Below are 226141 nucleotides of genomic sequence, written 5' to 3' on the forward strand. Positions count from 1 at the left end.
GTCTCGGGCACGTGGCGGGACCTGACGGACAACGTGAACTCGATGGCTTCGAACCTGACGTCGCAGGTGCGCAACATCGCGTCGGTGACCACCGCCGTGGCGAAGGGCGACCTGTCGCAGAAGATCACCGTGGACGCGCAGGGCGAGATCCTGGAGCTGAAGAACACGGTCAACACGATGGTGGACCAGCTCTCGTCGTTCGCGGACGAGGTGACCCGGGTGGCCCGCGAGGTCGGCATCGAGGGCAAGCTGGGCGGCCAGGCGCAGGTGAAGGGCGTCTCCGGCACCTGGCGGGACCTCACCGAGAACGTCAACCAGCTCGCCTCCACGCTCACCACCCAGCTTCGGGCCATCGCCCAGGTGTCGACCTCGGTGACCCGGGGCGACCTGACCCAGCGGATCGCGGTCGAGGCCCAGGGCGAGGTCGCCGAGCTGAAGGACAACATCAACCAGATGATCGTCACCCTCCGGGAGACGACGAAGAAGAACGCCGAGCAGGGCTGGCTGGACTCCAACCTGGCCCGCATCGGCGGCCTGCTCCAGGGGCAGCGGGACCTCGGCGAGGTCTGTCGGATGATCATGATGGAGGTGACCCCGCTGGTCGACGCGCAGCTCGGCGCGTTCTTCCTGGCCGACACCTCCGACGGCAGCATGCGGCTGCGGCTGACCGCCTCGTACGGCTACGTGGCCCGGGGGCACGACGTCACGTTCGGCCCCGGCGAGGGGCTGGTCGGGCAGGCCGCGCTGTCCCGCCGGACGATCCGGGTGAGCGCCTCCCCGGATGGCCGGCTCACCCTGCGCTCGGGGCTGGCGGACACCCCGCCGGCCGACCTGGTGGTGCTGCCCGTGCTGTTCGAGGGCGAGCTGCTCGGCGTGATCGAGTTCGCCAGCGTGGCCGCCTTCTCCGAACTGCACCTGTCGTTCCTGGAGCGGCTGGTGCTGACCATCGGCGTCGCGGTCAACACGATCCAGGCCAACCGGCGCACCGAGGAACTGCTGGCCCAGTCTCAGCGGCTGGCCCACGAGCTTCAGGAACAGTCGGCCGAGTTGCAGCGCACCAACGCCGAGTTGGAGGACAAGGCCCAGCTGCTGTCCGAGCAGAAGGCGAACATCGAGACCCAGAACCGGGAGATCGAGCTGGCCCGGCTCGGCCTGGAGGACAAGGCCCAGCAGCTCACCCGGGCCTCGGCGTACAAGTCGGAGTTCCTGGCCAACATGAGCCACGAGCTGCGGACGCCGCTGAACTCGCTGCTGCTGCTGGCCCGGCTGCTGGTGGAGAACTCGGAGCAGAACCTCACCCCGAAGCAGATCGAGTTCGCCCGGACCATCCACGGCTCCGGTTCGGACCTGCTGCGGCTGATCGACGACATCCTCGACCTGTCCAAGATCGAGGCGGGCCGGATGGACGTCGAGCCGACCGAGGTCCGGTTCGACGAGATCCGCGGGTTCGTGGAGCAGGCGTTCGCCCCGCAGGCCGAGGACAAGGGCCTCGGCTTCCAGGTCCAGGTGGCCGAGGAACTGTCCCCGGCACTGGTCACCGATGCCGGGCGGTTGCAGCAGATCCTGCGCAACCTGCTCTCCAACGCCGTGAAGTTCACCGACAGCGGCACGGTGACGCTGCGGATCGCCCCGGCGTCCGAGAACATCGTCTTCGACGTGCCGGCGCTGACCAACGCCCGGCAGGTGATCGCCTTCACGGTGGTCGACACCGGCATCGGCATCTCGGACGACAAGCTGTCGCTGATCTTCGAGGCGTTCCAGCAGGCGGACGGGACGACCAGCCGGCGGTATGGCGGCACCGGGCTGGGGTTGTCGATCAGCCGGGACCTGGCCCGCCTGCTCGGCGGCTCGATCATCGTGGCCTCGGTGCCCGGGGAGGGCTCCACCTTCACCTTGTGCGTACCGGACGTGCTGGCCCCGGACGCGGTGGTCGCGCCGGCGCCACCGTCGCCGGCCCGCGCGGGACTGCCCGCGTCGCTGCTGCTGATGTCCCCGCCGGAGCTGTCGAGGATGGCCGAGACGCCGGGCACCCGTCGGCTGGAGGGCGTCACCGTGCTGATCATCGACGACGACGTGCGGAACGTCTTCGCGCTGACCAGCGCCTTGGAGTTGCACGGTATGACCGTGTTGTACTCGGATAACGGGGCGGACGGCGTCCGTCGGCTGGCCGAGCATCCGGAGGTGGACATCGTGCTGATGGATGCGATGATGCCCGACCAGGACGGCTACGAGACCACCCGGCAGATCCGCCGTAACCACCGCTTCGCCGACCTGCCTATTGTCTTCCTGACCGCGAAGGCGATGCCGGGCGACCGCGAGTCCGCGCTCGCGGCGGGCGGCAGCGACTACATCACCAAACCGGTTGACCTGGACGACCTGATCGAGCTGATGGCGTCCTGGGTGGGCGGCAGCCGAGGCGAGGAGAGAATGTGAGCCAGACGGCCAAGGCGCTGTTGGTCGACGACCGGCGGGAGAATCTGATGGCCCTGGAGGCGATTCTCCAGGGGCTGCCGGTGCAGTCGGTTGCTGTGGAGAGCGGCGAGGCGGCGCTCAAGCAGTTGCTGGTGGACGACTTCGCGGTGATCCTGCTGGACGCGCAGATGCCCGACATGGACGGCTTCGAGACCGCCAGCCACATCAAGCGGCGGGAACGCACCCGGCACGTGCCGATCATCTTCCTCACGGCGGCAGACAAGGACGCCCAGCTCGCCCTGCGCGGGTACGCGGTCGGTGCGGTCGACTACCTGACCAAGCCCTTCGACCCGTGGGTGCTGCGGGCCAAGGTGTCGGTCTTCGTCGAGCTGTGGGTCAAGACCCGGCAACTCGCCGCCCAGTCGGACCTGGTCCGCGAGCGCGAGACGCAGTGGCGCACGCTCACCGACGCCGTCGACGAGGCCACCGCCCTGCTCCGGGCCGAGGGCCCGGACGCCCGCTCCCGCGCCGTCGACCTGCTGGAGCAGGCGCGCTGGGGCAACCGGTGAGCCGGGCCGCCGGCGCCTAGAGGTCCGTGAACGGCCCGGCGTACGCGAACGCGCCCTGGAGGTGCGGCTGCCACGCGCTCAACGGCCGCGCCATGAAGAACTGCGGCCCCCACGGGCCGGGCGGCGTCACGCCCAGCTCGACCGCCGGCCGGAAGCCGAACCTCGGGTAGTACTCCGGGTGCCCGAGCAGCACCACCAGTGGCTCGTCGAGCGCGTCGGCGGCACCGAGCACCGCGTGCATCAGCGCGGAGCCGACGCCGCGACGCTGCCAGGCCGGCAGCACCCCGATCGGCCCCAGCCCGAGCGCCACCGGCGCTCCGGCCACCGTGCCCCGGGTGGCGACCACGTGGCCGACGACCTGGCCGTCCGCGTCGGTGGCGACGAGGGAGAGCGAGGGCAGCCAGCCGTCGTCGACGCGGAGCGCGTCGACCAGGGTGACTTCCACGGGTACGCTGCCGTCGTCCGTGGCGAAGGCGGCGCGGTGCACGGCGCGGACGGCATCGACGTCGGCGGGAGTTTCCCGTCTGATCAGCATCCGGGACACGGTAGGTCACGACGGGTGTCGAGCGCGCCGGATTAACGGCCGGCCCTACCGGCCGTGACCCGTGGCGGCGCGGCGGGCCCGCCACCGTTCGCCGAGCGAGTCGATCTCCTCCTGGACGAAGACGAAGAAGTCGCGCATCTCGGAGACTCGTTCACCGGCCGGGGTGCTCCGGCCGGCGAGGGCGTCGACGCCGCCGTCGGCGATGTCGATGAAGTTCTTGTAGAGGCCGGTCTTGGTGATCGTGCCCTCGTACCAGGGGTTGTCCGGCAGTCGGTAGCGGTCCCGCCGGGACCCCTTCACCGGCTCGCGGGCCAGCATGCCGAACTGGGTCAGGTAGCGGACCGCGCCGGAGACCGCCGCCGCGCTGACCCCGAGCCGCTCGCCGATCTCGGCGGCGGTCAGCGGCTGGTCCGCACTCATGACCGTGAACAGCGCCCGGGCCGCCATCCGGGGGAAGCCGACCTCCGCGAACGCCATGGCCATCCTCTCGACGAAGAGGTGGACGGCCTCGTCGTTGCCTTGGGGCGGCTCGGCGGCGCTCATCGGGGGCTCCTCGGCGTAGGTCGGAAGCCAGATCGTGCCCCAGCCTCCACAGTCTTCACAACTTTCTGAAAACACTGTAACTTCTGATGCATGGAAAATCCGATAGCGGTCTCCGGCCTGATCAAGGCATTCGGCCGGACCCGGGCGCTCGACGAGCTGGACCTGACCGTCCGCGCCGGTGAGGTGCACGGCTTCCTGGGGCCCAACGGCGCCGGCAAGTCCACCGCCATCCGGGTGCTGCTCGGCCTGCTGCGGGCGGACGCGGGGGCCGTCCGCCTGCTCGGCGGCGATCCGTGGCGGGACGCCGTCGCCCTGCACCGCCGCCTGGCGTACGTGCCGGGCGACGTGACCCTCTGGCCCAACCTCACCGGGGGCGAGGTGATCGACCTGCTCGGCCGGATGCGCGGCGGCATCGACCGCGCCCGCCGCGACGAGTTGCTCGCCGCCTTCGAGCTGGACCCGCGCAAGAAGGGCCGGGCGTACTCGAAGGGCAACCGGCAGAAGGTCGGCCTGGTCGCCGCCCTCGCCTCCGACGCGGAGCTGCTGATCCTCGACGAGCCCACCTCCGGCCTCGACCCGCTGATGGAGGAGGTCTTCCAGCACTGGGTGGGCCGGGCCCGCGCCGACGGCCGCACCGTCCTGCTCTCCAGCCACATCCTCGGCGAGGTCGAGGCGCTCTGCGACCGGGTGACGATCATCCGCAACGGCCGCGCCGTGGAAACCGGCACCCTCACCGGGCTGCGCCACCTCCAGCGCACCTCCGTCGACGCCGAGCTGGCCGGGCCGCCGCACGGGCTGGCCGAGCTGGCCGGCGTGCACGACCTGCGGGTCGACGGCGACCGGGTCCGCTTCGACGTGGACACCCCGGCGCTCGACGCCGCGCTGCGCCGGCTCACCGAGATCGGCGTACGGGGCCTGGTCAGCCGGCCGCCCACGTTGGAGGAGCTGTTCCTGCGGCACTACGAGTCGGCCGGCGCCGCCGGTGCACCCGCCGGGGTGGCCCGGTGACCGGCGCCCGGCACCTGGTCCGGCTGATCCTGCGCCGGGACCGGGTGCTGCTGCCGATCTGGGTGCTGCTGATCGCGGTCCTGCCGGCCAGCTACGCCGAGACGTACGCCGAGCTGTACCCGACCGCCGCCCAGCGCGCCGAGTACGCGGCCACCACCGCCGGCAACCCGTCGATCGAGGCCCTGCTCGGCCCGGCGTACGGCGACAGCGTCGGCGCGCTCGCCGCCCAGCGGTCCGGGCTGCTGCACCTGATCGTGGGCCTGATCAGCCTGCTCGTCGTCGTCCGGCACACCCGGGCCGAGGAGGAGGCGGGCCGGCGGGAGCTGCTCGGCGCCACCGTCCTCGGCCGGTACGCCGGGCTGGCCGCCGCGCTGCTCGTCACGTACGCGGCGGACCTGCTGCTCGGGCTGCTCGTGGCCGGCGGCCTGGTCGCCGCCGGCCTGCCCGCGGCCGGCTCCCTGGTGTTCGGGCTGTCGGTCACCCTCGCCGGGGCGTTCTTCGCCACCGTGGGCGCACTCGCCGCGCAGCTCACCGAGAGCGCGGGCGGTGCCAGGGGGCTGGGCGTCGCGGCGCTCGGGGTGGCGTTCCTGGTCCGGCTCGCCGGGGACGCGGGCGGGGCGGAGTGGCTGAGCTGGCTCTCCCCGTTGGGCTGGGCCCAGCGCACCCACCCCTACGTCGGCGAGCGCTGGTGGCCGCTCGCGCTGCTGGCGGCGCTGGCGGCGCTGGTCGGCGCGGTGGCGTTCCGGCTCTCGGCGCGGCGCGACCTCGGCGCGGGCGTGCTGCCACCGCGCCTCGGCCCGGCCACCGCAGGCCCCGCCCTCGCCGGCCCGTGGGGGCTGGCCTGGCGGCTGAACCGGGTCGCGCTGCTCGGCTGGACGATCGGCGCGGCGGCCCTCGGCGCGGTGCTCGGCGGCGCCGCCGAGGCGGCCGGGGACGCGGTGGACGGCAACGAGACCGTCGCCCGGCTGATGGAGCGGCTCGGCGGCTCGGCGTCGATCGCCGAGGCGTACCTCGGGACGACCCTGAGCATCACCGCGCTCGCCGCCGCCGGCTACGGCATCCAGGCCGCGCTGCGGATGCGGACCGAGGAGACCGGCCAGCGCGCCGAGCCGGTCCTGACCACCGGGGTGAGCCGGTCCCGCTGGCTGCTCGGCCACCTGGCCTTCGCCCTGCTCGGCCCGGCGGTGATGCTGGCGGTGGCCGGCGCGGTCACCGGGCTCGCCTACGGCCTCAGCAGCTCCGATGTGGCCGGCAAGGTGCCCCGGCTGACCGGGGCGGCGCTGGCCCACGTGCCGGCGGTCTGGGTGTTGGTCGGCGTGGCGGTGCTGCTGTTCGGCCTGCTGCCCCGGATCAGCGTCGGCGCGGCCTGGGCGGCGCTCGCCGGCTGCCTGCTCCTCGGCCAGCTCGGCGCGGTGCTGGAGCTGAGCCAGTGGCTGCTGGACCTGTCCCCGTTCACCCACACCCCGCAGGTCCTGGGCGGCCCGGTGCCCGCCACCCCGCTGCTGGCCCTGACCGGCACGGCCGTCGGGCTGGCCACGGCGGGCCTGTTCACCTTCCGCCGCCGCGACCTGCCCGCCTGAGCGCGACCGCCCCCACTGCCGGTCCGGGCGGTGGGGCGCGGGCGGGCAGGTCAGTCGGTGGGGGCGCCGTTGCGGATCATCAGGGCCGAGCGGAGGCCGGTGATGTCCAGGACCCGGAGCAGGAAGTCACCGACGCCGGTCAGGACGAGCAGGCTCTGCGCGTGGCTGGTCTTGCGGCTGAGCACGACCAGGGTGCCCAGCCCCTGGGAGTCGCAGAACGTGACGCCGCCCAGATCGAGGACGATCCGTGGGGGCGGATCGGCGAGCACCTCGTTGACGACGGTCGAAAGTTGGGTGGCCGTGAGCATGTCGATCTCACCGGCGAGGCGAAGCACCACTTCATCGCCCGTCCGGTGTAGCGTGATGGACAGTTCGGCACGATCCACCCGATCAGCCTAGCGCGAACCGGGTCCTCCGGCCCGTCGAGGCGCTCCCAGCTCGCCCGGCCAGCCACTTCGCGTGAGCCCGGTAACCCCCGACCAGGGGTGGCTGCCGATTCGCCGTCCGGCGCTGACACAATGGCGGCATCGTGACCGATACCTTTTCCGCCGGATCTGGCCGCTACCCGGCCGACGCGCCGGCCTCCGAGGCCCTGTTCGCCCGCGCCCGCACCCTCGTGCCGGGCGGGGTGAACTCCCCCGTGCGCGCGTTCCACGCCGTCGGCGGCACCCCGCGCTTCATGGTCCGGGGGGAGGGGCCCTGGCTGTACGACGCGGACGGCCGGCGCTACGTCGACCTGGTCTGCTCGTGGGGGCCGCTGCTCCTCGGGCACGCCCACCCGGAGGTGGTCGAGGCCGTCCAGTCCGCCGCCGCCCTGGGAACCAGCTTCGGCACCCCGACCCCCGGCGAGGTCGAGTTGGCCGCCGAGATCGTCGACCGCACCCCGGTCGAGCAGGTCCGGCTGGTCAACTCGGGCACCGAGGCCACCATGTCGGCGATCCGGCTGGCCCGGGGCTTCACCGGCCGCTCGAAGATCATCAAGTTCGCCGGCTGCTACCACGGGCACTCCGACGGGCTGCTCGCCGCCGCCGGCTCCGGCGTGGCCACCCTCGGCCTGCCCGACTCGCCCGGCGTCACCGGCGCGGCGGCCGGCGACACCATCGTGCTTCCGTACAACGACGTCGCCGCCGTCGAGGAGGCGTTCGCCGCCGAAGGGCCGCACATCGCCGCGGTGATCACCGAGGCGGCGGCCGGCAACATGGGCGTGATCGCCCCCCGCGACGGGTTCAACTCCCAGCTCGCCCGGATCGCCCACGCGCACGGCGCGCTGCTGATCGTCGACGAGGTGATGACCGGGTTCCGGGTCTCCCGCTCCGGGTGGCACGGCCTCGACCCCTCCGACGCCGACCTGTGGACGTACGGGAAGGTCATGGGCGGTGGCCTGCCGGCCGCGGCGTTCGGCGGGCGCGCGGAGATCATGGGGCGGCTCGCCCCGGCCGGCCCGGTCTACCAGGCCGGCACCCTCTCCGGTAACCCGCTCGCCTGCGCCGCCGGCCTGGCCACGCTGCGGCTGGCCGACGACGCCGTCTACCGCAGGCTCGACGAGACGGCCGCCCTGGTGAGCAAGCTCGCCGCCGACGCGTTGACCGCTGCCGGGGTCCCGCACCGGCTGTCGTACGCGGGCAGCATGTTCTCGATCTTCTTCACGGACGCCGACGTGGTCGACTACGACAGCGCCCGGACCCAGCAGGTCCCGGCGTTCAAGGCGTTCTTCCACTCGATGCTCGCCGACGGGGTCTACCTGCCGCCAAGCGCGTTCGAGGCCTGGTTCGTCTCGGCGGCGATCGACGACGCCGCGTGTGAGCAGATCGCCGCGGCCCTGCCCGCAGCGGCGAACGCGGCGGCAGCGGCGGGCAACGGGGGGTAGTGGTGAGCGCGAGGAGTGAGCTGGTTTTGCGAGCCCCGCAGTCGCGAACGAAGGGAGCGCTGCGGTGAGCAAGACCGTGGTCCACGTGCTGCGGCACGGCGAGGTGCACAACCCGGATCAGATCCTCTACGGCCGGCTGCCCGGCTTCCGCCTGTCGGAGCTGGGCGTGCAGATGGCCAAGGCGGCGGCCCAGGGGCTCGCCGAGCGGGACGTGGTGCACGTGGTGGCCAGCCCCCTCGAACGCGCCCAGCAGACCGCCGAGCCGATCGCCGGGCAGTTCGGCCTGCCCGTCGGGGTGGACGAGCGGCTGATCGAGAGCGCCAACTGGTTCGAGGGCAAGAAGGTCTCCCCGGGCGACGGGTCGTTCCGCGACCCGCGCAACTGGTGGGTGCTGCGCGACCCGGTCACCCCGTCCTGGGGCGAGGCGTACCGGGTCATCGCGGAGCGGATGTTCGCCGCCCTGCACGCGGCCCGGGTGGCCGCCGAGGGGCGCGAGGCCGTGCTGGTCTCCCACCAGCTCCCGATCTGGACGCTGCGCCGCCACGTCGAGCGCAAGCGGCTCTGGCACGACCCGCGCCGGCGGCAGTGCGGCCTGGCCAGCCTCACCTCGTTCCACTTCGACGGCGCGAAGATCGCCGGGATCGGCTACAGCGAGCCGGCCGCCCACCTGATCGCCACCTCGCCGACCGCCCGGACGGCCAAGGGAGCCTGATGTCGGCCCGGAGGTGGATCGCGGGACTCCTCGCGGCCGTGACGACCACGGCGGCCCTGGCCGGCTGCTCCTCCGACAGTCAGGAGCAGCGCTGCGCCACCACCGACGGCGTCATCGAGTGCGCCCCCGACCAGCGGTCCACCGCCCCGAAGCTGTCCGGTGAGCTGCTCACCGGCGGCAGCTACGACGTCGCGACGGATCGCGGCCAGGTGGTCGTGGTCAACTTCTGGGGCTCCTGGTGCCAGCCCTGCCGGGCCGAGGCCGACGACCTGGAGGCCACCTACCAGGCCACCAAGGCGTCCGGGGTGACGTTCCTCGGCATCAACGTGCAGGACAACCGGGACAAGGCGCTCGCGTTCGAGGAGGGCCGGGTCACCTACCCGAGCCTCTTCGACCCGCCGAGCCGGCTCGCCCTCGCCTTCGACATCTCGCCCACCACCATCCCGGCCACCGTCCTGCTGGACCGGGACGGCAGGGTGGCCGTGGTGATCCGGTCGGCGGTGACCCAGGACCGGCTGCAACCGATCGTCGCGCGGATCGCCGCCGAGCAGCCCGCACCCAACGGCTCCCGCTGATGGGCGGGACCTTCCACGACGTCGCCCAGAGCGGGCCGCTGCTGCTGGCCATCGGCGCGGCGGCACTCGCCGGGCTGGTCAGCTTCCTGTCCCCGTGCATCCTTCCGCTGGTCCCCGGCTACCTCTCGTACGTCACCGGCCTGGCCGGCGCCGACCTGGAGGGCCGGGACGCGCCGGCAACGCCCCCCGCCGGCACCCCGGGCCCGGGGCAGGACGGCGGCGGCAACGGCGGCGGGGTGGCGGTGCGGGAGCTGACCCGGGAACGGGGCCGGACGGCGGCGGCGGTCAAGGGCCGGGTGCTCGCCGGGACGCTGCTCTTCATCGCCGGGTTCACCGCCGTCTTCACCGCCACCGCGATCCTCTTCGCCAGCGTCGGCCGGGTCTTCATCCAGTACGAGCGGGCGCTGGAGATCGGCGCCGGTGTGCTGGTCATCGTGCTCGGTCTGGCCTTCGTCGGGGTGCTCCCCGGCCTCCAGCGGGAGTTCCGGATCCAGCGGCTGCCCGCCGCCGGCCTGCTCGGGGCCCCCGTCTTCGGCGCGGTCTTCGCCCTGAGCTGGATGCCCTGCACCGGCCCCACACTCGCGGCGGTGCTCGGCATGGCCACCCCCGGCGGGCAGACCGACCGGGCCGTGGTGCTCGCCGTGGCGTACTGCCTCGGGCTGGGGATACCGTTCGTCGTCTTCGGGCTGGGCTTCCACCGCCTGCTCGGGGTGTTCCGCGCCGTCCGGCGCAACAGCCGCTGGGTCACCCGGGTCGGCGGCGTACTGCTGGTCCTGATCGGCCTCGCGCTGGTCACCGGCGGGTGGACCAACTTCGTCATCTGGTTGCAGACGACGTTCGGCGTGGGCGAGGTGAGCATCTGATGACGATCGTGAAGGACCGGCCGGTGCCCCCGGCCGAGGCGCCGCGCCGCCGGCCCAACCGGGCACTGGCCCTGCTGCGCAACTCGTGGCGGCAGCTCACCAGCATGCGTACGGCGCTGATCCTGCTCTTCCTGCTCGCCGTCGCGGCCATTCCCGGCTCGGTGCTGCCGCAGCGCGGGGTGAACGCGGAGAAGGTCGACCAGTATTTCGTCGACCACCCCGAGCTGGCCCCGAAGCTGGATCGGATCGGCGCGTTCGAGGTGTTCGGGTCGGTCTGGTTCTCCGCCATCTACCTGCTGCTGTTCGCCTCCCTGATCGGCTGCATCCTGCCCCGGCTGCGCGACCATGTCCGCGCCCTGCGCACGAAGCCGCCGGCCGCGCCCAAGCGCCTGAACCGGCTGCCCCAGCACGCCGTGCGCACCGGCGTCGCCACCGACGCCGAGGCCGTCGCCGCCGAGCTGCGGCGTCGCCGCTGGCGCGTCGTGGTACGCGGCACCGAGGTCTCCGCCGAGAAGGGGTACCTCAAGGAGACCGGCAACCTGCTGTTCCACACCTCGCTGATCGCCGTGCTGATCGGGGTCGCCCTCGGCTCCTGGTACGGCTGGCACGGCAACAAGCTGCTGGTGGCCGGCGACGACAAGGCGTTCTGCAACACCCGGCAGCAGTACGCCGAGGCCAAGCTCGGCCCCCAGGTGGACAGCGCCGACCTGCCGCCGTTCTGCCTGACCCTGAACCACTTCGACGCGCGGTTCCTGCCCTCGGGCCAGCCCGAGTTCTACCGGGCCACGGTCGACGTGGAGGAGGACGGCCGGGCCAGCCGCACCGAGACCTTCTCGGTCAACTCCCCGCTGCGCCTCGGCGACGCCAACGTCTACCTGCTCGGCCACGGCTACGCCCCGGTGCTGCGCTACACCGACCGGTACGGCAAGACCCAGACCAACGACTTCCCCTTCCTGACCAGCGGGGACGCCACCCTCACCAGCGAGGGCGTGGCCGCGTTCCCGGACGTGAACGTCGACCCGAAGACCGGCAAGCGGGACTCGAACCTCCAGGTCGCCTTCGAGGGGCTCTACCTGCCCACCGCCCCGCAGCAGGCCCCGTTCACCCGGTCGGAGTTCCCGACCGAGGGCAACCCGGCGGTGGTGCTGGTCGCGTACCGGGGGAATCTGGGCATGGACGCCGGCATCCCCGGCTCGGTGTACGAGCTCGACCAGCGCCAGGTCACCAACGGCAAGCTCAAGCAGGTCGGCGACAAGAAGCTGGCCATGGGCGAGAAGTGGACGCTGGACGACGGCAGCGTGCTGGAGTTCGTCGGCACGAAGCCGTACATCACCCTGTCGGTGCGCCACGACCCCGGCTCGACGCTGCTGCTCGGCAGCTCGGCGGTGCTGCTGGTCGGCCTGATGGGCTCCCTGTTCGGCAGGCGCCGCCGGGTCTGGTTCCGGGTGACGCCGGCCGGATCGGGTGAGGCGGCCGACCCCGCCGATGGATCTCCGACGAGCGGTAGTAGCTTGGTGGAGGCCGGTGGCCTGCCGCGCACCGACTATCCGGGGTTCGCCGACGAGTTCGCGCAACTCGTCGCCGCCGTCAGCGGCAACGGGGAGCCGGGCGAGCGGGCCGGCGAGAGCCGCGACGCGCGCGGTCCCGCTGGGACGCGAGAAGGAGCCGAGTGATGTCCGCACTCTCCGACCAGCTGGTCACGTTCGCGATCCTGGCGTACCTGGTCGCGATGATCTGCCACGCCGTCGAGTACGCCCTGGGCAACGCCCGGGCCGTCGCCCCGCCCGCGCGCGAGCTGGTCGGTGCGGGAGTCGGCGGGGCCGGCGGCCCGGTCGACGCGCCCGCAGCCCCGGTCGCACCGCCGGCCCGGGTCGGACGCTCGGCCGAGCGGGCCCGGCTGGCCGGCCTCGTCGCGGTCTGGATCACCGTCCTCGCCGCCGCGCTGCACCTCGCGGCAACGGTCACCCGCGGCATCGCCGCCGACCGGATGCCCTGGGGCAACATGTACGAGTTCGTGCTGACGGTCTCGTTCATCGGCACGGCGGCCTGGCTCGGCGTGCTGTGGAAGCGCCCCACGCTGCGCCGCCTGGGGCTGTTCCTCACCCTGGTGATGGTGCTGCTGCTGGCGTTCGCCGAGCTGAAGCTGTTCGTCGAGGTGGTGCCGCTGATGCCGGCGCTCAGGTCGTACTGGTTCATCGTCCACGTGTCGACGATCAGCTTCTCGTCCGGCATCTTCCTGCTCGGCGCGGTGCCGGCGATCGCGTTCCTCATCCGTAACGGGTACGAGCAGGGCAAGCGCGGCTTCCCGTACACCCTGGCGAAGCGGCTGCCGGCGGCGGCCGGCCTGGAGCGGCTGACCTTCACGCTGCACGCCTTCGCGTTCCCGGTCTTCACCTTCGCGGTGATCGCCGGCGCGATCTGGGCGGAGGCCGCGTGGGGCCGGCCGTGGGGCTGGGACCCGAAGGAGACCTGGGCGTTCATCTCCTGGGTGGTGTACGCGGGCTACCTGCACGCCCGGGCCACCCCGAGCGTGCGGCGGAACGTGGCCACCTGGCTCGCCATCCTCGGCTTCCTCACCATGCTGATGAACCTGTTCGGGGTGAACTTCTTCTTCACCGGCCTGCACTCGTACGCCGGCGTCAACTGATCGCCCTCGGGTCGCACCCGGCAGGGCCGCACACCCGGAAGCAGGCCCTGCCGGTCACCGTTCCTTCCAGACGGCGGGCAGGTCCAGCGCCTGGTCGATCGCGTTCAGCACCTCCGGCTTGTCGGCCCGGGCGCTGCGCAGCAGGTCGATGACCAGCATCCGGATGTGACTGACGATCGTGCTGACGGGCAACGACTGCTCGTGCTGGAGCAGCGGTGCCATCGCCTGGACGGTGTCGATCGCGGTCTTTCCCGCCTTGTCGATGTGCAGGTCGGCTTTGTCGCTCTCGCCGGAGACGACGGCGGCGAGCACCGCGGCGGCGCAACTCGTCAACTGATTGGCCGAGGTCAGCGCGGCGACGAGCTGCTGCGGCGGCGGATCCGGCATCCGGGCGAGCACCACTGCCGAACGCGCCAGCGCCCGGGTGTTGCGGACGGCGTAGTCGACCTGGTCGACGGCGGCCCGGGCGGCCTGGACACGCGGGCGATTGCGCCGTTCCCAGATCACGAGACGCAGATTCTCGTCGGCGACCAGCACGGCCCTGCGGAGCGCGGCGGTACGCGAGTCCAGCTGCCGTGCCCGGTCGAGCGCGGCCAGGGCGGCCTTCTCATCGTGTCGCTGCAAGGCCTGACGGACGCTGTCCAGGACCCCGGACAGCTCCGCGAACGCCCGCCGCCCCTCGGTGTCCAGCGGCCCCAGCGGCGAGCGTGAGCTGGCGACCTGGGTGATCAGCAGCGCGATGGTGCCACCGATCAGCGCGTCGTAGAGGCGGGTCGGCTCCAGCTCCTTGTTCGGCGGAACCACGGCGACCATGAAGAGCGCGGACATGGTCAACTGGTTCCGGACGACGCCGGAAGCCCTGGCGGTGATCGACACCCCGGCGGAGACCAGGATGACCACGAAGATGGCGGCGGTGGAGCGGGCGCCGAGCAGCCAGATGGCGACCTCGCCGAGGATCACCCCGACCGCGATTCCGGCCAGGACCCGGATCGCCTGCCGCAGCCGTACGCCCCGGGCCTGGGACAGAACGATCAGCGCGGCGGTGGGTGCGTAGAACGCCGCGCTGTCGTCACGACCGTGCGGACCTCCGAGGAGGCGGTTGGCGACGAACCAGGACACGGTCGCCCCCAGGGTCACCGCCGCCAGCAGTTGCCAACCGCTTCGCAGGCGACTCCAGGAGGCCCGGAACCAGTACGTCAGCCGGGCCACACGCGTCTCCCCCCTGGTCATCGAGTGACGCCCGCCGCTGTCCGGTCGGCTCTGTCCGCCCGGCACAGCAGGAGGCCCTCGTCGAGCGCCACGGGCGGTACGGGCGGCTGCTCGGGTCTCGGCGATCTCCGACTGTTGGCTGGTCCAACGAGGTAACCGACTGTTTCGTCGTTCATCGGTGGGGCCGGGGCCGGTGACAGTGGCCACGGCGGTCGCCGCGACGAGCCCCACCGGGCTGCGGGTCAGGTGCCGAACCAGCCCGGGACGTCCAGGCGGAAGAGGTCGGCGGCGGCGACCGTCCGCAGGTCGTCCTCGATCGCCGCGACCCGTTTCGGGCCGAGGGTGGCCGACCAGCGGTCGCGCAGCGTGTCGAAGACCGACGCCGAGCGGGCCAGCCCGTCGTGGCCCCGTGCGGTCATCCGGACCAGCTTCCGGCGGGCGTCGCGCGGGTCGTCGGCGCGTTCGAGGTAGCCGAGGGTGACCAGCCGGTCCACCGTCTTGCCGGCGGCCTGCTTGGAGACGCCGAGCCGCTGACCCAGCTCGGTGGCGGTGGTGCCGTGCGGCCCGACGGCCTGGAGGACGAAGCCGTGCAGCGGGCGCAGCTCCGGGTGCCCCTGTTGGGCCAGCTCCGCGTGCAGGTCGTCGATGAGCGTGCGGAAGCCGGCCAGCAGCAGCAGGGGCAGCACGAAGCCGGGCCGGGCGGGATCAGTCGTTGCCATATTCGACAACCACGTTTACGATTTCGACAACCACGTTGACGATCGTACGTCACGCGGTCCCTCACCCCGACCCGAGAGCAGGCCACCGTGCCCGATGGCGTCTTCACCGCCCACACCCCCGACACCGCGCCCGCCGCGGCCCGCCCGACCATCGAGGGGGTGCGGCGGAAGTTCGGCTACCTGCCGGCGCCGGTCGCCCTGATGGCCGAGTCGCCGCACCTGCTGAAGGGCTTCCTCACCGTCAACGGGATCTTCGAACAGAGCAGCCTCGACCCGTTGGAGCGGGAAGTCGTCGTCCTGACGGTCGCCACCCGCAACGAGTGCCACGTCTGCGTGGCGATGCACACCGGCACGCTGACCGGTCAGGGCGCCGACCCGGTGCTGATCGGCGCGCTGCGCTCCGGCACGCCGCTGCCCGAGGCGCGGCTGGAGGCGCTGCGGCTGTTCACCCTCGCCGTGCTGGACCACCGGGGCGCAGTCCCGGACGATGCGATGCGCGCCTTTCTCGCCGCCGGCTACCGCCCCGGCAACGCCCTCGACGTGGTCCTCGGCGTCGGCACGTACACCATCTCCACCTTCGCCAACCGGCTCATCGACGCCCCGCTCGACCCCCAGCTCGCCGACCACGCCTGGACGCCCACCCCGGTGGCCGCCGGTGGCTGAACCGGCCGTCGCAGGGGCCGTCCGAGTCATCGGTTCGTTGCCTGGTGACGACTTATTCGGTCGGCGACCGCCCCCGCTCGCGCCGATCGCGGGCCTGTGTCGCTTGGGAAGGATGAGGGGCCGTCAGTCGCTCGGGTGTTGTGGCGGTCGGGAGGCGCGGAGGGTTGCCCAGCCGAGGAAACGCGCGTGCAGCGCTCCGGGTTTCGGCGCGTCGTGCGAGTCGAGCCGGTGCAGGTCTCCGACGGCGTCGTACAGCATCCCGGCGAGGTAGATCGACAGGGCTATCCGAGCACCCCCGGGTGCGGCTGCACGTCGTCCCCGCCGAGGTCGGCGCGTATCCGGGTGTCGCCGGGGCCTTCGTACTGGCTACGCTGCCCACCGGGGAGGACGTCGTCTATCTGGATGATCAGCTCAAGGGCAAGGTGATCGACCACACCGAGGACGTGCTGGCGGTCCGGTCGGCCTGGGAGTCGATCCAGGGTGAGGCGCTCCCGCCCCGGCAGTCTATCGATCTCTTGGCGGAGGTGGCACAGTCATGGAGCTGACCGGCGCGCGGTGGCGCACCAGCACCCGGAGCAGCACCAACGGCGGCAACTGCGTCGAGGTGGCCGACAACCTTCCCGGCGTGGTCGCCGTCCGCGACAGCAAGGACCGCGACGGTGCCGTGCTGACCTTCGGCCCGGCCGCCTGGCGAGCATTCGTAACCCTGGCCCGTGCCCGCTGACCCTGGCCAGCCCCCGCTGACCCTGGCCCTGGCCCGTGCCCGCTGACCCTCGCTCCACCCCTGGCCCGGTCGCCGGGCGGCCGGCGGGGTGAGGCGTCAGCCGCGCAGGAAGGGCAGGAGCAGGCCGGCCAGATCGGCCGGGCGTTCCTCGAAGAGCCAGTGACCGCTGTCCTCGACCACCCGGCCGTCGACCGTCCGGGCGTACCGGCGCACCTGGTCGGCCACCTGCCCGCCGAGGCTGGCCCCGGCGCCGACGGCCAGCACCGGCATCGGCAACGGCCTCTCCCGGTACGCCGCGTTGTCCGCGACGTCCTGCCCGAAAGCCCGGAAGTAGGCGAAGCTGGCCCGCAGGTGCGCCGGGTCGCTCAGGTGCCGGGCGTACTCCTCGATGTCGTCCGCGCCGATGCTGCCCTTGTTCACCATGAGCGAGTCGGTGAAGCGGTCCACCCAGAGCGCCTCCCGGCCGGCGACCAGGTCCTCCGGCAGGCCGTTGGTGATGTTGAAGAAGCCGAAGTTCCACACCGCCGGCCCGGCGGCGCTGAGCGCGGGAAACGCGTAGATGCTCTCGTCCGGGATCGGCGCCTCGGTCAGCACCAGCCGCGACACCTCGTCGGGGTGGGCAGCCGCGTAGGCGTACGCGACCATGGTCCCCACGTCGTGGCCGACCAGCCGAATGTCACCGGTCAGGCCCAGCTCGGCCAGCAGCCCGTGCAGGTCGCCGGCGAGGGTCTTCTTGTCGTACCCGCCGGGCGGGGCGTCGCTGTCGCCGAAGCCGCGCAGGTCGGGGGCGACCACCTGGTACGAGGCGGCCAGCTCCGGCAGTAGTCCCCGCCACATCCGCCAGCACTGCGGATAGCCGTGCAGCAGCACGAGGGTCGGCCCCCGACCGCCCCGGACATAGTTGATCGCCACGTCACCGACCTGGGCCCGCTGCTCGGTGAACCCCGCCGGAACCCGCCCGTCGTCCATGGCTGCCCCCGTCTCGACTCCGGCGGCCTGACCATCCGTCCCGCCGCCATCCATACCAACGAGCACCGGCCGGGTGGGGAGACGCACACCGCCCGGCCCGACCCGGCGTGGGCGGTGCCTCCCGTAGTGCGGGAGACTGGCCTCATGGCGGCACGTAGCTTTCCGTACACCGATCTGAAGGACTTCCTTGCGGCCCTGGAGCGGGCGGGGGAGCTGCGCCGGGTCAGCGTCCCGGTCGACCCGACGCTGGAGATCAGCGAGATCGTCACCCGGACCGTGCGGGAAGGCGGGCCGGCGCTGCTCTTCGAGCGGCCCACCCGGGGCGAGATGCCGGTGGCGCTCAACCTGTTCGGCACCGAGAAGCGGATGGCGATGGCGCTCGGCGTCGAGAACCTCGACGAGATCGGCGAGCGGATCGGCAACATGCTCAAGCCGGAGCTGCCGATGGGCCTCTCCGGGATGATGGACGGCCTCGGCAAGGTCATGCAGCTCAAGTCGATGCCGCCGAAGAAGGTCAAGACCGCCCCCTGTCAGCAGGTGGTCTACCGCGGCGACGACGTCGACCTGAACCGGCTGCCGGGGCTACAGGTGTGGCCGGGCGACGGCGGGATCTTCCACAACTTCGGTCTGACCCACACCAAGCACCCGGAGACCGGCAAGCGCAACCTGGGGTTGTACCGGTTGCAGCAGCACTCGCAGAACACCGTCGGCATGCACTGGCAGATCCACAAGAACTCCACGGCGCACCACGCGGTCGCCGAGCGGCTCGGCCAGCGGCTGCCGGTGGCGATCGCCATCGGCACCGAGCCCGCAGTCGCCTACTCGGCCAGCGCGCCACTCCCCGCCGACATCGACGAATACCTGTTCGCGGGGTACCTGCGCGGCGAGCGGGTCGAGATGGTGGACTGCCTGACGGTCCCGCTGCAGGTGCCGGCGCACGCGCAGATCGTCCTGGAGGGCTACATCGAGCCGGGCGAGCGGCTCCCGGAGGGCCCGTTCGGCGACCACACCGGCTTCTACACGCCGGTGGAGCCCTTCCCGGTGATGCACATCGAGTGCATGACCATGCAGCGCGACCCGGTCTACCACTCGATCGTCACGTCGCAACCACCGCAGGAGGACCACGGCCTCGGCAAGGCCACCGAGCGGATCTTCGCGCCGCTGCTGCGCTTCCTGATCCCGGACATCGTCGACTACGACCTGCCCGCCGCCGGGGTCTTCCACAACTGCGCGATCGTGTCGATCCGCAAGCGCTACCCGAAGCACGCGCAGAAGGTGATGAACGCCATCTGGGGCGCGCACATGATGTCGCTGACCAAGCTGATCGTGATCGTTGACGAGGACTGCGACGTGCACAACTACAACGAGGTCGCGTTCCGGGCCTTCGGCAACGTCGACTACGCCCGCGACCTGCTGCTCACCGAGGGGCCCGTCGACCACCTCGACCACGCCTCGTACCAGCAGTTCTGGGGCGGCAAGGCCGGCGTCGACGCCACCCGGAAGCTGCCCACCGAGGGCTACACCCGGGGCTGGCCGGAGGGGATGACCATGGCCCCCGAGGTGGTCTCCCTGGTCGACAAGCGCTGGAAGGAGTACGGGATCTGATGACCGCCGCCGTCACGGAGCCCGTCGAACGCCCAGGCCGGGTCAAGTCCTTCCTCAAGCTCGTCGCGATCGAACACTCCGTCTTCGCGCTCCCGTTCGCGTACCTGTCGGCGCTGACCGCGATGCAGGTCGACGGCGGGCGGGTGCGCTGGGGAGACCTGCTGCTGATCACCGTGGCGATGGTCGGGGCGCGGACGTTCGCGATGGCCGCCAACCGCATCCTCGACCGGCGGATCGACGCGCGGAACCCGCGTACCGAGAACCGGGAGCTGGTCACCGGGGCGGTGAGCGTGCGGACGGCCTGGACCGGCGCGGCCGTCGCCCTGGTGGTCTTCCTCGCCGCAGCCGCCCTGCTCAACCCGCTCTGTCTGGCGCTCGCGCCGCTCGCCGTGGTGCCGCTGGTCGTCTACCCGTACGGCAAGCGGTTCACCAACTGGCCGCACGCGATCCTCGCGATCGCCCAGGCGGTCGGCCCGGTCGGCGCGTGGCTCGCGGTCACCGGCACCTTCGCCGGCTCCTGGCCGGCCTGGCTGCTCGGCGCGGCCGTCGGCCTGTGGATCGGCGGCTTCGACCTGATCTACGCCTGCCAGGACGCCGACGTGGACCGGAAGATCGGCGTGCACAGCGTTCCCGCCCGCTACGGGCTGCGCTTCGCCCTGCACGCCTCCACCGTCACGCACGTGGTGACGTTCGCGCTGTTCATCTGGTTCGGGGCGCTGGTCGGGTTCGGCTGGCTCTGGTGGATCGGGCTGGCGCTGACCGCCGTAGCGTTCGGCTACCAGCACCTGGTGGTGTCGCCGACCGACCTGAGCAAGGTCAACCGGGCGTTCTTCACCGCGAACGGGTTCGTCGGCATCGCGCTGTTCATGCTCGCCCTGCTCGACCTGGTGGTGCGGCTCGGCCTGCGCCCCTGAGCCGGCTTCCGGCCGGGGCGGCGGGAGCGGTCAGGCCCGGGCCGTCGGGGTGGGGTAGCGGGCGCTCTCCAGGGTCCACTCGATGGTGCCCCGGACGGCGTCGGCGACCCCGTCGAGGTGGTCGGTGACGGCCTCGTCCAGCGCCGGGCCGAACGACGGCACGGCCGCGCGGAGCTCGACGAAGCGGCGCATCGTCGCCCGCCAGCGCTCGGCGGCCAGGTCGACCGCGGCGACGACCGGGACGCCCCGCTCGGCGGCCAGCGCCAGCACCAGGTTGTGCCCGCCCGAGGTGGCCCGGTCCCGCTCCAGCGAGGCGAGGTCGTTGTACCAGGAGAGCAGGTCGTTGCCGAGGTCGGCGATCTCGCGCAGCAGCGGGTGGTGGTACACCGCGTCGGGCAGCGGGCGGCCGGTGACGAACTCGATCAGCGGGTACGACACGTACGCCGCCGAGGTGGCGCGGCGCAGCTCGACGTACCGGGCCACGTCCGGCGGCCGACCGGCGGCCTTCTCCACCGCCTCCTGCCAGGTCCCGTGCAGGTGGTGGCCGACCGCGTCGGCGAACCGCAGCCGCCAGCGGGCCGGCATCCGGCGGCGCGGCTCCCGCCAGGCCCGCAGCAGCAGCCGGCGCAGCGGGCCGGTGAGCCCCGGGTGGCCGATCCGGTGCCCCTCCCGCAGCAGCCACAGCGTCCCGTCGCGCAGCGCCCGGATCTGCTGCGGGGTCAGCCGGTGCGGGCCGTCGCAGGCGTCGTCGACCAGGAAGAACCAGGTGAACAGGGCGGCTACCACCCGCAGGTCGGCCTCGGTGGCCTGCGGGTAGAGCCGGCTGGCGTAGCGGGCGAAACCCGCGCGGGACAGCCGGTCCAGCGCCGGGCCGTCCAGCGGCAGGCCGAGGCCGGGCAGCAGGTCGTCGAGCCACCGCTGCACCCGATCGGCGTGCGGGGACAGCCTGGGTGGGATGGGGCAGAGAGAGCGAAGCGACCAGAGGATGTCGCCGGTCATCATCGATACCTCCCAGGGGCATGGGATCGCGCCCACGGCAGCATGGCAGGTCGATACCGTCGGCGGGAGGCCGGCCGGTGAACCGAGGGGGCGGCCGACTGCCGCCCGGCGTGACCAGGCAGGCTGGACGGCATGCGTGAACCATGGGTGGTGGGAGTCTCCGGCGCGTCGGGCACGCCGTACGCCGCAGCGGTCGTGAGCGGGCTGCTGGACGCCGGCGAGCCGGTGGACCTGATCGTCTCCCGAGCCGCGCGGCTGACCATCCTCGACGAGACCGGGCTCTCCTTCCGCGACGGGCACTGGGCCGAGGATCTCGGGGCCTGGCTCGGCCGCGACCTGGGCGACGCCGACGTGCGGCACTGGCCCGCCGGCGATCTCGCCGCCGGCCCCAGCAGCGGCTCCTACCGGGTACGCGGCATGGCGGTGGTGCCGGCCAGCACGGCGGCCTGCGCCGGCATCGCGATCGGGCTGTCCAAGGACCTGTTGCAGCGGGCCGCGGAGGTCAACCTCAAGGAGCGCCGGCCGGTGGTGGTGGTGCCCCGCGAGACGCCGGTGACCCGTAGCCACCTGGAGCATTTGATCGCCCTGCACGACGCCGGGGCGGTGGTGCTGCCCGCCAGCCCGGGCTTCTACGGCGCCGGGGCGTCCGCCTCGGCGGGCCAACTCGTCGACTTCGTGGCGGGAAAGGTGCTCGACGCCCTGGGCGTACCGCACACGTTGTTCCGGCGCTGGTCCGGCGAGCTGGGCACCGGCCGTACCGGCGACCCGGATGCCGGCTCGATCGGCCTGGACGCCGGCCGCCGCTGAGCGCGGGCGGCGTCGTCGGGACGCGGACCGGCGGACCGGTCCGCGTGCCCCGTCACCGCACCTGGTCAGTACATCCCGGCGTTGGCAGGGCCGGGGCCGGTCGGTGCCGCGGGGCCGACGTTACGGGCCTTTCCCATGTCGTCCGCCTCGTCCAGCATGCCCTCCCCTTCCAGCAGGGCCCGCACCTCGGATTCCCGAAACCGGCGATGCCCGCCTGGAGTCCGGATGCTGCCTATCCGGCCGGCCGCCGCCCATCGCGTCACAGTCTTCGGATCAACCCGAAACAGTGCGGCAACCTCACCCGGTGTCAGCAGGCGATCTCCAGTGTCCACAGCCCCCTCCTCGCGTCGACGAAGCCCCCGGCTGAACACACTGCCCCCGGCCGGTGCGAGCCCAGAGCCGTCATGAGGGACGTATGGCAATTACAGCACCAGCGACCTGGCCTGTCCGCCAAACGCGAAAAAAGCACTGAGTGGGAAGTTAGTAAATGCTACCGGCGCGGTTCTCCCTTGACCGAAGGTCTGCGAACACTCACCTGCTGTCAGGTGCAACGGATGTCGAGCGCCGGACGTTACGCCCGAACGACTAGGGTCACAGTCCGTGGACGCCATCGACCGGAGCCTCGTCGCGCTGTTGCAGGGCAATGCCCGACTCTCGTACGCCGAGCTGGCCCGCCAGGTCGGCCTCTCCGCCCCCGCCGTGCACGAACGGGTCGGGAAGCTGGAGTCCAGCGGGGTGATCCGGGCGTACCGGGCGGAGGTGGAGCCCGAGTCCATCGGCCTCGGGGTGACCGCGCTGATCAGTATCGTCGAGGACTCCGGCGGGGACACCGACGACGTGCTGGAGGCGTTCCGGCGGATGCCCGAGATCGAGTCCTGCTACTTCATGGCGGGGGTCGAGTCGTTTCTGCTCAAGGCCCGGGTCGGCACGATCGCCGAGCTGGAGCAGCTCATCGTCCGGCTGAACCGGACCCCCGGGGTGGCCTCCACCCGCACCGGGATCGCCCTGTCGACGAAGTGGGAGAACCGCCCCCAGACGATCGAACCGCCCACGGCCTGAGCGGCGACCCTGGCGCGCGCCGTGCCACGGCGGTAGGTTGCGCCGGTGACGTCGCCAGTGCGGGGAACGGCCGTGGTGACCGGCGCGGCCGGCGGCCTGGGCCGCGCGCTGGCCGCCGCCCTGCACGCCGACGGCTGGCCGGTCCTGCTCACCGACCTGGACGCCGAGGCCGTCGCCGCCGTGGCCGCGCCGCTCGGCGGCTGGTCCCGGCCGCTGGACGTGCGCGACGAGGCGGCCTGCGCGGCGGTGGCCGCCGAGGCGGCCGGGCGGTCGCCCGACGGACTCGGCCTCTGGGTCAACAACGCCGGCATCCTGGCCACCGGCCCCGCCTGGGAACAGGACGAGCTGACCCGCCGCCGGATCATCGAGGTGAACGCCCTCGGCGCGATGGCCGGCACCCTCGCCGCGCTGGCGGTGATGCGGGCCCAGGGGCGCGGGCACGTGCTCAACGTCGTCTCGCTGGCCGGGCTGGTCGCCGCCCCCGGCGAGACGGTGTACGCCGCCAGCAAGCATGCCCTGCTCGCGTTCAGCCTGGGCACCCTGGCCGACCTGCGGGCGGCCGGGCACCGCGACGTTCACGTCTCGTGCCTGTGCCCGGACGGGATCTGGACGCCGATGCTGCACGGCCGGCTGGACGACCCGGGGGCCGTGGCGTCCTTCACCGGGACGCTGCTGGCCCCCGAGCGGGTCGCCGCGCGGGCGGTTCGGCTGGCCCGGCGGCCCCGGCCCGTGGTGACGCTGCCCCGCTGGCGCGGCGCGCAGGTCCGGCTGCTCGACGCGCTCCCCGGGCTCGCCGTGGGGTTGACCCCGCTGATCCGGGCCACCGGCCGGGCCGGGCAGCGGCGGCAGCGCCGCCGGGGCGGCTCCGACCGGGCCTGACCCGGCTTGCTACGTTTCGAACGTGACTCATCTCGACCGGTGCGACGAGGCCGGGCGGACGTGGGTGACCGGGGCGATCGCCACGGTCGAGGCGGACGCCAACCGGTCCGCCGACACCCACCTGCTGCCGTTCCCGCTCCCCCGGGAGTGGGGGATCGACCTCTATCTCAAGGACGAGTCGTCGCACCCGACCGGCTCGCTCAAGCACCGGCTCGCCCGGTCGCTGTTCCTGTACGGGCTGTGCAACGGCTGGATCGGCCCCGGGACGACCGTCATCGAGGCGTCCTCCGGTTCCACGGCGGTCTCCGAGGCGTACTTCGCCCGGATGCTGGGGCTGCCGTTCATCGCGGTGATGCCGGCGTCCACCTCACCCGAGAAGATCGCCCAGATCGAGTTCCAGGGCGGGCGCTGCCACCTGGTCGACGACCCGGCCAAGGTGGTGGTCGAGGCCCGCTGGCTGGCCGAGGACTCCGGCGGCCACTTCATGGACCAGTTCACCTACGCCGAGCGGGCCACCGACTGGCGGGGCAACAACAACATCGCCGAGTCGATCTACGCGCAGCTCGCGCTGGAGCGGCACCCCGTGCCGGCCTGGATCGTGGTCGGCGCCGGGACCGGCGGCACCAGCGCCACCATCGGCCGATACACCAGGTACCGCCGGCTGCCCACCAAGCTGTGCGTGGTCGACCCGGAGAACTCGGCGTTCTACCCGGCCTGGCAGGCGGCCGACTGGTCGATGTGTACCGGCCGGGGCTCCCGGATCGAGGGCATCGGCCGGCCCAGCGTCGAGGCTTCCTTCCTGCCCGCCGTGGTGGACCGGATGGTCCAGGTGCCCGACGCGGCCTCCCTGGCCGCCATGCGGGCCGGCTCGACCCTGCTCAGCCGGCGGGTGGGCGGCTCCACCGGCACCAACCTCTGGGGCGCGTTCGGCCTGATCGCCGGCATGCTCGCCGAGGGCCGCACCGGCTCGGTGGTCACCCTGATCTGCGACTCCGGGGACCGGTACGCCGACACGTACTACGCCGACGACTGGGTGGCCGGGCAGGGCCTCGACCTCGCCCCGCACCTGGCCACCGTCGACCGCTTCCTCGCCACCGGCGCCTGGCCCGGGTGAGGAACGGCCCGGCGACGCCCTCGGCGGCGGGGCCGGCGGTTGACCGGCCGCCGGGCCGGGGCGGCGGCGGGAGACGCCGACGTGCGCGTCAGCGCCCGGGGACCCGCTCGGCGAGGCCCGGGTAGCGCAGCACCCAGCCGTCCGGGTCGACGTCCAGGTCGGTGGTGAAGGTGCCGCTGGCGAACCGGACCCGGCCCGCGCCGAGCGCGGTGTAGACCTGCTCGACGGGGACCACGGCCAGGCTGGGCACCAGCACCCACGCCACGGTGATCCGGTGCGTGGTGTCCGGCGCCGCCGACGCCAGCCGCAGCCGGCGTACCGGAAGGGTGTTGAACAGCGGCGACCCGCCGAGGTCGACGTCGACCGCGTCGGCCAGCCGGTCCGGCTCGTCGGTGCCCGGCAGCCCGGCCGGGGGGTGGCCGGCGGCCCGCAGCGCGGCGTCCAGGTTGCCCTGCTCGGAGGTGGTCACCCGCCACCGGTCACCGGCCGGTTCCAGCCGGATGCTCCGCTGCCAGCCCGCCCCCTCCGCCTCGACCTCCAGCCGGCGGACCGTCCAGTCCGGCCCGGTGGTCAGTTGGTAGCGGCAGGTGCAGGCGATCGGGTCGACGGACACGGCGACACCTCGCGCGGTCAGCCCGTCCCGGTCGTCCAGCAGGGCGTGCTCGGCACCGGCGGTGTCCGTCCGGGCCCAGAACAGCGACTTCGGCATGGTCGGCATGAACCGGACGTTACGCCACGGCGCGAGCGCCGGCAGCGCATGCGGAAACGCCGCCGCGGAGCGTGGGCTCCGCGACGGCGTTCCGGTCTTCGTCAGATCAGTGGGTACGCGCCGGCGGCCGTCCGCCGAACCCGCGCCGGTCGTCGCGCGGCCGGTCGTCCCGTCCGCGTCCCTCGGGCCGGAAACCGCCCCGCCGGTCGCCGGTGCGCGGGTCCCCGCCGGGCTCGCCCGCGTAGCGGCGCTCGCCCGTGGGCCGGTCGCCGTAGCCTCGCTCGCCGGTGGGCCGGTCCCCGTAGCGGCGTTCGCCCGTGGGGCGGTCGCCGTAGCTACGCTCGCCCGTGGGCCGGTCGCCGTAGCCTCGCTCGCCCGTGGGGCGGTCGCCGTAGCGGCGTTCGCCGGTGGGCCGGTCCCCGTAGCTACGTTCGCCGGTGGGCCGGTCGCTGTAGCCTCGCTCGCCGGTGGGGCGGTCGCCGTAGCGGCGTTCGCCGGTGGGGCGGTCCCCGTAGCTACGTTCGCCGGTGGGGCGGTCGCCGTAGCGGCGCTCGCCCCGGCCGCCACGGTCGTCGAACCGGCGCGGTCCGGACGAGCGGTCGCCGCTTCGGCGGGGTGCCGACGGCTCGGCGCGGACCGGCACGCCGCTGGGCTCGCGGGCACCGGTCAGCTCGGCCAGGACCTGGTCGCCGGCCCGGACCCGGCTCTCCATCGGCTCGACCCCGGCCTTCTCCAGCATCGCCAGGGTGGTCCGGCGCTGCTTCGGCAGCACCAGGGTGGCCACCGCGCCGGACTCGCCGGCCCGGGCGGTACGCCCCGCGCGGTGCAGGTAGTCCTTCGGGTCCTTCGGCGGGTCCACGTGCAGCACCAGGGTCACCCCGTCGACGTGGATGCCCCGGGCCGCCACGTCGGTGGCGACCAGCACGTCCATCCGACCCTCGCGGAACTCGGCGAGGGTGCGGGTCCGCATGCTCTGGGTCTTACCACCGTGCAGCCCGCCGGCCCGCACGCCGACGGCGGCGAACTGCTCGACCAGTCGGTCCACGCCGAGCTGGGTCCGGGCGAAGAGCATGGTCCGGCCGGACCGGGCCGCGATCGAGGCCGTCACGGCGAACTTCTCGTGCGGCGGGATCAGTAGCATGTGGTGGTCCATGGTGGACACCGCAGCGGTGGCCGGGGCGGTCGAGTGGGTGACCGGATCGGTCATGAACCGCCTGACCAGCGAGTCGACGTCACCGTCCAGGGTGGCCGAGAAGAGCAGCCGCTGGGCGCTGGCGGGAGTCTTCGCCAGCAGCTCGGTGACCTCGGGCAGGAAGCCCATGTCGGCCATCTGGTCGGCCTCGTCGAGCACGGTCACCTCGACGTCGTCCAGCTGGCAGACGCCCCGGTTGATGAGGTCGCCCAGCCGCCCGGGGGTGGCCACCACGATCTCCACCCCGCGGCGGAGCGCGTCGATCTGCCGGTCGTACGGCACGCCGCCGACGGCGGTCTTGAGGAAGATCCCGACCGCCTTGCCGAGCGGCACGAGCGCGTCGTTGACCTGCATGGCCAGCTCCCGGGTGGGGACCAGCACCAGGGCCCGCGGGCGCAGCGGGCGGGCCCGGTTGCGCTCGGCGAGCCGGGCGATCAGCGGCAGGCCGAAGGCGAGGGTCTTGCCGGAACCGGTCTGGCCCCGACCGAGGACGTCCCGGCCGGCGAGCGCGTCGGGGACGGTGGCCTGCTGGATCGGGAACGGCGTGGTGATGCCCTGCCGGTCGAGCGCCCGGACCAGCGACTGGGGCAGCCCGAGGTCGGCGAAGCTGGCCTTGGACTCCGGCGTGGCGTCGGCCTCGGCGGTCACGGCCGCGTCGGCGGCGTCAAAGTCAGCGGCCGGGGTGGGCTCTTCGGGGGCGGCGGCGACAGCGGCGTCGCCGGTGCCGGCCGGAGGGGTCTGTCCAGCCGAGGCGTCGAAGGCGGACGGGAACGTACTGGGGTCAGCAAAGGTGGTCAAGAAATGCCTCTCGAGCGGGGCGCATCTTCGCGATGGCCTGCCGCAGCTGAACGCCGCCGAATCGCCCGCAAGATCGCCCATGGGCGCGCCTCGTGCGCGCCGCCAGGTCAGTGATCGTCATCAAGTGTACGGCGACTCGGCAAACCCGCCACCGCGCCGCGACGGGTAGTGGGCGGGCTCACCATTGCCCGCGGCGTCACTTGTTGAGCAAACCTCCCACCAGACCGCCCATGGCGTCGTTGGCCACCAGGACGACCAGCACGCCGATCGCGACGAGCAGGCCGAGCGACACCGCCAGGACGGCCACGACCTTGGTGGTGCGCGACCGGGGCGTCGGGGCGTCCGCCCAGCCCTGGGCGAGGATGTGCCCGGTCAGGGAGCCTGAGTTGTCCAGCGCGGCCCCCGTCGGCAGCGCGATCGTGGCGAACCCCGGCCCCTCGGTGCCGTATGCGGTGCTGGCCAGGTCGGCGGTCGCCGGATCCGGTCGGCCGGGCGTCGGTGCCGCCGGCCAGGCGGTGGTCGGGGCGGCGCCGTACAGGCCGGGGGTCGGTCGGTCGGCGGTGGGAGCGGGACTGCCGGAGACCGGCCGGCCCGGCGTCGACGCGCCCGGGCGGACTGCGGGGCCATCGCGGTGGGAGGTCGGCTCGGACGGCGGCCAGGCCGGCAGCGCGGGAGCCGGGACCACCGGGGGCGGCGCCGCGGCCGGCGGTCGGCTCGCCGGTGGCGGCCCGCCCGCGATCGGGCCCGTGGTGCCCGCCGTTGGAGCCGGCCAGCCCACGCCGGCGTCCGAAGCCGGCGGTGCGGAGGCCGGCCGGCCCGGGAGGAACTGCACCGCCGACGCCGACGCGGTCATCGGCGGCGGCGGGAACGGCGGCGCCGGCATGGGGCCGGGGGGCGGTGGCGGCGGCACCGGCGGCCCGGGTACGGGCGGGATCGGACCCGGGCCAGGCGCGGGCGGCACCGGCGGCGCGGGCGGGATCGGACCAGGCCCGGGCGTGGGTGGAAGTGGACCCGGGCCCGGCGGCGTCGGCTCGGGAACCGGGGGATTCGGCGACGGCGGGGTGGGGCCGGGGACCGGCGACGGCGGGTTGGGTCCGGGGACCGGCGTCGGCGGGGTCGGCTCGGGGACCGGCGGCGCGGGCACCGGGGCGGGCTCCGGCTCCGGGACGGGCGGCACCGGTGGCCGCGCCGGCTCGGGTGGCTCGGGGCTCACCGGGGTCGACCGGTACACCTTGGCGCTGCCGTGCGTCGTCCCGCCCGAGCCGGGGGAGGAGCCCGCGTTCCTCGCCGCCCCGGCCTCGCCCGCGGAGATCCGGCTCAGGCCGGGCACCGAGGCGCTGGCCCGGGCAGTTGCGGGCGCGGCGTCGCCGCTGCGCTGGGCCGGCACGACGGGCGCCGGCCGGGCGGTCCCCGGGCCGGCCGCAGCGGCGTTGGAGGCGTCATCGTCGCCCACGGCGGGGTTGCCGGCCGGGGCTGCCGGGGGCCCGTCGGCGGTCGCCGGGGCGGGGACGCCGTCACCCGTCGTGGGCGCGGCGGTGCGCCGCTCGGCCGTGGCGGCACCCGACCAGGACGACGGCGTGCCCGCGCGGTAGGTGGTCCCGCCGCTCGCTGCGGCGGCCGGCAGCGTCACCCCCTGTGGCGGGGCGGCGGCGACGCTCACCCGGGCCCGCGCGGCCCCGGCCGGCACGGCCGCCCGCCCGGTCGGCCCCGACGGGTCGCGGAAACGGCCGGGTGTCACCGCCGGGTCGTCACCCGGTGCCGTACCGGCCCGGGCGTCCCCCGTGCCGGCCGCGTGGTCGGCGGGGCCGGGCGTGGATCCGGGGTCGACCGTCTCCGCCGGAACCTCTTGCTTGCCCATGGTCGTCCTCCGTGCCCGCGCTCGCCCCCGCACCCGTGGCACCGGGCCGGGAGTGTATGGGTGTCACGGTGCCACATTCCCGCCAGGCCGCACAGCCGGAGTGGACGGTTGGCCTCAGCCGGCCTGGGTCGTCGACGCCCTTGGTGAGGCGCTGTCGCTCGGCGCCAGGCTGCTGGACTGGGTCGTCGGCGCCGGCGGCGGGGTGTCCGGCGTGCTCGCCGACGGCGAGTGCGACGGGGTCGGCGACGAGCTGGGCGGCGGGGACGTGGTCGACGGCTTCGGCGTCGTCGGCTTCGGCGTCGGGGACTTCGTCGGCGTGGGGCTGAGCGTGGGCTTCGGCGTGGGCTTCGGCGTGGTCGGCGGCTTCGTGGGCTTCGGCGTGGGGGACGTGGGCGGGCCGGGCACCGCACCGACGACCCGGGTCGCGGCGTAGAGCCGGGACCAACCAACCGTGGAGATCTTCACCGTCTGGCCGGTGGTCGGGGCCTGGACCATCTTGCCGCCGCCGATGTACATCCCGACGTGGTGGATCGTCGTCCAGCTGCTGCCGGAGGCGAAGAAGAGCAGGTCACCGGGGAGCAGGGCGCCCTGGCTCACCGCCCGGCCCCGGGTCGCGTAGTACTGGTCGCGGGAGACCCGGGGGAGCTGGCGGTAGCCCGCCGACCGGTAGGCGGCCCACATCAGGCCGGAGCAGTCGAAGGCGTCCGGGCCCTCCTCGGACCAGACGTACGGGTCGCCGAGCTGGGCCAGGGCGTAGCGCACCGCGGCCAGCGCCACGGGGCTGGCGGTGAGGCCGTTGGTGCTCTGCCCCTGGACGTACGACGCGCCGAGCTGCTGCTCGACCGCCTCCTGCTGACGCTCCAGCTCGATGAGCTGCGCGGCGTTGTCCCTGCGCAGCTTGAGCAGATTCGCCTCCTGCTCGCGGAGCGACTTCTCCACGGCGGCGTACTGCTCCCGGACGGTGCCCACCCGGGTGTCGGCGGCCAGCCACGCCTGGTAGGCGAGCTGCTCGGCGGTGCGGGCCCGGGCCAGCTCGCCGGCGGCGCCGGTGGTGGCGCCGTCGGCCTGCTCGCCCCGGGTGATCTGCGTGAGCATGTTGAGGCCGTGCAGGTCCCGGGCGAACTCGCCGGGGGGCAGCGCGGCTGCGGCCTTGAACGCGCCCGCGGCGGCGGCGTCGGCGCCGTCCTGGGCCTTGGTCAGGCCGTCGCGGGCCGTCTTGAGGCCCTGGTCGGCGGTCGCGAGCTGGGCCTCCGCCTCGGTGCGGGTCTGGCGCAACCCGAGCAGTTGGTCGCCGAGGAGTCCCACCTGGGCCTCGGCGGCGGCGATCAGGGCGGCGAGCGGACCGTTGCCGAGGGGCGCCAGGGGTGTGCTGCCCGTGCCGGGGAGCCCGCCGGGGCCGTTCACGCCGGGCAACTGGGCCCCGGCGGCGGCGACCGGGCGTGACCCGGTGTCGGGGACGACGTTGGGCAGCGGCGGCTCGGCATACGCGGGGGTGGCGAGCGCGGCCGTGACGACCAGGCTGAGCAGGGCGGACCAGAGCGTTGGTCGAAGCACCGGAGAGAACAGCGGGGGCCTCCGTCGTTGCCGTCGTCGGCTCTGCTGGCTCTGCACCATTCCGCTCCCCGTCCGGCGTGAACTGGACCGCGCTTGGTCGGCGCGGCGGCGGCGGCATGTCCTGGTGTGGCACGCCCCACCCTGTCTTACCGCACCGGAGCAAAGATGTCGATGCGGTGACGGGTAACGACCGGCTGTGAGTTCGGTGAAGTACGTCGCTGTGCCCGACCGGGCAGACATCCCGTCGGGGACCCGACGTAGGCTCGACCGGACCGCAGGTGGAAGGGACGTGGCTTTCGATGGACGCCGGACTCAAGCGTGAGCTCGAAGCGAAGGTGTACGCGGGGGAGCGGCTGACCCGTGAGGACGGGATCGCCCTCTACGACAGCGACGACCTGACCTGGCTGGGCCGGTTGGCCCACCACCGGCGCACCGAGCTGAACGGCGACCGGGTGATGTTCAACGTCAACCGGCACCTGAACCTCACCAACGTGTGCTCGGCGTCGTGCGCGTACTGCTCCTTCCAGCGCAAGCCCGGCGAGAAGGACGCGTACACGATGCGCATCGACGAGGCGGTCCGTAAGGCCAAGGAGATGGAGGACGAGCAGCTCACCGAGCTGCACATCGTCAACGGCCTGCACCCGACGCTGCCCTGGCGCTACTACCCGAAGGTGCTGCGTGAGCTGAAGGCGGCGCTGCCGAACGTCAAGCTCAAGTGCTTCACCGCGACTGAGGTGCAGTGGTTCGAGAAGATCAGCGGCCTGAGCGCCGACGAGATCCTCGACGAGCTGATGGACGCCGGCCTGGAGTCGCTGACCGGCGGCGGCGCGGAGATCTTCGACTGGGAGGTCCGGCAGCACATCGTCGACCACGCCTGCCACTGGGAGGACTGGTCGCGGATCCACGCGCTGGCCCACTCGAAGGGCATGAAGACCCCGGCGACGATGCTCTACGGCCACATCGAGGAGCCCCGGCACCGGGTCGACCACGTGCTGCGGCTGCGTGAGCTCCAGGACGAGACCGGCGGCTTCGCCGTCTTCATCCCGCTGCGCTACCAGCACGACTTCGTCGACTCGGCGGACGGCAAGGTCCGCAACCGGATCCAGGCCCGCACCACGATGGCCTCCCCGGCCGAGTCGCTGAAGACCTTCGCGGTCTCCCGGCTGCTCTTCGACAACATCCCGCACGTGAAGAACTTCTGGGTGATGCACGGGCTCTCGGTGGCCCAGCTCTCGCTGAACTTCGGCGTGGACGACCTGGACGGCTCGGTCGTGGAATACAAGATCACCCACGACGCCGACTCGTACGGCACCCCGAACACGATGCACCGGGACGACCTGCTGCACCTGATCTGGGACGCCGGCTTCCGTCCGGTCGAGCGCAACACCCGCTACGAGGTCGTCCGCGAGTACGACGCCGCCCCGTCGCTGGCCGAGCGCCGGTCCGAGCCGCAGCAGGTCTGGGCCTGACCGGCCCGTACCCTCGTATGCCATGAGCGAGTCGAGTCAGCCTGACCAGGGCGGGTTTCCCCGGCGCGATGCCCAGGGGCGCGTCGTCGCGCTCGGCGACCTGCTCGGGGTGAGCCTCGCCGGCATGGTGATCGGCCTGCTCGCCCTACTGCTGCTCGACTGGGGCTTCGCCACGGTCGGCGCGGGCGACTTCGGCCGGGCCAACGGCTGGCTGGCGATCATCCTGCCCGCCTGGCTGTACTGGGAGGACTTCCGGGCCTGGGAGTTCGGTGCGGCCCGGGTGGTGGCCGCGCTGGCGGCGGCCGTGCTCGCCGTGGTCGGCGGCCTGCTGGTGGCCGGCTTGGTCGACGGGTTGCCGCCGATGGTCTCCGGCGGGCTCGCGGCCACGACGTTCACCATGGTGTACGCGGTGGTGTGGTTTCTTGGCGTCCACTGGCTGGCCCGGCGGACGGGCTGAACAACCCTCCCGCCCGGGCGAGCCGGCGGCTGTATCCTCCCGCCGGCGAGCCGGCGGAGAACGGAGTGCGAACGTGAGCGCGGCGGTCAAGTACACGCTGGGCCGGATCGGGCTGTTCGCGGTGGTCTTCGTGGCGCTCTGGCCGGTCGGGATGAACATCTTCCTGCAGCTGATGCTGGCGTTGGCGTTCTCCGCCACGCTCTCGTTCTTCCTGCTCCGGGGCTGGCGGGACGAGATGGCCGGGGAGATGTCGGAGGCCGCCGAGCGGCGCCGGGCCGAGAAGGAGCGGCTGCGCTCCGCGCTGGCCGGCGACGACCAGCCCGCCGAGGGCGGCCCCGGAGACCAGCGTCCCTGAGCGTGAGCCGGGCCTGAGCGTGAGCCGGGCCCGGGCCGTCCCCGGGGACGAGCCGGGCCCGGTGCCGTTTTTCCCTACCAGTTGGTCGAGCCCCGGACCACCGGCCAGGGCCGGTTCGCCGGCTTGACCAGGTACGCGATGCCGCCGGATCCGCCGGTCACCGTGCCGTCGGCCCGGTAGCGCTTGGTGCGCTGCCAGATCTGCTCGAACTGCTCCCGCTTGTACACGTTGCGCACCTCCGCGTTCGTCGACGACGCCGGGTCGTTGACGATCACGTCGCCGTCGGCGGTGAAGCCGACGACCACGAAGAGGTGGCCGGAGGTGCCGTAGTTCGACCCGTCCAGCTCGGTGGCGAGGAAGGACTGCGAGGTGATCACCGGGATGCCGGCCTTGATGAACCGCTCCACCTCGTCGAGGGAGTGCAGCCGGGTCACCCGGGCGTCGATGCCGGAGAAGCTACCCGCGTACGCGGTGTTGAACGGCCAGTTGCCCGCGCCCTCGTACTCGTAGTCCCAGGTCATCCGGGCTGCGTGGGCCACCTGCGGGTCGACGTAGCCGGGGGTGATCCAGGACATGTCCTGCGCCGACGGCAGCTTGCGGTAGTACTCGAGCACCATCGTGGTGGACGTCGGGCTGCACCAGACCTGGCCGCCGCCGCCCCACTCGGGGTAGTTGCCCGAGTGGATCATCTGGGAGCGGGCCGGGACGGCCAGCTCGGTGCCCCAGGCGATCCCGCCCCGGCTCGGGGCGACGGTGAACCGGTCCGGGACGTTGGAGCTCATCGCGCCGACCATCCGGACCTGGGGTGATGCCGCCTGGCCGGGCTTGCGGTAGAGGCCGACCCGGAGCTGGTACGACCGCAGCAGCACCCCGGCCTCGGCGTCGTCGATCGAGAACGTGTCGGTCCAGACGCTCGACCACGGGTCGCCCTGACCGTCCAGGGTGGCCCGCTTGATGTCCTGGTCGCCGGAGGCCCAGCGGCTCATGACGTACCACGGGGTCTGGCTACCGGTGTTGTAGGTGCCCTGGAGTTCGACCTGGATCCAGGTGCCTGCCGGGGTGTCGGCGTTCCACGAGGCGACCAGCTCGGTGGCGTCGAAGCCGATCCTGGTGCGCGGCGAGGTCCAGGTGGCGTACTCCCAGGTGGCGGTGGTGCCGCTGTGCTCGTCGGTGAACTCGGTGGTGCCGGCGGGCCGGCCGATGGTGATCCCGGTGTGGTGACCGGGGACGGCCCGGGTGCCCTGGTGGGCGCCGGAGCGCCAGTCGGGGTAGCGGGACCACTCCTGGAAGGTGATCTCCTCGTCGTGCGCGACGGTGGAGGGATGGGCGCTGGCGGGGGCAGGGACGGCCGCGCCGCCGAGGGCGAGCGCGGCGACGCCGGCAAGGGCGACCGCGCGCAGGGCTCTGCTGACCATGGGATCTCCGCGAAGTGAGGCGGGTCGGGGCGTACTTGCCGGTCACTATCCCGCCTGGAGGGAAGTTTCGCCAGATGTTGAGGGATGGAAAATCGTTGCCAATGTGAGGATCAGGTCGGGATGGGGAAAGCAGCGAAACATATTGATATGACCATGTGACGGGTGATGAAGTGTGCGACACAGAACGGGATTTCCCCGTGCCCTGAGGAGGTTGTCCATGGCCTTCCGTACTCCCGTCCGCCTGCGTCGCGCGCTGGTGCTCGCCACCGCCGCCGGCCTGGGCCTCACCGTCGCCACCGGCCCGGTCTCCGCGCGACCGGCCCCGGAGAGCACCGCCGAGCCGGCCGCCGCCGAGTACCGGGTGCTCGGCCCACGTACCCTGGCCGACCGCAACGCGGTGGCCCGCACCGGTGCCGCCATCGACTCCAGCGAGCACGGCATCCTGCATGTCTCGGCCACCACGGACGAGGCGTCGGCGATCCAGCGGCTCGGCTTCCGGCTGGAGAAGGAGGTGGTCCCGGCCGCACCCGCCGGAGAGGTCGGCACCCTGGGCTTCCCGTCCGCCGACTCGAACTACCACGACTACGCCGAGCTGACCGCCGCGGTCAACAAGGTGGTCGCCGACCACCCGACCATCGCGCGTAAGACCAGCATCGGCCGGTCGCACGAGGGCCGGGACCTGATGGCGGTGAAGATCTCCGACAACGTGGCCACCGACGAGGCCGAGCCGGAGATCCTGTTCAACTCCCAGCAGCACGCCCGCGAGCACCTGACCGTCGAGATGGCGATCTACCTGCTCAACATGTTCACCGACAGCTACGGCAGCGACTCCCGGATCACCAACATCGTCAACTCCCGGGAGATCTGGATCGTCCCCACCGTCAACCCCGACGGCAGCGAGTACGACATCGCCACCGGGTCGTACCGGTCCTGGCGCAAGAACCGGCAGCCCAACAGCGGCTCGACGGCGGTCGGCACCGACCTGAACCGGAACTGGGGCTACAAGTGGGGCTGCTGCGGCGGCTCGTCCGGCTCCGCGTCGTCGTTGACCTACCGCGGCCCGTCCGCCTTCTCCGCCCCGGAGACGAAGGCGATGCGCGACTTCGTCAACAGCCGGGTCGTCGGCGGGGTGCAGCAGATCAAGGCCAACATCGACTGGCACACGTACTCGCAGCTCATTCTCTGGCCGTTCGGCTACACCACGGCGAACACCACCACCGGGATGACCGCCGACCAGTACAGCACCTTCGCCACGCTCGGCCAGCAGATGGCGGCCACCAACGGGTACACCCCGGAGCAGTCGAGCGACCTCTACATCACCGACGGCGACAGCCTCGACTGGATGTGGGCGACGTACGGCATCTGGGCGTACACCTTCGAGATGTACCCCGGCTCGTCCGGCAGCGGTGGCGGCTTCTACCCGCCCGACGAGATCATCCCCGCCCAGACCTCGCGGAACAAGGAGGCGGTCCTGCTGCTCTCCGAGTACGCCGACTGCCCGTACCGGGTGATCAACAAGCAGGCGCAGTACTGCGCCTGACCGTCCTGCGGGGTGGGGCCCACGCCGGGCCCCATCCCGTGACGGGGCGTGCGCGCAGCGAGATGACCCCTGGCTCAGCCAGGTGCGAGCGGAACGTGCGCTACCGTGGCACCGACCATTCCGCAGCGAAGCCGGTGTGAATCCGGCGCTGTCCCGCAACTGTGATGCCCCACCCGTGGCGTCCCGCCCCTTCCGGGGCGGGCGTGGGGCCGGCCACGACGGCCGGTTCCTTTCCAGGCGTCGGCCGGTCGGCCGGCGCCGCCGTGTGTGGCGAGCCAGGTCGCCTGCGGCGCGGTCGCGATACGCGCCTTCGAGGAAGGGCGCCTCGCGGACGGGCATCCGCACCACGGCTCCTGTCGGCGAAGCACCACGCTCCTCGACCGACAGGAGGACATGTGTTCCGACGTACCCCCCGGCTCTTCGCCGCGACCCTCGCGGTGGCCGCGCTCGCGCTCGGCGCCTGCGCCGAGAAGAGCTCCGACGACACCCCCGCCGCAGGCGGCAGCTCGGCGTCCGCCGCGTTCCCGGCCACCGTCGGCAAGCTGACGCTGGAGAAGCGTCCGGAGAAGATCATCTCGCTCTCGCCGAGCACGACCGAGATGCTCTTCTCCATCGGCGCCGGCAAGCAGGTCACGGCCGTCGACGACCAGTCGGACCACCCGCCGGAGGCGCCGAAGAGCGACCTGTCCGGCTTCCAGCCGAACGCCGAGGCGATCGCCGGCAAGGCCCCCGACCTGGTGGTGCTCTCCACCGACACCAACAAGATCGTCGACCAGCTCACCACGCTGAAGATCCCGGTGTTGATCACCCCGGCGGCGGTCACCCTGGACGACTCCTACCGGCAGCTCACCGACCTCGGCACGCTCACCGGCCACCCCACCGAGGCGGCCGACGTGGTCCGGCGGATGAAGGACGACATCGCCAAGCTGACCAAGGACCTGCCACAGCGGTCGACGAAGCTGACCTACTACCACGAGCTGGGCCCGGAGCTGTACAGCGCGACCAGCAAGACCTTCATCGGCTCGATCTACGCCCTCGCCGGCCTGGAGAACATCGCCGACCCGTCGGACGCCGACGGGCGCAACGGCGGCTACCCGCAGCTCTCCCAGGAGGTCATCGTCAAGGCGAACCCCGACTTCGTCTTCCTGGCCGACACCAAGTGCTGCAAGCAGAACCCCGAGACCGTCAAGGCGCGCAGCGGCTGGGCGGGCGTCACCGCCGTCAAGAACAACCAGGTCGTCGCGCTCGACGACGACATCGCCTCGCGCTGGGGCCCCCGGGTCGTCGACCTGCTCCGCTCCGTCGTCGACGCCGTGGCCAAGGTGCCGGCGTGACCCTGGACGACGGGCGTTGAGCGGGCCCACCGCCGTGCGGAAAGCACCGACCCCCACCCCCGTGGACCGGCCGGCCGGGCTGCGGCCCGGCTGGCTGGCCGCGGGGGTGGTGGCCGTGCTGGTCGCGCTCGTCGCCGGGGTTTCCCTCGGGCCGGTCAGCCTCCCCCCGGGCAGCGTCGCCGCCGAGCTGCTCAACCTGCTGCCCGGGGTGCGCCTCGACAGCGGGCTGACCGAGCGCGAGATCGCCATCGTCACCGAGCTGCGGCTGCCCCGGGTGGTGCTCGGGCTGCTGGTCGGCGGGCTGCTCGCCCTGGCCGGCGGCTGCTACCAGGGTGTCTTCCGCAACCCGCTGGCCGACCCGTACCTGCTCGGGGTGGCGGCCGGGGCCGGGCTCGCCGTCACCGCCGTGATCGCCCTCGGCGCCGGGGCGGGCGGCGCGCTGACCGGGCTGCCGGTCACCATCCCGCTGGCCGCGTTCGTCGGCTCGCTCGGCGCGGTCGCCATGACCTACCTGCTCGGGGCGGCCGGCGGGCGGGGACGCTCGACGGCGACGCTGATCCTGGCCGGGGTGGCCGTGTCCGCGTTCCTCTCCGCCGGGCAGACGTACCTGCTCCAGCGCAACTCCGACACCATCCAGCAGGTCTACTCGTGGCTGCTCGGCCGGCTCGCCACCGCCGGCTGGCACGACGTCCGGCTGGTCCTGCCGTACTTCCTGCTCACCACCGTCGTGGTGCTGCTGCACCGCCGCGAGCTGGACGTGCTGTCCGTCGGCGACGACGAGGCCAGGGGCCTCGGCCTGCACCCGCAGCGCTCCCGGTACCTGCTGATCGCCGCCGCCTCGCTCGGCACCGCCGCTGCGGTCTCCGCGTCCGGGCTGATCGGCTTCGTCGGGATCATCGTGCCGCACACCGTGCGGCTGCTCGCCGGGTCGAGCTACCGGGTCGTCCTGCCGCTGTCCCTGCTCTTCGGTGGTGCGTTCCTGGCGCTGACCGACGTGGTCGCCCGGACCGCCGCCGCCCCCACCGAGATCCCGATCGGCGTGGTCACCGCGCTGCTCGGCGGCCCGTTCTTCGTGCTGGTCCTGCGCACCGCCCGCCGGGCGCTCACGTGAGCGCCCCCGTCCCCGCCGGCCGGCCGTCCGGCGCACCCGCCGTCGAGGTACGGGACCTGCACGTCACCCTGGACGGGGCGCCGGTCCTGCGCGGCGTCGACCTGCGCGTCGAGCCGGGCGGGTGGGTCACCGTGATCGGCCCGAACGGCGCCGGCAAGTCGACCCTGCTGCGCGCCGTCGGCGGCCTGCTGCCCGCGCCGGGCGCCATCTCCCTGTTCGGTACGCCGAGCGAGGCGCTGCGCCGCCGCGACCGGGCCCGGGTGGTGGCCACCGTCGCCCAGTCCCCGGTCGTCCCGGCCGGCATGCCGGTCTTCGACTACGTGCTGCTCGGCCGGACCCCGTACATCCCGTCGCTGGGCCGGGAGTCCGCCGCCGACCTGGCCGCCGTGCGGGACGTGCTGGACCGCCTCGACCTGGCCGGCTTCGGCCGCCGTGAGCTGGCCACCCTCTCCGGCGGCGAGCGGCAGCGGGTCTTCCTGGCCCGGGCGCTCGCCCAGGGGGCGACCCTGCTGCTGCTCGACGAGCCGACCAGCGCCCTGGACATCGGCCACCAGCAGGAGGTGCTGGAGCTGGTCGACCAGCTCCGCCGCGAGCACGGCCTCACCGTCCTCGCCACCATGCACGACCTCTCCCTGGCCGGCGAGTACGCCGACCGGATGGTCCTACTCGCCGCCGGCCGGGTCGCCGCGGCCGGGCCGCCCCGCGACGTGCTCACCGAGGAGCTGCTGGCCCGGCACTACCGCGCCTCGGTCCGCGTCCTACCCGGAGAGCACGGCCCCCTCGTGGTCCCCGTCCGCCCCCGGGTGAAAGGAAGGGCACCCTGTTAACGCTTTCGGTATAGGAAGGGCCCCTTCCCAACCGTGCGGCCCGGCCCGCGCCCCGGCGCGGCACGGGGACCGGCGCGTCAGCGGGACTCGACGCGGCCCAGGGGGTGGGTGCTCGTCGTCAGCTCGGCGTTCGCCGCAGCCCAGTTGCCGTCCCCCGGTTGCAGCGCGCTGCGCAGGTAGGCCAAGGTGAGCCGCTGAAGCAGGGCGACACGGTCGGGGCTCTCGTCGGTCGTCTCCGCGACCGACCAGCCGGGAATCCCGCCGAGGGAGTGCTCCGCCCCGTACAGGGTGAGCAGGCTCTTGGGGCCGGGGCTGAGGTGGTACGGGTCGGCGAACCAGTCCGGCCCCCGGACGGTCAGGCCGGACTGGTCCCGGTCCCCGGCGACCACGAGGGCCGGCGTGGTCATCTGCGCGAAGCTCGGGTTCATGAAGGGGAAGTGCTCGGCCGCGAACGGGCTCAGGTCGGTGCCGCCCGTGCCGGGCGTGGCCAGCAGCACCCCCGCGCCGACCCGGGGGTCGGACATGTCCTCGCCGGGCGTGCCGTCGGCGCCGAGGACGCGTGCGCCCAGCAGCATGCTCACGGTCTGGCCGCCCCAGGAGTGTCCGGCGGCGGCGACGCGGCTGCGGTCGACGCGCCCCCGGAGGCCGGGCACGGCGTCCTCGACGCGATCGAACTCGTCGAGGACGCGCCGGAGGTCCGCGACGCGGAAACGCCAGATCTCGGGGTGACGGGGGTCGTCGGGGGTGACGTCGAGCGTCCGGGAGTCGAGGTGGGTGGGCTGCACTACCACGAACCCGTTGGCCGCCCAGAAGTCGACCAGCGGGGCGTAGCCGTTCATCGACCAGCCGAAGCCGTGCGAGAAGACGACGACAGGCAGTTCGTGACCGGTCACGGGCGCCGAGACTCGTACCTGAAGGTCCTCGCCGCGGCCCGGTGCTGGCAGCGCCACCGGAGCGACCGAGACGACCGGAACGGGCGCGCTGGCCCTCGGGTCTGAGTGAGGCATGACTTTTCTCCCTTGGGGTGACATCATGAAGAAGCGGAACAGCGTTCCGTCTAGACGATACGGAACCGTGTTCCGTTTGGCAAGGGGGTGTGACGCCATGGCCGTCGACGAATCGGGGGTGTCAGGCGCGCGGAGGCGGGCCGACGCCCGGCGCAACGAGCAGGCCCTGCTCGACGCGGCCGCCGCGGCCTTCCTCGCCTGCGGCGTCAACGCGCCGGTACGCGACATCGCCGCCCGCGCCGGCGTCGGCGTCGGCACGATCTACCGCCACTTCCCGACGCGGGCGGATCTCGTCGTCGCCGTCTACCGGCACCAGGTCGAGGCCTGCGCCGAGGCCGGCCCGACCCTGCTGGCCGACTGCGACACCCCGTGCGTCGCACTGGCCCGCTGGATCGATCTCTTCGTCGAATTCCTCGTCACCAAGCACGGCCTCGCTGAGGCGCTGCGCTCCGACGACGCGGCCTTCGAGGCCCTGCACGCCTACTTCCTCGACCGCCTCGTGCCCGTCTGCGCCCGGCTGCTCGACGCCGCGGCCGCAGCAGGCGAAGTCCGCCCCGACGTGGCGGCCTACGAGCTGATGCGCGGCGTCGGCAACCTCTGCATCGGCGCGGGCCACGACCCGCGCTACGACGCGCGCCGGCTGGTCGACATCCTCGTCGCGGGGCTGCGTCCGCAGTAGCGGCGCAGCTCAGCGGGCGATGACGGAGAAGAGGGCGCCCTGCGGGTCGCGGAGGGCGGCGAGCCGACCCTGGGGGATGTCGCGGGGCGGGACCAGGATCGTGCCGCCCAGCTCGGCGGCCCGGGCGGCGGTGGCGTCGGCGTCCGCCACGGCGAAGTAGACGGTCCAGTACGCCGGCAGATCGGCCGGGAAGTCGTCGCCCAGCGGCGGGATCATCCCGCCCACGACCCGCCCGCCCAGCCGCCACCCGGTGTACGTGACCGGTTCCGTCGGCTGCTCCTCCGGATGCCAGCCGAAGACCAGCTCGTAGAAGACCTTCGCGCCCTCCGGGTCCGGGGTGACCAGCTCGTTCCAGCTCATCGCCCCCGGGACGTTGAACAGCTCCGCCCCCGGGTGGGCCATCGGCTGCCAGACGCTGAACACCGCGCCGGCCGGGTCGGCGAAGACCGCCATCCGGCCCTGGTCGAACACGTCGAACGGGGCGACCAGCACCTGCCCCCCGGCCGCCTCCACCCGGGTGGTGACCAGGTCCGCGTCGTCGGTCGCCACGTACGTCGACCAGATCGGCACCTGGTCCGGGGTGGCCGGTGGCCCGGCGCCCGCCACCGACCGGCCGTCCTTGAGGAAGGTGGTGTAGCCGGCCGCCTCCGGCTGCGGGGCGATCCGGCCGGTCCAGCCGAACAGCTCCGGGTAGAAGCGCCGCGCGCCCGCCAGGTCCGGGGTGGCCAGGTCGGCCCAGCACGGCGTGCCCGGCGGGACGGTGCTCACGCTGACCCCTCTCGCAGGGGGCGGCCCCGGCGGGACGCCCTGCCCGCATCCTGGCACCGCGGCCGGGCCGGGCGGGCGGAATTGGGACGAACTGCCCCGGGCGGCGTCGACCGCCCGCCCTCCGCGTGGTGCCGTCGGGGCGGGTCAGTGGAAGCGGCGACCCTCGTCGCGCCGGTACGCCCACCCGGCGAGCGCCGCCAGCCCCACGATCCACACGCCGAGCATGGCCACCGAGAGCGGCGCGGGACGCCAGGGACCGACCGCCGCCCACATCAGCTCCACCGCGCCCCGGGTCGGCAGGTACGGCGCGATCGCCTCGACGAACGCGGGCGCGCTGCCCGGGGGGGACAGCAGCCCGCCGCCGAACGCCAGCGGGAAGAAGACGACCTGGGCCATCACGATCGCCGCCTTGCTCGGCAGCGCGTACCCGATGGACAGGCCCAACAGGGTGAACGGCACCGAGATCAGCGCGACCGCGGCGACGGCGAGGCCGAACGCCCCGGGGCTGATCCGGGCGTCGGTGAGCAGCGCCGCGATCACCACGACCGGCAGCAGGGAGAGGAGGGTCAGCGCCAGCCCCGCGAGCACCCGGCCCGCGAAGCGCGGCCCCGGGCCGGCCGGCAGCGTGCGGGTGTACGGGTTCCAGGGCTGGGCGCGGTCCTCGGCCACGCCGACGCCGTACTGGAAGATGTTGGCGCTCATCACCGCGAAGGTGACCATGGCGGCGGTGGCGTAGGTGGCGCCGGTCGGATCGTCCCCGGCGAACGGGACCACGAAGAAGAGCATCGACACGGCGGGGAAGAAGGCGCTGCCGAAGACCGCCACCGGGATCCGGATCGTCTCCAGGAGCTGGTAGCGGGCGTGCACGAGGGCGAGTCTCACGGGAACCGGTGTCTCCTCAGGCGGTGGCGGGCTGGCCGGCGTGGTCGGCGGCGGTCGGTGGGGCGACCGTCCCGCCGGGGACGACGTCCTGCCCGCCCGGTGCGGTGATCGCGAGGAACGCCTCCTCCAGCGAGGTGGGACGCACCTCCAGGTCGTGGAACGGAGCGCCGCTGGCCACCAGCGCCCGCACCAGCCGGTCGGCGTCGGTGGTGAGCAGGTGGGTGCGGTCCTCGACGCGCTCGACCCGGACCACCCCGGGCAGCGCCGGCAGGTCGGCCGCGACCAGGCTGACCCGGCGTACGCCGACCACCCCGCGGATCGCCTCGGTGGTGTCGTCGGCCAGCACCCTGCCCTCCCCGATCACCACCACCCGATGCGCCAGCGCCTCCACCTCCTCCAGGTAGTGGCTGCTCAGCAGCACGGTGCCGCCGTCGGCGTGGAAGCTGCGGATCGCCTCCCAGAGGCTGTGGCGGGCCTCGACGTCCAGCCCGGTGGTCGGCTCGTCGAGGACCACCAGCCGGGGCCGCCCGATGAAGGCGAGCGCCACGGCCAGCCGGCGGCGCTGGCCACCGGAGAGCCCGCCGGTCTGCCGCCGGGCCTGGTCGGTGAGGCCGAACCGGTCCAGCAGCTCGCCCCGGGGGACCGGGTCCGGAAAGTGGGCGGCGACGAAGTCGACCACCTCGCCGACCCGCAGCGTGCCGGGCAGGCCGGTCTCCTGCGGGGTGACCCCGATCTGCTGGCGGTGGGCGGGGTCGCGCGGGTCGCCGCCGAACAGCTCGACCCGGCCGGCGGTGGGCCGGCGCAGCCCGACCAGCAGGTTCAGCAGGGTGCTCTTGCCGGCGCCGTTCGGGCCGAGCAACCCGACCAACTCGCCCGCGTGCACGTCGAGGCTGACCCGGTCGAGGGCGAGCACGTCGCCGTACCGGCGGGTGGCCTGGTCGGCGCGGGCGAGGATCATGACGGCTCCTTCGTGGTCGGCCGGCGGACAGTTGCCGCCGCCCTATGGTGTACTCCCCGCACGCTACCGGGGACAGATGTCGTCGGTAGATCCCGCGATTCACCTAGAGCCAATGCGGTGCGGCTGACCCGTCGCACAGGACACAGGGGAGGGTCGATGGCGAGCCCGAGCGGAAATCTCGACGTCCAGCCGGAGGCGCTGAGCGCGTTCGCGACGACGTCCCGGGAGCGGGCCGATCGGTTCCGCCAACTCCATCAGTTGTTCGGCGACACACATGTGCCCCGGCACGCGTTCGGCGTGATGCCGGCGTCGTTCGGCCTGGCCGCCGCGTACGCCGAGCAGTTCGAGTCGTGCCTGCAGGGGCTGGCGGACGGGGCCGACGTGATGGCCGACATCGCCGAAGGGCTGGACGAGACGGCCGGCTCGTACACCGGCTCGGACGTGGACAACCGGGACCTGTTCGCGCCTGGCCGGTCGGACGCGCCCGAACGTGCCCCGTTGATGCCCGGCCGGCCGCCCGTGCCCGACGCCGGTCACGAGCCCACCCCGTCACCGTCGGCCACCCCGTCACCGACGCCCCAGGCGGCCCCGACCGTGGCTGAGGGGGGCCGATGAGCACCGAGGCGCTCCAGCGCAACAAGACCTACTTCGAGTAGATCGTGTCGGGCACCCCCGACCCGTTCAAGCCGCTGTCCAACGCCGTGCTGTGGCCGCTTGAGCAGCTCCTGGAGCTGGTCGCCGGCGAGCCCGACGACCTCATGCGCGCCGCACAGCACTGCATGAGCGCCGGGGAGGCGGTCCGGCGGCTCGCCGGGGACCAGGTCGCCGACCGGGCCCGGCTGCGCGGCGCCTGGTCCGGCGACGCGGCCGAGAGCTTCCACGCCACGATGGAGTCGGTGGAGGAGGCGATCGAGGAGCTGGCCCGGGGCCTGGACGGCACCAAGGACGTGCTGGTCGACGCGGCCAACGCGGCGGTCGACGCGTTCAACCTGCTGGTCGAGCTGATTCTGGAGTTCCTGATCTGGTTCCTGACCGAGGTGATCATCGCGGCGGTCGCGGCGGTGCTCAGCGCGGGCATCTCGCTGGCCGCGACCGTGGTCCGGGTGTTCGCCCGGCTCGCCACCACCGTCGGCCGGATGTGCAAGATCGTGGCCCGGTTCGCGGAGATCCTCGCCAAGCTGGCCACCAAGCTGCAGAAGGTCGCCGAGCTGCTCACCCGCTACCGCCGGGCGGTGATGGAGATTCGCAAGGCGAAGAAGGCGCACCGGGCGTGGAACTCGACCGGGTGGTCGGCCGAGGGGCGGGCGTTCCAGATAGAACGGTTCAAGACGCTCTTTCCCGGCAAGCTCGCCATCAACGTGGCGTCCCCGGTCAACGTCAACGGCCTCTTCGGGGCGCTGCTGGACACCGGGACGGGGCTGGACGACATCTCCGACGGGACCAAGGACCGCAACTACCTGCACGACGGGACGTACCGTGAGGACCTCGGCCCGTACACGACGGGTGTGCAGAACATCTTCGACACCATCGGCAACTGAGAGGACGACATGACCTTCCCCGGCCTGGACCGGATCGAGGCGCTGGCCCGCAACCTTGACGGCTGGCAGCGGGAGCTGGCTTCCCGGATGACCGAGCTGGAGCAGAGCAGCGCCGAGGGGGTGAGCGACTCCGGGCTGGTGCGGGTCACCGCAGGCGCGGACGGCAAGATCCTGTCGTCCGAACTGGACGCCCGGGCGATGCGTCTCGACTCGTACACGCTGGCGGAGGAGTTCACCGCCGCCGCGAACCGTGCGCAGGAGGCCGCCGCCGCCCGGGTGCGTGACCTGGTCGGCGAGGTCGTCGGCGACCGCGCCGCCGGCCAGGACCGCCCCGCCGGGCGCTCCGGCCAGGACCCCGCCGGGCGCTCCGGCCAGGACCGCACCGCCGGGTACACCGGCCAGGACCGTACCGCCGGGTACGACCGGTTCGACCGGTACTGACGCCATGCCGGATGGCCCGTACGCCGAAGGGGTGTCCCGGCTGCTCACGCCCGGCGAGCGGCTGCTCGCCGTCGCGGAGGCCGACGTGGCGGCCGGGGTGACCGCGCCGGAGCCGCCGGCCGGACCGAACGCGGACGCCGGCGCGGGCGGTGGCCCCGGCCTGCTCGGAATCCTGCTCAACGTGCTCTCCCCGCTGGTGGTCTTCGCCGCCGGCGACCGGGCGGTCGACCGCGTCCTGCACGGCGTGGCCGGGCGCGGCGCACCCGGCTCGGCGGCGTCCCGGCTGGCCCTGGCCGACCGGCAGGTCGCCGCGCGGCCGGGCCTGCGGGAGCGCGTGCTCGCGGCCACCGACGGCCGGCTGCTGCTCTGCGTCACCGGCCCCACCTCGATCTGGTCCGGAGGCGGTGACCCGTCCACCGCCGAGCTGGAGGTGGCCTGGTCCGTGCCCCGGGCGGCCGTCGCCGCCGCCCGGGTCGGCCGGCACCGGCTGAACCCGAAGCGGCTGCGGATCGACTTCACCGACGGCTCCTGGGCCGCCTTCACGGTGCCGATCGCCCAGTCTGGCGACCCGCTGCGCGCGATCGCCGCCGCCCTCACCTGAGGGGTCACCCTCCCGTCCGGCGCGGGCTGACTTCGCTAGCGAAAGTGGAGGCCTCACCTTGAGCGTGTCGCAATGACCGCCCATTCAGCCTGTGCCGTCGAGGTCGATGACCTCACGGTCACCTACGGGTCCACGATCGTCCTCGACGCCGTCAACCTGCGGATTGCCGAGGGCGATGTCGTCGCGCTGGTCGGAGAGAACGGGGTGGGCAAGTCCACGCTGCTGCGCTGCGTCGCGGGTCTGCAGGAGCCGTCCGACGGCGCGGTCACGGTCTTCTCCATGACGCCCGGGCGCGGCGTCGAGTTCTGGCGCCAGGTCGCGACCACAGTGGAGTCACCGAGCTGGTATCAGGGGCTGACGGTGCGCGAGCACCTCGACCTGGTTCGGGTCGCCAACGGCGGGGACCCGAACGACGGGCACATCGACGTCCTCTGCGACCTGCTGGGGCTGACCGGCCTCGCCGACAGCCTCCCCATCACCCTCTCGTCCGGCCAGCGCCAGCGTTTCCTCCTGACGGCCACCTTCGTCCGCCCGAGCCGGCTGCTGATCCTGGATGAACCGGAGCAACGCCTCGACACCGGAATCAAGGCCGCCGTCGTGACGCACCTGCGCGACTACGTGGCGTCCGGCGGCACCCTCGTCATGGCCAGCCACGACGAGGGCTTCTGGCGGAGCGTCGGCGCGACCGCTGTCCCCCTCAGCAGGCCGGACAGCTAGCCGGTGACCCTGACCCGCGTGCCGACACCCGGCCACCCGGTCGACGACGTCAACATCCGTCGTTGGATCCGTCGGCGGCGGATCGCCGCTGACGGCCGGGTCGACGTCAGCACCATTTACACGGTGACCCTGGCGTCGCTGATGGCGGTCGCACTCGTCGGCCAGCCGGTCGTCGCGGTCGTCTGGCCGCAGGAGCCACCGGCCGCCGGGCCGTCCGCGACGGTCCTCGTCGGTGCGGTGGCGGTGCTCGCGGCCTTCTTCGTCGTACTCCGCCAGGTGGGTCCCCTGGCGATCAGCCGCAGCGACGCCACCTGGCTGCTGCCCGCGCCGGTGTCTCGCCGCATGCTGCTGACGCCGGCGCTGGCGCTGACCACCGTCGCGGCGCTGGCGCTGGGCGGCGTGACCGGCCTCGCCGTGGCCGGCCACCTTGTCGCCCGGCCGGCGGGAACGGCCGTCGTCGTGGCCGGCGCGGCCACCGGCGGCGCGGCCGCGATCCTCGTGGCGCTGGTGGCCCTGTACTGCCAGCGGCGGCCGAGCACGGCCCGCGTCGCCGACGGGGCGGGTGTCGCCGTCGGGGCCGGCTGCCTGGTGGTGGCGGCGGGCCTTCAGATGTACGGCGAGCTTCGACTGCCGGTCGGAGGGACGCCGCCGGCGGCCGTGCAGCTCGCCCTCGGCTGCTTCGCCCTCGTCAGCGCCATCGGCGCGGTGGTCGCGGCGCTTCGGCGACTCGACGGTTGGCCGGCGTCCCCGATCGCGGAGGCGTCCGTCACCGCGGGCGCCTACTCCGACGTCGTCTACGCCGTCGAACCCTCGTTCCTGACCGAGATGAGCGCGCGCAGGTTCTGGCGACGGCGGACGGGCATCCGCACGACCAACCTGATCGCACGACGGCGCATACCGCCACTCGTGGCGCAGGACCTGCTCATCGCGCGCCGGAAGGTGGGCAAGCTGTGGTGGCTCGCGGGCGGTGCCGCGCTGCCCACCCTCCTCGCCGACGGCCCGGGCTGGTTGCTGGCGGGCGTACTCCTCATTGGTGCCCTGGCTGCCGCCGGCCTCACCTCCGAGTCCACCCACAGCGACGCCGCGAACCCGGCGATGCTCCGGCTGCTCGGCGTTCCGGGTCGCTGGGTGACCGCCCAGAGACTCGTGGTCCCCGCCGCCGTCGCGGCCGTCTGGGGTGCGCTCGCCCTCGGCGGCCTACAGGTCGCCGGCGTGCTCGACGGCCCGTGGTGGGCTCTCGGGATCGCGGCGGGGCCGGCCGTCGCCGTCGGTGCCGTCCAGCGCGCCAGGGCCAGCGCCGCCAGCATCGGCACGATCCTCATCGACACCCCACTCGGCGCGTTCCCCGCCGGCATGCTCCTCTGGCTCGCCAACGGCGTGGACGTCCTGGCGATCCTCACCCTGCCGGTCTCTGTCGGCCTGATCACCGCGCGGGCTCCCGACGTGCTCGGCTGGCCCTGGGTGCTGGCGCAGGCGGCGTCATCGGCGCTGGGCTGCCTGATCCTGCTGATCCTGGCGAAGAGGTCCACCGCTGCCGCCAGCGCGCTGTGACCTGGCCCGAGTCACCCCAGCGGGGCGGGGAGGGGGGCCGTGTGCAGCACCGTCAGCCGGGAGACCGCCCGGGTGAGCACCACGTACAGCCGGTGCAGGCCACGCGGCTCGGCGGCCACGATCGCGGCCGGCTCTACGACCACGACGTGGTCGTACTCCAGGCCCTTGACCAGCGTCGCGGGGACGACGGTGACCCGCGCGGCGGTCTCCACGTCGTCGGCGGTCGCGGTGTCGATCCCCGCGTCGGCGAGCGCCGCGCGCAGCCCGTCCACCACGTCGTCGGCGGCGATCACGCCGACCGAGCCGTCGTACGCCAGCGCCGCGCGCACCTCGGCCGCCGTCGCCGCCGTCAGGTCGTCCACGGTACGCACGTCCAGCGCGCCGTCGCGGCGCAGCGACTCGGCCGGGGGCACGTCCACCTCCAGCGCCGGCAGCAGCCGGTTGGCGAACGCCACCACGGCGGCGGGGACCCGGAAGCCGATGCTCAGCGGCACCACCACCGCGTCCGGCTTGCCCAGGTGGGCCAGGGACTCCCGCCAGTCGCGGGCGGCCCACGGGGCGGTGCCCTGGGCCAGGTCGCCGAGCAGGGTGACCGACCCGTGCTCGCTGCGCCGGGCGAGGGCCCGGCACTGCATGGGGGACAGGTCCTGCGCCTCGTCGACCACCACGTGCCCGAAGCCGGCGGGGCGCTCCAACAGCCCGGCGGCCTCGTCGACGAGCACCGCGTCGGCGGCCGCCCACTTCGCAGCCTTCGGGGTACGGGCCGGCTTCGCCCAGGTCAGCAGCGCCTGCTCGGCGTCGGTGAGCACCCCGTCGGCGGCCGCCGCGAGTGCCGCCGGGTCGGCGAGCAGGGAGTGCACCAGCCCTTCCGGGGTGAGCGCCGGCCAGACCGTGTCCAGGAAGTCGGTGACCGGCCGGCACTTCCCCATCCGGCGCAGCCAGGCGTCGCCCGGCGACTCGGCCCGGCGGGCCTCGGCCTGGCGTTGCAGCAGGCCGACCACCCGGGCCCGGACCCGATCCCGCCCGGTGGCGTACGGCAGCCCTTCCCGGCGGGTCTCCTCGACCAGCCGGTGCAGCGGGTCGAGGCCGATCCGCCAGCGGAACGACCCGTCGGAGACCGTGATCGGCTCGGTCGGCGCGGCGATCCGCGACTCGACCGCCCGGCGCAGCACCTCGGCCATCCGCGGGTCGTGCTTGAGGATGGCCACCGCAGGGTCCTCGACCGCCCGCACCGGCACCCGGGCGATCAGGTCCTCCACGGTCGCCTGCTCGACCTCGACCTCGCCGAGCGCCGGCAGCACCGCCGCGATGTACGACAGGAACGCCCGGTTCGGCCCCACGATCAGCACCCCGGAGCGGCGCAGCCGTTCCCGGTGCAGGTAGAGCAGGTACGCCGCCCGGTGCAGGCCGACGGCCGTCTTCCCGGTGCCCGGCGCGCCCTGCACACAGATCGAGTCGGCTAGGTCGGCGCGGACCAGCTCGTCCTGCTCCGGCTGGATGGTGGCGACGATGTCCCGCATCGGCCCGACGCGGGGGCGCTCGATCTCGGCGGTGAGGATGCGGCTGGCCGTGCCCAACTCCTCGCCCCGGTCCAGCCGCTCGTCCTCGAAGCTGGTCAGCGCGCCACGGTCGAAGCCGAAGCGGCGGCGCACGGTGACGCCCTGCGGGTCGCGGGCGCTGGCTCGGTAGAACGCCCGGGACACGGGCGCCCGCCAGTCCAGCACCAGGGGCTCGCCGAGGTCGTCGGTGACGTGGCGGCGGCCGACGTGGTGCTCCTCGTCGCCGAACGTGAGCCGGCCGAAGAACAGCGGGGTGTCGGGCTGGTCGGCCAGTTCGGCGACGCGGCGGGACAGGGTGCGCCCCAGCATCTCGGCCGTGTACGCGTCGCCGGCGACGTTGTGGCCGGTGGCGAAGAGTGCCTCGGTCCGTCCGCGCATGCGGGCCAGCGCGGCTCGGGACGCGTCCAGGTGGGCCCGTTCGGCGGCCAGTTCGGTGTCGAGTGAAACGGGGGCGTGCAGGGTCATCCGACGTACTCCTCGGCGCGGGAAACTACGCTGCCGCTCGCGTTTCCGGCACGGGAGCCGGCGCGGGGACGTCCGCTGCGGTGCTCGACACCGCGGCCGTCGGCGGGAGCGAACAGTCTACGCCGAGTCCCGCTGCCCCGGCAGGCGGTTTACCGGTACGGGCCGTGGGTTGGCCGGGCCGTCCCGACGGCGGGATCATGGGGCCATGACCGAGGCGCAGCCCGAGCGGCAGCGGGTGAAGATCAGCGATCCGCAGGTGATGCGGGCGCTGGCCCACCCGGCCCGGCTCGCGATCATGGAGCATCTCAGCTCGCTTCCGGGTGGGGCCACCGCCACCGAGTGCGCGGAGCTGGTCGGGCTCTCGCCGAGCGCGACCAGCTACCACCTGCGCGCACTGGCGAAGTTCGGCCTGGTCGAGCAGGCGCCGAGCCGGGGCGACGCCCGGGAGCGGGTGTGGCGGGCGTTCAGCCCGTCCTACTACGTGGAGGCGGGCCAGGCGGCCGACTCCGAGGCACGGGCCGCCGAGCGGGCCCTCGTGGAGGCGCACATCGCGCGGGACACGCAGCGGACCCGGGACTGGCTCCGCCGGGCGCCCGAGGAATCCCCGGAGTGGCTCGCCGTCGGCTCGTTCAGCGACAGCGTGCTGCTGCTCAACGCGGAGGAGTTGGGCGCACTCAACGAGGCGGTCCAGGGCCTGCTGGCGCCGTACCGCCGCTGGCTGCGGTCGGACCCGCCGGCCGGGGCGCGCACCGTCGCGGTGCAGTGGCGGGCGGCGCCCATCGACTGAGCGGGGCACACCGGGCGGTGGAGGATTGCCAGCGGCAAGTGTGAAGGATTATCTTCGAAGTATGTCCTTCACGTCTGCCCGGTCGCGCTGGTCCGACGTCTGGCTCGCCACCGTCGCCCGGGGCGTCTCCAGCTGCGGGGACTTCCTCGCGGCGAGCGCCCTCACGCTGGCCCTACAGTCCGCCGGGGCCGGCGGGACGGCCGTGTCGGGGCTGCTGATCGCGGCGACCCTGCCGCTGGTCGCGCTCGCCCCGCTGACCGGGCGGCTCGCCGACCGGGTGGACTCCCGCACCCTGCTGGTCGGGGCCGGCCTGGCCCAGGCCGCGATCTGCCTGGCCCTCGCGTACGCGCGGCACCCGGCCCTGGTGATCGGCCTGGTGGCGCTGCTCGCGGCCGGCCTCGCGGTCACCCAGCCGGTGCTCTCCGCGCTGGTGCCGGCGATGGTGCGGCCGGCGGACCTGCCCCGGGCCAGCGCCCTCAACCAGACCGCCGGCACCCTCGGCGCGCTCGCCGGCCCCGCGCTGGCCGGGCTGCTGGTCGGCGGGTTCGGTACCCGCCTCCCGCTGCTCGTGGACGCCGCCAGCTACCTCGTCCTGGTCGCCGCCGGCCTGCTGATCCGGACGCGCCGGGGCGGCTCCCGGTTCACCGTCCCCGTGAAGCCCGAGGCCGGGCCGACGCCCGGGGCGGAGCCGGTGACGCACGGGGCCAAGCCGGCCGCAGGAACCGGGCCGGCCGCAGGGGGCTGGCGGCTGCGCCGGGACCCGCTGCTCGTCGCGATGGTGGCCTCGCTGGCCGGGGTGATCGGCGCGGTGGGGGCGATCAACGTGGTCGAGGTGTTCTTCATCCGGGAGACGCTCGGCAGCTCCACCACGGTCTACGGGCTGGTCACCGGCTCCTGGACGCTCGGGGTCGTGCTGGGCGCCTGGGCGCTCGCCCCGCTGGCCCGCAGGCTCACCGACGACGGCCGGCTGCTCGGCACGGGCCTGTTCCTGCTCGGCGGCTGCTGCCTGGCGGTGCTGGGCTCCGCCGCGGTGCCGTCCGCGTGGCTGCTGGTGCCGGTCTGGCTGCTCGGCGGGGTGGCCAACGGCGGGGACAACGTCCTGAACAATGTGCTGCTGGCGCGTCGGGTGCCGCAGGTGGTGCTGGGCCGGGCGTACGCCGTGTTCGGGGCGGCCACCCAGGGCGCATCGATGGTCGGCTTCGCGGCGGGCGGCCTGCTGCTGGAGCTGGCCGAGCCCCGGCCGCTGGTGGCGGTGTGTGGCCTCGCGGGCCTGCTGGCGGTGGGCGCGTTCGCCGTGCCGGTCGCCCGGGCGGCTCGCGTCGAGCGAGCCGCCACCGCCCGGCGGGGCTCGGCAGCCTCGGGGCCGGATGCGGAATTGGCCACTCCGAGCGTCGCCCGCTGAGCCCCGGGCAGGCCCCGGGGATACGGTCAAAGCATGACTGACCGCATCGCCCGCCCCCGGGTCGGACACATCCAGTTCCTGAACTGCCTGCCGATCTACTGGGGTCTGATGCGCTCCGGCGCCCTGATCGACGTCGACCTGCACAAGGACTCGCCGGACCGGCTCAGCGCCGCGCTCGTCGCCGGGGACCTGGACATCGGGCCGATCTCGCACGTCGAGTACCTGCGCCACGCCGATGAGCTGCTGCTCCTGCCCGGCCTCGCGGTGGGCAGCGACGGCCCGGTGCTCTCGGTCAACGTGGTGTCTACCCGGCCGCTGGCCGAGCTGGACCACGGACGGGTGGCCCTCGGCTCGACCTCCCGCACGGGCGTGCTGCTGGCCCGGTTGCTGCTCGGCGAGCGGTACGGCGTGAACCCCGAGTACTTCCGCTGCCCGCCCGACCTGACCCAGATGCTGCTGGAGGCGGACGCCGGGGTGCTGATCGGCGACGTGGCGCTGCGGGCGCTCTACGAGGCGCCCCGGCGCGGCCTGGAGGTCACCGACCTCGGCCAGGCCTGGCGGGAGTGGACCGGGCTGCCGATGGTCTTCGCCGTCTGGGCGGTACGCCGGGACTTCGCCGCCGCCCACCCCGGCCTGGTGAAGGAGGTGCACGAGGCGTTCCTGCGCTCGCGTGACCTCTGCCTCGCGGAGCTGGACCAGGTCGCCGAGGCCGCCGCCCGCTGGGAGCCGTTCGACGCCGAGACCCTGGCCACCTACTTCCGGGCGCTGGACTTCTCGCTCGGCGAGCGGCAGGTGGCCGGGCTGCGCGAGTTCGCCCGCCGGGCGGCCGAGATCGGCGAGGCCCCGGCCCTGCCCGAGGGCGGCCCGGAGTTCTTCGCCGGCTGACGGCGCGGCCTGTGGGCGTGCGTGCGCGTGTGCCTGCATGTGCGCCTGCGCGTGCCTGCGTGCGCTGTGTGTGCCTGTGTGGGCGGCCGGCTCGGGCCGCTCTGAGTTGGCTAACCCCCTCCGTTGCCGCCTATGGACCTGCCCCGTCTGCGCTACCGGGGCGGCGGTAGCACGAACGGGGCAGCTCCATAGGCGGTGCCGAGCACCACCCGCGGTCCGGACGCGAGGGGCCGAGGGGGCCACCGTCAGGTGGTCGAGCGCAGTACCGCCTCGGTGATCTTCTGGCAGTTCTTCATGCCGTACTCGTAGCCCATGTTGATCGGGTAGCGGACCATCACGCCCATCGTCCAGTTGTCGCCGATGGCCAGGCAGTTGATGTGCATCTCCTGCTCCTTGGTCCGGTCGATCCAGCCGTTCTTGATGGCGATCTTCTTCCGCTCCGACTCCGGGAACGCCTTGCGGATGCCGAAGTCGCCGGCACCCCGGACGAGCCGCATCTCGTTGATCAGCCACTTCGTCCACTTGGGGCCGGCCGCGCGACCGTCGGAGATGCACGCGCCGAGTCGCGCGGTGTCCCGGGGGGAGAGGGCGGTCCGGCTCCAGCCCCCGTCGGCCGCGACGCTGCTGTCGGTGGTCTTGCAGATGGAGATCAGCCGCTTGATCGACGCGGCCCGGCCGACGGAGTTGTAGAACTGCTCGGCCCGGGTGTTGTCGCTGTCCCGGATGATCCGGGTGGCGTCGGCGAGCTTCGCGTCGCTCGGCGCCTGCCCGGCCTTGTCGGCCAGGCGCAGGTAGTCGGCGACGATCCAGGCCTTGATCAGCGACGCGGTGGTGTTGGTCTCGTCCATGTTCCTCGAACCGATGATCTTCCCGGTCCGGGTGTCCAGCACGCTCCAGGCGTACCAGCCCTCGATGTCGAGGTCGATCTGCTTGTCGGCGAACGGCAGCGGCTCCAGCGACTTCGACGGCGACGGGCTGGCCGTGGCGCTGGGACGCGAGCTGCGGTCCGGTGCCTGGGCGGCCGCGCGGTCGACCGGGGCGGACGGGTCACCCCACTTGGCGGCGGCGGCCGAGACCAGCGGGGAGCCGGGCATCAGCCGCAGCGACACCAGCACGAGCCCGATCAGGACGACGGCGATCACGATCAGCCGCAGTGGGGAGGCGTCCCCGCCGCGGGCCCGGCGGTTGCCCGCCATCAGAGCTTCCCGACCGGCTGCTGCGGCACCTTGAGCGCGGCGCCCGGCTGCGGGGTGACCAGTTGGGTCGCCACGCTGGCGCAGACCTTCGCGCCGTAGGACAGACCGCTCTTCTGCGGGTAGCGCAGCATGACGGCGAGGCTCCACTTCTCGGTGACCGAAAGGCAGTTGACGTGCCAGTTCCCGTCGTAGTTCAACGGCGTCCAGCCGTTCTTGATACTGACCGGGCCCTGCGCCTTGATCCCGGCCGGCAGGCCGTCGACGATTCCCCACTTGCCGCCGCCGGACTTGAGCTGCTGTTCCTTGACGCTGCCGCGGACCTTGCTCATCTCGTCGAGCACCCACTTGGTCCACTTCGGCCCGGCCGCCTTGCCGTTGGCGATGCAGTCGCCGAGCCGGACGGCGTCCCGGGGGGACATCCGGGTGAAGCTCCAATAGCCCTCGTACCCGGAGACGTTGCCGCGCTTGGTGTCGGTGAGGCCGCAGATGCTGATGGCCCGCTTGATCACCGGGTTCGGCTGGCCGTTCGGATACACCTTGTACGAGCCGCCCGCCGCGCGGTGGACGGCGTTCGCCGCGTCGTCGTTGCTGTCCCGGATGGCCAGGCTCGCCTGCTTCTTCAGCGTGGCGGAGGGCTCCTTGTCGCCGAGTTGGCGCAGGTAGTCAGAGACGATCCAGGCCTTGATCATCGACTCGGTGGAGTTGGTCGAGGCCAGGTTCTTCGAGCCGGAGATGGTGCCGGTGGCCCGGTCCATCAGGGCCCAGGAGAAGAACTCGCCGGAGAAGTTCACCGAGACCGGGCCGGCGGCCAGGGCCGGCGGCGGTGGGGCGGTCGGCTCGGGGGCCGCCACGCTCTGCGTGCCCCCGCCGGATCCGCCGGTGTCGTCGTCGGAGAACTGGGCGTAAGCGGCGGGAACCAGCATGGCGCTGCCCAGGAGGACCGCCACGACGGCGAGCACCATGGCCACGCGAGGTCGCATGAGTGGATGAACTCCAGATGTCAGGGCCGGGGGGCCCGGTCGTTTTCCGAACGGGTCGGCGTGATCGCCGAGGCCGGGGGAAGCGCCTCCGTCTGTCGCTGGCAATCGTCGGCAGCCGATCGGTGTGACCGGCAAAGTCTACGTCCGGACGACCCTGATGCCAGGATCCGACGCCTGTCAGGTTGCTATGAAGGCGGAATATTGGACCGCTTCGCCAATCTTGAGGGCTTTCACCTTTGTTTAGTGACTCATGTCATACCCCTGACCGACCTGCGCCGACACCAGGCGTGACTGTTCGTGACGGAAGGTGTCTCCGGAAACCTGTGACACCCTCTGGTGTCGCAAGTGGCGAGCTGTAACACTTGCTGCCATGTATGGCAACGACTTCCCCGCCCCGGACGACGCGCCCGGCGGCGGCCTGCTCGGCGAGGTGGCGGCGGCGGAGGCGGCGCTGCGGGAGGCGGCGGCCCGGCGGCGCGGTCGCGCCCCCGACCCGGACACCGACCTGGAGGCGTACTTCGCCGACGTGATCGACGCCGACCAGAAGATCGAGCCCCGCGACTGGATGCCCGAGGCGTACCGGAAGACTTTGATCCGGCAGATCGCCCAGCACGCGCATTCCGAGATCATCGGGATGCAGCCGGAGGGGAACTGGATCAGCCGGGCGCCCTCGCTCAAGCGCAAGGCGATTCTGCTGGCCAAGGTGCAGGACGAGGCCGGGCACGGCCTCTACCTGTACGCCGCCGCGGAGACCCTCGGCATCAGCCGGGACGAGCTGGTGCGGCTCCTCCTCGACGGGCGGCAGAAGTACAGCTCGATCTTCAACTACCCGACCCTGACCTGGGCGGACGTGGGCGTGATCGGCTGGCTGGTGGACGGCGCGGCGATCGTCAACCAGGTCCCGCTGTGCCGCTGCTCCTACGGCCCGTACGCCCGGGCGATGATCCGGGTCTGCAAGGAGGAGTCGTTCCACCAGCGGCAGGGCTACGAGATCCTGCACGTCCTGGCCCACGGCACCCCCGACCAGAAGGCGATGGCGCAGGACGCGGTCGACCGCTGGTGGTACCCGTCGCTGGCCATGTTCGGCCCGCCGGACGGCGACTCCACCCATTCCGCGCAGTCGATGGCGTGGAAGATCAAGCGGTTCTCCAACGACGAGCTGCGGCAGCGCTTCGTCGACATGTGCGTGCAGCAGGCCGAGATCCTCGGCCTCACCCTGCCCGACCCCGCCCTGCGCTGGAACGACGAGCGGCAGGCGTACGACTACACCCAGCCCGACTACGACGAGCTGATGCGGGTGATCAAGGGCCAGGGGCCGTGCAACCGGCAACGGATGGAGCACCGCCGGCACGCCCACGCCGACGGCGCCTGGGTGCGCGAGGCGGCCACGGCGTACGCCGCCAACCAGGCGGAGAAGAAGGAGAAGGTAGCCGCATGACCGAGCAGTCCCCGCTCTGGGAGGTGTTCGTGCGGGCCCGGCGCGGGCTGGCGCACACCCACGTCGGCAGCCTGCACGCCCCCGACGCCGAACTGGCCCTGCGCAACGCCCGGGACCTGTACACCCGCCGCCAGGAGGGCGTCTCCATCTGGGTGGTGTCGGCCGGCGCGATCACCGCGTCCAGCCCGGACGAGAAGGACGCCTTCTTCGACCCGGCGGCCGACAAGGTCTACCGCCACCCCACCTTCTACGAGGTCCCGGACGGGGTGGCCCACCTGTGAACGGCCCCTTCGACTTCGCCCTCGCCCTCGGCGACGACGCGCTGATCGCCGCCCAGCGGCTCGGCGACTGGACCAGCCGCGCCCCCGAGATGGAGGAGGACGTCGCGCTGACCAACATCGCCCTCGACCAGCTCGGCGCGGCCCGCCTGCTGCTCACGTACGCGGGCGAGCTGGAGGGCGCGGGCCGGGACGAGGACGCGCTGGCGTACCTGCGCGACGACCGGGAGTTCCGCAACTGCCTGCTGGTCGAGCTGCCCAACGGCGACTTCGCGGTGACCGTGGCGAAGCTGTTCTTCCTGTCGGCGTACCAGCTCCCGCTGTATGCCGCGCTGGCCGGCTGCGGCGACGAGCGGCTGGCCGCGATCGGGGCCAAGGCGCGCAAGGAGTCCGCCTACCACCTCGACCACGCCTCGCTCTGGGTGCGGCGGCTCGGCGACGGCACCGCCGAGTCGCACCGCCGGATGCAGGCCGCCGTCGACCAGGTCTGGCCGTACGTCCACGAGCTGTTCGCGCCGTTCCCGGGCGCGCCGGTGGACCCGACCACCCTGCGCGCGGCGTTCGACGCCGCCGTGGACCCGGTGCTCGCCGAGGCCACGCTGGCCCGGCCTGCGGACGGCTGGGCACCGGCGGGCGGGCGGGACGGCCTGCACACCGAGCACCTGTCGTACCTGCTCACCGAGATGCAGGTGCTGCACCGCGCCCACCCGGGGGCTCAGTGGTGAGTGCGAGGGACGCCGTGGCTGCGGTGGTGGACCCGGAGATCCGGGTGATCACCATCGACGAGCTCGGCATCCTGCGGGCGGTCGACGAGGACCCGGCCACCGGCCGGGTGACCGTGACCATCACCCCCACCTACACCGGCTGCCCGGCGATGGACGTGATCCGCGCCGACATCCGCCGGGCGCTCTCCGCCGCCGGCCACCCCGACGCCGAGGTCCGCACCGTCTACAGCCCGGCGTGGAGCACCGACTGGATCTCCGAGACCGGTCGGGCGAAGCTCGCCGACGCCGGCATCGCCCCGCCCGACACGGTCCGGGCCGGGCAGGTCGTGCCGCTGACCCTCGCCGTCCGCTGCCCCCGCTGCGGCTCCCCGGAGACCGAGCAGATCAGCCGGTTCGGCTCCACCGCCTGCAAGGCGCTCTGGCGCTGCCGTTCCTGCTCCGAACCCTTCGACCACCTGAAGGCGCTGTGACTGTCACGATCACCCGCCCGGTCCGTCGCCGGCCGGCCTTCCACCCGCTGCCCGTCGTCGCTGTCGACCGGCTCACCGCCGACGCCGTGGCGATCACCTTCGCCGTGCCCGAGGAGCTGCGGGAGACCTTCGCGTTCCGCGCCGGCCAGCACCTCACCGTGCGGCGCGTCGGGGAGGACGGGGAGGACGTGCGGCGGTCGTACTCGATCTGCTCGACGCCCGACGACCTGGCCCGGCACGGCCGGCTGCGGATCGGGGTGCGGGAGATCCCCGGCGGCGCGTTCTCCGCGTACGCCTGCGGCGCCCTGCGGCACGGCGACACCGTCGAGGTGCTGCCCCCGCTCGGGCACTTCACCACGGCGTTCGCGCCGGACCGGGCCCGCCGCTACGGCGCGGTGGTCGCCGGCTCCGGCATCACCCCGGTGCTCGCGCTGGTCGCCACCGCCCTGGCCGTCGAGCCGGCCAGCACCTTCACCCTGGTGTACGGCAACCGCTCGGCGAACTCGGTGATGTTCGCCGAGGAGTTGGCCGACCTGAAGGACCGGTACCCGACCCGGCTGCACCTGGTGCATGTGCTCTCCCGCGAGCGGGGCGAGTCGCCGCTGCTGTCGGGGCGGATCGACACCGGGCGGCTGGGTTGGCTGCTGGAGACCATCGTGCCCGGCGACGCGATCGAGGAGTGGTTCCTCTGCGGCCCGTACGGGATGGTGGTCGACGCGAAGGCGGTGCTGGCGGAGCGCGGCGTGCCGGAGTCGGCGGTGCACGCGGAGCTGTTCCACGTCGCCGAGGCCCCCGCGCCGCCGCGCCGCCCGGCCGACCAGCCCGGCGCCGGGGCGGAGGTGACGATCGTGCTCGACGGCCGGTCGTCGTCGGTGACGATGGGCCGCGAGGAGCGGGTGCTCGACGCGGCGCTGCGGGTGCGCGCCGAGCTGCCGTACGCGTGCAAGGGTGGGGTCTGCTCGACCTGCCGGGCGAAGGTCGTCGACGGGGCGGTGACGATGGCCCGCAACTACGCCCTGGAGCCGGACGAGGTGGCGGCCGGATACGTCCTGACGTGCCAGTCGAGCCCGGTCACCGACACGATCACGGTCGACTACGACGCCTGACCCGCCCCGCCCGGATAGGGGACCCGGCAGCCTTTCGGGCGGCGGGTGAGCCGGGTTCCGCGCTTCGCGGCAGGGGCATGTGTCGCGGACACTATGGAGCTGCCCTCACGAACGGGGCACGCCTCGGAGCGGTTGCCGGACCGGGCGGCTGGTCCCATGAACGGGGCAGCTCGATAGGTCGTGAACAGCGTCCATCTGGGTCACCGCCAGGCCGCAGGCGATCAGTCGCCGCTGCGGACGTGGGCGATCCAGTAGCTGAGGTCGGAGTGGTGCTCCGTGAGGACGACCGGCTCGCCGCAGGCTTCCTCGATCAGTTTGACCGCCTCGTCCAGGTGCGCAGGCTGATGATCCCAGTCGTCGTCCACGAACAGGTGCAGGCCGCCCCCGCCGAACCCGCCCATATTCCGGGAACCCCGTTCCGCTAACTAGGATGACCGGAGATCTTGGAAGATTTCGGCCCCTCCAGGGGCCATTTCCTGCCAAGATCTCCCACACCTCAGTCGTGAATCGGCCCGGCGTCGGAGAATGGCGTTCCTGGTTGGGGTGCGCGGCACGATGGCCCGGGCCGCGGTTCGAGAACTTGATGACCTTCAGAAAGGGTCCTGTCTGCGCTGCTTTCACCAGCAAGGGCGTGCCTCCGCCGGTTCTCGCGCAGCCGGGACAGAACCGTTCCGCCGGCCGGCGATCTTCATCGATCCGGGGCCGAGGACGACCACCCCTGAGCTGTCCGGCGTGACCTGGCGCAAGTCCACCCGCAGCGGCCCACACGCCAACTCCGTGGAGGTGACCCCGCTGACCGAGGCGGTCGCCGTACGCGAGAAGGATCCGATGCTGGCCTTCGCCCCCGTCCTGGGCCGCCTTCGTCGGCGTACCGACTCGGCGCCTGACCGCCCGGTGGGGCCGGTCCGGACGACGCAGGCCGGTTGTGCGGGCCGGTTCGGACGGCGCAGGCTGGCTGTGCGGGCCGGTTCGGACGATTCAGGCCGGCAGCGCGCTGGGCGGTTGCGCTCAGGCCAGCAGTGGGGTGAGCAGCCGTGCCGGGTCCACGGTGCCGGGCCGGTCGCTCACCTGGCCGTCCCCCAGCTCGATCACCCGCCACTCCCCGTCGTTCGTCCCAGTGGTGCTTCATCGACTTGCAGTAGTCGCGGAGCACGGCCGGGCCGTCGCCCAGCGCGACGCGGGCCCGGTCGAACGCGTCCCGCCCGGCCCCCACGGTCCACGTCGTGGCCGGCGTCACGGGCTTCAGGGCCGCGTACCAGCCGGGGAGTTCGTGCGCCCGCCGGTAGTGCTCGGCGCTGGTGCGCAGCGTGACGCCCCGCGCGGCCAGCGCGTCCGCGAAGGCGGCGGGGCCGGAGCGGGTCGGCGGGTACGAGCAGCAACATCCCGCCATCCTCCCCGAGCCCAGCCGCCCGGGTGGGCGTCAGCTCGGGGCCTTGACCTGGCCGTCGAAGGCGATGCTGCGCCACAGGTCGAACTGGCGGTCGTTGCCGACCAGGGGGTTGCCGACCAGCGCGACGGCGGCGTGCACCTCCTCGTCGTTGCGGAGCCCCCGGAAGTAGCCGGGGCCGACCAGGGCGATGCCCCGGCCGGGTGACTGGATCAGCTTCATGTCGTTCTCCGTGAGGTCGAGGGGCGGGTTGCCGGTGAGCTGGCGGGCCACGTCGGCGCGCATCGAGTCGAGGTCGACGAAGGAGGGGTCGATCTTGCCGCTGGTGCTGGTCTCCCGGTGGCCCCGGGCGTGGCTGGCATCCCGGCCGAGCCGCCGCAGCACGGCGGCGGTCGCGAGCACCGAGGCGGCGTACTGCGCGTTGGTCATGGCCTGGTTGACCCCGTTGTAGTCGATCTCCCAACCGACCATCAGGGTGTTGCCGTCGCCGGCCGGGATCGGGCCGCTGCCCCGGCTGACGCCGGCGTGGTTGGCCCGTCCGCCCGAGATGACGTGGAAGACGCCGTTGTGGTCGACCAGCGCCTGACAGAGCGGGCCGGGCAGGTCGGACCGGCCGTTGACGCAGATGTTCAGGGCGGGGTGCGGGTTGGCGGCGCTGGAGGTGGCTGCGGTGTGGTGCCAGAGCACGCCGATCGGGGCGAACGAGCTGCCGGCGACCCGGCCGAGCCAGTCGCCGTGTTCGACCACTGTGACGCCGGCGCCGCGGAGCACGTCGGCGAGCCAGGGGATGGTGGCCATCAGGGCCCCAGCAGATCGGCGAGGCACTCCGGCGCGGGATCGGCCGCGCTGGCCTGGGTGGCCGCGCTGGCGGGCTGGGCCGTCGTGGCGAGGAGCAGGCCGCCGGCCACCAGCGGGACCAGCCCGACGAGGGTGCGCCGCCGGACCGGGTTCTTCGGAGGAGATGGGGGCTCATTGATCATGAAAGAATAGTAGAACTTCTATGCGTTGCCGGTAGCCCCGATCGCCCCCAGTCCTGCCCCCTACAGACCTTGGACAGGTCGCGTCCGCTGCTGACGGAAACCGTCCACGATCTGAGCGAGGGCTTGTGGGGGTGGGGAGATGGGGGATGGGTCACGGTCCGGCGCACCACTGAAGGCCCGGATGGGGGTCGGCGTACCCTCGGAGGGGTGACGGTGAGCCGGGAGATCGACGACATCCTGCAGCGCGGCGCGGACGGCGGGCGGATCACGCCCGAGGAGGCCCTGCTGATCTACACCGAGGCGCCGTTCCACGCCCTCGGCGAGGCGGCCGACGCGGTGCGTCGGCGGCGCTACCCCGACGGCATCGTCACCTACCTGATCGATCGCAACATCAACTACACGAACGTCTGCGTGACGGCGTGCAAGTTCTGCGCCTTCTACCGCGCCCCCAAGCACAAGGAGGGGTGGACCCACCCGACCGAGGAGATCCTGCGCCGCTGCGGCGAGGCGGTCGAGCTGGGCGCCACCCAGGTCATGCTCCAGGGCGGCCACCACCCCGACTACGGCGTGGAGTACTACGAGGAGCTGTTCTCCTCGGTGAAGAAGGCGTACCCGCAGCTCGCCATCCACTCGATCGGGCCGAGCGAGATCCTGCACATGGCCAAGGTCTCCGGCGTCAGCCTCGACGAGGCCATCGCCCGGATCAAGGTGGCCGGGCTGGACTCGATCGCCGGCGCCGGCGCCGAGATGCTGCCGGACCGGCCGCGCAAGGCCATCGCGCCGCTCAAGGAGTCCGGCGCGCGCTGGCTTGAGGTCATGGAGCTGGCCCACCGGCAGGGCCTGGAGTCGACCGCGACGATGATGATGGGCACCGGCGAGACCAACGCCGAGCGGATCGAGCACCTGCGGATGATCCGCGACGTGCAGGACCGCACGGGCGGGTTCCGGGCGTTCATCCCGTGGACGTACCAGCCGGAGAACAACCACCTCAAGGGCCGCACGCAGGCCACCACGCTGGAATACCTGCGGCTGGTCGCGGTGGCCCGGCTGTTCTTCGAGACCGTCCCGCACCTCCAGGCGTCCTGGCTGACCACCGGCAAGGACGTCGGCCAGCTCGCCCTGCACATGGGGGTGGACGACCTCGGCTCGATCATGCTGGAGGAGAACGTCATCTCCTCGGCCGGCGCCCGGCACCGCTCCAACCTGCACGAGCTGATCGGCATGATCCGCTCGGCCGACCGCATCCCGGCCCAGCGGGACACCCTCTACCGCCGGCTCGCGGTGCACCACACCCCGGCCGACGACCCGACCGACGACCGGGTGGTCTCGCACTTCTCGTCGATCGCCATGCCGGGCGGCGGGGCGGGCCGGCCGCTGCCGCTGGTCGAGGTCAACTGACCCACCGCGCACCGACGGGCACTCTGACCCACCGCGCACCGACGGGCACTCTGACCCACCGCGCACCGACGGGCACTCTGACCCACCGCGCACCGGCGGACACGCTGGGCGAGCGCTCACCGGCCGGTCGGCCGGTGAGCCGATCGGCGGTCCGGACAGTTCTGCTCGGCCTGTCGGACCTGGTGTGCGTCTAGTCGTCCGAAAGGGTCGCGCAGGCCAGCGCGGGTCGCTAACGTCCCCCGCGACGTGGTCCGAGGCACAGTCCTCCATCGGTCCGTGGGGGCCGTTCACATAGAGCACGGCGGTGGGGGCGGGATGGTCGACCATCCCGCCCCCACCGTCTTGACGGGCGGGGCCGGACGGATGAAATGCCGTGCTGGCTCCTGGCGCAATCGATCTACCTCGGATAACGTCCGCTCGGTTCCGTAAAAACCCTCCTCCTTCCCTAACCCCGGGGGATCAATGACCTCGTTCCACCGTTCGGCCCTGGCCCGTGTCGGCGCCGTGGCGCTGCTGGCCGCCGGCGGCCTGGCCACCGTGGCGGCCCCGGCCCAGGCGGCCGACCAGGCCGACCTGGCGCTGGTCCCGCTCAGCCAGAACCTGGCCAAGGGCGTCGAGGCGGCCAAGGCCAAGCCGTTCAAGTTCACCGTCGACAACACCCGCAGCTCGGTCGCGGCCCGCGACGTCCGGGTCACCGTGGAGACGAAGGGCCTGACCAAGCGGGTCGGCTTCGTCGTCCCCGACGGCTGCGACGTCTCCGGCACCGCCTTCACCTGCCTGCTCGGCGACCTGGCCGGCGGCACCAGTGAGGACTTCGGCATCCCGCTGTTCAGCACCGGCGGCCGGGGCAAGGGCGGCGCGCTGAAGGTGACGGTCGCCTCGTCGACCGCCGACCCGAACACGGACGACAACAGCGAGACCGTCGACGTCACCGTCACCCGCCCCGGCTACGACCTCACCTCCTGGGTGCAGGACGGGTACGCCAACGTCGTGGTCGACGGCGCGCAGAGCAACGAGCCGGACCTGAAGCCGATCCCGCGCGGCGCGACCGCCCCGCTGGACTGGGCGATCTACAACGACGGCAGCCGCCGGGCGACCGGCGTCTTCTACTCCATCACCCTGCCGGCGAAGGTCAGCTTCGCGAAGCTGCCCGGGAACTGCGTCGAGCAGGAGATCGGCGGCCTGGCCCAGGCGTTCTGCGAGGACGCCGGCGCGGTGCTCCGGCCGGGCGAGTACTACACCGACGACGTGCGGGTGAAGGTCGCCGACGACGCCGACCAGCCGGTGCTGCGCATCGGCGAACTCTTCGCGTACGGGCTGGACGAGGCGCAGGGTACCCCCGAGTCGGAGTCGAAGGTCGCCTCGGCGGCCCAGCGTCGCGCCTTCACCGAGACGGACGAGACCGACAACCAGGCCGTCTTCGACGTCTTCGTGGACCTGTCCGCCCAGCCCACCCCCACCCCCACCCCCACCCCGACGCCGACCGGCACCCCGACCACGGGCCCGTCCGCTGGGCCGAGCGCGACCACCTCGCCGGGCACCGGCGGTGGCGGCGGCGGGCTCCCGGTGACCGGCGTGCAGGCCGGGCTGATCGGTGGCATCGGCGGCGCCGTGCTGCTGGCCGGCGGGGCGATGCTGGTGCTCTCCCGCCGCCGCCGGGTGCTGCTGGTGACCCCGGGGGACGAGAAGTCGAACCACTGACCGTCGGGAACGACTGACGCGTCCGACGTGACGGGACGGGCGGGGTGGGCGACCACCCCGCCCGTCCGCGTACCTCCGCCCCGCGCCGCCCCGGCATCGGTCAGCGGGGTGTCGGCTGGCAGAGTGGAGGGGTGAGCCTTACCCCGCAGGGCCAGCGCGCCAGCCTGGACAAGCAGCCGCACGAGGTCGCCGCGATGTTCGACGGCGTGGCCGCCCGCTACGACCTGACCAACACCGTCCTCTCCTTCGGGCAGGACCGGTTCTGGCGGCGGGCCACCCGGGCTGCTCTCGGGCTCGGCCCCGGCGACCGGGTGCTGGACGTCGGGGCGGGCACCGGCGTCTCGACCGAGGAACTGGCCCAGTCCGGCGCGTACGCGGTCGGCGCGGACCTCTCCCTCGGCATGCTGCACGCCGGCAAGCGGTCCCGCCCCACGGTGCCACTGCTGGCGGGGGACGCGCTGCGGCTGCCCTTCGCGGACGCCAGCTTCGACGCGGTGACCATCTCCTTCGCGCTGCGCAACGTGTCGGACACCGACGCGGCCCTGCGCGAGCTGGCCCGGGTCACCCGGCCCGGCGGCCGGCTGGTGGTCTGCGAGTTCAGCACCCCGGTCAACCCGGCGTTCCGCACGGTCTACCTGTCGTACCTGATGCGGTCCCTGCCGGCGGTGGCCCGCACGGTGTCCAGCAATCCGGACGCGTACGTCTACCTCGCCGAGTCGATCCGGGCCTGGCCGGACCAGCAGGCCCTGGCGGCGCGGATCGGCGCGGCCGGCTGGGGCCGGGTGGCCTGGCGCAACCTGACCGGTGGCGTGGTCGCCCTGCACCGCGCGGTTCGCGACTGAGCCGTTCGGATCGCTCGCGACACGCTTCCCGAATGCGCGGAATTAGTCCACTTTGCCCGGTAGGCTTGCCTTATGACGGGAGCAGAGCCGGCGCACTCGACGCCGAGCGAGGACGCCGCGGAACTCGTCGCCCAGATCAGGGAGCTGGCGGGGGTCGATCCGGCCGACGTCCGTCAAGTGGTGGCGGAGGTGCTGGCGGCCCTGGACCGCGCGGCCGGCGGCGCCCTGCGTGACCACCTGCCGGAGGCCATCAGGGTCGATGCGGGTCTGGACGAGCCAACCTCCGCGCCGCTTTGACCCCTTTGTGGAGCCCGGCGGCTCTCACCTCGGCAAGTTAGGGCCACCTAACCAGGCGGGGACGTAACGTCGGTCATAGACTCCATCCGACTGGCTTGTGAAGGATTTCACGAGCGCTCGGGAGGAGGCCCAGATGACCGCGGTGGAGAACGACGCCGACGTGATCGTCGTGGGCGCCGGCCCCGGTGGGTCGGCGACGGCGTACCACCTGGCGCAGCACGGCGTGCGGGTGCTGGTGCTGGAGAAGACCGAGTTCCCCCGGGAGAAGGTCTGCGGCGACGGGCTGACCCCGCGCGCCGTCCGGCAGCTCATCCGGATGGGTGTGGACACTTCGCCCGAGGCGGGCTGGCTGCACAACCGGGGCCTGCGGGTGATCGGCGGCGGCGTCCGCCTGGAGCTGGACTGGCCGGACCTGGCGAGCTTCCCCAACTACGGCCTGGTCCGCACCCGGCTCGACTTCGACGACCTGCTCGCCCAGCGCGCCGTCTCGGCCGGGGCGAAGCTGCGCACCAGCGTCAACGTGGTCGGTCCGGTGCTCGACGCCGACAACCGGGTGGTCGGGGTGGAGGCCGAGGTCGGCCCGGACAAGGAGCCCGCCACCTTCCGCGCCCCGCTGGTGGTCGCCGCGGACGGCGTCTCCGGCCGGTTCCCGCTCTCCCTGGGGCTGGCCAAGCGGGAGGACCGGCCGATCGGGGTGGCCGTCCGGCGGTACTACCGCTCGCCGGCCAAACACGACGACGACTACCTGGAGTCGTGGCTGGAGCTGCGCAGCAAGGCCAGCGGCGACAACCTGCTCCCCGGGTACGGCTGGATCTTCGGCCTCGGCGACGGACGGGTCAACGCCGGCCTCGGCGTGCTCAACTCCTCGACCGCCTTCGGCAAGACCAACTACCGGCGGCTGCTCACCGACTGGCTGGCCAACACCCCGGAGGACTGGGGGATGACCGACGAGGCGAACGCCGAGGGGCCGATCCTCGGCGCGGCGCTGCCGATGGGCTTCAACCGGGTGCCGCACTACACCCGCGGCGTCATGCTGGTCGGCGACTCCGGCGGCATGGTCAACCCGTTCAACGGCGAGGGCATCGCGTACGCGATGGAGTCCGGCGAGCTGGCCGCGGAGATCGCGGTGCAGGCCCTCGCCCGGCCGGCCGGCGCCGAGCGGGAGCGGGCGCTGATGGCGTACCCGCAGGAACTGAAGGCCCGGTTCGGCGGCTACTACCGGCTCGGCGGGATCTTCGTGAAGCTGATCGGCCGTCCGGAGATCATGCGGATGGCCACCAAGCACGGCATGCCGCATCCAGCCCTGATGCGGTTCGTGCTCAAGCTGCTGGCCAACCTGACCGACCCGCGCGGCGGGGACGCGATGGACCGGGTCATCAACGCGATGACGAAGGCGGCGCCAGCCGTGTAGCGCGAGGAGGCGCGCGAGCCCCGCAGGTCGCCGACGAGTGTGGGGCGCTTGGCCGGGGTGGTCGACGAGGACCGCAGGTCGGACAGGGATCGACCCCGCCGACAGCCGTCGTGAGGGACGTGAATAGTGTGATTTTGGCCAACCACCGCCGAGGGCAGGGAAGGACGAGCAGGAGACCACAATGACGCTCTCGCCTTACGCACCCATCATCGGGCTGTTCGCCCTCGCCGCGGCGTTCGCGCTGATCTCCGTGGCCGCCGCCCGCTTCGTCGGCCCGCGCCGGCACAACAAGGCCAAACTCGAGGCGTACGAGTGCGGCATCGAACCCAGCCCGCAGCCCGTCGGGGGCGGCCGGTTCCCGATCAAGTTCTACCTGACGGCGATGCTCTTCATCGTCTTCGACATCGAGATCATCTTCCTCTACCCCTGGGCGGTCTCGTTCGACGCCCTGCCGATCTTCGGCTTCGTGGAGATGGTCCTGTTCATCGTCGCGGTCTTCGTCGCATACGCCTACGTGTGGCGGCGCGGCGGCCTGGACTGGGACTGAGGGAGACACGCAGATGGGTATCGAGGAGAAGCTTCCCGCCGGCGTCCTGCTCACCTCCGTGGAGACGCTGGTCAACTGGTCGCGGAAGACGTCCTTCTGGGGCGCCACCTTCGGCCTGGCCTGCTGCGCCATCGAGATGATGGCCGCCGGCGGCCCGCACTACGACCTGGGCCGCTGGGGCATGGAGGTGTTCCGCGCCTCGCCCCGGCAGGCGGACCTGATGATCGTGGCCGGCCGGGTGAGCCAGAAGATGGCACCGGTCCTGCGCCAGATCTACGACCAGATGGCCGAGCCCCGCTGGGTGCTCTCGATGGGCGTCTGCGCCAGCAGCGGCGGCATGTTCAACAACTACGCCATCGTGCAGGGCGTCGACCACATCGTGCCCGTCGACATGTACCTCCCGGGCTGCCCGCCCCGGCCGGAGATGCTCATCGACGCGATCCTCAAGCTCCGCGAGAAGGTCATGCACGAGCCGCTGGGCCCGAACGGGCGCAAGATGCACGAGGCCCGCTTGGCGCGCGGCGACGTGCCGGCCGTCCCGTACGGCTCGATGCCGTCGTCGTACCGCAGTGACAAGGCCCGCCGTGCCGAGTGGACCAAGGCGGTTCGTGAGGGGCGCGAGGAGCAGCTGCGGATCGAGAACTGGATGAACGCCCAGAACCACCTCCACCCGCACGGAGGCATCAAGTGAGCGCAGCTTCCGACAAGCCGAACACCGGCGGCCTGCCGGTGCCGGTGACGCCGGCCGGGGCCAGCAGCGGCGCGCCCGCCGAGCACCCGCCGGCCAGCCCGGCCGGGCAGGGCATGTTCGGCATCCACGGCTCGGGTGACGTCTCCGGCTTCGGGGGCCTGGTCCGCCCGCGCCAGCCGGTCGAGGAGACCCCCCGGCCGTACGGGGGCTACTTCGACGAGGTCCGCGACGCGCTGGAGGAGGCCTACCCGGCGTTCGGCGACGCGATCGAGAAGGTCGTGGTCGACCGGGGCGAGCTGACCCTGCACGTCCGCCCGGAGCGGATCGTCGAGGTCTGCCAGGTGCTGCGCGACGACCTCGCGCTGCGCTTCGAGCTGTGCTCCTCGGTGTCCGGGGTGGACTATTTGGGCGCCGACGAGCGCCGGCTGCACGTGGTCTACCAGCTCACCTCGATGACGTACCGTCGCCGGGTGCGGCTGGAGGCCGCAGTGTCCGCCGAGGACCCGCACCTGCCGAGCGTCACCAGCGTCTACCCGACCGCCGACTGGCAGGAGCGGGAGGCGTACGACATGTTCGGGATCGTCTTCGACGGCCACCCCAACCTGACCCGGATCCTGATGCCGGACGACTGGGAGGGGCACCCCCAGCGCAAGGACTATCCGCTCGGCGGCGTCCCCGTCGAGTACAAGGGCGCGGAGATTCCGCCGCCGGACCGACGGAGGTCGTACCAGTGACGACGTCGAACTACGCGACCGAGCGCGAGACCACCGAGGGCCGGGTCTTCACCGTCACCGGTGGGGACTGGGACCAGATCGTCTCCGGCACGGACCCGATCAACGACGAGCGGATCGTCGTGAACATGGGTCCGCAGCACCCGTCCACCCACGGCGTGCTCCGGCTGATCCTGGAGCTGGAGGGCGAGACCGTCCGCGAGGCGCGGTCGGTCATCGGGTACCTGCACACCGGCATCGAGAAGAACCTGGAATACCGCAACTGGGTGCAGGGCACGACCTTCGTGACCCGGATGGACTACCTCGCGCCGCTGTTCAACGAGACGGCGTACAGCCTCGCGGTGGAGAAGCTGCTCGGCATCACCGACGACATCACCGAGCGGGCCACCACGATCCGGGTCCTGATGATGGAGCTGAACCGGATCGCCTCGCACCTGGTCTGGGTGGCCACCACGGCCATGGAGCTGGGCGCGATCAACATGATGCTGTACGGCTTCCGCGAGCGGGAGTACATCCTCGACATCTTCGAGAGCGTCACCGGCCTGCGGATGAACCACGCGTACGTCCGGCCGGGCGGCGTGGCGCAGGACGTGCCGGACGAGGCGATCGTCAAGATCCACAGGTTCCTCAAGATGATGCCGAAGAGGCTCAAGGAGTACGAGGACCTCCTCTCCGGCCAGCCGATCTGGATCGAGCGCACCACGAACGTCGCGGTGCTCGACGCGACCGGCTGCCTCGCGCTGGGCGTCACCGGCCCGGTGCTCCGCTCCGCCGGCCTCGCCTGGGACCTGCGCAAGACCATGCCGTACTGCGGCTACGAGACGTACGAGTTCGACGTGCCGACCCACACGGACGGCGACGTCTGGGGCCGCTACCTGGTCCGGCTCGCCGAGATCCGGGAGTCGCTCAAGCTCGTCGAGCAGGCGGTGGACCGGTTGAAGCCGGGCCCGGTGATGGTCGCCGACCGCAAGATCGCCTGGCCGGCGCAGCTCGCCATCGGCGTCGACGGCATGGGCAACTCGCTGGAGCACGTCGCCAAGATCATGGGTCAGTCGATGGAGTCGCTGATCCACCACTTCAAGCTCGTCACCGAGGGCTTCCGGGTCCCGCCGGGCCAGGTGTACGTCGGCATCGAGTCGCCCCGCGGCGAGCTGGGCGTGCACGCCGTCTCCGACGGTGGCACCCGCCCGTACCGGGTGCACTACCGGGAGCCGAGCTTCGTCAACCTCCAGGCCCTCCCGGCGATGTCCGAGGGCGGCCTGATCGCCGACGTCATCGCCGGCGGCGCCTCGCTGGACCCCGTGATGGGTGGATGTGACCGATGACGACTTTCACTGAACAGACGCGGGAACGGGCGCGGGAGATCATCGCCCGGTACCCGGCAGACCGGTCCCGCTCGGCGCTGTTGCCGCTGCTGCACCTCGTGCAGTCGGAGGAGGGGTACGTCTCCCCGGCCGGCGTCGAGTTCTGCGCCGACGTCCTCGGCCTGAACAAGGCCCAGGTCGGCGCGGTGGCCACCTTCTACACGATGTACAAGCGCAGGCCGACCGGCGACTACCTGGTCAGCGTCTGCACCAACACGATGTGCAACGTGCTCGGCGGGCAGGAGGTCTACGACACCCTCGCCGAGCACCTCGGCGTCGGCCACGACGAGACCACCGCCGACGGCAAGGTCACCCTGGAGCACGCCGAGTGCCTGGCGGCCTGCGACTACGGCCCGGTGATGACCGTCAACTACGACTTCTTCGACGGCGTCGACCCACAGGCCGCCCTCGGGGTGGTCGAGGAGCTGCGCTCCGGCGGCCGGCCGATGCCGACCCGGGGCGCGCGGCTCTGCACGCTGAAGGAGATGGCGGTGCAGCTCGCCGGCTTCGCCGACGAGCGCGAGGGCGCGGTCGCCGACGGCGGCCCGGGCGAGCCCACCCTGCGCGGCCTGCGGCTGGCCGAGCAGCACGGCATCTCGGTGCCGGGCTACGACCCGAACACGCCGATCCGCAGCAAGGCGGAGGCGGACGCCGCCGCCGCGCGGGCGAAGGCCGCGGAGCAGGCGAAGCCCGCCCCCGCCACCACGGCGAACGGCAGCACCGCCCCCGACGTGAAGGCGCCGGACGCCAAGTCGCCCGAGGTGCGGGCCGCCGAGACCCGGCAGCCGGACGCCCGGACCGCCGTGCCGGACGCCCCCGGCACCAGGATTCCGGCAGACCCGACGCCCCCGACGCCCCGCGACGCGCGGGAGGCCGAGGCCGCCGGCGTCGCCGCGAACGCGCCGGCCGGCGACGGCAAGCCCGCCGGCGACGAGGCCGGCGCGCAGGAGCGCTCCCTCAAGGAGGCCCAGAAGTGACCACTCCTCGGCCGGATACCCTGGCCAAGCTCACCCCCGTGCTCACCAAGCGCTGGCTGTCGCCGGACGCCTGGCGGATCGGCACGTACGAGAGGCTGGACGGCTACGCCGCCCTGCGCAAGGCGCTCAAGGCCCACCCGGACGACCTGATCCAGCTCGTCAAGGACTCCGGGCTGCGCGGTCGCGGCGGCGCGGGTTTCCCGACCGGCCTGAAGTGGGGGTTCATCCCGCAGGGCGACGGCAAGCCGCACTACCTGGTGGTGAACGCCGACGAGGGCGAGCCGGGCACCTGCAAGGACCTGCCGCTGATGACCCACGACCCGCACTCGCTGGTCGAGGGCGTGATCATCGGGTCGTACGCGATCCGGGCGAGCCGGGCCTACATCTACATCCGCGGCGAGGCGGTGCACGCCGCCCGCCGGCTGCGCAACGCCGTGCAGGAGGCGTACGCCAAGGGCTACCTCGGTAAGAACATCCTCGGCTCCGGGTTCGACCTGGAGCTGGTGGTGCACTCGGGCGCCGGGGCGTACATCTGCGGCGAGGAGACGGCGCTGCTGGACTCGCTGGAGGGCTTCCGGGGTCAGCCCCGGCTGCGCCCGCCGTTCCCGGCGACCCACGGCCTCTACGCCAGCCCCACGGTGGTCAACAACGTCGGCACCATCGCCAGCGTGCCGTACATCGTGCTCGGCGGGGCCGACTGGTGGAAGTCCATGGGCACGGAGAAGTCCGCCGGGCCGATGATCTACTCGCTCTCCGGCCGGATCGCCGACCCGGGCCAGTACGAGTGCACGATGGGCGTCACGCTGCGCGAGCTCCTGGAGCTGGCCGGCGGGATGCAGCCGGGGCACAACCTGCGGTTCTGGACCCCGGGCGGCTCGTCCACCCCGCTGCTCACCGCCGAGCACCTGGACGTGCCGCTGGACTTCGAGGGGGTGGCGGCGGCCGGCTCGATCCTGGGCACCACGGCCACCCAGATCTTCTCCGACCAGGACTGCCCGGTGTACGCGACGTACCGGTGGCTGGAGTTCTACCACCACGAGTCGTGCGGCAAGTGCACCCCGTGCCGCGAGGGCAACTACTGGATGGTCCGGGTCTACCGGCGGATCCTCGCCGGCCAGGGCACCCACGAGGACCTGGACACCCTGCTCGACACCTGCGACAACATCCTCGGCCGCTCGTTCTGCGGCCTTGGTGACGGTGCGACCAGCTCGGTGACCTCGTCGCTGAAGTACTTTAAGCAGGACTACCTCGACTACATCGAGGGACGTACCGCGCCGAAGCTGTCGGACAAGCAGCTGGTGGGAGCGCACTAATGACCGACGTAGCCAAGCCGACCGAGACCGTCACCCTCACGATCGACGGCATCGAGGTCACCGCGCCCAAGGGCGCGCTGCTGATCCGGGTCGCCGAGCAGTTGGGCACCGAGATCCCGCGCTTCTGCGACCATCCGCTGCTGGCCCCGGCCGGCGCGTGCCGGCAGTGCCTGGTCGAGGTGGAGGGCCAGCGCAAGCCGGTGGCCTCCTGCACCCAGACCGTCGCCGACGGCATGGTGGTCCGCACCCAGCTCTCCTCGCCGGTCGCCAAGAAGGCGCAGGAGGGGGTCATGGAGCTGCTGCTGCTCAACCACCCGCTCGACTGCCCGATGTGCGACAAGGGCGGCGAGTGCCCGCTGCAGAACCAGGCGATGTCCACCGGCCGCACCGACTCGCGCTTCCACGAGCACAAGCGGGAGTACGAGAAGCCGATGGCGATCAGCACCCAGGTGCTGCTCGACCGCGAGCGCTGCGTGCTCTGCCAGCGGTGCACCCGGTTCTCCGAGGAGATCGCCGGCGACAAGTTCATCGACCTGATGGGCCGGTCGTCCGCCGAGGAGATCAACATCTACCGGGACGAGGCGTACGGCGAGGAGGGCGACGCGGGCGACGTCCCGTTCAACTCGTACTTCTCCGGCAACACCGTGCAGATCTGCCCGGTGGGCGCGCTGACCGGCGCGCAGTACCGCTTCCGGGCCCGCCCGTTCGACCTGGTCTCCAGCCCGAGCGTGTGCGAGCACTGCTCGGCCGGCTGCGCCCAGCGCACCGACTGGCGGCGCGGCAAGGTGACCCGCCGGCTGGCCGGCGACGACCCTCAGGTCAACGAGGAGTGGAACTGCGACAAGGGCCGCTGGGGCTTCCAGTACGCCCGCGCCTTCGACCGGCTCACCACCCCGCTGGTCCGCGACTCCGAGACCGGCGAGCTGCGCGAGGCGTCGTGGAGCGAGGCGCTGACCGTCGCCGCCGAGGGGCTGCGGGCCGCCCGGGACGCCGGCCAGGGCACGGCGGTGCTGACCGGCGGCCGGCTGACCGTCGAGGACGCGTACGCGTACGCGAAGTTCGCCCGGGTCGCGCTGAACACGAACGACATCGACTTCCGGGCCCGGCCGGTCTCCCGCGAGGAGTCCGACTTCCTGGCGAGCACGGTCGCCGGGCGCACCGACGTGACCTACGCCGACGTGGAGAACGCCCCGGCGGTGGTGCTGGTCGGGCTGGAGCCGGAGGAGGAATGCCCGATCCTCTTCCTGCGGCTGCGCAAGGCGTACCTGAAGAAGAAGATCAAGGTGTACGCGCTCGCGCCGTTCGCCACCCGCGGCCTGGAGAAGCTCGGGGCCAAGCTGGCCCGGGTGGTGCCGGGCGAGGAGGCGAGCGTGCTCGCCGAGCACGCGACGGTGGCCGAGGCGCTGAGCACCCCGGGCGCGATCCTGATCGTCGGCGAGCGGCTGGGCGAGGTGCCCGGCGGCCTGTCGGCGGCGGCGGACGTCGCCCGGCGTACCGGCGCGAAGCTGGCCTGGGTGCCACGGCGCGCGGGCGACCGCGGGGCCGTCGACGCCGGCTGCCTGCCGAACCTGCTCCCCGGCGGCCGTCCGGTCACCGAGCCGGCCGCCCGGGCCGAGCTGGGCGAGGCGTGGGACATCGCGGCCGGGGTGATCCCGAGCCAGGCCGGCCGGGACACCGACGGCATCCTCGCCGCCGCCGCGAACGGCAAGCTCGGCGCGCTGGTGGTGGCCGGGGTCGACCCGGCCGACCTGGCCGACCCGCGGCTGGCCGAGCAGGCCCTCGACGCGGTGCCGTTCCTGGTCAGCCTGGAGCTGCGCAACAGCGCGGTGGCCCGCCGGGCCGACGTGGTCCTCCCGGTGGCCCCGGTGGTCGAGAAGGCCGGCAGCTTCCTGGACTGGGAGGGCCGGCTGCGGCCCTTCGAGGCGGTGCTGCACACCGCCGCGATGACCGACGGCCGGGTGCTGGACGCGCTCGCCGCCCTGCTCGACGTGCAGCTCGGCACGGGCGACGTGCTCAGCGTCCGCCGGGAGCTGGGCAGCCTGACGCCGACCCGGGCCGATCGGCCGTCTCCGCCGTCGGTGGAGCCGGCCCCGGTGCCGCAGCCCGGCGCCGGCGAGGCCGTCCTGTCCACCTGGCACCAGCTCATCGACCTGGGCAGCCTCACCGACGGTGACGAGCACCTGGGCGGCACCGCCCGCCTGCCGGTGGCGCGGGTGGGCAAGGGCACCGCGGAGGCGCTCGGCGTCGCCGACGGTGACCCGGTGACGGTGGGCACCGACCGCGGGGCGATCACCCTGCCGGCGGCGATCACCGAGATGCCCGACGGCGTCGTCTGGCTGCCGACCAACTCACCCGGCTCCACCGTGCGGCGCGGCCTCAACGCGACGTCCGGCACGGTGGTACGGATCTCCGCGGCGGTCGCCGCCACGGAGCAGGCCACCGCGGCGGTCGCCGCGGACGCGGCCGGCCGCCCGGGTCCGCTCCTCAACACCGGGGGTGTTTCCCAGTGAACGCGGTCTACCTGGCCCAGGACCCGACGCTGGCCGACTTCGGCAAGGACCCGTGGTGGCTGGTCCTGATCAAGGTCGTCTTCGCCTTCGTCGTCGCCGTGCTGGCCACGCTGCTCGGCGTCTGGTTCGAACGGCGGGTCGTCGGCCGGATGGCGGTGCGGCCCGGCCCCAACCAGGCCGGCCCGTTCGGCCTGCTCCAGACCCTGGCCGACGGCATGAAGATGGCCTTCAAGGAGGACATCCTCCCGAAGGCGGCGGACAAGGTCGTCTTCTTCTTCGCGCCGACCATCTCGGTGATCTGCGCGGTCACCGCCCTGTCGGTGGTGCCGTTCGGCCCGATGGTGAGCATCTTCGGCCACCACACGCCGCTCCAGGTCACCGACGTGCCGGTGTCGGTGCTGGTGCTGTTGGCGTGCTCGTCGATGGGCATCTACGGCATCGTGCTCGGCGGGTGGGCCTCCGGCTCGACATACCCGCTGCTCGGCGGCCTGCGCTCCACCGCCCAGATGATCTCCTACGAGGTCGCGATGGGGCTGAGCATCGTTGCGGTGTTCATGACCGCCGGCACGATGTCCACCAGCGGGATCGTCGCCGCCCAGGGGGACGCCACCCGGCTGACCATCCTCGGCACCGAGGTGCCGGCCCCCGGCTGGTACGCGATCCTGCTGCTGCCGAGCTTCATCATCTTCTTCATCTCGACCGTCGGCGAGACCAACCGGGCGCCGTTCGACCTCCCCGAGGCCGAGTCGGAGCTGGTCGCCGGCTACATGACGGAATACAGCTCGCTGAAGTTCGCGCTCTACATGCTCAGCGAGTACGTCGCGATGGTGACCATGTCCGCGGTCACCACGACGCTGTTCCTGGGCGGTTGGCGGGCCCCGTGGCCGATCACCCTGTGGGAGGGCGCCAACTCCGGTTGGTGGCCGCTGCTGTGGTTCTTCGGCAAGGTGATCGCACTGGTCTTCGTGTTCGTCTGGCTCCGCGGCACCCTGCCCCGGCTCCGGTACGACCAGTTCATGCGCTTCGGTTGGAAGGTGCTGCTGCCGATCAACCTGGTCTGGATCCTGGTCCTGGCCGGCCTGCGGTCGATCGAGGGCTGGCAGACGAGGGACCGGCTGCTCGCCACCGCGATCGGCGCGGGCGTGCTGCTGCTGGCGACGCTGCTCTGGCCGAGCCGCAAGCCGAAGCCGAAGCGGTCGCTCCAGGAACAGGCCAACAGTCGTCCGCACGGCAGCTTCCCGCTGCCACCGATGGACCTGCAAGTGCCACCGAGCCCGCGCACCAAGCGCGTGGTCGCCGAGCGGGAGCCGGCCAACGTCACCGCCGGCTCGGACTCCAGGGAGGTGTGACGTGGGCGCGATCACCGGAACGTTCAAGGGCTTCGGAGTCACCTTCTCGCACATGTTCAGGAAGGTCGTAACGACCGACTACCCGTTCAAGCCGCCGGTACCGGCGCCGCGCTACCACGGGCGGCACGTCCTGAACCGGCACCCGGACGGCCTGGAGAAGTGCATCGGCTGCGAGCTGTGCGCCTGGGCCTGCCCGGCCGACGCGATCTACGTCGAGGGCGGGGACAACACCGAGGAGAACCGCCTCTCGCCGGGTGAGCGGAACGCGTCGGTCTACCAGATCAACTACGCCCGCTGCATCTTCTGCGGGCTGTGCATCGAGGCCTGCCCGACCCGGTCGCTCACCATGAGCAACGAGTACGAGCTGGCCCGGGACAACCGGCAAGACCTGATCTTCACGAAGGAGCAGCTGCTCGCGCCGCTGCTGCCGGGCATGGAGCAGCCCCCGCACCCGATGCGGCTCGGGGACAGCGAGAAGGACTACTACGTCGGCGCGCTGACCAACCCGGGTACGTCGGCCGGTGCCGAGCACGCGACCAACAGCCCGGGCCGGTACCCGGTGGAGGAGCACCCCGGGGTGACCTTCCCCGGCGCCGAGCAGCACGCCCAGCGGGCGGCGGCGGGCAAGGGGGACAAGGCATGACCACGCAGACGGTGCTCGCCGCGGCGGGCGGGGTGTCCGGGGGCGAGGAGGTCACCTTCTACATCCTCGCCCCGCTGGCGCTGATCGGCGCGATCGGCATGGTCGTGGCGCGCAGCGCCGTGCACTCGGCGCTCTGGCTGGTGCTGACCATGCTCTGCCTGGGCGTGTTCTACGTCCTGCAGGCCGGGCCGTTCATCGGCATGGTGCAGATCATCGTCTACACCGGCGCGATCATGATGCTCTTCCTGTTCGTGCTGATGCTGGTGGGCCGGGACGCCTCGGATTCGCTGATCGAGACGCTGCGCGGCCAGCGGGTCGCCGCGGTGCTGCTCGGGCTCGGCTTCGCCGGCCTGGTCGGCGGCGGCCTCTACCGGGCGCTGGACGGCGTCCAGGCGGTGGGCCTGGAGCAGGCCAACGCCGAGGGAAACGTGCAGGGCATCGCCCGCCTGCTGTTCACGAAGTACGTCTTCGCCTTCGAGCTGACCTCGGCGCTGCTGATCACGGCCGCGGTCGGGGCGATGGTGCTGGCGCACGTCGAGCGGCGCAAGGAAGACAAGATGGACCAGGTCGCCACGATGAAGGCCCGCTTCGCCCCGGGTAACTACCCTGGCCCGAAGCCCGGCCCGGGCGTCTTCGCCACCTCCTCCTCGGTGGCCACCCCGGCCCGCCTGCCCGACGGCCGGCTGACCGAGCGTGGCATCTCGACGATCCTGCCGGTTCGGGAGCTGACCGCCGAGGAAACCTCGCTGAAGGGGACGGACAAATGACCCCGGACTACTACCTGGTGCTCGCCGCGGTGCTGTTCACCATCGGTGCGGCGGGGGTGCTCATCCGGCGTAACGCGATCGTGCTGTTCATGTGCGTCGAGCTGATGCTGAACGCGGCCAACCTGACCCTCGTCACCTTCAGCCGGATCAACGGTGACCTGAACGGCCAGATCATGTCGTTCTTCGTCATGGTGGTGGCCGCGGCCGAGGTCGTGGTCGGCCTCGCGATCATCATGTCCATCTTCCGGACCCGGCGCTCCGCGAGCGTCGACGACGCCAACCTGCTCAAGTACTAGAGGGGCCAGCAGTGGGAGAGATTCTGATGAACGCCCCGGCCGAGCCGGCAGGTGCCGTCGTCTACGCGCCGGCGAGTGGGCTGCTCGGCAGCGTCTGGCTGCTGGTGGCGATCCCGCTGGCCAGCGCGGTGATCCTGCTGCTGCTGGGCCGGCGGGCCGACCGCTGGGGGCACTGGCTCGGGGTGGCCTCGGTCGGCACCGCATTCGTGCTCGGCCTGACCTACTTCTTCCAGCTGCGCGGCCTGGAGAACAAGTCGGTCGAGCAGAGCCTGTGGGACTTCATCGCCGTCGGTGACTTCAAGGTGGACTTCGGTCTGCTGTTCGACCCGCTGGCTGCGGTCTTCGTCCTGCTCATCACCGGGGTGGGCTTCCTGATCCACCTGTACGCGGTCGAGTACATGGCGCACGACGAGGGCCGGCGGCGGTTCTTCGCCTACTTCAACCTGTTCGTCGCCGCGATGCTCCTGCTGGTGCTCGGCAACAACTACGTGATGCTGTACTTCGGCTGGGAGGGCGTCGGTCTGGCGTCGTACCTGCTGATCTCCTTCTGGTACGGCCGGCCGAGCGCGGCCACCGCCGGCAAGAAGGCGTTCCTGATGAACCGGGTCGGCGACGCCGGCCTGGCCATCGGCATCTTCATCATGTTCGCCACCCTCGGCACCACCCAGTACGACGAGGTGTTCAACGGGGTCGGCTCGCTGACCGCGACCACCGTGCTGGTGCTCGGCCTGCTGCTGCTGCTCGGGGCGACCGGCAAGTCCGGCCAGTTCCCGCTCCAGGCGTGGCTGCCGGACGCGATGGAGGGCCCGACTCCGGTGTCGGCGCTCATCCACGCCGCCACCATGGTCACCGCGGGCGTCTACCTGATCGCCCGGTCCAACCCGATCTTCTCGGCCAACTCGACGCTCCAGCTCGTGGTGGCCAGCGTCGGCGCGCTGACCCTGCTGATCGGCTGCGTCATCGGCGCGGCCAAGGACGACATCAAGCGGGTGCTGGCCTGGTCGACGGTGAGCCAGATCGGCTACATGTTCCTGGGCGTCGGCCTCGGCGGCGGGGCGTACGCGCTGGCGATCATCCACCTGCTGGCGCACGGCTTCTTCAAGGCCAACATGTTCCTCGGCGCCGGCTCCGTCATGCACGGCATGAACGACCAGGTGGACATCCGCCGCTTCGGCGGGCTGGCCAAGCACATGAGGATCACCTGGCTCACGTTCATGATGGGCTGGCTGGCCATCATCGGCATGTTCCCGTTCTCCGGCTTCTTCTCGAAGGAGCCGATCATCGTGGCCGCCTTCGAGCGGGACGACTGGACTGCCTGGCTGTTCGGCGGGGCGGCGCTGCTCGGCGCCGGCCTCACCGCGTTCTACATGACCCGGCTGTTCGTGCTCACCTTCCACGGCCCGAAGCGGTGGACCGAGGACATCGAGCACCCGCACGAGTCGCCGAAGCTCATGACGATCCCGTTGATCCTGCTCGCGATCGGCTCGGTCGGCGCCGGCTTCCTGCTCTCCACCTCCGTGCCGGAGTGGCTGGCGGCGACCGCCGGGCTGGGCGGCCACGAGGAGGGCCACGAGCCCGTCCTCGCGCACTGGCTGATCACCGCGCTCTCGCTGCTGATCACCGTGGTGGGGGCGGGGCTGGCCTGGTTCCTGTTCCGCACCGGCACGGCCACCGAGCCGCAGCCGGCGGGTGTGCTGGTCACCGCAGCCCGGCGCAACCTCTACACGGATGCCGTCAACGAGACGGTCTTCGAGAAGCCGGGGATCTTCCTCACCAGGGCGCTGGTCTTCCTCGACAACCGGGGCGTCGACGGGCTGGTCAACGGCCTGGCCGCCGCGGTGGGCGGGGGCTCGGGCCGGCTCCGGCGGCTGCAGACCGGCTTCGTCCGGTCGTACGCGACGTCCATCCTGGCCGGCGCGCTGCTGGTGGTGGCGGCGTTCCTGGCCGTGCAGGCGGGGTGGCTGGCGTGATCGACCTCTCTACGGCCGCCCCCGCCGGCGGACCACGCAGTGACGACGGAGGTAAGGCCGCATAATGTCCAACTTCCCGTTCCTCTCGGTGCTGACCGTGGCGCCGCTGGTCGGCGCGCTGGTCGTGGCCGTCCTGCCGCGCCGCCGGCCGGACCTGGCCAAGCAGGTGGCCCTCGGGTGGTCGCTGCTGGTGCTGGTGCTGTCGGTGGTCATGTGGGTCAGCTTCAAGACCGGCGGTGACCGGCTCCAGTTCCGCGAGTCGTACACCTGGATCCCGCAGTGGGACGCCCGGTTCACCTTCGCCGCCGACGGCATCGCGCTGGTGATGCTGATGCTGATCGCGGTGCTGGTGCCGTTGGTGATCCTGGCGTCCTGGCACGACGCCGAGTCGTCGAAGCGCTCGGTGCCGGTCTACTTCGCCCTGCTGCTCATCCTCGAGAGCACGATGATCGGCGTCTTCGCCGCCGCCGACGTGTTCCTGTTCTACGTGTTCTTCGAGGTCATGCTCGTGCCGATGTACTTCCTCATCGGCAGCTACGGCGGCCACCAGCGGCAGTACGCGGCCGTGAAGTTCTTCCTCTACTCGCTGGTCGGCGGCCTGTTCATGCTGGCGGCGGTGATCGGCCTCTGGGTCGTCGGCGGGAAGACCTTCGACTGGCAGGCGCTGACCCAGGTGGACATCTCCACCGGCACGGGGCGCTGGCTGTTCCTCGGGTTCTTCCTCGCCTTCGCGATCAAGGCGCCGTTCTTCCCGTTCCACACCTGGCTGCCGGACGCGGGTGGCGCGGCCCCGGCCGGGGCCGCCGCGCTGCTGGTCGGCGTGCTGGACAAGGTCGGCACCTTCGGCATCCTGCGGTACTGCCTGCCGCTGTTCCCGGAGGCGTCGAAGTGGTTCGCCCCCTGGGCGCTGGCGCTCGGGGTGATCGGCATCATCTACGCGGCGCTGCTCGCGGTCGGCCAGAACGACCTGAAGCGGCTGGTGTCGTACACCTCGATCGCGCACTTCGGGTTCATCGGGGTCGGCATCTTCGCCTTCACCACCCAGGCCGGCACCGGCGCGGTGCTCTACATGCTCAACCACGGCCTCGCCACCGGCCTGCTCTTCCTGGTGGTGGGGATGCTGGTGGCCCGGCGCGGATCGGCCCTGATCAGCGACTTCGGCGGCGCGGGCAAGCTGGTGCCGCTGCTGGCCGGGGTGCTCTTCTTCGCCGGTCTGGCCTCGCTGGCGCTGCCCGGCACCGCGCCGTTCGTCTCCGAGTTCCTGGTGCTGATCGGCACCTTCACGGTGAACAAGCCGGTGGCGGTGATCTCCACGCTCGGCATCATCCTGGCCGCCGCGTACGTGCTGTGGATGGTGCAGCGCACCACCCAGGGCACGCTCAACCCGGCCCTGACCGAGATCGAGCCGATGCGCCGCGACCTCAGCCTGCGCGAGAAGTTCGTGGTCGCGCCGCTGATCGCGCTGATCGTGCTGCTCGGCTTCTACCCCAAGCCGGTCACCGATGTCATCAACCCCGCCGTCCGGGCCACCATGGAGGACGTCGGCAGGACCGATCCCGCCCCTGAGGTCGGCAGCGTCCAGGAGGCTCACCGGTGAGCGCCAGGAGTGAACGGGCGGAGCGAGTGAGCCCCAGCCGCCCGCGCGAGGAGCGAGCAGAGCGAGCCCCGCAGTCGCGGGCAGAGATTCGCGCAGTCGCGAACGAAAGGCGGCACGTGCAATGACCGAGCTGAAGTTGCCGTCGATCGACTACGCGGCGCTCGCTCCGATCCTGATCATGCTCAGCGCAGCCCTGCTGGGCGTGCTGGTCGAGGCCTTCGTGCCCCGCCGGCTGCGGCACGTCGGGCAGCTCTCCCTGGGGCTGCTGGCGGTGCTCGCCGCACTGGTGATGGTGATCCTGAACTCCGACGACCGGCTGCTCACCGCAGGCGGGGCGATCGCCGTGGACGGGCCCACGCTGTTCCTCCAGGGCGCGATCCTGGTCCTCGCCGCGATGGCGCTGCTGCTGATCGGTGAGCGTTCGGTGGAGCGGGGCGGGGCGTTCGTCGCCCAGGCCGCGGTCACCGCCGAGTCGGCCGACGACCGGCGGCAGGCCGAGAGCAGCAACGGGGCGACCGAGGTCTACCCGCTGACCAGCTTCGCGATCGGCGGAATGCTGATCTTCGTGGCGGCGAACGACCTGCTGACCATGTTCATCGCCCTCGAGGTCTTCTCGCTGCCGCTCTACCTGCTCTGCGCGCTGGCCCGCCGCCGGCGGCTGCTGAGCCAGGAGGCGGCCATGAAGTACTTCCTGCTCGGCGCGTACGCCTCGGCGTTCTTCCTCTTCGGCGTGGCCCTGGTGTACGGGTTCACCTCGGGCATCCCGGGCCGGCCGGCGGGCGTCGACTTCGCCACCATCCACGCCGCGGTGGCCGAGTCCCCGGCCAGCAAGGTGCTGCTCTTCGCCGGCATGGCGCTGCTCGCCATCGGGCTGCTGTTCAAGGCCGCCGCCGCTCCGTTCCACGTCTGGACCCCGGACGTGTACCAGGGAGCCCCGACGCCGGTCACCGGCTTCATGGCTTCCTGCACCAAGGTCGCCGCGTTCGGTGCCCTGCTGCGGGTGTTCCACGTGGCGTTCTCCGGGGCGGCGTGGGACTTCACGCCGGTCCTCGGCGCGATCGCGGTGCTGACCATGCTGGTCGGCGCGGTGCTGGCGGTGACCCAGACCGACATCAAGCGGCTGCTGGCGTACTCGTCGATCGCGAACGCCGGGTACCTGCTCGTCGGGGTGCTCGCGCCGAGCAAGGACGGGCTCTCCGGCACGATGTTCTACCTGGTCGCGTACGGGTTCTCGGTGCTTGCCGCGTTCGCGGTGGTGACCCTGGTCCGGGACGCCGACGGGGAGGCTACCCACCTGTCCCGCTGGGCCGGGCTGGGCCGGCGCTCGCCGTTCTTCGCGGCGATCTTCACCTTCCTCCTGCTGGCCTTCGCCGGTATCCCGCTGACCAGCGGGTTCATGAGCAAGTTCGCCGTCTTCGCCCCGGCGTTGGACGCCGGCCACGCGTGGCTGGTGGTGGCTGGCGTGCTGACCAGCATGGTGCTGGCGTTCCCGTACCTGCGGGTCGTGGTGATGATGTGGCTGTCCGAGCCGGGCGAGTCCACCCCCACGGTCACCACGCCGGGCGGGCTCACCTCGGCCGCCCTCATGATCGGCGTGCTGGCCACCCTGGTGCTGGGCGTCATCCCGGGCCCGCTGCTCGATCTCGCCAATGGCGCCGCCGAATTCGTACGATGACCGACCTTTCCCGGCGACGGGGCCGGCACGCGATCGCGTGCCGGCCCCGTCGCCGTATCCCCCGTCCGGAGCAGGTCGAATGGGTGTGGCATGGTGGATAGCGTGGTGATTTCGGCTGGCGAGCGTTCAGGTGGCACCGGCTCCGCTCGGCGGAGTCGGGATAGCGCCGGTCAGTTCGGCGCGCTCGGTCTGCAACTGGCCGATTCCCGCGTCGAGGCGTCCGTGCTGGGCCTGCTGGAGTCCGTCGAGGCGGAGCTGCGGGCCGCGGTGGCGAGCGCCGACCCGTTGGTGACCGAGGCCGCCCGGCACCTGGTGGACGCCGGCGGGAAGCGGTTCCGTCCGCTGCTGGTCGCCCTGGGCGCCCAGTTCGGCGACCCGACGAGCCCGCAGGTCGTCCACGCCGCCGTGGTGGTGGAGCTCACCCACCTGGCGACGCTGTACCACGACGACGTGATGGACGAGGCCGCCATGCGCCGGGGTGCGCCGAGCGCCAACTCGCGCTGGACGAACTCGGTGGCGATCCTGGTCGGCGACTACCTGTTCGCCCGCGCCGCAGACCTCGCGGCCGACCTGGGCACCGAGGCGGTGCGCCTACAGGCGCGCACATTCGCCCGGCTGGTGCACGGCCAGATCGCCGAGACGGTCGGCCCCCGGGACGGGCAGGACCCGGTCGACCACTACCTGTACGTGATCGCGGGGAAGACCGGCTCGCTGATCGCCACCTCGGCCCGGTTCGGCGGCATGTTCGGCGAGGCGCCCATCGAGCACACCGAGGCCCTGGCCAAATACGGCGAGACCATCGGCGTGGCCTTCCAGCTCTCCGACGACCTGCTGGACATCGCCAGCGAGTCGTTGCAGTCGGGCAAGACCCCCGGCACGGACCTGCGCGAGGGGGTGCCGACGCTGCCGGTGCTCTACGCGCTCGCCTCGGACGACTCCGACGCCGCCTCGGTGCGGCTGCGGGAGATCCTGGCCACCGGCCCACTCGTCGACGACGACCTGCACGCCGAGGCCCTCGATCTGCTCCGCGAGTCCCCCGCCCTGAAGCGGGCCCGGGAGACGGTCCGCAGCTACGCCGAGGACGCGCGTGGGCAGCTCGCCCCGCTCCCGGACGGGGCGACCCGCCGGGCCCTCGAATCCCTCTGCGACTACATCGCCGACCGCACGAGCTGACCCCCGTCGGCGGGCGTCACGAGCTGACCCCGTCAGCGGGCGTGCAGCAGGCGGGCCGCTGTGAGCATCAGGGCGGCCGACCCGAGCATGGCCGTTGCCGCCGCGAGCCACATCGTCGGGTAGCCGAAGGCGGTGGCGGTCGCGCCGAGGGCCAGCGGGCCGAGGCAGCCGCCGGCGTACACCCCGGTCTGGGTGATCGAGGTGGCGGCGGCCGGGGCCTGCGGGTGCAGTTGGGCCACCGCGAAGGTCATCAGCCCGGGCCACGCCCAGCCCAGGCCGAAGCCGAGCACCACGCCCGCCACGAGCGGCACCGGCCCGGTCAGCGCCAGCAGCACCAGCCCCAGGGCGCCGACGACGAGCATGCCGGCGATGACCGCGACGTGGCCGCCGTCCCGGCGGTCGGCCAGCCAGCCGGAGCCGATCCGGGCGGCCAGGCACACCACGCTGCCGAGGGTCAGGGTCAGCCCGGCCAGGCTCGGCGAGAGCCCCCGGCCGGCGGCCGAGTCGACCAGGAAGGTGCCCAGCGCGTTCGCGGCGGCCGCCGCCAGCGTCGCGGCCACCCCGACCAGCACCAGGGCCCCCGTCGCCCCACCGGCCCGCCGGTCGCCGGTCGGCCGCCCCGGGCGGGCCTCCCCCGCCGGTACGAGCGGCAGGGCGGCCAGCGCGGCGACCGTGCCCGCCACGAAGGCCCACCGCCAGCCGACGGCCACGGCGACGGTCGGCACGGCCAGGCCGGCCAGCAGGGTGGAGAGTGGGATGGCCGCCTGCTTCACCCCGAACGACAGCCCCTGCCGGTGCGGCGGGACGTGCCGGACCAGCGCCGCGTTGCTGGCGAGCTGCCCCAGGGCGTTGGCGGCGGCGCCGAGCGCCAGCAGCCCGACCAGCACCGGGTACGACCGGGCCAACGCCGCCACGGCCAGCATGGACCCGGCGGAGAGGAGGATGCCGGCGCGGGCCACCACGGCCGGGCCGAGTCGCTCCACGAGGGCCCCGGAGGGCACCGAGGCGAGCGCGCTGACGCCGAAGTACACGGACACGACCAGGCCCAGCCCGGTCGGGGAGAAGCCCAGGTCCGCACCCATCTGCACGGCGAGGCCACCGACCAGGAAGACCGGCAGGACGCAGGCGACGGTGGTGGCGACCGCCCCCGCACCGGCCCGGAGGGGACGGCGGGCTGCGGCTGGGGACGCGGGGTGCGGGGCGGTACGGGTCATGGTCCCGCAAACCTACGCGAGCCCACCTCGGACAACTCACCGTGTCGCTCGGCGCACTGACCGTTTAGGATGATCTGGCATCGTCGATCCGAACAGGCATTTCGCCGGACGCCTGGATTTCATATGGTGTAACTCCCCGGCGGCGGAGGTGGTTGTGCGCGACCCCTTGGCGGAACCTTCGGATCTCATCCGAAGTGTGTCCCGCGCCCTACGCGTGCTCGAATCGGTCGGCCGCGCCCCGAAAGGGCTGACCGTCAAGCAGATCGCGCGACGCTGCGAGCTGACCGTGGCCACCACCTACCACCTGGTCCGCACCCTGGCGTACGAGGGCTACGTGATCCGTCGGGAGGACGGCACGTACATCGTCGGGCTGGAGATCGCCGACCGGTACCGCGAGCTGGTCACCGCGTTCCGGGGGCCGGCGCCGGTCGGCGAGTGCCTGCGGCGGGCCGCCCTGGACACCGGCTACAGCCACTACCTGGGCCGGTTCGTCGGCGGCCAGGTGGCGATCACCGCCGTCGCCGAGGGACACCGCTCGCCGTACCTGGAGGACATGGTCCCGGGTTTCGACGAGGGGGCGCACGCCACCGCGCTCGGCAAGGCCCTGCTGGCCACCCTCACCGCCGAGCAGCGCTTCCGCTACCTGCGGGAGTACGGCATGCGCCCGTTCACCAACGCCACCCTGACCAGTCCCGAGGCGTTCGAGGCGGACCTGGCGGCCGGCGACCGGCGCGGGATGCAGCTCGAACTGAGCCAGTTCCGGCAGGGCGTGGCGTGCGCCGCGGTGCTGGTCACCCCGGACAAGGACCTGGAACGCCGGATGGTGCTGGCCTGCGCGCTGCCGGCCAGCGAGATGATGACCTCCGCCCGGGTGGTCCGGGCCAAACTGCTCACCGTCGCCCGCGCCGTCGCCGACGCCGCCGCCGCCGAGGGCTGAGACGACAGGACCCCCTCCCGGGCTGGAGGGGGTCGCCGCGCGCGCCGGCGCGAAGCGCTGGACTCCCCGACACCCGAGGAGGCTGCCATCAGCGACCACGACGCCCGACTGCTGCGCGCCCTGCACGACGAGCACGCCGACGCGCTCCACGCGCACGCCCTGCGGCTGGTCAACGGCGACCGGACCCGGGCCGAGGACCTGGTGCAGGAGACGCTGCTGCGGGCCTGGCGGCACCCGGAAGCGCTCGACCCGACGCGCGGTTCGGTGCGGGCCTGGCTGTTCACCACCGCCCGGAACCTGGCCATCGACGCCTGGCGGCGGCGCTCCACGCGGGTCGGCGAGGTCTACACCGACGAGCTGCCGGAGCCCCCGGAGGCGGTCGACGAGGCGGAGCGGGCGGTGGAGGCGTGGACGGTCGCCGAGGCGCTGAACCGGCTCAGCCCGACCCACCGGGAGGTGCTGATCGAGTGCTTCTACCAGGGGCGCTCGGTGGCCGAGGCGGCGGCGCGGCTGGGCGTGCCACCCGGCACGGTCAAGTCCCGCACCCACTACGCGCTGCGTTCACTACGGCTGGCGCTGGCCGAGATGGGGGTGACCCGATGACCCGCTGCGAGTTCGCCCACGACGACGGCGCGTACCTGCTGGGTGCGCTCGCCCCCGCCGAGCGGGCCGCCTACGAGCGGCACCTGGCCGGCTGCGCCTCCTGCCGGGAGGCGGTGGCCGAGATCGCCGTGCTACCCGGGCTGCTCGGTCGGCTCGATCCGGCGGGGCTGGTGCCGTTGCTGGAGCCGGCGGCCGAGACTTCCCGGGTGGACGCGCTGCTCGCCGCCGCGCGGGACCGCCGCCGCCGTGACCGCCGGGCCGCCGGCCGCCGGTACGTCGTGACCTCGCTGGCCGCCGCCGTGCTGGCGCTGCTCGCCGGGCTCGGCGGCGCGGCCACCGTCCGGCCGGCCACCGAGGTCACCCCGACGCCGGCCCCGCAGGTGCCGATGGCCGCCATGCGGACGGTCTCCGGCACGGTGCCGGTGCACGCCGAGATCGGGCTGACCGGCACTTCGTGGGGCACCGAGGTCACCATGCGCTGCGGGTACGACCGGCGGGACGGCCACCGCGAGGCGTACACCTTCCGGCTGGTGGCGCACGGCCCGGACGGCGCGACGGAGCAGATCGGCTCCTGGCTGGCCGTCCCCGGCGACGAGCTGCGGTTCACCGGCGCCACCCACTTCACCGGCGGCGAACTGGTCCGCCTGGAACTGCTCCGCGCCGACGGCACCCCAATCCTCACCTACACCACCCGCTAACCCCCACCCCCAACCCCACCCCACCCCGCCCCCACCGCGATCTTGCGGTTGCGGCCCCGGCGAATCGGACTAACGCGGCGAACCGGGGGCCGCGAGTGCAAGATCGGTGGGGGGTGCGGCGCGGCGGGCGAGGTGGGTGCGGCGGGCGTGGCGGAGGGCGTCGGTGGTGAAGACCACCAGGGCCAGCCAGACCAGGGCGAAGCCGGCGAGGCGGGCCGGGGGCATCGGCTCGTGGAAGATCAGCACGCCGCAGCCGAGCTGGAGGATCGGCGCGACGTACTGGAGCATGCCCAGCGCCGTCAGCGGCAGCCGGTTGGCCGCCCCGGCGAAGAACAGCAGCGGGATCGCGGTCGCCGCCCCGGCCAGCACCAGCAGCGCGGTGTGCCCGGCGGAGACGTGGCCGAACTTGAGGCCGCCGGCGGTGGCGAGCCAGCCGAGGTAGCCGAGGGCGGGCAGGGCCAGCACTGCGGACTCCACGAAGAGCCCCTCCGCCGCCGGCAGCCCGAGTTGCTTCTTGACCAGCCCGTACCCGGCGAAGGTGACCGCCAGGGTGAGCGCCAGCCAGGGCAGCCGGCCGTAGTCGACGGTGAGCACGCCCACCGCCGCCGCGCCGATGCCCAGCGCCAGCCACTGGGTGGGGCGCAGCCGCTCGCGCAGCACGGTCACCCCGAGCAGCACCGACACCAGCGGGTTGATGAAGTAGCCGAGCGCGGTCTCCACCACCCGCTCGGAGTTCACCCCGTAGATGTAGGCGCCCCAGTTGACGGCGATCAGTGCTGCTGCTGCGGCGATCCCGGCCAGGGCCCGGGGGCGGCGGGCCAGCGCGCGCAGGAAGCCGATGTTGCGCAGCGCGGCGAGCAGCAGCGTCACGAACACCATCGACCAGACGACCCGGTGCGCCAGGATCTCCAGCGGCCCGGCCGGCTGGAGCAGCTTGAAGTAGAGCGGGAAGAAGCCCCAGAGCAGGTACGCGCCGAGGCCGTAGAGGTATCCGATGCGGAGCGGGGTCACGCCTCCACGGTAAGGGGTGAAGCCGCCTCCGGTTCCTTTCCGGTGAGCTGGCTCACCCGATGGTCGTACTCCATCCACCGGCCCGGGTCGACCGGGGCGAAGCCGACCTTCGCGTACACCCCGTGCGCGTCGGCGGTGGCCAGCACGATCCGTTGTACGCCGAGCTCGGCCAGGTGGTCGCGGACCGCGCCGGTCAGCCAGGTGCCCAGCCCGTGCCCCCGGGCAACCCGGTCCACATAGACGTCGCAGAGCCAGGCGAAGGTCACCCCGTCGGTGACCACCCGGGCCACGGCGACCTGGCGACCGTCCCCCGGGCGGTACACGCCGAACGGCAGCGAGCCGGCGAATGCCCGCCCCACGGTCTCCCGGTCCCGCCCGAGCGCCCAGTACGCGTCGGTGGAGAGCCAGCGGTGCACCAGGTCGAGATCGAGCCGGGCCGGGTCGGTGCTGAGTAGGTGGCCGTCGTCGCGGGTCAGAATGGTCACGCCCCGACCCTAACCCCGCGGCTGTGGCCCCTCGCCAGCCAATTCCCGGCAACTGGCCCTGACGGAACGCTCAGTCCCGGTCGAGCAGGGCGCCCAGGAGCCAGGTGACGACGCCGACGAGGAGCGCGCCGAACACCGCCTCCGGCCAGAAACCGTCCACGTGGAACGGCAGCCCGGCCTCGCCCGCGATCCAGCTCGACAGCAGGAAGAGCAGACCGTTCACCACCAGCGCGATCAGGCCCAGGGTCAGCAGGTAGAAGCCGCAGCCGACGGTCTTGATGACCGGCTGGAGCACGGCGTTCACGACGCCGAAGATCACGGCGACGAGAACCAGCGTGACGACCGCCTCGGTGGCCGAGCTCGTGTCGAGCGTGATGCCCGGGATGAGCAGGGTGGCAAGCCAGAAGGCCAGTGCCGTGCTGCCCAGCCGGATCAGTAGACCCTTCAGGAAACCCATGGCCACGGATGGTGTCATGGACCCGCCACTGACGGAACCCGTGACCGGCCAAGTGGGCTTGTGGACCAGGTGCGGTTCAGCCCCGCCCGGGCCGGCCGATCAGTTGCGACTCGATCGGGGTGGGCGAGAGCAGCGCCCAGCGCAGCGCCTGCCGGTTCACCACCGCCACCATGTCCTCCCGGATCCGGGTCAGCCAGTCCGCCGACCCGCCGAGGCCGAGCGCGGCCCCGGCGAGCGTGGCCTCGGCGGGGCTGAGCGGTTGCAGCAAGACCAGGTCCGCCCGGCTCAACGGGTCGGCGTCGGCCGGAGTGAGGTCGTCCCGAACAACCAGAGTGGACTGCCAGGCCGGCCCCGGCCCGGCGGCCGGGGCCACCGGCCCGGCGTCCACCACGAGCAGCAATGGCCGCAGCGGAGAGGCAGGGCCGCCGACCACCGGCCGGCCCGGCGGCAGCACCGGGATCGGCCCACCGGGCGTGCCGACGCCCCGGACGAACCGCTCCCACGCCTGCGGCCGGGTCGTCCGCACCGCCACCCGGGCGCCCAGCGCCATCGCCCGCAGGGTCACCAACTGGGCGGCCCGGACCCCACCGACCAGCATCAACCGGGTGCCCTCCGGCCGGAACAGGCGAATCGTCAAGGCCTCGCCGCGCCGGTTGGCGCCCACCATCAGCCCGGCCTCGCCGACCGGCAGCTCCAGCGCGTCCAGGGTGGCGGCGCCGACCGATGCGCCCGGGGCCGCCGACGCGAGCGGCAAGGTGCCGGCCAGCGCCGGGAGCTGCTGGCCGTCGAGCCGCTCCACCTCACCGCCGGCCGAGTCCACCAGCCCCCGCAGGGCCTGCGCCGCCACCGACAGCTCACCGGGCGTCCAGGCGGCCAGCCGTACGGTCAGCTCGGCCGGTGGGCCCGCGCCGTCGACGCCGGTGCGGGGGCCGACGCAGAGCGAGACCGTGGTGGCCGCCGCCGGCAGGACGAGCAGGCGGGGCACCAGCCGCCGCCCGCTGTCGGTGCGCACGTCCGGCCCGCGGCGTACCCGGAACGTGGTCTGCCGCAGCTCCCCCGTGCGCACCGTCGGCCAGGACTCCAGCACGGGGTCGCCGTCGTCGTGGTGGGCCAGGTCCGCGAGGACGCGCAGCGCGGCGTGCACGCCGAGCGTGCGGGCGGTCACCGGCCCGATCCGGCGGACGATCCGCCGGACCACGCCGGAGAGGGCGACCCGGAGGTCCTCGTCGGTCCACCCGACGACGCGCAGCGCCCGGACCGCGAGCAGCGCCCGGTCCCGCCCGGCCAGCCGCCCCTCGGTGAGCTGCCGGTACGACGTCGCCACCGTGCTGTCGCCGGCCGTGGCGGCTGGCGCGGGCGAGCCGCTGAACAGCAGCTGGAGCCGGATCGGGGGCAGCTCCGGCGAGACCGGCGGCAGCAGCGTCGACAGCGGGGGGAGGCCACGGGGGCCGTCGCCGATCAGGGCCCCCGGGTCGCCGATCTCCAACACGGCGGTCAGCCCGCCCGCGTCGTCGACCAGCGCGGCCGGGCCGCCGGCCAGCTCCGCCGCGCGCACCGCCGCGCCGGGGGAGAGCAGCTCCAGCAGGCCGTCCGGGCCGGCGGTGGGCGCCGGGGCGCGCCGCCGGCAGAGGAGGCCGACGGCGATGCCGAACCAGGTGAACAGCCAGCGGCCCCGGATCCGCACCCAGGAGCCCGCCAGCAACGCCACGGCCAGCAGCACGGCGGCCCCGGCCGCCGCCGCGCCCCGGCCGGCCGCGGCGGCGACCAGCGCCACCGCCACCTGCGAGGCGGCCACCTGGCCGACCCGCTGCGCGGCCGGCGGTCGCGGGCCGGCGGCGGGTATCCACTGTGGCGGGAGCGGCTGCCGGTGCGCCGGCTGGGCCGGGGCCGTGGTCGTGCTGGCCGTCACCGCGCCTCCCCAGCGCTCACCCGGCGACGCCGGGCGGAGCCACGGCGTCGGTGCGGCCGGTGCCGCAGCGTCATCGTATGACTCCGCCTCGGCGTAGGGGATCCGGAGTTGTCCACAGGGGAGCGGGGCGGGGTGGCAGAACTGCCACCGTACGGCTACCGTCAGCGACGAGTTCGCTGAGCCCTCACCCACCGGTGCCGCCCGCCGGCGAGGCGAGCGGCGCGTCCGACACGGGCGCGACCGACGGCCAGCCACCCAATCGAGGAGACGAGGTGACGTCCGGGGTGTCCCAGACCCAGGCAGAAGCCGCGGTGATGCAGCAGACCGCCGCGAAGTTCGAGCAGGTGGACCAGTCCCTGCAGTCCATGCTTACCGGCCTGCTGGCAGAGCTGGAGGTGTTGCAGCAGGCCTGGCGGGGTGCCGGTGGGCGTTCGTTCGAGCAGGTGAAGCAGCAGTGGTCGCAGGACCAGACGGCGTTGCAGCGGGCGCTGCGGGAGACCGCGTCCGCCATCCGCACCGCCGGCCAGCAGTACGACGCCTCCGACAGCGAGGCCGCCGGCCGGGTCGCCGGCACCAACCGCGGCATCCAGTTGCCGCTGTAGCACCTTCCCGGAAAGGGGATCATCCGATGGACCACGGTGTGCTGGTCGTCAACTTCGCCGCCCTGCACCAGGCCGGCGCGGACATCCAACGGGCGTTGAACACGCTCGACCACCAGCTCGGGCAGCTGGAACGGGACGCCGCGCCCCTGGTGGCGGGCTGGGACGGCGAGGCCCGGCAGGCGTACGAGCAGCGCCAGACCCGGTGGCAGTCCGCCTCGCAGGACCTCCAGGCGATGCTGCGCGACATCAAGCTCGCCGTCGACGACTCCGCGTCCGACTACCTCGACACCGAGAAGCGGAACGTCAACCTGTTCCAGTGAGCGAGCCGTCCCCGGCGGCGTCCGACGGCCGGGCGCCGCCGGCCCGTCCGGCTGTCCTACGGCACCGTGGTTCCGTCCGGCTCGCGGCGACACCCGGGTGTGGCGGGGTGCCGGGTGGGGTCAGGGTGCCGGCCGCCACCGCCGGCGCGAGGCCCGGGGGAGCACCACGGCCAGCAGCACCACGCCCGCCACGGCGGTGCCGGTGGCGGCGGTGACGGCCAGCGCCCGGTCCCGGGCCGCCGCGCGTCGGGCCTGCCGGGCGGCCAGGGCGGGATCGGCCCGGTCCGCCGGCAGCGCCCCGACACCACGCTTCCGGCCCGCCGGGCCCGCGCCGGTCTCGGTCACCGCCCGGTACGGGTTGAGCACCCCGGCGCCGTACCCGTCGCCCGAGCCGTCACCCGGGGCCGGGTCGGCCGTCGCGACGATCCGCTGCGACACCTGGACGGCGGTCAGTTCCGGCCGGTACTCCCGGACGAGCGCAGCGGTGGCCGCCACGAACGGGGCGGCATAGCTGGTCCCCTCGACCCGGTGGTGGCCCTGCCCGGGCGCGGCGGTCAGCACCTCGCCGCCGGGGGCGACCAGGTCGACGTACGGGCCGGCCTGCGAGAAGTCGGCCCGCCGGCCGTCGGGGCCGATCGCGCCCACGCCGAGCACCCCGTCGTACGCGGCCGGATACGGGCGGGGATCCCCGTCGTCGTGCAGGTTGCCGGCGGCGGCCACCACGACCACGTCCCGGTCCACCGCGTAGCGGACCGCCGCCCGGACGGCGGGGTGGTCGACGTACAGCACGAGGGAGAGATTGAGCACGTCGGCGTCGTGGTCGACCGCCCAGCGGATCGCCCGGGCGAAATCCGTCGCGCCGACCGTCCGCCCCGCTTCGCGTCCCTCGACGACCTGCTGCTCGCTGACCCGCACCGGCAGGATCCGGGCGCGGGGGGCGAGCCCCTGGAACGCGACGCCGGCCCGCGGCACGGCGGCGATGACGCTCGCCACGCCCGTGCCGTGCCCGGCGCAGTCCCGGCCGCCGTCGCCCCCCGGGTCGAGGAAGTCGGCCCCGTCGAGGATCCGGCCGGCCAGTTGCGGGTGCCTCCGGTCCACCCCGGAGTCGATCACCGCGACGGTGATCCCGGCCCCGGTGGCCAGGGCGGCGAGCCGCTCGGGAGCGTACCGGCGCTGGGGCCAGGGGGTGGCCGCGACGGGCCGGACGGGCGCGAGCGGGGTGGCGCACCCTGGTGTCGCCGCACCTCGGGAGCCCGCCAGGTCGAGCCTGTTCGCCGCGCCCGCCGGTTCGGCCGCGCGCGGCCCGCCTTCCTCGCCCACCGGGTCGACCGTGTTCGGCCGGTCCGTCGCTGGCCACGGGTCGGCCGTGCGCGTCGGGGTGGCGGGCAGCATGATCAGCAGGGCCGCCGCCGCGGCGGCGGCGAGGACCGCACGCGCGGTGGGCCGGGGCATCGATCGCCTCCGTATCGTGTCGGCTCCGGAACAGGATGTTAGTCCCATCCGGATCGCCCGGCGGGGCGTCGCCGGCCAGCCATTGTGATCTTGTTACCACCTTGTAGGTTGTACGCGATGCCTATGGCCTGTTCACGGGAGGAGAGGTGGCCGTGACCGACTGGGAGCCGGCTACCGAGGCCGAGGCGGCGATGCGGGATGCGCTCCGCGCCAACGACCAAGAGCTCTACTTCCGCGTGCTGGCCCGCACCGAGCTGCTGCTGCCGGTCTCCACGCAGGCACTGGCCGGGCAGGCCCCGATGGGCTGGGGGACCTGGACCACGGGCGGGCGCACGCACGTGCTGGCGTTCACCTCGTCCGCCGCGCTGCAGGCCTGCCTGGGCGGGAACCCGGCGGCCAGCCGCCGCAGCGGGTACGCCGAACTCGCCGTCGACTGGCCCAACCACGAGTGGTGGCTGGCGGTCAACCCTGGCCTGCCCATCGAGGGGTATCTTCCCGCCTGGTTCGTCTCCCAGCTGTCCCGGGGCGACGTGCGGCTGCCCGGCCGCACCATGGGTGCCCGGGCCCGCCTGGAACGCGCGGAGAACGTCGCCAGGACCCGGGCGACAGCGGTGGTTCCCGGCCGGGACGCCCCGACGTCGCCGACGCCGAGCCTGCCGGAGCCGTCGGTTGCGGGGCCGCCGCCGGGCCGCCCCACGACCGAGTCGTCCGCCGCCGAGGCGCCCACCACGTCGCTGACCACCGCCCGGCTGGCCACCGCGCCGCCGGAGTCGGTACTGCCCACGTCGGTCCCGCCCACGTCGGTCCCGACCGGGCCGTCGTACCGGTCGCCCGGCGGCGCGGGCGAGCCCGCAGCCGGCTCGCCGTACCGGGCCGGGGACGTGGCCGGCCGACCGGGTCCCGCCACGGCAGGCGGCCCGGACGGTGCCGGGGAGACGCACACCGACGCGCCGCCGTCCGGATCGGCGTGGCTGAACGTCTCCCGACGGCGGACGCCCGATGCGCCCCCCACCGGGGAGGCGGCAGCGGGTGGTGGCGGAAACGGCCGGCCCCCCGAGCCGCCGGCGCCGCCCACCCCACCAACCCCGCCCGCCTCCTTCTTCGAGCCGGCGTCCGGCCGGAGCCGGGCCGCCCGGCCGATCGGGGAGCCCCGTCGTCCCGCGGAGCGGGCCGCCCCGCCGTCCCGGTTCGCCGGGGGTGCTCAGCCCTTCCCCCGGCGGCGTCCGGCCTCGGACCCGGCCACCGAGCAACCGCCGCATGCCTTCCACCCCGCCACACCCGCGGAGCCGTCGACGGTGGCGTTCCCGCCCGCCGGTGCGGCCCCGGCCGCGTCGCAGCCCGAGCCGTTCCGCCCCGGTGGCGTCGGCTCCGAGGAGCTCACCCGGGCGTTCCGCCCCGACGGTGGCGGCCCCGAGGAGCTCACCCGGGCGTTCCGCCCCGACGGTGGCGGCTCCGAGGAGGTCACCCGGGCATTCCGACCCGGGGACGTCGGGCCCGGAGAGCGGACGCAGGCCCTGCGCATCGGTGCCGTCGGGCCCGGGGAGGTCACCCGGGCGTTCCGGCCCGGGGAGGCGACCTCACCGGCTCCCAGCGCCGAGGACCCGACCCGGGCCCTGCGTCCCGGCGGCGCGGCACCGCCGGAGCCGCCCCGGGTGTCGCCGCCGCAGGCGGAGCCGACCCAGGCGTTCCGGCCCGTCGCGCCGGGCGACGAGCCGACCCGTCCCATCGGCGTGCCCGGTGGCGTGTTGGCGGACGAGCCGACCCGTCCCCTCGGCCCGACCGGTGGGGACGAGCCGACCCGTCCCCTCGGGGCCGATGGTGCCGGGCCGGACGGTGGGCTGTCACGTCGTCGGCCCGGGGCCGGCGCCGCCCAGGCGTTCCCTCGCCCCCGCCCCGGGGCGGACGGCGAGGAGCCCACCCGGCCCCTTGCGGAGCAGCCCGTCGCCGCACCGGTCGAGGAGACGGCGGAGGAGCTGCCGACGTCGGCCGTCGAGCCGGTCTCCGGGCCGCCCGCGTCCCGCCGTTCCTTCTCGCCCATCGTCATCGAGGGCACCATCATCGAGGCGCGGGACCTGCCGGCGACCGGGCCGGCCGGTGCGCCGGGCGCCGTCCCCGGCCCGTCTCTCTTCGGCGGCAGCACCCCGGCCCCGACGTCGATGCCCGACCTCGGCGGGCTCGATCCGGTGCCCGAACTCGACCGGATCGACCCGGTCTCCGATCTTGGTTGGCCCGCGCCGCCGCCCCTCCCCGACCACGACCAGGGCTCCCCGGGCCACGGCCAGGGCGACCTCGGCCAGGGGCAGGGCGAAGCGGCGCCGCCGCTTGGTTTCCCGGCGGGGGCCGGCGTGGTTTCCGGACCGCCCGCCCCGGACGACCCGGGCCCGACTGCCGTGCTGTTCGCCCCGTCGACGCCACCCGCGTCGGACCCGTCGGCCGAGTCCCTGTTCCGCCCGGCCCTGTCCGGCCACGTCGACCCCGAGCCGGCCGTCGAGGCCGTTCCGACAGGGCCTCTGCCGGGCCCGTCGGCCGCCGGGGAGTCGGTCCTGAGGGCCACCGAGGAGCCGGACCCGGCGAGGGCCGGTGAGGAGCCGAGGGCCGGGGAGCCGGTGGCGATCCGGGAGCCGGAACAGGCGGCGTCGGCAACCCCGGCGGCCGACTTCCGGCCGGCGAACGAGGTGGAGGAGGACCTGCTCGCCGCCGCCGGCACCGGCAGCACCGACAGCTTCCTCTCCACGCTGCTGCTGGCCCGGGTGCTCCTGCCGGTGGCACCCGACTCGGCGCCCGACAGCAGGCCGGGGGACCCGGGCTTCGTCTGGCGGACCGAGCGGCTGGACGGCGAGACGTACGTCGTGGTCCACACCTCCCCGGAGCGGCTGGCCGACCACGTCGACGAGCCGGTGGAGACCGTACGGGTCAAGTTCGTCCAGCTGATCCGCTGCTGGCCCGACGACGCCTGGTCGTTCGCGGTGAACCCGAACACGTCGGTCGGCGCGAAGTTGCCCGGCGAGCAGATCGTGGCGCTGGCCAACTGGGCCGCCGAGGTGGGGCTCGGCGACGACGCCGGGAGCGAGCCGGAGCCCGAGCCGGAGCCGGCCGCCGAGGCGTCCACGGGCGCCGCCCGGCACGTCCCGCCGCCCGTGGACCCGAACCGGCCCGTGGTGATGCAGAAGGCGATCGCCCCGAGCCAGCTCACCTACTACCTGGAGCGCGGCTACGACCGGGTCTCCGGCTTCGTGCACCGGGCCAACGAGTTGGCCCACCTGAACAGCCCGGCCCAGCTGCACGACGCGCTGGGCCTCGGGTACCCGGACTCGCCGTTCTCCCGGGACGCCGCGCAGATCTACGTGCTGCGCTGGCCGGCGCACCGGCCGAGCCTCTACCGGATCCCCTACGGCGGGCAGAACGAGGGCGCCATGCGGGCCATGGAGGGCTGGGTCATGGAGCGCCCGCCGTTCCGGGGCAACGGCTTCGCCCCGGGGGACAGCAGCGACGTGGTGGCGGAGTTCAAGGTGGACAGCGCCCGGCTGCCGCACGGCGCGGAGCTGTGGCGGATCGGCGCGGACGGCACCGAGCGGGTGGTCGCGACCCTGGACACCGACGCCCTGCTCTGGAGACAGGTCGGTGAGTCCTGATGCGCGACGGTTACGTGGCCCGCTGGCGCGGGCGTGAGTACCAGGCCAGCCCGGACGATGACGATGTCCGGTTGTACCAGCCGGAGCCCGGCGACGGGTTCGAGGAGATCCGCCCCGGCCGGTACGTTCGGGTGCTCCCGGCGACCGAGATCGAAGAACTGGCGTACGTCCGGACCACCTGCACCTGGCAGGGGCAGCCGTTCATCGTGCTGGCCGAGCACGACGGCTGGCTGCGGGTGGAGTACACCGGCGGGCGTTGGCCGGTCGCCCGGGCGATGGGGCTGGAGGTCTTCGACTTCGGGGTGTATCAGGGCTGGGCCCCGGCCCGCGAGGTTGCCGACCTGCGCGAGCAGCGTCTCTGACAGCGCAGGGTGGTAGCGGGGTCACCCGGCGGTCCGAGCCGGCCGCTGACTGACCTCCGCCGGTCAGGACTTGGTCCAGCGCAGGATCTCGCCGAGCACCACGTCCCGGGCCTCGACGTGCGGGAAGTGCCCCACGTCGTCGAGCAGCCGCCACTCGTAGGGGGCCACCACGTACCGGCCGGAACCCTGGGCGGTACGCGGCAGGGAGGCGACGTCCAGTGCGCCGTGCAGTTGGAGCGTCGGGGTGATCAGGGGCTTCTGCATCAGCCGGACGAACCGGTAGCCGTGCAGCCGCAGCACCGAGCGGAACGCCCACCGGTAGCCCTCCAGCGCGCAGAACGCGGCCTGCGGGATCCGCATCGCCTCCCGGCAGCGCTCGGCGTACGCCTCGAAGTCGGGCCCGTTCACCCAGCGCGGCCCGCCCCAGCGGCGCAGCGTCTCCTCGACGGCTGCCGCGTCGTCCCGGGTGAGCACGTGCTCGTACCGGGGCAGCTGGAACTTCAGGGTCGGTGTGGATGCGGTGAACTGGCCGCGCGGGTCGGCGAAGATCGCTGCCCGCAGCCGGAGCGGGTGCGGGGCGCCGAGCACCACGAGCCGGCGGACCAGCGAGGGGTGGAACGAGGCGACGGTCCAGGCGATCATGCCGCCGGCCCCGGTGCCCACCACGGTGGCGGAACGCTCGCCGAGGCCGCGGATCAGGCCGGCGACGTCGGCGGCGAGGGTGTAGCCGTCGTACCCGCGCGGGGGTTTGTCGCTGGCGCCGTAGCCGCGCAGGTCGACCGCGACCGCCCGGAATCCCGCGTCGGCGACCGCCGGCAGGATGTCGTGCCATGCCCACCAGTGCTCGGGGAAGCCGTGCAGGAAGAGCACCATCGGGCCGGTGCCGGCCTCGACCACGTGGAAGCGGCTGCCGTTCGCGCCGACGAACCGGTGCGTCCACGGCCCCTCGGTGAGGACACAGGTCTCGTCGACGGCCCCGCCACGCTGCTCGGTCATGCCCACAGCCTAGGACCCCGCCGCGCCTGTCCGTTTCGGCGTTCCGGCTGGTCGGCTGGTTCCCCGGTGGAAAGGGCGATGCCCGGGCAGGTGAGCTGCCCGGGCATCGCGGTGGTGCGGTCGATCAGTGGATCAGGAGAAGCGGACCTTGACCGAGGTGCCCTTCTGCTCCAGCACCTTGATCTTGGTGCCGGTGGCCGGGACCTTGACGCCGTGGTTCGGCAGCTCCGAGTACCAGTACTGCTTGGTGTCGTCGAACAGCGGCTGCGCGGCCTGGCCCCGGACGTACTGGGCCTGACCGTTGATGTGCAGCGTGAACGAGTCCGCCTTCTTCAGGCTGAACGTCGCGTCGTACACCTGGACGCGGGCCCGCCACGGGTTGCCGGTCAGGTTGTAGAGCGGCTGCGGGTGCGAGTCGATGATCATGTTCCGACCCTCACCCGGGTGCTCGAACGTGTCGTTGTCCGCGAACCGGAGGTTCCAGTACGAGATCAGCAGGCCCTCCTGGTACGCGTAGTGGTCCACGTAGTCCGGGCGGGTGGTGCCGTAGCCGAAGTAGTACGGGCCGGTCTTCAGGTACTTGTCGTACGAGACGTACGTCCGGTTGCCGGCGATGTAGTAGTTGTCGAAGAGCCGGGTGTAGCTCCCCGCGACGATGCTCCAGCCCTTGGCAGCCCAGTCACCGAGGCCGGCCTCGGCGCCGTTGCTGGAGAGGGTCTGACCGTCGGCGGTCACCGTGATGTTGTCGCCGAAGAAGCCGCCCTCGGAGACTCCCCCGTCGGTGAGGTAGTGGAAGCGGAACTGCACGACCTGGCCGGCCAGCGAGTTCAGCGGGATGTTGATGTCGGTCCACTGGCCCGCGCTGCTGCCGCTGAGGGCCGGCGTCGGGTCGGTGTTCGACACCGGCGGGATCGGCGAGCCGCCCACGGTGCCGGGGAGCGCGTCCCAGGTGGCCCCGCCGTCGGTCGACGCCTCGAAGAAGAGGTAGTCGTAGCCTTCCTCGATGTCGAACCGGCCCTTGAGCGACAGCGCCGCCGAGGTCTTCCCGGTGAGGTCGATCGTCCTGGTCAGCGCGGTGTCCAGGTCGTCGTCGTTGCCGGAGAAGAACTGCTTGGTGCCCTCGAACGGCTGGCCGTAGTCGAAGGTGTACTCCCGCTGCGGGAGCACCACCACGGCGGCCTGCGGCTTGGCGGAGTTGTACTCCTGCGGGCCGAGCTCCAGGGTCTTCTTCTGGCCGGCCTTGACCACCTCGTAGTCGAGCCAGCCGAGCTGGAGCTTGTTCCAGGCGCCGAGGTCGCCGCCGCGGTCGCCGATGCCGGCGTCCTCCTTGGCGTTCAGCCGGCTCTGGGCCATCAGGGTCCAGTGCTCGTTGTTGTTGTCGCCGCCGTTGAGGTTGTTGTAGTCGTCCGGCAGGCCCAGGTCGTGCGCGTACTCGTGGTAGAAGACGCTCCGGCCGCCGTTCTCCGGCTGGATCGTGTAGTCGCGGATCCAGATGCCGGTGTTGCCGATCTGGGTGCCGCCGATCGGGAAGTTCACCGGGCCGGTGCGCGAGGTGTTGTACGCCGACCAGCGGTGGCTCCAGATGGCGTCCTCACCCTGGTGCGGGTCGCCGTCGGCCTGGTCGCCGCCGGAGTGGACGATCTGGAAGTGGTCGATGTAGCCGTCCGGCTCGTTGAAGTCGCCGTCGCCGTCGTAGTCGAACCGGTCCCACTGGTCGTAGGACTGCATGTCGGCCTTGATCTGGGCGTCGGTGCGGCCCTTGGCCTTCTGGTCGACGACCCACTGGTTGGCGGCGTCGCGGACCAGGTCCCAGGTGTTCTGGCAGTTGTTCGCCGCGCAGACCGCCGGGTCGCCCGTCGGGTCGGAGTCGGCCTTCGGGTCGTTCGAGCGGCCGTACCGGGCGGCGTTGTACTTGACCTTCACCCAGTCGGTGACCTGGCCGTCGACCGTGTACCGCCCGGAGGACTGGGACTCGTAGTACTGCTTGACCGACTCGTCGCCCTGCCCGGTGCCGAAGTACAGCTTGCGGAAGTAGTCCGCGCTGTAGTCCGCCTGCCACACGGTCGAGTTGTCCACCGCCCGGTTGGGCTGGGGGATCTGGTTGCGCTGCGGCCCGTCGAAGGTGGTCGGACCCGCGATGGTCGGGTTCGTGTCCTTGTCCGGGTATGCCGGGTCCCGGTCGTCGCCGAACTCTGCCAGGATCACGAAGATCTTGTCGGTCTGCTCCCGGGCCAGCTCGACGTACTGGTCCTGCTGGCCGGCCTTGGCGTTCCGGGCGCCGACGGACGCTGCCGCGCTGCCGGCGGTCTCGCCGACCTTGACGACGGTGCTGCCGTTGATCTTCTGCGCCTTGGCCCGGCCGGAGAGGACCTCGCTGAGTCCCTCCTGACGAAGCGTGCGGCGCTTGTCCTCGAACTTGTCCGGCAGATCGTGATCCGCTGGGGCCTCGACGGCCGACGGGGCGGTCGCCGGGAGCTTCGGAGCCGGCGCGGCGCTGGCGGACGTGCCGACCACCAGTCCCGTCGCCGTCAACGAAAGCCCGAGCAGACCCACTGCGACTTTCCGCACGTGGTACCTCCGGTGTGAGGGAACCGGCCCAACGGGGGTACGGGCCGGCAAAGAGGCCCCACTAGGGGACCAATGGTGAACATAGAGTCTCCCGGGACGGGTGGGAAGACGCATACGTCGATTTGTTGCAAACTTTCGTCGGGAATGCGTTCCACCGTCACACCCTTGGCGTTCCCCGAACGGCTGAACAGCGCGGACGTGGGGTCAGGAATTGCAGTCACATATTTCGATCTATAGACATCTGTGCAGACTGAAGGGGCCGGCGGCGTCGCCGCCACCGGCCCCTTCATCGATCATTGGATCAATTGCTGACAAGCAGGACCATGTTGTCGGTTGCCTTCTTGCCCTGCGTCACGATCGTGATCTTGGTGCCGCTGCCGGCCACCTTCACCGAGTTCTGCGGGTTGCCGGCCGTCCAGTAGCGGTCGGCCTGGCTGTCGTTGAACACCGGGTTCGGGTTGAGCTTCGGCACGGTGACCGCCACCCCGTTGAGGTGGAAGGTCTGCGCCGGCTTGACGAACCAGCTGAACGTGCCGTCGTAGCCGTTGCGCCGGTTGGTGATGGCGCGGTCGCCCACCTTGATCTGGCCCGGACGGACGTCGACCGGCAGGTTGAAGCCGTAGCCCGGGTGCTGCGAGGTGTTGTTGTCGCCGTACGCGTAGTTCACGTACCAGACCAGCAGGCCGGGCTGGTTCGAGAACCGCTCCACCCAGTTCGGGCGGGTGTTGGCGAACCCGTAGTTGTACCCGCCGGTGCGCAGCGTGTCGTCGTACCCGAGGTAGGTCCGGTTCTCCGCGATGTAGAAGCGGGGGTACGAGTCGGTGACCGAGCCGCCCATCCGGGTGAAGCCCCTGGCGGTCCACGCCGGGTCCAGCGTCTCCGCGCTGTCGGTCCAGGCGGCGGTGCCGCCCTTGACCAGCGAGATGTTGTCCAGGAACGCGCCGGCCAGGTGCACGCCGCCGTCGCTCTGGTAGCGGTAGCGGAACTGCACGGTCTGCCCGGCGTACGCGGACAGGTCGTAGGTCAGGTCGACCCAGTTGCCGTCGCTGGAGCCGTCGACCCCGGTCTCGCCGGCGTCGATGATCGAGTTGCTCAGCGGCGCCCAGGTGGCGCCACCGTTGGTGGACACCTCGGCGTACAGGTAGTCGTAGTCCTCTTCGATGTCGTACCAGGCCTTCGCGGTGATCGACGCGGACGTCGTACCGGTCAGGTCCAGCTGACGGGTCAGCGTGGTGTTCAGGTCGTCGGCGCTGCCGCCCCACCACTCGTTGGCACCCGCGAACGGGGTGTTGTACGAGGTGGTCTGGGTCTGCGGGGGCAGGTTCACCACGACCGCCTGGGCCTTCGGCCCGTCGCTGTCACCGGCCGGGCCGATCGGCAGGATGGTGTTGCCCTTGCCGTACTCGACCGTCGAGTAGTTCAGCCAGCCGAGGAAGAGCTTCGACCACGGGTCCATGTAGCCCGGCGTCGAGCCGATGTCGTCGGTGCCGCGGCTCAGCCACGAACCCGAGGCCATCAGGCTCCAGAAGCCCACCCCGTTGTCGCCGCCGTTGGTGTCGTACAGGTCCGGCAGGCCGAGGTCGTGGCCGTACTCGTGCGCGAAGACGCCGAGGCCGCCGTTCTCCGGCTCCGTGGTGTAGTCACGGATCCACATGCCGGTGTTGCCGATCTGCACGCCGCCGGACAGGTTCCCCGCCGGGCCGGCGCTGCCGGCCAGGTTCGGGAACGCGGCCCACCGGTGCGACCAGATGGCGTCCTCGCCCTCGGCGCCGCCGCCGGCCTCCTCGCCCTCGCCCGCGTGCACCGCCTGGAAGTGGTCGACGTAGCCGTCCGGCTCGTTGAAGTCGCCGTCGCCGTCGAAGTCGTACCGGTCCCAGATGTCGAACTGCTTGAGGTAGTCCTTGATCTGCTGCGGCGTCTTGCCCGCGGCCACCTGGGAGTCGTACCAGGACGTGGAGCTGTCCTTGACGAAGTTCCAGTAGCCGTCGGCCTCGGAGATGGCGTTGCTGCCGTACCGGGCCTCGTTGTAGGGGACGGTGACCCAGTCGCTCACGTCGCCGTTGACCGTGTAGCGGCCCCCGGACTGCTTGAGGTAGAAGTCCCGGAACGACTCGCCCGCGCCGTAGAACATGTTCATGTAGTGGGCCCGGTTGAAGTCGGGCCGCCACAGGGTGCTGTTGTCGTCGGTGGCGCCGCCGTCCCAGTTGCGGTCCGGCGCGGCGATCTGGTTCACCTGCGGGCCGGCGGTCCCGCCGGTGCGCGGGTCGGTCTGGTTACCGAACTGGACCAGCATGGTGAAGATCGGATCGGTCTTCGGGGCCTGTTGGTACTCGACGAACTTGTCGTTCTTGACCTGAATGACCTTGGAACCGTTGCGGGTCTGGAGCTTGACCTTGCCCTGGACCAGGTCGGCGATGGCCTGCTTGCGGACCTCCTGGTGCTGATCCGCCTTGGCGTCGGGAAGGCTGTCCCTGCCGTGCTTCGCCTTCTCGGCGCCCGGGGTCGGCTCCGCCGCCGGGGCGGCGGACGCCGGTGCCGTGACGACGCCGGCCGCCAGCAGCGCGGCCGTGGCTGCGGCCAGGCCCGCCGTGACTCGTCTCCTCAAAGATCCTCCTCCATTATGGACTGTTACATGACAGACGCGACCGGGGTCGGCGCTTGTCATGGGTGTGTCTGCCACCCTCGCAGAGGAGTCGGTCGTTGTCACTGGCCGGTGGGCGCGAGCAGCCGAGGAGGACGCCCGGCAAAGGTCGGCAAACCGGGGCCAATGGGCGACGTGATGCGACGTCACATCACATTACGGTTTGGCCACGATCACTTGGCGTGTCAAGGGCCGCGAGGGTTCCGTCGATGGAACGCCGCCCGCCTGGAACCACCCGGACCTGCGACGCAGGCGGGGCCCGCCCGGAGCGATGTGCTCCGGACGGGCCCCGCCCGATGTTCAGACGCGCCTGAAGGGTCAGGGCCGCGCCGAGGTGACCCGCACCGAGGCCACCGAGTTGTCCGACGTCGCCTGCTTGACCGTGAGCGTGACGCCGAAGTTCACGTTCTGGCTGGCGGGGTTGCCGTTGCCCAGCACGATCGCCCCGCCGCCCAGCACGACGCCGTAGAACGACCGGGCCGGCGAACCGTCCGGGTTGACCACCCGGGTGGTGTACGGCGCGTTGCCCCGAGACGGCAGCACCACGGAGGCGTCGTTGTCCCGGGCGTACGGCGACCCGTCGCGCATCTCGATGCCCGGGTACCAGCCCTTGGCGTCGGTGAAGCCCGACACCGCCGGCTGCGCGGGGAAGCTCGTGCAGTACTCGCTGTACGGCTCGCCCGCCGCCTCAAGGCACTCGGTGAACGGCTTCGTCTTCTTCAAGCCGAACGCCGCGTTCGCCGACTGGGGCCGGCTGGGCAGGTTGTCCAGCACCGACGGGTCCTTCTCGGCCGCCGTGCCCTGCCGCCGGTACGGGTCGAAGTGCGAGTCGACGATCAGCAGACCACCCTTCGCGCCGTAGCTCGGCAGGGCGGTCATCTGCCCGGTCACGTGGTTGACGTCGCCGAGCGCGGTGTCCCGGTACCAGACCAGCATGCCCGGGGCGTTGTAGGAGATCCGGTCGACCTTCCACGCCTCGTGCGAGTACACCGTGTCGTACGTGTACTTCAGGCCCTTGTCGAAGCCGTCGAAGTTGCGCCACTCGGCCAGGTAGAAGTGCGCCCGCCGCTCGGTGCCCGTGTTGACGTTCCAGCCCGCGCCGGTGGTGTCGGTGAACGTGCCGCCGGTGGCGGTCCAGCCGTTCGCGCCGCCCTCGACGTCGTCGCTCCAGGTGGTGGCCCCGCCGCCGGTGACCGAGAAGTCGTCGGCGAACCAGCCGCGCTCCACGAACGCCTCGTCGGTGGCCTGGCGCAGCCGGAGCTGCACGGTCTGGCCCGCGTACGCCGACAGGTCGACGTAGTCGTGCCGCCAGCCGCCGGTGGAACCGGTCAGGCCGTACTTCTTGTTGCCGAAGTCGGCCATCCGGCCGTTCGGGTCGGCGTAGTTGTCATCGGTGGTGACCAGCGCGCCGGCGGCGTCGTAGACCTTCTGCTCAGTCCAGGTCGCCCCGCCGTCGGTGGACAGCTCGACGAAGCCGTAGTCCCAGTCCTCCTCGATGACGTAGTTGTTCCACATCCAGAACTTCGAGTCGGCCGCCGAGGGCACGCTCACGGTGCGGGACAGCTTGACGTCGGCCCAGTTCTGGTCGGCCCCGCTGTGCCACATCTTCGTGCCGCTGTGCGGCGTGGCGAGGGTGATCACCTTGTCCGGCAGGTCGACCTTGATGCCGTCCGCCGTGCCGACCGGGGTACGTGAGGTCTGCCCGACCCGGACGACGCGCGGCGCGGAGCCGGGGGCGATGGTCTCCGGCTCGGCCCAGCCGAGCACCCACTTGTCCCAGATGCCCATGTGGGTGGGCAGCGCCTGGAAGATCTCGCCGCTGTGCGACCCGGAGGCCATCAGGTCCCAGAAGTCCACGTCGGAGTCGGCGTTGCCGGAGGTGTCGTACAGGTCCGGCAGGCCCAGGTCGTGGCCGAACTCGTGGGCGAAGACGCCGACCCCGGCGTCCTCCGGCTGCACGATGTAGTTCGCGGCCTTGAGGTTCGTGCCGGGGATCGTGTAGCCGCCGGGGACGGTGGACGAGTGCGCCCAGACCGCGTAGGTGCCCTCGGCGCCGCCGCCACGGGACTTGCCCTGGCCGGCGTGCACCAGCACCAGGTGGTCGATCACGCCGTCCGGCTCGAGCAGGTTGCCGTCGCCGTCCCGGTCGGCCTGGTCCTCGATGTCGTAGTCGGCCCAGGGGAAGCTCGGGTCCATCGCGGCGAGGGCGTCGATGGCGTCCGTGGCGAGCCGGCCCGCCCCGGCCGGGTTGTCCGGGTGGCCGTTCATCGCCTGCTCGCGGCCGGCGACCCAGTTGCCGTTCGCGTCCTGGAAGCAGCGGGAGGCGGCGTACCAGCCCTCCGAGTGCGGCACGGTGATCCACGGGCTGGCCTGCCCGTCAACCGTGTACGCGTTCTTGGACATCTCGAGGTACATGTTGTGCATGGTGCGGCCGGCGAGGTTGACGCCCGGCCTGCCGTCCGGCCCGGTCAGGTCCGGGCGGACCCGCTCGGTGATGCCCCTCTTCGTGTAGAGCATCTTGTCGTAGTGGGTCGGGGAGAAGTCCGGCACCCACATCGAGTTGTTGTCCTCGTGCGGCAGGTTCGCCGGGTTCGGGATGTTGTTGTGCTTCGGCCCGTTCTGCACGGTGCCGGGGACGCAGGTCCGGTCCTCGAACACCGTCTTCGGGACCATCACGCCGGTGAAGTCGTCGTTGGCCTGGTCGTTGAACTCGACCAGCAGGGTGAGCAGCTTGGCGGTCTGGGTGCTCGGGGCCTGCTTGATCTTCCGGGGGCTCTTGCCGGTCTGGACCGACTTGGCCTCCAGCTTCGCCAGCTGCTTCGCGGTCGTCGGGTTGCCGGCGGCGAACTTGCGGTCGTACGCCCGGGACTCGTTCGCCGCGGGGGTGTAGACCCCGTCGGCGCCCTTGACCTCCTTGCCGCTGGTGGCCGGCTGCACCTCGGGCTCGGCGTAGTTGATGTAGTACTCGTCCGCCCCGATCGTGGCTGGGGCTGGGCGGGACGTCTCGGCCGACGCGGTTCCGGTCACGGTCAGTGCCGTGGCCGCGAGGGCGATGGCGGGCAGCGCGACGAGTAGTCGTCGGCGTGACCCGGTGCGCGGATTGATGTGCATACCGCTCCGTTCTCGGGGCGTGGGGAAGGACACCGGCCGGTTCGACGCACAGTGACATGGGTCGAATCGACCGGTGCGGCTGAACCTAGAGGAGAACGGAGTCTTCCGACAGGGGGGTGTCCATCCCTGTGTCCGTTCAGGCCGGTAGGCCCTCCGCCGACCGTCTGAGCGGGACGGTTGGGTGGCGTGCTGTCGACGTACCCCGGAAAAACAGCGGTGGGTGACGGTCCGCGCGGACCGCCACCCACCGAGGGGGTACGCCTGCCGTTAGTCCTCGTCGGACTTGCCGCCGCCCATCCCCGAGGAGATCAGCTCCATCACCGAGGAGTCCTGGAGGGTGGTCACGTCGCCCAGCGACCGGTTCTCCGCCACGTCCCGCAGCAGCCGGCGCATGATCTTGCCGGAGCGGGTCTTCGGCAGCTCCGCCACCAGCAGGATCTGCCGCGGCTTCGCGATCGGGCCGAGGGTCTTCGCCACGTGGTTGCGCAGCTCGGCGATGAGCTTCTCGCCCGCCTCGCCGGCCGTGTCGGTGGTGCCGCGCGGGATGGCGAACGCCACGATCGCCTGGCCGGTGGTCGGGTCGGTCGCGCCCACCACGGCCGCCTCCGCCACCGACGGGTGCGACACCAGCGCCGACTCGACCTCGGTGGTGGAGATGTTGTGGCCCGACACCAGCATCACGTCGTCCACCCGGCCCAGCAGCCAGATGTGCCCGTCGTCGTCCTTCTTCGCCCCGTCCCCGGCGAAGTACATGCCCTCGAACCGGGACCAGTACGTCTCGACGAACCGGTTGTCGTCGCCCCAGATGGTGCGCAGCATCGACGGCCACGGCTCGCGCAGCACCAGGTACCCGCCGCCGCCGTTCGGCACCGACTGGCCCTGGTCGTCCACCACGTCGGCCACGATGCCGGGCAGCGGGGTCATCGCCGAGCCAGGCTTGGTCTCGGTGACGCCGGGCAGCGGAGAGATCATGATCGCGCCGGTCTCGGTCTGCCACCAGGTGTCCACGACCGGCAGCTCGCCCCCGCCGACGTGCTGCCGGTACCACATCCACGCCTCGGGGTTGATCGGCTCGCCGACGCTGCCCAGCAGCCGCAGCGAGGACAGGTCGAAGCCGGCGGGGATGTCATCGCCCCACTTCATCATCGTCCGGATCAGCGTCGGGGCGGTGTAGAGGATGCTGACCTGGTACTTGTCGACGATCTCCCAGAACCGGCCCTTGTGCGGGGTGTCCGGGGTGCCCTCGTACATGACCTGGGTGGCGCCGTTGGCCAGCGGGCCGTACACGATGTAGGAGTGGCCGGTTACCCAGCCGATGTCGGCGGTGCACCAGTAGACGTCCGTCTCCGGCTTCAGGTCGAACACCGCGTGCGCCGTGTACGACACCTGGGTCAGGTACCCGCCCGTGGTGTGCAGGATGCCCTTCGGCCGGGCCGTGGTGCCGCTGGTGTAGAGGATGAACAGCGGGTGCTCGGCGTCGAACGGCTCCGCGGCGTGCTCGGTCGACGCCTGCTCCACCGTCTGGTGCCACCACAGGTCCTTGGCCGTCCAGGCGACCTCCTCGCCGGTGCGGCGGACCACCAGCACGTGCTCCACCGACGGGCAGTTCGCGACCGCCTCGTCCACCGTCGGCTTCAGCGCCGACGGCTTGCCCCGGCGGTAGCCGCCGTCGGCGGTGATCACCACCTTGGCGGTGGCGTCCTGGATCCGGTTGGTCAGCGCGTCGGCGGAGAAGCCGCCGAAGACCACGCTGTGGGTGGCGCCGATCCGGGCGCAGGCCAGCATCGCCACCGCCGCCTCCGGGACCATCGGCAGGTAGATCGCCACCCGGTCGCCGGCGGTCACGCCCAGCTCGGTCAGCGCGTTGGCCGCCTGGCAGGTCATCCGGTGCAGGTCGGCGTACGTGATGGTGCGCGTGTCGCCCGGCTCGCCCTCCCAGTGGATGGCCACCCGGTCGCCCAGGCCCGCCTCCACATGCCGGTCCAGGCAGTTGTACGCCACGTTGAGCCGGCCGCCGACGAACCACTTCGCGAACGGCGGGTTCGACCAGTCGAGCACCTGGTCCCACTGCTTCGCCCAGGCCAGCCGCCCGGCCTGCTCCGCCCAGAAGGCGAGCCGGTCCCCGGCGGCCTCGGCGTACGCGTCGACGGTCACGTTGGCGTTCGCGGCGAGTTCAGCCGGGGGCGGGAACTGCCGGGTCTCGTTCAGCAGATTGGCCAGTGCCTCGCTCATGCCGTGACTCCCTCGTCGCATCAGTGACCTGCGTCCCATACCCCCGCAGAGGTTAGCCGGGGCGATCGACGCCCGCGACAGCTCCCGGAGCACACCCGCGCCGAGCGGCCCCCGCCGCGCGCCGAGCTGTAGGGGCGAGGTGGGCGGCGGGGCGGGACCGGGGTGTCGGGGCGAGGTGGACGGCGGCGCGGGGTCGGGGTGTCGGGTGTCGCGTTGTCGGGCGGGCGCGGGCCGGGCGCCCGGGCGGGTCGCTAGCGTGACGGGGTGACCACCGACCCGCTCGCCCCGCTGCTCGCGCTCGCCGACATCGCCCCCGCCGTCGAGCGGGCCCGCGACCGGGTCGACCAGGCGCTGCGACACCGCGCGCTGCGCCGGCACGGCGGCCAGGTCGCGGCCGAGGTGAGCCTCCGCTGCGCCGTGGCCAGCGCCGCCCTGGAGGGGGCCGCCCGCGACCGCGAGGCGGTCCGCGCCGGTACGGTCACCGACCCGGTGCTCCAGGGCGCGCTGCGGGTGGCCGGGGCGCTGCCCGGGCTGACCGAGAACTGGCCGAGGGCGCCCCGACAGGTCCTCGCCCGGCTGCACGTGCTCGCCGCCCGGGACGTCGTACCCGCCGACGAGCTGGGGCGGCCGGTGGCCGACCCGGTGGTCGGCGCCCGGCTGGACGCCCTGGCCGGGCTGGTCGCCGGCGGCACCACCGTGCCCCCACTGGTGCTCGCCGCCGTGGTGCACGGCGAGCTGCTCAACCTGCGCCCGTTCGCCGGGCCGTCCGGGGTGGTGGCCCGGGGCGCCGCCCGGCTCGTGCTGATGTCCACCGGCCTCGACCCGCGCGGGCTGGTCGGCACCGACGTCGGCCACCGCGAGCGCGAGCCGGAGTACGTCGGCGCGGCCGGCGCCTTCGCCACCGGCACCCCGGACGGGCTGCGCTCCTGGCTGCGGCACTACCTGGCGGCGGTCGAGGTCGGCGCCGACCAGCTCACCACCGTCGGCGACGAGATCCTCGCCGCCGCCTGACCCGCCGCTGGATCCCGCCGCTCTGACCCGTCGCTGGATCCCGCCGCCGGGGCCGCCGCTTCGACCCGTCATTTGGGCCAGCCCTGTCGACGTCCGGGCCGCCCGTGGTGGGTTCCGTCTCCCGGGCCGTGGCTCAGTCGCGCCGGACCGCCCGGTTGACCTTGGCCTGGAGGGCCCGCCGGGCGATCGGCCCCAGGTCGTCCACGATCTCGATGAGCATCGCGAGCTGGTCGAGCGCGGACATCGCCTGCTCGGCCGCAGCCCGGTCCACCCCGTCGTAGAGCTCCAGCCCGATGAACGCGGCCGACACGGCCCGGGCCAGGCCGGCCACGTCCGCGATCTCCGCGAACGGGGAGCCGGCGAGCAGGCGACCCAGGACGCCCTCGATCTCGTCCACCCAGAGCTGGAGCGCGCCGGCCGTCGGGGCGGCCAGCCGCTCGTCGGCCTGCGCCCCGGCGAGCATCTGGGCCAGGAAGGAAACGTTGCCCAGTTCCCGCTCCTGCTCGTGCAGGGCACGGCCGACGGCGAGCAGTTCACGCAGCGAGCCGACCCCGGCCAGCCGCGCCGACCAGTGTTCGACCCGCTCGGCCGTGCTGGCCCGGCAGGCCGCCGCGAGCAGTTCGTCCATGCTGCCGTAGTGGTAGAACACCAGCGCCTGGTTCACCCCGGCGGCGGCGGCGATGGTACGGGCCGAGACCCCGGCGATGCCGTGCTGGCGGATCGCGGCGATGGCACCGTCCAGGAGGCGCTGCTTGGTGTCGGACATCCCTCTCCTCGTGTGCCGGCTCGCCGGTCGCTGGCCGGACGCGGCGGTGCGATCATCGCATCGGTCACCAACTGCGCGAGCCAGGCGACCCCGGGCAGCCGCAGCGTCCAGCCGACCAGCGCCCAGCCGAGGTGGACGTGTTCGAGCGCGCGGGCGACCGCGGCCACCCCCCGTTCCCGGTGGCCGTCATCGCCCGCGTACTCCGCCCGCCGCAGCACCCCGTCGTACGCCGAGGCGGGCCGGAGGACGAGGCCCACCGGGCGACGGCGGGCGACGAAGCGCCACACCGCCGCGCACGGCCCGCAGTCGTCGTCGAGCCAGAGGACCGCGGGCGGCCCCGATGCGTACGGCCGCCAGCGCGGCCACCAGTTCCGGACCCGCCGCCGGTAGTCCCGCCAGCCCTGCGGGTACCGCCCAGCGAGGTCGTGCTCCTCGTGCGGCCCGGCCACCGCCGCAGCGAAGGCGACCGCCACCGCGCCCGCGCCGGCCAACGCCAGGCTCCCGGTCACCGCGGCGGTCAGCAGCACCAGGGCCACCGCGCCGAGCTGCATCGGGTTGGCGAGGTAGGCGTACGGACCGGTGGTGACCAGCCGCCGGGGCGGATCCCACGGGTACGGGGTGCCGCCGCCCCGGACCGCGAACTCCCGCACGGCGGCGAGCGCCGGCGTCGCCACCAGCAGGGCGACCTGCCCGACGAGCAGCAGCCGGGACGCGGGCAGCCCGGTGAGCCCGGCCCAGGAGCCGTCCCCCAGCTCGAAGGCCAACGTCGGCACGAACCACAGCAGCAGGGCGGCGAAGAGACCGACCTGCAGCAGCGCCCGGGCGGCCAGGTGCCGGCGGTCCGCGCACCACCGGCCGAGCAGTTGGGCGGGCAGAGCCACGGCGAGCAGCCCGACAGCCTCCCCGACGAGCCAGTGTGGACCGAGGCGGACCAGTGGGTGCAGGGCGGGCATCGCCACGGCGTCGAACCAGAGCAGCAGGCCCAGCGCCAGCGGCAGCGGAAGGACCCTGCGCAGCAGCACCGGCAACGGGCCCCACAGGGCGGCCCAGCCGATCCACAGGTCCACCGGCAGCCCCCGGTACGCGCCCCGCACCGGGGCGAAGGCGTACCAGCCGGTGCGCCGGGCCGCCTCGTCGAGCGCCGCGATGCCGACGGCGCTGGCAACGAAGGCCAGCAGCGCCGCTGCCCGGGCGTCCCTGCCCCGCTCCGACCGGGCGGCGGCGAGCACGGCCAGCAGGGGCACCGCCAGGCTCAGGTGGCGGGCGACCGTCATCGCCGGACCGTCATGTCCAGCAGGTGCCCGACCCCCTCGCCGAGCAGGACGTGCTGCACCGGGCCGAAGTACCAGGACGGGTCGAGGCCGCGCCGGTAGTCCACGCTGATCCGGACCTCGGTGTGCTCGGCGTCGACGGACCGCCAGCGCAGGTCGGCACGCCGCCAGGTGACCCAGCGGGCGGTGATCGAGGTGTCCTCGACGAAGCGGAAGGTGACCTGCTGCGGCTGGGCGGTCTCGACCTCGGCGAGCAGGTGACCGCCCGGCCCGTGCGCGCTGCCGTGGTAGCCGAACATCCAGCGGTCGCCCACGGCCAGGCCGTCGCCGCTGACCTCGGTGGGTGTGGGCGCCCCCAGCAGCCGCAACGGAATCGACCGGACCGGGACGGGCCGGGGGCCGGCCGCGAGCCGCTCGGCGACCTGGTCGACGGGCAGCGCCACCACCCGGACCACCTCGACCGACTGCTCCGGGTCCAGCCGTGGCGCGATCCCGCTGCCCTCAAGGCCGGGCAGGAGCAGCAGCGGCACGGCGAGGACCGCGTACGTCCGCGAGGCGTCCCGCAGCGCGCGGATCAGCGCGGTGGTGCCGTGCGCCACCGCGTACACCAACGGGGCGGCCAGGATGACGCAGACCGCCCCCTCGTGCAGCGCCACCGCCGCCAGCAGCAGCGCGACCGTGGTGACCACGAAGACCCGGCCGTGCGTCGTCCGGCCGGGGGTGAGGGCCAGGGCCGCCGCGAGGATCACCGGGAGGGCCACGAACAGCAGGGCGCTGTCGCCCCGCCCCGCGCGGATCGTGACGATGTAGACCACCAGCCCGAAGGCCGCGATCAGCCCGGCCAGCACCCAGTTGGCGGCGGTCCGCCGCGGTGGCCTTTCGCCCTGCTCCGACATGACACCCTCCCCGATTTTGAGCGATCGCTCAAACGGAGCATAGGTGGACTTGAGCGATCGCTCAATAGGGGTTTCGCGCGGCGGTTGCGGGTCGGTCGCCGGAACCTGGGAGGGTGCCGGGGCGCGCAGCCGCTCCCGGGCAGGCCGGCCGGTGGCGGGCCGTGCCTGGCTTTCGGGCCGTGCCTGGCTTTCGGGCCGTGCCGGGGACAGGGCCGCCCCTTGGCGGGGCACTCCGGGACGGGGGGTCCCGGGTGGGGTCGCTCCGGGGCGAGGCATCGCGTCCTGACGGAGTCAGGCGGCGGGGTGCTCGGAGAGGCGGTCGGGCGCGGTCGACGCCGGTCGGTGGGTGACTTCGGGCGTCGGTCAGGCGACCGGGGCGGTGCGGGTGCGGCGGTGCCGGCCGTACCAGGCGATGCCGATGGCCACCCCGACGCCGACGCCGAGGGCCGCTGCGGCGACCGGGACGGCGGGACGGTCCCGCAGTCGGCGGCCCAGCGGGATCGGGTGCCGGAACTCCAGCACCGGCCAGGCGTTCTCGCTGGCCAGCTTGCGTAGTGCCCGGTCCGGGTTGACCACGCTCGGGTGGCCCACGCACTCCAGCAGCGGCCGGTCGCTCATCGAGTCCGAGTACGCGTACGAGTCGGCGAGGTCGTAGTCGCGCTGCACGGCCAGCTCGCTGACCGCCTCGACCTTGCTCGGCCCGGCGGCGTAGAACTCCACCTCACCGCTGTAGCGGCCGTCCGCCACCGTCATCCGGGTGGCGATCACGTCGGTCACCCCGAGCAGCTCGCCTATCGGCCGGACCATCTCCTCGCCAGAGGCGGAGACCAGCACGACGTCCCGGCCGGCGGCCTGGTGCTCCTCGATGAGGGCCGCCGCCTCGGCGTACACGTAGGGGTTGATCAGCTCGTGCAGTGTCTCCGCGACGATCTGGCGGACCTGTTCCACCTGCCAGCCCTTGCAGAGCGCGGCGAGGTAGTCCCGGGTCTTGGCCATGGTCTGCTCGTCGGTGCCGCCCAGCCGGAACATCAGCTGCGCGTACGCCGACTTGACCACGTCCCGCCGGGTGATCAGCCCATCCCGGTAGAACGGCCGACCGAACGCCAAGGCGCTCGACTTGGCGATGACGGTCTTGTCCAGATCGAAAAAAGCGGCACTTCGGCCCACGGCGCGAAAGTCTAGCCCGATGGACTATCGTCGGCGGGTCCCTGGGGTACGGACTTCGGCCCGACCTGGGGGCGACCCCTACGACCCCTGCCCGTCAGTGACGGCGGTCACACTCTCCGAACACAATTTCGCACTGTGTGGAGTCAACACCACTCGACGTATACGGGTCTGCTCAGGCATGCTTGTGGTTGCGACGAGGACTCACGTGTCGTGCGAAGCAGGCCCTCGGCGGTTGCACCCCCCGTAACCGCTGAGCCGGTTCGGCTCAACCCCCCCGGAGCCGAACCGCCCGACGACCCCCGTCTCCCCCCGACGGGGGTCGTCCCTTTCCCGATCTTCTTCCGGCCCAGGTGAAGCCATCTATCCCGGGTCGACCGGGCGAGGCGACGGGCGGAAAGTCAGCGAATCGTCAGCGAACGTCAGCCGGACCCGGTCGGCGTAGTCCTCGGGCGTGTGCATGTACCGGTCGAGCATCGTCGACGCCTTCTCGTGGCCCGCCACCCGCCGCACCACGTTGACCGGTGCGCCTGCGCCGCCCGGAGCTGGTCATTCGCCGCACCGGACAGGTACGTGGTCACCGGGCCTACCCTTCGGGGAGCAGTTTGCTCGCGTGTACCAGGATCTGCGTCTGCGGACCCCGGCGGCCGGACCGACTGAGCCGGACACCTTCGAGCCAGATCCACTCATCATGCGGCGGGGCGGTTGACCACCAGCCGGACCCCGGTCACGCACAACGTCACCGGCCCGTCCGACGGCAGGAGACGATCCGTTGCATCGATCTTCAGCACCGCGCCGAGTTGTATCCGGATGTCAAACACCGCGTCTCCTCATCATCGGTGCCACGTTGCGAGGCGGCGCACTGTCGGTCTTGCGTCGTTGGATCTGAAGGCCGGCGATCTGCATGAAGACCTCCCGCCGCGCCAGCGCGCTACCGGTGGCCAGCTCGATGGAGTAGCCGGTGAGCCATACGACCGGAACCCGCGCAGTCCAGGCAGGACCGCCGGGCCAGGGAACGAGTCCGCTCCGACCCCGCCCCATCCCACGGATGGCGGTGCGGGCAAGGGTGTACTTCCAGCCCGCGCCCGAGCAGGATTGGCAGTCAGTCGATACGTTCAGCCCCGTCATGGAGAGGTTGTGGCACAAACTGCCCAGTGACCCGGAAAATCCTTCCGGGGTCGCGGACGGCCGAGGGGAGACAGTGAAGCGGTGCGTGGGACGACCAACACCCTGACCATCGGTGAGCGCGTCGCCTGGTACCGCTACCGGCGCGGCCTGTCCCAGGAAGTCCTGGCCGGACTCATCGGCCGAGGAAATAGTTCGCCAAGGCAATCCGCCAAGGCACGAAGTGCGATTCGATCGCGAGCAGTTGGGACCGACAGCATACGTGGCGGCCGGCCCGCCCCTTTGAGTTGGAGAAACTCTCGGTAGGCACTGAATCGGTATGTCCCTGATCTCATTCTTCGAGAGATAAAGGAAGTCACTTCTTTGATCTCACTCTTCAGTGCATCAGGGCTTACTCCATCACCCCCCGAGCCCTCGTTCCAAGCGCATGTTCCTGATAGACGCGCACTAGGTTAGATGGAGCGGTCGCTGACCTCTAGGCTCTAGAAGCCGGCCTAGATGCCATTGAAGAACCAGGTGCTAAATGGTATCAGTATCAGAATAGGTACCACTAGGCTGGCGTATGGGAGCAAGGTCACCGACGAATACGCCGCAGAAACGGCGAGATCATGAAGTCGCTTCGCCTTGCTTCTGGTTCCACCCCGGCTTGACGATTGCACTTTATGAAAGTCGCGACTGGTGTGGTTCTCTGTTGAGGCGACTGCAACCTCATACTCCCACTGCAACTTTTCACCTTTGTCTTGCCGATCCGGCCCTGCATATTCCTTGAGGTTTTCAGCCGCAACAGAGATTTGCTGAATCCTCTTGTAGTTATCTTCCATTGCCCGTGCCCTAGTTCCATAGCCGGCACCCGAAACAACAAGCGAAGCGACCAACGAAAGTATGGATAAAGAAACCATGAGGGCATCTCCGCCAACACCGTACATATCCCGCTTTGCTAGCAGCCCGACAGAGGCAATTGCCGTCGATGTCGACAAAGCAACTAGAGCGAGATTCCATGCAATGTTCGCGTGGCTCAGGCGACGAGAGGCATTTAGTCGGCACAGATAGGTCGTGTAACTTCTTTTTTCTAGACGCTCCAACATTGGAGAGAGAGCGTCAGGTAGTGACTCGGTCACCAGCCTCCTTGCCTGACTCTAAAATAAACGTCACCCGCAGTACTGTGGATGCGAGCATTGCCCCGGCAGTTAATCCGAAGCAAGCCGTATGGGCGTACCAACACGGCATATTACTACTGCCACTCAAGCGATGGACCTCAGCAAGTGGCCGAATCGCCTGGCATCTTATCATCCAAGCGCTACCCTGACGTTCCTTGCCTAGTCACAGAAACTCCGCGTGAAACCCAAGGGGGAGGCCAGGCGAGACCCGCTAGGTAGTAGGTTTTCGCCATATGCTCGCACGGACTTTTGATGGCAAATATCCTTCAGCGTGGCGCCGCCACATTTTTGCACCAACAGTTGGCAGGTCAGCGTCTGGCGTTGACCTATGAGAAACGTTCAGCCTGCGTGGCCCCTGAGGCGATGGGTGCTGAGTGACAAACTGAGTGACGACCGGTGTAGACAATCTGGCGGTCGTGGGCGCAGGAGACACACGAGATATCACCAGCCATCGTCAACCGTGGCAGCCCAAGACTGCGTGCTAGCAAGCGTCGATCGCGGGTGCCGCCTGCTAGGTACGCCCAGGGCTTTCACTCCACCCTCATCTTGGAGTGGAACTTTCCTCGTGGTGCCCGGCGAGGGGATCCGCTTCCAGGTACCAGCCACGCGGGACAGGCGCCTAGCTCGGCCAGCCAATCGCGTCGAGGAACTCGTCGACGGCGGCCACGACTCGGCTGAGCACTGCGACCGACTCGGTAAGCGGACCGGGTACATACATGCCGTGATCCGCTCCTTCCACCTCAAGCACATAGGGTGAGAGTCGACGGGCGATGCCGCCGTCCCACACTTTGTCGGCAGTGCCACCAACGAGTAGGAACGGCGCGGTCGCACGGCCCAGCGCACCATCCACCCATGGCAGGGTGAGCAAGGGCGTGAGCCACACGGCGGGCAGGTTTCTTTTGGCGGCAATCGTTGCCGCATTCGTGCCGAGGGACTTGCCGATCAGCAGTGGGCGACCGCCAACGGTGTCGATCAGCGGACCGATCTCGCCGCCAACCCAGCTTTCGATTTCTGGCTCATCAGGCTTCGGAAACTCCTGCGACCACGAGTATCGATGCACCGTTGCGCCCCGCTGCTCCGCCACATCGCCTGCATACATCAGCAGGGGAGCACCCGGTCCGAACCTACCGCCGGGAATCACGACAGCGTCAGCCATGCAGACGACCTTTCTAATACTCCAGCCGGGGATTGTGATCACGGTTCGGTGAGGGCGTGTCGAGCGCAGTGGCTGGCCATGGCTCGTGCTTGATGGCGCCGTCGACGGATTGACCAGAGCTTTTCGATCTTCTTCCGGCCCAGGTGAAGCCATGTCCCCGGGTCCGTCGAGCGGGGCGACGGGCGGAACGTCAGCGAATCGTCGGCGAACGCCAGCCGGACTCGGTCGGCGTAGTCCTCGGGCGTGTGCGTTTGCGGGCTCAGCGCCGCCGACGCCTACTCGTGGCCCGCCGCCCGCGCCTTCATGGTTAGGTTGGGAATGGGCCGCGTACCGTGACTCCTCCATCGACGACAAGGCTCTGCCCGGTCATGTAGGACGCAAGCGGAGAAGCCAGGTAGACGGCTGCCGCAGCGGCATCATCAGGGACGCCGATTCGACCCATCGGAATCTCAGGGACCTTCGCGGCGCGCTGGGCGGAATTCGCCGTGGCCGTTGCGATGGCACCGCAGGCCACTACGTTCATGCGGATGCCGTCACCGGCGTACTCCGCAGCGACGGTCTTGGCGAGGCTGGCGAGCCCGGCTTTGGCAGCACCGTAGCCGGCCTGCATGGGTGCGGCCATGACGCCCGCGACGGACCCGACGCTGACGATGGACCCGCCGCTGCCCTGGGACAGGAAGGTACGGATGGCAGCCTGGGCCGCACGCACCACATAACGAAGGTTCATCTCGTACGCCAGGTCCCAGTCGTCGTCGCCCATCTCGTGCAGGCGCACCGCTGGTACGAACGCGACCTGCCCTCCGACGACGGTCACCAGCGTGTCGAGCCGACCGAACTCGCCGACGGTGCGGGTGACGAACCCGTCCAGATCCGAGCGCGAGCGCACGTCACCGACGAGCGGAACCGCGCGGGCGCCAGACTCTGTCAACTCATGAACGGCATCATGCGCCCGGTCCCGATCGACGTCGGCGACGGCGACGGCTGCGCCGGCCGCAGCGAAGGCACGTGAGATCGAGCGCCCGATGCCTTCGCCTCCACCTCCGATCACCAAGGTGCTCATGCCGTCCAGTGGTGCAGCGAAGTGGTTCATGGCCGAATCTTTCCATACGGCCCACGCCTGCTAGCCCTGCTGAACCATGCCCCAGTACTGCGATCCAGTGGGCTGCGCGACTCCCCTGTGGGCGGCCTCCGGCTCTCCTCGGACGCCCGCAGCGCGTCATCCGAGGGTCAGCGAATCGTCAGCGAACGCCTTACGCGTGCGACGTTGAAGGCCCCTGGTGTCGCGAGCGCCTGTTGAAAAAGGCGGACGACGGCGGACCTGATCCCGGCCGTGGTGGTCAGCTGCGACCGAGGAGGGCGTTGTTGGCGGAGTTCCCGGACATGCACTCGATGGTGATCATGGAACGGGTCGGCTGGACTCACGGTAAGACTGTGTTCTGCGATCGGATGCAGCAGCTGTGGCCGTTGTCACTGAGAAATCCCCGGCGGCTACGTCGAACCCGGCGAGTCACCCCGAGCCGCGTGCGCACGTGAGGTCGAAGAGGAACTTGGCCTCACGCCCGCGCTCGGACCGATGCTGGTGGTTGATTGGGCGCTGCCCCGTCAGCCCCTGGGCTTCCACCAGGCCGCGAGCAGCCCTACGACGGCGATGAGGAAGAGGCAGGCAAAGCCCGTATAGAGCAGTAGGCCGAAGCCGGCGAAGGTCCCGAGTTCCATCAGCTGACGGTAGATGAACCAGCCTCGCTCAATGCCGTCAGGAGATGGCCCGGCGATCTGGGGCACGCAGGGGCAAAAAGCGCCGTGAGACGTTGCGAACCAGCGGCCAGCCATGACAGACCGAGACCTCCGCGGCTGTTGCCGCTGGTAGGTGCGCTGGGCTTTAAGTTCCGCTTCAACTCCATGTGATCCGACAGCTGATATGCGACGCAACTCCGCCAGGCGATGTGCGACAGCGGCCGGCGATCTAGGGGCGGCAGGTTAGCCGCCGACAAAATGTTCGGTCATGTCTAATTTAGTGCGTTCGATCGCTGTCCGTGTTCGATCGCCCGCGCCGTGTCGCTTGCTGTGGCTGCCTAGATCTGGTGGGTTGTATCGATCATCTGTATATTCCCGGTGTGACCATGCGGGAACCCACCTTCTTGACCCTCGCCGTGTTGGCCGGTCCGCCGTTGCATGGGTACGGCGTGATGCGCCAGGTGGCAGTGCTGTCTGAGGGCCGGGTGAAGCTGAGCGCCGGCACGCTGTACGCGGCGTTGGACCGTTTGACCGCCGAAGGGCTGATCGCGATCGACCGCGAGGAGGCGGTCGATGGTCGGGTGCGGCGCTACTACCGGCTCACCGAACAGGGTGGTGCCGTGCTGCGGCAGGAGGCTGCCCGGCTGCGCAGCAATGCTGAGGTCGCTGTCACGCGTCTCGCGGGATGGACATCGCGGCCCGGGCTGCTTCCGTCCTGATCCCTCTGATCAGTAGTGCTCACGTATCGGGCAAGGAGTCCAGATGCCAGAACCGAGCGCCCGTGCGCGGCTCGCCCGCCGCTACCGGCGATTGCTGCTGACCTACCCGCGGTCCTACCGCCGCCGACGCGGAGCTGAGATCGTGACGACACTGCTGGACGCCGCTCCAGTCGACCGCGCCTGGCCGACGCGCGCCGAGGTCGTCGACCTGCTGACCGGTGGTCTCCGGTTCCGATTCCGGGTCTGGGGAGCGGCCGGAATAGTCGGTGCGATCTGCGCTGCCACGGTCGCGGCGGTGGCCCTCGGCGCGCTCGGCGGCTATCTGGGCTGGCAGACCGCGCAACCCTTGCCGAGCAACGCCGACGCGCTGCGGATGGTCGAGCCGGCGTTACCGCCGGGGACCTCGGCGGAGCCGCAACGGTGGGACTTCATCTTCGACAACAATCCCGAACTCGCCGATCCGCGGTGGGTGTACCTGATAGGCGGAACCGACGAGTACCGGGCGGGGAAGGTCTTCTTCCAGTTCACCTACCCCAACGACAGGCCGGGACGGCAGGTGGTCGACGGGGCACAGCAACGGATGCGGGCGGCCGGTTGGCGTCCAGCCGGGATGGATCTGTCCGGTTGCTGCCCAGGGTCAGCGGTCTATCGGGATGGGTGGCTGGTTGAGGTCTTCTCCGAGGGCTACCTCGACGAGTCCCACTATGGGTTGCAAGTAGCCGTCAGCCGTACTATGCCCGCCGCCGTACTCCCATTGACCACGGCTGGACTGTTCGCCGGCGCTGTCGCCGGTTGGTTGATGGCGGCGTGGGTGTTCCGGCGGATCCAGGAGAGCACTCCGATGCGGCGGGCCTTCACGGTGGTCGTGGCCAGCGTGGGGCTGCTCGCCCTCTTCCCCGCTACCGCGTTGAGCGTCCTAGTGTTGGTCGCCAGCTACTTTGCCTCGTACCCCCCGGCAGAACCGGCCTGGCTTGGGTACACATTCATGCTCTTCCGGCCGCTGGCCTACCTCGGCGCGGCTGCCGCCGTCGGCGGGCTGATGATCACCGCGATGCCTGGCCCCAGACGTCGGCGGAGGCTGGCCGGTTGAGCGAAGCTCTGGTCAGCCGCAGGCACGCCCGCTCGCCAATCGAACGCACTCACATGCCGCGATCAGCACGCTGAGGTGTCGCAAATCAGTTGGCGGACAACTATCGCCCATCAGCCGATGGAGGACACGTGTGATCCGACAGCTGATGTGCGACAGGGTCCGGCGATTCGGGGCGGCAGGTTAGCCGCCGACCAAACGTCCTGTCATGCCGAGAGCGGACCGGCGGCCTGGGTGCCGTCGGGGAATCACGGGTGAGGGGCTGCAGGCTCAGCCCGCCGATACCTGCCGGAACGGGCGCCGTAGCGGCAGCAGTGCCACCAGCATCAACAGCCCGCCCAGCGGCATCAGATCCAACTTCACCAGCGACAGCAGCACCCCGACGAACAGGACCACCGGGCTCCACCACGGCATCCGGCCTGCCTTGGCGGCCAGCACCGCGACCACCACGATCCCGACGAAGAAGAACAGTGGGCCGAAGTCGTAGATTGCGGGCCGCACGCCGGGTAGGCCGGAGAAGTCGTGCTGCAGGCTCCGCAGCTCTTCCTTGTCGGCAGCCATGAACGCCTGCACGATGTCGGTTCCGAACTGAACGATGGATGCCGACAAGCCGAGCAAGGTCGCGCCGACCGCCACTTCACGGACCGCCCCGGCGGGCAGTAGGGTCCGCAGCCCCAAGGCCAGCGGCACGAACAGGAGGAAGCCGGCCAAGCCGAGGAAGTGGGCGAGCTGCCAGTCGAAACCCGGCCCGTACACGTTGTCGAGCTTGCCGATGTTACGGGCCACGCCGTAGCCGCCCAACGCGAGCGGCCCGGCGATCAGAGCGAACTTTGCTACCTTCGTCATGCTGATGATCATGGTCGCGCACGGGATCCCGGCGCCTCCGGTGGAACCCCGCCCGCGACCCTGAGAACCTCCCCGCAGGGGTCGGAGCAGGCCAACGCAGTATTCACAAAGGCCTTCAGGGCGCTACAACGCGTCAGTCCCGACCCGGCAGATTCGGCCAGATCGCCGCCGCCACCACGCTGCTCAGGAAGTCTCGACAGCGTCGGTCAGCCGGGCGGCGAGGCCTCGGACGTGTGTGATCAGCTCGGGTGGCTCGTGGATGCGGAAGCGGAAGCCGAACAGCGCGACGTAGACGGCGATCTCGTCCAGGGAATTCGACCCGGTGTGCAGCATGCAGGTGTGCGCGTCGATGGCTTCGATGACCCCGACGGTGGGCGCGATCCGTTCGGCGGCGGCCTCGGCCGAGGCGTACAAAGTGATTTTGGCCTGGTAGCGGTAGGAGGCGGTGGACACGCCGCGGGTCAGGTACGCGGCGAAGTCGGGGCCGGGTGCCTGTCGTGGCGTGAATCGGGGTCCGGTCGGGATGCGCGGTTGGATCCGGTCGACGCGGTAGGTGCGCCAGTCGCCTCGGTCGGTGTCCCAACCGATGAGGTACCAGCGACGTCCGCTGTGGACGAGCCGGTGGGGTTCGGCGTCGCGTACCGACGAGGTGCCGTCGTGGCGACGGTAGTCGAAGCGGAGCCTCTGGTGATCGCGGCAGGCTGTGGCGATGGCGACCAGCACGTCCGGGTCGACGGTGGGGCCGGTGGCGGGGACCGTGACGGTGACCGAGTGCACCAGGCCGACCCGGTGCCGTAGGCGCGACGGCAGGACCTGTTCGAGCTTGGCCAAGGCGCGTAGCGAGTTGTCCTCGATGCCGGTGACCGTGCCGCTGGCGGCGGTGCGCAGCCCGATGGCGACAGCGACGGCCTCGTCGTCGTCGAGGAGCAGCGGCGGGAGTTTCGTTCCCGCGCCGAGCCGGTAGCCGGCGGCGCCAGGGGTGGTGTGCACGGGGTAGTCGAGGTCACGCAGCTTCTGGATGTCGCGGCGCACGGTCCGTACGTCGATTTCAAGGCGCTGCGCCAGCTCGGCGCCGGACCACTCGCGGGGTGTCTGTAGCAGCCCGAGGAGCCGCAGCAACCGGGCGGAGGTTTCCAACATGCCCCGAGTCTGTCAGGAAGCTAGGGCCGTACCTGTCCTAGCTCGCCCGTAGCGTGATGTTCATGAGCGAACAGATCACCCCGTTCCGGATCGAGATTTCCCAGGACCGCCTCGACGACCTGCGCCAGCGGCTCGCCGCCACCCGTTGGCCGGACGAGTCGCCCGCCACGGGCTGGGAGGCAGGGGTGCCGCAGGGTTATCTGAAGGATCTGGCCGACTACTGGGGCACCGACTACGACTGGCGTGCCCATGAGGCGCGGCTGAACGAGTTTCCCCAGTTCACCACCGAGATCGACGGACAGACCGTGCACTTCCTGCACGTTCGTTCGCCTGAGCCGGGAGCGGTGCCGCTCATCCTCACCCACGGCTGGCCCGGCTCGGTCGTGGAGTTCATGAACATCATCGGCCCGCTGACCGATCCCGCCCGGTACGGTGGCGATCCCGCCGACGCCTTCCACGTCGTGGCCCCGTCCCTGCCCGGCTTCGGCTTCTCCACCCCGCTCACCGCACCCGGATGGGGCACCAGCCGGGTGGCCCAGGCATGGGCCGAGCTGATGAAGCGCCTCGGCTACGACCGCTACGGCGCGCAGGGCGGCGACACCGGAGCGATCATCACCCCCGAGCTCGGCCGCATCGACTCCAACCATGTGATCGGGGTGCACGTCAACAACCTGGGCACCTTCCCCTCCGGCGATCCGGCCGAGCTGGTCGGCCTCACCGAGGCCGACCAGGCCCGCCTCGAGTTCATGACGACCTGGGGCCGGGACATGTCCGGGTACGCCATCGTCCAGTCGACCCGGCCGCAGACGATCTCCTACGCCCTCACCGATTCACCGGTCGGTCAGCTCGCGTGGATCGTCGAGAAGTTCAAGGAGTGGACCGACCCGAGCGCCGGCCTGCCCGAGGACGCCATCGACCGCGACCTGATCCTCACCGACGTCTCGGTGTACTGGCTAACCGGCACCGCCGGCTCCGCCGCCCGGATCTACTACGAGGACGCCCGCACCTGGGGCCAGGCCAGCCCGAGGTCACAGGTCCCGACCGGGGTGGCGGTGTTCCCCAACGACATCACCCTCCGGCCGCTCGCCGAACGCGACCACAACGTGGTGCACTGGAGCGAATTCAGCCGCGGCGGCCACTTCGCCGCCCTGGAGGCACCCGATCTCCTGGTGGACGACGTGCGGAAGTTCTTCCGCCCGCTCCGCTGACGGCAACGGCCGGCACCAAGACCGAATGACGACACCAGGAGCCGTGCCCGATGACCGACCAGTCCACGGTGGTGCCCCGGCTGTCCTGGCCCGACGTGTGGGGCCGGCGGCTCGACCGGCACGGGCTGGCCACCCCGGTACGCGGCCGCCCAGTCGACGCCGTCGCCGCCATGTGCGGCGCACATGCCCAGGTGCTCTCCGCCGCCGAGTTGTCCGTGGGGCTGCGCGTCGCCGGTGTCACCCGCAACGACGTCCGGCAGGCGCTGTGGGGCGAGCGCAGCCTGGTCAAGACGTACGGACCTCGCGGCACCGTGCACCTGCTGCCGACCCGCGAACTGCCGCTGTGGACCGGTGCGCTCGGCGCGCTGCCGGCCTCTGCGAACAGCATGTCCGCCGACGCGCGGCTGACCCCGGACCAGACCGAAGAGGTCGTCGCGGCCATCGCGGGAGCACTGGCCGACGCGGAACTGACCATCGACGAACTCACCGCCGAGGTGGCCACCCGCACAGGTCCCTGGGCCGTCGATCCGGTCGTGCCGGCGTTCGGGAGCATGGCGCCGCGCTGGCGGCAGGCGATACCCCTCGCCGCACACCGCGGTGCCCTGTGTTTCGGCCCGAACCGTGGACGGAAGGTGACGTACACCAGCCCACAGCGGTGGCTGCCAGGATTCCAGCCCGCTCCGGCATCCGCCGCCCTCGCCGACCTGGTCCGGCGCTACCTGCACGCGTACGGGCCGGCAACGCCGCAGCAGTTCGCGCAGTGGCTCTCCGCACCTCGCCGTTGGGCGACCCAGTTGTTCGACTCGCTCGCCGGCGAGCTGCAACGCGTCGAGGTCGCCGGCTCTGTCGCCTGGGTCACCACGGGCGATACCGAGCCGGCCTCCGTGCCGCCGCAGGGGGTGCGGCTGCTGCCGTACTTCGACGCCTACCCCGTCGGCTGCCATCCGCGCGAGCGGCTCTTCCCCGGGCGTGCCGCGCAACGCGCGCTCTCCGGTGGTCAGGCCGGCAACTTCCCGGTGCTGCTCATCGACGGCGTCGTCGCCGGCATCTGGCACCTCCGCCGCTCCGGACGCAAGCTGAACATCACGGTCGAACCGTTGACCGCGCTCACCGTCGCCGAACGCCAGGAACTCGACGACCAGGCGCGGCGGGTCGGGGAGATTCTGGAGGGCGAGCCGCTGCTGACCATCGGGACGGTCGCCATCGGCGGCCACGCGTAAACAGGCACCCTGGCCGGAAGTGACGGCCGTGGCTGGAACTTGCGACGGACGTTTGCGTTAGCCGGGTGTGGTGACTCTCAGTTGCTGCGGCCGGTCAGTCCTCGTCAGCCGGGCCGGGGCGGTTCTTGGCGATCCAAGCGCGAACGGCTTTGCCATCCCAGACGCGGCCCATCTTCAACGTGGCGAGGGGGTCAGGGAATCCCTTGCGGCCCACGATGATCGTGGCGCGCTGCTTGCTGATCCCGCCAAGCAAATCACGGATTTCGTCCAGCCCAAGCAGCTCCACAATCTGAAGGTATGGCCTCACGGACTTGCACCAGGGCATACGGGGTAGGTCAACGCCCTAGGGGGTTGCCCTTGTGCAACTCCCTGTGATGCGATGGGTCGATGACGGACCACGGACCCGTGCGTCGGCTGCCTCTGTTGATCCTGGATGCCTGGCGTGCCCTCGACTGGCACAAGCACCGGCGGTGTGCCGCTTGTCGCCCGAGCGGCGGGTGCCCCCTGGTCGAGGTGGCCAAGGCCCGGATCAGGGCATGGCGACGCTACGGCCCTCGCCGATGATCGAACTCAAGGCCGGCGACGTCCTTCACGTAACCGCCGCGTGCAGCGTGCAGTTCACCAAGCCGATCATGTTCCGCCTGATCAAAGTTCGGCACGACCTGGTCACCTACGACCACTGGATCTGGCTCGACGGCTACCAGCTCGACGCTAAAGGCGAGGCCGTGGCCCGCGGGGAGATCTTCGTCCAGCCGGCGGGTCTGATCGTGCAACGACGAACCGCCCCGCTCATCCAACCGAGGCGGCCCAGATCGAATATGAGGGCCTGAACGCGTCAGCGGACTGTTTCTGCGTGGCGGGTCGCTCGGAGGCAGCCAGGGTCCGGCGTACGCCGGTGGAAGTGGCGGCGGTCGATAGCAGATCCACTGGCTCGGCGGGCGTTATCCACAGGGCACCAGGTTGTCCACAGGCGGCGACGGGAGGCGGCGGATCCGAGCACGCTTTCCGGCAGCACCCCCGAGCCCGACTGCTGGAGGCCGCGATGCCACCCCGTACCTCGCTCCCACCGCGCCGGCGGCTGCCCCTGCTGGTGACCTCGGACGGCGATCTCCTCGACGACCTGCTCCGGCTCGCCGCCGCAGGCGGCACCGAGGTCGAGGTGGCCGCCGACCCGGCCGCCGCCAGGTCCCGGTGGACCCCGGCGCCGCTGGTGCTGGTCGGCGACGACCAGGCCCAGGCGTGCCTGCGGGCGAGGCTCCCACGCCGGCCACGGATGGTGCTGGTTGGCCGGTCCGGGCAGCTCGACCCCGGTTGGGAGATCGCCGAGCTGATCGGAGCCGAGCACGTCGCCGTCCTTCCGGCCGCCGAGCCGTGGCTGGTGGACCGGTTCGCCGAGTGCGCGCCGGACCGCGCCGGCGACGGCGTGGCCCGGGTGGTCGCGGTCCTGGGCGGGCGGGGTGGCGCCGGGGCGAGTGTCTTCGCGGGCGGGCTGGCCGTCACCGCCGCCCGGGCCCGGCTGCGGACCCTCCTCGTCGACGTCGACCCGCTCGGCGGCGGGCTGGACCTGGTGCTCGGCTGGGAGCAACTGGAAGGGCTGCGCTGGCCGGCGCTCACCGACGCCGACGGGCGGGTCGACCCGCCGGCCCTGGTCCGGGCCCTGCCCAACCGGGGTGACCTGGTGGTGCTCTCCTGGGACCGGGGGGACCTGCTGCCGCTGCCCGCCCAGGCGATGGCGGCCACCCTGGAGGCGGCCCGCCGGGGGCGGGACTTCGTCGTGGCCGACGTGCCCCGACACCTCGACGACCCGGCCGTGCTCGCGTTGCAGGCCGCCGACCAGGCCTTCCTGGTCGTGCCGGCCGAGCTGCGGGCCACGGCGGCGGCGGCCCGGGTGGTGGCCGCCGCCGCTCCGCACTGCGCCCAGCTCTCCGTCGTCGTACGCGGCCCGGCCCCGGGGCGGCTGAAGGCCGTCGAGGTGGCCCGCGCCCTGGGGCTGCCGCTGGCCGGGACGCTACGACCGGAGCCGGGCCTGTGCCGGGGGCTGGAACGGGGGGAGGCGCCCGCCGCCGACGGGCGTGGCCCGCTCGCCGCGCTCTGCCAGCGGATCGTCGGCGAGCTGACCGGCCTGCCCGCAACGGGTGCGGCATGACCGCGCCCCACGGCGGCGACGAGCTTTCGAGCCGGGTACGCCAGCGCTTCGCCGCCGCGGCCACTCCGGTCACCCCGGCCGCCGTCGTCTCCGCCGTACGCGCCGAGCCCGCCGCTGCGGTCCTCGGCGACACCGCCGTGCTGCGGATCGCCGGCCGGGTGCACGACGACCTCGTCGGCGCGGGTCCGCTGGCGCCCCTGCTCGCCGACCCGGAGGTGACCGACGTGCTGGTCAACGGGAATCGGGTGTGGGTGGACCGGGGGCAGGGCCTGCGCCAGGTCGCTGTTCCGCTCGGCACGATCGACGACGTCCGCCGGCTGGCCCAGCGCCTCGCGGCCGGGGCCGGCCGCCGCCTCGACGACGGTTCCCCGTACGCGGACGCCCGGCTGCCCGACGGGACCCGGCTGCACGCCGTGCTGCCCCCGGTCGCGACCGACGGGCCCTACCTGTCCCTGCGCACCTTCCGGCAGCGCCCGTTCACCCTCGACGACCTGGTCCGGCAGGGCACCGTGCCCCGGCCGGTCGCGCCGGTGCTGGCCGCCGTGGTGGCGGCCCGGCTCGCGTATTTGGTCGTCGGCGGCACCGGCTCCGGCAAGACGACGCTGCTCAATACGCTGCTGGGCCTGGTCCCGGGCACCGAGCGGATCATCCTGGTCGAGGACGCCGCCGAGCTGCGGCCTCTACACCCGCACGTGGTCGGGTTGCAGGCCCGCACCTCCAACGTGGAGGGCTCCGGCGCGGTCGGGCTCAGCGACCTGGTCCGGCAGGCCCTGCGGATGCGGCCGGACCGGCTGGTCGTGGGGGAGTGCCGGGGCGGGGAGGTCGTCGACCTGCTCGCCGCCCTGAACACCGGCCACGACGGCGGGGCGGGGACGCTGCACGCGAACGCCCCGTCCGACGTGCCGGCCCGGCTGGAGGCGCTCGGGATGCTGGGCGGGCTGCCCCGGGCCGCCCTGCACGCCCAGGTCGCCGCCGCGCTCCAGGTGCTGCTCCAGGTCCGCCGAGGCGCCCGGGGCCGGGTGTTGGAGTCGGTCTGCCTGCTGCTCCCCGAGGGCCCGGACCGCCTGGTCACCGTCGTCCCCGCCTGGGTACGCGGCCACGGGCCGGGTCCCGCCGCCGCAGCCCTCGGCACGCTGCTGCGGGAGCGGGACGTGCCCGTCCCGCCCGTCCTCTGCGAGGTGTGGCCGGGCCGCCCGGATCGGGATGGCCGCCCCGAACGGGACGACCGGTTCGAGGCGACGGGCGGCGGGCCCCGGCACGGAGGATCCGAGTGACCGGGGCAGGTTGGCTGGTGGCGGCCCTTCTCGTCGTCGCCGCCATAGCTGTGGCGTGGCCGCTGCGCAGCAGCCGGTCCCGGCGACGGCGGTTGCTCGGTTCGCCTCCGGGCCGGCCGTCGTCGGCCGTTGACCCGGCCGATCGGGTCGGCGCCGTGCGTATCCCTGCCGGGCAGGCCGCGCCGAGCGCCGTCGGCAGGGCGTCGAACCGGCAGCGTGACCCCCTCGACGCCCGGGACCCCGGGCGGCACCCCCGGAGCGAAACAGCGCCGGGGGAGCCTGGCGGCGCGGGCCCCGCCCCGGGCAGACCGTCCGGCCCGCGTCCGTTCTCCGCCCCGTCCGATGGGTTCCACCCGCGCCCGCCATCCCGCCCGTGCGATGCCTCCGGCCCACGCTCCTTCTCCGGAGCATCTCCGTTGTCCGGCCCATCGGGGCCGTCCCCGAGGTCCGGTTCGTCCAGGCCACCCGGCCCGTTCGGCTTCGGCGGGCGGTCCGGGCCGCCTGGTCGTCGTGACCCGCGCCGGCCAACTGCCACGCTGGACCGGTCCGAGGCCGCCCGGCCGGGGCAGCGAAGCTCGCTGCTGGCCTCACTCCTCCCGGGTGCCGGGACCTGGCGTACCGGGTTGTCGCCGGGGCGGTTTCCCGCCGGCACGGCGAGCAGCCATCGGCCGGGGGTGCCCACATGGTTGTCCGCCTCGCCCCGGCGAAGCCTGCTGCTGGCGGGAGCGGCGGGTGCCGGGGCGGGTGGCCTGCTGGCCGGGCCCGTGGCCGCCGTGGTGGTCGGCACGTACGGGGCGTTGGCCGCACGGGCGGTGCTGCGCAGAGGCCTCGCGCGTGCCGCTCAGCGAGCCCGACGGCACAGCCTGGACCAGCTCAGCGCCCTCGCTGCGGACCTGCGCGCCGGCGTGCCGGTGCTGACCGCCGCCGCCACCCTGACCGCCGGCCTGGCCTCGGCCGAGGTCGCCCTGACCGCCACGACCGTGCCACTGGTCGAGGTCGCGCTGATCGCCGGAGCCCTGCCGGCCCACGATGGTCTGTTGGGCGCATCCGGGGCGGTGAGCGATCCGGGGTTGATCCCCGGTCCGGCCACGGACGCCGGCAGGCCGGCCGTCGCCGCGCCCGATCCGGACCGGTTGGCGCGGTTGGCCCAGGCGGCGATCCGACTCGCGGACCGGACCGGTGCGCCGCTGGCCGACCTGTTGGAGCGCGTCGAGGCCGACGCGCGGGCCGCCGACCGAGGGCTGGCCGGCGCGGCGGCGCAGGCGGCCGGTGCCCGGGCCACCGCGTTGCTGCTCGCAGCCCTGCCGCTCGGCGGCATCGGGCTCGGGTACGGGGTCGGAGTCGACCCGGTCGAGGTCCTGCTGCACACACCCGTCGGAGGCGGATGCGCGATCGCGGCCGCCGTCCTCCAGTCAGCCGGGCTGCTCTGGACGGAGCGCCTCGGCGCGGTGCCGGACGGGAGCCGCCGATGACCAGGCAGGCGGTGGCGGCCGGCTGCCTCGTCGCGGCGGCGGCGCTTGCCCTCTCCGTCGGCTCGCCCGCAGGCGCCACCCGTCGCCTGCGCGGCCTGCGGGGGCGGGCCGGGTCGACCGGGCGATCGAGGCCGGCGTGGTGGCCTGACCGGATCCGGCTCGGGGCGGGCCTCGCCGGGGTGGCGACCGTCGTGGTGATCGGTGGCTGGTCCGGGTTCCTGGGTGGTGCCGTCGTCGCTGCCGCGGCGGACCGGGGCCTGCGCCGGATCGAGTCCCCTGCCGTCCGGGAGCGACGGCTCCGGGAGGCCGCCGACCTGCCGCTGGCGGCGGACCTGCTCGCGGCCGCGCTGCGGGCCGGTGCGCCGGTCGACCGTTCCGTGCTGGCGGTCGCGGAGGCGCTCGGCGGCCCGTTGGCCGATCGGCTGGGTCGGGTCGGCCGGACCCTGCTGCTCGGTGGCGGCCCCGAGGAGTCCTGGGCGCACCTCGTCCCGGTGCCGGGTGCCGAGCGGCTGGCAAATGCCGCGCTGCGCTCGTCGAGCAGCGGCGCGGCGTTGGCCGGCGCGCTGACCCGCCTCGCCGACGACCTGCGCGCCGACCGATCGACCGCCGCCGAGGCATCGGCCCGTCGGGCCGGGGTCCTCATCGTGCTGCCGCTGGGGCTCTGCTTCCTGCCGGCCTTCATTCTCGCCGGCCTCGTGCCGGTGATCGTCGCCGTCCTCGGCGACGTGCTGTGAGCGTCGCCGGCCGATCGGCCGGCGGCAACCGTCGAGAAGGGACAAGCATGCGCAAGATCCTCACCCGCCTGCGCGGGGACGCCGGGATGAACACCGCCGAGTACGCCGTCGGCACCCTCGCCGCCGTCGCGTTCGCCGGCATCCTGCTCAAGGTGCTGACCTCGGGCAACGTGCAGTCCGCGCTGACCGCCGTCATCGACCGGGCGCTGAAGTGACCACCCGCCGGCAGGCCGGGGGCGACCGGGGTGCGTCTGTGCGTCAGCCGGAGGCGGTTCGGGCGACCGCGTCGGCGCGGCGGCGTACGGTCCGGTCGCCACGGGAGCGCGGATCGTTCACGGCCGAACTGGCCGCCGGCCTGCCGGCGTTGCTGTTGCTCCTGCTCGCCGGTCTCACGGCGGTGAACGCGGTCGCCACCAGGGCGGCCTGCCTGGGAGCGGCCCGGGAGGCGGCGCTGGCCGCCTCCCGGGGCCAGCCCGGAGGGCCGGCGGGCGCTGCGGCGGCTCCGGCTGGGGCCGACGTCTCGGTGACGGTGGACGGCGAACGGGTCACCGCGACGGTTCGGGCGCCGGTCCGCGCCCTCGGTGCGCTTCTGCCCCGGATCGCCGTGAGCGCCAGCGCGGTCGCCGCCGTCGAGCCGGGCACCCCGGGACCGCAACCGTGACGGCCCGCAACCGTCGGGCCGGGAGTGCCCGTGAACACCACTGCGGTCGTAGGCGTCGGGCCGGGAGTGCCCGCGAACACCACTGCGGTCGCGGGCGTCGGGTCGGGCGTCCTGGAAGTTTCGATGTTCAGCGGCGAGGTGCCGGCACTCCCTGGGCTGGGCGCGAGCGGGGCGGGGCGACGGTGTGCCTGCTCGCGGTCGGGCTGGTGTTCGTCGTGGTGGGCCTGTTCGGGGCGGCGGTCGGTGCGGCCCGGGTCGCCCGGCAGCAGGCCCGGGTGGCGGCGGACTTCGGCGCGCTCGCCGGGGCGGGCCGGGCCCTGGCCGGTGAACAGGTGGCCTGCGCGTCCGCCGACGAGGTAGTACGGGCCAACGGGGCGCGGCTGACCGGCTGTCGGCTGGACGGGCTGGACGCCGTGGTTACGGCGGAGGTGACGGTCACCCCGGCACCCGGCCTCACCCGGGTCGCCACGGTGACCTCCCGTGCCGGGCCGGTGCGGGCGTGAGCGTCGTCGGCGGGTAGCCGCGGCGGCGCGAGCCACGGCGGCGACGTGGCGGCGGGTGAGCGGGCGGCCCAGACCGACACCACGTTCAGCCTGGTCGACCGCGGCGCGCTCTGACTCGAGCCGTGCGCCGACGTGGATTCCGTCGGTCGCGCGGTCGACGTGCGTCAGCCGGTTCGGGCGGGCTGTAGCGGAGAGGCGAAACTGCGTTCAGTGAGGTGATCTCAACAAGGTTTTGATAGGTGTCGGTATTCGAAGTGTGTGAGGTGGAGTGCGGCGTGGACGATGTCGCCGGTTCTTCGTGGGCTGGCTGTGTGGTGGCGTAGGGTCCGCCAGCGTCCGGTGAGGATCGTGAAGCCGCGTTCTCCGAGGCATCGCATCGATCGGAGGGTGGTGTTGTAGCTGCGGTCGTCGACCGCCTGGTAGAAGCAGGTCAAGGCCCGTGTTTTCGATCGGGTGCCGACCGTGCGGCGCTCGGCACGAAGCAGCCGCGCCACGTGCTGCACGAGTTCCCTGGGCACGTCGGATAGGCGATCACGTGGAGCCCTCTCGAAGACTGGATTCTGTCGCAAGAACCTGTCTATCGATGGCTCCACGCCTACATCCAGCCCTGCCCGTTATGGGAATTAGGCGCGTTTCGAACCAATCAACCCTTTTGTGTTGCTGAGATCAACTCAGTCGCCGAAGACAAACCAACAGATGCTGTTCCTGCGCTTCTGGTCCTCAATGACCAGGTCGCGAACGTGCTCCGGAAGGTGGCTACGCTGCCAGTCGCGTTCGACTCGCCCCACCTGTCGCGCCTCCCCAGGCTCCGCTGCGGCTCGAACCGCTTTAATTGCGTACGCAGCAGCGCCCAGGTCGTGCTCGGGAACATGGGCCACACATGCGGCCTGACCGGCGGAGTATGCAGCGAAGCGTGCCGCTCCACTGAGCGGACGAGCAGCGCCCATGGCATGACCACCGAGCGCCCGGGTGACCATCATTGCGGCCTCGCCGCGCACCCAGGCCCGCGTCGCCTCGATCGCCTGCCGAGGACGCTGGTCAGAGGGCTGAGTTCTCTCGAACAGGGGCAGGACGTGCTCAGCACAGGCGGCTGCCCAAAGGGCAAGGGCCTGATGGTCGGCATCGGTGAGCGACCCGCCGCGCCGAATGGTCACGAGGCGGGGGTCGCGATCCGGCGGGAGAATCATTTTCCTTCCCCTATCTGGCGTTCGATGATGTCCGAGCTGTCTCGGAGCGCTACGTCGAGTCGGTGCATCAGCTGGGCGACCCGGTGGGAGCCCTCCGGGGTGGTGGGGTACCGGCTCAGGACCGAGACGAGTCGGGGAGTGGCTCGTCGTCGCGCTGTTTCGAGAGAGGTTTCCGCAGCGTGCGGCACATCCGTACGGATGAGTTCTGTGGCACGTGCGGCGTGAGCTGCGGCGCGCAGAATGTGATTCACCTGAGCGGCGTCCGCCAAGGGATGGAGGTAAACGGACGCGGCGGCGTCACCTGCCGCCATGGCGGCGTGGTGAGCCGCTCTTGAGGGGGCGTCCTTTGCGGCCCTGTGTGCAGCAAAAGCCGTTATTCGTTGCAACTTCGAGCGCGACGCACCCTGAACAATGTTCTGAGCTGCCTCGATCGCCCGGCGCGGCCTGGCGTCATTCGGGCTGGCAGACTCGTAGATAGGTAGCACTTCCGCAGCGGCGGCCACGGCGAATGTAGTTACCTCCCGCAACTCGAATGCTGTCAGCAAGAAGTCGGGCTTCCGGGCGGTTCTTCCGGCCTGGGCTCTGCGAGAGTCCCGCGCCTGCGGTGTGCCCGATTCTTTGTCCATGGGATTCCATCGTAACGGTGATCCCTCGGTGGAGGGTTTTGGGCGATGGGAGCTGATGGCGTGCCCGCAACCTTCAAATCCGGTTCGCTGCGACGTCGTGTGCAGCGCTGGGCGTCACGACGTCCGATACCGTTGCCGGGCTAACCCAGCGCGGGGAGGGGCATGGCCGGCGTAGCGGCGACTCACGGGGAAATTTGCGGGAGATGTGGCATAGGTGAGGTCCGGCAAATCGAGGCCCGCTCCTCATGCCGGGGACCACTGCCGGGAGCACCCATTTTCGGCGATTCGCTGGGGGCTATGACTGACCACTCCGGAGATCTTGGAAGCAAATGGCCCCTGGAGGGGCCGTTTCATTCCAAGATCTCGGGCAATCTTAAGGAGTGGAACAAACTTTCCGGATTGTGGGTGAACTTTGGGCGGGATCGGTGGGGCGGGGTCGGTGGCCAGCGCGGTGGCTGGCCGCGGACCGCGCGCTGGCCGCCAGCCGGGACGCCGACGACCAGCTTCTGACGGGCGCCGCCGCCGTTCAGCTCGGGTACGCGCTGCTGGCGCAGGGGCAGGCCCGGCACGCGATGGAAGTCAGTATCGCGGCGGCCCACCCGATTGCGCCGCCGAATCCGCTTGCCGGTCCCGCCGACCAGTTGTCCGTCCACGGGACGCTAGCCGTTCACCGGCGACGAGCCTCGACGTCCTGCGCCTGGCCGAGGAGATGGGAGTAATCGTCTGATCTCTCCCCGGCCCGGTCCCGACTCGCGGAGCCGGGACCCAGGGCCGTCGGGTCAGCGGCCCTGGAGGGCGTCCAGGCCGATCGCCATGGCGATCACGAGGCGGCGGTCGATCTGCGGGTTCTGCACCTCGACGACGTACCGGTCGCGCAGGCCCCACTTCTTGATGACCGAGAAGATCGGCTGGCCGCCGGCGACGAAGTCGAAGTGGTACGGCAGCCAGGACAGCGAGTCCACGAACCGGCGCAGCAGCGCCACCGGCATGCTCCGCTCCTGGCCGGTGATCTGGGGCAGCCCGCCCTGCTCGACGTGCCACGTCGAGCGGAGCAGCGACTGGGCGAAGTCCTTGCGGAACAGCCCGATCGGGTTACCGGCCTGGTCGGTCACGTCGTACGTGGCGCCGAGGTCGAGCCGCTGCCGGGCCTTGAAGCCGAGCAGCGGGTGCTGCTTGGTGTCGTCGGTGTAGATGGTCACCTGCTCCTTGAAGGCGAGCCGCTTCTGCTGCGCGAACGCGAGCAGCTCGCCCTCCGACCCGTCGGGGGCGACGGCGTGGACCTGGTACTGGTTGACCATCAGTCGGATCCGCTGGCGGATGTGGAACTGCTGCTGGTGCTGCAAGGTGTCGAGCTGCATGAAATCTCCTTCGATGAGTCGCCGAGTGTCGCACAGCCCCCACCCCCCGCCCGCCCCGACCGTGGCCGGTCGCCCCAGACGCCCGGCCCGGGCCCTGCCGTCTCACCCGCCGGCTCCGGCTCCGGGCGGCCCGGCGTCGGGCGCGTCGGTGGGGCCGGGTTGCCGGGGCGGGTGCTCGGTCGGCAGGTTGGCCAGCACCACGTCGAGGACCCGGACGGCGTCCGGCTTCGACAGCGGGTTGTTGCCGTTGCCGCACTTCGGGGACTGGACGCAGGACGGGCACCCCGCCTCGCAGCCGCACTCGGCGATCGCGTCGCGGGTGGCCCGGAGCCACTGCGCCGCCGTCCGGTACGCCCGCTCGGCGAACCCAGCCCCGCCCGGGTGGCCGTCGTACACGAAGACGGTGGGGGCCTCGGTGTCCGGGTGCAGCGCCGTGGAGAGCCCGCCGATGTCCCACCGGTCGCAGGTGGCCATCAGTGGCAGCAGCCCGATCCCGGCGTGCTCGGCGGCGTGCAGCGCCCCGGAGACGTCCGCCGGCGCGACCCCCGCCGAGGTCATCGACTCCGGGGACAGGGTGAACCAGACCGCGACGGTGCGCAGCTCCCGGGCCGGCAGGTCCAGCGGCCGGGTGTCGATCACCTCGCCGGAGGCGATCCGCCGCCGCTGGTACGACACCACCTGGCTGGTCACGTCGACCTCGCCGAGGAACAGCCCGACCGGCCCGGCGTCGACGTACGAGCGCACCGAGGCCACGGTCAGCGAGGTGACGTCCCGGGCGTGGGTGGACCAGTCCGGCTCCTCGGGGTGCACCAGCGCGCAGCCGTCGGCCAGGTCGAGCGCGTCGACCACGTACGAGACGCCCTGGTGCAGGTAGACCGCGCCGGGGTGCAGCAGGAAGTGCGACGAGCCGCCGTCCACGGTGCCGAGCAGCCGTCCGGTGGCCGCCTCCACCACGCACACCGGTGCCCCGCCCTCGCCGCGCAGGTCGACCTCGGGTCGCTCACGGTGCCGCCAGTACCAGCCGGTCGGCCGCTGCCGCAGCGCACCCGTCTCGACGAGCGAGTCGACGGCCTCCTTCGCACCCTCCCCGAAGAGGTCCAGGTCGGCCGGGGTGAGCGGGGCCTCGGCCGCCGCGCAGGCGAGCTGCGGGGCGAGCACGTAGGGGTTGGCCGGGTCGAGCACGGTCGCCTCGACCGGCCGCCCGAACAGGGCCTCCGGGTGGTGCACCAGGTAGGTGTCCAGCGGGTCGTCCCGGGCCACCAGCACCGCGAGGGCCTCGCCGCCGGAGCGCCCGGCCCGGCCGGCTTGCTGCCACAGCGACGCCCGGGTGCCCGGCCACCCGCAGATCAGCACGGCGTCCAGCCCGACCAGGTCGACGCCCAGCTCCAGCGCGTTGGTCGAGGCGAGCCCGAGCAGGTCGCCGTGCAACAGCGCCCGTTCCAGCTCGCGCCGCTCCTCGCGCAGGTATCCGCCCCGGTAGGCGGCCACCCGCTCGCCCAGCCCGGGGACCGCCTCGTCCAGGGCGCGGCGGGCGTTGGCGGCCACCACCTCGGCGCCCTTGCGGGACCGGACGAAGGCGAGGGTGCGTACCCCCGCGGCGACCGTGTCGGCGAGCAGGTCGGCGGTCTCCCGCAGCGCCGACCGGCGCACCGGCGCGAGGTCGGCGACGGTGGCGTCGGCTTCGGCGGCGTCGGCATCGGCGGGCAGCAGCGGTGGCTCCCAGAGGGCGAAGGTCACCCCGCCGCGCGGGGAGGCGTCCTCGGTGACGGCGGCCACCGGCAGGCCGGTGAGCCGCCCGGCCGTCGTCGCCGGGTCGCCCGACGTGGCCGAGGCCAGGATGAACACGGGGGTACGGCCGAAGCGCGCGCACTGCCTGCGCAACCGGCGCAGCACGTGCGCGACGTGCGAGCCGAACACCCCCCGGTAGGTGTGACACTCGTCGACGATCACGTACGCCAGCCGGCGCAGGAAGCCGGACCAGCGGGCGTGCCCGGGGAGGATTCCGTGGTGCAGCATGTCGGGGTTGGTCAGCACGAACCGGGCGTGCTGGCGGATCCAGTCCCGTTCGGCGCGCGGGGTGTCCCCGTCGTAGCAGGCGGGGCGCACCCCGTCGAGTTCCAGGCCGGCGACGGCGCGTAGCTGGTCGGCGGCGAGCGCCTTGGTGGGCGCCAGGTAGAGCACCGTGGCCCGGGGGTCGGCGAGCAGGGTGGCCAGCGCCGGAAGCTGGTACGCCAGGGACTTGCCGGATGCCGTCCCGGTGGCGACGACGACGCTCCTGCCCACGTACGCCAGGTCGGCGGCCTGGGCCTGGTGCCGCCAGGGCGCGACCACGCCGCGCCGGGCGAACGCCGCCCGCAGCGGCTCGGGCGTCCAGTCGGGCCACGGCGCCTGTTCCCCGGCCCGGGCCGGCACCCGCTCGACGTGGGTGACCGGGTCGGCGCCGGTACGTGCGCGCAGCCGGCGCAGCAGCTCGGCGGGTGCGCCCACCGGCGGGCGGTCGGGCCCGCGGCCTGCGGATACGGTTGCTGCGGGGCTCACGTCCTGCACTCTCGCACAAGTGTTCGGAGTTGACTGGCGTGGGTGTGGGTAAGGGGGAGCCGCCGCCGGTGACCTCACGAGCGCCGCAGGCGGGGATGGTTAGATGCCCAGGAGAGTTTACGACTCTTGCGAGGAGGACCGATGGAGCTGTCGCTGGCGACCCGTGCCGTGGGGGAGCACACGGTGCTTGAGGTCGGTGGTGAGGTGGACGTCTACACCGCACCCCGGCTGCGGGAACGGCTCTTGGAGCTGATCGACGGTGGGGCCCGTCACGTGGTGGTCGACCTGGGTCGGGTCGACTTCCTCGACTCCACCGGCCTGGGCGTGCTGGTGGGTGCGCTCAAGCGGCTGCGTTCGGCCGGCGGCAGCTTCGCGCTGGTCTGCGACAAGGAGCCGCTGCTCAAGATCTTCCGGATCACCGCGCTGGACCAGGTGTTCCCGCTGTACCCGACGGTCGACGCGGCCATCGGGGCCGATCCGACCGGCGCCGGCGTCTGATGGCCACGGTCCGGCTCTCCTTCTCCCCGGCCCCGGTGCACGTCCGCACCGCCCGGCTGGTCGGCGTCGCGGTGGCCCGGCGGGCCGGCGTGCGCGAGGACCTGCTCGACGAGGTGCGCCTGGCCATCGGCGAGGCGTGCACCCGGGCGGTGGCCCTGCACCGGCAATACCACGTGCCCGACCCGGTGCTGGTGGAGATGTCCGACGCCGGGTCGTACTCGGTGCGGGTGGTCGACCGGGCGCCGATCGAGGCCAGCATCGGCCTGACCGCGCTCGACGCCGACCAGCTCGCCAACGAGTCGCTCGATGAGGACGACCTGACCACCGGCGTGGGCTTCGCCCTGCTCGCCGGCTTCGTGGAGGACCTCCAGGTGCGCCCGGTCGACGAGGGCGTGGGCACCGAGGTCCGGATGGTCTGGCCGGTGGGTCGCTGACCTTCCGCTGACCCGTCGATCAACTTCTCTGGCTGACCCGCCGCTCAATCAACTGACCCGCTGCTCAGGCCGCGTCTCCCGATCGGGAGGGCGGCCCATCCGTCGTTCCCGGGCCTTATATCAGATTCTTTCATATAACACAGCGACGAAGATCATCCGGACACGGTGCCCTCCGGTGTGACCTCTGGCACTACGGAGGGCTACAGTACGCGGGTTGTCAGCAAGTGATCCTTCCCGCAGCCAGCGGGTATGGGTGTTCATCGCTGGTCCGCTGGGGTGGGTTGGCGCGCTTGCGAGTCCGCATCCAGGCGTCGGTCTGTGCGTCTCAACCGGCCGGCGCGAGCGTTCGGTACAGGAGGACACAGATGTCCGGGACCTTGGCCGCCGACGGCGGCGCACTGTCCCTTACCGGAGCCAACCTGACGTACGTCGTCATCGCCGCGGTCATCGCGCTGGTGGCACTCGTCTTCGCCGCCGCCTTGACCAAGGCCGTGCTGGCAGCCGGTAAGGGCACCACCAACATGCAGGAGATCTCCGGGGCGGTACAGGAGGGGGCCTCGGCCTACCTGCTCCGGCAGTTCAGGACCCTCGCGATCTTCGTGGTGATCGCCGTGGTGCTGCTCTTCCTGCTGCCGGTGCACGACACCGACGGCAGCGAGACCGCGGTGAAGATCGGTCGGTCCGCCTTCTTCGTGGTGGGCGCCGGCTTCAGCGCGTTCATCGGCGGCGCCGGCATGTGGCTGGCCACCCGCGCGAACCTGCGGGTCGCCGCCGCGGCCCGGGAGACGACCGGCGGCCGGGAGGGCGCCATGAAGATCGCCTTCCGCACCGGGGGCGTGGTCGGCTTCCTCACCGTCGGCCTCGGCCTGTTCGGCGCGGCGCTGGTGGTCCTGCTGTTCAAGGGCGACGCCCCGACCGTGCTGGAGGGCTTCGGCTTCGGCGCCGCCCTGCTGGCCATGTTCATGCGGGTCGGCGGCGGCATCTTCACCAAGGCCGCCGACGTCGGCGCCGACCTGGTCGGCAAGGTGGAGCAGGGCATCCCCGAGGACGACCCGCGCAACGCCGCCACCATCGCCGACAACGTGGGCGACAACGTCGGCGACTGCGCCGGCATGGCCGCCGACCTGTTCGAGTCGTACGCGGTCACGCTGGTCGCCGCGCTGATCCTCGGCCGGGCCGCCTTCGGCAACGACGGACTGGTCCTCCCGCTGATCATCTCCACGATCGGCGTGCTGGTGGCGATCGTCGGCGTGTTCATCACCCGGCTGCGCGCCTCCGACCGCAACGGCCTCACCGCGATCAACCGGGCCTTCTACATCTCCGCCCTGGTCTCGGCGGTGCTGGTCGCGATCGCCTCCTACGCGTACCTCAAGCCGACCTGGGCCGACCTGCTCGGGCCGGAGTGGCGGGCCAGCCTCGGCGTCGACGGCGGGGACCCACCGCTCGGCCCGCGCGGGGTGACCATCGCCGCCGTCGTCATCGGCATCGTGCTGGCCGCCGCGATCCAGGCGCTGACCGGCTACTTCACCGAAACCAACCGGCGCCCGGTGCAGGACATCGGCAAGAGCTCGCAGACCGGCGCGGCCACCGTCATCCTCGCCGGCATCAGCATCGGCCTGGAGTCGGCGGTCTACTCGGCGCTGCTGATCGGCGCGGGCGTCTTCGGCGCGTTCCTGCTCGGCGGCGGCTCCATCACGCTGTCGCTGTTCGCCGTGGCGCTGGCCGGCACCGGCCTGCTCACCACCGTCGGCGTGATCGTCGCCATGGACACCTTCGGGCCGATCTCCGACAACGCCCAGGGCATCGCCGAGATGTCCGGCGACATCGACGAGAACGGCGCCCGGATCCTCACCGAGCTGGACGCCGTCGGCAACACCACCAAGGCGATCACCAAGGGCATCGCGATCGCCACGGCGGTCCTCGCGGCGACCGCGCTGTTCGGCTCGTACACCGACACGCTGCGCACGGCGTACGCCGACGCGGGTGTGGGCGACGTCGGCGCGGAGATCCTCAACTCGCTGAACGTGGCGAACCCGCGCAACCTGGTCGGCCTGATCATCGGCGCGGCGGTGGTCTTTCTCTTCTCCGGCCTGGCCATCAACGCGGTGTCCCGCTCGGCCGGGGCCGTGGTGATGGAGGTCCGCCGGCAGTTCCGCGAGCTGCCCGGGATCATGGACGGCACCCAGCGCCCCGAGTACGGCAAGGTCGTCGACATCTGCACCCGGGACGCGCAGCGCGAGCTGATGACCCCCGGCCTGCTCGCCATCCTCGCCCCGATCGCGGTCGGCTTCGGCCTCGGGCCGGGCGCGCTGGCGGCGTACCTGGCCGGGGCGATCGGCGCCGGCACCCTGATGGCGGTGTTCCTGTCCAACTCCGGTGGCGCGTGGGACAACGCCAAGAAGCTCGTCGAGGACGGCGCGTACGGCGGCAAGGGCTCCGACTCGCACGCCGCCACGGTCATCGGCGACACCGTCGGCGACCCGTTCAAGGACACCGCCGGCCCGGCGATCAACCCGCTGATCAAGGTGATGAACCTGGTCTCGCTGCTGATCGCGCCGGCCGTCGTGGCGTGGAGCGTCGGTGACGATCGCAACGTCGGCCTGCGGATCGGCATCGCGGTGGTGGCCACGCTGATCATCGTGGCGTCGGTGGTGTTCAGCAAGCGCAAGGGCGTCGCGATGGGCGACACCGACGGCAGCGGCAGCGGCAGCGGCGCCAGCGGCGCCGACCAGCGGCCGGAGGCGGTCAACGCCTGAGTGGTGACACCGCGGGTTCCCGGCCGCCGGTCCGATACCGGCGGCCGGGAACCCGCCCCGTCCCGCAGCCGGGGCATCCACCCCAACTGCGAGATCAGTGGCCGGTCGGCTCCCGCCGGGGCCGGTAGCGGCCGGGGTCCGGCAAACCGAGCGATGGCACATCGGCGCGGAGGCCGTACGCTGCTTCGCATGCGCACGTGCCGGGCGGCGACCGCCGGAAAGCTCACGGTGGTCCTCGCCACGTTCGTCCTGACGCTGGCCGCCTGCGGTGGAGGCCCCAGCCCTCGGGCCTGGGCGGCGTCGGTGTGCGAGGCGCTCACCCCGTGGCGTGCCGAGATCAACAAGCTGACCAGCAGCACCCAGCAGCAGATGACCGCGAAGACCACCCCTGGGCAGGCGAAGGAGAACCTGGTGCGGCTCTTCGGCGGCGCGGAGCAGGCCAGCGAGACGGCCCGCCGCAAGGTCGACGAGGCCGGCGTCCCGGAGGCCGACCACGGCGAGGAGATCTCGCAGGGCTTCCAGGCGTCGCTGGGCAAGGTGCGCGACGCGTACGGCCGGGCCCGGACCACCATCGGCGGCCTGGGCACCGGCGAGCCGACCGCCTTCTACGACGGCGTGCGCGCTGCCGTGGACACGCTCAACAAGGAGTACGACGCCAGCGCCCTGGACACCAGCCGGCTCAGCTCCGAGGAACTCAAGAAGGCCTTCGACGAGGTCCCGGAGTGCCGCTGACGTCCCCCGACCGGCCACCCGACCCGGCTCGGCAGCTCTCGCTGTTCGGCGCCGAGGCGGCGGACCCGTCCGTCGCCGATCTGGCCGGCCTGCTCGCCGGCCCGGGGGAGATGGTACGGATGGGTGGCACCGCGCGGCTGTCGATCGTGGTGGACGCCGCCTGGCGGGTGCACGTGCTCGTCGCCGAGCTGGCCCGGCGTGGGCTCGCCGCGACCTGGGAGGCGACCGCTGACCAGCGGCACCTGGTCCGCACCTCGTACGCCAGCACGCTGGCCCCGCTGACCCTCGCCTGGTTCCGCGACCCGCCGGGCCCCGCCCCTGCCCTCGCCGCCGGCGGCCCCGCCCCGGCCGCCCCGACCGCCGGCGTCCCGGTCAAGCGACCACCCGCCGGGTTCCACCTCAACGGCCGGCGGCTGCGGCTCTGGGTGGCCGCCGCCGGGAAGTCCGACCCGCCCGGATTCCTGCTCCGCCTCGGCGTGGACGACGAGGCATGCCGGGAGCCGGTCGGCGCCGCCCTGGCCGCCGTCGGCCTGCCGGCGGCGCTACTGGACGCGGAGGCGGGCGGGCCGGCGTACCGAATCACCGGCCGTCGCCGCCTGGCCCGCCTGGCCGACCTCATCGGCGACCCCCCGCCCACCGCCCCGCCCCTCGCCTGGCCCCACCAGGCCTGACCCCAACCCCCGGTGCCATGGTGCCCCGTAAAAGCGGCGGACCGGCCTCAACCGCCACCACAGGCCCCTGATCGGCGTCAGGGTGGGTACGCGAGGTGTGGCCAGATGTCCGATCGGGGACAGCTCGGCCGTCGGTTTGCCGCGCGAACGGGCTGGTAAGTCATCGGCCGAGGGGGCGGCATCGTCACAGTGGCCCGCTCGGCACCCTACACACGGTGTACGGTGGCGCCGTCCGGCAAGACCGTCAACGGCGCCCGGGATGCGGGGGGCGGGTTGGCCGCCCGCGAAACCCGAGACGTGGGCGGCGCGTTACGTTGGACATCCGGACCGCCGGCGGTTCCGGCGGACCGAGGGTGGTCCGCGCCTCGGACCCGGCCGGCCACGAGCAGGAGTGAGGTCGCAGGAGACGTGCCGAGCAACGCCAGGACCACCCGTCTTGTCATCGTCGAATCACCGGCGAAGGCCAAGACGATCTCGGGCTACCTCGGCCCGGGGTACTTCGTGGAGGCCAGCTTCGGTCACGTCCGCGACCTGCCCCGCAACGCCGCCGACGTGCCGGCCAAGTACAAGGGTGAGTCGTGGGCCCGCCTCGGCGTCGACGTCGACAACGGCTTCCACGCCCTCTACGTGGTCTCGCCCGACCGCAAGCAGCAGATCAGCAAGCTGGTGAAGCTGGCCAAGGAAGTCGACGAGATCTTCCTGGCGACGGACGAGGACCGCGAGGGCGAGGCGATCGCCTGGCACCTGGTGGAGACCCTCAAGCCCAAGGTGCCGGTCAAGCGGATGGTGTTCCACGAGATCACCAAGCCGGCGATCCAGGCCGCGGTGGCCAACCCGCGCGAGATCGACCGGGACCTGGTCGACGCCCAGGAGGCCCGGCGCATCCTCGACCGGCTGTACGGCTACGAGGTCTCGCCGGTGCTGTGGAAGAAGGTCATGCCGAAGCTCTCGGCGGGCCGGGTGCAGTCCGTGGCGACCCGGATCGTGGTCGAGCGGGAGCGGCAGCGGATGGCGTTCCGCACCGCCGAGTACTGGGACATCCTGGCCACCCTGGCCGTGGCGAAGCCGGGCGAGGGGCCGCGCACCTTCAACGCCACCCTGGTGGCGCTGAACGGCGACCGGATCGCGACCGGCAAGGACTTCGAGCCGACCACCGGCCGGGTGAAGCCCGGGGCGGGCGTGGTGCACCTCGACGCCGGCGGCGCACGCGGGCTCGCCGCCCGACTTCAGGGGCAGCCGTTCAAGGTCACCCGGGTCGAGGAGAAGCCCTACCGCCGCCGCCCGTACGCGCCGTTCATCACCTCGACCCTCCAGCAGGAGGCGGCCCGCAAGCTGCGGCTCTCGTCCCAGCAGACGATGCGCACCGCGCAGCGGCTCTACGAGAACGGCTACATCACCTACATGCGTACCGACTCGGTGAACCTGTCGGAGACCGCCATCACGGCGGCCCGCCGGCAGATCGTCGAGCTGTACGGCGAGCGCAGCGTGCCGCCGGAGCCGCGTCGCTACACCGGCAAGGTGAAGAACGCCCAGGAGGCGCACGAGGCGATCCGCCCGGCGGGGGACAACTTCCGCACCCCGGGCGAGGTGGCCAAGGAGCTGTCGGGCGAGGAGTTCAAGCTCTACGAGCTGATCTGGCGGCGCACCATCGCCTCGCAGATGACCGACGCAATCGGCTCCAGCGTCTCGGTGCGCATCCGGGCGGTGTCCTCCGCGCAGGAGGAGGCCGACTTCGGCGCGACCGGCAAGACCATCACCGACCCGGGTTTCCTGCGGGCGTACGTCGAGTCGTCCGACGACGAGACCGCCGAGGCCGAGGACGCCGAGCGCCGGCTGCCGAACCTGGTCAAGGACCAGCCGCTGACCGCCGACGAGTTGGCCGCACAGGGGCACCACACCCAGCCGCCGTCGCGCTACACCGAGGCGTCGCTGGTCAAGGCAATGGAAGAGCTGGGCATCGGCCGCCCGTCGACGTACTCGTCGATCATGCAGACGATCCAGGACCGCGGGTACGTGACCAAGCGCGGCCAGGCGCTCATCCCGACCTTCGTGGCGTTCGCGGTGATCGGCCTGCTGGAGCGCCACTACCCCCGGCTGGTCGACTACGACTTCACCGCCAGCATGGAGAACGAGCTGGACGAGATCGCCAGCGGCGACCACGCTGCGGTCGACTTCCTCACCGCGTTCTACTTCGGCAGCGCCAACGGCGCCGGCGACCAGACCATCGCCCGCTCCGGCGGCCTGAAGAAGCTGGTCACCGAGAACCTCAGCGAGATCGACGCACGCAGCGTCAACTCGATCCCGCTGTTCGCCGACGAGGAGGGACGCGAGGTCGTCGTCCGGGTCGGGCGCTACGGTCCGTACCTCCAGCGGGAGCTGCCCGGCGGCGAGCCGGCGGCGCAGGCGGAGGGCGAGGAGGGCGGCGGCCAGGGCGACCGGGCGCCGATCCCCGAGGGGCTGGCCCCGGACGAGCTGACCCCGGAGAAGGTGCACGAGCTGTTCCTGGGCGGGGGCGGCGAGCGCAAGCTCGGCGACGACCCCGGCACCGGCGAGCCGATCCTGCTCAGGTCCGGCCGGTTCGGCCCGTACGTGGCCAGCGGCGAGCGCAAGTCGTCGCTGCTGCGCTCGCAGTCGCCGGACTCGCTGACCTTCGCCGAGGCGTTGAAGCTGCTCAGCCTGCCCCGGCTGATCGGGGTGGCCCCGGACGGCGTCGAGGTGTTCGCCAACAACGGCCGCTACGGCCCGTACGTCAAGCAGGGTGACGAGTTCCGCTCGCTGGACTCGGAAGACAAGATGTTCACGGTCACGCTGGACGAGGCGCTGGCCCTGCTGGCCGCCCCGAAGGCCCGCCAGCGCCGGGCCGCCGCGCCCCCGCTGCGGGAGATGGGCGTCGACCCGCTGACCGAGAAGCCGATGGTCATCAAGGACGGCCGGTTCGGCCCGTACGTGACGGACGGCGAGTTCAACGCGTCCCTGCGACGCGGGCAGACGCCGGAGGCGCTGAGCATCGAGGAAGCCTCCGAGATGCTCGCCGAGAAGCGCGCGAAGGGCCCCGCGCCGAAGAAGGCCCCGGCGAAGAAGGCCCCCGCGAAGAAGACCACGGCGAAGAAGACCACGGCCGCCAAGAAGACCACGGCCGCGAAGTCCACCGCGACGAAGTCGACGGCCAAGAAGGCCACCCCGGCGAAGAAGACCCCCCCGACAAAGGCCACCGCCCCCACCGACTGACGCCGTCCCGCCCAGATCTTGGAAGGAAACGGCCCTTCCGGGGGCCACTTCCTTCCAAGATCTGGGGGTCAGGCGCCGAAGAGGGTGTCCAGGTGGGGGGTTCTGAAGATGCCTGCCGGGTCCAGGCGGGTGCGGATGGCCTGGAAGTCGGCGAACCTCGGGTACGCCGGGGCCAGCGACGCCGCGTCGCGCCAGTGCAGCTTGCCCCAGTGCGGACGGCCGCCCAGGCCGGCGGCGACCTGCTCGAAGGCCCGGAAGTACGGCTCGTACGGCATTCCGACGTACTGGTGGACGGCGATGTACGCCGACTCGCGCCCGTACCCGTGCGACAGCCAGATGTCGTCCGGGGCGGTGAACCGGACCTCGACCGGGAAGAGCACCTTGAACGGGAGCCCGTCGACGATCCGGCGCAGCGCGTCCAGCGCCTCGGGCAGGGCGGCGCGCGGCAGGCCGTACTCCATCTCCACGAACCGGACCCGGCGCGGGGTGCAGAAGACCTCGTCGGAGCGGCCGGTGTAGGTGCGCTCGGTGAGCGCCCGGGCGGAGACCGCGCTGATCGTCGGCACCAGTTTGGGCACGGCCCGGCCGAGCCGACACGCCCCGGCGAAGACCGTGTTGGCCAGGAAGTCGTCGTCCAGCCAGCCGCGCCAGCCGGGCAGCGGCCGATCGTCGGCCGGCGTCCGGTCGTTGACCTTGACCTGCACCCGGTCGGTGTACGGGAACCAGTAGAACTCGACGTGGTCGTGGGCCGAGATCAGGGCCGGCAGGTCGGACAGCACCTCGGCGAGCGGGGCGGGCCGCTCGTGGGCGCGGAGGACGAAGGCGTCCACGCAGCGCAGGGTCACCTCGGTCAGCACCCCGATGGCGCCGAGGGAGACCCGGGCGGCGGCGAACACGTCCGGGTGCTGCTCGGCGGAGCAGTGCAGCACCTCGCCGGTGCCGGTGACCAGGGTGAGCGCCTCGACGAAGGTCGACAGGCAGCCGTACGCGGCCCCGGTGCCGTGGGTGCCGGTGGAGATCGCCCCGGCGATGGTCTGCGCGTCGATGTCGCCGAGGTTGGGCATGGCCAGCCCGTTGGCGGCGAGCAGGGCGTTGAGTCGGTGCAGGTGCATTCCGGCCGGTACGGTAACGAGGCGTCGACCTCGATCGATCCGCACCTCGGTGTCCAGTTCCGTCAGCTCCATCCGGCGGCCGTCGGTGCGGGCGACGGGGGTGAAGGAATGGCCGCTGCCGACCGCCCGGATCCGTTCGCCGGCCGCCCCGGCGGCCCGGACGGCGTCGGCGACGTCGGCGACCGTGCGAGGGCGGAGGATGGCGGTGGCGGTGCTGTGCTGGTTGCCGGCCCAGTTGGTCCAGGCGGCGGTGGTGAGCGGTGCGGTGCTGGCCATGCGCGCTCCTCGACGTGAATATGAGCTGTCTTCATATCAGGAACGTTGTGCCTGGTAAATACCGCAATCGAGGTCCGCTCGTTGTACCGGTAGTCACGCACTCGTGACGTGCAGATATGTTCATCCGTCGAAGGGGGGTGGCCGAGTGTCCACACCAGCCGCCACGACCGGGCCGCTGCGCCGGGTACCGGTCCAGGGTCGAAGCGTGGCGCGGGTCCAACGAATGTTGGACGCCTGTGCCGAACTCGTCGACGAGGTGGGGTACGAGGGCCTGACCACGACCCTGCTCGCCGAGCGCGCCGAGGTTGCGATCGGGTCGGTCTACCAGTTCTTCCCGGACAAACGGGCCATCGTGCAGGCGCTGACGCTGCGCACGATGGAGTCCTACCTCCAGCGCCTCGACGAGCGGTTCGCCTCGGACGACCTGAGCCACTGGTGGGACGGCGTCGACGCGGGGATCGACGAGTACATCACGATGCACCGCACCGTCCCGGGGTTCCGCACCCTGCACTTCGGCGACGTGGTCGACCTGCACCTGCTCGACGAGCAGCGGGACAACAACGGCGTGATCGCCGACCAGTTGGCCCGGGTGCTCACCGAACGGTTCGGGATGATCGACGAGCCGCGCCTGCGGTTCTGCCTGGAGATCGCCGTCGAGGCCTCGGACGCCCTGATCAAGCTGGCGTTCCGGCGCAACCCCGAGGGTGACGAGCGGGTGCTCGCCGAGGCCAAGGCGCTCATCCGCGAGTACCTGCACCGGCACGTCACCGTCCCGGCCGACGCCGCCACTCCCGCTCCCGCCCCCAGCGTCTCCTCCTGATCCCGGCCACCGGGGGCGGCCCGACCTCCTGGAGCCGCTCGGGTGGCTACAGGAAGGCGTGGCCCTCCCCCCGGTAGGTGGGGACGCTGCCCACCACCCGGTCCCCCTCGACCAGGTGCAGCTCGTTGACGTGCTCGCAGACCTCACCGGCCTTGGCGTGCCGGAACCAGACCAGGTCGCCGACCCGCAGGTCGTCCGCCGCCCGGCCGGCCAGCGGGGTCTGCACCTCGCCGGCCCCCTCCGCACCGAGCAGCTTCAACCCGGTCGGCAGCCAGGGGGAGGGCAGGCGGGTGTCTTCGGCCGGGCCGGAGGCGATCCAGCCGCCGCCGAGCACCGTGGCCAGCCCGGGTGCCGGGCGGCGGACCACCGCGCAGGCGAAGAACGCCGCCGGGGTGGGTCGCCAGGCGCGGTACGCGTCGAACAGCGTCGGCCCGTACAGGCCGGATCCCGCGGTGACCTCGGTGACCGCGGGGTCGGCGCTGGTCGCCGCGAGGCTGCCGGTGCCGCCGCCGTTGACGAATTCCAGCTCGGCGTGTTCGCGTACCGCGGCCACCGCCGCGCCCCGGCGGGCCAGCAGTTCCCGGTACGACCCGCGCTGGGCCACCCGGATCGCGGCGGCCATCGCCGCCCGCCCCGGCGGGGCGTCGCCCACCCCGGCGATCTGCGCCTCGTACGACATCAGGCCGACCAGCCGGAAGCCGGGCCGGGCGGCGACGGCGGCGGCGAGCGCGCCGGCCGCCCGGGCGCTGTGCACCGGGGAGCGGCGCACTCCGACGTGCACCCGCCCGCGCAGGGGTCGCCAGGAGGCGTCCAGGTCGATGCAGACCCGCAGCGGGGGTCGATGCCCCGGCGGGCGAACCGCGTCGATGAGGTCGAGCTGGTCGGTGCCGTCGATCATCAGGGTGACGGACCGGGCCAGCTCCTCGTCGCCGGCCAGTTCGGCGAGCGCCCTCCGGTCGGCCGTGGGGTACGCCACCAGCGCGTCGTCGGTCACGCCGGTGCGGACCAGCCAGCTCGCCTCGGGCAGGGTGAACGCCAGCACTCCGGCCCAGCCGGGTCGGCCCAGCACGCGGCCGAGCAGCTCACGGGCCCGCACGGACTTGCTGGCGACCCGGATCGGCTTGCCGCCGGCGAGGGGGACCAGCGCCGTGGCATTGGCGTCGAACGCCGTCAGGTCGACCACCGCGTACGGCGGGTCGAGGTGGGCGGTCGCCCGGTTCAGGCGCTCGCGAAGTTTGTCGCTTTCGGTGGCCACGTGTGCACGCTAACTGTCAAACGGTCAATGCGAAATACCCTCGCGTATGCCTGCTGCAGCCGGTGGTGCCGGCGGCCTAGGCTCGGCGAGCAGGCAATGTCGCGGACGGGGTGCCCCCGGCCGGGACTAGAGTGTTGCACCGGGACTGCCCAGTGTTGGGCCGGCACGTGGAGGTACGGCCATCGAAAGCCAGAACAACGGCGAGTCGTCCGGCGTGTCGCCCTCCGGCGACCGGCCCGACACCGCCGCCACGACCCCGCCCGCCGACCGGTCCGGGGGCGCCGCGATCCGCTCCGTGCTGCGCATCCGGCCGTTCCGCCGGCTCTGGATCGTGCTCGGCGCCGCCTCCTTCGGTGACTGGCTCGGACTGCTCGCCACCTCCGTCTTCGCCGCCGCCCAGGTCTCGGGCAGCACCGCGCAGGGCGCCGCGTTCGGCACCCTGATCGCGATCCGGCTGCTGCCCGCGTTGATCCTCGGCCCGGTGGCCGGCGTCTTCGCCGACCGGTTCGACCGGCGCTGGACGATGGTCATCTGCGACGTGCTGCGCTTCCTGCTCTTCGCCTCCATCCCGCTGTTCGCGCTCACCGGGGCCAGCGGCGGCCTGGTGGTCGGCTGGGCGGCGGTCGCCACCTTCCTGATCGAAACGATCACCCTGCTCTGGATCCCGGCCAAGGAGGCCGCGGTTCCCAACCTCATCCCGCGCGCCCGGCTGGAGGCGGCCAACCAGCTCACCCTGATCACCACGTACGGCATCACCCCGATCGCCGCCGCGCTCGGCCTGGCCGTGCTCGACCGCAGCATCCGGGGCGCGACCGGCGGCGAGATCCCGTCCTGGTCCGAGCCGGCCCAGATCGCGCTCTGGTTCAACGCGTTCTCCCGGCTGGCCACCGCGCTGGTGGTCGCGTTCGGGATCAAGGAGATCAGTCAGACGCAGTCCAGCGAGGCGGAGCGCACCGAGCAGGGCATGCGGCACCAGTTCATCGAGGGCTGGCGGTACATCGGGCAGACCCCGCTGGTGCGCGGCCTGGTGCTCGGCATCTTCGGCGCGTTCGCCGGCGGTGGGATCGTGATCGGCACGGCGAAGTTCTTCGCCGCCTCGCTCGGCGCCGGTGACGCCGCCTTCTACCTGCTCTTCGGCGCGATGTTCGTGGGCCTGGCCGTGGGCATCGGGCTCGGCCCGATGATCGTCCGGGACATGTCCCGGCGGCGCTGGTTCGGGATGAGCATCGTGCTGGCCAGCGCGTCCGTGCTGGTGCTCGCGTTCGCCATCCACCTGTCCATGGCAGTGCTCGGCGCGATCCTGGTCGGCGCGGGCGCCGGGATGGCCTTCCTCGCCGGCACCACGCTGCTCGGTGGTGAGGTCGCCGACGAGGTGCGCGGCCGGGTCTTCGCGGTGGTGCAGATCGGCACCCGGCTGGTGCTGATCCTGGCCATCGCGCTGAGCAGCCTGCTGGTCGGCGTCGGTGGCTCCCGCCAGTTGACCATCGCCGACCTGGGCATCTCCATCTCGTCCACCCGGTTGCTGCTGCTCGCCGCGGGCGCCGCCGGCATCTTCGCCGGGATCAGCGCCTTCGGCCAGATGGACGACAAGAAGGGCGTGCCGGTCCTCGCCGACCTGTGGGGGTCGATCCGGGGCCGCCCGCTGATGCCGGCCGAGAAGTTCGTCTCCAGCGGGCTCTTCGTGGTCTTCGAGGGCGGCGAGGGCGCCGGCAAGTCGACCCAACTCGCCACGCTCGCCGAGCGGCTGCGCGGGCAGGGCCGGGAGGTGGTGGTGACCCGGGAGCCGGGGGCCACCGGAATCGGCGAGCAGATCCGCTCGCTGGTGCTCGACACCGCCGTCGAGGCGCCCTCGCCGCGCGCCGAGGCGCTGCTCTACGCCGCGGACCGCGCGCACCACGTGGCCACCGTGGTCCGGCCGGCGCTCATCCGGGGCGCGGTGGTGATCAGCGACCGGTACGTCGACTCGTCTCTGGCTTACCAGGGGGCCGGGCGGACGCTGCCCGTCGACGAGGTCTCCTGGCTCTCCTCCTGGGCCACCGGCGGGCTCAAGCCCGACCTGGTGGTGCTGCTCGACGTCGAACCGCAGACCGGCCTGTCCCGGGTCGCGTCGCGCAACGCCGGGGCCGACCGGTTGGAGGCCGAGTCCGTCGCGTTCCACGAGCGGGTCCGGTACGCCTTCCTCGACCTCGCGGCGAGCGACCCGAAGCGGTACCTGGTGCTCGACGCGTCCCGCCCCGTCGGGGAGACCGCCGAGCGGGTGGCCCGGCGGGTGGGGGAGTTCCTCGTCGACCCGGCCGGCATCGTGCACCCCCGCCTCGCCCAGGGGCCGGACACCTCGGTGCAGCCGGAGTTATCCGACACGGAGATGGTGACGATGGAGCGCCGGACCTGATGCCCGACGTCTTCGCCGACATAGTCGGGCAGGACGACGTCGTCGACACGCTGCGCCGGGCGGCCGCGTCCGCCGCGGCCGTGCTGCGCGGGGCCGCCGCCGGCCGCGCGGCGGCCGCCGCCGGCCCGGTCGCCCCCGACGACGATGACGCCCTGGCCGCCGAGGCGGAGGCCGAGGCCGCCGAGGGGGCGGGCGGGGCCGCCCAGGGATCGGGGATGACCCACGCGTGGATCCTCACCGGGCCGCCGGGCTCGGGGCGCTCGGTGGCCGCCCGCGCCTTCGCCGCCGCCCTCCAGTGCCTGCGCGGCACCGGCTGTGGGGAGTGCCAGGGCTGCCACACCACGCTCGCCGGCACCCACGCCGACGTCCGCCTGGTGGCGCCCGAGGGACTTTCCATCGGCGTCGGCGAGATGCGTGCCCTGGTGCTCCGGGCGGCGAGCACCCCGTCCGGCGGCCGGTGGCAGGTGGTGATCGTCTCCGATGCCGACCGGCTCACCGAGGCGGCCGGCAACGCGCTGCTCAAGGCCGTCGAGGAGCCGCCGCCACGCACGGTCTTCCTGCTCTGCGCCCCGTCCACCCACCCGGACGACGTCTCGGTGACCATCCGGTCGCGCTGCCGGGTCCTGCCGTTGCGGCAGCCGGCGCCCGAGGCGGTGGCCGAGGTGCTGGTCCGCCGGGACGGCATCGCCCCGGACGTGGCGCGGTGGGCGGCGGCGGCCGCGCAGGGGCACGTGGGCCGGGCCCGGCTGCTCGCCGGCGACCGGGAGGCCCGCGCCCGCCGCGACGCGGTGCTCGCGGTGCCGCGCCGGCTGACCGGGGTGGGTGCCGCCTTCGACGCGGCGTCCGCGCTGATCGAGGCGGCCGAGGCGGAGGCCGGCGCGGCCGTGACGGAGAGCGACGCCGCCGAGCGGGCCGCGTTGCAGACGGCGCTCGGCGCGGGTGGCACCGGCCGGGGCGCGGCCGGGGCGATGCGCGGGGCCGCCGGTCAGCTCAAGGAACTGGAGAAGCGGCAGAAGTCGCGAGCCACCCGGGCCCAGCGGGACGCCCTGGACCGGGCCCTGGTCGACCTGGCCGGCTTCTACCGCGACGCGCTCACCGCGGCGCTGCACGCGCCGGTCGCCCCGGTGCACACCGACACCGCCGTTCTGACCGCGGCCGGCGCGCAGCGGTGGGGCGCCGAGGGGTCGCTGCGCCGGCTGGAGGCCGTGCTGGAGTGCCGGGCCGCCATCGAGTCGAACGTCAAGCCGCGGATCGCGGTGGAGGCGATGATGCTGACCCTCTGGAAGGGCTGACCCCTTCCCACCCCTGCCCGGTGCACAGGTCATCGACAGGCGCGATTGGTGTGCGGTACGGTCCCGTATGCCGCGGTGACGGTGGCGGCACACTCAGTGAGAGCAGTGCCGGGAGGAGTCCGTGATGCCTCGGGGGGAGATCGACGAGGCCTGGATCGAGGAGGCGGTGCGGCGCTACCGCCGTATCGAGTCGTTGCAGGCCGAGTTCGACCAGGCGGTAGCGACCGTGGAGGTCACCGTGCGTTCCCCGGACGGGCTGGTCGAGGTGGTGGTCACCGCCGGCGGCCGGATCACGGATGTGCGGTTCCTCGGCCCGCTGCACAGCCGCCATCCCCGGGACGTCGCCGGCTCGGTACGGGCCGCGGTGAGCGCCGCCGCCGACGCCGCCCAGTGGGCCCGGGAGAAGCTGCACAACGAGACGTTCGCCGCGTACCGACCGCTCACGGGGGCCTGAGATGGACGAGCTGCGTGCCCTCGCCGCCCGGCTGGACGAGGCCAGCGCCACCCTCGACGTGCTGGCCCGCGCGGTGACCGCCGCCGACCCGCCGCACCCGGCGTTCGGCACGCACGTCCCGGGCCGACCCGGCGAGATCGGCCGGGCGCTGCACCAGCGGTGGACCGAGGCGACCGGCGACCGGGCCCGGGAGGCGACCGTCGCCGCGAGCAGGTTGTCCGCCGCCGCGTCCGCCGTCCGGGGCGCCGCCGACCGGTACTCGGGCGTCGACGACACGGCCCGACGCCGGCTGCGCCGGGAGGTCTGATGGACGCGCTGGACCGCCTCGCCGAGCCCGGCCTCGACCTGCTCGGCCGGGTCGACACGCTGCTCGCGGGCGGGGCCCCCGAGGGGCACCGGCTCTGGCCGCTGCTGCGGCGGATGCAGGTGCTCCCGGGTGAGGCGGTGCGGGGCTTCCTCGAACTGCATCCGGCGCCGCTGGCCGACGCCGGCCACGCGGTGCGCGCGCTCGTCCGGGGGTACGACGAGGTCTGTCACACCCTCACCGACCCGGCGTCCTGGTTCGGGCCGGCCGCGTCCGCGTACGACCAGGCGCGCTCCACCCTGCTGCGTCACCTCGACGAGGGCCCGGAGAGCCTGGTGGGTCGGCTGGAGGCGACGGCCGGGTACGCGGACGCCCTCGCCGACTGGGTGGAGGGCAGCCGGCTCGCGCTGGCCCGGTCCCTGGCCGACGTGCTCGGCTCCGTCGAGGCGGTCCGGGTCCGCGCCGCCACCGCGCCGGGGGTCGAGGCCGACGCCGTGGGGCCGCTCGCGGCGGCCGACGTCGCGTACCGGGTGCTCTCGGTGCTGGGGGTGGCCTACGACGGCGCGGAGACGCTGCTGCGCCAGTGGTCACCGAGCCTGGCGGAGACGACCTGGCGTGGGCCGGCGGGCGGCCCGACCCGCTACGACACCTTCACCCGGGTCGGCCGCTGACCCACCCGGGCTTGCGCCGGGGCTGGTGTGGCCACGGCGTCGCGCCGGTGGCACCGGTGTGACCCGGGCTTTCGGCGGCGACGCCGTGGCCTTCCCCTGCACCCCCCGCAGGTCTGCCCTCCACTCAACGCCCCGGGCCGGCGTTTGTCGCCCGGCTGGGAGCGGAATCAGCCGTCCGGGCAGGCGTATCGGGACGACGGGTCGGCCGGGCCGGACGATTCGACGACCATGGATAGCTGCGCCGGGTGACCGGATGGCGACCGGTGGGGTGGGTGGCGCGGCCACTCCGTCGTAGGGTGAGGGCATGGGCATGCTCTGCGCGGTCAGCTTCAACCGGTACGGGCGGCTCTACTACCTTGACCCGGGCGAGTTCCGCCCGCAGGTGGGCGACCGGGTGCTGGTGCCCACCGACGACGGTCCCGAGGTCGCGGAGTGTGTCTGGGCCGCGCAGTGGGTCGGCGAGGACACCGACGGCTTCCCCAAGCTGGCCGGGCTCGCCGGGGACGACGACCTGCGCCGCGACGAGCTGCTGCGGCGGCGCAAGGCCGAGGCGAAGGTGGCCGCGAAGCGGCTGATCCGCGACCACAGCCTGCCCATGAAGGTGGTCGCCGTCGACCACGTCCTCGGCACCGACGGCGACGGCGACCGCACCACGATCTACTTCACCGCCCCGCACCGGGTCGACTTCCGCTCCCTGGTCCGTGACCTCGGGGCGACCCTGCACTGCCGGGTCGAGCTGCGCCAGCTCTCCGCCCGCGACTCCGCCCGGGTGCAGGGCGGCATCGGCTCCTGCGGCCGGGACCTGTGCTGCGCCACCTTCCTCACCGACTTCGAGCCGGTCACCATCCGGATGGCCAAGGACCAGGACCTGCCGCTGAACCCGCTGCGGATCTCCGGCGCCTGCGGCCGGCTGATGTGCTGCCTGAAGTACGAGCATCCCCTCTACCAGCGGTTCCAGGAGTCGGCCCCGCCCGTCGGCAGCCGGGTGAGCTCCCCCGAGGGCGACGGCCGGGTGGTGGGCCACAGCGTTCCCCGCGACTCGGTGACCGTCCGCCTGGAGGCCGACGGCTCCCGCTGCTCGTGCAGCCGGGCCTCGGTCTGCGCGCCCCGCCAGGCCCACGACCAGCACTACACCCCCTGACCCGTGGATTGGGGTTAGGGGCGGAGGGTGATGGGGGGCTCGGCCAGGTGGGGGGTCAGGGGGGTCTTGGGGGCCAGCCAGGAGGCTGTGGGGGAGGTGTCCGGGTTGATGCGCCAGTCGCGGGCGACGCGGTCCACCGAGATCGGGTAGATGGTCAGCGTGCCGTCCGGGTCGATGCGCATCCGCAGGAACGCCTTGGAGTCCTCGATGCCCTGGCCGGCGAAGAGCTCGTTCAGGTTGACCCCGAACGCGCCGGCGATCAGCAGGTACGCCGCCGCCAGCTCGGCGGCCAGGAACCCGATCACCGGCCCGTAGACCACCGCGGCGGCGGCGGCCGGCAGGGGCCAGGACCAGTGGTAGAAGGGCAGCGACAGCCACGCCCAGGTGCCGGCGGCGGCCAGCGCCACATGGGCCAGCCCGTGCCCCACCCCGAGCAGCCAGTGTCGTACGTGCCGTTTCCCGCCGGCGCTGGGCGGCTTCGCGAAGACCGCCGCCCCGAGCATCGTCACCACCAGCATCGCCACCAGCGGGACGCTGAACAGCCGCTGCTCGGTGCCGCCGGCCCGGTTCGCCGCCACCCCGGCCATGGACAGCATGAGCAGCGTGTGCAGGGTGCCGAGCAGCGTGCAGAAGCCCGGGTTGCGTCTCGGCAGCCGGCGGAACACCTCCCAGCCGTACCGCCGGGAGCGGGCCCGGTCGGGGTAGCGGGCCACCAGGTCGTACGCGCGGGTGCGGCTGGCCCGCCGGGCCAGGGTGTCGCGCGGCGGCACCTCGATCCGCTCGGGCAGGTGGTGGGTGGGGTACAGGTAGGCCCCGCCGCTGCCGCAGGTGATCAGTTGCCGGTCCGGGCCGGCGTACCGGGCGTAGTGGTGCAGGTCGCCGGAGACGAGCAGTCGCACCCGCGCCCCGGTCGGCGAGACGATGGTACGGACGAAGTAGTCGATCGAGTCGTACGCCGTGGGGTGGTCGACGGCCTTGACCCAGGTCGGCGCCGGCACGGCGATGATCACCTGACTCTGTGGCCCCAGCTTGCGGGCGACCACGTCGAAGTAGGTGAGCTGCGGGTCGTCCAGGTACGAGCCGGACTGGTCGTCGAGGCCGAGCAGCCACCAGTCGGCGGGCAGTTCCACGGCGAAGTACGAGCGGGACTGCCCGGTTCCCCAGCCGCCGAAGTGCCGGTCCCGGGACCGGACGAACAGCCGCAGGAAGGCGGTCAGCCCGTCGTACCAGTCGTGGTTGCCGGGCACCGCGAACAGGGTGGGGCGCTCGGGCGGCGTGACCGGCAGCGCGGCCTGGTACGGCCCCTTGCACCGGTCCTCGTAGGCGGCGTAGGACGCCGACGGGTAGACCTGGTCGCCGCCCATCACCAGGGTCCGCGCCCGGGGCAGCCGGTGCCCGTCGACCTCCAGCTCGGGCTGGGCGAGCAGGTACGCGACCGAGTATGTGGCGTTGAAGCCGTCGCCCAGGTCGGCCACGTAGTCCAGCCACAGCCCGCCGTCGGGCCCGACCTGGCGGAAGATCCCGTCGCCGAACGCGTTCTGTAGCTCCCGCTTGTCCAGGTACGCCCCGAACAGCATCGCCAGCAGCGTACGCAGGCCGGTGCTGATCAGCAGGAGCGGCGCGAGCCAGGGCACCGGCTTGCGCGGGGTGAAGCCCAGCTCCAGCGGATCGGTGCTGCGCGGCCGACGCGCCGCCTCGGCGTCGGCGCTGTCGTCGCCCGGGCGGTCGACGCCGTCCGGGCCGTCGACGGGGGTGCGATCGTCGGTCACCCGGGGCAGCGTAGTCCCGGCCAGGCCGTCGCGCTGTCAGGTGCGGGCACCCCCGGCCGGCCGGCTGTCCGCACCCGTCGATGCGGAGGGGAGATCCGACTGGGTTCGCCGCCCGGGTGTGCCGTACACTTTACGATCGTTGCCGCCTTAGCTCAGTCGGCTAGAGCGACGCACTCGTAATGCGTAGGTCGACGGTTCGATTCCGTCAGGCGGCTCGGCAACGAGAAAGGCCCCGTGACCAGGCGAAATGCCGGTCAGGGGGCCTTTCTCATCTCTGGTTTTCGATCTTGTTGACGAGGGCGTGGGGTCACTTGGTCGGAGAGGCCATCCCGGTACGCCCTGTTGCTAGATCAGACCGCCGAGCCACAGGCCGAACGCGGCCAGCACAAGGCTCGCGCCGAGGCTGCCGAGCACATTGAAGGCCTCGACGGCGGCGTTCTTGCGCAGCAGCCCCATCGTGTGCCACTCCTCGGTGGAGAAGGTGGTGTAGGCGCCGAGGAAGCCGACCCCGGCGATCGCGGCGAAGTCCTGCGCACCACCAGCGGCGTTCTTCGCGGCATAGCCGGTGACGATGCCGAGCACGAAGGCCCCGGAGACATTGATCAAGAAGGTGCTCGCCGGGAAGGCCCTGCTGGGCTCGGTGACCCGCTTCTTCCACCATGGCTTCACCAACGCGTCAACGCCGGCGCGGCTCAGCGCCCCGAGCCCGCCGGCCAGGAACACCCCGATGCCCACCCACATCACGCACGCCCGCTCGTCGGATGCCCCACCCGCAGTTCCGCGAGGCGAGCGCCGAGCGCTGCGGCGATCACTCCACCGAAAATGCTCACGACGAGGTAGGCGATGCCCACCCCGGTGTGCCGCGCCCCGATCAGTTGATCGGCCTCGACGATGAAGTGCGACCAGGTGGTGAAGCCGCCGATGACGCCGGTCGAGAGGAACGGCTTGCCCCACGGCCCCGGCAGCCGGTGCGCCGCGAGCAGCGTCATCACGGCACCGAGGGCGAAGGCGCCCACCATGTTGATCATAAAGGTGACCCAGGGGAAGTCCGGTGGAGTGGGCGGGGCGAGGCCGAGCCCCAGGACGTACCGCAGGGTGGCGCCGATGCCGCCGCCGATGATGATCGCCAGGACTGTCACGTACCCATTAGCTCACCGGCGTCCTCGGTCACCGCCCAGGTTGGGGATGCCTCACCCGTACGGTTGGGGCCCTGTCCGAGCGGGCCCAACATCGAAATACCCACCCCACGACGCGCCACCCCGAGAATCGGCGGCAGCCGCGAAGCGGGCCCCGGGCGGCCACTCACCGGCTCGCCGGATGATAACTCTGCGTGAAAACTCCGGGGCTTCTGCCCGCAGGGGGCGGACGCCCGGCCAGGCGCGCCATCCGGCAACTGCCACTATCCGAAGAGGCGGCGTTTCCGCTGGTAGATGTATGGATGTCTCGTTACTCTTGGCTCATCAGCCCAGCGATGTGCTCCTTTGGTCGGGCGCGTCACGCATCTCCGGATTCTTACTCGGAGTGATCATTGTGCCCGGCCTTCCCACGGAAGGAGGGCCCCATGACGCGGGCCCCGACGAATCTCTTGAACGTTCGAACCCTGTTGTTGTTGTACCTCAAGGATCTGGACCCGGCCGCCGTCGGCATCGTCGGCGACCCGGCCCACCGCGGGGGTTACCACTGCGGCTCCGACCGGGTCGTGACCAACGACTACTCGGTCGTGGAGTCCCCCCGGGACCAGTCGGGGCTGACCCTGGACGCCTCCGGCCTGGACGTCGGCTCCTTCACCGCACAGTCGGGCGGCCGGGCCCACGACCTGCGCTCGTTCTCGGTCTGGTGTGTGCAGCAGTGCGCGGCCGGCGCGGCCGACACGCGGGACATCAGGGAGATCATCTACTCCGTGGACGGCAAGGTCGTCCGGCGGTGGGACCGGCTCGGCAGGCGCACCACCGGCGACAACTCCCACCTGTGGCACACCCACTTCAGCTTCTTCCGCGACTCCACGAAGGCGGGCCGGGCCCAGACCCCGCTGTTCCGCCGCTACCTGACGACCATCGGACTGCTCACCACGATCCCGGAGGACGACATGAGCGACCAGGCAGAGAACGAGATCCACCAGGTGTACGCCGGGCTCTTCGCCGGCGGGTCGAGCATGGGCCGGACCGTCGACCCCGACGGCGCCGGGCCCATGGAGGCCAGCAACAGCATCGTCGCGAAGCTCGACTACGTGATGTCGCGACTGGACGGTGTGGCCGCCGGGGTCACCACCCTGGGCGGGAAGGACTGGACGGACGAGCCGGCCATCATCGCCGGGGTGCTCGCCGGGCTGTCCCCGCAACGGCTCTCCGAGGCGTTGACGACCGCCGGGTTGACCCCGGCGGCCATCGCGGCGGCGGTGCCGCCGGACATTGCCCGGCAGGTCGTCGACGAGCTGACCACCCGGCTGTCCACCTGACGTCACCGTCGACGGGCCATTGCGCATCGTCGCCGGCGTGACCGAGCGACCGATCAACAGAGGAGGCCCGCATGTCCACCCCCATCCCCGCCTCGACCGCGACCGAACCGCTGTTCACCGTCGGCGCGATCACCGCTGCCGGGACGGCCGTGATCAGCCTGCTGGTCGCCTTCGGCCTGCCGCTGTCCGCCAATCAGCAGACCGCGATCCTCGGCATGGTCGCCGTGCTCGCCCCGCTGGTGGTGGCAGCGATCGCCCGGGGCCGGGTCTACTCGCCGGCCACCGTGGCCCGGCTGCTGGAGAGCCGCCGGTAGCGCACCGCCCGGAACCGCCCCGGCCAGCTCTACCCGGGGCGGGCCGGCGGCCTGCGCACCGCCGTGCCCGCCGGCCGCCCTCGACGTGACCAGGCCCCGGGCCCTCCCGGCGTGACCGGCCCGGGCCGCGTGGCCCGGGCCTTCGTCGTCGTCCAGGCGCCGATCAGAGCGGCCGGCGGGCGCCGTCGGGGTCGGCATCGGTCGGGTACGCGGGGATGGTCGGCGCAGTCGCCCCGGCGCCGGTCGGGTACGGGGTGGTGGTCGGCGCAGTCGTCCCGGCGTCGGTGTCCCGGGCGGACCCGTCGCCCCTGCCGCTGTCGCTCCGGGTGCCGGCCGCGTACTCGATGCCGGGCGTGCCGAGCTGGCGGCCCTCGTCGATCGTGCCGCGCCAGCCGCCGGTCTCGACGCCACGGCTCTCGATGTACGTCTTGAACCTCTCCAGGTCGGACTCGGCCTGCCGCTCGACGAGGTGCAGCCGTTCGCCGGTCTTCTCGACGAAGCCCTCCGGCTCGTACTCCAGGAACAGCCGGACCATCGTGCGATTCGTGTCGACCGGCTGGAAGTAGACGGCGCCGGCGTTGGTGGTGCCCTCGGTGGCGGCCCAGGCGACCTTGCGGTCCGGCACCTGCTCCAGCACCTTCGCGTCCCACTCGCGCTGGACGCCGGCGATCTCGGCGACCCAGTGCATGCGCCTGTCGTCGAGCTGGTGCACCTCTCTGACAGCTCCCATGAACATGGGGAACTCCTCGAACTGCGTCCACTGGTTGTACGCGGTGCGGATCGGGACGTTCACCTCGACGGACTTCTCGACAGTGGTGGTCATCGGCACTCCTTCGGGTTGCGGTCTTCCGCGCTCTCGCGCGCCGGAAACGTGCTCACGTCCACCGAATCCGTACCCGAGGCCGGTCGTCTCAACCACGTCCGTCCGGGATGGCCGTCACCTCCGCCGTGGGTCGGCGACGGAACGGTGTCGGGCGGGCTGGCTAACATCCCGCCCGTGACCATGCCTTCAGACAATCCTGTGAAGCTGCTGCCGAGCGCCGGTGACGAGACCCGGTTCTGGGCCCTGGTGGAGTCCGCGTGGGAGCCGTTGGGCCCCGAGGTCCGGGCGCTGCGCCGTGCCCTTGCCGGGCGCGACCCGGACGCCGACGACGTCGACGTGTACGCCGTGGACGCCTCGCTCGCCCCGTTCCTGGACAACCTCCGCTCCCTCGGCGCCGAGTTGTCCAGCGAGGAGCTGACCGCCCTCGACCGGGTGATGGAGCGCAAGCTGTACGACGTCGACCGCGCCGACATCCACGCGGTGACGGACGGCTCCGACGACGGCTTCCTCTACTGCCGGGGCCATATCGTCGCCCTCGGGCAGGAGTTCTACGAGGCGGTGCGCGCCAACCCCGCCCTCGCCGTCCTGGACGGCACTTGCGAGAGCATCTGCTACCTCTTCGCCCACCTGCACGACAAGCTGTTCGGCGGGTGGCCGCGCACCGGGTCGGGCATCTCCCGGGAGTCGTTCAGCAACCCGGAGGGCTGGCGCGGCTAGCTCAGAACGCGCAGTACATCACGTGCAGGCCCACCCGGCCCAGGCTCGGGTGGGCGAACGCGCCCGGCACCGTGCCGACCACCTCGAAGCCGTGCCGCCGGTACAGCTCCACCGCCGTGCGGTTGGTCTCGACCACCGCGTTGAACTGCATCCCGGCGTACCCGCGCTCGCGGGCCCAGCCCAGCGCGTGCCGGCTCAGGGCGGTGCCCACCCCGCGCCCCCGGGCGTCCGCCGCGACCATGAAGCTGGCCGTGGAGACGTGCGATCCCGGGCCCGGCCGGTTGGTGCCCATCTTGGCCGTGCCGAGGACCCGGTCGCCCTCGACCGCCACGACGGTCAGGCCGGGCGGGCGCTCCACCCACATGTCGTACGCCTGCCCGGTGGTCATGGCCGGGTCGTACGGGAAGGTCTCCTCGGCCCGGACGACCTCGCCGACGATCTCCCACACCTGTGGCCAGTCGGCCTCGACGAACTCGCGGATCAGCACGGCCGACGACGCTAGCAGCGTCGCCGGCCGGCGACGACCGGTTATCGAGCCGGCCGGGCCGGTCACGCCCGGCCCGCCTCCTCCGGCTGGGCGGGCAGCTCCCGCATGCCGCGTACGGGGGAGAGAAGCACCCAGAACAGGCCGAGCAGCGCGCCGGCGGTGGCGATCCACAGCGCCGGCCGGATGCCGATGGTGGCGCCCAGCGCCCCGCCGAGCAACGCGCCGATCGGCCGGATCCCGTAGTTGACCGTGCGCCGGGCGCCCATGGTGCGGGACAGCAGCGCGTCGGGGGTGAGCGCGGTCTGCATCGAGCTGGTGGTGATGTCGAGCATCATCACGCCGACGCCGGCGCCGAACTCGGAGGCGAAGAGCATGCCGAGCACCACCGGCGTCGGCCCGTCGGCCAGCGGGACGAGCAGCAGCGGGGCGGGGAAGGCCACGAAGCTCGCCACCATCGTCGGCCCGATCCCGAACCGGCGGGTCAGCCGGCCGGTGACTGCGGCGCCGACGAGCCCGCCCACCGCGCCCGCGCCCAGCACCGCACCGAGCACGCCGGGGGAGAGTCCGAGCTCCCGGACGGCGTAGAGCACGAAGAGCGCCGAGAACATGAAGTTGAAGAGGTTGAGGGTGGTGGTGCCGAGCAGGATGGACCGCATCGCCGGTGCCCGCGCCAGGAACCGCAGCCCGTCGGCGATGCCGAGCCCGCCGCCCCGGGCCGGCGCCGGCTCCGTCGGCCGGATCCGCCCCAGGAAGTACGCGGACACGAGGTACGACGCGGCGTCGGCGAGCAGCGCGATCGGGGCGGTGAGCACCTGCACCAGCACGCCGCCGACGCTCGGGCCGGCGACCAGGGACATCGCCCGGCTGCCCGAGATGAGGGTGTTCGCGGCCACGTAGTCGGGCCGGCGCACCAGCGACACGAAGAGCGGCGCGCGGGCCACCTCGAAGAGCACGGCGAGGGTGCCCGTGGCGAAGGCGATCAGGTAGAGCGGTGGCAGGGCCAGCAGGTCGAACAGGTACAGCACCGGCACGGCGGCCAGCAGCAGGGCGCGACCGAGGTCGGCGAGGATCATCAGCCGGCGCTTGTGCGGCAACCGGTCGACCCACGCCCCGGCGAGCAGCGAGAAGAGCAGGTTCGGGGCGAGGGCGGCGGCGGTCAGGTAACCCATCTCGGCCGGGCCGGCGCCGGCCCCGAGCACGGCCAGCAGGGGCAGGGCGAGGGTGGAGATCTCGTCGCCGAAATACGAGACGGTCTGCGCCGACCAGTACCGCCGGAACGTCCGCTCGCGCAGCAGCCGGGGCAGCCGCCCGCGCCGAACGGGACGGGCCGGAGCGGCGGCCTCCGGGGGCGGAACGGCGTCTCGTGCGGCGGCTTCCGGCGGGGCGGCCTCCAGCGCGGCGGTCGGCTCACCGCTCATCAGGCACCGCCGCGTCGCCGTCGCCTTGGGCGGGGGCGCCGTCCGTCGGGGCCGGCGCGTCGAGGAGCGCGAGCTGTACGAGCGCGACCCGGCGCGCGTCGGCCGGCCGCGAGGACGGGTCGGCGGTCCGGCCGTCGTACTCGGCGAGCAGGGCGTCCATCCGCTCGGTCAGCGCGGCCAGCTCGTCGGCGGTGACGTACAGCGACGCGTCGCTGAAGCCGGTGATCGCCCGCCACCGCGTGGGCTCGTCGGCCCGCCGGGCGAGGAACTCCTCGGCCTGCCGGGTGTACAGGGCGAGCTGGGTGGCGTTCAGCGTGTCCGTGGCCGCGCGCACCTGCGGGTCGTCGGAGGCGTCTTCCCAGGAGGTGGCGAGCGCCGTGGCCCGCCAGGGGCGTTCCCGGGCGTCGCTGGCGGGGGCCCGCTCGGCGAGCCCGTACTTGGCGAGCTGGCGCAGGTGGAAGGAGCAGTTGGGAACGTTCTCGCCGAGCCGCTCGGCGGCCCGGGTGGCGGTCATCGGGCCCTCCCGCCGCAGCAGCCCGACGAGGGCCATCCGCAGCGGGTGGGCGTAGCCGCGCAGGGCGACCGGGTCGGAGAGCTTCACCCGAGGCAACGTCATACCCTAAAGCTATCATTAGAAAGATAGCTTTAGCAATGTCCGCGCGAAGGTGGGCGGGACGACCGCCGCGGTCAGGAATAGATCTTCTTCGCGTATTCCGGGCCGTAGTGGCGCTCCAGGTCGGCCAGGCTCTCGGTTGGGGCCTCGACCTCCTTGATCAGCCGGGCCCGGGACGGCAATGCGTCCGGCTGCCAGGTCTCCGGCTGCCACAGCTCGGAGCGGAGGAACGCCTTGGCGCAGTGGTAGAAGATCTGCTCGATCTCCACCACGATCGCCAGGATCGGCCGGTGCCCCTTGACCACCATGTCCTCGAAGAACGGCGCGTCCCGCACCAGCCGGGCCCGACCGTTGATCCGCAGCGTGTCGGTCCGACCGGGGACCAGGAAGATCAGCCCGACGTGCGGATTGTCCAGGATGTTGCGGTACCCGTCCGCCCGCCGGTTGCCCGGCCGCTCCGGGATGGCGATCGTCGTGTCGTCCAGCGGCAGGGCGAAGCCGGGCGGGTCGCCCTTCGGCGAGACGTCGCAGGTGCCGTCCGCGCCCGCCGTGGCGACCAGGCAGAACGGCGAGGCGGCCAGCCACTGCCGGTCCCGCTCGTGCAGGGCCCTGCGCTCCTTGGTCGCCGCCCGGGCGTTCGGCGTCCCCAGCAGGTCGCGCAGTTCCTCGTGCGAGGTGATCTCCACCGTCACGTCTTCCTCCCCCGACCGTTGACCTCGGTGGTGGCGTACCGCGCTGGTGCCCAGGCCACCTGCCGCCCCTCAGCCTAGCCGGGCACGTCTGGCCGGAGGTTTGTCCAGCGGCGTCCCGGGTACCGCGCCAGCCAGCGCCCCGCAACACACCAACGGAGGCCGCCAGTGGAGAGCCGACTCAAGGTGCTCGGGCACCCCGTGCACCCGATGCTGATCACGTTCCCGGTCGGCCTGCTGGTCACTGCGGTGATCTTCGACGTCGTCGACGCCGTCGGCGGCCCGCGGTTCCTCGGCGAGGTGGCCTACTGGAACATCACGGTCGGCCTGATCGGCGGGCTGCTGGCGGCGGTGGCCGGCGCGTTCGACCTGCTCGCCATCCCCACCGGCACCCGCGCGAAGCGGGTGGGCCTCAGCCACGCCGCCGCGAACCTCGCGGTCATCCTGCTCTTCGCCGCCGTCTGGGCCGTCCGGCTCAACGCCGACTCCCGGGCGGCCGGCGGCGCGCTCATCGCCATCGAGGTGGTCGCGTTGGCCATCCTCGGCGGCAGCGCGTGGCTCGGCGGCGAGCTGGTCGACCGGCTCGGCGTCGGCGTCGACCCGGACGCCAACCTGGACGCCCCCAGCTCGTTGCGGTCACCGACAGCCACCCATTCGATCGGCGACGTGCGATGAGCGAACAGCCCGCAGGCGGCCGGGGCTGGCGCGGCCGGCAGCCGAACTGGGACCCGATGGGGGAACTCCAGTCCCTGCGCGCCGAGCTGAGCCGGCTGGTCGGCGGCACCCGGCCCGGCCCGGCCGAGGTGGAGCTGACCGAGACCGCCGAGGGCTGGGAGGCCGTGGTCCGGCTGCCCGGCGTCGCCCCCGAGGAGGTGGCCGTCGAGCTGGACGACCGGGAGCTCTGCGTCCGGGCCCGCTCCGAGGCCGAGGTCAACGCCGACCAGGGCATCCCGGGCGGCTTTCAGACCCGGGGCTTCGAGTACCGGGTCGACCTGCCGTCCCGGGTGGACCCCGACCGGATCGACGCGGTGATGGACCACGGGCTGCTCCGGGTCCGGCTGCCCCGGGCGGTCCGGCCCGCGCCGCGCACCATCACCGTCGGCCGCGCCGGCTACCGGGGCGCCGGCACGGGTACGGGCCATCCGGTCGACCCGGCCGCCGAGCGGGAACTGCACCACCCGGACCTGGCTCCCGGCCGGGAACTGCACCACCCGGACCGGGCCGCCGACGAGATCGACCGGCCGTAGCGGGTCGTGGCCACCCCGTCCCCGCTCGGCCCGGTGGGCGAACCTGTGCCCGGCGTCGCGCGGATCGCCGCGCTGCGTGCCAACGCGCTCGGCGACTTCATCTTCGTCCTGCCCGCGCTGGAGGCGCTGCGCTCCGCGTACCCGGGGGCGGAGATCGTGCTGCTCGGCGCGCCGTGGCACGCGAAGCTCTGGCGCGACCGGCCCGGCCCGGTGGACCGCGTGCTGGTGGTCCCGCCCGCGCCCGGCATCCGCGCCCCCGAGCCCGGCGAGCCGGAGCCGTCGATGGACGACTTCCTGGCCTCGGCCCGCGCCGAGCACTTCGACCTGGCGCTGCAACTGCACGGTGGCGGCGGCAACTCCAACCCGATCGTCGCCGGCCTGGGCGCCCGGGTCACCGCCGGGCTGCGGGCCGAGGACGCCCCGCCGCTGGACCGCTGGACCCGGTACGTCTACTACCAGCACGAAGTGCTGCGCTACCTGGAGGTGGCCGGCCTGGTCGGGGCGCCCGCCACCACGATCGTCCCGACGCTGGCCGTCACCGACGCCGACCGGGCCGAGGCCGCCGGGGTGCTCGGCGCGGCGACGCGACCCCGGGTGGCGCTGCACCCCGGGGCCACCGACACCCGGCGGCGCTGGCCGGCCGAGCGGTTCGCCGAGGTGGCCCGCGTCCTGGCCGGCGACGGGTACGAGGTGCTGGTCACCGGCACCCCCGCCGAGCGGGAGCTGGTGGACCGGGTGGTCGCGGCGGCCGGGGTGCCGCTGCGCCCGCTCGTCGGCGCGCTCGGCCTCGGCGGGCTGGCCGCCTGCTACGCCGGGTGCGCACTGCTGGTCTCCAACGACACCGGCCCGCTGCACCTGGCCGCCGCGGTCGGCACCGCCACCGTCGGGATCTACTGGGTCGGCAACCTGATCAACAGCGGGCACCCGCTGCGCGTCCGGCACCGCCCGATCGCCTCCTGGACGGTGCACTGCCCGGTCTGCGGTGTCGACTGCACCCCGGGGATCTACCCGCACCGCCCCGGGCACGGCGACTGCCCGCACCGCGACTCCTTCGTCACGGACGTCCCGGTCGTGGAGGTGGTCGAGGCCGCCCGCGAGCTGCTGGGCTGAGCGGGGCGGGGTTTTCCCGCCCGTCGCCGCCCGTCAGGCGGGCTGCGGGGTGTCCGAGTCGGCGAGGAGGACCTCCCACGCCTCCACGTCCCGCTCGGTGACGGTGGTCGGCGACTCCAGGTGGTACGCCCCGCTGGGCAGGACGCCCGCGCCGCCGTGGCGCTCCAGCACGGCGAGCTGGGCGGCCACGTCCTCGCCCTGGTGCTTCTCCTGCACCCGCCGCCAGAACTCGAAGCCGCCCGAGTCGACCAGCGCCGCCCGGTCGTAGAGCACGCACCCGCCGATCCAGGAGACCTTGTACGCCCGCCAGGCCCCCGGTGGCAGGTTCAGCCGCTGCGTGACGTGCAGCAGGTTCGCCGCCGGATGGATCGACGCCCGTTGCCACTGCGGCGTGCCCGGGCGCACCCGCTCCGGCACCGGCCGGCCCACCCACTCCTCGTAGTGCCCGTGGGTCTCCGGGCGCACGTCGTCGACGTACGACAGCCCGTGCACGGCGTTGCCGACGAAGCCGCAGCCCAGCTCGCCGATCGCGGTGACCAGCCGGTGCAGGGTCCCCGGCTCCAGCCAGATGTCGTCGTCGAGGCAGAGCACGTACCGGGCCGCCGACCGGTCCAGCAGGTACGCCCGGTGCTCGGCCAGCCCGCGCCGGGGCAGCCGCCGGGTCAGCAGCACCGGGTGGCCCCGGTGGCGCAGCGCCCGCACCATGGTGGCCGCCGCCGGGTGGGCGTACGCGGGGTCGCCGTCGGACTGGTCGCTGACCACCACCCCGAACCCGGGCACACCCTCCTGGGTGGCCAGCCCGGAGAGGGTGACCGCCAGCTCGGCCGGGCGGTTGCGGGTCGGGACCAGCACGTCGAGCTGCCGTTCCCGCCGGAACTCCCCGGCGTCGCCCGGGACGAGCGGACGGTTCACGCCGGCCTGCCGGTCAACGTCTGCCCCGGGCCGTCTGACCGGCGTCCGGTGCCCGGCGCGCCCGTCGCCTGGGCCCGGATGCGTTCGATGATCGCCGAGGTGGAGCGGTCCGGCACGTACCCGAGGGTGCGGACCTGGCCGCCGAGCCGGCGCACCAGCGGCGCCTCCGGCACCATCTCCGGCGGGTAGTCGCCGCCCTTGACGTAGATGTCGGGGCGGACGGTCTCGATCAGGGCCGCCGGGGAGTCCTCCTCGAAGACCACCACGTGGTCCACGCAGGACAGCGCGGCGAGCAGCGTCACCCGGTCCTCCACCGGGTTGACCGGCCGGTCCGGCCCCTTCAGCCGGCGTACGCTGTCGTCGGAGTTGACCGCGACCAGCAGCAGGTCGCCGAGAGCCCGGGCCTGCTCCAGGTAGCGCACGTGCCCCGGGTGCAGCACGTCGAAGCAGCCGTTGGTGAAAACCACCGACCGGCCCGCGTCCCGGTGCGCGGCCACGATGTCCGCCAACTCGTCCGGGGCGACCAGCACCGGGTGCCCACGGTCGCCGGCCGGTACGCCGAGCGCGTCGAGCAGGTCCTCGTGCCGGCACACGCAGGTGCCGGTGTCCGACACGGTGATGGTGGCGGCGAGTTGGGCGAGCTGCGCGGCGGTCGGCAGTGGCGCGTCGGCGGCCAGGGCCAGCGTCATCGCGGCCAGGTACGCGTCCCCCGCGCCGACCGCGTGACTGGCCGGGACCGGGGTGCTGTGGCTGCGCCGGGGTGCTCCGTCCGCGCCGCCGACCACGGCGCCCTCGGTGTCCAGGGTGACCGCGACCACGTCCGCGCCGGTGTGCGCCCGCAGCTCCGCGAGGCGGGACTCGGCCAGCACCGCCCGGTCCACCCCGTCGCCGGCCTTGGCGTTCACGGTCACGCCCGTCCCGGTGACGCTGAGCCCGTCGCCGGTCATCGCCACCCGGTCCTCCCCGGGCGTCGGCTCGCCGGTCGGGCCCGTCGGCCGGCCCAGCGGCAGCCGGGACGCCGGCCTCACCCTGTCGGCGGAGTCGCCGTCGGAGGTGTTCCCAGCCGGGGTGGGGCGGCCCGGGGCCGAGCCCACGCTCAGCTCCGACGGCCCGTCCGCCGGGTCGGCCCCGGGGTGGTTGAGGTGCAGGTGGGTGTCGGACCGGGCGGCGGCCCGGGCGAGCAGCCGGGTGGCCTCGGCGAAGCTCGGGGTGACCACGGTGGGCGCGAGGCCCCGCCAGTCGGCGAGGTCGTGCGCGTCCAGCGCGACCGTGGCGTACCGGTCCCGGGCGGCGACCAGCCAGGCGCGCACGGGCGCGGGCAGCGAGCCCAGCCCGTAGTCGCAGACGACCAGGGTGGGCACCTCGCCGCCGGCGGCGGCCCGCAGCTCCTCGGTGGCGCACTCCAGCGCCGTGAGCAGCCGGACCACGCCGTCCTGTTCGAGCGCGTCGTCCGGTTCGCCGGAGTCCTCGCGCAGCAGGATTTGGTTGCCGGCGAGCATCCGCCGCTTCACCGGGGTCGGCCGGCCGGGCTGGTTGACGGTCCGGTCCCAGACGCCGGCCCGGTCCAGGCAGTCGTGCAGCTCGTCCCCGGCGGCGTCCGCGCCGACCGGGGCGACCAGCACCGCCCGTCCGCCGAGGGCGGCCACGTTGACGGCGGTGTTCGCCGCGCCGCCGGCCGCCGAGATGCGCCGGCGCAGGCTGAGGACCGGGGCGGGAGCTTCCCGGCAGAGCCGGTCGGGCTCCGCGAACCGCCACTCGTCGAGCATGGCGTCGCCGATCACCAGCACGGGACGGCCCAGCCAGCTCTCCACGACGGTGGCGAGCCGGCGCTCTTCCGCTGCTGCTCCTGCCATGCCCGCCGGGTCCCCCGAGGGTGTCGGGTCAAACCTGGGCCGCCCGCGCCCGCCCGGCACGGTGGGCGGGGCGGCCGGCGGCGGGTTTCGGGCATCGGGCCCCGGGAACGGCCCAGAGGTGTACCGGGAGAGGAGATGCACGAGATGGCAGCGACGACACTTCAGGGCAAGCGGGTCGCATTCCTGGCCGCCGACGGCGTCGAGGAGGTCGAGTGACGAACGCCGGCGCGACCTGGGTCGACGAGCAGGTCGTCACGGACAACGGCCTGGTCAGCAGCCGTAAGCCGGATGACCTCCCGGCCTTCTGCGCCAAGATCGTGGAGGAGTTCGCCGAGGGACGCCGCTGACGTCGGGACGGCCCTCGACGCCGGTCGGCCGACGCTGACGTCGGTCGGCCGCCGTCGAGGCCGGGAGCCCGCCCGTCGTGGCGCAGGCGTCGAAGGACCTCCGGCACCGGGGCATGATCCTCGCCGTACGGGATAGAAGGCGGGGTGACCAGCGAAGCCAACACCCGACCGACGCTGACCGCCCGTCAGCTCCGCCTGCTCATGTTCGGCCTGATGACGGGCATGCTGCTCGCCGCGCTGGACCAGACGATCGTCGGCACGGCGCTGCCCACCATCGTCGGCGAGTTGGGCGGGATCGACCACTACTCCTGGGTCGTCACCGCGTACCTGCTCGCGTCCACGGCCTCCACCCCGCTGTACGGCAAGATGGCCGACCTGTACGGGCGCCGTCCGGTCTTCCTCTTCTCGATCGGCATGTTCCTGCTCGGCTCGCTGCTCGCCGGGCTGTCGCGGGACATGACCCAGCTCATCGTGACCCGTGGGGTGCAGGGCCTCGGCGCGGGCGGCCTGATGACGCTGGCGTTCACCATCATCTCGGACGTGGTGTCGCCCCGGGAGCGGGGCCGCTACCAGGGCCTGTTCGGGGCGGTGTTCGGCATCTCCTCGGTGGCCGGGCCGCTGGTCGGCGGCTACTTCGCCGAGACCAACTGGCGGTGGATCTTCTACATCAACGTGCCGCTGGCGATCCTGGCCATCGTGGTCTGCTACCACGTCCTGCGGCTGATCCCGTTCGAGCGGCGGGAGCACACGATCGACTGGCTCGGCGCGGGGCTGCTGGTCGTCGGGGTGAGCTGCGTGCTGCTCGCGCTGAGCTGGGGCGGCACCTCCTACCCGTGGGGCTCCGGCCTGATCATCGGGCTGTTCGTGGTCGGGGCGGTGCTGTCCGTGCTCTTCCTGGTGCAGGAGGCCAGGGTGGGTGAGCCGATCCTGCCGCTGCGGCTGTTCCGCAGCCGGACGTTCGCGCTGGCCAACGGTGCCGGCTTCGTCATCGGCCTGGTGATGTTCGGGTCGATCATCTTCATCCCGCTGTACCTCCAGATCGTCCGGGGCGCCTCGCCGACCCGCAGCGGTCTGCTGATGCTGCCGATGATGGCCGGCGTCATCGTCACCTCGATCGTGACCGGCCGGGCGATGAGCCGGATCGGCCGGTACAAGTGGTTCCCGGTGGCCGGCTCGGTGGCGCTGCTCGCCGGCATGCTGCTGTTCACCCAGCTCCAGGTCGCCACGTCGCTCTGGCTGGCCTTCGGCTACATGGTGGTGATCGGGGTCGGGCTGGGCCTGTGCATGCAGTCGCTGATCCTCGCCGTGCAGAACGCGGTCGACGTCCGGGACCTGGGGGCGGGCACCTCCTCGGTGACGTTCTTCCGGTCGCTGGGCGGCTCGTTCGGGGTGGCGATCCTCGGGACGGTGCTCTCCTCCCGGCTCACCGGCCAACTCGCCGACCGGCTGCCGGGCGCGATCGCCCAGCTTCCACCTGACCAGCGGGCCGCGGTGGCGGCCCAGGGCGGGACGAGCATCACGATCAACGACCCGGCGACGATCCTGGCCCTGCCCGGCCCGGTCCGCGCCGCCGTACAGGGCGCGTTCGTCGATTCGCTGCACCTGGTCTTCCTCACCACCGGGCTGATCGCCGTGCTGGCGGTGCTGTTGACCCTGGTCATGCCGAACGAGCAGCTGCGCGGCGCCGGCCCGCAGGGCGCCACCGGCGGAGCCGACCCGCTCGGCGGAAAGGCGCCCGCCCCCGGCGGCCGGCCGTTGGCGAAGGAGTCGAAGGAGGAGGCCGCCACCGACATGGAGGCCAAGAGCCAGACCATGTTCTGACCGGGGCGGGAGCCCGAGGGCCGGGTGCCGACCGGCTCCGGGCTCAACCGGGGATCAGCCGGGTGGCTCCCGGGTCACTTGAGGATCAGCCGGTTGGTCTGCTCGAAGACGTCCAGGTCGGCGAGGGTCTCGGTGACCGACACGGAGAGCGGGGTGGGGAACCGCTCGCGCGGGAAGAAACCCGCGTCGGTCGTCTCGTCGGTCACCCGGGTCAGGTCGCCGTCCCAGTCCTCGACCCGGAAGGCGACCGTGAAGATCTGGTAGGTGTGGCCGTACATGTTGGTGTTGACGCGGTCCGGGCCCGTGTAGAGGGCGAACGCGCTGACCCGTAGGGCGCGCAGCCCGGTCTCCTCGCGCACCTCGCGGACCGCGCAGTCGGCGATGGACTCGCCCAGCTCCATCGCGCCGGCCGGCATCGCCCACTGGCCGTTGTCGGAACGCCGGATCAGCAGCACCCGCCCGGCGTTGTCGCGGACCACCGCGCGGGCGCCGACGAACATCAGGGTGCGGTCACCGGCCAGGGCGCGGAGCTGCCCCACGTACGAGTCGGCCCAGGAGATGCTCATCTGGACAACCTACGGGGGTTCCCAATGTGTGACCGCCGACACTAGCTTCTTACTCATGCGTAGCACGATGATGGACGCTCCCCTTCGGGTCGCCCGGATCCTCGACCACGGCGCGACGGTGCACGGCACGGCCGAGGTGGTCACCTGGACCGGCGGTGAGCCCCGCCGCATGTCGTACGCCGAGGTGGGGCGGACAGCCGCCCGGCTGGCCCACGCGCTGCGCGACGAGTGCGGGGTGACCGGCGACGAGCGGGTCGCCACGTTCATGTGGAACAACGCCGAGCACCTGGTGGCGTACTTCGCCGTGCCGAGCATGGGCGCGGTGCTGCACACGCTCAACATCCGGCTCTTCCCCGACCAGGTCACCTACATCGCCAACCACGCGCAGGACCGGGTGGTGCTGGTCGACTCGACGCTGATCCCGTTGCTGGCCCGGGTCATCGGCGAGCTGGCCACCGTGCGGCACGTGGTGGTGGTCGGCGGCGGCGACCCCGCCCCGCTGGTGGCGGCGGCGGGCGACCGGATCGCCGTACACCACTGGGACGCCCTGCTGGCCGGCAAGCCGGAGGTCTACGACTGGCCGGAGCTGGACGAGCGCGACGCCGCGGCCCTCTGCTACACCTCCGGCACCACCGGCAACCCCAAGGGGGTCGCCTACTCGCACCGCTCGATCTACCTGCACTCCCTCCAGGTCTGCCTGCCGGAGGGATTCGGCCTCGGGCCGACCCACCGCGAGCTGACCATCGTGCCGATGTTCCACGCGATGTCCTGGGGCCTGCCGTATGCGGCGTTCCTCTCCGGGGCGTCGCTGCTCATGCCGGACCGGTTCCTCCAGGCCGCCCCGATCGCCGAGATGATCGCCGCCGAGCGGCCCACCCTGGCCGGCGCGGTGCCGACCATCTGGAACGACCTGCTGGCCTACCTCGACGGCCACGACGTGGACATCTCCTCGCTGAAGGAGGTGATCGTCGGCGGGTCGGCGTGCCCGCCCGCGATGATGCACGCGTTCGACGACCGGCACCACATCGACGTCATCCACGCCTGGGGGATGACCGAGATGTCGCCGCTCGGCTCGGTGGCCCGGCCGCCGGCCGGCGCGACCGGCGAGGACGCCTGGCGCTACCGGTACACCCAGGGCCGGGTCCCGGCCGGGGTCGCCGCCCGGATCGTCGGCCCGCTGGGCGAGCCGCTGCCCGCCGACGGGACCTCCGTCGGCGAGCTGGAGGTCCGCGGGCCGTGGGTGACCTCCCGGTACGTCGGGGACGACGCCCCGGACGAGGAGAAGTTCCGCGACGGCTGGCTGCGCACCGGCGACGTCGGCACGCTCTCGCCCGACGGCTACATCACGCTCACCGACCGGGCCAAGGACGTGATCAAGTCCGGCGGTGAGTGGATCTCCTCGGTGGAGCTGGAGAACGCCCTGATGGCCCATCCGGCCGTGCTGGAGGCCTGCGTGGTGGGCGTGCCCGACGAGCGCTGGGACGAGCGCCCGCTGGCCACCGTGGTGGTCCGCGAGGGCACCGAGGTGAGCGCCGAGGAGCTGCGCGACTTCCTCGCGAGGTCGGTGGCGCGCTGGCAGCTTCCGGAGCGGTGGTCCTTCATCGACGAGGTCCCGAAGACCAGCGTCGGCAAGTTCGACAAGAAGGTGGTCCGCTCCCGGTACGCCGAAGGCGGGCTGAGTGTCCGGGAGCTGACAACGCCGTAGCGCTTTCAGGCGCATCGTCGCCTGAAGGGGCGGGGACGTTCTCCTAAACATCCCTGCCCAGGGGGCGGCCCCGGCGTTCGCACCGCGCCGGGGCCGCCCGTCTCACGCGGGCCGCCCGATTTCTCCACGGCATGGCCCCGCACTGCCATTGTCACGAAACTTGTTCGGCTCTGTCCCGGCGTCGGGGAAAACAGCCGGTGAACGCCGCTCAGTCGGCGGCGCTGACCAGCACCTTCCCGACCACCGAACGCTCCACGGCCCGATGCGCCACCGCCGTGTCGGCCAGCGGGTGGTGGTGCAGCGGCAGGCCGGCTTCCGCCCCCACCCGTACGCCGCCCTGCGCCACCGCCGCCGCCACGTCGTTGACGGCCTGCGCCTTCGCCGCCGTCGGGGCCGGGTAGACCAGCACGAACTGCCAGCGGGCGTTCGGCGCCATCAGCGGCCGGATCGGCAGGGTCACCTCGTCCCCGCCGTCGTCGGCGTAGACGCAGACCGCCCCGACCCGGCCGTCGCCCCCTAACCTCCGGAAGCCAACTCCGTACCCGGCGGCCCACCCTTCATGCCACCCCCGTCCCCCGACGGTGGCCGAGAAGGCCCCGCTGCACCGGGCCGGCCGATGGCCAAGATGCCGCGAAACGGGAAAATCGGAATTAATTTCGGTTACTTTCTGAGGGCGGTGCTGCCGCCCGGTCCGGCAGGAAGGGCGGAGGAGAAACGGCCGTATCGAGCGGCCGTCACCGGAACGGTTTCTGGGGGGCGTGATGAACGTGCTCGCGCAGGACGGATTGAAGATCAACTGGGTGGAGATGCCCACCTACAACACGATCATGGCGCTCTCGGCCGGAGTCGGCCTGCTCCTGGTGGTCATGTTCGCCCGACAGTTGGTGCAAGGCCGGGACATCGCCACAGACGGCTGGGCGATGGCCTTCGCCGTCCCGGGCATCATCCTCGCCCTGACCGGCCTGCACATGACGCTCACCTGGCCCCTGGCCAGCGGCGGCTTCGCCTTCGACAACATCATCTTCGGGGAGCCGGCGCTGGCCTTCGGAGTACTCATGCTCGGTGCGGCGCTGGTGTTCTGGAAACGCGGCCCGATGCTCGCGGCCGACCCACCCGCAGACCCCGGCCACCGCCTCCAACTGGTCCGCCAACTGCTCGGCCCGAGCGCCGTGTTCGTGTTCGCACTCGGGCTCTCCTGCTTCGCCATCGCCGCCGCCGGCTGGACCTACACCCTGTTCGCGGCACCGCCCGAGGAACCGATCTCGGGTGAGTTCGCCGACTACCCGTGGCTGGAGGCGACCTTCATCTCCGGGCTCTACGTGCTGGTCGGAATCGGCGCCGTGGTCTTCCCGTTCGCGATCCGACGGCTGGCCCGTCCGCTGCTGCTCGTCGTCGGCATCACCTGGGGGCTGGCCGGGCTGGTGTTCCTACTCTTCGGCGCGCTGAACTACTTCACCCACATCGGGCTGATCGTCAACACCCAGTAAGCGGAAGCGCCCACCCCGACCGGCATCGCTCAGCCGAGGCCGGCGACGACCGCCGGGGTCAGGTCGCCCACCGTCGGCAGCACCACGGCCGCGAGCCGCTCGGCGTCCGGGTCCAGCGGGTACGCCCCGTGCGGCACCGCCACCACCCGCATCCCGGCGGCGGCGGCCGACCGTACCCCGTTGGAGGAGTCCTCCACCGCGACGCAGCGGGCCGGGTCGACGCCGAGCCGCCCGGCGACGGCCAGGTACACGTCGGGGGCGGGCTTGCCGTGCGCGGTCTCCTCGGTCGACAGCGTCGCCCCGAACGCGTCGGTCAGGCCCGTCGCGGCCAGCGCCGCCGCGATCAGCCGGGTCGGCGAGGAACTCGCCAGCCCCAGCGGCCACCGCGCCGCCAGCCGGCGCACCACCTGGTCGGCCCCGTCGATCACCGGTACGCGCTCCGCGTACCGCCGGGTCATCTCGTCGACCACCTCGGCGGCGACCTGCTCGGCTGTCCGGTCGACGCCCAGCTCGCCGCTGAGGTACCGGGCCCATTCGCCGGTGCTCATCCCCATCAGCCGGCGCTGGGTGTCCGGCTGCCAGCCGCCGCCGTGCGCCGCCACGTACGCCCGGCGGACCTCCTCCCAGACCGGCTCGGAGTCCACGATCACGCCGTCCAGGTCGAAGACCACCGCATCAGCCACGCTCCCATCCTGCCCCAGCCGGGGCGGCGGGCCGGGGTCAGGCCGGCAGCGGGGGCAGGCCGATCGGGCTGCCCGGCGGGATCAGCGTGTGGCCGGCGCGGGCGATCGGTTCGAGCAGCTCCCGCAGCCGCTCGGTGCGGTCCGCGCCGAGTGCCCGCCACGGGTGGGTGGCCGCCAGGTCGGTGGCGTCCTCGACGGCCCGGAACGCGGCCCGGCCGTGCCCGGTCGGTTCGCCGTCGGGCGTCAGCCAGCCCCGCTCGGCCAGCCGGCCCGCCGCCGCCCGCCCCTGCTCCTCGGACCAGCCCCGGCCCAGCAGGTTCACCGGCGCCATGCCGTCGGCCACCTTCCAGGCCAGCGTCTCCACCGGGTCCAGGCCTGCCGCGACCAGCGCGGCGACGTGCCCGTCGCCCCGGTGTTCGCGCAGGGTGGTGGCCGCCTGCCAGAGCCGGGCCAGCGGGTACTCGGCGGCCGGCAGGGCGGCATTCGCGGCGCCCAGCACCCGGCCGGCGGGCTGCGCCGCACAGGCGGCCGTCTCCAGCAGCCCGGCGGCCTCGGCGAGGTGCCCCTCCGGCAGCTCGTACGTCAGCTCGGCCAGCGCCTGCACCGCCCCGGTGAGCCGGGCCCGCAGCGTCTCCTCCGGGGTGGCCAGCCGCCACACCGCCGGCAGCGCCCGGGCCACCATGTGCGGGGCGAAGCTGAAGAACGCCGCGACCACCGGGGCCGCCTCGGTGGCGCCCAGCGGGGCGGACCGGCCGGCGAAGTAGCCCCGCCAGTAGCCGCGCAGCCCGACCGCCTCGTAGGCGGCACGGGCGCGCGGATGAAAGTAGGTGACCGCGTGCACCGGCTCGAAGTGTGTCCACATCAGCCGGGCGAGACCCGGGTCGTCCAGCGCCGCCACGTGCACCTCCGCGTCGGGTCGGGAATCACCGTGGCACGGCCGGAACCGCCCACGGTGACCCCGAACCTACTGGTCGTGGGCGACCGGAAGGAAGACCGCTGTGAACTACCGCATGACTGCGGACTACTGGGCGGCGAGCACGTCGACGACGAACCGCAGCGGCCCGGCCGGTCGGCCGCCGGAGGCGTCGTTGCCGTACGCCAGCTCGGCGGGGAGGTCGAGCTGCACCCGGCTGCCCACGTTCACCCCGACCAGGCCCTGGTCCCAGCCCTTGATGACGCTGCCGTTGCCGATCGGGAAGGTGGCCGGCTGGCCGGTCTTCCAGGACGCGTCGAACTCCTTGCCGTCCTTGTAGAACACGCCCACGTAGTTGGTGGTGATCTGCTGGCCGGACTTGACCACCGGGCCCTTGCCCTTGATCAGGGTGGTCACGACGAGCTTCTTCAGCTCGCCCTTGCCCGCCTCGACCTTCGGCTTGGTGGCCAGCGCCGGGTCCGCCCCCTCGGGAAGCTGCGGGGCGGGCGGCGCGGTGGGCTCGGCCGACGAGGCGTTGGCCCCGGCCGACGGGACCGACGCGGTCTTCTCCGTCGTGTCGTCGTCGCCCTGGTTCACGACGACGAAGACGCCGATCAGGATCGCCACGACGGCGAGGCCGGAGAGCGCGCCGAGGATGGACTGCCGGCGGCGCTTCGCCTCGGCGGCCTTCTTCGCCGCCAGCTGGACGGCCAGTCGCCGCTCCGCCTTGCCGCCCGGGCCCTGGCCCGCCGACCGGTTCTGCACACGCTCGCTCACGTCGACTCCCTGATCAAGAGGTGGGGGCCCGGCGGCCGCTGCCGAGGCCAGCGCACACGGTACCCGCCTTGTTCCCCTCGGTGCTGCCTCGGCCGGCGCCCGTCCCGCCCCGGCCGTCCCGTTCCCGCCCGCCCCGCCCGTCTGTCCCGTCCGGTCCCTACCGCTTTGGCCACGGTTGCCCGGGTGCGGGGCTCCCGACGGGGGTAGTTTCACGACCATGGCGATCCTCACCGAAGCAGACCTGGCCCTGCTGGCCGAGCCGCAGCTCGCCCACGTGGCCACCATCGAGCCGGACGGCACCCCGCACGTGACGCCGGTGTGGGTGGACACCGACGGCCAGCACATCGTGTTCAACACGGCCAAGGGCCGGCAGAAGTACAACAACATCCAGCGCAACCCGATGGTCGCGGTCTCCGTCGTCGACAAGGCCGACGACTTCCGCACCCTGTGGGTGAAGGGCACCACCGAACTGGTCGAGGAGGGCGCCGACGAGCACATCGACCGGATGGCGCAGAAGTACCTCGGGCAGGACACCTACCCGTTCCGGCAGCCCGGCGAGGAGCGGGTGATCGTCCGGGTCACCCCCACCCAGAAGCTCGGCCGAGGCTGACGCGTGCGGCGGGGCCGACGCACGACCGGGCCCCGCCGAACCGCTAGGCGGTCTTGCGGGGGGCCTTCTTCGGCGCGGCCTTCCTGGCCGGGGCCTTCTTCTCGGCCGCCTTCTTCGTACCCTCGGCCTTCTTCTTCCCGGCGGCCTTCTTCGCGGCCGGCTCCTTCTCGGCGGTCTTCTTCGCCGGGGCCTTGGCCGCCTTCTGCGCCGACCGGGCCGAGGTGATCGGGGTCGGCTCCCCACCGCCGGCCTCCGGCTGCTCGCCGCGCGCCGCCCGGGCCCGCTCCACCGACGCCTTCAGCGCGGCCATCAGGTCCACCGCCGCGGCCGGGGCCTCCTCGACCTCCTCCGGCTGGACGACCTCCCGGCCCTGCACCTTCGCGTCGATGACCTCCTGCAACGCCGCCCGGTAGTCGTCGGTGAAGGCGTCCTGCTCGAACTCCCCGGCCATCGAGTCGATCAGCGAGCTGGCCATCGCCAACTCCGGGGGACGGATCTTCAGGTCCTCGCCCAGGAAGCCGAAGTCCGGGGTACGCACCTCGTCCGGCCACAGCATCGTGTTGAGCAGCAGCACCCCCTCGCGGACCCGCAGGGTGGCCAACTGCTCCCGCTGGCGCAGCGCCACCTTGACGATCGCCACCCGCTCCGAGTCGGCGAGCGCGTCGCGCAGCAGCACGTACGGCTTGGTCGCCGCGCCCTCCGGCTCCAGGAAGTACGCCTTGTTGTAGAGGATCGGGTCGACCTGCTCCGCCGGGACGAACTCCAGCACGTCGATGGCGCGTGAGGTGGTCAGCGGCAGGTCGGCGAAGTCGGAATCGGTCAGGATCACCATCTCGCCGCCGCCGATGTCGTACCCCTTGGCGATGTCGTCGTAGGTGACCTCCTCACCGCAGACGGAACAGGTGCGTTTGTAGCGGATACGCCCGCCGTCCTCCCGGTGCACCTGGTGGAAGCGGATATCTTTCTCCTCGGTGGCCGAATAGAGCTTCACCGCGATCGAGACCAGCCCGAACGAGACCGCCCCCTTCCAGATCGCCCGCATACCCCGCCCCTTTCCCCGGTTCAGCTCAGGATCCCAAAGGATCGAAGCGGGCGCGAGCACTTCGATTGCCCTACTACAGTCGAGAAATGCCCGGCGCGCCGTTGAAGCCGATGCTCGCGATGACCGGCCCACTGCCCGCCGGCGCCGACTGGGCGTACGAGTTCAAGTGGGACGGCGTCCGCGCGTTGGCCGACATCACCGCCGGCCGGCAACACCTGTACGCCCGATCCGGCGCGCAGATCACCGCCGCGTACCCCGAGCTGATCACCCTCGCCGAGCAGGTCGACGACGCGCTGCTCGACGGCGAGGTGGTGCTGCTCAACCAGGCCGGCCAGCCCTCGTTCACCGCGCTGGCCGAACGGATGCACGTGCGGGACGCGGCGAAGGCGGCCCGGCTCGCGGCGACCGTGCCGGTGACGTACATGATCTTCGACCTGCTCCGGCTGCATGGCGCGGACCTGACGGGGCGGCCGTGGCGGCAGCGGCGCGAACTGCTGGACGGGCTGGGCCTCGGGGCCGCCCGGTGGGCGGTGCCGCCGACCTTCACCGACGGGCCGGCCACCTACGAGGCGGCCGGCGAGCACGGCCTCGAAGGGGTGATGGCCAAGCGGGCCGGCTCGGCCTACCGGCCCGGGGTCCGCTCGCCGGACTGGGTGAAGGTCAAGCTGGAGGTGACCGGCGACTTCGTGGTGGGCGGCTGGCGACCCGGCGCGCGCAGGATCGGTGGGCTGCTGATCGGGGTGCCCGGCCCCGACGGGCGGCTCGTCTACCGGGGCCGCGTCGGCGGGGGCATCGGCGCGGCCATCGAACGGGAGCTGCTGCGCGAGTTGGAGCCGCTGCGCTCCGGGGAGTCGCCGTTCTCCGGCGACGTGCCGCGCGAGGACGCCCGGGCCGCCATCTGGGTACGGCCCGCGGTGGTGGTCGAGGTGAAGTACGGTCAGCGCACCCCGGACGGCCGGCTGCGCTTCCCCCGCGTGCTGCGGCTCCGCCCGGACAAGCCGCCGCAGGAGGTGGACGATGCCGGGTGAGCGGTTCCGCGTCGACGTGCAGGGGCGCGCGCTGGACCTGTCCAACCTGGACAAGGTGCTCTATCCCGACGCCGGGTTCACCAAGGGCGAGGTGATCGACTACTACACCCGGATCGCCCCGGTGCTCCTGCCGCACCTGGCCGACCGGGCGCTCACCCGGATCCGGTACCCGAACGGCGTCGAAGGCGGCTCCTTCTTCGAGAAGAACGCCCCGGCCGCCACCCCCGACTGGGTGCACACCGAGACGCTGCCCGTCCCCGGGTCGAGCAAGGGCCGGGAGACCATCGACTACGTGGTGGCCGACGACCTGCCGACCCTGGTCTGGCTGGCGAACCTCGCCGCCCTGGAACTGCACACCCCGCAGTGGAGGATCGGCGCCCACCCGGACACGATGGTCGTCGACCTCGACCCGGGGCTGCCGGCTGGGCTGCGGGAGTGCTGCGAGGTGGCGCTGCTGCTGCGCGACCGGCTCGCCTCGGACGGCATCGACTCGTACCCGAAGACGTCCGGGAAGAAGGGCATGCAGTTGTGCTGCCCGATCGCTGGCACCCAGTCCTCTGATCTCGTGTCCGACTACGCGAAGCGGATCGCCCAGGAACTGGAGTCGGAGCACCCGAAGCTGATCTTGTCGAGGATGGCGAAGAACCTGCGTGGCGGGAAGGTGTTCATCGACTGGAGCCAGAACAACGCCGCGAAGACGACGGTGTCGCCGTACTCGCTGCGGGCCCAGCCGGTGCCGGCCGTGTCGACGCCGCTGACCTGGGACGAGGTTTCCGCCGGTGCCGCTGGCAAGCGGCCGGCGGCTCGCCCCTATACCGCTGCGGAGGTGCTGAAGCGGGTGGAGAAGCGGGGCGACCTGCTCGCCCCGCTGTTCGACGGCGGCCCCGAGGTGTGAGGCGGGCACCTTGTCGACGAGTACCTCAGTCTCATTGGCTCCGGAGGCGGAAGTACTGGTTGCTTTGGTTCAGGCAGGAGAAGAGCACGATCGTCGTACCTTCACCCGGGGTGTAGTGGACATTGACGCACTTGTCAGCGTACGAGCTGTAGATCTGCTTCCCCCTGATACGGAATAGCTGGGCCGGATTGCCTTGGCACCTGGCAACCTGTACCGGGGTGAAGTCCGTAGTCGCGGCGTTGGCTGCATCCATGCACAGCCCAGAAGACCGGATCGTGCCGTCGGGCCGCGGTTCCCAGTGCTGGACCGACGAGGCATTGCATCCCGTCATGATCAAATGTGTGCCGTCCTGGGATCGGTTGGCACTCAGACAGCCGTGGTACTCGTCGTTGAACAGGGTGCCGCCCGTCGACGGTTTGCTGGCCCGGGACGACGAGGTCGGGGAGGCGGACGTGACGTTGCGGCGAGCGGAGGATGCCTGGGACGACCGTGCGGTGTCGGCGCGGGGAGAGGCGGACGTGACGTTGCGGCGAGCGGAGGATGCCTGAGGCGACGGCGTGCTGCCGGCGGTGGGCAAGGCCAACGTGGTCTCGTCGGCATCGGCCGCCAACAGCGGCTGATCGTGGAAGGTCGTGTTCCGCGCGTACCAGGAGGCGTACCGTTCCACTCGATCCACGTAGTCGCGCGCCTCGTCGGGGACGCGACGAGCCGAGAGCACTGCTGCCAGTCCCGAACGATAGGCGGCCACGGCCGGCCGCCACTCCTCTCCCTCGATCTTCGCCGCCTGGACCTGCCCGGCCAGGTGGCAGAGGTAGTGCGCCAGCGCCGCGACGTTGGCCCCGGCATCCAGCCGGTCGGCTCCCGCCCAGGGCTGCCAGGCGCGCCAGGCGTCGTCGGTCAGCCCGGCCAGGCCACGACCGGCACGGCCATTGACTGCGTCGGCGACGAACCGCGACTCCACCATGAGTTGCCCGGCCAACCGTGCCGGCGTCAGAGCGGGGCAGGACTCGGCGGCCTCGGCGATCGGCCGGCGGTAGTCCGACGGTACTGCCACGGCGGGCGGGTCGCCCTGGTCCATGTCGTTCAGACTGCTCACCACGATGGCCGTTCCGGCGCCACCCACGACGATCACAGCGGCGGCGGCCAGCGCCACACGCCACCGTGCGCGCTGCGCGCCCATCCAGGGCAGGCTCATCAAGGACACCCTCTCAGTCGTCGCGGGCGCTGGGCCTGGGGGCGGAAGTCTGCTGCGGTCGGTACCGCAGCATAGATCCCGATGACTCTTGGTCCGAGGCAGTGGAAGGATAGCCGGGAAACAGGGCTTGCCCGTCCCGCCTGCCGGATGTTGTCGTTGGCTCCGCCGCCTGTCCAGGCACGACCGTCAACGAAGCCGTCACGCAGGACGATTCACGGGTGCGAGCGTTCAGTTCCCGGCGGAGGAGGATGTGGTGCCCGCGATACACCGGAGGCTGTCCATGCTGGCTGCGGCGCTGGTGCTGGTCGTTGCCGGGAGCCAGATCGCTCTACCGGGGCGGTCGACCGGCCACGCCACCGCCGAGTCAGGCTTCGCCAAGTACTGCATGGTGGGCGAATCGAGGGTTGACGAAACGCTCGCCACCGTCGCCGGCCGGATCCTCGGCGACGAGTCGCGTGCCGGTGAGCTCTACCGGCTGAACGTGAACCGGGTGCAACCGGACGGTGGCGTCCTCACTGACCCCAACCGGTTGCAGGTCGGCTGGTATCTGGTGCTGCCGTGGGACGCGGTCGGCGACGAGGTGCGATACGGACGATTGCCGGACAGGGAGGGCGCTCTTCCGTCTCCCGTCGCACTGCCATCGGTCGATCCGGCCGCCGCCGCTCCACCTGAGGTGGCATCCGGGAGTGGTACAGCCAGCCGGGGGAGCGACGTCGCCCGCTGGCTGTCGATCCTGCTGGCCGCCGTGTTGCTGTCGCTGGTCGCGGTGACCGCCCTGTGGTGGTGGCGGACTTCGCTCAAGGACTGGCTGCTGCGGGATCGAAGGGCGGTCGCCGGCGCTCCCCGGCACCTCGGCACCTCGTCCGACGCGACCAGCGATCAGGCGTAGCGGGCGCTCGTCACCGGGTGTGGTGGACTGGGCGTGATCTCGTCGGGTGGAGGTCCGACACCCGTGCCACGGTCCAGCGTTGATCCTCGCCGAACCTGTGCGGCCGGCCCCTGATCCAACGCGTCGCCCGAACGGCGCTGCCGGGACTCGTCGAGGCGGCATCGGGACCCGCCAGGTCCTCTCGATGCGAGAGCGTCCTAACCACCGCTGCCGTGCCTCTTTGAGCCGGGTGACCTGCGCCAGGTCGCACCGGACAGCTCAGGGGTGGTGGTCGTCCTCGGCCCCGGATCGATCAAGATCGCCGGCCGGCGGAACGGTCCTGTCCGGGCTGTGCGAGAACCGGCGGAGGCACGCCCTTGCTGGTAAGAGAAGCGCAGGCAGGACTTCTCTGAAGGTCATCAAGTTCTCGAACCACGGCCCGGGCCATCGTGCCGCGCACCCCAACCAGAAGCGCCATTCTCCGACGCCGACCCGATTCACGACTGACCGCGTAGAAGATCTTGGAACGAAATGGCCCCTGGAGGGGCCGAAATCTTCCAAGATCTCCGGCCATCCTAATTGGCGGAACGGTATTCCTGGAAAGTGGACCAACTTTGGGCGGGTTCAGGCTAGGGGCGGGGCGGGGCGGGGCGGGACGGGGCATAGCGGGGCGGGGCGGGGCATAGCGGGGCGCAGCGGGGCGGGAGGGGGCTTCCGTGGGGTGGGGCCTGCGGCGGGACGGAACGGCCAGATGCGCGGTGACTGCCGCACCGGAGGCATCCGGGCTCGCGGCTTCGGCATGGGCGGCACCGGACACTCCGCGACTTTTGCCGGGCGTGCCCTTTCCCCGTCGGTCACTCGCGCCCGCGCCACCCGCAGCCCGCCCAGTCCCGCGCCCGTCCCCTGGGCAACCCCACTCGTGAGGGTAATTCGTCAGGGCAGACACCTGTCCCGTGCGGGGAGCAGAGTCCCGTGCCCGCCATGGTCTGGCTCACCACGGGATCACCCCGCGTGCGCGGGGATGATCCTCCAGCGCTCCTCCTGAGGGGAATCCAGCGTTCTGCTCCCCGCGCACGCGGGGGTGATCATGAGGACCGCACTAAGCCACTCCGCTCACCCCCTACTGATCCATCGGTCACGGCGAGAGCAGGGCGAGATGTGATCGGCCGGCAGGGTGCACCGCGCGCGGTCGGGTAGCAGCCGGTCGCAGAAGACCCAGTGGCGTACGTTCTGCTCGTCCTCGGCCGAGACCGTCACCCCGCCAGGTTCGACGCGGGCGCTGAGCCGGGCCAGCAGGCGGGCCGCCGTTCGAGCGAAGACCCGCGCCCGGAGCAGATCGGGCGCGGTGATCGGCAGGTGGACCACCCAGCGATCGCTCATCGGTACCGGTGCTTTCCGGACTGCCCGCCCTGCCACGTGTGCAGCGCCCGCCGGATGCGTACGTTCTCCTCCCGTACCGCGACGGCGGCGGCCTGTGCGACGGCCAGCTCGTCGGCGACCTCGTGCAGGAAGGCGCGGATCTCGAACGGGTCGAGCCCGTGCCGGCGGACGGTGAACCGCCGGTCGCGGACCTGCGCGGGGCGCAGGGGTTGTTTCGTTCTCTGCTGTCGGCCGGTCAGCCAACGGGTCAGGTGGCGCACGGGGGACCGCCCTTCGTCGGGTTCACGTCGAAGTGGAGGGGCGGCCCCCGCCGGTCCGAGTCGGCGGAGGCCGCCCTGCCCGGCCGCCGCAGCCACGAACGGCGGTACGGCGGCAGGGCCGCGCCGGGGGAGTGGCGCGGGGTGGGGTCTTCCGGCGGCGATGCGAACCGGTACGAGAGGTGCCAACCGACCGCAGCAGCACCGCATCACCGACAGTGACGCTACCGACACCTATCACCTCTGTCAACGCTCTCGTACCTATCAAATCTCGCTGACATGCTGCCTGCTGCTTCCCTTCCAGTTGTTGCCGCTCTTTCACCTCGTGCTCGATACTGGGAGCGCCAACCGACTGCAAGGGGCCTCCACGTGCCGATTCCGCCGACCATGGGTGAGTTGATCAAGGATCTGCTGAGGCGGATCGAGGTGGGCGAGCTCCAGCCCGGGGCACAGATACCGTCCACCCAGGAGCTGGCTGACCACTACGACCTGTCGCTCTCGACGATTCACCGCGCGGTAGCGACGTTGCGGGAGCAGGGTGTGCTGGTCGGTCGTCCGGGTCGAGGCGTCTTCGTCGCGGAGTCCCCCCAACCCTGATTAGGCTGGTGGGCGGTCCACTGCCGCGCTGCCCGGGGTGCCGCGACGGGCCGGCGGCCCCGGTCAGGGCCGAGCCGTTCTTGCTCGCCACGAGTTCACCGACCCGAGGAGTGTCACGTGGAGCAGGCCACTGTCCCGGCGGTCACGGCGACCGTTCCGTCCCCGCCCTCGCCGGCCGGTGATGTCGACCGTCCACTGTTCACCTTCCGCGACGACGCCACCGGCGAGCGCGTCGACCTGACCGCCGCCGAGTTGGGCGACTGGGCCGCCCGCGCCGCCGCCCTGCTGCGCGACGACTGCGGGCTGGGCGTCGGCGACCGGGCGGCCGTGCTGCTGCCGGCGCACTGGCAGACCGCCGCCGTGCTGCTGGGTGCCTGGTCGATCGGCGTGGCAGTGTCGGCCCGGTCCCGGGCGACCGCCGGGCTGCCGGTCCTGGAGCAGGGTGCCGACGAGCCGCTGGACGCGGTGCTCGTGTCGTGGGCGCGGCTGGACGACTGGCTGGAGGACGTGCCCGAGGGGCGGCACCGGTTCGTGCTCGGCCTCGGTCATCCGCGCGCCGAGGTGCCCGAGGGGTGGCGGGACTGGCTCGCCGAGGTGAGCCGGCAGGACACGGCCCCACCGGGGTACGCGGCGGTGCACCCGTCGTTCGCGGCCACCCCGGACGGCACGAGCTATCACGCGTGGGGCGAGATCGCCCGGCACATCGCCGATTCGCTGGGCCTGCGCCCCGGTGACCGGCTGTTGGTGGACCGCCCGGACTACGAGGAGCCGGTGAAGTGGCTGCTCGCGCCGCTGGTCGCTGGCGCGTCCGTGGTGGTCTGCGCCAACCTCGACCCGGCCCGGCGGGACGCCCTGATCGCCGCCGAGGGGATCACCCGGGCGCTCTGAGCGCCGTCGGGCCGCCCGGAAACCCTTTGACGGCACCGGGTTCCGCGACGCCTACTTCTCTCGGCGGGCAGGACGAGGAAGGGACCCCGGTGGACCAGACGGATATGGGTGTGGACGCCCTCACCTGGGGGGATGTCGGCGAGCAGCACCTCGCGGCGCTCACGGAGCTGGCCGGGGGATGCCTTGCCGTCGACGGCGGGCTGCCGCTGTTCGCCCGTCCCCCGTTGCTGCGGGCCCGGCTGTTGCAGACTCGTACCCTCGGTGCCTGGCACGATGGCCGCCTGGTCGCGGCCGTCGGCGTGGGTACCGGCCGGGAGCCGGCCACCAGCACCGGCCTGGTGCATCCGGGTTGGCGCGGGCGGGGCCTCGGCGGTCGGCTGCTGGACTGGGCGGGCGAGCAGGCCGGGGGTGCCGAGCTGCTGCTGACCACCGAGTCCTGGAGCCCCGGCGCGGACGCCCTGTTCGTGGCGCGCGGCTTCGAGCGGACCTTCGTCGAGTGGGTGCTGCGGCACGACCTTGCCGCCCTGCCGGACGTGCCGCCGCCCGACGGGGTACGCACCGGGCCGGTGGTGCGGGAGGCCGGCCCCGAGCTGTTCGAAACGTACCGGGCGTCCTTCGCCGAGCGGCCCGGATTCCGGGCACCCGAGGCCGAGGAGTGGCTGGGCGAGCTGTGGGACGACGACGGGTACCGGCCGGACCTGTCGCTGATCGCCCGCGGTCCCGACGGCACCGCCGTCGGCTTCCTCAACGTCGTCGACAACTGGGTCGACCAGGTGGGCGTGGTTCCCGGCTGGCGGCAGCGGCGGGTCGGGGCGCACCTGATGGCCGTCGCGCTGCGGTCGTTGGCCGGCGACGGTGCCGGGGAGGCGTGGCTCTGCGTCAACGACAACAACCCGGCCGCCGGGCTGTACCGGGGGCTCGGGTTCCGCGACGCCGGCCGCCGCGCCCGCTACCTGCGCCGCCGCCCCTGACGCGGCCGGGCGGCGGCGCCGGGTAAGCCGTGCCGACTGCCATGTCGGCGATGTGGGGTGTCGGGGTGGCCCGATACCGCCATCTCGCCGACATGGCGGAAGCGCGTCAGTCGAACGCGGCGGCGAACATGCCGGGCTGGTAGGAACCGCCCCGCTGGTGCACGATCACGGCCAGCCGGTTGGCGGCGTTGATCAGGGCGATCAGGGCGACCAGCGCGGCGATCTGGTCGTCGTCGTAGTGCTTGCGTACCTGGGCCCAGGTCTCGTCGGACACGCCCTGGTGGGCGTCGGCGAGCCGGGTGCCCTCTTCGGCGAGCGCCAGCGCGGCCTGCTCGGCCTCGGTGAAGACGGTGGACTCGCGCCAGGCGGCGACCAGGTTGAGCCGGACCGAGGTCTCACCGGCGGCTGTGGCCTCCTTGGTGTGCATGTCGATGCACCAGCCGCAGCCGTTGATCTGGCTGGCGCGCAGCGACACCAGCTCCTGCGTGGACGTCGGCAGCGGCGACTGATGGATCACCATGCCGGCGTTGGCGAACCGCTTGGCGAACCTCGTGGCGAGCTCGTTGTCGAACAGGTTGAATCGGGCGTCCATGGTGCCGTCCTTCACTCGTGGGGGTCGGTCGGACGAACACGAGATGCCGGCGTTCGGGTCCCTGTGACGGCCGGGGCGGGTGACGACTGCCACAGCCCGAGGTGTCACACGCCGGCGGGGTTCGGCGTCTGATGGGTGACGCAGTCGAGAGTGAACGGGAGTCACCCATGGTGGGCACACCGCAGACCGCAGCCGACGGAGGCCGGGGCGCCGAGCTGCCGGACCCGGCCACCGAGGCGTTCCTCGCCCACCGGAACCTGCTGTTCACCGTCGCGTACGAGATGCTCGGCTCGGCCGCCGACGCGGAGGACGTCCTGCAGGAGACGTGGTTGCGGTGGGCGGGCGTCGAGCTCGGCACGGTGCGGGACCGGCGTGCCTACCTTGTCCGGATCACCACCCGCCAGGCACTCGCCCGGCTGCGTACGCTCGGCCGCCGCAAGGAGTCCTACGTCGGCCCCTGGCTGCCCGAGCCCCTGCTCACCGCGCCCGACGTGGCCGAGGACGTCGCGTTGGCCGACAGCGTCTCGATGGCGATGCTGCTGGTGCTGGAGACGCTCGCGCCGACCGAACGCGCGGTGTTCGTGCTACGCGAGGTGTTCGACCTCGGGTACGACGAGATCGCCGAAGCCGTCGACAAGAGCCCGGCCGCGGTCCGGCAGATCGCACACCGGGCCCGGGCACACGTCGCGGCGCGCCGGCCGCGCAGGGTCGTTCCGGCGGTCGAGACCCGGAACGCGCTCGATGCGTTCCAGCGGGCGGTCGAAACCGGTGATCTGCAGCGCCTGTTCGACATTCTCGCCCCGGATGTCGTCCTTCTCGGCGACGGTGGCGGAGTCAGGCAGGCCGTCCTGCGGCCCATCGTGGGGGCCGACAAGGTCGCCCGCCTGCTGGCCGGCGGGTGGAGCCGGGGCGCGCACCTCTTGTCGCTGCGGCCGGCGCACGTCAACGGCAGTCCGGCGCTGATTGTCCGACTCGACGGGGAACTCGACACCGTCCTGGCGGTGCGCGTCGACGACGGCCGCATCACCGGGCTCTACGCCGTACGCAATCCCGAGAAGCTGTCGCACATGACACGGGAGACCGTGCTGAGCCGCTGAGTCGGCGACGGCTCGGGAACCGACGACAGCGCGATGTCCTTCCACGGCGCGTCGTACCGCTTGGGGCCCGAGGCTGACAGCAGGTGCAGCGCGGAGTGTTTGCGACCGTGGTACCGCTGGTAGTACCATCGACCGTGTGCGGTCCATGGACAAGCTCGTTGCAGCGATGCGGACCAATCAGCAGAACATCGCCTACAACGATCTTTACCGGGCCTGCGAACACTACTTCGGGAAGCCACGACAAGCCGGCAGCTCTCATGCGGTGTTCAAGACGCCCTGGGCGGGCGACCCACGCGTGAATATCCAGAACGACAAAGGCAAGGCGAAGGCATACCAGGTCCGGCAAGTGCTCAAGGCGATCGACAAGAAGGAGGCCATGTGATGCAGCCCGATCCCCGTCCCGAAATCACCCACTACACCTACCGCGTCACCTGGTCCGCCGAGGATCGCGAATTCGTCGCCACCTGTGCCGAGTTTCCCTCTCTCTCCTGGCTGGCGCCCTCCCAGATCGAGGCTCTGCAAGGGCTTGAGGATCTGCTGCGTGAGGTGATCGAGGACATGCAAGAGCAGGGCGAGCAGGTGCCGCAGCCGTTCGCCGAGCGCAGTTACTCGGGCAAGTTCAACCTCCGCGTCGGCGAGAGCCTGCACCGGGAACTCGCCGTGCAGGCCGCCGAGGACGGCATGAGCCTCAACCAGTACGTCCTGCGGAGGCTCCGCGCCGCCTGACCGGAGCGGGTCAGTCGACCGTCGGGAGCTTCGGGCCGAGGACGTCGTCGGTGTAGAAGTGTGCTTGTCGGCCGTCGGCCTTTGGCCGTAGTACCCGGCCCAATCGTTGTGCCTCCTCCTGCCGGGAGCCGAACGTCCCGGACACCTGGATGGCCACCGCCGCCTCGGGCAGGTCGATGGAGAAGTTCCCCACCTTCGAGATGACCAGCGTCCGCACCTCGCCGGACCGGAACGCGTCGAACAGCCGCTCCCGTTCCTTGTTGGTCGTGGACCCCTGCACGATCGGGGCGTCGAGGTACTCGCCGAGCTGGTGCAGCTGGTCGATGTGCCCACCGATGACCAATACCTGGTCGTCCGCGTGTCGGCCGACGAGCGCCTTGACCACGGGCAGCTTGGTGCGGGCGGTCGCCGCCATCCGGTAGCGCTCCTCGGATTCCGCCAGGGTGGCGGTCAGGCCCCAGCCGGCGGCGGGCCCCGGATGCCGTGCCGCTGGCTTTGGAGGTCGTTTCGGTGCCGGAGATCGCCGTATCAAGCGGCGGCGATCCCGTGGTCCTGAGTGAAAGAGGCTTTCCCGCGCTTGCTGACCTTGCCGGCCGCAGCCTTTTTCGGCGCTAGCTGCGACACGCGCTGCGGGGAGATGCCAAGAAGCGTGCCCGCGTCTCGGACCGTGTAGCCCTTTTCGAGTAGTGCGCGTGCGGCGGTGACAGTCGCCTCTTCGGCTGACTCTTCGGCCTTGCGCAACGCGCTGCGGGCCCTGCGGGCGCGGGCCACCTCTTGCGGCAGGTCGGGCTGCACGTCGACGTCGAAGCTGTGCGGGTCGACGTCGAGCATGAGGGCGATGGCTTCACGTGCCATCTCTTCGACCTGGTCGAGACGACGAGTTTGGGAGAACACGCCCTTGATCTCTGGCACGCTGATCGCCCACCAAGCGCCCGAGCGTACGCATCTGGCGGTGTACCTCATCGACGACGGCCCCCTCTCACCTCAAGCCCAGGCTGCGCAGGATACCCCGCGCCGTGAGTTCGTTGATCTCCTTGTGTCGAGGTATGACGATGTTCTGCGGGCCGTACCTGTAGATCGTGTGGCTGCCACCCTCGCGGACCTTTTCGAAGGTCACGCCGGCATCGGCAGCCGCCTTGCCGATCTTGTTGATCAGGTCAACCCGCTTCACGCAGTTTAGTCTAGTCTACTAGATGCAATAAGTAGAGCGCCCTAGACTTAGCTGCCGCCCGCGTCGGTCTTAAGTCGACATGAGCCTCAACCAGTACGTCCTGCGGAGGCTCCGAGCCGCCTGACGGGTGTGCGGTCAGTCGACCGTGGGGAGCTTGGGGCCGAGGACGTCGTCGGCGTCGACGATCGTGTACGCGTACCCCTGCTCCGCCAGGAAGCGCTGCCGGTGGGCGGCGTACTCGGTGTCGATGGTGTCCCGGGAGACGACCGTGTAGAAGTGCGCCTGCCGGCCGTCGGCCTTCGGCCGGAGCACCCGGCCGAGCCGCTGCGCCTCCTCCTGCCGCGACCCGAACGTCCCGGACACCTGGATGGCCACCGCCGCCTCGGGCAGGTCGATGGAGAAGTTCCCCACCTTCGAGATGACCAGCGTCCGCACCTCGCCGGACCGGAACGCGTCGAACAGCCGCTCCCGTTCCTTGTTGGTCGTGGACCCCTGCACGATCGGGGCGTCGAGGTACTCGCCGAGCTGGTGCAACTGGTCGATGTATCCGCCGATGACCAGCACCTGGTCGCCCGCGTGCCGGTCCACCAGCGCCTTCACCACGGGCAGCTTGGTGCGGGCGGTCGCCGCCATCCGGTAGCGCTCCTCGGCCTCCGCCGTCGCGTACGACATCCGCTCCGCGTCGGTGAGCGTCACCCGCACCTCGGTGCACTCGGCCGGGGCGATCCAGCCCTGCGACTCGATGTCCTTCCACGGCGCGTCGTACCGCTTGGGGCCGATGAGGCTGAACACGTCGCCCTCCCGGCCGTCCTCGCGTACCAGGGTGGCGGTCAGGCCCAGCCGGCGGCGGGCCTGGAGGTCGGCGGTGAACCGGAAGATCGGCGCGGGCAGCAGGTGCACCTCGTCGTAGACGACCAGGCCCCAGTCGCGGGCGGAGAACAGGTCCAGGTGGGTGAACGCGCCGCCGCGCCGCGAGGTGAGCACCTGGTACGTGGCGATGGTGACCGCGCGGATCTCCTTGCGCTCGCCCGAGTACTCGCCGATCTCCTCCTCGGTGAGCGAGGTGCGGGCGATCAACTCCCGCTTCCACTGCCGGCCGGCGACGGTGGTGGTCACCAGGATCAGGGTGGTCGCCTTCGCCTCGGCCATCGCGGCGGCACCCACGAGCGTCTTCCCCGCGCCGCAGGGCAGCACCACGACGCCCGACCCGCCGGCCCAGAACGCCTCCACGGCCTCCCGCTGGTACGACCGCAGCGTCCACGGTTTCCCGCCGCCCTCGCCCGCCTCGGCCAGCTCGATGGGGTGCGCCTCGCCGTCGACGTACCCGGCCAGGTCCTCCGCCGGCCAGCCGAGCTTCAGCAGCGCCTGCTTGAGCCGGCCCCGCTCGGACGGGTGCACCGCGATCGTGTCGTCGTCGAGCTTCGCGCCGAGCATCCCGGCGAGCTTCTTGCTCTTGGCGACCTCGATCAGCACCATCCGGTCCAGCGCCCGCAGCACCAGCCCGTGCGCCGGGTCGTTGGCGAGTTGCAGCCGGCCGTACCGGTCCATCGTCTCGGCCACGTCGACCAGCAGCCCGTGCGGCACCGGGTAGCGGGAGTACTTGATCAGCGAGTCCACCACGCCCTCGGCGTCGTGGCCGGCGGCCCGCGCGTTCCACAGCCCCAGCGGGGTCAGCCGGTACGTGTGCACGTGCTCGGGGGAGCGCTCCAGCTCGGCGAACGGGGCGATCGTCATCCGGCAGGCCTGGGCGTCGGGGTGGTCGATCTCCAGCAGCAGGGTCTTGTCCGACTGAACGATCAGTGGTCCACCGCTCACACCAGCGTCCTTTCCTTGCCTGGTCGCCGGCCGCCTCGCGGGTGTCCAGGTGACCCCGGGCCGACCATCCAGTGTTGCACGGAAGCGGATGAGGGCAGAAAATCGGACACGAGGGTGCAACCATTCCCGTACGCCCGGCGTCTAGCAGAGGGACGACCACCCTGGGAGGCCTCATGAGACAGGTTCCGCTCACCGCCAGGGTCGTCGCCTTGGCTGTGGTCACGCTGGTCGGCGTCGGTTCGTGCACGCCCGATCGCCAGGCCGACCCGGGTGGCCGTGGAGGAGGGCTCGCCCAGGCCGGCTCGGCCGAGCAGGGAACGGGGGCGGGCGGCTCGTCCGACCCCGACCAGCGGACCCGGCCGAACCCCACCCCGACGAAGGCGAAGCCGAAACCCAGGCCGACGCCGACACCGACCCGGACGACGGCCCCCGAGCGGGCCGCGCCGACCGCGCCGAGGCCGGCCGCCGGCTGCCCGCAGGGCGAGCACCAGCGCGAGGTGGAGACCTACCTCGCGAAGCTGGGCGGGTTCGGGCGGGTGACCGTGGACGGCCGCCAGTCCGCCGCCGACTGCGCCGCGATCAAGAAGTTCCAGCAGCGGTACGACATCCGCCCGGCCGCCGGCCGCGCCGGCCCCACCACGTACGACGTGTCGAAGCGGCTGGCCACCACCGACACCCGCCGGTGCAAGGCCGCGTCGTCCGGCACCACGTTCTGCATCGACCTCACCCGGCAGACCACCTGGGCGGTGCGCGGTGGGAAGGTCGTCTGGGGCCCGACGGTGACCCGGACGGGCATGCCGGGGTACGCCACCCCCGCCGGCACCTACAAGATCAATTACCGGAACATCAAGGAGTGGTCCGACCCGTACGAGGTGTGGCTGCCGTACTGGCAGCACTTCACCCGGGGGATGGGCTACCACCAGACCACCACCTACCTGCACGAGAAGTCGATCGGCTCGCACGGCTGCGTGAACCTGCTCCCCGCCGACGCCCGCCGGGCGTGGGAGCTGGGCAAGGTCGGCAGCCGGGTGGTCCTCTTCGGCCGCCGCCCCGGCACCTGACCGCCCGGCCCGCGATCCGCCCGGCCCGCGATCCGGCCAGCCCGCGATCGCCCGGCCCGCGATCCGCCCGGCACCCGACCAGCCCCGGCACCCGACCAGCCTGGCTCCGAGGAGGCGGCGATGAGCGTCGACCACGAGGTGGCAGCAGCCGGGGACGAGCCCGGGCCCGGCATCGCGGTCAGCACGGCCACCGTGGTCGGCTACGGGCTCGCCGCCGCCGTCCTCGTCGGCTGGTTCCTGTACGGCTGGCTGGTCCAGCAGCAGGGCTTCGTCGCCTCGGTCGGCGAGTCCGCCGGGGCGGGGTTCGCCCTGCTGCTGGCCGTCTCCGTGGTGGGCACCATGCGGCGCAGCCGCCGCTGACCGGGGACGACGCCCCGACCGGGCGCCGGCACGCGTCAGCTCTCCAGGACCGCCGCGGTGATCCGGTGCAGCGCGAAGGTGTGCAGCATCTCCGTCCGCTCGTCCTCGGCCCGCAGGTAGCCCGCCCCGATCGACACCGGCCGGAGCAGCCGGGACGTGGTCGCCCCGTGCGTGTCGACGTACCCCACCCAGACCAGCGCCTTGTCCCGGACCGCCTGCTGGAGCACGGCGAGCGCGTCGCTGTGGCCGTGCGCCGGTGCCGGGCCCGAACCGGCCGCACCGCCGCGCACCACCGCCGGGGCCCGCCGGGCCGCCCGCGCCGCCGCCTCGCCCCGGCGGATCTGCTCCACCACCCCGAGCAGCCGTGGCATGGCCAGCTTCGGGGACGCCAGCGGGTCGAGCGTCCGGCCGACCGGCGCCCGCCCGGGGGCCCGCCGGGACTTCGGCCGGGCCAGCACCGCCGCGCCGGAGGCGTCCTCCGGCACCGGGGCGTACCCGGCGTCGCGCAACGCCATCAGCATCCGGTTGACCTGGTACGGGGTGGACAGCACCGTCGGGGCCAGCCGGCGGAACGCCAGCGGCTCCAGCCGCCGGTCGGCCAGCACCTCGGCGAGCAGCGCCTCGTCGTCGCTGCGCACGTATCCACCGGCGGAGCCGACCCGCAGCCCGCCGTGCTTGCGGGCCACGTCGTCCACCAGATAGGTCAGCCCCTGCGGGACCGGGGTGCGGGAACGGCGACGGAACAGGGCGTGCAGGTCGTCGGCCGAGTACCCGGCGTCCAGGGCCCGGCGCACGCTCGCCGTGGTGACCCGGTGCACGCTCGCCCCGCCCGCCGACTCGTGCTCGGCCACCACCTCCAGCTCCCCGGCCAGCGCCGGATCGGGCGGGCCGGGCACCACCACGGTCAGGTCAGCCTGCACCAGGAAGTGGTCGACCGGGGCGGGGAGCAGGGCGTCCAGCGCCCGCACGGCGGTCGACGCGGTGCCGCTCTCCACGTCCGCGTGCAGCCCGAGCGGGTCGTCCGAGCCCCGCTCGTCGGCGTCGGTCAGGTCGGCCAGCAGCAGCCGCCCGTACGAGGTGAGCGCCCCCAGCCCGGTCACCCCGAGCCGCGCGGCCTCCGCCAGCACCTCCCGGTGCGCGGCCTCCCGGCCCCGGCTGCGCCGGGGCGCCCGCCACTCGAGCATCCCCAGCACCTCATCGGGCGTCGGGGCGGTGGCCGGCTCCAGGTCGGCCAGCACCGACAGCACGGCCCGGCGGGCGGCGGGCGCACCGGCCCGTTCCGCCTCGGCCGACAGCACGGAGATCGGCCGGTCCCGGTCGTCCCGCTGCCCGGCGAGGCTGGCCTGCCGGGTCATCACCAGCCACGCCCGGGCCAGCTGCACCCAGCGCTGGGCCAGCGACATGGCCCGCCACACCTCGTACCCGCCGGTGGGCATGACCTGCTGGTCCGCGCCGTACCGGGCGGTGGCCGCACCGGTCAGCTCCAGCTCGCCGGCCAGCCCGGCCGCGTACGCCACCTCCAGCAGCAGGGCGGCGGTCGGGTCGTCCACGCCGAGGGTCTTGGCCAGCCGGCGCAGGTCACGCACCCCGACCCCGCCCGAGCGCAGCACCGGCGCCGGCTCGGCGGACAGCAGTTCCAGCAGCGCCTCGGTGTGCCGTACCACCTCCATGGTCTGCCCGGCCCCGGCCGAGTCGACGGCCTTCGCCTCGCGCGGGGTGGCGGCCGCCGTCGGCGGGCTGGTGCGCAGCGGGCCGAGCGGGCCGCAGTCCCGGCGCAGCAGCAGGCCGACCTCGCGGGGCAGCTCCACGGTGCCGGCGGAGGCCAGCACCAGCAGCCGGTTGTCCACCAGCCAGCGCACCGGTGAGCCGGTCGGCGCTCCGCCGTTCGTCTGGTCCGGCGGGACGCTGTCCTCGGCGCCGATCGGCGGGGCCTGGAGCGCGCCCGGGGGCACGCTGCCCACCGGCGGCCCGGCGGCCAGCCGGTCCAGGATCGCCCGGGCCGACGGCGGCGCGGCCAGCAGCGTGCGGCGCAGCTTCGCCGGGTCCGCGCAGAGGGCGGCCGCGCGCGGGTCCAGCTCCGCCGCCGGCCGGCCCAGCCCTGCCGGGTACGGCGAGACCTCGTCCACGCCGCCCACCACGCGCAGCGCGTCCTCGGGGCCGTACAGCAGGAAGAGCGCGCGCAGCCTGTTCACCGCGCCACGGATGGTGGCGGAGGCCGGTGGGTGGGGGCCGGCGGTGGCCATGGCCAGGACCGCCTCCGTGGCGGTGGTGTCGTCGTCCGGGTCCCGGGTCAGCCGGGCAGCGTCGAGGACCTGGAGGGTGAACTGGTCCAGCCCGTCCAGGGCCCGGGCCACCGAGACCCGGGACTGGGCCCGGATCGCGAGCGCGGAGACGTCGGCCGGCACGGGCACGACGAGGTCCGGCCGGAGCTGGAGCAGGGCGGCCAGGGACTCGTCGGGCAGAGTCCGTAGGTGGTCGGCGAGTGAGATGGTCATCGTCGTTCCACGCTAGCCCGGTTCGGGGCCCGCGCGCCCCCCGGACGTCCGGCTCGGCCGGTGATGGGCGGGTACGTTCTCGGAATGCCCCCGCTGACGGTCGGTTTCGACCTCGACATGACCCTGGTCGACTCGCGTCCCGGTATCGCCGCGGCGTTCCGGGCGCTCACCGCGCGCACCGGCGTGCCCGTGGACGCCGACGTGGCGGTGTCCCGGCTGGGCCCGCCGCTGCGGGTGGAGATCGCCCGCTGGTTTCCCGCCGAGCAGGTCGAGTCGGCCGTCGAGGCGTACCGGGAGCTCTACCCGGCGTACGCGATCACCCCGACCCTGCCGATGCCCGGCGCGATCGCGGCCATCGGGGCCGTGCACGCCCACGGCGGCCGGGCGCTGGTGGTCACCGCCAAGATGGGCCGGCTGGCCCGGCTGCACCTGGACCACCTGGGGCTGACCGTGGACGAGTTGGCCGGTGACCTGTTCGCCGAGGAGAAGGCGACGGCGTTGCGTGAGCACGGCGCGACCCTGTACGTCGGCGACCACGTGGCCGACATGGCCGCAGCCGGGGCGGCCGGGGTCCCGGGGATCGCGGTGGCCACCGGCCCCTGCTCGGCCGAGGAACTGCGCTCCGCCGGGGCCCACCTCGTGCTGGACGATCTCACCGGATTCCCAGCGGCGCTCGACCGCATGATCCGGCTAGCCTTGGGGCAGTAGACGTCTCAAGTGAAGCAGGGGTTCTCAGGTGCCGACGGGTCGAGTGAAGTGGTATGACGCGGCCAAGGGATACGGGTTCGTCACCAGCGACGAGGGTGGCGACGTGTTCCTGCCCAAGGGCGCGCTACCGACGGGCGTCACCGAGCTCACGGGTGGTCAACGGGTCGACTTCAGCGTGGTGGACAGCCGCCGGGGTGCCCAGGCGATGGGGGTCAAGCTGCTCGACGCCCCACCCTCGATGGCGGAGCTGCGCCGCCGGCCGGCGGAGGAACTGCACGGCCTCGTCGAGGACATGATCAAGGTGCTGGAGGCGAAGGTCCAGCCGGACCTGCGGCGGGGCCGCTACCCGGACCGGAAGGCCGCGCAGAAGATCGCTCAGCTCGTCCACGCGGTGGCGCGCGAGCTCGAGGTCTGAGGGCTGGAGGTCTGAGGTACGAGCCCGGCGTCGGTGGCCCGGCCCAGCAGCGCCTCCACGGCGGCGAACCCCGCTTTCCCCAGGTCCGCGGTGAACTCGTTGACGTAGAGGGCGATGTGCCGGTCCACCACGTCGGGCTCCATCTCCTGGGCGTGCGCGAGCACGTACTCCCGGCTGGCCTCCGGGTCGGCCCATGCCTGGCGGACCGACTCGCGGATCCACCCGGCCGCCTCGGCCGGGTCGACCGCGCCCTTACGCGCCAGGATCGCGCCGAGCGGGATCGGCAGCCCGGTGTCGCCCTCCCACCACTCGCCGAGGTCGACCAGGGCGGTCAGCCCGTGCCGGGGGTACGTGAACCGCGCCTCGTGGATCACCAGCCCGGCGTCGTACCGCCCGGCAGCCACCCCCGGCATGATCTCGTGGAACGGGACCACCTCGATGCGCGCGGGCGGCCGGTCGGCCGACCAGAGCCGGAACAGCAGGTACGCCGTGGTCCGGTCCCCGGGCACCGCGACCGTCGCGCCCGTCAGATCGGCACGGTCCGACCGGCCGGCCCGCTCGCCCTGGTGCCCCCGCTCAGCCGGGTCGCCCTGGTCGCCCCGGGTCAGCACCAGCGGGCCGCAGCCCCGGCCGAGCGCGCCGCCGCAGGGCAACAGGTGGTAGTCGTCCAGCAGCCAGGGCAACGCCGCGTAGCTCACCTTCACCAGGTCGAACGCCCCCCGCTCGGCGGCGGTGTTGGTCACGTCCACGTCGGCGTACGTCACCTCTACCGGCGGGGCGCCGGGCACCCGGCCGTGCACCAGGGCGTCGAAGACGAACGTGTCGTTGGGACAGGGCGAGATCGCCAGGGAGAGCGCCACGCCCCCACCGTATCCCCGCCCCTCCCGCCCCGGTCCGCCCCGGTCCGCCCGCTGTGACCCGCCCCGCCCGCCGTGACGCCGCCCCCGCCCCGGCCGGCCCGGCCCCTCCCGCCGTGGCCCCGCCCTGGCCGTTGTGGCCCCGCCCCGCAGGGCGCGGCCTTGCCTGTCCAGGCGCGCTCATTCGGGCGGGCGTTGTGGGTGCGGGTGTGGGCATAGAGCGGTGAGGCATGGCAAGTCGGTCGTGAGCGTGGTGTGTCAGCCGGTGGGGCGTGGCGCATCGGTCGGTATAGGCGTCACGAGCCAGCCGCGTCCGGCGTGGCGCGTGGGTTACGGGGTTGCCCTACGCCGCCTTTGGAGCTGCCCGCATGAACGGGGCAATCGAAGTATGCCGATCTATTGGCCGAGAACGAGTCGGGTGAGGCTCGCCGTCCGTCGTCCCGCCACGTCTGCCGCCTGCCGCCTGCCGGCTGCCGCTGGCCGTCCGACTTCCGCCCCGTCTGTTGTCGGTCCGCCGTTCTGTGCCGGACGGCTGTAATGGTCTGGGAGGCAGGTGGTCGGCCGGGTTCGGCCGGTGGGCGCATAGACGGGGCAGCTCCAAAGGGACCGGATGGAACCCGTCGTCCACCGCCGGGGAGAGGCTATCCACAGGTTTGTCCACAGGTCTCGGCCGGGTGTTGATGGCCCGACCGACGTCGCCGACCATCGATGCGTGGAGGATTCAACAGGGGTGGAGAACTCAACAGGTACCGCCGGGCGGGACTGCAGGCCGACCGAGGTCGGCGAACAGGCGGTAGTCGACGAACAGTCGGTGGACGTCGCGGCCGTGCTTCGGGCCCTGCGCCGACAGGCCGACCTGAGCCAGCGGGAGCTGTCGGCCAGGGCCGGCGTGCCGAAGAGCACGATCGCCCGGATCGAGTCGGGGGACGCGGCCGATCCGAGGCTACGTACGGTGGAGCGTCTGGTGCGGGCGGCGGGAGGCTGGCTGCTGGTCGGGCGGCCCGGTGACCGGCCGCCCGAGGTGGTGCCCGTGCCGTGGGTGCCGCACGACGGGATGCGGGACGAGGCGGGGCGACGGTATCCGGCGCACCTGGATGTCTGGAAGGTGCGCGACCCCAAGGACTGGCCGGGTGCCTGGTGGGCGGAGTGGTGGAAGCTGCCGCCGGAGCGGTGGCCGCGCCCGGTGCCGGCGGCGACGTACGAGCTCAACCGGCAGTACCGGGACCTCCGCCGGTGGGGTGAGCGGATTCGCCACGAGGTGACCGTGCGCCGGGTCGCCGACGGGCTGCCCGCCACGTCCTGGCAGTTCCTGGCCGAGCTGCCCGACGGCCGGCTGCTCGGGGAACTGCGGGCCCACGAGCGCAACCCGCGTCTGCTGTACGGAGACCTGATCGACGCCGGCGAGCGGGAGATCGTACTGGACGGCGTCCTGGTCGTCGGGACGTGCCGCCAGCTCGGCACCGGACGCCGGTTGGTGGAGGCGCTGACTGCGGAGATGGACCGGGCGGGGATCACCGTTGCGCATGCCGTTGCCGATTTCGGGGGCGTCGATCTGCTGCTGGCCTGCGGGTACCGGTTGGAGGCGAGTCGGCCCTATGCGCTTCGTCTCGACTGCTCGCCGTCCCGGCGGGCGGTCTGAGCGTCTGGTTCAGGTCAGTGCGGCGGCGGCCGCCGTGAGGGCGGCGAACGCCTCACGCAGCCGCCAGGAGGCCCGGTCGCGTGGGCCGATCGGGTTGGAGACGGTGCGCAGCTCGGCGAACGGCAGGCCGGCCTGGGCGGCGGCGACGGCCACCCCGTACCCCTCCATGGCCTCGGCCACCGCGTCCGGATGCCGGGCGGCCAGGGCCTCGGTGCCGGCGGAGGTGCCGGTCACCGTGCTGACGGTGAGCACCGCGCCCACGGTTGCCCACGGCAGGGCGGCGCGCAACGCGGCGAGCAGCTCCGGGTCGGCGGGCACGATGCTGCCGCCGCCGAGCAGTTCGGGCGGCATGCCCAGCTCGTCCACCGGGATGAAGCCCTCCGGCGACTCGGCGCCGAGGTCCGCCGCGATGCTGCGGCTGGCGAGCACCGTGTCGCCGACCGCCACCCGACCGACGAAGCCGCCGGCGATCCCCGCGCTGATCACGGCCCGGTACGGGCGGCCGGCGGCCTCGGCGAGCGCGAGCAGCCGGGCGGTGGCGGCCCCGGCGACGGCGGGTCCCACCCCGACCGGTACGACGGTGACCGCGTGACCTGGCGGCGTCGCCAGCGCCCCTGAGCCGGCCCCTGAGCCCGACCCGGAGCCCGAGCCAGACCCGGAGCCGGAGCCGGAGCCCGGATGGCCCGGTGCGGGGGCCGGGAGGCCGGCGCGGACCGCCTCGGCCTCGGCCGGCACCGCGGTCACCACGAGCAGCCCTCCGGGGGTGGTCCGCGCGGCGATGGGGTCGGTCACGACACCGGGCCCCGGGGCTCGCGGCGGGTGTCGTCGTCGGCCCCGTTCGGGCCGCCGGAGCCGGCGACTGCGGAGGAGGGCCGGTAGACGTGGTACCCGGGCGGGGCGAGGGCCGGATCGGCGTCGGGACCCCGGACCGGGTCGGCCGAGGAGCGGTCGGCCGAGGAGCGGCTGGGCGTGGACTGGTCGGGGGCGGACCGGGCGGGGGCGGAGTTGCCGGACGCGGAGTTGCCGGACGCGGAGCGGGCGGGCGCGGAGCGGGCGGGTGGGGGCGGGACGACGTTTGCCGCCGTGTTGTCTGCGCCCGGCGGGGCGGCGGTGGTCTCCTCGCTCAGCTCGTCGTCGCCGAGCGGGCGGCCGACCAGCCGCTCGTCGCGGAGCTTCCCGGCGACGTACACGCCCCGGGCGGCGGCGAGCACGCCGACCCCGGCGGCGACGGCGATGCCGAGCCGCCCGTCGAGCGGGACCAGGCCGAGACCGCCGCCGGCCACGAAGGCCAGCATCAGCGCTGTCTCGGAGTGGGCGAACGAGCTGGCCCGCAGCCGCTCCGGGATGCGTTCCTGGATGGAGGCGTCGACCGCCAGCTTCGACACCCCGCTGGCCAGCGCGGCGACCAGGCAGAGCAGCGCCACCATCGGCAGCGAGAACTGGATGGTGGCCAGGACGGCCGTTCCGGCCACGATGATCATGCTGCTGGACTGGATCGCGGTGGGCCGGTGGATGCGCAGCCGGGTGCCGACCGCCGTGGCCAGGAAAGTGCCCACCGCCAGCGCTCCGCCGACCAGGCCGAGCGCCACCTCCGGGCTCAGGTTCCGGCCGAAGAAGTCGGTCGTCAGGTCGCCCTTCCTCAGCGCGAACGCGAGGAAGAGCAGCAGGAAGCCGTACACCGCGCGGGGCAGGGCCGCCCCGACCAGGGTGGCGATGACGAGCCGACCAGCCGGGCGGCCGCGCCCCAGCGGACGGTCCCCGGCGGACCGCCGGCCGAGCGACCGCAGTGGGCGGGGAACCCGCTCGGGCGGGTCCGAGTCTGCCCTGGGTGGCAGTCGCAGCGCGACGACCATGCCGACCAGGAAGATCACCGAGGCGACCCGGAGCGGCCACTGCGGGCCGAACCAGAACGCGGCCAGCCCGATCGGGGCGACCAGCCCGCCGGCCACGGTGCCGTAGACGCTGGCCCGCGCGCCCACCTGGGACAGCCCGAGCCCCTCCGGCAGCAGCCGGGGCACCGCCGCCGAACGGGCCACCCCGTACGCCCGGGAGAGCGCGAGCACCCCGAAGGCCGCCGGGTAGAGGCCGAAGCCGTTCATGTGGTCGGAGATCATCCAGGCGAGGAAGGCCCGGCCGAGCATGGTGGCGGCGAGCGCATACCGCCGGCCGTGCCGGAAGTGGTCCAGCAGCGGACCGACCACCGGCGCGAGCATGGCGAACGGCACCATCGTGACCAGCAGGTACAGCGCCACCTTGCTGCGCGCCTCGCCGAGCGGTACCTCGAAGAAGATCGTGCCGGCGAGCCCGATCGCGATCAGGGTGTCCCCCGCACAGGAGACCGCGTGCAGGTCGAACAGGCGCACCATGCCGACCTCGCCGCCGGCGCCCCTGGCCCGGGCCGAGCCGGCCCGGCGGGTCATCCAGCGCCCGCCGCGCGCGGATCCGCGCAGCAGCAGGCGGACGGCGCGGATGCCGGTGCCGACGGTCCGCCCGAGTAGGGACCGCTCGGAGCGGGAGAACAACGGCATGTGCACCATCCTCGCCCATCCGCCCCACCCCCGCGCGACCACCACCGGAGAACACGCTCCGGGGAGTGCCTGTCGGTCGTCGCCGCGCATGGGGGACAATGGTTGAGTGACCAGGCCCGTCTCCGCCCGTGCCGCCCGCCTCGACCAGGTCTGCGCCGCCGCCGTCGAGGTGGCCCGCGACGCAATCACCGAGGTGGAACCCTCCGACGTCGGTGACCACCTCCAGGCCGTTGCCGAGGCCGACCGGCTCGTTACCCACTACTTCGAGTGCCGGCTGTCCGGCTACCGGGGCTGGCGGTGGGCGGTCACGGTGACCCGGGTGCCGCGCAGTCGGAACGTCACCATCTGCGAGACGGTCCTGCTGCCCGGCCCGGACGCGCTGCTGGCCCCCGGCTGGCTGCCCTGGCAGGAGCGGCTCAAGCCGGGCGACCTCGGCCCCGGCGACCTGCTGCCCACCTCGCCGGACGACGAGCGGCTCGCCCCCGGGTACGTGCTCTCCGACGACCCCGCGGTCGAGGAGACCGCCTGGGAGCTCGGCCTCGGCCGGCCCCGGGTGCTTTCCCGGGAAGGGCGCGCCGAGGCCGCCCAGCGCTGGTACGACGGCGACCACGGGCCCGCCGCGTCGATCTCCATGGCAGCCCCGGCGGCGGCCCGGTGCGGCACCTGCGGCTTCTACCTGCCGCTGGCCGGCTCGCTGCGGCAGTCCTTCGGCGCGTGCGGCAACTTCTACGCGCCCGACGACGGGCGGGTGGTCAGCGCCGACCACGGCTGCGGCGCGCACTCGGAGACCCTCGTCGAGACCTCCGACACCCCGGTCGACGAGCTGCCCACGGTGTACGACGACAGCGCGGTCGAGGCGATGTCGGTGAGCGAGGCGGGGTCGGTGAGCGTGAGCGAGGCGGTGTCGGCGAGCTGGGCCCCGGGCTCGACGGAGCCGGCGTAGCCGTACGCCCGCCCCTGACCGGTCTGCGTCAGCGGTCGGCGTCGCCAGGCCGGACGGTCTGAGCTGCGGCGCGGCGGCGACGCCGGTTGGCGTCGTGGCGCATCATCACCGCAAGACCGGGAAAGCCCCAGAGGAACCCGGCCAGGCAGGTCCAGAGCCAGTCCTGGCGACCATGCTCGGTGAGCCAACCCCGGAAGAAGATCAGCAGCACCAGACCGACCACCGCCCAGACCGCCAGCCCGGCGACCGCGAACGGCACCATCGGTGGGTCGAGCGGCTCGGGCCGCGGCGGTTGCTCCTGTCGCACGGGGGCAAGCGTACGCGACGAACTTTTGCAGGTGGCCGGTGATCTGCGACGATGCGCGCGACAGACGGAAGATCACCTGCGAGGACCAGATGGCCATTGCGCCGCCGCACGAAGGCAATGCACCCGATCCCGCCCACCCCCGTAACGGTTTCGACCGCTTTTTTGAGATCACCGCCCGTGGCTCGACGCTGAGCCGTGAGGTCCGAGGTGGTCTGGCGACCTTCTTCACGATGGCCTACATCGTGGTGCTCAACCCGCTGATCCTCGGTGGCGCCGTCGACGGCGACGGCAAGAAGCTGTCCATCCCCGCGCTGGCCGCCGCGACGGCGCTGGTCGCCGGCCTGATGACCATCCTGATGGGGGTCGTCGGCCGGTTCCCGATCGCGCTGGCCGCGGGCCTGGGCGTGAACGCGCTGGTCGCGTACGAGATCGCCCCACAGATGACCTGGGCCGACGCGATGGGCCTGGTGGTGATCGAGGGTGTGCTCATCGCGATCCTGGTGCTCACCGGCCTGCGTACCGCGGTGTTCCGCGCGGTGCCCACCCAGCTCAAGACCGCGATCGGCGTCGGTATCGGCCTCTTCCTGACCATCATCGGTCTGGTCGACGCCGGCTTCGTCCGCCGAATTCCGGACGCGGCGAACACCACCGTCCCGGTCGGGCTCGGCATCAACGGCAGGATCGTCAGCTGGCCGCTGCTGGTCTTCGTGGTGGGCCTGCTGATCACGATCGTGCTGGTGGTCCGCCGGGTCCGGGGCGCGATCCTGATCGGCATCCTCGCCTCGACCGTGCTGGCGATCATCGTGGAGGCCGTGGCCAACGTCGGCCCGTCCTTCGTCGACGGCAAGCCCAACCCGCACGGCTGGGCGCTGAACGTGCCGGAGCTGCCGAAGAAGGTCGTGGACCTCCCTGACCTGTCGCTGTTGGGCCACTTCAACGTGCTGGACTCCTGGACCCGGGTCGGCTGGCTGGTCCCGCTGATGTTCGTCTTCACGGTGCTGATCACGGACTTCTTCGACACGATGGGCACCATGGTCGCGATCGGCCAGGAGGGCAAGATGCTCGACGAGCGGGGCACCCCGCCGCGGGCGAAGGAGATCCTGCTGGTCGACTCGATCGCGGCGGCGGCGGGTGGCGCGGCGAGCGTCTCCAGCAACACGTCGTACGTCGAGAGCGCCGCCGGTGTCGCGGAGGGCGCGCGGACCGGCGTGGCCAACCTGGTCACCGGCGTGCTGTTCCTGCTCGCGATGTTCCTCGCGCCGCTGTCCCTGGTGGTGCCGTTCGAGGCGGCGTCCACGGCGCTGGTGGTGGTCGGTTTCCTGATGATGACCGCGGTGCGGACCATCGACTGGACCGACTACGAGATCGCCATCCCGGCGTTTCTCACCATCGCCATGATGCCGTTTACGTACTCGATCTCCAACGGCATCGGCGCGGGCGTCATCTCCTTCGTCGTGGTCAAGCTGGCGAAGGGGAAGGCCCGGGAGATCCACCCCCTGCTGTACGGGGTGGCGGTGCTCTTCGTGCTGTACTTCCTGCGCGGGCCGATCGAGTCCGTCGTGCTCTGACGACCCACCGTGGCCGGCCGGGCCGGGGTGCCCTATTCGGGTACCCCGGCCTTTCGGTCGTGAACTCCCTGGTGAGCATGGTCATATCGCACGCCGCCAGCCGGGTTCATTAGCTAGGCTAACTATTGTGACGGAGCGGACGGTGACGGCGAAGCGCGTGCCACCGGCGCAACTGGCCCCCCAGTTGCGTGATGCGATCACCCGGCTCAACCGGCGGGTCCGACAGGCCCGCCCGGTGGGTGACCTGACGGTTACCCAGCTCTCCGCGCTCACCAGCCTCAGGCTGGCGGGCGCGCTGACGCCCCGGGAACTGGCCGACGTCGAGCGGGTGCAACCGCCGACGATGACCAAGATCGTCGCGAAGTTGGAGGAGCGCGGCCTCGTGCGGCGTACCCCCCATCCGACCGACGGTCGGCAGGTCATCCTCTCGGCGACCGAGGGGGGACAGGCCGTGCTCGACCAGTTCGAGCGGGTCCGCGACGAGTGGCTGGCCCGCCGGCTGGCCGAGCTCACCGAGCCCGACCGGGAGACGCTTCGGCAGGCCGCCGAGATCCTTCAGCAGCTCGCCCGCGCCTGACCGCGCCACCGCGCCGCGCCGTCCGCCGTCGATGACGCGTACGACCGAGGAGGCGCACACCGGGTGCAGGCGAAGCTGAGCACGATGTTCCAGTCATTGCAGGTCCGTAACTACCGGCTCTTTGCGTCCGGGCAGCTGATCAAAATGATCGGCGTCTGGATGATGTTCATAGCCCAGGACTGGCTCGTCCTTCAGCTCTCGGACGACTCCGCCACCGCGCTCGGCTTCGTCACCGCGCTCCAGTTCGCCCCGGTGCTGCTGCTCACCCTGATCTCCGGGCGGCTGGCCGACCGGTACGACAAGCGCCTGCTGCTGTTCGTCGCGAACGTGTTCTGGACGGTGCTGGCGTTCGGGATGAGCCTGCTGGTGCTCACCGGTCTGGTGGAACTGTGGCACGTCTTCGTCTTCGCACTCCTGCTCGGCGTCGCGAACGCGGTGGAGACCCCGGTGCGGCAGGCGTTCGTCTCCGAACTGGTCGGCACCTCCCTGCTGCCCAACGCGCTGTCGCTCAACGCCGCCGTGTTCAACTCCGCCCGGATCGTCGGCCCGGCCGTGGCCGGCCTGGCCATCGCCGTCGTCGACGTCGGCCCGGTGTTCCTGTTCACCGCGGTCAGCTCGCTGGCCCCGCTGGCCAACGTGGTCCGGATGCGCCCCGCCGAGCTGTACCGCGAGGCCCTGCCGCCGGTCGGCGAGCGAAACTCCGCCCGGGTGGTCGACGGGCTGCGGTACGTCGCCCACCGCCCCGACCTGTTGCTGCCGATGGCGGTGATGTCGGTGATCGGGATGAGCCTGTTCAACTTCCAGCTCACCCTGGCCGCGCTGGCCAAGACCGTGTTCAAGACCGGCGCCGCCTCGTTCGGCCTGTTCAGCACGGCTTTGGCCGTCGGCGCGCTGGTCGGGGCGCTGGCCGGCACCGGTCGGCGCAGCCGCCCGTCGGTCTGGGTGGTCCTCGGCGCGGCGATCGGCTGTGCCGTCTTCGGCACCCTGGTCGGGGTCGTGCCGGCGTACTGGATGGTGGTGACGCTGCTGCTGCCCGCCGGGTTCTTCATGGTGTTCTTCGCCCAGGCCGCCAACCAGCGGGTGCAGCTCGGCACCGACGCCGCGTTCCGGGGTCGGGTGATGGCGCTGTGGGTGCTGGTCTTCCTCGGCACCAACCCGGTCGGGGCACCGCTGATCGGCTGGGTCGCCGAAACCTTCGGCGCCGGGGCGAGCATCTGGATCGGCGGGTTGATCTCGCTGGCCACCGCCCTGATCGCGCTCGCCTGGCAGCTGCGCCGCTCGGGCGCCCGGCTTCGCCTGCGGATTCTCCCGATGCCCCGCTTCTACGTCGTCTCCCCGGAGTAACGGAAGGCCCCTGTCGGAGGCCCTCGGGGGAAGGGCCCCGACAGGCGGGTGAAAGATTGATGTATCTGGATGTCAAGAATCCGGTGGCGGGCAGGCGCGCGGGGGCTTAGCGTCGATGCGTGGAGGTAGGCCGCGCGATGCTCCTTGCCCTGGCGTTCGTCGCCGTCGCGAGTTTGCCGGTCGCCTTCGCGCTGCTGTTCTGCGCCGACGAGATCATCGACCGGGTCGTCTGCTGGCACGCCGAGTGGCGCGAACGCCGCCGGGAACGCCGGACCGTCGCCCGGCTGGACCGGGCCGTCGAGGCCGACGCGCTCACCCGGGGCATCGACCTGACCGAGTTCGACCGGGCCGACCGCCGGTCCCTCCAGGAGATCGCCGCCGACCTGCGCCGCTTCGGCAACCACCGGGTCAACCAGGTCGGCCGGGCGGTGATCTGGCACCCCGCCGTTCTCGACGCGTACGACGAGCACCTGCGGGCGGCCTGCCGGTGTCTGGGGCTCACCGAGCACCTGGGCGAGCTGGCCGGCGCCGACCGGGAGATCGAGCGGGTCCGGGTCGAGGGGGCGCTGCACGCCGCCGGGCTGACCCTGCCCGCCGCCCGCGCCCCGCACCGCCAGCGGCACCGCTGAACGGCGTACCCGGGTGCGGCTGTTCGTCGCGGTCTACCCGCCGGCTGCGGCCGTCGCCGACCTGGCCGCCGAGGTGACCCGGCTGCGGGTCGGCCGGGCGGCTGCGGCCGGCACCGACGTCCGGCTCGCCGACCCCGCGAACGCGCACCTCACCCTCGCCTTCCTCGGCGAGGTGGACGCGGGCCGCCTGGTCGATGCGGAGAGCGCCCTCGGGATCGCCGCCGAGACGTTCCGGGCCGGCCGGGCCGGCTCACCGGTGCTGCGGCTCGGCGGCGGGGGCAGCTTCGGCGAGGGCCGGCTCACGGTGCTCTGGGTGGACGTGCGCGGCGACGTCGAGGCGCTTCGCGTCCTGGCCCGGCTGGTCCGGATCGGGCTGGGCCGGGGCCGGCTGCCGTACGACGAGAAGCCGTTCCGCCCGCACCTGACCATCGCCCGGCCCGGCGACCGAATCGACCGGGCCGACGTGGCCGCCGACCGGGAGGCCCTGCACGACTACCTGGGACCGGGGTGGCCGGCCGCCGAGCTCGTGCTGGTCCGCAGCCACCGGGGCCCCCGGCCGACGCACGACCGGCTGGCCGCCTGGCCCGTCTGAGGCGCCGTCACCAGGCCCACGCCTCCGGGCCCGGGCCGCCCTTGCCCACCGGCGGGAACAGCTCGTCGAGCCGGGCCAGCGCCGCCTCGTCGAGCCGCACGTCCAGCGCGCCCAGCGACCGGTCGAGCTGGTCGAGGGTGCGCGGGCCGATGATCGGAGCGGTCACCCCCGGCCGGGAGAGCAGCCAGCCGAGCGCCACGTCCGCCGGGTCGTGGCCGAGCTCCGCGCAGAACTTCTCGTACGCCTCGATCGCCGGCCGGTGTTCCGCCAGGCCCTCGGCGGCCCGGCCGCTGGTGCCCCGGGCGGCCCCGCCCTCGGCCATCTTGCGCAGCACCCCGGACAGCAGCCCGCCGTGCAGCGGCGACCAGGGGATGATGCCGAGGCCGTAGTGCTGGGCGGCCGGGACCACCTCCAACTCGACGTGACGGGTCAGCAGGTTGTAGATCGACTGCTCGGAGACGAGGCCGAGGAAGTTGCGCCGCTCGGCCGCCGCCTGAGCCTGCCCGATGTGCCAACCGGCGAAGTTGGACGATCCGACGTAGACCACCTTGCCCTGGGCGACCAGGGTCTCCATGGCCTGCCAGATCTCCTCCCACGGGGTGACCCGGGAGACGTGGTGCATCTGGTACAGGTCGATGACGTCGGTCTGGAGCCGGCGCAGCGAGTCCTCGCAGGCCCGGACGATGTGCCGGGCGCTCAGGCCCTGCTCGTTGGGCCACTCGCCCATCTTGCCGTAGACCTTGGTGGCCAGGACGACCTTGTCCCGCCGGCCGCCGCCCTGGGCGAACCAACGGCCGATGATCTGCTCGGTGATCCCCTCGCCGGTCTGCCACCCGTACACGTTGGCGGTGTCGAAGAAGTTGATGCCATGTTCCAGCGCCCGGTCCATGACGGCGAAGCTGTCCGGCTCGCTGGTCTGCGGCCCGAAGTTCATGGTGCCGAGGCAGAGCCGGCTCACCGACAGCCCGGTACGTCCCAGATTCGTGTACTCCATGCGACCCACCTTGCCACGGGCGCACTTCGAGTGCCGACCCGTTCGCCGGGGGCGTGGCGGGCACGCCGCCCGGCGGACGGGTCGGTCAGGAGGACTCGCGGGCCGCTGGGCCGCTGCCGAAGAGGACGTCGTCCCAGCTCGGCAGCCGCTTGCGGGGCTTGCCGGAGGCGTCGGTCGACTCGTTCCCGCCGGCGGTCGCGGCGGCCGTGCGGCGGGGCCGGAGCACCGCCAGCGACGGCACGGCCGGGATCTCCTTCGGAGCGTCCGAGTCGTCGTCGAACGCGGAGCCCTGGCCGCCGCCGAGCAGGGCCGCGGCCCCGCCGCCGACCGGCCGCTGCCGGGGCGCCTCGGACCCGGCCAGCGCCGCCGGCGTGCGCGGCTCCAGGCCACGCCCGGACGTCGAGCCGAGTGGGCGGTCCAGTGAGGCGAGCAGGGCATCCCGCCCCGCGCGGATCGGGTCCCGCCCCGGGCGGCCGTGCTCGCCGGCAGCCGCAGGCAGCCCGTGCCCGCCCCGGCCCGGCTCGGCGCGCGAAGGGCCGGGCAGCGCGTGGCCGCCCCGCTCCGGCGCGGGCTCCTGCCCGAGGATCGGGGTGGGGCGCTCGGCGCAGAGGTATTGCGCCATGTCGTCGTGCGGGGTGACGTTCTGCCGGGTCTTGTCCAGGTCCCACACCGCCTGCGCGGTGGCCTTGCCCGACGGCCAGGTGGCGATGATCCGCCAGGTGCCGTCGTCGCGGCGGTACGCGTCCCAGGAGATCTTCTCGGTGTCGATCCCGTGTTGGGCCAGCCGGCCGTTGACCACATCGGCCAGCGGGGTCGGCTTCTCGGCGCCCTTGAGGCGGGTGCGCCGGGCGTGCTGGGCGAGCATCGCCCGCTCCTGGAGCACGGGGCCGGCGTAGCGCAGCACCCGGTCGACCGGGACTCCCGCGATGCGGGCCACGTCCTCGGCGGACTCGCCGGAGCGGATCTTGGCTTGGATGTCGCGGGGGGACAGCGACGGCACCAGGTCGGCGGCGTTCGTCACCACGGCGAGCGGGGGCGCACCCGGCTCGGCGTGCATGGCACCGGCGATCCGCTCGTCGATGGGCAGGGCGAGCAGCCGCCCGACCTCGTCGGCGAGCACCAGAGCCTGGCCGTCCTCGGAGAGGGCGACGAAGCGTACTGGGCGCATGAGCGTTGCCTCCGTCCCGCTTCGCTGGCCGCACGCCACGAGTCGGCCACCCAGGCGTCTCGGACCACGGTACGCCCATCCGTCACCAGGTGGGGGAACCGACACCCGCATGTTGCGGACGGGCTGCGAAGATGATCACACTGGGTGGCCGCCAGCGGCCGGGAGACCACCCAGTGTGACGATGCCTAGAGCCGCTCGACGACGTAGTCGATCGAGGCGGTCAGCGCCTCCACGTCGGCCGGCTCGACCGCCGGGTAGAGCGCGATGCGAAGCTGGTTGCGGCCCAGCTTCCGGTACGGCTCGGTGTCGAGGATCCCGTTGGCCCGCAGCGCCTTGGCGATCGCCGCCGCGTCCACCCCGTCGGCGAAGTCGACGGTGGCGACCACGTTGGACCGCAGCGCCGGGTCGGTGACGAACGGGGTCGCCACGGCCGAGCGCTCGGCCCAGCCGTACACGATGCCGGCGCTCTCGGCCGTGCGCTTGGCGGCCCAGTCCAGCCCGCCCTGTTCGTTCATCCAGTCGGTCTGCTCGGCGGCCAGGAAGATGGTGGCCAGGGCCGGGGTGTTGTACGTCTGCTCCAGCCGCGAGTTGTCGATCGCGGTGACCAGGTCGAGGAACGCCGGGATGTACCGGCCCGAGGCCTTGATCTCGGTGGCCCGCTCCAGCGCGGCCGGCGACATCAGGGCCAGCCAGAGGCCGCCGTCGGAGGCGAAGCACTTCTGCGGGGCGAAGTAGTAGACGTCGGTCTCGCGCACGTCGACCGCCAGGCCGCCGGCGGCGGAGGTGGCGTCGACCAGCAGCAGCGAGCCCTCGTCGGCACCGGCCACCCGGCTGATCGGCACGGCGACGCCGGTCGACGTCTCGTTCTGCGGAAGGCCGTACGCGTCGACCCCAGCCTCGGCCACGAGCGTCGGGGCGCTGCCCGGCTCCGACTTGCGCACGGTCGGCTCGCCGAGGAACGGCGCCTGGCTGACCGACTTGACGAACTTCGCGCCGAACTCGCCGAAGCTGGCGAACTGGGCCCGGTCCCGGATCAGGCCGAACGCCGCGACCTCCCAGAACGCCGTGGTGCCGCCGTTGCCGAGGATCACCTCGTAGCCCTCGGGGAGGGAGTAGAACTCGGCGATGCCGCGCCGCAGCCGGGCGACCTGGTCCCGGACGGTCTTCTGCCGGTGCGAGGTGCCGAGGAAGCCGGTCGCCGCGTCGGCGAGGGCGGAGACGGCCGCCGGACGGACCTTGGACGGCCCGCAGCCGAACCGTCCGTCGGTGGGCTTGATGTCGTCGGGAATCCGGATGGTCGGTGCGTCAGCCACGGTTGTCGAGATCCTTCCGCGTGGGCGGGGCCCGGTCTGGCGGGCGGGTGCGGATCGACGGCGGTCGCGTGCGCGGGCGCACGGTCGGCCGGGATCCGATACTGGTCCGGCGGCTCTGCCGAGCCCTCATCCTCGCACCCGGGCCGACCCGGGCACCCGGCGGTGAGGCGTGGGACACACCCGCCGGTCGCGCGGCCGGCCAGCCCCCGGGAACGCGGAGGGGCCCCGCCGACCGGCGGGGCCCCTTCCTCGTTGGCGCTGACGGAATGGACGGGCGTCGCGCACCCAGGTGGTGACAGGCGTCGGGCTCAGACGCCGTGCGGGATGGCGTCCCAGCCCTCGACCTCACGCGGCTTGCGGGTGCCCGGGCCGATGTAGGTGGCCGACGGGCGGACCAGCCGCTGGAGCTCCTTCTGCTCCAGGATGTGCGCGCTCCAGCCGCCCATCCGGGCGCAGGTGAACATCGAGGTGAACATGTGCGCCGGCACCTCGGCGAAGTCCAGCACCACGGCCGACCAGAACTCGACGTTGGTGGCGAGCACCCGGTCCGGGCGGCGGGCCTGGAGCTCGGCCAGGGCGGCCTTCTCCAGCGCCTCGGCGATCTCGAAGCGCGGCGCGCCCAACTCCTTGGCGGTGCGGCGGAGCACCCGGGCGCGCGGGTCCTCGGCCCGGTAGACCCGGTGGCCGAAGCCCATCAGCCGCTCGCCCCGGTCCAGGACGCCCTTGACGTACCCCTCGGCGTCCCCGCTGCGCTCGACGGCCTCCAGCATGGTGAGCACCCGGGAGGGGGCGCCGCCGTGCAACGGGCCGGAGAGGGCGCCGATGCCGGAGGAGATGCAGGCCGCGGCGTCCGCGCCGGTGGAGGCGACGATCCGGGCGGTGAACGTGGAGGCGTTCAGGCCGTGCTCGGCGGCCGAGATGAAGTACGCGTCCACGGCCTTGACGTGCCGTGGGTCGGGCTCGCCGCGCCAGCGCTTCATGAAGCGCTCGACGATCGTCTCGGCCTTGTCGATCTCCTTCTGCGGCACGGCCGGCAGGCCCAGGCCGCGGGCGGACTGGGCGACGAAGGAGAGCGCGGTCACCGAGACCCGGGCCAGGTCCTCGCGGGCCTGCTCGTCGGAGATGTCCAGCAGTTGGCTGAGCCCCCAGTACGGGGCGAGCATGGCGACGGCGGACTGCACGTCGACGCGGATGTCGCCGGAGTGCACCGGCACCGGGAACGGCTCGGCCGGCGGCAGGCCGGGGCCGAAGCGCCCGTCGACCAGCAGCGCCCAGACGTTGCCGAAGGAGACCTGACCAATCAGATCCTCGATGTCGACGCCGCGGTAGCGCAGCGCGCCCCCCGCCCTGTCCGGCTCGGCGATCTGGGTCTCGAAGGCTACGACGCCCTCCAGCCCGGGTTTGAAGTCGGCCATGTCGCTCTCTCCTGGATCTGCTCGATGCGCCCGCCCAAGCTCATCCGGCCCGACCGGTCAAGCACCTTAGGCGATCCTCAGGGACGTGTTCGTGACATCTTGCCTGCTGAGTAACCGGCTGCGCGACCCAGTGCGACTGTGCTGCACGCCTCATCCCCGCCGGTGGACAACCGAGCGGCCTCAGTGAGACTGGGGGTGCGGGGCTGGCCAGCGGTGCGGATGCGGGCGGCCCGACGAGGGGGAGGCTGACTGTGACGGGTGACACACCCGGACCGGCGGGGATGCGTAACGAGTACGCCGCCGACCTGGGCCTTTCCGAGGCGAACCTGGCGGCCGACTGGCACACCCAGTTCGCCCACTGGTTCGCCGACGCGGTGGCCGCCCGGCTGCCCGAGCCGAACGCCATGATCCTCGGCACCGCCGACGCCCTGGGCCGGCCCAGCGGCCGCACCGTCCTGCTCAAGCAGTACGACACCGAGGGCTTCGTCCTGTTCACCAACCACGGCTCCCGCAAGGGCGTCGAGGCGCTGGCCAACCCGTACGCCAGCCTGGTCTTTCCCTGGTTCGCGATGCAGCGGCAGGTGGTGGTGGCCGGGCGGATCGAGCCGGTGGACCGGGCCGAGACCGAGGCGTACTACGCCAGCCGGCCGCGCGGCTCCCAGCTCGGCGCCTGGGCCAGCGCCCAGTCCCAGGTGATCCCGGACCGGGCCGCGCTGGACGCCGGCTACCGGGCGGCGGCCGAGCGCTTCGCTGGGGCGGAGCCGATTCCCGCCCCCGCGAACTGGGGCGGGCTACGGGTGCGCCCGGAGACGGTGGAGTTCTGGCAGGGCCGGGCCAGCCGGCTGCACGACCGGCTGCGGTTCCGCCGCACGGGGGCCTCCCCGGGGACGGCCGGCGACGGCGAGTGGGTCGTGGAGCGACTGGCCCCGTGACCGCCGTCAGGCAGACCCGGCCGCGCGGACCGCGCAGCTGGGCGATCGACCTGCGCCCGCTCGGCGTGCCCGCGTACCGGCGGGTGTGGCTCGGCAACGCCGTGGCCATGTTCGGCTTCCAGTTCACCGCGGTCGCGGTGCCGGTCGAGATGTACGCGTTGACCGGCGGCTCGTTCTGGGTCGGCCTGCTCGGCGTCGCCGGGTTCCTGCCGCTGCTGGTCTTCGGGCTGTGGGGCGGGGCGGTCGCCGACGCCCTGGACCGCCGCCGGGTGCTGCTCGCCGGCGGGGCGCTGCTCTGGGCGTCGACGCTCGCGCTGCTGGTCCAGGCCCTGCTGCGGGTGGGCAGCCCGGTGCTGCTGCTGACCCTGGTGGCCGTGCAGTCCACCGCGTTCGCCGTCACCTCGCCGACCCGCAGCGCGATCCTGCCCCGGCTGGTGCAGACGGAACTGGTGGCGGCCGCGAGCACGCTCAACTACACCACCCACACCGCCGCCTCGGTGTTCGGGCCGTTGGCCGCCGGCCTGATCTTCGCCGGCTGGGGCACCGGCCTCGGCCTGCCGGTGGCGTACGCGGTCGACGCCCTGCTCTTCACCGTCTCGCTGTGGGCCACCTTCCGGCTGCCGGCGCTGCCCCCCGAGCCCGGCCCGGACGGCTCCGCCGTGCCCCGCCGGGCGGGGCTGAGCAGCATCGTGGACGGCTTCCGCTACCTGGCCGCGACCCCCGTGCTGCTGCTCTCCTTCGTCATCGACCTGATCGCGATGGTGCTGGCGATGCCCCGGGCGCTCTTCCCCCAGGTCGCCCAGGAACGGTTCGGCGGCGGCGCGGCGGTCGGCTGGCTCTACAGCGCGATCGCCATCGGGTCGATGCTGGGCGGGCTCACCTCCGGCTGGATCGGTCGGCTCCGCCGGCAGGGGCTGGCGCTGGTCCTCGCCGTGGTCGGCTGGGGGGTGGCCATCGCCGCCGCCGGGCTGGCCCGCCAACTCTGGCTGGTGGTCGGGCTGCTCGCCCTGGCCGGTGCGGCCGACCTGATCAGCGCCGTGCTGCGGCAGACGATGCTGCTGGTGCACGCGCCGGACCGGATGCGCGGCCGGCTCCAGGGCGTGAACACGGTGGTCGTCGCGGGCGGGCCCCGCCTCGGCGACCTGCGCGCGGGGGCGACGGCCGCCGGGTTCGGCACCGGCGTCGCCTGGGTCGGCGGCGGCCTGGCCTCGGCGGTGCTGGCAGTGCTGCTGGTGGCGGCCTTCCCGGCGCTGCTGCGCTACCGGGCCGCCACACCGCGTGCCCAGGAGTGAACGACTAAGGTCACCGGCATGCAGAACGCCGCGACCCCCCCGCCGTCAGGCGCGCAATGGACCATTTCCGCCGCCGGCCACGAGGCCGTCATCGTGGAGGTGGGCGGCGGTCTGCGGACATACCGGCACGACGGGGCCGACTACCTCGACGGGTACGACCTCGACGAGATCTGCCCCGGCGGTGCCGGGCAGGTGCTGGCCCCGTGGCCGAACCGGATCCGCGACGGGCAGTACTCCTTCGGGGAACGGTCTTTGCAGCTCACGCTGACCGAGCCGACCCGGAACAACGCCATCCACGGCCTGGTCAACTGGGCGCGCTGGCACCTGGTCGAGCAGGCCGACGACGCGGTGACGGTCGGCTACGACCTGCCGCCGACCCCCGGCTACCCGTGGGGCCTGCGGCTGCGCACCCGGTACGCCGTGGGCCCGGACGGACTGCTCGTCGAGCACGAGGCGACCAACGTCGGCGACGGGCCCTGCCCGTTCGGCTTCTCGACGCACCCGTACCTGCGGCTGCCCGGGGTGGCCGTCGACGACATCTCGATCCAGGTGCCCGGGCGAACCCGGGTGCTGCTGGACGGGCGGCTGCTGCCGGTCGGGGCGACCCCGGTCGCGGGCACCGAGTACGACTACACCAGCCCGCGCAGGATCGGCGACGTGGTGCTCGACGCGGCGTTCGGCGAGGTGATCCGGGCCGCCGACGGCGGATCCTCGGTGACCCTGGCCGCCCCGGACGACGCCGTCGCGGTGCGGATCTGGGCGGACCGGGAGTTCGGCTGGTGGCAGGTCTTCACCGGCGACACCCTCAGCGGGGAGCGGCACCGGCGCTCGGTGGCCGTCGAGCCGATGACCTGCCCGCCGGACGCGTTCCGCTCGGGCAAGGACGTGATCACGCTGGAGCCGGGGGACACCTGGCGGGGCGCCTGGGGCATCCGTCCCGGGGCCTGAGCGGCCGGCGCGAGGGAGCGACATGGAGTTCGCCGAGGTCGTCCGGCGGCGCCGGATGGTGCGCAACTACGACCCGGACCGCCCCGTCCCGCCCGACGTGGTCGAGCGGCTGCTCGACCACGCGGTCCGGGCCCCGTCCGCCGGGTTCGCCCAGGGCTGGGGATTCCTGGTGCTGGAGGCGCCGGAGGACCGGGAACGGTTCTGGGCGGCCACCACCCCGGACGGCGGTGGGCGGGAGCGGTGGCTGGCCGGGATGCGGCGGGCACCGCTGATCGTCGTGCCGCACGCCAACCGCTCGGCCTATCTGGACCGGTACGCCGAGCCGGACAAGGGCTGGGCGGACCGCTCGACGGACCGCTGGCCGGTGCCGTACTGGCACGTCGACGCCGGCTTCGCCGCCCTGCTGATGCTGCTCACCGCCGTGGACGAGGGGCTGGGCGCGTGCTTCTTCGGCATCCCGCCCCAGTGCACCGCCGCGTACCGGCAGGCCTTCGGGGTGCCGGAGGAGTACCAGCCGATCGGCGCGCTGACCGTCGGCTACCGGGCGCCGGACCACCGGTCGCCGTCGCTGCGCCGGGGGCGTCGCCCGGTCGACGAGGTGGTCCGCCGGGGTCGCTGGAGCTGACCGGTGCGCGGGGCCGACCGCGACCGGCGGCCCGGAGAACCGGTGAGGGCCGGGCCGGGGCGCCGCAGTAGTGAATGCGACAAGAGGGAGTAAAACGTGGTGTGGCACGGGCGGCTACGCTGGCACGGTCATCGGTGCCGCGTCGCGCGGCGCCACACCGCGATGCGACCCGACGCGGCGGGTCGGCCCGGTCAGGGGGAGGGGAGCGTACCTTCGTGATCTTCAGAGCGGTCCGGGACGGGAGTCCCTACCCGGACCACAACCTGACACTCAAGCAGTGGGCGGAGATCCCGCCGCGCCCGCTGCGGCTGGACCAGTTGATCACCACCAAGCGTGAGTTGGCGCTGGACAAGCTCCTCGCCGAGGACTCCACCTTCTACGGCGACCTGTTCCCGCACGTCGTGCAGTGGAACGGCGGGCTGTACCTCGAGGACGGGCTGCACCGCGCGCTGCGCGCCGCCCTCCAGCAGCGCAACCAGATCCACGCCCGGGTGCTGGTGCTCTCCGGCCAGGTCGACTGACGCAGGCCGGCTGCTCGCCGAGCGGGTGTCGCACGATGGCCGTACCGTCATCGGAAGACGATGTGTCCGATCGAGGATGGTGAGCGCGATGTCCCCTGACGGTGAGCCCGACGGTCAGGTCGACCGGCCCGCCCCGCAGGGCCCCTCCGGGCCCGCCCGGGGGTTGCTCCTGGTGCTCGGCGCTGCGGCGCTGGCCGTGGTGGTGCTGCTCGGCACGCAGGTGGCCGGGGTCTTCCCGGACTTCCGCAACCCGTTCCGCAAGGAGCAGGCCGACCGCAGTCAGCCCCCGTTGCTGAAGTCGATCCAGGATCTCAGCCGCTACGTCGCGGCCGAGGGCAACTTCCAGGTCGTGGTCGACCTGCAGAACGACCGGAAGAACGTCCCGGAGTTCCTGCTGAACGAGCGCACCCTCTTCGTGGGGGCGGGCAGCGTCGAGGCGTACGTCGACTTCGGCAAGATCGCCGAGGGTGCGATTGCCGTTTCGGCCGACGGGAAGTCCGTCGAGGTCAAGCTCCCCGCGCCGCAGCTCGCCCAGACCAACCTGGACCTGGAGAAGAGCTACGTCGTCGCGCAGCAGCGAGGGCTGATCAACCGGCTCAACGACCTGGTCAAGGGCGACCCGAACCGCCAGCAGCAGGTGTACAAGCTGGCCGAGGACCGGATCACCGCCGCCGCCCGGGACAGCGGGTTGTCCGCCCGCGCCGAGGAGAACACCCGCAAGATGCTGGAGGGCCTGCTCCGGTCCCTCGGGTACGAGAAGGTGACCGTCACCTACACCGCACCCTGACGTCCTTCCGCCAGCGACGAAGTGCCCGCCCCGGACGTCCGGGGCGGGCACTTCCGCGGGTGGTGGGTGGTGGGTCAGTGGCGGGCGGCGGCGTAGCGGTCCTCGTTCGGCATGAGCACCCACAGCACCAGGTAGACGACCACCTGGGTGCCGGGCAGCAGCAGCGACAGCAGGAACAGCAGCCGGACCAGATTGGCGGAGGTGTTGAACCGGCGGGCCAGGCCGACGCAGACCCCGGCGAGCATGCGCCCCTCGCGGGGCCGGACCAGTTTGCGACTCATCGTCGTACTCCCACTCTGCGGCGTACCCGCCGCCTCTGCATTCCACGGTAAGAACGGACAACCACCCCGCCCTCCGTCCCGAGGGTGATTCCGCACCCCCTGACCCGTAGGTGCTTACCCGGGCGTCGCCGCCGCGACGCCCAGCCCGCCGAGGAAGCCGCACATTCACGGAATTAGTGGCCTTCGAGGGTCCTTTAGGCACTGATTCCGTGAATGTGCACGCGGAGCTGGGGGGCGGGTGAGCTGGGCGGGTAGGCTCGCCGGTCTGGTCGTCCACACCCGGACGGCGGTGGGACGGCCGACCCGATCGGGGAGGCCGGGGCCGGGTCCGCGCGGCGGGGCCGACGGCGAGGAAGTGCACATGATCAGCGTTTTCGACCTCTTCAGCGTGGGCATCGGGCCGTCCAGCTCGCACACCGTGGGCCCGATGCGGGCCGCCCGGACGTTCGTCTCCGGGCTCAAGGCCGACGGGCTGCTCTCCACGACGGCCCGGGTGCGGGCGGAGCTGTTCGGCTCGCTCGGCGCCACCGGCCACGGCCACGGCAGCGACCGGGCGGTGCTGCTCGGGCTGGAGGGGGAGGCGCCGGAGACGGTCGACACCGACACCGTCGGGTCCCGGGTGGCGCGGATCCGGGCCGAGCGGCGGCTCGGCCTGCTCGGCGCCCAGGAGATCGACTTCGACCCGGACCGGGACCTGGTGCTGCACCGGCGCCGGTCGCTGCCGTACCACCCGAACGGGATGACCTTCGTCGCGTACGACGCCGCCGGGGCGGAGCTGCGGCAGCGGACGTACTACTCGGTCGGCGGCGGGTTCGTGGTCGACGAGGCGGCGGCCGGGGCGGACCGGATCGTCCCCGACACGACCCCTGTCCGGTACCCGTTCCTGACCGGGGCGGAGCTGCTGGCGGTCAGCGCCGGCAACGGGCTGTCGATCAGCGAGGTGATGCTCGCCAACGAGCGGTCCCGGCGCACCGAGGGCGAGGTGCGCGCCCGGCTGCTGGAGATCTGGCGGGTGATGCGCGAGTGCGTCGAGCGGGGCTACGAGCGCGACGGCGTACTCCCGGGCGGGCTGAAGGTTCGGCGGCGCGCGGCGGAGCTGCGGCGCAGCCTGGAGGCGGACACCGGGAACACCGACCCGTTGCGGGTCATGGACTGGGTGACCCTGTTCGCGCTCGCGGTCAACGAGGAGAACGCGGCCGGCGGCCGGGTGGTCACCGCCCCGACGAACGGCGCGGCCGGGATCATCCCTGCGGTGCTGCACTACTACACCCGGTTCGTGCCGGGGGCGTCCGACGAGGGCGTGGTCCGGTTCCTGCTGGCGGCCGGGGCGATCGGCGTGCTGTTCAAGGAGAACGCCTCGATCTCCGGTGCCGAGGTGGGCTGCCAGGGCGAGGTCGGCTCGGCCTGCTCGATGGCCGCCGCCGGGCTCGCCGAGGCCCTCGGCGGCACCCCCGAGCAGGTGGAGAACGCGGCCGAGATCGGCATGGAGCACAATCTCGGGCTCACCTGCGACCCGGTCGGTGGCCTGGTGCAGATCCCCTGCATCGAGCGGAACGCGGTGGCTAGCATCAAGGCGATCACTGCCGCCCGGCTGGCGTTGCGCGGCGACGGGGTGCACCACGTCTCGCTGGACAAGGTGATCAAGACGATGCGTGAGACCGGCGCCGACATGAAGGTCAAGTACAAGGAGACGGCGCGGGGTGGCCTGGCCGTCAACGTGATCGAGTGCTGATCCGGCGAGGAGTCGAGGAGGCGGGGTGACGTCTGGCGTCGGGGCGCTGTGGGCGCACCGGAACTCGCTGCGCATCCTCGTCCGGCGCGACCTGGCGGTGAAGTACCAGCAGTCGGTGCTCGGGTACCTCTGGTCGCTGATCGAACCGCTCGGCATGGGGGCGATCTACTGGTTCGTCTTCGGGGTGCTCTACTCCGGCGACACCAGCCGGCACCTCGGGCAGGCCGCCGCGTCGTACCCGCTGTTCCTGATCACCGGCATCTTCGCCTGGATGTGGACCAGTTCGGCGCTGAGCGAGGCGACCAACGCGCTGACCGGGCAGGCCCGGCTGATCACCACGATGAACGTGCCGCGCCAGGTCTTCCCGATCGGCCGGATCACCGGCCGGTTCGCCGAGTACGCCGCCGGCCTGCCGATCCTGGTCGCCATCGCCGTCGGCTACGTGGCGCGCGGCGAGGTGCACCCCGGCTGGTCGGTGCTCGCCCTGCCGCTCGCCGTCGCCGTGCAGGCGGTGCTGCTGGTCGGGCTGGCGCTGCTCCTGTCGGCGCTCAACGTGCTGATGCGCGACATCGAGCGGTTCATGCGGCTGGTGATCCGGCTGCTGTTCTACGCCACCCCGATCATCTACCCGTTGAGCCTGGTCCGGGAGTCCACCATGCCCGGCTGGGTGAAGGCCGGGTACGAGCTGAACCCGCTGGTCGGCATCTTCCAGCTCCACCACGCGGTCTGGTACCCGGACCAGTTCCCCGACGCCCGGCTGCTGGCCACCACGATCGTGGTGAGCCTCCTGGTGCTGGCGGCCGGCTGGTGGGCGTTCCGCCGGCTCGAACCCGCCGTGCTCAAGGAGCTGTGATGGCGGCTGTGACGACGGCGCCCGGGGAGCTGTGATGGCGGAACCGATCATCGAGGCGGACGGCCTCGGCATCCGGTTCGTCCGCAACCGGCGGCGGCAGCTCCGGCTGCGGGAGTTCTTCATCCGACCGGGCGGCCGGTCCGCCGACGCCGGCCGGTTCTGGCCGCTGCGGGACGTGTCGTTCTCCGTCGCGGCCGGCGAGACGGTCGGGGTGGTCGGCCGCAACGGCACCGGCAAGAGCACCCTGCTGCGGCTGATCGCCGGGGTGCTGATCCCCGACGAGGGACGGATCCGGGTCCGTGGCGACGTGGCGCCGCTGCTGGAGCTGTCCGCCGGCTTCTCCAACGACCTGACCGGGCGGGAGAACCTGTACCTCGTCGGCGGGCTGCACGGGCTGTCGTCGGGCTACCTGCGCGAACACTTCGACGAGATCGTCTCCTTCGCCGGTGAGCAGGTGGAACGGGCCATCGACGCGGCGGTGCGGCACTACTCCTCGGGGATGAAGGTGCGGCTCGGTTTCGCCATCATCTCGCACCTGCCGCACCCGGTCCTGCTCATGGACGAGGTGACCGCGGTCGGGGACGCGGAGTTCCGCGAGAAGTGTTATGCGACGATCGACCGATTGCTGGGGGAGGGACGCACACTGGTGCTGGTGTCACACAACGAAAAGGATCTGACCCGGTTCTGCCGTCGGGGGCTGTATCTCGACGCCGGGCGGCTGATCGTCGACGGGACGATCGCCGAGGCGCTGGACGCGTATCACGCCGCGGTTCCGCGGTGACGCTCGCGATCGTGCTCGCCGCCGGTTCGCCGGCTGCGGGCCTGCCGACACGCGCCGGGGCGACGCTCGCCGACCGGCTGGCCGACCAGTGGCGCCGGGCCGGGGCGACTGAGGTGCGGCATGCCGCCGACCTGGCCGAGCTGGCCGCCCTCGCCGACGCCGCGACCGGGCCGGTGATCGTCAGCGGGGCGGACCTGGTGGCGCACACCGCCGTACTGCGGCACCTGGCCACCAGCCCGGTGGGGCCGACGGTGGCCCTGGTGCTCACCGACCCGCCGGCCCCCGGCCGGGCCGTGGTGCGCGAGGAGCGCGGCCAGGTGGTCGCCGCAGCCGTGGACGGGCAGCTCGTCGGCGGTGCGACCGGGGTGTTCGGCGGGGCGCTGCGGGTGGGGCCGGACGGCCTGCCGGCGCTGGCCGCCGCCGCCCGGGCCGGATCTCCGGCCGGTGCGGCCCTCGGACCCGACCCGGCAGGGCCCGCGGTGGACCGGTTGTTCGCCGGCCTCACCGCGCTCGGCACGCTGACCTTCGCCCACCGGGTACGCCTGCTCGTCGCCCACCGGGTCGCCGACCCGGCCGGGCTGGCCGGCGCCGAGGCGGCCCTCGGCGCGGTCGACGAGGACAGGGCCGAGCTGCGGCTGTCGGTGAAGGAGAAGGACGACTTCTTCACCACGTACTTCGTCAGCACCTGGTCCCCGTACGTCACGAAGGCGTGTGCGCGGCT

216 protein-coding genes, 1 tRNA gene and 10 pseudogenes (1 of these 227 cut by a window edge) are annotated in these 226141 nt (G+C 72.6%); 138 read left to right on the top strand and 89 right to left on the bottom strand.

The window, feature by feature from the left end:
- Both GVV04_RS33170 and GVV04_RS16965 read left to right on the top strand, forming a co-directional pair.
- Positions 1-2433 (top strand): ATP-binding protein (locus tag GVV04_RS33170; protein ID WP_235966239.1); only part of this gene is annotated, 2433 nt, incomplete at its 5' end.
- Positions 2430-2981 carry a response regulator gene (locus GVV04_RS16965; RefSeq protein WP_161688996.1) on the top strand — a complete coding sequence of 184 codons (552 nt, stop codon included), beginning with the start codon at positions 2430-2432 and terminating at the stop codon, positions 2979-2981. The genes GVV04_RS33170 and GVV04_RS16965, both read left to right, overlap by 4 nt.
- Before the next feature lie 16 nt (positions 2982-2997).
- Here the strand turns inward: GVV04_RS16965 and GVV04_RS16970 are convergent, their stop codons facing one another.
- Positions 2998-3516 (bottom strand): GNAT family N-acetyltransferase, encoded by a 519-nt coding sequence (locus GVV04_RS16970; protein ID WP_161688997.1) that lies wholly within the window; start codon positions 3514-3516, stop codon positions 2998-3000.
- A gap of 54 nt (positions 3517-3570) precedes the next feature.
- Positions 3571-4068: a GbsR/MarR family transcriptional regulator gene (locus tag GVV04_RS16975; protein ID WP_161688998.1), complete on the bottom strand. Its 498-nt coding sequence runs from the start codon at positions 4066-4068 to the stop codon at positions 3571-3573.
- Between the two features lie 90 nt (positions 4069-4158).
- On the opposite strand from GVV04_RS16975, the gene GVV04_RS16980 reads away from it, so the two are divergent.
- Complete coding sequence (locus GVV04_RS16980) at positions 4159-5076, top strand: ABC transporter ATP-binding protein (RefSeq protein ID WP_161688999.1); 918 nt, start codon at positions 4159-4161, stop codon at positions 5074-5076.
- Positions 5073-6656: an ABC transporter permease gene (locus GVV04_RS16985; protein ID WP_161689000.1), complete on the top strand. Its 1584-nt coding sequence runs from the start codon at positions 5073-5075 to the stop codon at positions 6654-6656. The genes GVV04_RS16980 and GVV04_RS16985 overlap by 4 nt, the downstream gene beginning before the upstream one ends.
- 50 nt (positions 6657-6706) lie before the next feature.
- Here GVV04_RS16985 and GVV04_RS16990 read toward each other — a convergent pair whose 3' ends face one another.
- Positions 6707-7042 (bottom strand): STAS domain-containing protein, encoded by a 336-nt coding sequence (locus tag GVV04_RS16990; RefSeq protein ID WP_161689001.1) that lies wholly within the window; start codon positions 7040-7042, stop codon positions 6707-6709.
- Between the two features lie 143 nt (positions 7043-7185).
- Between GVV04_RS16990 and hemL the strand changes: the two genes are divergently transcribed.
- From hemL to ccsB, 6 genes are all read left to right on the top strand, one after another.
- Positions 7186-8523 carry a glutamate-1-semialdehyde 2,1-aminomutase gene (hemL, locus tag GVV04_RS16995; protein ID WP_161689002.1) on the top strand — a complete coding sequence of 446 codons (1338 nt, stop codon included), beginning with the start codon at positions 7186-7188 and terminating at the stop codon, positions 8521-8523.
- A 64-nt stretch (positions 8524-8587) separates the two neighbouring features.
- Positions 8588-9235 (top strand): histidine phosphatase family protein, encoded by a 648-nt coding sequence (locus GVV04_RS17000; protein WP_161689003.1) that lies wholly within the window; start codon positions 8588-8590, stop codon positions 9233-9235.
- The gene (locus GVV04_RS17005; RefSeq protein ID WP_161689004.1) at positions 9235-9810 is read left to right on the top strand and encodes a TlpA family protein disulfide reductase; all 576 of its coding nucleotides are present in this window, start codon (positions 9235-9237) and stop codon (positions 9808-9810) included. Before GVV04_RS17000 ends, GVV04_RS17005 begins: the two co-directional genes overlap by 1 nt.
- Entirely contained in the window at positions 9810-10673 is an 864-nt protein-coding gene (locus GVV04_RS17010; RefSeq protein ID WP_161689005.1) for a cytochrome c biogenesis CcdA family protein, read from the top strand. Before GVV04_RS17005 ends, GVV04_RS17010 begins: the two co-directional genes overlap by 1 nt.
- Positions 10673-12346 (top strand): cytochrome c biogenesis protein ResB, encoded by a 1674-nt coding sequence (resB, locus tag GVV04_RS17015; protein WP_161689006.1) that lies wholly within the window; start codon positions 10673-10675, stop codon positions 12344-12346. Before GVV04_RS17010 ends, resB begins: the two co-directional genes overlap by 1 nt.
- Positions 12346-13320, top strand: coding sequence for a c-type cytochrome biogenesis protein CcsB (gene ccsB, locus GVV04_RS17020; protein WP_161689007.1), 975 nt, complete (start codon positions 12346-12348; stop codon positions 13318-13320). Before resB ends, ccsB begins: the two co-directional genes overlap by 1 nt.
- A gap of 54 nt (positions 13321-13374) precedes the next feature.
- On the opposite strand, the gene GVV04_RS17025 is transcribed toward ccsB, so the two are convergent.
- Together GVV04_RS17025 and GVV04_RS17030 are read right to left on the bottom strand one after the other, a co-directional pair.
- The gene (locus GVV04_RS17025) at positions 13375-14529 is read right to left on the bottom strand and encodes an FUSC family protein (RefSeq protein ID WP_161689008.1); all 1155 of its coding nucleotides are present in this window, start codon (positions 14527-14529) and stop codon (positions 13375-13377) included.
- A 242-nt stretch (positions 14530-14771) separates the two neighbouring features.
- Positions 14772-15248 carry a MarR family winged helix-turn-helix transcriptional regulator gene (locus GVV04_RS17030; RefSeq protein WP_161689009.1) on the bottom strand — a complete coding sequence of 159 codons (477 nt, stop codon included), beginning with the start codon at positions 15246-15248 and terminating at the stop codon, positions 14772-14774.
- Between the two features lie 87 nt (positions 15249-15335).
- Between GVV04_RS17030 and GVV04_RS17035 the strand changes: the two genes are divergently transcribed.
- Positions 15336-15911 carry a carboxymuconolactone decarboxylase family protein gene (locus tag GVV04_RS17035; protein ID WP_161689010.1) on the top strand — a complete coding sequence of 192 codons (576 nt, stop codon included), beginning with the start codon at positions 15336-15338 and terminating at the stop codon, positions 15909-15911.
- Positions 15912-16034: 123 nt separating this feature from the next.
- On the opposite strand, the gene GVV04_RS33980 is transcribed toward GVV04_RS17035, so the two are convergent.
- A complete protein-coding gene (locus GVV04_RS33980) occupies positions 16035-16169 on the bottom strand; it encodes a hypothetical protein (protein ID WP_268926283.1) in 135 nt (44 codons plus the stop codon).
- A 35-nt stretch (positions 16170-16204) separates the two neighbouring features.
- Here GVV04_RS33980 and GVV04_RS17040 point away from each other — a divergent pair.
- Both GVV04_RS17040 and GVV04_RS17045 read left to right on the top strand, forming a co-directional pair.
- Positions 16205-16456, top strand: a pseudogene (locus GVV04_RS17040) (Scr1 family TA system antitoxin-like transcriptional regulator); the annotation flags it as partial.
- Positions 16447-16635 carry a DUF397 domain-containing protein gene (locus GVV04_RS17045; protein ID WP_161689012.1) on the top strand — a complete coding sequence of 63 codons (189 nt, stop codon included), beginning with the start codon at positions 16447-16449 and terminating at the stop codon, positions 16633-16635. The pseudogene GVV04_RS17040 and the gene GVV04_RS17045, both read left to right, overlap by 10 nt.
- A gap of 96 nt (positions 16636-16731) precedes the next feature.
- Here GVV04_RS17045 and GVV04_RS17050 read toward each other — a convergent pair whose 3' ends face one another.
- A complete protein-coding gene (locus tag GVV04_RS17050; protein ID WP_161689013.1) occupies positions 16732-17604 on the bottom strand; it encodes an alpha/beta fold hydrolase in 873 nt (290 codons plus the stop codon).
- Positions 17605-17748: 144 nt separating this feature from the next.
- On the opposite strand from GVV04_RS17050, the gene GVV04_RS17055 reads away from it, so the two are divergent.
- Both GVV04_RS17055 and mqnP read left to right on the top strand, forming a co-directional pair.
- On the top strand, positions 17749-19209 hold the full coding sequence (locus GVV04_RS17055; RefSeq protein ID WP_161689014.1) for a menaquinone biosynthesis decarboxylase: 1461 nt from the start codon (positions 17749-17751) through the stop codon (positions 19207-19209).
- Entirely contained in the window at positions 19209-20123 is a 915-nt protein-coding gene (gene mqnP, locus GVV04_RS17060; protein WP_161689015.1) for a menaquinone biosynthesis prenyltransferase MqnP, read from the top strand. Before GVV04_RS17055 ends, mqnP begins: the two co-directional genes overlap by 1 nt.
- Positions 20124-20153: 30 nt before the next feature.
- Here mqnP and GVV04_RS17065 read toward each other — a convergent pair whose 3' ends face one another.
- Positions 20154-21122 carry a terpene synthase family protein gene (locus GVV04_RS17065; RefSeq protein ID WP_161689016.1) on the bottom strand — a complete coding sequence of 323 codons (969 nt, stop codon included), beginning with the start codon at positions 21120-21122 and terminating at the stop codon, positions 20154-20156.
- 132 nt (positions 21123-21254) lie between these two features.
- Here GVV04_RS17065 and GVV04_RS17070 point away from each other — a divergent pair, with 132 nt between their 5' ends.
- On the top strand, positions 21255-21929 hold the full coding sequence (locus GVV04_RS17070) for a UbiX family flavin prenyltransferase (protein WP_161689017.1): 675 nt from the start codon (positions 21255-21257) through the stop codon (positions 21927-21929).
- Positions 21930-21994: 65 nt separating this feature from the next.
- Here the strand turns inward: GVV04_RS17070 and GVV04_RS17075 are convergent, their stop codons facing one another.
- Complete coding sequence (locus tag GVV04_RS17075) at positions 21995-22261, bottom strand: BldC family transcriptional regulator (RefSeq protein ID WP_161689018.1); 267 nt, start codon at positions 22259-22261, stop codon at positions 21995-21997.
- Between the two features lie 268 nt (positions 22262-22529).
- On the opposite strand from GVV04_RS17075, the gene GVV04_RS17080 reads away from it, so the two are divergent.
- The 3 genes from GVV04_RS17080 to cds1 are packed head-to-tail and all read left to right on the top strand — an operon-like array spanning position 22530 to position 24981.
- Positions 22530-22988, top strand: a complete 459-nt coding sequence (locus tag GVV04_RS17080; RefSeq protein WP_161689019.1) for an Lrp/AsnC family transcriptional regulator — start codon at positions 22530-22532, stop codon at positions 22986-22988.
- 45 nt (positions 22989-23033) lie between these two features.
- Positions 23034-23867 carry an SDR family NAD(P)-dependent oxidoreductase gene (locus GVV04_RS17085; RefSeq protein WP_161689020.1) on the top strand — a complete coding sequence of 278 codons (834 nt, stop codon included), beginning with the start codon at positions 23034-23036 and terminating at the stop codon, positions 23865-23867.
- 22 nt (positions 23868-23889) lie between these two features.
- A complete protein-coding gene (cds1, locus tag GVV04_RS17090; protein ID WP_161689021.1) occupies positions 23890-24981 on the top strand; it encodes an L-cysteine desulfhydrase Cds1 in 1092 nt (363 codons plus the stop codon).
- An 88-nt stretch (positions 24982-25069) separates the two neighbouring features.
- Here the strand turns inward: cds1 and GVV04_RS17095 are convergent, their stop codons facing one another.
- The 4 genes from GVV04_RS17095 to GVV04_RS17110 form a co-directional block, all read right to left on the bottom strand.
- Positions 25070-25699, bottom strand: coding sequence for a putative glycolipid-binding domain-containing protein (locus tag GVV04_RS17095; protein ID WP_235966241.1), 630 nt, complete (start codon positions 25697-25699; stop codon positions 25070-25072).
- A gap of 97 nt (positions 25700-25796) precedes the next feature.
- Positions 25797-27680 (bottom strand): DEAD/DEAH box helicase, encoded by a 1884-nt coding sequence (locus tag GVV04_RS17100; RefSeq protein ID WP_201753579.1) that lies wholly within the window; start codon positions 27678-27680, stop codon positions 25797-25799.
- A gap of 196 nt (positions 27681-27876) precedes the next feature.
- The gene (locus tag GVV04_RS17105) at positions 27877-29538 is read right to left on the bottom strand and encodes a hypothetical protein (RefSeq protein ID WP_161689022.1); all 1662 of its coding nucleotides are present in this window, start codon (positions 29536-29538) and stop codon (positions 27877-27879) included.
- A gap of 114 nt (positions 29539-29652) precedes the next feature.
- Positions 29653-31152: a C40 family peptidase gene (locus GVV04_RS17110; protein ID WP_161689023.1), complete on the bottom strand. Its 1500-nt coding sequence runs from the start codon at positions 31150-31152 to the stop codon at positions 29653-29655.
- Positions 31153-31391: 239 nt separating this feature from the next.
- Between GVV04_RS17110 and mqnE the strand changes: the two genes are divergently transcribed.
- The 3 genes from mqnE to GVV04_RS17125 all read left to right on the top strand — a co-directional run bounded on the left by mqnE (position 31392) and on the right by GVV04_RS17125 (position 33373).
- Positions 31392-32561, top strand: coding sequence for an aminofutalosine synthase MqnE (gene mqnE, locus GVV04_RS17115; RefSeq protein ID WP_161689024.1), 1170 nt, complete (start codon positions 31392-31394; stop codon positions 32559-32561).
- Positions 32562-32583: 22 nt separating this feature from the next.
- Complete coding sequence (locus tag GVV04_RS17120) at positions 32584-33018, top strand: hypothetical protein (protein WP_161689025.1); 435 nt, start codon at positions 32584-32586, stop codon at positions 33016-33018.
- Positions 33019-33091: 73 nt separating this feature from the next.
- Positions 33092-33373 carry a DUF4229 domain-containing protein gene (locus tag GVV04_RS17125; protein ID WP_161689026.1) on the top strand — a complete coding sequence of 94 codons (282 nt, stop codon included), beginning with the start codon at positions 33092-33094 and terminating at the stop codon, positions 33371-33373.
- Between the two features lie 74 nt (positions 33374-33447).
- On the opposite strand, the gene GVV04_RS17130 is transcribed toward GVV04_RS17125, so the two are convergent.
- Complete coding sequence (locus tag GVV04_RS17130; RefSeq protein ID WP_161689027.1) at positions 33448-34788, bottom strand: peptidase C39 family protein; 1341 nt, start codon at positions 34786-34788, stop codon at positions 33448-33450.
- Positions 34789-35005: 217 nt separating this feature from the next.
- On the opposite strand from GVV04_RS17130, the pseudogene GVV04_RS17135 reads away from it, so the two are divergent.
- From GVV04_RS17135 to GVV04_RS17150, 4 genes and pseudogenes are all read left to right on the top strand, one after another.
- Positions 35006-36322: pseudogene (locus GVV04_RS17135) on the top strand (M14 family metallopeptidase); the annotation flags it as partial.
- A 401-nt stretch (positions 36323-36723) separates the two neighbouring features.
- Positions 36724-37662 carry an ABC transporter substrate-binding protein gene (locus GVV04_RS17140; RefSeq protein ID WP_161689029.1) on the top strand — a complete coding sequence of 313 codons (939 nt, stop codon included), beginning with the start codon at positions 36724-36726 and terminating at the stop codon, positions 37660-37662.
- A 34-nt stretch (positions 37663-37696) separates the two neighbouring features.
- The gene (locus GVV04_RS17145; protein WP_161689431.1) at positions 37697-38773 is read left to right on the top strand and encodes a FecCD family ABC transporter permease; all 1077 of its coding nucleotides are present in this window, start codon (positions 37697-37699) and stop codon (positions 38771-38773) included.
- On the top strand, positions 38770-39600 hold the full coding sequence (locus tag GVV04_RS17150; RefSeq protein ID WP_161689030.1) for an ABC transporter ATP-binding protein: 831 nt from the start codon (positions 38770-38772) through the stop codon (positions 39598-39600). The genes GVV04_RS17145 and GVV04_RS17150 overlap by 4 nt, the downstream gene beginning before the upstream one ends.
- Before the next feature lie 77 nt (positions 39601-39677).
- On the opposite strand, the gene GVV04_RS17155 is transcribed toward GVV04_RS17150, so the two are convergent.
- Positions 39678-40607: an alpha/beta hydrolase family protein gene (locus GVV04_RS17155; RefSeq protein WP_161689031.1), complete on the bottom strand. Its 930-nt coding sequence runs from the start codon at positions 40605-40607 to the stop codon at positions 39678-39680.
- A gap of 97 nt (positions 40608-40704) precedes the next feature.
- Here GVV04_RS17155 and GVV04_RS17160 point away from each other — a divergent pair, with 97 nt between their 5' ends.
- A complete protein-coding gene (locus GVV04_RS17160; protein WP_161689032.1) occupies positions 40705-41286 on the top strand; it encodes a TetR/AcrR family transcriptional regulator in 582 nt (193 codons plus the stop codon).
- Between the two features lie 9 nt (positions 41287-41295).
- Here GVV04_RS17160 and GVV04_RS17165 read toward each other — a convergent pair whose 3' ends face one another.
- From GVV04_RS17165 to GVV04_RS17175, 3 genes are all read right to left on the bottom strand, one after another.
- Positions 41296-42054 (bottom strand): VOC family protein, encoded by a 759-nt coding sequence (locus GVV04_RS17165; RefSeq protein ID WP_161689033.1) that lies wholly within the window; start codon positions 42052-42054, stop codon positions 41296-41298.
- A gap of 144 nt (positions 42055-42198) precedes the next feature.
- Positions 42199-42936, bottom strand: a complete 738-nt coding sequence (locus tag GVV04_RS17170; protein ID WP_161689034.1) for an ABC transporter permease — start codon at positions 42934-42936, stop codon at positions 42199-42201.
- 16 nt (positions 42937-42952) lie between these two features.
- Positions 42953-43894, bottom strand: coding sequence for an ABC transporter ATP-binding protein (locus GVV04_RS17175; RefSeq protein WP_161689035.1), 942 nt, complete (start codon positions 43892-43894; stop codon positions 42953-42955).
- A gap of 156 nt (positions 43895-44050) precedes the next feature.
- Between GVV04_RS17175 and GVV04_RS17180 the strand changes: the two genes are divergently transcribed.
- From GVV04_RS17180 to GVV04_RS17205, 6 genes are all read left to right on the top strand, one after another.
- The gene (locus tag GVV04_RS17180) at positions 44051-44509 is read left to right on the top strand and encodes a type VII secretion target (protein ID WP_235966243.1); all 459 of its coding nucleotides are present in this window, start codon (positions 44051-44053) and stop codon (positions 44507-44509) included.
- Between the two features lie 44 nt (positions 44510-44553).
- Positions 44554-45432, top strand: a complete 879-nt coding sequence (locus GVV04_RS17185; protein ID WP_328822427.1) for a WXG100 family type VII secretion target — start codon at positions 44554-44556, stop codon at positions 45430-45432.
- Positions 45433-45441: 9 nt separating this feature from the next.
- Positions 45442-45873 (top strand): YbaB/EbfC family nucleoid-associated protein, encoded by a 432-nt coding sequence (locus GVV04_RS17190; protein ID WP_161689036.1) that lies wholly within the window; start codon positions 45442-45444, stop codon positions 45871-45873.
- A 4-nt stretch (positions 45874-45877) separates the two neighbouring features.
- Positions 45878-46474, top strand: a complete 597-nt coding sequence (locus tag GVV04_RS17195) for a hypothetical protein (protein ID WP_161689037.1) — start codon at positions 45878-45880, stop codon at positions 46472-46474.
- Positions 46475-46546: 72 nt separating this feature from the next.
- The gene (locus GVV04_RS17200; protein ID WP_161689038.1) at positions 46547-47191 is read left to right on the top strand and encodes an ABC transporter ATP-binding protein; all 645 of its coding nucleotides are present in this window, start codon (positions 46547-46549) and stop codon (positions 47189-47191) included.
- 9 nt (positions 47192-47200) lie between these two features.
- Complete coding sequence (locus GVV04_RS17205) at positions 47201-48742, top strand: DUF6297 family protein (RefSeq protein WP_201753728.1); 1542 nt, start codon at positions 47201-47203, stop codon at positions 48740-48742.
- A gap of 11 nt (positions 48743-48753) precedes the next feature.
- Here the strand turns inward: GVV04_RS17205 and GVV04_RS17210 are convergent, their stop codons facing one another.
- A complete protein-coding gene (locus tag GVV04_RS17210) occupies positions 48754-50766 on the bottom strand; it encodes a HelD family protein (protein WP_161689040.1) in 2013 nt (670 codons plus the stop codon).
- 205 nt (positions 50767-50971) lie between these two features.
- On the opposite strand from GVV04_RS17210, the gene GVV04_RS17215 reads away from it, so the two are divergent.
- The 3 genes from GVV04_RS17215 (at position 50972) to GVV04_RS17225 (ending at position 53840) form a co-directional block, all read left to right on the top strand.
- Positions 50972-51553 carry an ArsR/SmtB family transcription factor gene (locus GVV04_RS17215; RefSeq protein ID WP_161689041.1) on the top strand — a complete coding sequence of 194 codons (582 nt, stop codon included), beginning with the start codon at positions 50972-50974 and terminating at the stop codon, positions 51551-51553.
- A 61-nt stretch (positions 51554-51614) separates the two neighbouring features.
- A complete protein-coding gene (locus GVV04_RS17220; protein ID WP_161689042.1) occupies positions 51615-52955 on the top strand; it encodes an MFS transporter in 1341 nt (446 codons plus the stop codon).
- A gap of 33 nt (positions 52956-52988) precedes the next feature.
- A complete protein-coding gene (locus GVV04_RS17225) occupies positions 52989-53840 on the top strand; it encodes a menaquinone biosynthetic enzyme MqnA/MqnD family protein (RefSeq protein ID WP_161689043.1) in 852 nt (283 codons plus the stop codon).
- A gap of 245 nt (positions 53841-54085) precedes the next feature.
- On the opposite strand, the gene GVV04_RS17230 is transcribed toward GVV04_RS17225, so the two are convergent.
- Both GVV04_RS17230 and GVV04_RS17235 read right to left on the bottom strand, forming a co-directional pair.
- Positions 54086-55036 carry a serine hydrolase gene (locus GVV04_RS17230; RefSeq protein ID WP_161689044.1) on the bottom strand — a complete coding sequence of 317 codons (951 nt, stop codon included), beginning with the start codon at positions 55034-55036 and terminating at the stop codon, positions 54086-54088.
- Positions 55036-56016 carry a serine hydrolase gene (locus GVV04_RS17235; RefSeq protein ID WP_161689045.1) on the bottom strand — a complete coding sequence of 327 codons (981 nt, stop codon included), beginning with the start codon at positions 56014-56016 and terminating at the stop codon, positions 55036-55038. Before GVV04_RS17235 ends, GVV04_RS17230 begins: the two co-directional genes overlap by 1 nt.
- Positions 56017-56386: 370 nt before the next feature.
- On the opposite strand from GVV04_RS17235, the gene paaA reads away from it, so the two are divergent.
- The 5 genes from paaA to paaE are packed head-to-tail and all read left to right on the top strand — an operon-like array spanning position 56387 to position 60033.
- Complete coding sequence (paaA, locus tag GVV04_RS17240; RefSeq protein WP_161689046.1) at positions 56387-57454, top strand: 1,2-phenylacetyl-CoA epoxidase subunit PaaA; 1068 nt, start codon at positions 56387-56389, stop codon at positions 57452-57454.
- Positions 57451-57735, top strand: coding sequence for a 1,2-phenylacetyl-CoA epoxidase subunit PaaB (gene paaB / locus GVV04_RS17245; RefSeq protein ID WP_161689047.1), 285 nt, complete (start codon positions 57451-57453; stop codon positions 57733-57735). Before paaA ends, paaB begins: the two co-directional genes overlap by 4 nt.
- Positions 57732-58457, top strand: a complete 726-nt coding sequence (gene paaC, locus GVV04_RS17250) for a 1,2-phenylacetyl-CoA epoxidase subunit PaaC (protein ID WP_161689048.1) — start codon at positions 57732-57734, stop codon at positions 58455-58457. The genes paaB and paaC overlap by 4 nt, the downstream gene beginning before the upstream one ends.
- Positions 58451-58927, top strand: a complete 477-nt coding sequence (gene paaD, locus GVV04_RS17255; protein ID WP_161689049.1) for a 1,2-phenylacetyl-CoA epoxidase subunit PaaD — start codon at positions 58451-58453, stop codon at positions 58925-58927. The genes paaC and paaD overlap by 7 nt, the downstream gene beginning before the upstream one ends.
- Complete coding sequence (paaE, locus tag GVV04_RS17260; protein WP_161689050.1) at positions 58924-60033, top strand: 1,2-phenylacetyl-CoA epoxidase subunit PaaE; 1110 nt, start codon at positions 58924-58926, stop codon at positions 60031-60033. The genes paaD and paaE overlap by 4 nt, the downstream gene beginning before the upstream one ends.
- 221 nt (positions 60034-60254) lie before the next feature.
- Here the strand turns inward: paaE and GVV04_RS17265 are convergent, their stop codons facing one another.
- Positions 60255-60434: a hypothetical protein gene (locus GVV04_RS17265; protein ID WP_161689051.1), complete on the bottom strand. Its 180-nt coding sequence runs from the start codon at positions 60432-60434 to the stop codon at positions 60255-60257.
- A 154-nt stretch (positions 60435-60588) separates the two neighbouring features.
- Between GVV04_RS17265 and GVV04_RS34800 the strand changes: the two are divergent.
- A pseudogene (locus tag GVV04_RS34800) lies at positions 60589-60840 on the top strand (hypothetical protein); the annotation flags it as partial.
- A 201-nt stretch (positions 60841-61041) separates the two neighbouring features.
- Here the strand turns inward: GVV04_RS34800 and GVV04_RS34805 are convergent.
- From GVV04_RS34805 to GVV04_RS17285, 3 genes are all read right to left on the bottom strand, one after another.
- Entirely contained in the window at positions 61042-61125 is an 84-nt protein-coding gene (locus tag GVV04_RS34805) for a hypothetical protein (RefSeq protein ID WP_407938817.1), read from the bottom strand.
- A 328-nt stretch (positions 61126-61453) separates the two neighbouring features.
- Entirely contained in the window at positions 61454-62218 is a 765-nt protein-coding gene (locus GVV04_RS17280) for a peptidoglycan recognition protein family protein (protein WP_235966245.1), read from the bottom strand.
- Positions 62218-62400 carry a hypothetical protein gene (locus GVV04_RS17285; protein ID WP_161689052.1) on the bottom strand — a complete coding sequence of 61 codons (183 nt, stop codon included), beginning with the start codon at positions 62398-62400 and terminating at the stop codon, positions 62218-62220. The genes GVV04_RS17280 and GVV04_RS17285 overlap by 1 nt, the downstream gene beginning before the upstream one ends.
- A gap of 207 nt (positions 62401-62607) precedes the next feature.
- Here GVV04_RS17285 and mqnC point away from each other — a divergent pair, with 207 nt between their 5' ends.
- From mqnC to GVV04_RS17385, 20 genes are all read left to right on the top strand, one after another.
- Positions 62608-63798, top strand: coding sequence for a cyclic dehypoxanthinyl futalosine synthase (gene mqnC, locus GVV04_RS17290; RefSeq protein WP_161689053.1), 1191 nt, complete (start codon positions 62608-62610; stop codon positions 63796-63798).
- Between the two features lie 462 nt (positions 63799-64260).
- Positions 64261-65499, top strand: coding sequence for an LPXTG cell wall anchor domain-containing protein (locus GVV04_RS17295; protein WP_161689054.1), 1239 nt, complete (start codon positions 64261-64263; stop codon positions 65497-65499).
- A 131-nt stretch (positions 65500-65630) separates the two neighbouring features.
- Positions 65631-66341, top strand: a complete 711-nt coding sequence (locus GVV04_RS17300) for a demethylmenaquinone methyltransferase (protein ID WP_161689055.1) — start codon at positions 65631-65633, stop codon at positions 66339-66341.
- 72 nt (positions 66342-66413) lie between these two features.
- Positions 66414-66638, top strand: coding sequence for a DUF2267 domain-containing protein (locus tag GVV04_RS17305; protein ID WP_161689056.1), 225 nt, complete (start codon positions 66414-66416; stop codon positions 66636-66638).
- A gap of 133 nt (positions 66639-66771) precedes the next feature.
- On the top strand, positions 66772-68049 hold the full coding sequence (locus GVV04_RS17310) for a geranylgeranyl reductase family protein (protein WP_161689057.1): 1278 nt from the start codon (positions 66772-66774) through the stop codon (positions 68047-68049).
- A gap of 181 nt (positions 68050-68230) precedes the next feature.
- Entirely contained in the window at positions 68231-68596 is a 366-nt protein-coding gene (locus GVV04_RS17315; RefSeq protein ID WP_161689058.1) for an NADH-quinone oxidoreductase subunit A, read from the top strand.
- 13 nt (positions 68597-68609) lie between these two features.
- Positions 68610-69287 carry a NuoB/complex I 20 kDa subunit family protein gene (locus GVV04_RS17320; protein ID WP_161689059.1) on the top strand — a complete coding sequence of 226 codons (678 nt, stop codon included), beginning with the start codon at positions 68610-68612 and terminating at the stop codon, positions 69285-69287.
- Positions 69284-70021 (top strand): NADH-quinone oxidoreductase subunit C, encoded by a 738-nt coding sequence (locus tag GVV04_RS17325; protein ID WP_161689060.1) that lies wholly within the window; start codon positions 69284-69286, stop codon positions 70019-70021. The genes GVV04_RS17320 and GVV04_RS17325 overlap by 4 nt, the downstream gene beginning before the upstream one ends.
- The gene (locus GVV04_RS17330) at positions 70018-71343 is read left to right on the top strand and encodes an NADH-quinone oxidoreductase subunit D (RefSeq protein WP_161689061.1); all 1326 of its coding nucleotides are present in this window, start codon (positions 70018-70020) and stop codon (positions 71341-71343) included. Before GVV04_RS17325 ends, GVV04_RS17330 begins: the two co-directional genes overlap by 4 nt.
- Complete coding sequence (gene nuoE / locus GVV04_RS17335) at positions 71340-72359, top strand: NADH-quinone oxidoreductase subunit NuoE (RefSeq protein ID WP_161689062.1); 1020 nt, start codon at positions 71340-71342, stop codon at positions 72357-72359. The genes GVV04_RS17330 and nuoE overlap by 4 nt, the downstream gene beginning before the upstream one ends.
- Positions 72356-73672: an NADH-quinone oxidoreductase subunit NuoF gene (gene nuoF / locus GVV04_RS17340; RefSeq protein ID WP_161689063.1), complete on the top strand. Its 1317-nt coding sequence runs from the start codon at positions 72356-72358 to the stop codon at positions 73670-73672. Before nuoE ends, nuoF begins: the two co-directional genes overlap by 4 nt.
- Positions 73672-76182, top strand: a complete 2511-nt coding sequence (locus GVV04_RS17345; RefSeq protein WP_161689064.1) for an NADH-quinone oxidoreductase subunit G — start codon at positions 73672-73674, stop codon at positions 76180-76182. The genes nuoF and GVV04_RS17345 overlap by 1 nt, the downstream gene beginning before the upstream one ends.
- Positions 76179-77531, top strand: a complete 1353-nt coding sequence (gene nuoH, locus GVV04_RS17350) for an NADH-quinone oxidoreductase subunit NuoH (protein ID WP_161689065.1) — start codon at positions 76179-76181, stop codon at positions 77529-77531. The genes GVV04_RS17345 and nuoH overlap by 4 nt, the downstream gene beginning before the upstream one ends.
- 1 nt (position 77532) lies before the next feature.
- Positions 77533-78174, top strand: a complete 642-nt coding sequence (gene nuoI, locus GVV04_RS17355; RefSeq protein ID WP_161689066.1) for an NADH-quinone oxidoreductase subunit NuoI — start codon at positions 77533-77535, stop codon at positions 78172-78174.
- On the top strand, positions 78171-78941 hold the full coding sequence (locus tag GVV04_RS17360; protein WP_161689067.1) for an NADH-quinone oxidoreductase subunit J: 771 nt from the start codon (positions 78171-78173) through the stop codon (positions 78939-78941). The genes nuoI and GVV04_RS17360 overlap by 4 nt, the downstream gene beginning before the upstream one ends.
- Positions 78938-79237: an NADH-quinone oxidoreductase subunit NuoK gene (gene nuoK, locus GVV04_RS17365; RefSeq protein WP_117668432.1), complete on the top strand. Its 300-nt coding sequence runs from the start codon at positions 78938-78940 to the stop codon at positions 79235-79237. Before GVV04_RS17360 ends, nuoK begins: the two co-directional genes overlap by 4 nt.
- Before the next feature lie 26 nt (positions 79238-79263).
- Positions 79264-81207, top strand: a complete 1944-nt coding sequence (nuoL, locus tag GVV04_RS17370) for an NADH-quinone oxidoreductase subunit L (protein WP_161689432.1) — start codon at positions 79264-79266, stop codon at positions 81205-81207.
- A 64-nt stretch (positions 81208-81271) separates the two neighbouring features.
- Positions 81272-82804, top strand: coding sequence for an NADH-quinone oxidoreductase subunit M (locus GVV04_RS17375; RefSeq protein ID WP_161689068.1), 1533 nt, complete (start codon positions 81272-81274; stop codon positions 82802-82804).
- Positions 82805-82925: 121 nt separating this feature from the next.
- Complete coding sequence (nuoN, locus tag GVV04_RS17380; protein ID WP_161689069.1) at positions 82926-84479, top strand: NADH-quinone oxidoreductase subunit NuoN; 1554 nt, start codon at positions 82926-82928, stop codon at positions 84477-84479.
- 90 nt (positions 84480-84569) lie between these two features.
- Positions 84570-85652 (top strand): polyprenyl synthetase family protein, encoded by a 1083-nt coding sequence (locus tag GVV04_RS17385; RefSeq protein ID WP_161689070.1) that lies wholly within the window; start codon positions 84570-84572, stop codon positions 85650-85652.
- Between the two features lie 32 nt (positions 85653-85684).
- Here GVV04_RS17385 and GVV04_RS17390 read toward each other — a convergent pair whose 3' ends face one another.
- Positions 85685-86866, bottom strand: a complete 1182-nt coding sequence (locus GVV04_RS17390; RefSeq protein ID WP_161689071.1) for an MFS transporter — start codon at positions 86864-86866, stop codon at positions 85685-85687.
- A 154-nt stretch (positions 86867-87020) separates the two neighbouring features.
- Between GVV04_RS17390 and GVV04_RS17395 the strand changes: the two genes are divergently transcribed.
- From GVV04_RS17395 to GVV04_RS17405, 3 genes are all read left to right on the top strand, one after another.
- Positions 87021-87803, top strand: a complete 783-nt coding sequence (locus tag GVV04_RS17395; RefSeq protein WP_161689072.1) for an IclR family transcriptional regulator — start codon at positions 87021-87023, stop codon at positions 87801-87803.
- 108 nt (positions 87804-87911) lie between these two features.
- Complete coding sequence (locus GVV04_RS17400) at positions 87912-88406, top strand: sigma-70 family RNA polymerase sigma factor (protein ID WP_235966370.1); 495 nt, start codon at positions 87912-87914, stop codon at positions 88404-88406.
- A complete protein-coding gene (locus tag GVV04_RS17405; protein ID WP_161689073.1) occupies positions 88403-89104 on the top strand; it encodes an anti-sigma factor family protein in 702 nt (233 codons plus the stop codon). The genes GVV04_RS17400 and GVV04_RS17405 overlap by 4 nt, the downstream gene beginning before the upstream one ends.
- 69 nt (positions 89105-89173) lie before the next feature.
- Here GVV04_RS17405 and rarD read toward each other — a convergent pair whose 3' ends face one another.
- From rarD to eccE, 4 genes are all read right to left on the bottom strand, one after another.
- Positions 89174-90115, bottom strand: a complete 942-nt coding sequence (gene rarD / locus GVV04_RS17410; RefSeq protein ID WP_161689074.1) for an EamA family transporter RarD — start codon at positions 90113-90115, stop codon at positions 89174-89176.
- On the bottom strand, positions 90112-90600 hold the full coding sequence (locus GVV04_RS17415; protein WP_161689075.1) for a GNAT family N-acetyltransferase: 489 nt from the start codon (positions 90598-90600) through the stop codon (positions 90112-90114). Before GVV04_RS17415 ends, rarD begins: the two co-directional genes overlap by 4 nt.
- A gap of 70 nt (positions 90601-90670) precedes the next feature.
- On the bottom strand, positions 90671-91057 hold the full coding sequence (locus GVV04_RS17420; RefSeq protein WP_161689076.1) for a phage holin family protein: 387 nt from the start codon (positions 91055-91057) through the stop codon (positions 90671-90673).
- A gap of 76 nt (positions 91058-91133) precedes the next feature.
- Positions 91134-92966, bottom strand: a complete 1833-nt coding sequence (gene eccE, locus GVV04_RS17425) for a type VII secretion protein EccE (RefSeq protein WP_328822428.1) — start codon at positions 92964-92966, stop codon at positions 91134-91136.
- Positions 92967-93250: 284 nt separating this feature from the next.
- Between eccE and GVV04_RS33180 the strand changes: the two genes are divergently transcribed.
- Positions 93251-93568: a WXG100 family type VII secretion target gene (locus tag GVV04_RS33180; RefSeq protein ID WP_161689435.1), complete on the top strand. Its 318-nt coding sequence runs from the start codon at positions 93251-93253 to the stop codon at positions 93566-93568.
- A gap of 26 nt (positions 93569-93594) precedes the next feature.
- Entirely contained in the window at positions 93595-93888 is a 294-nt protein-coding gene (locus GVV04_RS17435; RefSeq protein WP_161689077.1) for a WXG100 family type VII secretion target, read from the top strand.
- A gap of 120 nt (positions 93889-94008) precedes the next feature.
- Here GVV04_RS17435 and mycP read toward each other — a convergent pair whose 3' ends face one another.
- The gene (gene mycP, locus GVV04_RS17440; RefSeq protein ID WP_235966247.1) at positions 94009-95340 is read right to left on the bottom strand and encodes a type VII secretion-associated serine protease mycosin; all 1332 of its coding nucleotides are present in this window, start codon (positions 95338-95340) and stop codon (positions 94009-94011) included.
- Positions 95341-95492: 152 nt separating this feature from the next.
- On the opposite strand from mycP, the gene GVV04_RS34395 reads away from it, so the two are divergent.
- Positions 95493-98972: an SseB family protein gene (locus tag GVV04_RS34395; protein ID WP_161689078.1), complete on the top strand. Its 3480-nt coding sequence runs from the start codon at positions 95493-95495 to the stop codon at positions 98970-98972.
- Positions 98969-99334, top strand: coding sequence for a hypothetical protein (locus tag GVV04_RS17450; RefSeq protein WP_161689437.1), 366 nt, complete (start codon positions 98969-98971; stop codon positions 99332-99334). The genes GVV04_RS34395 and GVV04_RS17450 overlap by 4 nt, the downstream gene beginning before the upstream one ends.
- 63 nt (positions 99335-99397) lie before the next feature.
- On the opposite strand, the gene GVV04_RS17455 is transcribed toward GVV04_RS17450, so the two are convergent.
- The 5 genes from GVV04_RS17455 to acs form a co-directional block, all read right to left on the bottom strand.
- Positions 99398-100330, bottom strand: a complete 933-nt coding sequence (locus GVV04_RS17455; RefSeq protein ID WP_161689079.1) for an alpha/beta fold hydrolase — start codon at positions 100328-100330, stop codon at positions 99398-99400.
- Positions 100331-100462: 132 nt separating this feature from the next.
- Positions 100463-102883 carry an immune inhibitor A domain-containing protein gene (locus tag GVV04_RS17460; RefSeq protein WP_161689438.1) on the bottom strand — a complete coding sequence of 807 codons (2421 nt, stop codon included), beginning with the start codon at positions 102881-102883 and terminating at the stop codon, positions 100463-100465.
- Between the two features lie 316 nt (positions 102884-103199).
- Complete coding sequence (locus tag GVV04_RS17465) at positions 103200-105503, bottom strand: immune inhibitor A domain-containing protein (protein ID WP_201753583.1); 2304 nt, start codon at positions 105501-105503, stop codon at positions 103200-103202.
- Positions 105504-105857: 354 nt separating this feature from the next.
- A complete protein-coding gene (locus tag GVV04_RS17470; protein ID WP_161689081.1) occupies positions 105858-108650 on the bottom strand; it encodes an immune inhibitor A domain-containing protein in 2793 nt (930 codons plus the stop codon).
- 267 nt (positions 108651-108917) lie between these two features.
- Positions 108918-110882 (bottom strand): acetate--CoA ligase, encoded by a 1965-nt coding sequence (gene acs, locus GVV04_RS17475; protein WP_161689082.1) that lies wholly within the window; start codon positions 110880-110882, stop codon positions 108918-108920.
- A 264-nt stretch (positions 110883-111146) separates the two neighbouring features.
- Here acs and GVV04_RS17480 point away from each other — a divergent pair, with 264 nt between their 5' ends.
- Positions 111147-111893, top strand: a complete 747-nt coding sequence (locus GVV04_RS17480) for a Fic family protein (protein ID WP_161689083.1) — start codon at positions 111147-111149, stop codon at positions 111891-111893.
- Between the two features lie 133 nt (positions 111894-112026).
- Here the strand turns inward: GVV04_RS17480 and GVV04_RS17485 are convergent, their stop codons facing one another.
- The 9 genes from GVV04_RS17485 to GVV04_RS17530 form a co-directional block, all read right to left on the bottom strand.
- A complete protein-coding gene (locus GVV04_RS17485; protein ID WP_161689084.1) occupies positions 112027-112659 on the bottom strand; it encodes a TetR/AcrR family transcriptional regulator in 633 nt (210 codons plus the stop codon).
- A complete protein-coding gene (locus GVV04_RS17490) occupies positions 112554-113933 on the bottom strand; it encodes a methyltransferase (protein ID WP_161689085.1) in 1380 nt (459 codons plus the stop codon). Before GVV04_RS17490 ends, GVV04_RS17485 begins: the two co-directional genes overlap by 106 nt.
- Positions 113930-114826 carry a hypothetical protein gene (locus GVV04_RS17495; RefSeq protein WP_161689086.1) on the bottom strand — a complete coding sequence of 299 codons (897 nt, stop codon included), beginning with the start codon at positions 114824-114826 and terminating at the stop codon, positions 113930-113932. Before GVV04_RS17495 ends, GVV04_RS17490 begins: the two co-directional genes overlap by 4 nt.
- A gap of 363 nt (positions 114827-115189) precedes the next feature.
- A complete protein-coding gene (locus GVV04_RS17500; protein WP_161689087.1) occupies positions 115190-115993 on the bottom strand; it encodes an HAD family hydrolase in 804 nt (267 codons plus the stop codon).
- Between the two features lie 360 nt (positions 115994-116353).
- On the bottom strand, positions 116354-116494 hold the full coding sequence (locus GVV04_RS33195; RefSeq protein WP_235966249.1) for a hypothetical protein: 141 nt from the start codon (positions 116492-116494) through the stop codon (positions 116354-116356).
- A gap of 185 nt (positions 116495-116679) precedes the next feature.
- Positions 116680-116811, bottom strand: coding sequence for a hypothetical protein (locus GVV04_RS33985; protein ID WP_268926284.1), 132 nt, complete (start codon positions 116809-116811; stop codon positions 116680-116682).
- A gap of 798 nt (positions 116812-117609) precedes the next feature.
- Positions 117610-118233: an SLATT domain-containing protein gene (locus GVV04_RS17520; protein ID WP_161689089.1), complete on the bottom strand. Its 624-nt coding sequence runs from the start codon at positions 118231-118233 to the stop codon at positions 117610-117612.
- A gap of 658 nt (positions 118234-118891) precedes the next feature.
- A complete protein-coding gene (locus tag GVV04_RS17525) occupies positions 118892-119428 on the bottom strand; it encodes an alpha/beta fold hydrolase (protein WP_161689090.1) in 537 nt (178 codons plus the stop codon).
- 307 nt (positions 119429-119735) lie between these two features.
- Complete coding sequence (locus GVV04_RS17530) at positions 119736-120488, bottom strand: SDR family NAD(P)-dependent oxidoreductase (RefSeq protein WP_161689439.1); 753 nt, start codon at positions 120486-120488, stop codon at positions 119736-119738.
- 417 nt (positions 120489-120905) lie between these two features.
- On the opposite strand from GVV04_RS17530, the pseudogene GVV04_RS34400 reads away from it, so the two are divergent.
- From GVV04_RS34400 to GVV04_RS17550, 3 genes and pseudogenes are all read left to right on the top strand, one after another.
- Positions 120906-120959: pseudogene (locus GVV04_RS34400) on the top strand (NUDIX hydrolase); the annotation flags it as partial.
- A gap of 589 nt (positions 120960-121548) precedes the next feature.
- Positions 121549-121881 carry a PadR family transcriptional regulator gene (locus GVV04_RS17545; RefSeq protein WP_161689441.1) on the top strand — a complete coding sequence of 111 codons (333 nt, stop codon included), beginning with the start codon at positions 121549-121551 and terminating at the stop codon, positions 121879-121881.
- A 43-nt stretch (positions 121882-121924) separates the two neighbouring features.
- Complete coding sequence (locus GVV04_RS17550) at positions 121925-122971, top strand: hypothetical protein (RefSeq protein ID WP_161689091.1); 1047 nt, start codon at positions 121925-121927, stop codon at positions 122969-122971.
- A 267-nt stretch (positions 122972-123238) separates the two neighbouring features.
- Here the strand turns inward: GVV04_RS17550 and GVV04_RS17555 are convergent, their stop codons facing one another.
- Together GVV04_RS17555 and GVV04_RS17560 are read right to left on the bottom strand one after the other, a co-directional pair.
- Entirely contained in the window at positions 123239-123814 is a 576-nt protein-coding gene (locus GVV04_RS17555; protein ID WP_161689092.1) for a hypothetical protein, read from the bottom strand.
- Positions 123815-123997: 183 nt separating this feature from the next.
- Positions 123998-124954 (bottom strand): helix-turn-helix transcriptional regulator, encoded by a 957-nt coding sequence (locus GVV04_RS17560; protein ID WP_161689093.1) that lies wholly within the window; start codon positions 124952-124954, stop codon positions 123998-124000.
- 74 nt (positions 124955-125028) lie between these two features.
- Between GVV04_RS17560 and GVV04_RS17565 the strand changes: the two genes are divergently transcribed.
- Together GVV04_RS17565 and GVV04_RS17570 are read left to right on the top strand one after the other, a co-directional pair.
- Entirely contained in the window at positions 125029-126162 is a 1134-nt protein-coding gene (locus GVV04_RS17565; RefSeq protein ID WP_328822458.1) for an epoxide hydrolase family protein, read from the top strand.
- 50 nt (positions 126163-126212) lie between these two features.
- The gene (locus GVV04_RS17570; protein WP_161689095.1) at positions 126213-127382 is read left to right on the top strand and encodes a winged helix DNA-binding domain-containing protein; all 1170 of its coding nucleotides are present in this window, start codon (positions 126213-126215) and stop codon (positions 127380-127382) included.
- Between the two features lie 94 nt (positions 127383-127476).
- Here the strand turns inward: GVV04_RS17570 and GVV04_RS17575 are convergent, their stop codons facing one another.
- Positions 127477-127668 carry a hypothetical protein gene (locus GVV04_RS17575; RefSeq protein WP_151463052.1) on the bottom strand — a complete coding sequence of 64 codons (192 nt, stop codon included), beginning with the start codon at positions 127666-127668 and terminating at the stop codon, positions 127477-127479.
- A gap of 274 nt (positions 127669-127942) precedes the next feature.
- Here GVV04_RS17575 and GVV04_RS17580 point away from each other — a divergent pair, with 274 nt between their 5' ends.
- The 8 genes and pseudogenes from GVV04_RS17580 to GVV04_RS32220 form a co-directional block, all read left to right on the top strand.
- Positions 127943-128212 (top strand): hypothetical protein, encoded by a 270-nt coding sequence (locus GVV04_RS17580; protein WP_201753586.1) that lies wholly within the window; start codon positions 127943-127945, stop codon positions 128210-128212.
- 212 nt (positions 128213-128424) lie between these two features.
- Entirely contained in the window at positions 128425-129528 is a 1104-nt protein-coding gene (ssd, locus tag GVV04_RS17585) for a septum site-determining protein Ssd (RefSeq protein WP_161689096.1), read from the top strand.
- Complete coding sequence (locus tag GVV04_RS17590) at positions 129525-130802, top strand: TadA family conjugal transfer-associated ATPase (RefSeq protein WP_235966253.1); 1278 nt, start codon at positions 129525-129527, stop codon at positions 130800-130802. Before ssd ends, GVV04_RS17590 begins: the two co-directional genes overlap by 4 nt.
- 686 nt (positions 130803-131488) lie before the next feature.
- Positions 131489-132274: pseudogene (locus GVV04_RS33205) on the top strand (hypothetical protein); the annotation flags it as partial.
- Positions 132271-133008, top strand: coding sequence for a type II secretion system F family protein (locus GVV04_RS17600; RefSeq protein ID WP_161689097.1), 738 nt, complete (start codon positions 132271-132273; stop codon positions 133006-133008). The pseudogene GVV04_RS33205 and the gene GVV04_RS17600, both read left to right, overlap by 4 nt.
- A 47-nt stretch (positions 133009-133055) precedes the next feature.
- Positions 133056-133223 carry a DUF4244 domain-containing protein gene (locus tag GVV04_RS17605; RefSeq protein WP_007074167.1) on the top strand — a complete coding sequence of 56 codons (168 nt, stop codon included), beginning with the start codon at positions 133056-133058 and terminating at the stop codon, positions 133221-133223.
- Between the two features lie 128 nt (positions 133224-133351).
- Positions 133352-133669, top strand: coding sequence for a TadE family type IV pilus minor pilin (locus GVV04_RS17610; RefSeq protein WP_201753745.1), 318 nt, complete (start codon positions 133352-133354; stop codon positions 133667-133669).
- A 155-nt stretch (positions 133670-133824) separates the two neighbouring features.
- Positions 133825-134172: pseudogene (locus GVV04_RS32220) on the top strand (Rv3654c family TadE-like protein); the annotation flags it as partial.
- Positions 134173-134843: 671 nt separating this feature from the next.
- Here GVV04_RS32220 and GVV04_RS17620 read toward each other — a convergent pair.
- The 5 genes from GVV04_RS17620 to GVV04_RS17635 all read right to left on the bottom strand — a co-directional run bounded on the left by GVV04_RS17620 (position 134844) and on the right by GVV04_RS17635 (position 139890).
- The gene (locus GVV04_RS17620) at positions 134844-135359 is read right to left on the bottom strand and encodes a putative immunity protein (protein WP_161689100.1); all 516 of its coding nucleotides are present in this window, start codon (positions 135357-135359) and stop codon (positions 134844-134846) included.
- Complete coding sequence (locus GVV04_RS34405) at positions 135356-135985, bottom strand: putative immunity protein (protein ID WP_328822429.1); 630 nt, start codon at positions 135983-135985, stop codon at positions 135356-135358. Before GVV04_RS34405 ends, GVV04_RS17620 begins: the two co-directional genes overlap by 4 nt.
- A 350-nt stretch (positions 135986-136335) precedes the next feature.
- A complete protein-coding gene (locus GVV04_RS17625; protein ID WP_161689101.1) occupies positions 136336-136638 on the bottom strand; it encodes a hypothetical protein in 303 nt (100 codons plus the stop codon).
- 126 nt (positions 136639-136764) lie between these two features.
- A complete protein-coding gene (locus GVV04_RS17630; RefSeq protein WP_161689102.1) occupies positions 136765-137343 on the bottom strand; it encodes an LURP-one-related/scramblase family protein in 579 nt (192 codons plus the stop codon).
- Positions 137344-137445: 102 nt separating this feature from the next.
- Entirely contained in the window at positions 137446-139890 is a 2445-nt protein-coding gene (locus GVV04_RS17635) for a DEAD/DEAH box helicase (RefSeq protein ID WP_407938809.1), read from the bottom strand.
- Between the two features lie 132 nt (positions 139891-140022).
- On the opposite strand from GVV04_RS17635, the gene GVV04_RS17640 reads away from it, so the two are divergent.
- From GVV04_RS17640 to topA, 6 genes are all read left to right on the top strand, one after another.
- Complete coding sequence (locus GVV04_RS17640; protein WP_161689103.1) at positions 140023-140379, top strand: STAS domain-containing protein; 357 nt, start codon at positions 140023-140025, stop codon at positions 140377-140379.
- Positions 140376-140813 carry an ATP-binding protein gene (locus GVV04_RS17645; RefSeq protein ID WP_161689443.1) on the top strand — a complete coding sequence of 146 codons (438 nt, stop codon included), beginning with the start codon at positions 140376-140378 and terminating at the stop codon, positions 140811-140813. The genes GVV04_RS17640 and GVV04_RS17645 overlap by 4 nt, the downstream gene beginning before the upstream one ends.
- Before the next feature lie 365 nt (positions 140814-141178).
- Positions 141179-143569, top strand: a complete 2391-nt coding sequence (locus GVV04_RS17650) for a sodium-translocating pyrophosphatase (RefSeq protein ID WP_161689104.1) — start codon at positions 141179-141181, stop codon at positions 143567-143569.
- A 189-nt stretch (positions 143570-143758) separates the two neighbouring features.
- Positions 143759-144301, top strand: coding sequence for a hypothetical protein (locus GVV04_RS17655; RefSeq protein ID WP_161689105.1), 543 nt, complete (start codon positions 143759-143761; stop codon positions 144299-144301).
- Positions 144292-144972: a hypothetical protein gene (locus tag GVV04_RS17660; RefSeq protein WP_161689106.1), complete on the top strand. Its 681-nt coding sequence runs from the start codon at positions 144292-144294 to the stop codon at positions 144970-144972. The genes GVV04_RS17655 and GVV04_RS17660 overlap by 10 nt, the downstream gene beginning before the upstream one ends.
- A gap of 408 nt (positions 144973-145380) precedes the next feature.
- Positions 145381-148200 carry a type I DNA topoisomerase gene (topA, locus tag GVV04_RS17665; protein WP_161689107.1) on the top strand — a complete coding sequence of 940 codons (2820 nt, stop codon included), beginning with the start codon at positions 145381-145383 and terminating at the stop codon, positions 148198-148200.
- Positions 148201-148268: 68 nt separating this feature from the next.
- On the opposite strand, the gene GVV04_RS17670 is transcribed toward topA, so the two are convergent.
- Positions 148269-149588: a D-arabinono-1,4-lactone oxidase gene (locus GVV04_RS17670; protein ID WP_161689108.1), complete on the bottom strand. Its 1320-nt coding sequence runs from the start codon at positions 149586-149588 to the stop codon at positions 148269-148271.
- Positions 149589-149811: 223 nt separating this feature from the next.
- Here GVV04_RS17670 and GVV04_RS17675 point away from each other — a divergent pair, with 223 nt between their 5' ends.
- On the top strand, positions 149812-150408 hold the full coding sequence (locus GVV04_RS17675) for a TetR family transcriptional regulator (RefSeq protein WP_161689109.1): 597 nt from the start codon (positions 149812-149814) through the stop codon (positions 150406-150408).
- 46 nt (positions 150409-150454) lie between these two features.
- Here the strand turns inward: GVV04_RS17675 and GVV04_RS17680 are convergent, their stop codons facing one another.
- Positions 150455-151663, bottom strand: coding sequence for an amino acid deaminase/aldolase (locus GVV04_RS17680; protein WP_161689110.1), 1209 nt, complete (start codon positions 151661-151663; stop codon positions 150455-150457).
- A 295-nt stretch (positions 151664-151958) separates the two neighbouring features.
- On the opposite strand from GVV04_RS17680, the gene tmk reads away from it, so the two are divergent.
- The 6 genes from tmk (at position 151959) to GVV04_RS17710 (ending at position 157917) form a co-directional block, all read left to right on the top strand.
- On the top strand, positions 151959-154055 hold the full coding sequence (gene tmk, locus GVV04_RS17685) for a dTMP kinase (protein WP_161689444.1): 2097 nt from the start codon (positions 151959-151961) through the stop codon (positions 154053-154055).
- Positions 154055-155347: a DNA polymerase III subunit delta' gene (locus GVV04_RS17690; protein ID WP_161689111.1), complete on the top strand. Its 1293-nt coding sequence runs from the start codon at positions 154055-154057 to the stop codon at positions 155345-155347. The genes tmk and GVV04_RS17690 overlap by 1 nt, the downstream gene beginning before the upstream one ends.
- Before the next feature lie 124 nt (positions 155348-155471).
- Positions 155472-155801 carry a YbaB/EbfC family nucleoid-associated protein gene (locus GVV04_RS17695; RefSeq protein ID WP_161689112.1) on the top strand — a complete coding sequence of 110 codons (330 nt, stop codon included), beginning with the start codon at positions 155472-155474 and terminating at the stop codon, positions 155799-155801.
- A gap of 1 nt (position 155802) precedes the next feature.
- Positions 155803-156108: a type VII secretion target gene (locus tag GVV04_RS17700; protein ID WP_161689113.1), complete on the top strand. Its 306-nt coding sequence runs from the start codon at positions 155803-155805 to the stop codon at positions 156106-156108.
- Positions 156108-156776: a hypothetical protein gene (locus GVV04_RS17705; RefSeq protein ID WP_161689114.1), complete on the top strand. Its 669-nt coding sequence runs from the start codon at positions 156108-156110 to the stop codon at positions 156774-156776. Before GVV04_RS17700 ends, GVV04_RS17705 begins: the two co-directional genes overlap by 1 nt.
- A 304-nt stretch (positions 156777-157080) precedes the next feature.
- Positions 157081-157917 carry a PSP1 domain-containing protein gene (locus tag GVV04_RS17710; RefSeq protein ID WP_161689115.1) on the top strand — a complete coding sequence of 279 codons (837 nt, stop codon included), beginning with the start codon at positions 157081-157083 and terminating at the stop codon, positions 157915-157917.
- 14 nt (positions 157918-157931) lie between these two features.
- On the opposite strand, the gene GVV04_RS17715 is transcribed toward GVV04_RS17710, so the two are convergent.
- The gene (locus GVV04_RS17715; RefSeq protein ID WP_328822431.1) at positions 157932-159686 is read right to left on the bottom strand and encodes a metallophosphoesterase family protein; all 1755 of its coding nucleotides are present in this window, start codon (positions 159684-159686) and stop codon (positions 157932-157934) included.
- 141 nt (positions 159687-159827) lie between these two features.
- Between GVV04_RS17715 and GVV04_RS17720 the strand changes: the two genes are divergently transcribed.
- Positions 159828-159901: transfer RNA gene (locus tag GVV04_RS17720), tRNA-Thr, on the top strand.
- Between the two features lie 130 nt (positions 159902-160031).
- On the opposite strand, the gene GVV04_RS17725 is transcribed toward GVV04_RS17720, so the two are convergent.
- Entirely contained in the window at positions 160032-160421 is a 390-nt protein-coding gene (locus GVV04_RS17725; RefSeq protein ID WP_201753587.1) for a fluoride efflux transporter FluC, read from the bottom strand.
- A gap of 5 nt (positions 160422-160426) precedes the next feature.
- Complete coding sequence (locus GVV04_RS17730; protein WP_161689116.1) at positions 160427-160825, bottom strand: fluoride efflux transporter FluC; 399 nt, start codon at positions 160823-160825, stop codon at positions 160427-160429.
- 422 nt (positions 160826-161247) lie between these two features.
- Here GVV04_RS17730 and GVV04_RS17735 point away from each other — a divergent pair, with 422 nt between their 5' ends.
- Positions 161248-162141, top strand: a complete 894-nt coding sequence (locus GVV04_RS17735) for a hypothetical protein (RefSeq protein ID WP_161689117.1) — start codon at positions 161248-161250, stop codon at positions 162139-162141.
- A gap of 71 nt (positions 162142-162212) precedes the next feature.
- On the top strand, positions 162213-162455 hold the full coding sequence (locus GVV04_RS17740; protein ID WP_161689118.1) for a hypothetical protein: 243 nt from the start codon (positions 162213-162215) through the stop codon (positions 162453-162455).
- Between the two features lie 373 nt (positions 162456-162828).
- On the opposite strand, the pseudogene GVV04_RS17745 reads toward GVV04_RS17740, so the two are convergent.
- Positions 162829-163278: pseudogene (locus GVV04_RS17745) on the bottom strand (SRPBCC family protein); the annotation flags it as partial.
- A 180-nt stretch (positions 163279-163458) separates the two neighbouring features.
- Here GVV04_RS17745 and GVV04_RS17750 point away from each other — a divergent pair.
- Positions 163459-163995 (top strand): DUF4240 domain-containing protein, encoded by a 537-nt coding sequence (locus GVV04_RS17750; protein WP_161689447.1) that lies wholly within the window; start codon positions 163459-163461, stop codon positions 163993-163995.
- Between the two features lies 1 nt (position 163996).
- Here GVV04_RS17750 and GVV04_RS17755 read toward each other — a convergent pair whose 3' ends face one another.
- The 4 genes from GVV04_RS17755 to GVV04_RS17770 all read right to left on the bottom strand — a co-directional run bounded on the left by GVV04_RS17755 (position 163997) and on the right by GVV04_RS17770 (position 167205).
- Positions 163997-164482: a GNAT family N-acetyltransferase gene (locus tag GVV04_RS17755; RefSeq protein WP_161689120.1), complete on the bottom strand. Its 486-nt coding sequence runs from the start codon at positions 164480-164482 to the stop codon at positions 163997-163999.
- 62 nt (positions 164483-164544) lie between these two features.
- Positions 164545-165900 carry an MFS transporter gene (locus GVV04_RS17760; protein WP_161689121.1) on the bottom strand — a complete coding sequence of 452 codons (1356 nt, stop codon included), beginning with the start codon at positions 165898-165900 and terminating at the stop codon, positions 164545-164547.
- Entirely contained in the window at positions 165890-166516 is a 627-nt protein-coding gene (locus tag GVV04_RS17765; protein WP_161689122.1) for a helix-turn-helix domain-containing protein, read from the bottom strand. Before GVV04_RS17765 ends, GVV04_RS17760 begins: the two co-directional genes overlap by 11 nt.
- A 71-nt stretch (positions 166517-166587) precedes the next feature.
- Positions 166588-167205, bottom strand: coding sequence for a pyridoxamine 5'-phosphate oxidase family protein (locus tag GVV04_RS17770; protein WP_161689123.1), 618 nt, complete (start codon positions 167203-167205; stop codon positions 166588-166590).
- A gap of 165 nt (positions 167206-167370) precedes the next feature.
- Here GVV04_RS17770 and GVV04_RS17775 point away from each other — a divergent pair, with 165 nt between their 5' ends.
- The 3 genes from GVV04_RS17775 to GVV04_RS17785 are packed head-to-tail and all read left to right on the top strand — an operon-like array spanning position 167371 to position 169559.
- The gene (locus GVV04_RS17775; RefSeq protein WP_161689124.1) at positions 167371-167877 is read left to right on the top strand and encodes a DUF2231 domain-containing protein; all 507 of its coding nucleotides are present in this window, start codon (positions 167371-167373) and stop codon (positions 167875-167877) included.
- Positions 167874-168449, top strand: coding sequence for an Hsp20/alpha crystallin family protein (locus GVV04_RS17780; protein WP_161689125.1), 576 nt, complete (start codon positions 167874-167876; stop codon positions 168447-168449). Before GVV04_RS17775 ends, GVV04_RS17780 begins: the two co-directional genes overlap by 4 nt.
- 6 nt (positions 168450-168455) lie before the next feature.
- Entirely contained in the window at positions 168456-169559 is a 1104-nt protein-coding gene (locus GVV04_RS17785; RefSeq protein WP_161689126.1) for a glycosyltransferase family 9 protein, read from the top strand.
- A 33-nt stretch (positions 169560-169592) separates the two neighbouring features.
- On the opposite strand, the gene GVV04_RS17790 is transcribed toward GVV04_RS17785, so the two are convergent.
- On the bottom strand, positions 169593-170471 hold the full coding sequence (locus GVV04_RS17790) for a glycosyltransferase family 2 protein (protein ID WP_161689127.1): 879 nt from the start codon (positions 170469-170471) through the stop codon (positions 169593-169595).
- Positions 170468-172324 (bottom strand): D-glycero-beta-D-manno-heptose 1-phosphate adenylyltransferase, encoded by a 1857-nt coding sequence (rfaE2, locus tag GVV04_RS17795; protein ID WP_161689128.1) that lies wholly within the window; start codon positions 172322-172324, stop codon positions 170468-170470. Before rfaE2 ends, GVV04_RS17790 begins: the two co-directional genes overlap by 4 nt.
- A 212-nt stretch (positions 172325-172536) precedes the next feature.
- On the opposite strand from rfaE2, the pseudogene GVV04_RS17800 reads away from it, so the two are divergent.
- Together GVV04_RS17800 and GVV04_RS17805 are read left to right on the top strand one after the other, a co-directional pair.
- Positions 172537-172671 (top strand): annotated as a pseudogene (locus tag GVV04_RS17800) (DJ-1/PfpI family protein); the annotation flags it as partial.
- A 144-nt stretch (positions 172672-172815) separates the two neighbouring features.
- Positions 172816-174492 (top strand): MDR family MFS transporter, encoded by a 1677-nt coding sequence (locus GVV04_RS17805; protein ID WP_161689129.1) that lies wholly within the window; start codon positions 172816-172818, stop codon positions 174490-174492.
- A gap of 74 nt (positions 174493-174566) precedes the next feature.
- Here the strand turns inward: GVV04_RS17805 and GVV04_RS17810 are convergent, their stop codons facing one another.
- Positions 174567-175058 (bottom strand): NUDIX domain-containing protein, encoded by a 492-nt coding sequence (locus GVV04_RS17810; RefSeq protein ID WP_161689130.1) that lies wholly within the window; start codon positions 175056-175058, stop codon positions 174567-174569.
- Positions 175059-175113: 55 nt separating this feature from the next.
- On the opposite strand from GVV04_RS17810, the gene GVV04_RS17815 reads away from it, so the two are divergent.
- Positions 175114-176763: a fatty acid--CoA ligase gene (locus tag GVV04_RS17815; RefSeq protein ID WP_161689131.1), complete on the top strand. Its 1650-nt coding sequence runs from the start codon at positions 175114-175116 to the stop codon at positions 176761-176763.
- Positions 176764-176971: 208 nt separating this feature from the next.
- Here the strand turns inward: GVV04_RS17815 and GVV04_RS17820 are convergent.
- A pseudogene (locus GVV04_RS17820) lies at positions 176972-177262 on the bottom strand (NADPH:quinone reductase); the annotation flags it as partial.
- Between the two features lie 262 nt (positions 177263-177524).
- Here GVV04_RS17820 and GVV04_RS17825 point away from each other — a divergent pair.
- Positions 177525-178250: a DUF981 family protein gene (locus GVV04_RS17825; protein WP_161689132.1), complete on the top strand. Its 726-nt coding sequence runs from the start codon at positions 177525-177527 to the stop codon at positions 178248-178250.
- A gap of 29 nt (positions 178251-178279) precedes the next feature.
- Here GVV04_RS17825 and GVV04_RS17830 read toward each other — a convergent pair whose 3' ends face one another.
- The 3 genes from GVV04_RS17830 to GVV04_RS17840 form a co-directional block, all read right to left on the bottom strand.
- Positions 178280-178933 (bottom strand): HAD family hydrolase, encoded by a 654-nt coding sequence (locus GVV04_RS17830; RefSeq protein WP_161689133.1) that lies wholly within the window; start codon positions 178931-178933, stop codon positions 178280-178282.
- 37 nt (positions 178934-178970) lie between these two features.
- The gene (locus GVV04_RS17835) at positions 178971-179795 is read right to left on the bottom strand and encodes an SCO6745 family protein (protein WP_161689448.1); all 825 of its coding nucleotides are present in this window, start codon (positions 179793-179795) and stop codon (positions 178971-178973) included.
- A 159-nt stretch (positions 179796-179954) separates the two neighbouring features.
- Positions 179955-180623: an FKBP-type peptidyl-prolyl cis-trans isomerase gene (locus tag GVV04_RS17840; RefSeq protein ID WP_161689134.1), complete on the bottom strand. Its 669-nt coding sequence runs from the start codon at positions 180621-180623 to the stop codon at positions 179955-179957.
- A gap of 217 nt (positions 180624-180840) precedes the next feature.
- On the opposite strand from GVV04_RS17840, the gene GVV04_RS17845 reads away from it, so the two are divergent.
- Complete coding sequence (locus GVV04_RS17845) at positions 180841-181233, top strand: PPOX class F420-dependent oxidoreductase (protein WP_161689135.1); 393 nt, start codon at positions 180841-180843, stop codon at positions 181231-181233.
- Between the two features lie 43 nt (positions 181234-181276).
- On the opposite strand, the gene ku is transcribed toward GVV04_RS17845, so the two are convergent.
- The gene (gene ku, locus GVV04_RS17850) at positions 181277-182275 is read right to left on the bottom strand and encodes a non-homologous end joining protein Ku (protein WP_161689136.1); all 999 of its coding nucleotides are present in this window, start codon (positions 182273-182275) and stop codon (positions 181277-181279) included.
- 86 nt (positions 182276-182361) lie between these two features.
- On the opposite strand from ku, the gene ligD (GVV04_RS17855) reads away from it, so the two are divergent.
- Positions 182362-183303: a non-homologous end-joining DNA ligase gene (ligD, locus tag GVV04_RS17855; protein WP_161689137.1), complete on the top strand. Its 942-nt coding sequence runs from the start codon at positions 182362-182364 to the stop codon at positions 183301-183303.
- Positions 183293-184198: a non-homologous end-joining DNA ligase gene (gene ligD, locus GVV04_RS17860; RefSeq protein WP_161689138.1), complete on the top strand. Its 906-nt coding sequence runs from the start codon at positions 183293-183295 to the stop codon at positions 184196-184198. The genes ligD (GVV04_RS17855) and ligD (GVV04_RS17860) overlap by 11 nt, the downstream gene beginning before the upstream one ends.
- 31 nt (positions 184199-184229) lie before the next feature.
- Here ligD (GVV04_RS17860) and GVV04_RS17865 read toward each other — a convergent pair whose 3' ends face one another.
- On the bottom strand, positions 184230-185393 hold the full coding sequence (locus GVV04_RS17865; protein ID WP_161689139.1) for a ricin-type beta-trefoil lectin domain protein: 1164 nt from the start codon (positions 185391-185393) through the stop codon (positions 184230-184232).
- Positions 185394-185646: 253 nt separating this feature from the next.
- Here GVV04_RS17865 and GVV04_RS17870 point away from each other — a divergent pair, with 253 nt between their 5' ends.
- Positions 185647-186282, top strand: a complete 636-nt coding sequence (locus GVV04_RS17870) for a hypothetical protein (RefSeq protein ID WP_161689140.1) — start codon at positions 185647-185649, stop codon at positions 186280-186282.
- A gap of 1092 nt (positions 186283-187374) precedes the next feature.
- On the opposite strand, the gene GVV04_RS17875 is transcribed toward GVV04_RS17870, so the two are convergent.
- A complete protein-coding gene (locus GVV04_RS17875; RefSeq protein WP_161689141.1) occupies positions 187375-187641 on the bottom strand; it encodes a hypothetical protein in 267 nt (88 codons plus the stop codon).
- Positions 187638-187901: a DivIVA domain-containing protein gene (locus GVV04_RS17880; RefSeq protein WP_161689142.1), complete on the bottom strand. Its 264-nt coding sequence runs from the start codon at positions 187899-187901 to the stop codon at positions 187638-187640. The genes GVV04_RS17875 and GVV04_RS17880 overlap by 4 nt, the downstream gene beginning before the upstream one ends.
- A 366-nt stretch (positions 187902-188267) precedes the next feature.
- Between GVV04_RS17880 and GVV04_RS17885 the strand changes: the two genes are divergently transcribed.
- The 3 genes from GVV04_RS17885 (at position 188268) to GVV04_RS17895 (ending at position 190354) form a co-directional block, all read left to right on the top strand.
- The gene (locus tag GVV04_RS17885; RefSeq protein ID WP_328822432.1) at positions 188268-188495 is read left to right on the top strand and encodes a winged helix-turn-helix domain-containing protein; all 228 of its coding nucleotides are present in this window, start codon (positions 188268-188270) and stop codon (positions 188493-188495) included.
- Positions 188496-188612: 117 nt separating this feature from the next.
- Positions 188613-189383 (top strand): TIGR03089 family protein, encoded by a 771-nt coding sequence (locus GVV04_RS17890; RefSeq protein WP_161689143.1) that lies wholly within the window; start codon positions 188613-188615, stop codon positions 189381-189383.
- 89 nt (positions 189384-189472) lie between these two features.
- A complete protein-coding gene (locus tag GVV04_RS17895; protein ID WP_328822433.1) occupies positions 189473-190354 on the top strand; it encodes a GNAT family N-acetyltransferase in 882 nt (293 codons plus the stop codon).
- A gap of 106 nt (positions 190355-190460) precedes the next feature.
- Here the strand turns inward: GVV04_RS17895 and GVV04_RS17900 are convergent, their stop codons facing one another.
- On the bottom strand, positions 190461-190946 hold the full coding sequence (locus GVV04_RS17900; RefSeq protein WP_161689144.1) for a carboxymuconolactone decarboxylase family protein: 486 nt from the start codon (positions 190944-190946) through the stop codon (positions 190461-190463).
- A 167-nt stretch (positions 190947-191113) separates the two neighbouring features.
- On the opposite strand from GVV04_RS17900, the gene GVV04_RS17905 reads away from it, so the two are divergent.
- From GVV04_RS17905 to GVV04_RS17915, 3 genes are all read left to right on the top strand, one after another.
- Positions 191114-192043 (top strand): RNA polymerase sigma-70 factor, encoded by a 930-nt coding sequence (locus GVV04_RS17905; RefSeq protein ID WP_161689145.1) that lies wholly within the window; start codon positions 191114-191116, stop codon positions 192041-192043.
- A 145-nt stretch (positions 192044-192188) separates the two neighbouring features.
- Positions 192189-192425 carry a toxin HicA gene (locus GVV04_RS17910; protein ID WP_235966394.1) on the top strand — a complete coding sequence of 79 codons (237 nt, stop codon included), beginning with the start codon at positions 192189-192191 and terminating at the stop codon, positions 192423-192425.
- A complete protein-coding gene (locus tag GVV04_RS17915; protein WP_161689146.1) occupies positions 192425-192769 on the top strand; it encodes a type II toxin-antitoxin system HicB family antitoxin in 345 nt (114 codons plus the stop codon). Before GVV04_RS17910 ends, GVV04_RS17915 begins: the two co-directional genes overlap by 1 nt.
- A 10-nt stretch (positions 192770-192779) precedes the next feature.
- Here the strand turns inward: GVV04_RS17915 and GVV04_RS17920 are convergent.
- From GVV04_RS17920 to GVV04_RS17935, 4 genes and pseudogenes are all read right to left on the bottom strand, one after another.
- Positions 192780-193208, bottom strand: a pseudogene (locus GVV04_RS17920) (helicase-related protein); the annotation flags it as partial.
- Between the two features lie 89 nt (positions 193209-193297).
- Complete coding sequence (locus GVV04_RS17925; protein WP_161689147.1) at positions 193298-193681, bottom strand: type II toxin-antitoxin system HicB family antitoxin; 384 nt, start codon at positions 193679-193681, stop codon at positions 193298-193300.
- Between the two features lie 67 nt (positions 193682-193748).
- The gene (locus tag GVV04_RS17930) at positions 193749-193940 is read right to left on the bottom strand and encodes a type II toxin-antitoxin system HicA family toxin (protein ID WP_161689148.1); all 192 of its coding nucleotides are present in this window, start codon (positions 193938-193940) and stop codon (positions 193749-193751) included.
- Positions 193941-194075: 135 nt separating this feature from the next.
- Positions 194076-195755, bottom strand: a complete 1680-nt coding sequence (locus GVV04_RS17935) for a DNA repair helicase XPB (RefSeq protein WP_161689149.1) — start codon at positions 195753-195755, stop codon at positions 194076-194078.
- Between the two features lie 173 nt (positions 195756-195928).
- On the opposite strand from GVV04_RS17935, the gene GVV04_RS17940 reads away from it, so the two are divergent.
- A complete protein-coding gene (locus tag GVV04_RS17940; protein ID WP_161689150.1) occupies positions 195929-196816 on the top strand; it encodes a L,D-transpeptidase family protein in 888 nt (295 codons plus the stop codon).
- A gap of 120 nt (positions 196817-196936) precedes the next feature.
- On the top strand, positions 196937-197176 hold the full coding sequence (locus GVV04_RS17945) for a hypothetical protein (protein ID WP_161689151.1): 240 nt from the start codon (positions 196937-196939) through the stop codon (positions 197174-197176).
- 35 nt (positions 197177-197211) lie between these two features.
- Here the strand turns inward: GVV04_RS17945 and GVV04_RS17950 are convergent, their stop codons facing one another.
- On the bottom strand, positions 197212-199671 hold the full coding sequence (locus GVV04_RS17950) for a helicase-associated domain-containing protein (RefSeq protein ID WP_161689152.1): 2460 nt from the start codon (positions 199669-199671) through the stop codon (positions 197212-197214).
- A gap of 84 nt (positions 199672-199755) precedes the next feature.
- On the opposite strand from GVV04_RS17950, the gene GVV04_RS17955 reads away from it, so the two are divergent.
- Complete coding sequence (locus tag GVV04_RS17955) at positions 199756-200379, top strand: HAD family hydrolase (RefSeq protein WP_161689153.1); 624 nt, start codon at positions 199756-199758, stop codon at positions 200377-200379.
- 28 nt (positions 200380-200407) lie between these two features.
- Positions 200408-200794 carry a cold-shock protein gene (locus tag GVV04_RS17960; protein ID WP_161689154.1) on the top strand — a complete coding sequence of 129 codons (387 nt, stop codon included), beginning with the start codon at positions 200408-200410 and terminating at the stop codon, positions 200792-200794.
- Here the strand turns inward: GVV04_RS17960 and GVV04_RS17965 are convergent.
- Entirely contained in the window at positions 200755-201654 is a 900-nt protein-coding gene (locus GVV04_RS17965; RefSeq protein WP_161689155.1) for a 1,4-dihydroxy-6-naphthoate synthase, read from the bottom strand. The genes GVV04_RS17960 and GVV04_RS17965 overlap by 40 nt on opposite strands.
- A gap of 709 nt (positions 201655-202363) precedes the next feature.
- Here GVV04_RS17965 and GVV04_RS17970 point away from each other — a divergent pair.
- Positions 202364-203290 carry a helix-turn-helix domain-containing protein gene (locus GVV04_RS17970; protein ID WP_328822434.1) on the top strand — a complete coding sequence of 309 codons (927 nt, stop codon included), beginning with the start codon at positions 202364-202366 and terminating at the stop codon, positions 203288-203290.
- Between the two features lie 9 nt (positions 203291-203299).
- Here the strand turns inward: GVV04_RS17970 and GVV04_RS17975 are convergent, their stop codons facing one another.
- Positions 203300-204082 carry a futalosine hydrolase gene (locus GVV04_RS17975; RefSeq protein WP_328822435.1) on the bottom strand — a complete coding sequence of 261 codons (783 nt, stop codon included), beginning with the start codon at positions 204080-204082 and terminating at the stop codon, positions 203300-203302.
- The gene (locus GVV04_RS17980; protein WP_161689157.1) at positions 204079-205818 is read right to left on the bottom strand and encodes an MFS transporter; all 1740 of its coding nucleotides are present in this window, start codon (positions 205816-205818) and stop codon (positions 204079-204081) included. Before GVV04_RS17980 ends, GVV04_RS17975 begins: the two co-directional genes overlap by 4 nt.
- A 106-nt stretch (positions 205819-205924) precedes the next feature.
- Here GVV04_RS17980 and GVV04_RS17985 point away from each other — a divergent pair, with 106 nt between their 5' ends.
- The gene (locus GVV04_RS17985) at positions 205925-206761 is read left to right on the top strand and encodes a DUF3027 domain-containing protein (protein WP_161689158.1); all 837 of its coding nucleotides are present in this window, start codon (positions 205925-205927) and stop codon (positions 206759-206761) included.
- 28 nt (positions 206762-206789) lie between these two features.
- On the opposite strand, the gene GVV04_RS17990 is transcribed toward GVV04_RS17985, so the two are convergent.
- Positions 206790-207068, bottom strand: coding sequence for a DUF2530 domain-containing protein (locus GVV04_RS17990; protein WP_161689159.1), 279 nt, complete (start codon positions 207066-207068; stop codon positions 206790-206792).
- Positions 207069-207157: 89 nt separating this feature from the next.
- Here GVV04_RS17990 and GVV04_RS17995 point away from each other — a divergent pair, with 89 nt between their 5' ends.
- From GVV04_RS17995 to thpR, 5 genes are all read left to right on the top strand, one after another.
- Positions 207158-208636 (top strand): NCS2 family permease, encoded by a 1479-nt coding sequence (locus GVV04_RS17995; RefSeq protein WP_161689160.1) that lies wholly within the window; start codon positions 207158-207160, stop codon positions 208634-208636.
- Between the two features lie 127 nt (positions 208637-208763).
- A complete protein-coding gene (locus tag GVV04_RS18000; RefSeq protein WP_328822436.1) occupies positions 208764-209213 on the top strand; it encodes a MarR family winged helix-turn-helix transcriptional regulator in 450 nt (149 codons plus the stop codon).
- A 63-nt stretch (positions 209214-209276) separates the two neighbouring features.
- Positions 209277-210557, top strand: a complete 1281-nt coding sequence (locus tag GVV04_RS18005; RefSeq protein WP_161689161.1) for an MFS transporter — start codon at positions 209277-209279, stop codon at positions 210555-210557.
- A gap of 119 nt (positions 210558-210676) precedes the next feature.
- Positions 210677-211186 (top strand): hypothetical protein, encoded by a 510-nt coding sequence (locus tag GVV04_RS18010; protein WP_161689162.1) that lies wholly within the window; start codon positions 210677-210679, stop codon positions 211184-211186.
- Positions 211187-211199: 13 nt separating this feature from the next.
- A complete protein-coding gene (thpR, locus tag GVV04_RS18015; protein ID WP_161689163.1) occupies positions 211200-211778 on the top strand; it encodes an RNA 2',3'-cyclic phosphodiesterase in 579 nt (192 codons plus the stop codon).
- A gap of 7 nt (positions 211779-211785) precedes the next feature.
- On the opposite strand, the gene GVV04_RS18020 is transcribed toward thpR, so the two are convergent.
- From GVV04_RS18020 to GVV04_RS18035, 4 genes are all read right to left on the bottom strand, one after another.
- Positions 211786-212772 (bottom strand): aldo/keto reductase, encoded by a 987-nt coding sequence (locus GVV04_RS18020; RefSeq protein ID WP_161689164.1) that lies wholly within the window; start codon positions 212770-212772, stop codon positions 211786-211788.
- A gap of 85 nt (positions 212773-212857) precedes the next feature.
- Positions 212858-213940 (bottom strand): septation protein SepH, encoded by a 1083-nt coding sequence (gene sepH / locus GVV04_RS18025; RefSeq protein WP_161689165.1) that lies wholly within the window; start codon positions 213938-213940, stop codon positions 212858-212860.
- Positions 213941-214125: 185 nt separating this feature from the next.
- Positions 214126-215253, bottom strand: coding sequence for a phosphoserine transaminase (gene serC / locus GVV04_RS18030; RefSeq protein ID WP_161689166.1), 1128 nt, complete (start codon positions 215251-215253; stop codon positions 214126-214128).
- Positions 215254-215561: 308 nt separating this feature from the next.
- Positions 215562-216668 (bottom strand): citrate synthase 2, encoded by a 1107-nt coding sequence (locus GVV04_RS18035; RefSeq protein ID WP_161689167.1) that lies wholly within the window; start codon positions 216666-216668, stop codon positions 215562-215564.
- 245 nt (positions 216669-216913) lie between these two features.
- Between GVV04_RS18035 and pdxH the strand changes: the two genes are divergently transcribed.
- From pdxH to GVV04_RS18065, 6 genes are all read left to right on the top strand, one after another.
- Positions 216914-217600, top strand: coding sequence for a pyridoxamine 5'-phosphate oxidase (gene pdxH, locus GVV04_RS18040; protein ID WP_201753767.1), 687 nt, complete (start codon positions 216914-216916; stop codon positions 217598-217600).
- A complete protein-coding gene (locus tag GVV04_RS18045; protein ID WP_161689169.1) occupies positions 217597-218892 on the top strand; it encodes an MFS transporter in 1296 nt (431 codons plus the stop codon). The genes pdxH and GVV04_RS18045 overlap by 4 nt, the downstream gene beginning before the upstream one ends.
- 18 nt (positions 218893-218910) lie before the next feature.
- Complete coding sequence (locus GVV04_RS18050; RefSeq protein ID WP_161689170.1) at positions 218911-219840, top strand: aldose 1-epimerase family protein; 930 nt, start codon at positions 218911-218913, stop codon at positions 219838-219840.
- A gap of 22 nt (positions 219841-219862) precedes the next feature.
- Positions 219863-220465 (top strand): nitroreductase family protein, encoded by a 603-nt coding sequence (locus GVV04_RS18055; RefSeq protein ID WP_161689171.1) that lies wholly within the window; start codon positions 219863-219865, stop codon positions 220463-220465.
- Positions 220466-220680: 215 nt separating this feature from the next.
- Positions 220681-220986, top strand: coding sequence for a type II toxin-antitoxin system VapB family antitoxin (locus GVV04_RS18060; RefSeq protein WP_161689172.1), 306 nt, complete (start codon positions 220681-220683; stop codon positions 220984-220986).
- Positions 220987-221074: 88 nt separating this feature from the next.
- On the top strand, positions 221075-221773 hold the full coding sequence (locus tag GVV04_RS18065; RefSeq protein WP_161689173.1) for a DUF4230 domain-containing protein: 699 nt from the start codon (positions 221075-221077) through the stop codon (positions 221771-221773).
- A 74-nt stretch (positions 221774-221847) separates the two neighbouring features.
- On the opposite strand, the gene GVV04_RS18070 is transcribed toward GVV04_RS18065, so the two are convergent.
- Positions 221848-222054: a PspC domain-containing protein gene (locus GVV04_RS18070; RefSeq protein ID WP_161689174.1), complete on the bottom strand. Its 207-nt coding sequence runs from the start codon at positions 222052-222054 to the stop codon at positions 221848-221850.
- Positions 222055-222415: 361 nt separating this feature from the next.
- Between GVV04_RS18070 and GVV04_RS18075 the strand changes: the two genes are divergently transcribed.
- The 4 genes in view from GVV04_RS18075 to GVV04_RS18090 are tightly spaced (at most 34 nt apart) and all read left to right on the top strand, a layout consistent with a single transcriptional unit that may run on beyond the window.
- Positions 222416-223786 (top strand): L-serine ammonia-lyase, encoded by a 1371-nt coding sequence (locus GVV04_RS18075; RefSeq protein WP_161689175.1) that lies wholly within the window; start codon positions 222416-222418, stop codon positions 223784-223786.
- Between the two features lie 25 nt (positions 223787-223811).
- Positions 223812-224639, top strand: coding sequence for an ABC transporter permease (locus GVV04_RS18080; protein ID WP_161689176.1), 828 nt, complete (start codon positions 223812-223814; stop codon positions 224637-224639).
- Positions 224640-224673: 34 nt separating this feature from the next.
- A complete protein-coding gene (locus GVV04_RS18085; protein WP_161689177.1) occupies positions 224674-225420 on the top strand; it encodes an ABC transporter ATP-binding protein in 747 nt (248 codons plus the stop codon).
- Positions 225417-226141: the 5' portion of a DUF5941 domain-containing protein gene (locus GVV04_RS18090; protein WP_161689178.1), read on the top strand. Its footprint extends 1273 nt past the window's final position; 725 of the gene's 1998 nt are visible here — the first part of the coding sequence; the start codon lies at positions 225417-225419; its stop codon lies off the right edge, out of view. Before GVV04_RS18085 ends, GVV04_RS18090 begins: the two co-directional genes overlap by 4 nt.

Source organism: Micromonospora rubida (genome assembly GCF_009908295.1).
Lineage (GTDB): Bacteria > Actinomycetota > Actinomycetes > Mycobacteriales > Micromonosporaceae > Micromonospora > Micromonospora rubida.

Excerpts from the sequence above, each read along its gene's own strand:
- GVV04_RS16970 (WP_161688997.1), bottom strand. The coding sequence starts at position 3,516 with ATGCTGATCAGACGGGAAACTCCCGCCGACGTCGATGCCGTCCGCGCC.
- GVV04_RS16975 (WP_161688998.1), bottom strand. The coding sequence starts at position 4,068 with ATGAGCGCCGCCGAGCCGCCCCAAGGCAACGACGAGGCCGTCCACCTC.
- GVV04_RS16980 (WP_161688999.1), top strand. The coding sequence starts at position 4,159 with ATGGAAAATCCGATAGCGGTCTCCGGCCTGATCAAGGCATTCGGCCGG.
- GVV04_RS17005 (WP_161689004.1), top strand. The coding sequence starts at position 9,235 with ATGTCGGCCCGGAGGTGGATCGCGGGACTCCTCGCGGCCGTGACGACC.
- GVV04_RS17010 (WP_161689005.1), top strand. The coding sequence starts at position 9,810 with ATGGGCGGGACCTTCCACGACGTCGCCCAGAGCGGGCCGCTGCTGCTG.
- resB (WP_161689006.1), top strand. The coding sequence starts at position 10,673 with ATGACGATCGTGAAGGACCGGCCGGTGCCCCCGGCCGAGGCGCCGCGC.
- ccsB (WP_161689007.1), top strand. The coding sequence starts at position 12,346 with ATGTCCGCACTCTCCGACCAGCTGGTCACGTTCGCGATCCTGGCGTAC.
- GVV04_RS17030 (WP_161689009.1), bottom strand. The coding sequence starts at position 15,248 with ATGGCAACGACTGATCCCGCCCGGCCCGGCTTCGTGCTGCCCCTGCTG.
- GVV04_RS33980 (WP_268926283.1), bottom strand. The coding sequence starts at position 16,169 with ATGCTGTACGACGCCGTCGGAGACCTGCACCGGCTCGACTCGCACGAC.
- GVV04_RS17045 (WP_161689012.1), top strand. The coding sequence starts at position 16,447 with ATGGAGCTGACCGGCGCGCGGTGGCGCACCAGCACCCGGAGCAGCACC.
- GVV04_RS17050 (WP_161689013.1), bottom strand. The coding sequence starts at position 17,604 with ATGGACGACGGGCGGGTTCCGGCGGGGTTCACCGAGCAGCGGGCCCAG.
- GVV04_RS17055 (WP_161689014.1), top strand. The coding sequence starts at position 17,749 with ATGGCGGCACGTAGCTTTCCGTACACCGATCTGAAGGACTTCCTTGCG.
- mqnP (WP_161689015.1), top strand. The coding sequence starts at position 19,209 with ATGACCGCCGCCGTCACGGAGCCCGTCGAACGCCCAGGCCGGGTCAAG.
- GVV04_RS17065 (WP_161689016.1), bottom strand. The coding sequence starts at position 21,122 with ATGACCGGCGACATCCTCTGGTCGCTTCGCTCTCTCTGCCCCATCCCA.
- GVV04_RS17070 (WP_161689017.1), top strand. The coding sequence starts at position 21,255 with ATGCGTGAACCATGGGTGGTGGGAGTCTCCGGCGCGTCGGGCACGCCG.
- GVV04_RS17095 (WP_235966241.1), bottom strand. The coding sequence starts at position 25,699 with ATGCCGACCATGCCGAAGTCGCTGTTCTGGGCCCGGACGGACACCGCC.
- GVV04_RS17105 (WP_161689022.1), bottom strand. The coding sequence starts at position 29,538 with ATGGGCAAGCAAGAGGTTCCGGCGGAGACGGTCGACCCCGGATCCACG.
- GVV04_RS17110 (WP_161689023.1), bottom strand. The coding sequence starts at position 31,152 with ATGGTGCAGAGCCAGCAGAGCCGACGACGGCAACGACGGAGGCCCCCG.
- mqnE (WP_161689024.1), top strand. The coding sequence starts at position 31,392 with ATGGACGCCGGACTCAAGCGTGAGCTCGAAGCGAAGGTGTACGCGGGG.
- GVV04_RS17120 (WP_161689025.1), top strand. The coding sequence starts at position 32,584 with ATGAGCGAGTCGAGTCAGCCTGACCAGGGCGGGTTTCCCCGGCGCGAT.
- GVV04_RS17130 (WP_161689027.1), bottom strand. The coding sequence starts at position 34,788 with ATGGTCAGCAGAGCCCTGCGCGCGGTCGCCCTTGCCGGCGTCGCCGCG.
- GVV04_RS17155 (WP_161689031.1), bottom strand. The coding sequence starts at position 40,607 with ATGCCTCACTCAGACCCGAGGGCCAGCGCGCCCGTTCCGGTCGTCTCG.
- GVV04_RS17160 (WP_161689032.1), top strand. The coding sequence starts at position 40,705 with ATGGCCGTCGACGAATCGGGGGTGTCAGGCGCGCGGAGGCGGGCCGAC.
- GVV04_RS17175 (WP_161689035.1), bottom strand. The coding sequence starts at position 43,894 with ATGATCCTCGCCCGCGCCGACCAGGCCACCCGCCGGTACGGCGACGTG.
- GVV04_RS17180 (WP_235966243.1), top strand. The coding sequence starts at position 44,051 with ATGGCGAGCCCGAGCGGAAATCTCGACGTCCAGCCGGAGGCGCTGAGC.
- GVV04_RS17190 (WP_161689036.1), top strand. The coding sequence starts at position 45,442 with ATGACCTTCCCCGGCCTGGACCGGATCGAGGCGCTGGCCCGCAACCTT.
- GVV04_RS17195 (WP_161689037.1), top strand. The coding sequence starts at position 45,878 with ATGCCGGATGGCCCGTACGCCGAAGGGGTGTCCCGGCTGCTCACGCCC.
- GVV04_RS17200 (WP_161689038.1), top strand. The coding sequence starts at position 46,547 with ATGACCGCCCATTCAGCCTGTGCCGTCGAGGTCGATGACCTCACGGTC.
- GVV04_RS17210 (WP_161689040.1), bottom strand. The coding sequence starts at position 50,766 with ATGACCCTGCACGCCCCCGTTTCACTCGACACCGAACTGGCCGCCGAA.
- GVV04_RS17215 (WP_161689041.1), top strand. The coding sequence starts at position 50,972 with ATGACCGAGGCGCAGCCCGAGCGGCAGCGGGTGAAGATCAGCGATCCG.
- GVV04_RS17220 (WP_161689042.1), top strand. The coding sequence starts at position 51,615 with ATGTCCTTCACGTCTGCCCGGTCGCGCTGGTCCGACGTCTGGCTCGCC.
- GVV04_RS17225 (WP_161689043.1), top strand. The coding sequence starts at position 52,989 with ATGACTGACCGCATCGCCCGCCCCCGGGTCGGACACATCCAGTTCCTG.
- GVV04_RS17230 (WP_161689044.1), bottom strand. The coding sequence starts at position 55,036 with ATGGCGGGCAACCGCCGGGCCCGCGGCGGGGACGCCTCCCCACTGCGG.
- GVV04_RS17235 (WP_161689045.1), bottom strand. The coding sequence starts at position 56,016 with ATGCGACCTCGCGTGGCCATGGTGCTCGCCGTCGTGGCGGTCCTCCTG.
- paaA (WP_161689046.1), top strand. The coding sequence starts at position 56,387 with ATGTATGGCAACGACTTCCCCGCCCCGGACGACGCGCCCGGCGGCGGC.
- paaB (WP_161689047.1), top strand. The coding sequence starts at position 57,451 with ATGACCGAGCAGTCCCCGCTCTGGGAGGTGTTCGTGCGGGCCCGGCGC.
- GVV04_RS17265 (WP_161689051.1), bottom strand. The coding sequence starts at position 60,434 with ATGGGCGGGTTCGGCGGGGGCGGCCTGCACCTGTTCGTGGACGACGAC.
- GVV04_RS17280 (WP_235966245.1), bottom strand. The coding sequence starts at position 62,218 with ATGGCCACCATCCCCTGGCTCGCCGACGTGCTCCGCGGCGCCGGCGTC.
- GVV04_RS17285 (WP_161689052.1), bottom strand. The coding sequence starts at position 62,400 with ATGATCAATGAGCCCCCATCTCCTCCGAAGAACCCGGTCCGGCGGCGC.
- GVV04_RS17295 (WP_161689054.1), top strand. The coding sequence starts at position 64,261 with ATGACCTCGTTCCACCGTTCGGCCCTGGCCCGTGTCGGCGCCGTGGCG.
- GVV04_RS17305 (WP_161689056.1), top strand. The coding sequence starts at position 66,414 with ATGACGGGAGCAGAGCCGGCGCACTCGACGCCGAGCGAGGACGCCGCG.
- GVV04_RS17310 (WP_161689057.1), top strand. The coding sequence starts at position 66,772 with ATGACCGCGGTGGAGAACGACGCCGACGTGATCGTCGTGGGCGCCGGC.
- GVV04_RS17315 (WP_161689058.1), top strand. The coding sequence starts at position 68,231 with ATGACGCTCTCGCCTTACGCACCCATCATCGGGCTGTTCGCCCTCGCC.
- GVV04_RS17320 (WP_161689059.1), top strand. The coding sequence starts at position 68,610 with ATGGGTATCGAGGAGAAGCTTCCCGCCGGCGTCCTGCTCACCTCCGTG.
- nuoE (WP_161689062.1), top strand. The coding sequence starts at position 71,340 with ATGACGACTTTCACTGAACAGACGCGGGAACGGGCGCGGGAGATCATC.
- GVV04_RS17345 (WP_161689064.1), top strand. The coding sequence starts at position 73,672 with ATGACCGACGTAGCCAAGCCGACCGAGACCGTCACCCTCACGATCGAC.
- GVV04_RS17360 (WP_161689067.1), top strand. The coding sequence starts at position 78,171 with ATGACCACGCAGACGGTGCTCGCCGCGGCGGGCGGGGTGTCCGGGGGC.
- nuoK (WP_117668432.1), top strand. The coding sequence starts at position 78,938 with ATGACCCCGGACTACTACCTGGTGCTCGCCGCGGTGCTGTTCACCATC.
- nuoL (WP_161689432.1), top strand. The coding sequence starts at position 79,264 with ATGAACGCCCCGGCCGAGCCGGCAGGTGCCGTCGTCTACGCGCCGGCG.
- GVV04_RS17375 (WP_161689068.1), top strand. The coding sequence starts at position 81,272 with ATGTCCAACTTCCCGTTCCTCTCGGTGCTGACCGTGGCGCCGCTGGTC.
- nuoN (WP_161689069.1), top strand. The coding sequence starts at position 82,926 with ATGACCGAGCTGAAGTTGCCGTCGATCGACTACGCGGCGCTCGCTCCG.
- GVV04_RS17385 (WP_161689070.1), top strand. The coding sequence starts at position 84,570 with ATGGTGGATAGCGTGGTGATTTCGGCTGGCGAGCGTTCAGGTGGCACC.
- GVV04_RS17390 (WP_161689071.1), bottom strand. The coding sequence starts at position 86,866 with ATGACCCGTACCGCCCCGCACCCCGCGTCCCCAGCCGCAGCCCGCCGT.
- GVV04_RS17405 (WP_161689073.1), top strand. The coding sequence starts at position 88,403 with ATGACCCGCTGCGAGTTCGCCCACGACGACGGCGCGTACCTGCTGGGT.
- GVV04_RS17420 (WP_161689076.1), bottom strand. The coding sequence starts at position 91,057 with ATGGGTTTCCTGAAGGGTCTACTGATCCGGCTGGGCAGCACGGCACTG.
- GVV04_RS17435 (WP_161689077.1), top strand. The coding sequence starts at position 93,595 with ATGGACCACGGTGTGCTGGTCGTCAACTTCGCCGCCCTGCACCAGGCC.
- mycP (WP_235966247.1), bottom strand. The coding sequence starts at position 95,340 with ATGCCCCGGCCCACCGCGCGTGCGGTCCTCGCCGCCGCCGCGGCGGCG.
- GVV04_RS17455 (WP_161689079.1), bottom strand. The coding sequence starts at position 100,330 with ATGACCGAGCAGCGTGGCGGGGCCGTCGACGAGACCTGTGTCCTCACC.
- GVV04_RS17470 (WP_161689081.1), bottom strand. The coding sequence starts at position 108,650 with ATGCACATCAATCCGCGCACCGGGTCACGCCGACGACTACTCGTCGCG.
- acs (WP_161689082.1), bottom strand. The coding sequence starts at position 110,882 with ATGAGCGAGGCACTGGCCAATCTGCTGAACGAGACCCGGCAGTTCCCG.
- GVV04_RS17485 (WP_161689084.1), bottom strand. The coding sequence starts at position 112,659 with ATGTCCGACACCAAGCAGCGCCTCCTGGACGGTGCCATCGCCGCGATC.
- GVV04_RS17490 (WP_161689085.1), bottom strand. The coding sequence starts at position 113,933 with ATGACGGTCGCCCGCCACCTGAGCCTGGCGGTGCCCCTGCTGGCCGTG.
- GVV04_RS17495 (WP_161689086.1), bottom strand. The coding sequence starts at position 114,826 with ATGTCGGAGCAGGGCGAAAGGCCACCGCGGCGGACCGCCGCCAACTGG.
- GVV04_RS17525 (WP_161689090.1), bottom strand. The coding sequence starts at position 119,428 with ATGGCTGACGCTGTCGTGATTCCCGGCGGTAGGTTCGGACCGGGTGCT.
- GVV04_RS17530 (WP_161689439.1), bottom strand. The coding sequence starts at position 120,488 with ATGAGCACCTTGGTGATCGGAGGTGGAGGCGAAGGCATCGGGCGCTCG.
- GVV04_RS17545 (WP_161689441.1), top strand. The coding sequence starts at position 121,549 with ATGCGGGAACCCACCTTCTTGACCCTCGCCGTGTTGGCCGGTCCGCCG.
- GVV04_RS17550 (WP_161689091.1), top strand. The coding sequence starts at position 121,925 with ATGCCAGAACCGAGCGCCCGTGCGCGGCTCGCCCGCCGCTACCGGCGA.
- GVV04_RS17555 (WP_161689092.1), bottom strand. The coding sequence starts at position 123,814 with ATGACGAAGGTAGCAAAGTTCGCTCTGATCGCCGGGCCGCTCGCGTTG.
- GVV04_RS17560 (WP_161689093.1), bottom strand. The coding sequence starts at position 124,954 with ATGTTGGAAACCTCCGCCCGGTTGCTGCGGCTCCTCGGGCTGCTACAG.
- GVV04_RS17570 (WP_161689095.1), top strand. The coding sequence starts at position 126,213 with ATGACCGACCAGTCCACGGTGGTGCCCCGGCTGTCCTGGCCCGACGTG.
- GVV04_RS17580 (WP_201753586.1), top strand. The coding sequence starts at position 127,943 with ATGATCGAACTCAAGGCCGGCGACGTCCTTCACGTAACCGCCGCGTGC.
- ssd (WP_161689096.1), top strand. The coding sequence starts at position 128,425 with ATGCCACCCCGTACCTCGCTCCCACCGCGCCGGCGGCTGCCCCTGCTG.
- GVV04_RS17590 (WP_235966253.1), top strand. The coding sequence starts at position 129,525 with ATGACCGCGCCCCACGGCGGCGACGAGCTTTCGAGCCGGGTACGCCAG.
- GVV04_RS17600 (WP_161689097.1), top strand. The coding sequence starts at position 132,271 with ATGACCAGGCAGGCGGTGGCGGCCGGCTGCCTCGTCGCGGCGGCGGCG.
- GVV04_RS17605 (WP_007074167.1), top strand. The coding sequence starts at position 133,056 with ATGCGCAAGATCCTCACCCGCCTGCGCGGGGACGCCGGGATGAACACC.
- GVV04_RS17620 (WP_161689100.1), bottom strand. The coding sequence starts at position 135,359 with ATGATTCTCCCGCCGGATCGCGACCCCCGCCTCGTGACCATTCGGCGC.
- GVV04_RS34405 (WP_328822429.1), bottom strand. The coding sequence starts at position 135,985 with ATGGACAAAGAATCGGGCACACCGCAGGCGCGGGACTCTCGCAGAGCC.
- GVV04_RS17630 (WP_161689102.1), bottom strand. The coding sequence starts at position 137,343 with ATGCAGCTCGACACCTTGCAGCACCAGCAGCAGTTCCACATCCGCCAG.
- GVV04_RS17640 (WP_161689103.1), top strand. The coding sequence starts at position 140,023 with ATGGAGCTGTCGCTGGCGACCCGTGCCGTGGGGGAGCACACGGTGCTT.
- GVV04_RS17650 (WP_161689104.1), top strand. The coding sequence starts at position 141,179 with ATGTCCGGGACCTTGGCCGCCGACGGCGGCGCACTGTCCCTTACCGGA.
- GVV04_RS17655 (WP_161689105.1), top strand. The coding sequence starts at position 143,759 with ATGCGCACGTGCCGGGCGGCGACCGCCGGAAAGCTCACGGTGGTCCTC.
- GVV04_RS17670 (WP_161689108.1), bottom strand. The coding sequence starts at position 149,588 with ATGGCCAGCACCGCACCGCTCACCACCGCCGCCTGGACCAACTGGGCC.
- GVV04_RS17675 (WP_161689109.1), top strand. The coding sequence starts at position 149,812 with ATGTTGGACGCCTGTGCCGAACTCGTCGACGAGGTGGGGTACGAGGGC.
- GVV04_RS17690 (WP_161689111.1), top strand. The coding sequence starts at position 154,055 with ATGCCCGACGTCTTCGCCGACATAGTCGGGCAGGACGACGTCGTCGAC.
- GVV04_RS17695 (WP_161689112.1), top strand. The coding sequence starts at position 155,472 with ATGCCTCGGGGGGAGATCGACGAGGCCTGGATCGAGGAGGCGGTGCGG.
- GVV04_RS17700 (WP_161689113.1), top strand. The coding sequence starts at position 155,803 with ATGGACGAGCTGCGTGCCCTCGCCGCCCGGCTGGACGAGGCCAGCGCC.
- GVV04_RS17705 (WP_161689114.1), top strand. The coding sequence starts at position 156,108 with ATGGACGCGCTGGACCGCCTCGCCGAGCCCGGCCTCGACCTGCTCGGC.
- GVV04_RS17710 (WP_161689115.1), top strand. The coding sequence starts at position 157,081 with ATGGGCATGCTCTGCGCGGTCAGCTTCAACCGGTACGGGCGGCTCTAC.
- GVV04_RS17735 (WP_161689117.1), top strand. The coding sequence starts at position 161,248 with ATGACGCGGGCCCCGACGAATCTCTTGAACGTTCGAACCCTGTTGTTG.
- GVV04_RS17740 (WP_161689118.1), top strand. The coding sequence starts at position 162,213 with ATGTCCACCCCCATCCCCGCCTCGACCGCGACCGAACCGCTGTTCACC.
- GVV04_RS17750 (WP_161689447.1), top strand. The coding sequence starts at position 163,459 with ATGCCTTCAGACAATCCTGTGAAGCTGCTGCCGAGCGCCGGTGACGAG.
- GVV04_RS17760 (WP_161689121.1), bottom strand. The coding sequence starts at position 165,900 with ATGAGCGGTGAGCCGACCGCCGCGCTGGAGGCCGCCCCGCCGGAAGCC.
- GVV04_RS17765 (WP_161689122.1), bottom strand. The coding sequence starts at position 166,516 with ATGACGTTGCCTCGGGTGAAGCTCTCCGACCCGGTCGCCCTGCGCGGC.
- GVV04_RS17780 (WP_161689125.1), top strand. The coding sequence starts at position 167,874 with ATGAGCGAACAGCCCGCAGGCGGCCGGGGCTGGCGCGGCCGGCAGCCG.
- rfaE2 (WP_161689128.1), bottom strand. The coding sequence starts at position 172,324 with ATGGCAGGAGCAGCAGCGGAAGAGCGCCGGCTCGCCACCGTCGTGGAG.
- GVV04_RS17810 (WP_161689130.1), bottom strand. The coding sequence starts at position 175,058 with ATGAGCATCTCCTGGGCCGACTCGTACGTGGGGCAGCTCCGCGCCCTG.
- GVV04_RS17815 (WP_161689131.1), top strand. The coding sequence starts at position 175,114 with ATGCGTAGCACGATGATGGACGCTCCCCTTCGGGTCGCCCGGATCCTC.
- GVV04_RS17825 (WP_161689132.1), top strand. The coding sequence starts at position 177,525 with ATGAACGTGCTCGCGCAGGACGGATTGAAGATCAACTGGGTGGAGATG.
- GVV04_RS17835 (WP_161689448.1), bottom strand. The coding sequence starts at position 179,795 with ATGTGGACACACTTCGAGCCGGTGCACGCGGTCACCTACTTTCATCCG.
- GVV04_RS17845 (WP_161689135.1), top strand. The coding sequence starts at position 180,841 with ATGGCGATCCTCACCGAAGCAGACCTGGCCCTGCTGGCCGAGCCGCAG.
- ku (WP_161689136.1), bottom strand. The coding sequence starts at position 182,275 with ATGCGGGCGATCTGGAAGGGGGCGGTCTCGTTCGGGCTGGTCTCGATC.
- ligD (WP_161689137.1), top strand. The coding sequence starts at position 182,362 with ATGCCCGGCGCGCCGTTGAAGCCGATGCTCGCGATGACCGGCCCACTG.
- ligD (WP_161689138.1), top strand. The coding sequence starts at position 183,293 with ATGCCGGGTGAGCGGTTCCGCGTCGACGTGCAGGGGCGCGCGCTGGAC.
- GVV04_RS17865 (WP_161689139.1), bottom strand. The coding sequence starts at position 185,393 with ATGAGCCTGCCCTGGATGGGCGCGCAGCGCGCACGGTGGCGTGTGGCG.
- GVV04_RS17875 (WP_161689141.1), bottom strand. The coding sequence starts at position 187,641 with ATGAGCGATCGCTGGGTGGTCCACCTGCCGATCACCGCGCCCGATCTG.
- GVV04_RS17900 (WP_161689144.1), bottom strand. The coding sequence starts at position 190,946 with ATGGACGCCCGATTCAACCTGTTCGACAACGAGCTCGCCACGAGGTTC.
- GVV04_RS17905 (WP_161689145.1), top strand. The coding sequence starts at position 191,114 with ATGGTGGGCACACCGCAGACCGCAGCCGACGGAGGCCGGGGCGCCGAG.
- GVV04_RS17910 (WP_235966394.1), top strand. The coding sequence starts at position 192,189 with ATGGACAAGCTCGTTGCAGCGATGCGGACCAATCAGCAGAACATCGCC.
- GVV04_RS17915 (WP_161689146.1), top strand. The coding sequence starts at position 192,425 with ATGCAGCCCGATCCCCGTCCCGAAATCACCCACTACACCTACCGCGTC.
- GVV04_RS17940 (WP_161689150.1), top strand. The coding sequence starts at position 195,929 with ATGAGACAGGTTCCGCTCACCGCCAGGGTCGTCGCCTTGGCTGTGGTC.
- GVV04_RS17945 (WP_161689151.1), top strand. The coding sequence starts at position 196,937 with ATGAGCGTCGACCACGAGGTGGCAGCAGCCGGGGACGAGCCCGGGCCC.
- GVV04_RS17950 (WP_161689152.1), bottom strand. The coding sequence starts at position 199,671 with ATGACCATCTCACTCGCCGACCACCTACGGACTCTGCCCGACGAGTCC.
- GVV04_RS17955 (WP_161689153.1), top strand. The coding sequence starts at position 199,756 with ATGCCCCCGCTGACGGTCGGTTTCGACCTCGACATGACCCTGGTCGAC.
- GVV04_RS17980 (WP_161689157.1), bottom strand. The coding sequence starts at position 205,818 with ATGCCGTTGTTCTCCCGCTCCGAGCGGTCCCTACTCGGGCGGACCGTC.
- GVV04_RS17995 (WP_161689160.1), top strand. The coding sequence starts at position 207,158 with ATGGCCATTGCGCCGCCGCACGAAGGCAATGCACCCGATCCCGCCCAC.
- GVV04_RS18020 (WP_161689164.1), bottom strand. The coding sequence starts at position 212,772 with ATGGAGTACACGAATCTGGGACGTACCGGGCTGTCGGTGAGCCGGCTC.
- sepH (WP_161689165.1), bottom strand. The coding sequence starts at position 213,940 with ATGCGCCCAGTACGCTTCGTCGCCCTCTCCGAGGACGGCCAGGCTCTG.
- GVV04_RS18035 (WP_161689167.1), bottom strand. The coding sequence starts at position 216,668 with ATGGCCGACTTCAAACCCGGGCTGGAGGGCGTCGTAGCCTTCGAGACC.
- GVV04_RS18050 (WP_161689170.1), top strand. The coding sequence starts at position 218,911 with ATGCAGAACGCCGCGACCCCCCCGCCGTCAGGCGCGCAATGGACCATT.
- GVV04_RS18055 (WP_161689171.1), top strand. The coding sequence starts at position 219,863 with ATGGAGTTCGCCGAGGTCGTCCGGCGGCGCCGGATGGTGCGCAACTAC.
- GVV04_RS18065 (WP_161689173.1), top strand. The coding sequence starts at position 221,075 with ATGTCCCCTGACGGTGAGCCCGACGGTCAGGTCGACCGGCCCGCCCCG.
- GVV04_RS18070 (WP_161689174.1), bottom strand. The coding sequence starts at position 222,054 with ATGAGTCGCAAACTGGTCCGGCCCCGCGAGGGGCGCATGCTCGCCGGG.
- GVV04_RS18075 (WP_161689175.1), top strand. The coding sequence starts at position 222,416 with ATGATCAGCGTTTTCGACCTCTTCAGCGTGGGCATCGGGCCGTCCAGC.
- GVV04_RS18085 (WP_161689177.1), top strand. The coding sequence starts at position 224,674 with ATGGCGGAACCGATCATCGAGGCGGACGGCCTCGGCATCCGGTTCGTC.